The sequence below is a fragment of the Pseudomonas neustonica genome (assembly GCF_003797945.1).
Taxonomy (GTDB): Bacteria; Pseudomonadota; Gammaproteobacteria; order Pseudomonadales; family Pseudomonadaceae; genus Halopseudomonas; species Halopseudomonas neustonica.
Map to the genome: position 1 here is coordinate 283,497 of NZ_RKKU01000001.1, position 187,980 is coordinate 471,476.

At 56.1% G+C, this 187,980-nt stretch carries 197 protein-coding genes, 1 tRNA gene and 2 pseudogenes (1 of these 200 cut by a window edge); 122 read left to right on the top strand and 78 right to left on the bottom strand.

Annotated features, from left to right (window positions below; all coding sequences use genetic code 11):
* Both tssL and pomA read right to left on the bottom strand, forming a co-directional pair.
* Nucleotides 1-589, bottom strand: partial view of a type VI secretion system protein TssL, long form gene (tssL, locus tag EF096_RS01300; RefSeq protein WP_123887789.1) — the 5' portion only. Its footprint begins 323 nt before the window's first position; 589 of the gene's 912 nt are visible here — the first part of the coding sequence; it begins with the start codon at nt 587-589; its stop codon lies beyond the left edge, outside the window.
* Nucleotides 589-1,362, bottom strand: coding sequence for a flagellar motor protein PomA (pomA, locus tag EF096_RS01305; protein WP_123887790.1), 774 nt, complete (start codon nt 1,360-1,362; stop codon nt 589-591). The genes tssL and pomA overlap by 1 nt, the downstream gene beginning before the upstream one ends.
* A 154-nt stretch (nt 1,363-1,516) precedes the next feature.
* On the opposite strand from pomA, the gene EF096_RS01310 reads away from it, so the two are divergent.
* Nucleotides 1,517-2,233 carry an SIMPL domain-containing protein gene (locus EF096_RS01310; protein ID WP_123887791.1) on the top strand — a complete coding sequence of 239 codons (717 nt, stop codon included), beginning with the start codon at nt 1,517-1,519 and terminating at the stop codon, nt 2,231-2,233.
* A 16-nt stretch (nt 2,234-2,249) separates the two neighbouring features.
* Here EF096_RS01310 and EF096_RS01315 read toward each other — a convergent pair whose 3' ends face one another.
* Nucleotides 2,250-3,014 (bottom strand): alpha/beta fold hydrolase, encoded by a 765-nt coding sequence (locus EF096_RS01315; RefSeq protein WP_123887792.1) that lies wholly within the window; start codon nt 3,012-3,014, stop codon nt 2,250-2,252.
* Between the two features lie 104 nt (nt 3,015-3,118).
* Here EF096_RS01315 and EF096_RS01320 point away from each other — a divergent pair, with 104 nt between their 5' ends.
* Nucleotides 3,119-3,991, top strand: a complete 873-nt coding sequence (locus EF096_RS01320) for an alpha/beta fold hydrolase (RefSeq protein ID WP_123887793.1) — start codon at nt 3,119-3,121, stop codon at nt 3,989-3,991.
* Here EF096_RS01320 and EF096_RS01325 read toward each other — a convergent pair.
* The 6 genes from EF096_RS01325 to EF096_RS01350 all read right to left on the bottom strand — a co-directional run bounded on the left by EF096_RS01325 (nt 3,988) and on the right by EF096_RS01350 (nt 10,979).
* Entirely contained in the window at nt 3,988-5,583 is a 1,596-nt protein-coding gene (locus tag EF096_RS01325; protein WP_123887794.1) for a cation:proton antiporter family protein, read from the bottom strand. The two genes, EF096_RS01320 and EF096_RS01325, sit on opposite strands and share 4 nt — an antisense overlap.
* 194 nt (nt 5,584-5,777) lie before the next feature.
* Nucleotides 5,778-7,208 carry an aspartate kinase gene (locus tag EF096_RS01330; protein WP_123887795.1) on the bottom strand — a complete coding sequence of 477 codons (1,431 nt, stop codon included), beginning with the start codon at nt 7,206-7,208 and terminating at the stop codon, nt 5,778-5,780.
* A gap of 310 nt (nt 7,209-7,518) precedes the next feature.
* Nucleotides 7,519-7,908: an ectoine synthase gene (locus EF096_RS01335; protein WP_123887796.1), complete on the bottom strand. Its 390-nt coding sequence runs from the start codon at nt 7,906-7,908 to the stop codon at nt 7,519-7,521.
* A gap of 48 nt (nt 7,909-7,956) precedes the next feature.
* Nucleotides 7,957-9,243 carry a diaminobutyrate--2-oxoglutarate transaminase gene (gene ectB, locus EF096_RS01340; protein WP_123887797.1) on the bottom strand — a complete coding sequence of 429 codons (1,287 nt, stop codon included), beginning with the start codon at nt 9,241-9,243 and terminating at the stop codon, nt 7,957-7,959.
* Nucleotides 9,244-9,257: 14 nt separating this feature from the next.
* Nucleotides 9,258-9,779, bottom strand: coding sequence for a diaminobutyrate acetyltransferase (gene ectA / locus EF096_RS01345; RefSeq protein WP_123887798.1), 522 nt, complete (start codon nt 9,777-9,779; stop codon nt 9,258-9,260).
* A gap of 429 nt (nt 9,780-10,208) precedes the next feature.
* Nucleotides 10,209-10,979, bottom strand: a complete 771-nt coding sequence (locus EF096_RS01350) for an SDR family oxidoreductase (RefSeq protein WP_123887799.1) — start codon at nt 10,977-10,979, stop codon at nt 10,209-10,211.
* A gap of 258 nt (nt 10,980-11,237) precedes the next feature.
* On the opposite strand from EF096_RS01350, the gene speA reads away from it, so the two are divergent.
* On the top strand, nt 11,238-13,157 hold the full coding sequence (speA, locus tag EF096_RS01355) for an arginine decarboxylase (RefSeq protein ID WP_123887800.1): 1,920 nt from the start codon (nt 11,238-11,240) through the stop codon (nt 13,155-13,157).
* A 3-nt stretch (nt 13,158-13,160) separates the two neighbouring features.
* Here speA and EF096_RS01360 read toward each other — a convergent pair whose 3' ends face one another.
* The 3 genes from EF096_RS01360 to EF096_RS01370 are packed head-to-tail and all read right to left on the bottom strand — an operon-like array spanning nt 13,161 to nt 15,582.
* Complete coding sequence (locus tag EF096_RS01360; RefSeq protein ID WP_123887801.1) at nt 13,161-13,877, bottom strand: hypothetical protein; 717 nt, start codon at nt 13,875-13,877, stop codon at nt 13,161-13,163.
* 23 nt (nt 13,878-13,900) lie between these two features.
* Nucleotides 13,901-14,581, bottom strand: a complete 681-nt coding sequence (locus tag EF096_RS01365) for an SDR family NAD(P)-dependent oxidoreductase (RefSeq protein ID WP_123887802.1) — start codon at nt 14,579-14,581, stop codon at nt 13,901-13,903.
* Nucleotides 14,582-14,610: 29 nt separating this feature from the next.
* Entirely contained in the window at nt 14,611-15,582 is a 972-nt protein-coding gene (locus EF096_RS01370; protein ID WP_123887803.1) for an alpha/beta fold hydrolase, read from the bottom strand.
* 213 nt (nt 15,583-15,795) lie between these two features.
* On the opposite strand from EF096_RS01370, the gene EF096_RS01375 reads away from it, so the two are divergent.
* Entirely contained in the window at nt 15,796-18,672 is a 2,877-nt protein-coding gene (locus EF096_RS01375; RefSeq protein ID WP_123887804.1) for an HD domain-containing phosphohydrolase, read from the top strand.
* Between the two features lie 5 nt (nt 18,673-18,677).
* Here EF096_RS01375 and EF096_RS01380 read toward each other — a convergent pair whose 3' ends face one another.
* The 3 genes from EF096_RS01380 to EF096_RS01390 form a co-directional block, all read right to left on the bottom strand.
* The gene (locus EF096_RS01380; protein ID WP_123887805.1) at nt 18,678-19,127 is read right to left on the bottom strand and encodes a hypothetical protein; all 450 of its coding nucleotides are present in this window, start codon (nt 19,125-19,127) and stop codon (nt 18,678-18,680) included.
* 73 nt (nt 19,128-19,200) lie between these two features.
* On the bottom strand, nt 19,201-20,577 hold the full coding sequence (locus EF096_RS01385) for a sigma-54-dependent transcriptional regulator (RefSeq protein ID WP_123887806.1): 1,377 nt from the start codon (nt 20,575-20,577) through the stop codon (nt 19,201-19,203).
* Nucleotides 20,574-22,082, bottom strand: a complete 1,509-nt coding sequence (locus EF096_RS01390) for a sensor histidine kinase (protein WP_123887807.1) — start codon at nt 22,080-22,082, stop codon at nt 20,574-20,576. The genes EF096_RS01385 and EF096_RS01390 overlap by 4 nt, the downstream gene beginning before the upstream one ends.
* Nucleotides 22,083-22,246: 164 nt before the next feature.
* On the opposite strand from EF096_RS01390, the gene EF096_RS01395 reads away from it, so the two are divergent.
* Nucleotides 22,247-22,627, top strand: a complete 381-nt coding sequence (locus EF096_RS01395; RefSeq protein WP_123887808.1) for a DUF4168 domain-containing protein — start codon at nt 22,247-22,249, stop codon at nt 22,625-22,627.
* Between the two features lie 63 nt (nt 22,628-22,690).
* On the opposite strand, the gene EF096_RS01400 is transcribed toward EF096_RS01395, so the two are convergent.
* Nucleotides 22,691-23,587, bottom strand: a complete 897-nt coding sequence (locus tag EF096_RS01400; RefSeq protein WP_123887809.1) for a LysR substrate-binding domain-containing protein — start codon at nt 23,585-23,587, stop codon at nt 22,691-22,693.
* 105 nt (nt 23,588-23,692) lie between these two features.
* Between EF096_RS01400 and EF096_RS01405 the strand changes: the two genes are divergently transcribed.
* From EF096_RS01405 to EF096_RS01455, 11 genes are all read left to right on the top strand, one after another.
* Nucleotides 23,693-24,805, top strand: coding sequence for an S-(hydroxymethyl)glutathione dehydrogenase/class III alcohol dehydrogenase (locus tag EF096_RS01405; protein WP_123887810.1), 1,113 nt, complete (start codon nt 23,693-23,695; stop codon nt 24,803-24,805).
* Between the two features lie 100 nt (nt 24,806-24,905).
* On the top strand, nt 24,906-25,760 hold the full coding sequence (fghA, locus tag EF096_RS01410; protein WP_123887811.1) for an S-formylglutathione hydrolase: 855 nt from the start codon (nt 24,906-24,908) through the stop codon (nt 25,758-25,760).
* Between the two features lie 88 nt (nt 25,761-25,848).
* Nucleotides 25,849-26,325, top strand: coding sequence for a 2-C-methyl-D-erythritol 2,4-cyclodiphosphate synthase (gene ispF, locus EF096_RS01415; RefSeq protein ID WP_123887812.1), 477 nt, complete (start codon nt 25,849-25,851; stop codon nt 26,323-26,325).
* The gene (gene truD / locus EF096_RS01420) at nt 26,318-27,376 is read left to right on the top strand and encodes a tRNA pseudouridine(13) synthase TruD (protein WP_123887813.1); all 1,059 of its coding nucleotides are present in this window, start codon (nt 26,318-26,320) and stop codon (nt 27,374-27,376) included. Before ispF ends, truD begins: the two co-directional genes overlap by 8 nt.
* Nucleotides 27,376-28,125 (top strand): 5'/3'-nucleotidase SurE, encoded by a 750-nt coding sequence (gene surE, locus EF096_RS01425; RefSeq protein WP_123887814.1) that lies wholly within the window; start codon nt 27,376-27,378, stop codon nt 28,123-28,125. The genes truD and surE overlap by 1 nt, the downstream gene beginning before the upstream one ends.
* A 38-nt stretch (nt 28,126-28,163) precedes the next feature.
* The gene (locus EF096_RS01430) at nt 28,164-28,799 is read left to right on the top strand and encodes a protein-L-isoaspartate(D-aspartate) O-methyltransferase (protein ID WP_177412286.1); all 636 of its coding nucleotides are present in this window, start codon (nt 28,164-28,166) and stop codon (nt 28,797-28,799) included.
* A gap of 25 nt (nt 28,800-28,824) precedes the next feature.
* Nucleotides 28,825-29,766 carry a DUF368 domain-containing protein gene (locus tag EF096_RS01435; protein WP_123887816.1) on the top strand — a complete coding sequence of 314 codons (942 nt, stop codon included), beginning with the start codon at nt 28,825-28,827 and terminating at the stop codon, nt 29,764-29,766.
* Between the two features lie 160 nt (nt 29,767-29,926).
* A complete protein-coding gene (locus EF096_RS01440; RefSeq protein ID WP_123887817.1) occupies nt 29,927-30,799 on the top strand; it encodes a peptidoglycan DD-metalloendopeptidase family protein in 873 nt (290 codons plus the stop codon).
* A gap of 183 nt (nt 30,800-30,982) precedes the next feature.
* The gene (gene rpoS, locus EF096_RS01445) at nt 30,983-31,984 is read left to right on the top strand and encodes an RNA polymerase sigma factor RpoS (protein WP_305955048.1); all 1,002 of its coding nucleotides are present in this window, start codon (nt 30,983-30,985) and stop codon (nt 31,982-31,984) included.
* Nucleotides 31,985-32,196: 212 nt separating this feature from the next.
* The gene (locus EF096_RS01450; RefSeq protein WP_123887819.1) at nt 32,197-32,769 is read left to right on the top strand and encodes a LemA family protein; all 573 of its coding nucleotides are present in this window, start codon (nt 32,197-32,199) and stop codon (nt 32,767-32,769) included.
* Between the two features lie 92 nt (nt 32,770-32,861).
* On the top strand, nt 32,862-33,686 hold the full coding sequence (locus EF096_RS01455; protein ID WP_235869590.1) for a GIDE domain-containing protein: 825 nt from the start codon (nt 32,862-32,864) through the stop codon (nt 33,684-33,686).
* A gap of 13 nt (nt 33,687-33,699) precedes the next feature.
* Here EF096_RS01455 and EF096_RS01460 read toward each other — a convergent pair whose 3' ends face one another.
* The 3 genes from EF096_RS01460 to EF096_RS01470 form a co-directional block, all read right to left on the bottom strand.
* Nucleotides 33,700-35,769, bottom strand: a complete 2,070-nt coding sequence (locus EF096_RS01460; RefSeq protein WP_123887820.1) for a putative bifunctional diguanylate cyclase/phosphodiesterase — start codon at nt 35,767-35,769, stop codon at nt 33,700-33,702.
* Nucleotides 35,770-35,995: 226 nt separating this feature from the next.
* A complete protein-coding gene (sodB, locus tag EF096_RS01465) occupies nt 35,996-36,577 on the bottom strand; it encodes a superoxide dismutase [Fe] (protein ID WP_123887821.1) in 582 nt (193 codons plus the stop codon).
* A 255-nt stretch (nt 36,578-36,832) separates the two neighbouring features.
* Nucleotides 36,833-37,453 (bottom strand): LysE/ArgO family amino acid transporter, encoded by a 621-nt coding sequence (locus EF096_RS01470; protein ID WP_123887822.1) that lies wholly within the window; start codon nt 37,451-37,453, stop codon nt 36,833-36,835.
* A gap of 97 nt (nt 37,454-37,550) precedes the next feature.
* Here EF096_RS01470 and EF096_RS01475 point away from each other — a divergent pair, with 97 nt between their 5' ends.
* Nucleotides 37,551-38,435 carry a LysR family transcriptional regulator ArgP gene (locus EF096_RS01475; RefSeq protein ID WP_123887993.1) on the top strand — a complete coding sequence of 295 codons (885 nt, stop codon included), beginning with the start codon at nt 37,551-37,553 and terminating at the stop codon, nt 38,433-38,435.
* Here EF096_RS01475 and EF096_RS01480 read toward each other — a convergent pair whose 3' ends face one another.
* Nucleotides 38,436-39,488, bottom strand: coding sequence for a saccharopine dehydrogenase family protein (locus EF096_RS01480; RefSeq protein ID WP_123887823.1), 1,053 nt, complete (start codon nt 39,486-39,488; stop codon nt 38,436-38,438).
* 127 nt (nt 39,489-39,615) lie between these two features.
* The gene (locus EF096_RS01485; RefSeq protein ID WP_123887824.1) at nt 39,616-39,972 is read right to left on the bottom strand and encodes a hypothetical protein; all 357 of its coding nucleotides are present in this window, start codon (nt 39,970-39,972) and stop codon (nt 39,616-39,618) included.
* Nucleotides 39,973-40,195: 223 nt separating this feature from the next.
* Between EF096_RS01485 and EF096_RS01490 the strand changes: the two genes are divergently transcribed.
* Entirely contained in the window at nt 40,196-41,089 is an 894-nt protein-coding gene (locus EF096_RS01490) for an ATPase (RefSeq protein ID WP_123887825.1), read from the top strand.
* Nucleotides 41,089-41,724 (top strand): acyl carrier protein phosphodiesterase, encoded by a 636-nt coding sequence (locus EF096_RS01495; protein ID WP_123887826.1) that lies wholly within the window; start codon nt 41,089-41,091, stop codon nt 41,722-41,724. The genes EF096_RS01490 and EF096_RS01495 overlap by 1 nt, the downstream gene beginning before the upstream one ends.
* Here the strand turns inward: EF096_RS01495 and EF096_RS01500 are convergent.
* Nucleotides 41,658-42,446 (bottom strand): lysophospholipid acyltransferase family protein, encoded by a 789-nt coding sequence (locus EF096_RS01500; RefSeq protein WP_123887827.1) that lies wholly within the window; start codon nt 42,444-42,446, stop codon nt 41,658-41,660. The two genes, EF096_RS01495 and EF096_RS01500, sit on opposite strands and share 67 nt — an antisense overlap.
* Nucleotides 42,447-42,448: 2 nt before the next feature.
* The gene (locus EF096_RS01505) at nt 42,449-43,201 is read right to left on the bottom strand and encodes a GNAT family N-acetyltransferase (protein WP_123887828.1); all 753 of its coding nucleotides are present in this window, start codon (nt 43,199-43,201) and stop codon (nt 42,449-42,451) included.
* A gap of 182 nt (nt 43,202-43,383) precedes the next feature.
* Between EF096_RS01505 and EF096_RS01510 the strand changes: the two genes are divergently transcribed.
* Nucleotides 43,384-44,163, top strand: coding sequence for an oxygen-binding di-iron domain-containing protein (locus EF096_RS01510; protein ID WP_123887829.1), 780 nt, complete (start codon nt 43,384-43,386; stop codon nt 44,161-44,163).
* Between the two features lie 24 nt (nt 44,164-44,187).
* On the top strand, nt 44,188-45,348 hold the full coding sequence (locus EF096_RS01515; protein WP_123887830.1) for a phospholipase D-like domain-containing protein: 1,161 nt from the start codon (nt 44,188-44,190) through the stop codon (nt 45,346-45,348).
* A 37-nt stretch (nt 45,349-45,385) separates the two neighbouring features.
* Here EF096_RS01515 and EF096_RS01520 read toward each other — a convergent pair whose 3' ends face one another.
* From EF096_RS01520 to EF096_RS01530, 3 genes are all read right to left on the bottom strand, one after another.
* The gene (locus EF096_RS01520; protein WP_123887831.1) at nt 45,386-46,156 is read right to left on the bottom strand and encodes an enoyl-CoA hydratase; all 771 of its coding nucleotides are present in this window, start codon (nt 46,154-46,156) and stop codon (nt 45,386-45,388) included.
* Nucleotides 46,157-46,292: 136 nt separating this feature from the next.
* Nucleotides 46,293-47,225, bottom strand: coding sequence for a 2Fe-2S iron-sulfur cluster-binding protein (locus EF096_RS01525; protein WP_123887832.1), 933 nt, complete (start codon nt 47,223-47,225; stop codon nt 46,293-46,295).
* An 8-nt stretch (nt 47,226-47,233) separates the two neighbouring features.
* On the bottom strand, nt 47,234-48,403 hold the full coding sequence (locus EF096_RS01530) for a GGDEF domain-containing protein (protein ID WP_123887833.1): 1,170 nt from the start codon (nt 48,401-48,403) through the stop codon (nt 47,234-47,236).
* A gap of 311 nt (nt 48,404-48,714) precedes the next feature.
* Here EF096_RS01530 and EF096_RS01535 point away from each other — a divergent pair, with 311 nt between their 5' ends.
* Nucleotides 48,715-50,238: a fumarate hydratase gene (locus tag EF096_RS01535; protein WP_123887834.1), complete on the top strand. Its 1,524-nt coding sequence runs from the start codon at nt 48,715-48,717 to the stop codon at nt 50,236-50,238.
* A gap of 152 nt (nt 50,239-50,390) precedes the next feature.
* Here the strand turns inward: EF096_RS01535 and pyk are convergent, their stop codons facing one another.
* Entirely contained in the window at nt 50,391-51,842 is a 1,452-nt protein-coding gene (gene pyk / locus EF096_RS01540) for a pyruvate kinase (RefSeq protein ID WP_123887835.1), read from the bottom strand.
* 98 nt (nt 51,843-51,940) lie between these two features.
* On the opposite strand from pyk, the gene edd reads away from it, so the two are divergent.
* From edd to EF096_RS01555, 3 genes are read left to right on the top strand one after another with little or no spacing between them, the layout of a single operon-like run.
* On the top strand, nt 51,941-53,755 hold the full coding sequence (gene edd, locus EF096_RS01545) for a phosphogluconate dehydratase (RefSeq protein WP_123887836.1): 1,815 nt from the start codon (nt 51,941-51,943) through the stop codon (nt 53,753-53,755).
* Complete coding sequence (pgl, locus tag EF096_RS01550; RefSeq protein WP_123887837.1) at nt 53,752-54,468, top strand: 6-phosphogluconolactonase; 717 nt, start codon at nt 53,752-53,754, stop codon at nt 54,466-54,468. Before edd ends, pgl begins: the two co-directional genes overlap by 4 nt.
* Before the next feature lie 15 nt (nt 54,469-54,483).
* A complete protein-coding gene (locus tag EF096_RS01555) occupies nt 54,484-55,128 on the top strand; it encodes a bifunctional 4-hydroxy-2-oxoglutarate aldolase/2-dehydro-3-deoxy-phosphogluconate aldolase (RefSeq protein ID WP_123887838.1) in 645 nt (214 codons plus the stop codon).
* Between the two features lie 16 nt (nt 55,129-55,144).
* On the opposite strand, the gene EF096_RS01560 is transcribed toward EF096_RS01555, so the two are convergent.
* The gene (locus tag EF096_RS01560; protein WP_158611218.1) at nt 55,145-56,077 is read right to left on the bottom strand and encodes a universal stress protein; all 933 of its coding nucleotides are present in this window, start codon (nt 56,075-56,077) and stop codon (nt 55,145-55,147) included.
* Nucleotides 56,078-56,295: 218 nt separating this feature from the next.
* Between EF096_RS01560 and EF096_RS01565 the strand changes: the two genes are divergently transcribed.
* The 4 genes from EF096_RS01565 (at nt 56,296) to sbcB (ending at nt 59,076) form a co-directional block, all read left to right on the top strand.
* On the top strand, nt 56,296-56,667 hold the full coding sequence (locus tag EF096_RS01565; RefSeq protein ID WP_123887840.1) for a tetratricopeptide repeat protein: 372 nt from the start codon (nt 56,296-56,298) through the stop codon (nt 56,665-56,667).
* 86 nt (nt 56,668-56,753) lie between these two features.
* Entirely contained in the window at nt 56,754-57,185 is a 432-nt protein-coding gene (locus EF096_RS01570; RefSeq protein ID WP_123887841.1) for a DUF4124 domain-containing protein, read from the top strand.
* A gap of 1 nt (nt 57,186) precedes the next feature.
* Nucleotides 57,187-57,579: a PilZ domain-containing protein gene (locus tag EF096_RS01575; protein WP_123887842.1), complete on the top strand. Its 393-nt coding sequence runs from the start codon at nt 57,187-57,189 to the stop codon at nt 57,577-57,579.
* Nucleotides 57,580-57,627: 48 nt separating this feature from the next.
* A complete protein-coding gene (sbcB, locus tag EF096_RS01580; protein ID WP_123887843.1) occupies nt 57,628-59,076 on the top strand; it encodes an exodeoxyribonuclease I in 1,449 nt (482 codons plus the stop codon).
* 62 nt (nt 59,077-59,138) lie between these two features.
* On the opposite strand, the gene mvaT is transcribed toward sbcB, so the two are convergent.
* On the bottom strand, nt 59,139-59,507 hold the full coding sequence (gene mvaT, locus EF096_RS01585; RefSeq protein ID WP_123887844.1) for a histone-like nucleoid-structuring protein MvaT: 369 nt from the start codon (nt 59,505-59,507) through the stop codon (nt 59,139-59,141).
* Nucleotides 59,508-59,845: 338 nt separating this feature from the next.
* Here mvaT and purU point away from each other — a divergent pair, with 338 nt between their 5' ends.
* The 4 genes from purU to EF096_RS01605 all read left to right on the top strand — a co-directional run bounded on the left by purU (nt 59,846) and on the right by EF096_RS01605 (nt 62,727).
* Nucleotides 59,846-60,697, top strand: a complete 852-nt coding sequence (purU, locus tag EF096_RS01590) for a formyltetrahydrofolate deformylase (protein ID WP_123887845.1) — start codon at nt 59,846-59,848, stop codon at nt 60,695-60,697.
* Between the two features lie 33 nt (nt 60,698-60,730).
* Nucleotides 60,731-61,144: a CBS domain-containing protein gene (locus tag EF096_RS01595; RefSeq protein WP_123887846.1), complete on the top strand. Its 414-nt coding sequence runs from the start codon at nt 60,731-60,733 to the stop codon at nt 61,142-61,144.
* Nucleotides 61,141-61,332: a hypothetical protein gene (locus EF096_RS01600; protein WP_123887847.1), complete on the top strand. Its 192-nt coding sequence runs from the start codon at nt 61,141-61,143 to the stop codon at nt 61,330-61,332. The genes EF096_RS01595 and EF096_RS01600 overlap by 4 nt, the downstream gene beginning before the upstream one ends.
* A gap of 162 nt (nt 61,333-61,494) precedes the next feature.
* Entirely contained in the window at nt 61,495-62,727 is a 1,233-nt protein-coding gene (locus EF096_RS01605) for an HD-GYP domain-containing protein (protein WP_123887848.1), read from the top strand.
* 60 nt (nt 62,728-62,787) lie between these two features.
* On the opposite strand, the gene ahpF is transcribed toward EF096_RS01605, so the two are convergent.
* The gene (gene ahpF / locus EF096_RS01610; RefSeq protein ID WP_123887849.1) at nt 62,788-64,368 is read right to left on the bottom strand and encodes an alkyl hydroperoxide reductase subunit F; all 1,581 of its coding nucleotides are present in this window, start codon (nt 64,366-64,368) and stop codon (nt 62,788-62,790) included.
* Between the two features lie 104 nt (nt 64,369-64,472).
* A complete protein-coding gene (gene ahpC, locus EF096_RS01615; RefSeq protein ID WP_123887850.1) occupies nt 64,473-65,036 on the bottom strand; it encodes an alkyl hydroperoxide reductase subunit C in 564 nt (187 codons plus the stop codon).
* A 309-nt stretch (nt 65,037-65,345) separates the two neighbouring features.
* Here ahpC and moaC point away from each other — a divergent pair, with 309 nt between their 5' ends.
* From moaC to EF096_RS01650, 7 genes are all read left to right on the top strand, one after another.
* Nucleotides 65,346-65,822: a cyclic pyranopterin monophosphate synthase MoaC gene (moaC, locus tag EF096_RS01620; protein WP_123887851.1), complete on the top strand. Its 477-nt coding sequence runs from the start codon at nt 65,346-65,348 to the stop codon at nt 65,820-65,822.
* Nucleotides 65,819-66,067, top strand: coding sequence for a molybdopterin converting factor subunit 1 (moaD, locus tag EF096_RS01625; RefSeq protein ID WP_123887852.1), 249 nt, complete (start codon nt 65,819-65,821; stop codon nt 66,065-66,067). Before moaC ends, moaD begins: the two co-directional genes overlap by 4 nt.
* Before the next feature lies 1 nt (nt 66,068).
* Entirely contained in the window at nt 66,069-66,527 is a 459-nt protein-coding gene (gene moaE, locus EF096_RS01630) for a molybdopterin synthase catalytic subunit MoaE (protein WP_123887853.1), read from the top strand.
* A gap of 45 nt (nt 66,528-66,572) precedes the next feature.
* Nucleotides 66,573-67,568 (top strand): GTP 3',8-cyclase MoaA, encoded by a 996-nt coding sequence (moaA, locus tag EF096_RS01635; RefSeq protein WP_123887854.1) that lies wholly within the window; start codon nt 66,573-66,575, stop codon nt 67,566-67,568.
* Nucleotides 67,569-67,688: 120 nt separating this feature from the next.
* The gene (hemN, locus tag EF096_RS01640) at nt 67,689-69,071 is read left to right on the top strand and encodes an oxygen-independent coproporphyrinogen III oxidase (RefSeq protein WP_123887855.1); all 1,383 of its coding nucleotides are present in this window, start codon (nt 67,689-67,691) and stop codon (nt 69,069-69,071) included.
* 68 nt (nt 69,072-69,139) lie between these two features.
* A complete protein-coding gene (locus EF096_RS01645) occupies nt 69,140-70,330 on the top strand; it encodes a coiled-coil domain-containing protein (RefSeq protein ID WP_123887856.1) in 1,191 nt (396 codons plus the stop codon).
* Nucleotides 70,331-70,443: 113 nt separating this feature from the next.
* Nucleotides 70,444-72,315: a methyl-accepting chemotaxis protein gene (locus EF096_RS01650; RefSeq protein WP_123887857.1), complete on the top strand. Its 1,872-nt coding sequence runs from the start codon at nt 70,444-70,446 to the stop codon at nt 72,313-72,315.
* Here EF096_RS01650 and EF096_RS01655 read toward each other — a convergent pair.
* From EF096_RS01655 to EF096_RS01805, 31 genes are all read right to left on the bottom strand, one after another.
* Nucleotides 72,312-72,806, bottom strand: coding sequence for a (2Fe-2S)-binding protein (locus tag EF096_RS01655; RefSeq protein WP_158611219.1), 495 nt, complete (start codon nt 72,804-72,806; stop codon nt 72,312-72,314). The two genes, EF096_RS01650 and EF096_RS01655, sit on opposite strands and share 4 nt — an antisense overlap.
* Nucleotides 72,803-75,094: a xanthine dehydrogenase family protein molybdopterin-binding subunit gene (locus tag EF096_RS01660; protein ID WP_123887859.1), complete on the bottom strand. Its 2,292-nt coding sequence runs from the start codon at nt 75,092-75,094 to the stop codon at nt 72,803-72,805. The genes EF096_RS01655 and EF096_RS01660 overlap by 4 nt, the downstream gene beginning before the upstream one ends.
* Nucleotides 75,091-75,915, bottom strand: a complete 825-nt coding sequence (locus EF096_RS01665) for an FAD binding domain-containing protein (RefSeq protein WP_158611220.1) — start codon at nt 75,913-75,915, stop codon at nt 75,091-75,093. Before EF096_RS01665 ends, EF096_RS01660 begins: the two co-directional genes overlap by 4 nt.
* A 419-nt stretch (nt 75,916-76,334) precedes the next feature.
* On the bottom strand, nt 76,335-77,414 hold the full coding sequence (locus tag EF096_RS01670) for an extracellular solute-binding protein (RefSeq protein ID WP_158611221.1): 1,080 nt from the start codon (nt 77,412-77,414) through the stop codon (nt 76,335-76,337).
* A gap of 567 nt (nt 77,415-77,981) precedes the next feature.
* The gene (gene bfr, locus EF096_RS01675; RefSeq protein ID WP_123887862.1) at nt 77,982-78,446 is read right to left on the bottom strand and encodes a bacterioferritin; all 465 of its coding nucleotides are present in this window, start codon (nt 78,444-78,446) and stop codon (nt 77,982-77,984) included.
* Nucleotides 78,447-79,150: 704 nt separating this feature from the next.
* Nucleotides 79,151-79,378 carry a helix-turn-helix transcriptional regulator gene (locus EF096_RS01680; protein ID WP_123887863.1) on the bottom strand — a complete coding sequence of 76 codons (228 nt, stop codon included), beginning with the start codon at nt 79,376-79,378 and terminating at the stop codon, nt 79,151-79,153.
* Nucleotides 79,379-79,381: 3 nt separating this feature from the next.
* Nucleotides 79,382-79,792, bottom strand: coding sequence for a hypothetical protein (locus EF096_RS01685; protein WP_123887864.1), 411 nt, complete (start codon nt 79,790-79,792; stop codon nt 79,382-79,384).
* 45 nt (nt 79,793-79,837) lie between these two features.
* Entirely contained in the window at nt 79,838-80,140 is a 303-nt protein-coding gene (locus tag EF096_RS01690; RefSeq protein ID WP_123887865.1) for a hypothetical protein, read from the bottom strand.
* 54 nt (nt 80,141-80,194) lie between these two features.
* Complete coding sequence (locus EF096_RS01695; protein ID WP_123887866.1) at nt 80,195-80,461, bottom strand: ATP-binding protein; 267 nt, start codon at nt 80,459-80,461, stop codon at nt 80,195-80,197.
* The gene (locus EF096_RS01700) at nt 80,458-80,679 is read right to left on the bottom strand and encodes a hypothetical protein (RefSeq protein WP_123887867.1); all 222 of its coding nucleotides are present in this window, start codon (nt 80,677-80,679) and stop codon (nt 80,458-80,460) included. Before EF096_RS01700 ends, EF096_RS01695 begins: the two co-directional genes overlap by 4 nt.
* Nucleotides 80,676-81,020, bottom strand: coding sequence for a hypothetical protein (locus tag EF096_RS01705; RefSeq protein ID WP_123887868.1), 345 nt, complete (start codon nt 81,018-81,020; stop codon nt 80,676-80,678). The genes EF096_RS01700 and EF096_RS01705 overlap by 4 nt, the downstream gene beginning before the upstream one ends.
* Nucleotides 81,013-81,210 (bottom strand): hypothetical protein, encoded by a 198-nt coding sequence (locus EF096_RS01710; protein ID WP_123887869.1) that lies wholly within the window; start codon nt 81,208-81,210, stop codon nt 81,013-81,015. Before EF096_RS01710 ends, EF096_RS01705 begins: the two co-directional genes overlap by 8 nt.
* A gap of 3 nt (nt 81,211-81,213) precedes the next feature.
* Nucleotides 81,214-81,849, bottom strand: coding sequence for a hypothetical protein (locus EF096_RS01715; protein ID WP_123887870.1), 636 nt, complete (start codon nt 81,847-81,849; stop codon nt 81,214-81,216).
* The gene (locus EF096_RS01720; protein ID WP_123887871.1) at nt 81,842-82,027 is read right to left on the bottom strand and encodes a hypothetical protein; all 186 of its coding nucleotides are present in this window, start codon (nt 82,025-82,027) and stop codon (nt 81,842-81,844) included. Before EF096_RS01720 ends, EF096_RS01715 begins: the two co-directional genes overlap by 8 nt.
* The gene (locus EF096_RS01725; protein WP_256671207.1) at nt 82,024-82,884 is read right to left on the bottom strand and encodes a DNA cytosine methyltransferase; all 861 of its coding nucleotides are present in this window, start codon (nt 82,882-82,884) and stop codon (nt 82,024-82,026) included. The genes EF096_RS01720 and EF096_RS01725 overlap by 4 nt, the downstream gene beginning before the upstream one ends.
* A gap of 35 nt (nt 82,885-82,919) precedes the next feature.
* Entirely contained in the window at nt 82,920-83,159 is a 240-nt protein-coding gene (locus EF096_RS01730; protein WP_123887873.1) for a hypothetical protein, read from the bottom strand.
* Nucleotides 83,143-83,790: an HNH endonuclease signature motif containing protein gene (locus tag EF096_RS01735; protein ID WP_123887874.1), complete on the bottom strand. Its 648-nt coding sequence runs from the start codon at nt 83,788-83,790 to the stop codon at nt 83,143-83,145. Before EF096_RS01735 ends, EF096_RS01730 begins: the two co-directional genes overlap by 17 nt.
* A gap of 12 nt (nt 83,791-83,802) precedes the next feature.
* Nucleotides 83,803-84,627, bottom strand: a complete 825-nt coding sequence (locus EF096_RS01740; protein WP_123887875.1) for an N-6 DNA methylase — start codon at nt 84,625-84,627, stop codon at nt 83,803-83,805.
* Between the two features lie 29 nt (nt 84,628-84,656).
* A complete protein-coding gene (locus tag EF096_RS01745; protein WP_123887876.1) occupies nt 84,657-85,121 on the bottom strand; it encodes a hypothetical protein in 465 nt (154 codons plus the stop codon).
* Between the two features lie 2 nt (nt 85,122-85,123).
* Nucleotides 85,124-85,438, bottom strand: a complete 315-nt coding sequence (locus tag EF096_RS01750; protein WP_123887877.1) for a hypothetical protein — start codon at nt 85,436-85,438, stop codon at nt 85,124-85,126.
* A 4-nt stretch (nt 85,439-85,442) separates the two neighbouring features.
* A complete protein-coding gene (locus EF096_RS01755; protein WP_123887878.1) occupies nt 85,443-85,718 on the bottom strand; it encodes a hypothetical protein in 276 nt (91 codons plus the stop codon).
* A 110-nt stretch (nt 85,719-85,828) separates the two neighbouring features.
* Nucleotides 85,829-86,077 (bottom strand): hypothetical protein, encoded by a 249-nt coding sequence (locus EF096_RS01760; RefSeq protein ID WP_123887879.1) that lies wholly within the window; start codon nt 86,075-86,077, stop codon nt 85,829-85,831.
* 33 nt (nt 86,078-86,110) lie between these two features.
* Nucleotides 86,111-86,506, bottom strand: coding sequence for a DUF7768 domain-containing protein (locus EF096_RS01765; RefSeq protein WP_158611222.1), 396 nt, complete (start codon nt 86,504-86,506; stop codon nt 86,111-86,113).
* Between the two features lie 82 nt (nt 86,507-86,588).
* Nucleotides 86,589-86,801 carry a hypothetical protein gene (locus EF096_RS01770; protein ID WP_123887881.1) on the bottom strand — a complete coding sequence of 71 codons (213 nt, stop codon included), beginning with the start codon at nt 86,799-86,801 and terminating at the stop codon, nt 86,589-86,591.
* Nucleotides 86,798-87,091 (bottom strand): hypothetical protein, encoded by a 294-nt coding sequence (locus tag EF096_RS01775; RefSeq protein ID WP_123887882.1) that lies wholly within the window; start codon nt 87,089-87,091, stop codon nt 86,798-86,800. The genes EF096_RS01770 and EF096_RS01775 overlap by 4 nt, the downstream gene beginning before the upstream one ends.
* An 11-nt stretch (nt 87,092-87,102) precedes the next feature.
* Nucleotides 87,103-87,483 carry a response regulator transcription factor gene (locus tag EF096_RS01780; protein ID WP_123887883.1) on the bottom strand — a complete coding sequence of 127 codons (381 nt, stop codon included), beginning with the start codon at nt 87,481-87,483 and terminating at the stop codon, nt 87,103-87,105.
* A gap of 102 nt (nt 87,484-87,585) precedes the next feature.
* Nucleotides 87,586-87,771, bottom strand: coding sequence for a carbon storage regulator (locus tag EF096_RS01785; protein WP_123887884.1), 186 nt, complete (start codon nt 87,769-87,771; stop codon nt 87,586-87,588).
* Between the two features lie 129 nt (nt 87,772-87,900).
* Nucleotides 87,901-88,047, bottom strand: coding sequence for a DUF1391 family protein (locus EF096_RS01790; protein ID WP_123887885.1), 147 nt, complete (start codon nt 88,045-88,047; stop codon nt 87,901-87,903).
* A 430-nt stretch (nt 88,048-88,477) separates the two neighbouring features.
* Nucleotides 88,478-89,245 (bottom strand): DUF1828 domain-containing protein, encoded by a 768-nt coding sequence (locus EF096_RS01795; RefSeq protein WP_123887886.1) that lies wholly within the window; start codon nt 89,243-89,245, stop codon nt 88,478-88,480.
* The gene (locus tag EF096_RS01800; RefSeq protein ID WP_123887887.1) at nt 89,242-89,550 is read right to left on the bottom strand and encodes a hypothetical protein; all 309 of its coding nucleotides are present in this window, start codon (nt 89,548-89,550) and stop codon (nt 89,242-89,244) included. The genes EF096_RS01795 and EF096_RS01800 overlap by 4 nt, the downstream gene beginning before the upstream one ends.
* Nucleotides 89,551-89,850: 300 nt before the next feature.
* Nucleotides 89,851-90,510, bottom strand: a complete 660-nt coding sequence (locus EF096_RS01805) for a LexA family protein (RefSeq protein WP_158611223.1) — start codon at nt 90,508-90,510, stop codon at nt 89,851-89,853.
* Nucleotides 90,511-90,610: 100 nt separating this feature from the next.
* Between EF096_RS01805 and EF096_RS01810 the strand changes: the two genes are divergently transcribed.
* The 36 genes from EF096_RS01810 to EF096_RS01985 all read left to right on the top strand — a co-directional run bounded on the left by EF096_RS01810 (nt 90,611) and on the right by EF096_RS01985 (nt 119,335).
* Nucleotides 90,611-90,841 (top strand): transcriptional regulator, encoded by a 231-nt coding sequence (locus EF096_RS01810; protein WP_123887889.1) that lies wholly within the window; start codon nt 90,611-90,613, stop codon nt 90,839-90,841.
* 159 nt (nt 90,842-91,000) lie between these two features.
* Nucleotides 91,001-91,714, top strand: coding sequence for a phage antirepressor KilAC domain-containing protein (locus tag EF096_RS01815; protein ID WP_235869593.1), 714 nt, complete (start codon nt 91,001-91,003; stop codon nt 91,712-91,714).
* Entirely contained in the window at nt 91,714-92,454 is a 741-nt protein-coding gene (locus EF096_RS01820) for a DnaT-like ssDNA-binding domain-containing protein (protein ID WP_123887890.1), read from the top strand. The genes EF096_RS01815 and EF096_RS01820 overlap by 1 nt, the downstream gene beginning before the upstream one ends.
* Entirely contained in the window at nt 92,451-93,131 is a 681-nt protein-coding gene (locus EF096_RS01825) for a replication protein P (RefSeq protein WP_123887891.1), read from the top strand. Before EF096_RS01820 ends, EF096_RS01825 begins: the two co-directional genes overlap by 4 nt.
* A 2-nt stretch (nt 93,132-93,133) precedes the next feature.
* Nucleotides 93,134-93,454 (top strand): hypothetical protein, encoded by a 321-nt coding sequence (locus tag EF096_RS01830; protein ID WP_123887892.1) that lies wholly within the window; start codon nt 93,134-93,136, stop codon nt 93,452-93,454.
* Nucleotides 93,451-93,825, top strand: coding sequence for a hypothetical protein (locus tag EF096_RS01835; protein ID WP_123887893.1), 375 nt, complete (start codon nt 93,451-93,453; stop codon nt 93,823-93,825). The genes EF096_RS01830 and EF096_RS01835 overlap by 4 nt, the downstream gene beginning before the upstream one ends.
* Nucleotides 93,822-94,076, top strand: a complete 255-nt coding sequence (locus EF096_RS01840) for a hypothetical protein (RefSeq protein ID WP_123887894.1) — start codon at nt 93,822-93,824, stop codon at nt 94,074-94,076. Before EF096_RS01835 ends, EF096_RS01840 begins: the two co-directional genes overlap by 4 nt.
* 5 nt (nt 94,077-94,081) lie before the next feature.
* Nucleotides 94,082-95,068, top strand: a complete 987-nt coding sequence (locus EF096_RS01845) for a tyrosine-type recombinase/integrase (protein ID WP_123887895.1) — start codon at nt 94,082-94,084, stop codon at nt 95,066-95,068.
* 31 nt (nt 95,069-95,099) lie between these two features.
* Nucleotides 95,100-95,453 (top strand): DUF1064 domain-containing protein, encoded by a 354-nt coding sequence (locus tag EF096_RS01850; RefSeq protein WP_123887896.1) that lies wholly within the window; start codon nt 95,100-95,102, stop codon nt 95,451-95,453.
* Nucleotides 95,446-95,646, top strand: coding sequence for a hypothetical protein (locus tag EF096_RS01855; protein ID WP_123887897.1), 201 nt, complete (start codon nt 95,446-95,448; stop codon nt 95,644-95,646). The genes EF096_RS01850 and EF096_RS01855 overlap by 8 nt, the downstream gene beginning before the upstream one ends.
* On the top strand, nt 95,643-95,939 hold the full coding sequence (locus EF096_RS01860; protein ID WP_123887898.1) for a hypothetical protein: 297 nt from the start codon (nt 95,643-95,645) through the stop codon (nt 95,937-95,939). The genes EF096_RS01855 and EF096_RS01860 overlap by 4 nt, the downstream gene beginning before the upstream one ends.
* 3 nt (nt 95,940-95,942) lie before the next feature.
* A complete protein-coding gene (locus EF096_RS01865; protein WP_123887899.1) occupies nt 95,943-96,494 on the top strand; it encodes a hypothetical protein in 552 nt (183 codons plus the stop codon).
* Between the two features lie 302 nt (nt 96,495-96,796).
* Complete coding sequence (locus EF096_RS01870; RefSeq protein ID WP_123887900.1) at nt 96,797-97,168, top strand: hypothetical protein; 372 nt, start codon at nt 96,797-96,799, stop codon at nt 97,166-97,168.
* Entirely contained in the window at nt 97,168-97,911 is a 744-nt protein-coding gene (locus EF096_RS01875) for a hypothetical protein (protein ID WP_235869594.1), read from the top strand. Before EF096_RS01870 ends, EF096_RS01875 begins: the two co-directional genes overlap by 1 nt.
* Nucleotides 97,912-98,027: 116 nt before the next feature.
* Nucleotides 98,028-98,561, top strand: a complete 534-nt coding sequence (locus tag EF096_RS01880; protein ID WP_123887901.1) for a terminase small subunit — start codon at nt 98,028-98,030, stop codon at nt 98,559-98,561.
* Nucleotides 98,533-100,449, top strand: a complete 1,917-nt coding sequence (locus EF096_RS01885) for a phage terminase large subunit family protein (RefSeq protein WP_123887902.1) — start codon at nt 98,533-98,535, stop codon at nt 100,447-100,449. Before EF096_RS01880 ends, EF096_RS01885 begins: the two co-directional genes overlap by 29 nt.
* Complete coding sequence (locus tag EF096_RS01890) at nt 100,449-100,664, top strand: phage head-tail joining protein (protein WP_123887903.1); 216 nt, start codon at nt 100,449-100,451, stop codon at nt 100,662-100,664. Before EF096_RS01885 ends, EF096_RS01890 begins: the two co-directional genes overlap by 1 nt.
* 1 nt (nt 100,665) lies before the next feature.
* The gene (locus EF096_RS01895) at nt 100,666-102,159 is read left to right on the top strand and encodes a phage portal protein (protein ID WP_123887904.1); all 1,494 of its coding nucleotides are present in this window, start codon (nt 100,666-100,668) and stop codon (nt 102,157-102,159) included.
* A complete protein-coding gene (locus EF096_RS01900) occupies nt 102,143-104,137 on the top strand; it encodes a prohead protease/major capsid protein fusion protein (RefSeq protein WP_235869595.1) in 1,995 nt (664 codons plus the stop codon). The genes EF096_RS01895 and EF096_RS01900 overlap by 17 nt, the downstream gene beginning before the upstream one ends.
* Before the next feature lie 62 nt (nt 104,138-104,199).
* Nucleotides 104,200-104,550, top strand: a complete 351-nt coding sequence (locus EF096_RS01905; RefSeq protein ID WP_123887905.1) for a DUF2190 family protein — start codon at nt 104,200-104,202, stop codon at nt 104,548-104,550.
* A complete protein-coding gene (locus EF096_RS01910) occupies nt 104,550-104,864 on the top strand; it encodes a hypothetical protein (RefSeq protein WP_123887906.1) in 315 nt (104 codons plus the stop codon). The genes EF096_RS01905 and EF096_RS01910 overlap by 1 nt, the downstream gene beginning before the upstream one ends.
* Nucleotides 104,861-105,328: a hypothetical protein gene (locus EF096_RS01915; RefSeq protein ID WP_123887907.1), complete on the top strand. Its 468-nt coding sequence runs from the start codon at nt 104,861-104,863 to the stop codon at nt 105,326-105,328. The genes EF096_RS01910 and EF096_RS01915 overlap by 4 nt, the downstream gene beginning before the upstream one ends.
* Nucleotides 105,329-105,333: 5 nt before the next feature.
* A complete protein-coding gene (locus EF096_RS01920; protein WP_123887908.1) occupies nt 105,334-105,540 on the top strand; it encodes a DUF7210 family protein in 207 nt (68 codons plus the stop codon).
* Nucleotides 105,541-105,543: 3 nt separating this feature from the next.
* Nucleotides 105,544-106,332: a phage tail tube protein gene (locus tag EF096_RS01925; protein WP_123887909.1), complete on the top strand. Its 789-nt coding sequence runs from the start codon at nt 105,544-105,546 to the stop codon at nt 106,330-106,332.
* A gap of 66 nt (nt 106,333-106,398) precedes the next feature.
* Nucleotides 106,399-106,896, top strand: a complete 498-nt coding sequence (locus tag EF096_RS01930; protein WP_123887910.1) for a DUF4124 domain-containing protein — start codon at nt 106,399-106,401, stop codon at nt 106,894-106,896.
* Between the two features lie 46 nt (nt 106,897-106,942).
* Complete coding sequence (locus EF096_RS01935) at nt 106,943-107,311, top strand: hypothetical protein (RefSeq protein WP_123887911.1); 369 nt, start codon at nt 106,943-106,945, stop codon at nt 107,309-107,311.
* A gap of 56 nt (nt 107,312-107,367) precedes the next feature.
* The gene (locus EF096_RS01940; protein ID WP_123887912.1) at nt 107,368-107,670 is read left to right on the top strand and encodes a phage tail assembly protein; all 303 of its coding nucleotides are present in this window, start codon (nt 107,368-107,370) and stop codon (nt 107,668-107,670) included.
* Between the two features lie 103 nt (nt 107,671-107,773).
* Complete coding sequence (locus EF096_RS01945) at nt 107,774-110,839, top strand: tape measure protein (RefSeq protein ID WP_123887913.1); 3,066 nt, start codon at nt 107,774-107,776, stop codon at nt 110,837-110,839.
* The gene (locus tag EF096_RS01950) at nt 110,839-111,339 is read left to right on the top strand and encodes a hypothetical protein (protein WP_123887914.1); all 501 of its coding nucleotides are present in this window, start codon (nt 110,839-110,841) and stop codon (nt 111,337-111,339) included. Before EF096_RS01945 ends, EF096_RS01950 begins: the two co-directional genes overlap by 1 nt.
* A 3-nt stretch (nt 111,340-111,342) precedes the next feature.
* The gene (locus EF096_RS01955; protein ID WP_123887915.1) at nt 111,343-113,052 is read left to right on the top strand and encodes a hypothetical protein; all 1,710 of its coding nucleotides are present in this window, start codon (nt 111,343-111,345) and stop codon (nt 113,050-113,052) included.
* A 1-nt stretch (nt 113,053) separates the two neighbouring features.
* Complete coding sequence (locus EF096_RS01960; RefSeq protein ID WP_123887916.1) at nt 113,054-113,407, top strand: hypothetical protein; 354 nt, start codon at nt 113,054-113,056, stop codon at nt 113,405-113,407.
* Entirely contained in the window at nt 113,404-115,086 is a 1,683-nt protein-coding gene (locus EF096_RS01965) for a hypothetical protein (protein ID WP_123887917.1), read from the top strand. Before EF096_RS01960 ends, EF096_RS01965 begins: the two co-directional genes overlap by 4 nt.
* A gap of 144 nt (nt 115,087-115,230) precedes the next feature.
* Complete coding sequence (locus tag EF096_RS01970) at nt 115,231-115,773, top strand: hypothetical protein (RefSeq protein ID WP_123887918.1); 543 nt, start codon at nt 115,231-115,233, stop codon at nt 115,771-115,773.
* A gap of 76 nt (nt 115,774-115,849) precedes the next feature.
* The gene (locus EF096_RS01975; RefSeq protein ID WP_123887919.1) at nt 115,850-118,282 is read left to right on the top strand and encodes a hypothetical protein; all 2,433 of its coding nucleotides are present in this window, start codon (nt 115,850-115,852) and stop codon (nt 118,280-118,282) included.
* A gap of 94 nt (nt 118,283-118,376) precedes the next feature.
* Nucleotides 118,377-118,805, top strand: a complete 429-nt coding sequence (locus tag EF096_RS01980) for a lysozyme (RefSeq protein WP_123887920.1) — start codon at nt 118,377-118,379, stop codon at nt 118,803-118,805.
* Nucleotides 118,802-119,335: a lysis system i-spanin subunit Rz gene (locus EF096_RS01985; protein WP_123887921.1), complete on the top strand. Its 534-nt coding sequence runs from the start codon at nt 118,802-118,804 to the stop codon at nt 119,333-119,335. Before EF096_RS01980 ends, EF096_RS01985 begins: the two co-directional genes overlap by 4 nt.
* Before the next feature lie 664 nt (nt 119,336-119,999).
* Here the strand turns inward: EF096_RS01985 and EF096_RS01990 are convergent.
* The 3 genes from EF096_RS01990 to EF096_RS02000 form a co-directional block, all read right to left on the bottom strand.
* The gene (locus tag EF096_RS01990) at nt 120,000-121,256 is read right to left on the bottom strand and encodes a tyrosine-type recombinase/integrase (protein WP_123887922.1); all 1,257 of its coding nucleotides are present in this window, start codon (nt 121,254-121,256) and stop codon (nt 120,000-120,002) included.
* 169 nt (nt 121,257-121,425) lie between these two features.
* Nucleotides 121,426-121,499: transfer RNA gene (locus EF096_RS01995), tRNA-Gly, on the bottom strand.
* Between the two features lie 74 nt (nt 121,500-121,573).
* Nucleotides 121,574-122,578, bottom strand: a complete 1,005-nt coding sequence (locus tag EF096_RS02000) for an LLM class flavin-dependent oxidoreductase (RefSeq protein WP_123887923.1) — start codon at nt 122,576-122,578, stop codon at nt 121,574-121,576.
* Nucleotides 122,579-122,740: 162 nt separating this feature from the next.
* Here EF096_RS02000 and EF096_RS02005 point away from each other — a divergent pair, with 162 nt between their 5' ends.
* Genes EF096_RS02005 through EF096_RS02020 form a run of 4 tightly spaced genes read left to right on the top strand, consistent with a single transcriptional unit; the run spans nt 122,741 to nt 127,041 of the window.
* Nucleotides 122,741-123,430, top strand: a complete 690-nt coding sequence (locus tag EF096_RS02005; RefSeq protein WP_123887924.1) for a methylamine utilization protein — start codon at nt 122,741-122,743, stop codon at nt 123,428-123,430.
* Nucleotides 123,417-125,738, top strand: coding sequence for a putative bifunctional diguanylate cyclase/phosphodiesterase (locus tag EF096_RS02010; protein ID WP_123887925.1), 2,322 nt, complete (start codon nt 123,417-123,419; stop codon nt 125,736-125,738). The genes EF096_RS02005 and EF096_RS02010 overlap by 14 nt, the downstream gene beginning before the upstream one ends.
* Nucleotides 125,735-126,592, top strand: coding sequence for a DUF3034 family protein (locus tag EF096_RS02015; RefSeq protein ID WP_123887926.1), 858 nt, complete (start codon nt 125,735-125,737; stop codon nt 126,590-126,592). Before EF096_RS02010 ends, EF096_RS02015 begins: the two co-directional genes overlap by 4 nt.
* Before the next feature lie 8 nt (nt 126,593-126,600).
* Nucleotides 126,601-127,041 carry a group I truncated hemoglobin gene (locus tag EF096_RS02020; RefSeq protein ID WP_123887927.1) on the top strand — a complete coding sequence of 147 codons (441 nt, stop codon included), beginning with the start codon at nt 126,601-126,603 and terminating at the stop codon, nt 127,039-127,041.
* On the opposite strand, the gene EF096_RS02025 is transcribed toward EF096_RS02020, so the two are convergent.
* Nucleotides 127,038-129,398 (bottom strand): bifunctional diguanylate cyclase/phosphodiesterase, encoded by a 2,361-nt coding sequence (locus EF096_RS02025; protein WP_235869597.1) that lies wholly within the window; start codon nt 129,396-129,398, stop codon nt 127,038-127,040. The genes EF096_RS02020 and EF096_RS02025 overlap by 4 nt on opposite strands.
* A 13-nt stretch (nt 129,399-129,411) precedes the next feature.
* Nucleotides 129,412-130,611 (bottom strand): tetratricopeptide repeat protein, encoded by a 1,200-nt coding sequence (locus tag EF096_RS02030; protein WP_123887929.1) that lies wholly within the window; start codon nt 130,609-130,611, stop codon nt 129,412-129,414.
* Nucleotides 130,612-130,896: 285 nt separating this feature from the next.
* Here EF096_RS02030 and flhA point away from each other — a divergent pair, with 285 nt between their 5' ends.
* The 14 genes from flhA (at nt 130,897) to EF096_RS02100 (ending at nt 145,451) form a co-directional block, all read left to right on the top strand.
* Nucleotides 130,897-133,023: a flagellar biosynthesis protein FlhA gene (gene flhA, locus EF096_RS02035; protein WP_123887930.1), complete on the top strand. Its 2,127-nt coding sequence runs from the start codon at nt 130,897-130,899 to the stop codon at nt 133,021-133,023.
* Between the two features lie 74 nt (nt 133,024-133,097).
* Complete coding sequence (flhF, locus tag EF096_RS02040; RefSeq protein ID WP_123887931.1) at nt 133,098-134,465, top strand: flagellar biosynthesis protein FlhF; 1,368 nt, start codon at nt 133,098-133,100, stop codon at nt 134,463-134,465.
* Between the two features lie 31 nt (nt 134,466-134,496).
* Nucleotides 134,497-135,324, top strand: a complete 828-nt coding sequence (gene fleN, locus EF096_RS02045) for a flagellar synthesis regulator FleN (protein ID WP_123887932.1) — start codon at nt 134,497-134,499, stop codon at nt 135,322-135,324.
* A complete protein-coding gene (locus tag EF096_RS02050) occupies nt 135,324-136,058 on the top strand; it encodes an RNA polymerase sigma factor FliA (RefSeq protein WP_123887997.1) in 735 nt (244 codons plus the stop codon). The genes fleN and EF096_RS02050 overlap by 1 nt, the downstream gene beginning before the upstream one ends.
* Nucleotides 136,059-136,280: 222 nt before the next feature.
* A complete protein-coding gene (locus EF096_RS02055; protein WP_172830643.1) occupies nt 136,281-136,658 on the top strand; it encodes a chemotaxis response regulator CheY in 378 nt (125 codons plus the stop codon).
* A 21-nt stretch (nt 136,659-136,679) separates the two neighbouring features.
* Nucleotides 136,680-137,474: a protein phosphatase CheZ gene (locus EF096_RS02060; protein WP_123887933.1), complete on the top strand. Its 795-nt coding sequence runs from the start codon at nt 136,680-136,682 to the stop codon at nt 137,472-137,474.
* Nucleotides 137,475-137,649: 175 nt separating this feature from the next.
* Nucleotides 137,650-139,881 (top strand): chemotaxis protein CheA, encoded by a 2,232-nt coding sequence (locus EF096_RS02065; protein WP_123887934.1) that lies wholly within the window; start codon nt 137,650-137,652, stop codon nt 139,879-139,881.
* A 137-nt stretch (nt 139,882-140,018) separates the two neighbouring features.
* Entirely contained in the window at nt 140,019-141,125 is a 1,107-nt protein-coding gene (locus EF096_RS02070; protein WP_123887935.1) for a protein-glutamate methylesterase/protein-glutamine glutaminase, read from the top strand.
* Nucleotides 141,125-141,865, top strand: coding sequence for a flagellar motor protein (locus EF096_RS02075; protein ID WP_123887936.1), 741 nt, complete (start codon nt 141,125-141,127; stop codon nt 141,863-141,865). The genes EF096_RS02070 and EF096_RS02075 overlap by 1 nt, the downstream gene beginning before the upstream one ends.
* 12 nt (nt 141,866-141,877) lie before the next feature.
* Complete coding sequence (gene motD / locus EF096_RS02080; RefSeq protein ID WP_123887937.1) at nt 141,878-142,735, top strand: flagellar motor protein MotD; 858 nt, start codon at nt 141,878-141,880, stop codon at nt 142,733-142,735.
* 86 nt (nt 142,736-142,821) lie between these two features.
* Nucleotides 142,822-143,616, top strand: coding sequence for a ParA family protein (locus EF096_RS02085; RefSeq protein WP_123887938.1), 795 nt, complete (start codon nt 142,822-142,824; stop codon nt 143,614-143,616).
* Nucleotides 143,617-143,716: 100 nt separating this feature from the next.
* Nucleotides 143,717-144,475, top strand: a complete 759-nt coding sequence (locus tag EF096_RS02090; protein WP_123887939.1) for a CheW domain-containing protein — start codon at nt 143,717-143,719, stop codon at nt 144,473-144,475.
* An 89-nt stretch (nt 144,476-144,564) separates the two neighbouring features.
* Entirely contained in the window at nt 144,565-145,044 is a 480-nt protein-coding gene (locus EF096_RS02095; protein ID WP_123887940.1) for a chemotaxis protein CheW, read from the top strand.
* On the top strand, nt 145,044-145,451 hold the full coding sequence (locus EF096_RS02100) for a DUF2802 domain-containing protein (protein ID WP_235869598.1): 408 nt from the start codon (nt 145,044-145,046) through the stop codon (nt 145,449-145,451). The genes EF096_RS02095 and EF096_RS02100 overlap by 1 nt, the downstream gene beginning before the upstream one ends.
* Nucleotides 145,452-145,494: 43 nt before the next feature.
* On the opposite strand, the gene EF096_RS02105 is transcribed toward EF096_RS02100, so the two are convergent.
* Together EF096_RS02105 and EF096_RS02110 are read right to left on the bottom strand one after the other, a co-directional pair.
* Nucleotides 145,495-145,827, bottom strand: a complete 333-nt coding sequence (locus EF096_RS02105) for an EscU/YscU/HrcU family type III secretion system export apparatus switch protein (RefSeq protein WP_123887941.1) — start codon at nt 145,825-145,827, stop codon at nt 145,495-145,497.
* Complete coding sequence (locus EF096_RS02110) at nt 145,827-147,569, bottom strand: flagellar hook-length control protein FliK (RefSeq protein WP_158611224.1); 1,743 nt, start codon at nt 147,567-147,569, stop codon at nt 145,827-145,829. Before EF096_RS02110 ends, EF096_RS02105 begins: the two co-directional genes overlap by 1 nt.
* A gap of 179 nt (nt 147,570-147,748) precedes the next feature.
* On the opposite strand from EF096_RS02110, the gene ccmA reads away from it, so the two are divergent.
* From ccmA to EF096_RS02160, 10 genes are all read left to right on the top strand, one after another.
* Nucleotides 147,749-148,384 (top strand): cytochrome c biogenesis heme-transporting ATPase CcmA, encoded by a 636-nt coding sequence (gene ccmA, locus EF096_RS02115; RefSeq protein ID WP_123887943.1) that lies wholly within the window; start codon nt 147,749-147,751, stop codon nt 148,382-148,384.
* Nucleotides 148,385-148,392: 8 nt separating this feature from the next.
* Nucleotides 148,393-149,058: a heme exporter protein CcmB gene (gene ccmB, locus EF096_RS02120; protein WP_123887999.1), complete on the top strand. Its 666-nt coding sequence runs from the start codon at nt 148,393-148,395 to the stop codon at nt 149,056-149,058.
* Between the two features lie 19 nt (nt 149,059-149,077).
* Nucleotides 149,078-149,821, top strand: coding sequence for a heme ABC transporter permease (locus EF096_RS02125; protein ID WP_123887944.1), 744 nt, complete (start codon nt 149,078-149,080; stop codon nt 149,819-149,821).
* On the top strand, nt 149,818-149,985 hold the full coding sequence (ccmD, locus tag EF096_RS02130; RefSeq protein WP_123887945.1) for a heme exporter protein CcmD: 168 nt from the start codon (nt 149,818-149,820) through the stop codon (nt 149,983-149,985). Before EF096_RS02125 ends, ccmD begins: the two co-directional genes overlap by 4 nt.
* The gene (ccmE, locus tag EF096_RS02135) at nt 149,985-150,449 is read left to right on the top strand and encodes a cytochrome c maturation protein CcmE (RefSeq protein ID WP_123887946.1); all 465 of its coding nucleotides are present in this window, start codon (nt 149,985-149,987) and stop codon (nt 150,447-150,449) included. Before ccmD ends, ccmE begins: the two co-directional genes overlap by 1 nt.
* 12 nt (nt 150,450-150,461) lie before the next feature.
* Nucleotides 150,462-152,429 carry a heme lyase CcmF/NrfE family subunit gene (locus EF096_RS02140; protein WP_123887947.1) on the top strand — a complete coding sequence of 656 codons (1,968 nt, stop codon included), beginning with the start codon at nt 150,462-150,464 and terminating at the stop codon, nt 152,427-152,429.
* Nucleotides 152,429-152,983 (top strand): DsbE family thiol:disulfide interchange protein, encoded by a 555-nt coding sequence (locus EF096_RS02145; RefSeq protein WP_123887948.1) that lies wholly within the window; start codon nt 152,429-152,431, stop codon nt 152,981-152,983. Before EF096_RS02140 ends, EF096_RS02145 begins: the two co-directional genes overlap by 1 nt.
* Nucleotides 152,980-153,459, top strand: a complete 480-nt coding sequence (locus EF096_RS02150; RefSeq protein WP_123887949.1) for a cytochrome c-type biogenesis protein — start codon at nt 152,980-152,982, stop codon at nt 153,457-153,459. Before EF096_RS02145 ends, EF096_RS02150 begins: the two co-directional genes overlap by 4 nt.
* Complete coding sequence (ccmI, locus tag EF096_RS02155) at nt 153,452-154,657, top strand: c-type cytochrome biogenesis protein CcmI (RefSeq protein ID WP_123887950.1); 1,206 nt, start codon at nt 153,452-153,454, stop codon at nt 154,655-154,657. The genes EF096_RS02150 and ccmI overlap by 8 nt, the downstream gene beginning before the upstream one ends.
* A gap of 200 nt (nt 154,658-154,857) precedes the next feature.
* Nucleotides 154,858-155,220: a SpoIIAA family protein gene (locus tag EF096_RS02160; protein ID WP_158611225.1), complete on the top strand. Its 363-nt coding sequence runs from the start codon at nt 154,858-154,860 to the stop codon at nt 155,218-155,220.
* Nucleotides 155,221-155,230: 10 nt separating this feature from the next.
* Here EF096_RS02160 and EF096_RS02165 read toward each other — a convergent pair whose 3' ends face one another.
* Nucleotides 155,231-156,547, bottom strand: coding sequence for an MFS transporter (locus tag EF096_RS02165; protein WP_123887952.1), 1,317 nt, complete (start codon nt 156,545-156,547; stop codon nt 155,231-155,233).
* 206 nt (nt 156,548-156,753) lie between these two features.
* Between EF096_RS02165 and smc the strand changes: the two genes are divergently transcribed.
* The 4 genes from smc (at nt 156,754) to EF096_RS02185 (ending at nt 164,832) form a co-directional block, all read left to right on the top strand.
* Nucleotides 156,754-160,248 (top strand): chromosome segregation protein SMC, encoded by a 3,495-nt coding sequence (gene smc / locus EF096_RS02170; RefSeq protein ID WP_123887953.1) that lies wholly within the window; start codon nt 156,754-156,756, stop codon nt 160,246-160,248.
* Between the two features lie 86 nt (nt 160,249-160,334).
* A complete protein-coding gene (zipA, locus tag EF096_RS02175) occupies nt 160,335-161,177 on the top strand; it encodes a cell division protein ZipA (RefSeq protein WP_123887954.1) in 843 nt (280 codons plus the stop codon).
* Nucleotides 161,178-161,443: 266 nt separating this feature from the next.
* Nucleotides 161,444-163,816 carry an NAD-dependent DNA ligase LigA gene (gene ligA / locus EF096_RS02180; RefSeq protein WP_123887955.1) on the top strand — a complete coding sequence of 791 codons (2,373 nt, stop codon included), beginning with the start codon at nt 161,444-161,446 and terminating at the stop codon, nt 163,814-163,816.
* The gene (locus EF096_RS02185) at nt 163,813-164,832 is read left to right on the top strand and encodes a tRNA dihydrouridine synthase (protein WP_123887956.1); all 1,020 of its coding nucleotides are present in this window, start codon (nt 163,813-163,815) and stop codon (nt 164,830-164,832) included. The genes ligA and EF096_RS02185 overlap by 4 nt, the downstream gene beginning before the upstream one ends.
* 28 nt (nt 164,833-164,860) lie before the next feature.
* Here the strand turns inward: EF096_RS02185 and EF096_RS20850 are convergent.
* Both EF096_RS20850 and EF096_RS02195 read right to left on the bottom strand, forming a co-directional pair.
* Nucleotides 164,861-165,331, bottom strand: a pseudogene (locus tag EF096_RS20850) (methyl-accepting chemotaxis protein); the annotation flags it as partial.
* 647 nt (nt 165,332-165,978) lie between these two features.
* Complete coding sequence (locus tag EF096_RS02195; protein WP_123887958.1) at nt 165,979-167,076, bottom strand: FAD-dependent oxidoreductase; 1,098 nt, start codon at nt 167,074-167,076, stop codon at nt 165,979-165,981.
* A gap of 233 nt (nt 167,077-167,309) precedes the next feature.
* On the opposite strand from EF096_RS02195, the gene EF096_RS02200 reads away from it, so the two are divergent.
* The 3 genes from EF096_RS02200 to EF096_RS02210 all read left to right on the top strand — a co-directional run bounded on the left by EF096_RS02200 (nt 167,310) and on the right by EF096_RS02210 (nt 171,838).
* Nucleotides 167,310-168,644, top strand: a complete 1,335-nt coding sequence (locus EF096_RS02200) for a spinster family MFS transporter (RefSeq protein WP_123887959.1) — start codon at nt 167,310-167,312, stop codon at nt 168,642-168,644.
* Between the two features lie 53 nt (nt 168,645-168,697).
* Nucleotides 168,698-169,882, top strand: a complete 1,185-nt coding sequence (locus EF096_RS02205; protein ID WP_123887960.1) for an acetyl-CoA C-acyltransferase — start codon at nt 168,698-168,700, stop codon at nt 169,880-169,882.
* 156 nt (nt 169,883-170,038) lie between these two features.
* Nucleotides 170,039-171,838: an acyl-CoA dehydrogenase gene (locus EF096_RS02210; RefSeq protein ID WP_123887961.1), complete on the top strand. Its 1,800-nt coding sequence runs from the start codon at nt 170,039-170,041 to the stop codon at nt 171,836-171,838.
* Nucleotides 171,839-171,951: 113 nt separating this feature from the next.
* Here the strand turns inward: EF096_RS02210 and EF096_RS02215 are convergent, their stop codons facing one another.
* On the bottom strand, nt 171,952-172,503 hold the full coding sequence (locus EF096_RS02215; protein WP_123887962.1) for a cysteine hydrolase family protein: 552 nt from the start codon (nt 172,501-172,503) through the stop codon (nt 171,952-171,954).
* Between the two features lie 125 nt (nt 172,504-172,628).
* Nucleotides 172,629-173,627 carry a GlxA family transcriptional regulator gene (locus tag EF096_RS02220; RefSeq protein WP_123887963.1) on the bottom strand — a complete coding sequence of 333 codons (999 nt, stop codon included), beginning with the start codon at nt 173,625-173,627 and terminating at the stop codon, nt 172,629-172,631.
* Nucleotides 173,628-173,971: 344 nt separating this feature from the next.
* Between EF096_RS02220 and EF096_RS02225 the strand changes: the two genes are divergently transcribed.
* The 6 genes from EF096_RS02225 to EF096_RS02245 all read left to right on the top strand — a co-directional run bounded on the left by EF096_RS02225 (nt 173,972) and on the right by EF096_RS02245 (nt 179,386).
* Nucleotides 173,972-174,571: an IMPACT family protein gene (locus tag EF096_RS02225; protein ID WP_123887964.1), complete on the top strand. Its 600-nt coding sequence runs from the start codon at nt 173,972-173,974 to the stop codon at nt 174,569-174,571.
* Between the two features lie 431 nt (nt 174,572-175,002).
* Nucleotides 175,003-176,451, top strand: coding sequence for a spinster family MFS transporter (locus tag EF096_RS02230; protein ID WP_123887965.1), 1,449 nt, complete (start codon nt 175,003-175,005; stop codon nt 176,449-176,451).
* 87 nt (nt 176,452-176,538) lie between these two features.
* Entirely contained in the window at nt 176,539-176,688 is a 150-nt protein-coding gene (locus EF096_RS02235; protein WP_158611226.1) for a DUF1949 domain-containing protein, read from the top strand.
* A gap of 325 nt (nt 176,689-177,013) precedes the next feature.
* On the top strand, nt 177,014-177,997 hold the full coding sequence (locus EF096_RS02240) for a hemolysin family protein (RefSeq protein WP_235869600.1): 984 nt from the start codon (nt 177,014-177,016) through the stop codon (nt 177,995-177,997).
* On the top strand, nt 177,927-178,376 hold the full coding sequence (locus EF096_RS20525) for a transporter associated domain-containing protein (RefSeq protein ID WP_235869601.1): 450 nt from the start codon (nt 177,927-177,929) through the stop codon (nt 178,374-178,376). Before EF096_RS02240 ends, EF096_RS20525 begins: the two co-directional genes overlap by 71 nt.
* On the top strand, nt 178,373-179,386 hold the full coding sequence (locus tag EF096_RS02245) for a CNNM domain-containing protein (protein WP_123887967.1): 1,014 nt from the start codon (nt 178,373-178,375) through the stop codon (nt 179,384-179,386). Before EF096_RS20525 ends, EF096_RS02245 begins: the two co-directional genes overlap by 4 nt.
* A gap of 124 nt (nt 179,387-179,510) precedes the next feature.
* Here the strand turns inward: EF096_RS02245 and EF096_RS02250 are convergent, their stop codons facing one another.
* Complete coding sequence (locus EF096_RS02250; protein ID WP_123887968.1) at nt 179,511-180,578, bottom strand: threonine aldolase family protein; 1,068 nt, start codon at nt 180,576-180,578, stop codon at nt 179,511-179,513.
* Between the two features lie 380 nt (nt 180,579-180,958).
* Complete coding sequence (locus EF096_RS02255) at nt 180,959-181,474, bottom strand: phage integrase N-terminal SAM-like domain-containing protein (RefSeq protein ID WP_123887969.1); 516 nt, start codon at nt 181,472-181,474, stop codon at nt 180,959-180,961.
* A 254-nt stretch (nt 181,475-181,728) separates the two neighbouring features.
* Between EF096_RS02255 and EF096_RS02260 the strand changes: the two genes are divergently transcribed.
* The 5 genes from EF096_RS02260 (at nt 181,729) to EF096_RS02280 (ending at nt 186,420) form a co-directional block, all read left to right on the top strand.
* Nucleotides 181,729-182,688 carry a restriction endonuclease gene (locus EF096_RS02260; RefSeq protein WP_123887970.1) on the top strand — a complete coding sequence of 320 codons (960 nt, stop codon included), beginning with the start codon at nt 181,729-181,731 and terminating at the stop codon, nt 182,686-182,688.
* 96 nt (nt 182,689-182,784) lie between these two features.
* Nucleotides 182,785-183,267 (top strand): hypothetical protein, encoded by a 483-nt coding sequence (locus EF096_RS02265; protein ID WP_123887971.1) that lies wholly within the window; start codon nt 182,785-182,787, stop codon nt 183,265-183,267.
* Between the two features lie 492 nt (nt 183,268-183,759).
* Entirely contained in the window at nt 183,760-184,329 is a 570-nt protein-coding gene (locus tag EF096_RS02270; protein WP_235869603.1) for a GNAT family N-acetyltransferase, read from the top strand.
* Nucleotides 184,330-184,350: 21 nt separating this feature from the next.
* Nucleotides 184,351-184,893, top strand: a complete 543-nt coding sequence (locus EF096_RS02275) for a HEPN domain-containing protein (RefSeq protein ID WP_123887972.1) — start codon at nt 184,351-184,353, stop codon at nt 184,891-184,893.
* 111 nt (nt 184,894-185,004) lie between these two features.
* Nucleotides 185,005-186,420, top strand: coding sequence for a HEPN domain-containing protein (locus EF096_RS02280; RefSeq protein ID WP_123887973.1), 1,416 nt, complete (start codon nt 185,005-185,007; stop codon nt 186,418-186,420).
* A 382-nt stretch (nt 186,421-186,802) separates the two neighbouring features.
* Here EF096_RS02280 and EF096_RS02285 read toward each other — a convergent pair.
* Nucleotides 186,803-187,105, bottom strand: a pseudogene (locus EF096_RS02285) (alpha-ketoglutarate-dependent dioxygenase AlkB); the annotation flags it as partial.
* Between the two features lie 7 nt (nt 187,106-187,112).
* A partial coding sequence (locus EF096_RS02290) for an IS3 family transposase (RefSeq protein ID WP_123887974.1) occupies nt 187,113-187,980 on the bottom strand: 868 nt, incomplete at its 5' end.

Genomic DNA, 187,980 nt, shown 5'->3' on the forward strand with positions numbered 1-187,980 from the left:
CGGTATGCCCCTCAATCGTGACCTCACCTGGCAAGCGTGACACTACATCGGCGATCTTATCCAACATGTCCTGAAAGTCGGGTGTCATGTCTGCGGAGCCTGAAGGGAAGGAGCCTTTCTCCTCTACCCTGATCACAATGCGCTTGCGGTCGTGCTCAAGTTGCATGCGGCCTTGTTTCAATTCGTTGTCGAGCACCTCACGCAGGGCATCAATGCTGGTCTCTACCTGGTCTTCAGTCGTTTTGCTGACTTGCTCTTTTAGTTTTCCTTCCAGCTCTTCACGCAGGGTATCAAGTTGCGGGGCTTGTTCTGTGGTCTGCTGGCGGACGCTATCAACTGGCGTAGGTTCGGGCTTGCCGGGGGAAAACTTGTCAAAGATGGGACTGGTGCCCATCGGGATTTCCAGGGCCGGGATCTCTCGCTGCACACCAAAGGCTTTAGACATCTCGCCAGCTATCTGCTTGAACTTCTGTGCATCTATCTCGGAAAAAGACAGCAGCAACACGAAAAAGCACATCAGTAGTGACATCAGGTCAGCGAAGGTCATCACCCATGCTGGTATACCTGGGCCGCTTTCTTCCTCTTCCATCAGGCTTCTTCCGCTTCGCCGCCAATTTTGTCGCGCTTGTTCTGCGGCAAATAGCTGCTGAGCATTTGCTCGATGACCCTAGGGTTGGTTCCTTCCTGTATAGCCAGGATGGCGTCTATCCATAGACCCTGCATGCGTGCTTCTTCACTCATTCTTAGCGTTAGCTTGTCGGCTATTGGCAAGCAGAGCATGGTTGCCAGCATGGCGCCATAAAGAGTTGTCAGCAGGGCTACGGCCATGGCCGGGCCGATGGATTTAGGATCTTCCATATTGGACAGCATCTGCACCAGGCCGATGAGCGTACCAATCATGCCCATAGCTGGGCCGACGTCACCTAGAGCGCTGAACACCTTGGCTCCCCAGCGGTTGCGGTCCAAGGTCATTAGCCGTTCCTTTTCCAGAATGGCCTTTACGGTTTCCTGTGGATGGCCATCAATCAGCAGCTGAATACCGCTTTGCAGGAAGGGGGATGAAATCTCCTTGTCTTCCAAGGCCAGCAGCCCCTGCTTTCGCGCAACAGTAGCGAGCTCGACCAGCTCGTTAATGCTTTCTTCAGTGTCAGGCAGCTTGAAACGAAATGCCCGCCCAGCCACTTTAATCGCCCCGATGAATTGGCCGACGTTAAACTTTGCCAGTACAACAAACAGACTGCCGCCAATGACAATCAGCAGTGAAGGTACATTGAAGAATACCTGTGCTCCGGTACCCAGCAGAATGGACGCGGCAATGATGCCAATGGCGCCGATCAGGCCAATTAGTGTCGCGAGATCCACACGTGCTCCTTTTTTTGATGGGGATACAACAAAGAAAGTTCGGGTCCAAGGGAAGTCGGGCGCCATTCTAAGGTGGAATGCGCGCAAGTGAAATGCCTCGCGTCAATCCTTTGTCTTTCTTATGCTGAGTTTGCACTTTTTACTGGAGGTACCTATGTCGTCTGTTTCTCGTGTTTCCTGGGGGTCTATCGTAGCAGCCGGGTTGATCGCTATCGCGTTGGCTTTTATGGCTGTTAGCCTGAAAACCGGTTTGTTGCAGTTCCGCGGCGCTGATCGTGTGGTGAGCGTAAAAGGGCTGGCTGAACGTGAGGTGCAAGCCGACCTTGCGCTCTGGCCAATCAATTTTACGCTTACTGGTAACAGTCTAGACCAACTGCAGAACGATATAGACACTCAGCAAGGCTTGGTTCGATCTTTTTTATTGCTTAAGGGATTCAAGGAGCCGCAGATTCAGTTATCGGTGCCTAAAATCACCGATCAACATGCGAATAGCTACGGTAATAACCTACCGCCTGAACGTTACCGTGCGGATGTCACCGTTCTAGTGCGTACCGAGGAGGTCGATAGCGTCAAGCAAGGCATGCAGTCAGTGGGCGAGCTGGTGAAGTCTGGTATCGCGCTGACTCAAAGCTACGAGTTTCAGCCCAGCTTTCTATTCACCCAGCTTGATAGTATCAAGCCGGATATGATCGCTGACGCAACCCGCGATGCGCGCGCAGCAGCAGACCAGTTCGCGCGCGATGCAGGGGCTGAAGTGGGAAGTATCCGCCGCGCAACACAGGGATATTTTTCGATCGAGGATGTTGATCCCTTCACCCCGGAAACCAAGCGCGTCAGGGTGGTTACCAATATCGACTACAGCCTGGAATAAGCTCAGAGGTGTTCATTTACTGATGGATAAAGTCAGCGATTTGTTGCGGCCAATCCGCCAGCTCGTTGACTCTGTCAATAATGCGTAGTTCAGCGTTGGGCAGGCTTTGAGCCAATTGCTCTGCGCTGCTTATCGGATGGATAGGGTCGTCGCGCCAGGCTAGTATCAGTGCGGGTTGATCGAGCTTTTTCAGCTCGATTGGTGCTGGCATGTCGGACGCGATTGCACCCTGCAGGACGGCTATCAAGAGCTCACGGGTGAAGCCTGACAAGCTTTCGAGCTGCGCCAAGGCGTCTTGTGGGCGGGCTTGGCCAAGCCAGTCTGGCAGTGCAGGATACTGGCGCGACAGCTGTATTAACGCGTTCATACCGCGAGCGCGTAAAAGACGAATCATCTGCTCGTATTTTGCTACCTGAACTGATCGGTCGGACCAGACGGTGGGTGGTGTTGCCAATACCAACTTGCAGACGCTATCCGGGGCCTGCAGGGCGGCTAATATTGCGCTGGCGCAACCCATGGATTGCCCGCCCAAGGCAAAGCGGCCAGTGGTATTGTGCCTTGCTACCATCAGCATGTCTGACGCAAGCGCAGGCCAGCGATAGCGCAATGGGTCCAGTGGTCGGAGCGAATTGCCATGACCACAGGCGTCGTAGCGTACCCATTTGAGGTCGCTATCGCGATGATGAAACCAGCCGGTAGTGTCTTCCTGCGCCATGCTGCCCATTAAACCGTGCCCCCACACCAGCGGTAATCCATGGCCGGATGTCCTGACCTCAAGCATATATCACCATTCCCGCAATAGATGGGGCAGCTTAACAGGCACCAATGGCGCTGACAGCTACGCTGGCGCCGTTTAGACTGATGTTTTTTACCGGGGATCATGGCATGGAGTTGTTACCCTGGGCGCACCAGACCAGCGCGGGCTTCAGTCTGCGCGGTTGGCATAGCCCTCCCAGCGGCAAGCCTTTACTGCATTTTCTGCACGGCAACGGCTTTTCTACCCGCAGTTACGAGCCTTTGCTGGAGTTGCTCGCGCATGACTTTGATCTCTGGCTATGCGATTTGCAGGGGCATGGCCAGAGTGATCATGGCGATAAGTTTGTTGGCTGGAATCGTAATGCTGAACTGGCGCTGGAAGCTTTTGAAGCCGGTCGAGGATTGTTTGGCAATGTGCCTCGTGTGGCTTGTGGCCACAGCTTTGGTGGCGTTTTAACTGCTTTGATCCTGTCGGCGGAGCCCGACCTGTTTGAACGTGCCGTTTTACTCGATCCAGTGTTTTTTCCACCTGGCTTGATCACCTTGAGGCGCGGCTTGGGTCTACTGGGAATAAACAGCAATCCTGTGGCCAAGCGTGCCAGGTCGCGACGCGACAGCTGGCCGGATCGTGCCGCCGCGCATAGCAGTTTGCATAACAGGGGGATGTTCCGCGGATGGGATGAGAATGCCTTCGCTGCGCATATTACGCACGCATTACGGGATCACCCGGAGCGTGGGGTTGAATTATGTTGTCATCCGAGTCGCGAAGCCGACGTCTTCATGAGCATGCCCAGCGGCCTCTGGAGGTCGCTGCGGCGCATCAAGACAGCTACGCATATCATTTATGGCGATCGCACCTATCCCTTTGTCGGGGTAAGCGCACGCCGCCTCGCAGGCAGCGGTGTGCGCTGTACAGCGCACCAAACAGCGGGTGGTCACTGCTTTATGCTGGAGCACCCGCGGAGTGCTGCCGAACAGGTTAGCCGTTTCTTGCTGTCTTAAGCTTTGACGTCAGCTCGTTGCTCAGCGTCCTCGCTGAGCAACTGGCTACGTTCGCGAATGCTGCGTGCAACGTGCTCTGCCAAGCCGGTGCCGGCTTCGCTCATGGTCAGATAGGTATGGTCGGCGCCTGCGCGAATAATGGCTCTGGCGATGTCCTCATACATTGCGTGTGAAACGATCAGGCCGGCAAAGCCGCGTGAGCGCAGTTTTTGCACGGCGATGGTCTTGGCTTCTGCATCGTTCATGGCCAGGATCACCGAATGAATATTGGGCATATCAAGGTTCTGCCAGAAGACCTGGTCCTCTGCGTCAGCGAAGAGCGCGCGGCGGCCGTCTTTAAGGCTGGCCTCAACAGCGACCGGGTCCGAGTCCAGTGCAATGACATTGAAGCCCTGTTCGGCGAGATTGTCGTAGGCTGCCCGGCCAGTCCGTCCCAGACCCATAATCAGAACCTGAGCATCATCAAGCGTAATGGGTTGTTCGTCTGGATGACGAATGTTGCGTTCAAAGGGCAGCAGGTAGGGCGACAAGCGCTCGTAAATTGAGTGGACAATGCGGTTGAGTGGAGCGGAAAGCAGGAACGAGAAAGCCACCGTTAAGGCCAAGGGGATCAGCCATTGCGGAAGCACCAGGCTCGCCATGATTAGCCCAAACTCGCTGTAGTTGGCCAGGGTCAGGCTACTTAGAAAGGCGCTACGAGCACGCAGCTTGAAGCCGACAAACAGCAGGAAGAACAGCAGCGCTTTGAGTGGTAGCAGTAGGGTGATTACCAATGCGAAGATAACTGCCTGCATATCCGGCAAGCCGCCGAGCCCTATCTGCAAGAAGAAGCCGACCAGAAAGATTTCTTTAAGGCTCCACAGCGACTGTGCAAGTTCGCCCGCGCGCTTGTGACCTGCCAGCAGCGCACCAAATGCCAAGGCGCCCAATTCGGAGCTGAGTCCAAGGGCTTCGAAGCCGGCACCGCCAATTACCAGCGCCAGTAGCAGGCCGAGTAGCACCATCAATTCTTCGTGCCCGCTGAGATCAAGCAGCTTGTAGAGTATTGGTTTGCTCAGGGGCAGGATAATTACCATCAACGCCCAGGCTGACGGACTTTTACCGCTGGCGATGCTGATGGCTACCAGGGCAATCAGGTCCTGCATGATCAGGACACCGATAGCCACCCGGCCATGGAAGGCGCGCAGCTCGCGTTTACTCTCCAGTACTTTGGCGGCCAGCACAGTACTGGAAAAAGAGAGTGCCATGGCCAGCAACGTAGCTTCACCCAAGGGGAGCTCTAGAAAATAGAGTAGTCCGGCTAGCAGCAGCGCGGTAGACAGAGCGAAGTGCAAGAGGCTGCCGCCAATCACCTCTGGCCGCACCAGGTTCTTCACCTTGAGTTTGAGGCCAACGGTGAACAGCAACAGTAAAACGCCCAGATGCGCTATATGGGAGAGTACCTCGCTGTCTTCAGGGCCGACGCCAACCCTTGAACCCAGAGCAGACAGTGCAAATCCGGCACCGAGATAACCGATTAGGGGAGGGAGGCCCACCTGGCGCACGGCCAGTCCCATCATGAAGGCAAATGCAATCCATACCGCTTCAATCACGCGTTCGTCCCTTATCCATAGATGCTGCAGCCCTGTTCGGCACATGCGCAGCGTATTGTCGTGAGCGTATTTGCCAAGGATATTGCCAGACTATAACGAAGTTTTAACTGCTCTGCTGATGCTCTCACGTACAAAACAAAAACGGCCCGACAGTTATCTGTGGGGCCGCTACTTGTTGTTGCCGTCTTTCAGGATCAGGCGGCGACGATTACGTCACCATGATTTTCTGGCTCAATCAGCGCCTGGTGCAGTGCTGCGACAGCTGCGTCGTAATCCTCTTCCTTGATGATGCACTGCATCTCAACTTGGCGGATCGACTGGTGGATCGCCTGGATGCTGATGTCAGCTTCTGCCAACGCGGCAACCGTCTTGGCGAGGATGCCCTTGACCTTTAGGTCTGAGCCAATCGCCGAAACGATGGCGATGTTGTGCACATTGACTTCGGCCATCGGGTACTGCTCTTCGATCAAGCGCGATGCGCGGTTGATCATCTTGCGTGAGCCCGATGCATAGTAGGTGATGCTATTGGCATCTGAGTCCTTGTTGACCACATAGAGCTTGAGCTTCTTCAATAGCTTGGTGATCTCAAGGTCATATCCGACGTCGCCGAGCATCTCCTGATCAAAGACTTCCAGACCAAATACGTCCTTGCGGCCGGCGATGATTTCAACGCAGGGCTTCTCGCTGCAATAGTCCTGACTGATCAGGGTGCCACCATGATTCGGTTCAAACGCATTTTTGATGCGCAAGTGGATACCGGCACGGCGCAGGGTGCGCGCAGCTTTGGGATGAATCGCTTCCATACCAAGGTTGGACAGCTGGTCGGCTACGTCATAATTGGTGCGGCCGATGGTGACAACTTTGTCCACGCCAACCAGGTTTGGATCGGCACTCGAGAGGTGATATTCCTTGTGAATAATCGCCTCGTGCGCGCTGGTGGATGCGGCAATCTGTGCGAAGGTGATTTCGCTGTAGCCGCGGTCAAAGGTGTTCATCAAGCCTTCGCTGCAATGGGTATAGCCAGTAGCAACAACCAGCTCCTTGCTTAGATCGATACCGTCAAAGCTGTCCTTGACCATATCCTGGAACGCCTTTGGTTCGCTCTGGTTCCAGCCGGTAAGGTCAACCAGGCGTGCGTTGACGCCTTTTTTCTTCAGCGCCAGCACGGTATTGAAGGCACTGTGCGCTTCGCCCAAAGAGGCTAGCATTTCGCGTACTTTCATCAGGTGCTCGGTCAGCTGGAAGTGGCCGTAGGAGCAAAGCTGCTGCAGGCTCACCATGCAGTCACGCACGTCACTGATGCGGCCTTCAATAAAGCGGTCGGCCGCCAGACGCTCGTACTCGCCCTTGAACAGCTCGGCATTCTTGCTGACCATGGATTCCTGCACAGCGTCCAAGGCATCCAGCCAGGCATCCTCGACATGGGCGTCGGCAAATCGCTCGTACACACCGGGCTCACCGGTTTTCTTGTGCTCGAGCAGCATGTTGGTCATACCGCTGTAGGCAGAGACAACGAAAACACGCTGGTACAGGTCTGTACCCTGACGTTGGCCAATGAAAATGTTGTTCAGTACTTCCTCAAAGCGACTCATTGATGTGCCGCCGATTTTCTCTACTGTATGCATAGTCCTGGTTTCTGTCGTTGGTGAATCTTGTCCTGCTGCCAGCAGGTAGAGAGCCTCATGCCCTCGTTTGTCCGTCTTACTGCGGCGCGTTTCTGCCGCTGGCTGTGTACCTGAGGCGACCAGATTTGTTTGGCTGCCAGTACATCTTATCGTGGGGTTTGCGATGAAGGCTGTGTTAACGTCCGCGAAAGCATGCCGCGGATTGTTACCTTCCGGCAGGAAACCGCGGTCGAACCGCGATTAATCCCGACTGGCAGTGCGCAAAGCGCCATCGCTGGCAGCTTTGCGGTTTGCCGTCAGACCAGACTGATCAGTCGCTGTCTGCGGGGTATACGCCGTCTTTGTCGTGTACTTCGCGGCCACTGATCGGTGGGTTGAATACACAGGCCATTTTCATGTCCTCAGTCCCGCCGCGCAGCATGTGATCATCATGCTGGTCCAGGATGTAGAGTGTGCCTGGACGGATCTGATAGACCTTGCCGTCGGAAAGCGTCTCGATCTCACCGTTGCCGCTCATGCAATACACAGACTCAAGGTGATTCTTGTAGTGGATGTGCGTTTCCTTGTTGGCGAAGATGGTGGTGATGTGAAACGAGAATCCCATCTTGTCATCCTTGAGCAGCATCCGGGTGCTTTCCCAAGTCTCGGTGGTGACGCGGCGGTCGGAGTTTTCGCATTCTTCCAGTGTACGTACGATCATCTATTCATTTCCTCTTCGAGTCGGTGTTGGGTCGCAAAGCTGCCGGGATCAGGATGCCTGATTGGCAACCTGATCGCTCATTACCTTGGCAAAAGCAGCTTCCAGGATGGTCAGCGCTTTTTCGATCTGTTCGTCAGTAATGGTCAGCGGGCACAGGCATTTAACGACTTGGCTGTGGTTGCCGCTGGTTTCAATGACCAGGCCGTTGGCAAAGGCTTCTTTACAGATGGCTGAAGCCGTCTCGCCATCGGGGCAACTGATACCAACCATCATGCCGCGACCTTTAACGTACAGCGAGTCAGGGCCGTGCTTGCGTGCGATTTTCTGCATGCGGTCCTTGATTACTTTGCCTTTAGCCTGAACGCTCTTGGCAAACTCGTCGTTGGTCCAGAAGTGCTCAAGCGCAGCTGCAGCGGTTACGAAGGCGTGGTTGTTACCACGGAAGGTGCCGTTGTGCTCGCCTGGTGCCCACTGGTCCAGCTCGTTGCGCATGATGACAATAGCGAACGGCAGACCGAAACCGCTAAGCGATTTGGACATGGTGATGATGTCAGGCTTGATACCCATTTCTTCAAAGCTGAAGAAAGTACCGGTACGGCCACAACCGGCCTGAATGTCATCGGCAATCAGCAGCATTTCGTGCTTGCGGCACAGCTTTTCAAGCTTGCGCATCCACTCGGCAGAAGCGGTATTCAGACCACCTTCACCCTGAACAACCTCAACGATGACGGCGGCTGGCTTGTCGATACCGCTGCTTGGGTCGCTGAGCAACTTGTCCATCATGGAGATGGTGTTAACGTTTTCGCCAAAGTAGTTGGCATAGGGCATACGGCTGACATCGGTCAGGGGTACGCCTGCCGCACCGCGGTGGTGACCGTTACCGGTAACCGCGAGTGCACCGATGGTGCAGCCATGGAAGCCGTTGGTGAAGCTGATGACGTTGCTGCGTCCAGTTACCTTGCGGGCCAGCTTCAACGCAGCTTCAACGGCGTTGGCGCCAGTGGGGCCGCTAAATTGAATCTTGTATTTAGAAAAGCCGCGTGGTTCCAGGATCACCCGATTGAAGGTTTCCAGAAAGCGCTCTTTAGCGGCGGAGTACATGTCCAGGCCATGGGTAATACCATCTTCTTCCAGATACTTGATCAGTGCTTTCTTCAGTACCGGATGGTTATGGCCGTAGTTCAGGGTGCCTGCACCCGCCAGGAAGTCGATGTAACGCTTGCCTTCGGTGGTGACCAGCTCTGCGCCCTGAGCCTGGTTGAAGAGGACCGGGAATGAACGGCAGTAGCTGCGGATGTCGGATTCGTTTTTCTCGAACTGTTCAAAGTTGTTCATGATATCTCCTGGTCTCAAGCGTGAGCTGTTTGAGTAATTGATTGAGTAAAGGGGCCAGCACGGTAAATAACTTCGTCGTCGTGCTGTCCGTTGAAATGCTTCTCGCGGGAGAACAGCACTTCAGTGGTGAAATCGGCGCCCAGCAGGCGGAAGGCCTTTTTAAACAGGGCCTCGGATGCGTCGTTGCCGGGCGAGATGGTGGTCTCCAGACGGGTCACGCCAGCGGCGCGAGTACGTTCAACCAGAGCCAGCAACATCTTCAGGGCCAAGCCTTGGCCACGCATTCTGCTATCTACCGCAACCTGCCACACGAACAACGTGTCGGGGCGTGCTGGTGGGCGATAACCAGAGATGAAGCCTACCAAGTCTCCGTCATCGGCCTCTGCGGCGATGGCTGTTTCAGCGAAGTCTGCACATTGCAGCAAGTTGCAGTACACCGAGTTGGTGTCCAGTGGCTGGCAGCGTGCGACAAGTTGGTTCAGAGCAAATCCGTCGAGGCCGGTGGGCTGGCGGAGTGTTACGTTTTTAGAAGCCAAAACTAGGTTCCCGAATGTTTATGCTTAAATTCTTTTTCCATAATAAACATATCCAAAAAATTATCTCAACCCGCTATGAATGCAGCTTACAGGGCTATATTTTTGCTTATCAAATATTTATAGCTGTTAAATATCGCTGTCATATCCGTTGTGATTTACTTATCGATTTGACGTCCAGCCCTTGTCGCTAAAGGGCTGGCGCGGATGCGGGTAAAAGGCGGTAGAGCGGCTTGGAGGTAATAAAATATGGCCACAAAACAGGGCGTTTTTAGCCGATGAGCGACGTGAAATTATTTTTAGCGCCAGATGTGTGCAAAAAACGCAAATGGTTTTGCACCAAGGGGGTGCAAGTCTTTGCGGGGTCGGGGATATAGAGCAGGGGGGGGCGCTCGGCACCCGTATCTGATGCCGAGCTTCGTTAACGGCTATTTAGAGGGTAAAGCCACCGTCAATAGGAATGATGTTGCCTGTCATGTAAGCGCCGCCAGCGCTTGCCAACATAATGGCCAGTGCCGACATTTCTTCTTCACGTCCCCAGCGTTTCATCGGGATGTGCTGGCAATCTGCTGCCATTGCCTCGGGGTCGCTGTGGATGTGCTGGGTCATTTTGCTCGGGAAACGGCCGGGCGCAATAACGTTAACATTAATATGCTCACTCACTAGCTCACGCGCCAGGTTGCGCGACAATTGGTGTACGGCTGCCTTGCTAGGGCCGTAAGAATATGCTTCTTCACCAAAGGAACTGATTCCGGCAACCGAGCCAATGTTGATCACGCGTGTCGGGTTCGCCGCACTAGCGTTTTTACGCAGCATGGGCAGCAGTTGCTGAATGCAGCTGAATACCGATGTCACATTGAGCTGCATGACCTTTTCCCAGCCTGATACCGGGAAATCCTCCAGTGGGGCTCCCCAGCTGGTACCTGCATTATTTACGAGAATATCGAGGTGGTCGGTGTGCTGAGCAACGTCAGCAGCGAGCTGCTTGGCTCCAGCTTCGCTCGACAGGTCTGCGCCGATGGCAATGCACTCGCCGTACTGACTTAGCTCTTTTGCTGTCTGTTGGCCCTCGGCGAGCTTGCGGCAGCATATGATGACCTTAGCGCCAGCCTCCAAGTAACCCTGCGCGATCATACGGCCAATTCCGCGGCTACCACCGGTAACCAATGCCGTGCGGCCTTCGAGGCTAAAGTATTGCTGCATGTGATGACTCCTTGTTGTTGGTTGGAAAGCCGGTTTGGCTGTTACTGACACCTTAATACGCGGGTCTCGCGCTCCCCAAGCAAAGAGGAGGGTTATCCAGAGTACAAATGCTGCCTCATACGTGTCGGGTGATCAGGCGCTTTAGCCGCTTTTGCTTTATCCTGTTGCCATCGCGTCACGGGTGCGCCGGGTAAATGAACTGTTTGTCTGCCTGCGTATCTGAGTGTCTGCATCAATCAACTGGTAAACGAGGTGGTCATGGGCCCAGTAAGGCGTTCACGCAAGGAAGATGCATCAGCCTGGACAGTGGCAGACAGCCGCAGCGTCTACGGTATTCGGCACTGGGGTGCAGGCTATTTCAATGTCAGTGATGCGGGTCATGTAGAAGTCATGCCGCGCGGCGCAGATGCTGGCAGCATTGATCTGCATGAGCTGGTCGGTCAGTTGCGTGACAGTGGTTTGGACCTGCCTCTTTTGGTGCGCTTCCCGGATATTTTGCAATCGCGTGTAAAGCAGCTGACGGGCGCTTTCGACCAAAGCATCGCCGCGCTGGACTACAGCAGCGGCTACACCGCGCTCTATCCAATCAAGGTGAACCAGCAGGAGACTGTGGTCGAAAGCATCATTGCGACCGAAAACGTGTCTATCGGCCTGGAAGCGGGCTCCAAGCCCGAGCTGATGGCCGTGCTGGCACTTGCGCCCAAGGGCGGCACCATCGTCTGTAATGGCTATAAGGATCGCGAGTTCATCCATTTGGCGCTGATTGGTCAGAAGCTGGGCCATAACGTGTTTCTGGTTATTGAAAAGGAATCCGAGGTTCGCTTGGTAATTGAAGAGGCGGAGAAGCTCGGTGTCACGCCACAGGTCGGACTACGTGTGCGGCTTTCATCACTGGCTTCCAGCAAATGGGCCGATACCGGTGGGGAAAAATCCAAGTTCGGCTTGTCGGCTGCGCAATTGCTTCGCGTGGTAGACGCGTTTACTGCGGCGGGTCTGCAGGATGGTGTGCGGTTACTGCACTTCCACATGGGATCACAGATTGCCAATTTGGCGGATTATCAGCACGGTTTTCGCGAGGCCATTCGTTATTTTGGCGAACTGCGTGCGCTGGGCTTGCCGGTCGATCACATTGATGTGGGTGGTGGTCTGGGTGTGGACTACGACGGTACCCATTCGCGTAATGCCAGCTCGATCAACTATGACGTCAACGAGTACGCGCAGACGGTCGTCGGCATGCTGAAGGACTTCTGCGACGAGCAGGGTCTGCCACACCCGCACATCTTTTCCGAGAGCGGTCGTGCCATGACGGCGCATCACGCGGTGCTGGTGGTTCAGGTTACTGATGTGGAACGCTACAACGACGTGCTGCCGCAGATAGACAATCTTGAAGAGCTGCCCCAGGTGGTGCGCAATCTGGTGGGTCTGCAGGATCAGCACGATATCGAAATGGTCACTGAGACCTATTGGCGGGCGACGCACTACATGGCTGATGTGGCGGCGCAGTACGCTGAGGGCAAGCTGACGCTGTCACAGAAGGCACTAGCCGAGCAGTGTTACTTTGCGCTCTGCAACCGTTTGCACACGCAGTTGAAGGCGCGCCAGCGTTCTCATCGTCAGGTGCTGGACGAGCTAAACGACAAAATGGCCGATAAGTACATCTGTAACTTTTCGGTCTTCCAGAGCCTGCCGGATACCTGGGCGATTGACCAGGTGCTGCCGATCGTGCCATTGGATCGACTTGAAGAGGAGCCGCTGCGTCGCGCTGTTTTGCAGGATCTGACCTGTGACTCTGATGGCAAGATTCGCCACTATGTGGACGAGCAGAGCATCGAAAACAGTCTGCCGGTGCATGAGTTGCGCGAGGGTGAGGATTATCTGTTGGGTATCTTCCTGGTGGGTGCTTATCAAGAGATCTTGGGTGATATGCACAACCTGTTCGGTGATACCGATTCGGTCAATGTCTACCTGCGCCCGGACGGTAAAGTAGTGCACGGCGGTATCGAGACCCACGACACCATCGAAGATATGTTGCGCTACGTGCACTTTGCTCCGGATGAACTGGTGACCTTGTATCGCGATAAGGTCGCAGGGGCCAAGCTGAGTCCCGCGGAGCGCACCCGCTTTGTGGATGCGCTGCGTCTGGGCCTGACTCGTTCGTCCTACCTTAGCGCCGAGTAGTGATCAGGCTGCGGCGGCCAGGCTGATCCAGGTCGCCTCAGCCCAGGCAACAGCCTGGCCGCTCTGGTTATACAGGGCGGTACCAGCAAAATGTTTGCGGCCATCGTGGCTCAGTGCCCAGCCGCTCACTACCAATTGCTCTCCGGCCCGGATGGGCTGATCGATGTGGGCGGCAAAACGCCCGAGTAGAGCGGTGCCTGCCTGGTCGCGCACAGCGAAGTAGCCCGGGCAATCCAGCGCCGCCCAAAGGTATTCACTAGCGACCACGCCATCTTCAGCTGCCAATGTCTCGTCTGGCGTCCAGAGCGCGGCGACGTGCTCTTCTCTTTGTTCGGTCGGACCGGCAAAAATACGCAGGCCATCCAGGGGTTCGCGGTCCGTCCCGCAGACGAAGCAACAGGGCAGGTTGTGCTGTTCAAATCCTTTGAAACCTTGCTGAGCTTTCTTGGCTGTATTCGCACTCACAGCGTCCGGCAGTTTGAGTTCGAGGTTGTAGGGCTTGGCGCTAGCCAGTAGCTGCTCGCCGAGCTTGAGCTGTGCGCCGTCAGCTTTAACGACTAGTTGCAGAGGTGTATCCAGTGGCGGTGGCGCATGCAGCGTGACTTGGCATGGCATGCCTAGCGCGTTGGCCAGCAGCCCGCAAACGTAACCGCCGTTGCCGCTGTTGGGTGGTCCGCAGAAGCGTGAGTTGATGGTGATGATCTGTTCTTTATGCTGCATAGCGATTCCTCAAAATACGGGCCTCAGTGGCTCCAGCCACCGCAGACGGGAAATACCTGGCCGACAAAGCAGTTGGCGGCGTCGCTGCAAAGATAGGCGGCGAAACTGGCGTCTTCTTCAGCTGATACCAATCGGCCTAGCGGAACCTCGCGTTGCAGGCGCGCCTGGAACGCCGGATTCGCCTGGATGTCGTCGGGAAAATAAGTGGGATTGTCGACGAAGTTCTGCGCAATCGCGTTGACTTGAATTCCTTTGCTGGCCACTTCGGCCCCTACCGCCTGAATCCAGGCCAACTGAGCACCGCGCGCGGCGCTGTAACTGGACGCGCGCTTCATACCGCGCAGCGCCGAGGCGCTGCCCATAAGCAGAATCTTGCCCTTTTGGCGTGCAATCATCCCGGGCAGCACCGCGCGAGCAAAACGCGGTAAGGGATCAACCATGTGGCGAAACAGCAGCCCCCACTCTTCGTCTTCGACCTCGCTGGCTGCTGTGCTGGGAGCGGGTACGCCCAGATTGAGCAGCAAAACATCCAACTCCCCGGCTTCTTTGATCGCCTGAGCTGGTGCTTTTGGATCCAGAAAGTCCCGTTGATCGGCTATCACTGTGGCACCACAAGCCTGCAGGATTGCGTTCAGTGAGGGGCCCATAAAATCATTGGCCTGGGTTAGCAAAATACGCTTACCGTCAAGGTTGCAAAGTGTCATAGCCAGTCTCCTGCTCTCGTCGACAACCTTTAGTATGCGGCAAAGTGTGCAGCCAGAAAGGGTAGCAGTTGGGCGTTCACCTCTGCTGGTTTCTCGGCTTGAATCCAATGCCCGCAATCAGCGATGACGTGTTGTTCAACCTTTGGGATAACGCTGGGCATTTTTTTGATGGTGTATGCCTCCAAAGAACCTACTGGGTCGCGGTCACCGATTAAAAACAAGGCAGGTTGCTCGATCTGTTTGCCGGCCAGTGGTGCCGTGCGCTCCCAGTTACGTTCAAAGTTGCGGTACCAGTTGATGGGGCCGTGAAATCCGCTCTGCTCAAAGGTCTTTACATAAACGGCGAAGGCTTCTTCTGAGCACCAATGCGGTGGGCTACCGGGATCGATGTAATCCTCCAGCCAGGCTGCGTCGGCGGGTTTGTCCTGCACTAGCGTATTGCCTTCCTGGCTGTTGGACAGACCATGCATCATCAACCGCATGGTGCGCGGTATGTCGGCTGCCATTTCCGCTTCTGCCAGTCCTGATTGTTGAAAGTAGACGATGTAGTGAAAACGATCCTTGTAGGCTTCGCGCATCATATTGATTGCCGGTTGCCGCGGGCGCCCCCCAAAGGGCACCGACATTCCGCATACCGCTTTCACCCGCGCGGGCTCAAGCAAGGCAAGATGCCAGGCGATGGGGGCCCCCCAATCGTGACCTATCATCGCTACTTGTTCATGACCCAGGTAGTTCATCGCTCCCTGAATGTCGGCGCAAAGAGTAATCAGATCGTAGGCTTCGACCGCTTCAGGAGCGCTGCTGGCACCGTAACCGCGCATTTCAGGGATGAGCACTCGGTAGCCTTGGTTGGCCAGCACTTTCGCCTGATGTAGCCAGGAGTACCAGCACTCTGGAAAACCGTGCAGCAGCCAGACGGGCCGACCGTCTCGGGGGCCAGCGGTATACAGACTTAGTTTTATGTTATTGGTGGGTACCAGCTGGTGCTCAAACTGATCCATCGGGGTGCTCCATTGGTGTGTGCTGGGGACACTATCGCAAAAGTACAGGTCCTTGGCTTGCTCCTTGCTTTAGCTATTCATCAGCCGAAGTGTGCGTCATGCGTGCAGTGGATGTCGGAAGATTTTATGCCTTGGTAGATATGTCGTGGAGCGCATAGCTGAACTATTCTCAGTGACGACGCGGTTTCGAAGAGCGAAGGAGAAATGCTCAGTATGAAAGGATCCAGGAATGGGGTCAGCTTGCAGTGGCTTATAGCCAGTACCATCGTCTTGTGTTTGCTGGCGATGCTGAGCATTACCGCCTGGCAAGGTTATCGTAGCTCGCAGACGCTGCTGATTGAGACCGCCAACGACTCTGCCCAGCAACTGGGGGCCTTGCTCAATGAAAGAGCAGAGCGTTTGCTTGACCCGGCTGAAGGCGCTCTGCGTATCTTGACCTTCGACCCGTTAGTGCAGTCACAGAATCTTGAGCAGCGGCTTCAGCGCCTGCCGGTCATGTTTGAAACCCTGCGCAGTAATCACACCTTAAGCGCTGTTTATATCGGCTACGCCAATGGCGACTTTTTTTTGCTGAGGCGGCTGCATGAAGGAGTGCGGCTTGGTCGCCAGAAAATACCGCTAAACTCGGTTTTTGTTGTGCAGTCGATTGAGCAATCGGCTGCTGGCGAAAACCCGGTTGCTCGTTGGTTGTTTTATGACAATCAGGGCGGGCTCTTGGAGAGCAGGCGCCTGCCTGACTACGACTTCGACCCGCGTAACCGGCCCTGGTATCAGGAGGCCGTTGTTTCCCCAGGTTTGATTCTGACCGAACCTTATGTGTTTTTTACCACGGGTCAGGTGGGTATCACCATGGCCAAGCACAGTGCCAGCGGGGCGGTGATTGGCCTGGACGCGTCGGTCAGTGATCTGGGCGGCGAGGTGACTGAGCTGAGGTTGACACCGGGCACCGAGACCGTTCTATTGAGCGGTGATGATACGGTGATTGCCTATACGGATCTGCAGCGTGTTTTTCAGCGCGATAGCCAGGGCGTGCATTTAGCCAGCCTTGAGGAGTTGGGGGTGCCTGTTCTCCAGCAAATTCAGTTTCTCCCTGAGCCGCCACGCCAGCCAAAGCTGCTGAGCGTAAACGGTGAGGATTGGTATGTGCTGAGTTTGCCTTTGAGCCGCATAGGCGATAGCGAAGGACATATTCTTATTGCCATACCGGAAGCCGAAATGCTGGCAGGGGTCCGTGATAGTTTACAGCGGCAAGCGCTTTGGGCCTTGGTGGTGGCCGCGGTATTGTTGTTGATTGGCTGGGCGCTGGGTCAGCGCCTCGGCCAGCCCCTGAAGCTGCTGGGAGACCAGGTTAATCAGTTGGCCAGCCTGGATTTCAATACGCCTATCGGTGTGCGCTCGCGCATTCGCGAGGTGAATAGTTTGAGCAAGATGGCGGCTCAGATGGCTAAGGCGATCGGTAACTTTCAAACGATCACGCATACGCTTAATCATGAAACCCAGCTCGAGCGGATGTTGGATGTTGTGCTGGCGCAACTGGTCGAGATTGCCGGCGGGCGCGGTGGCGCGGTTTATTTATGCGACGAGGATGGCGAGGTTCTGCGCCGCACTGGCAGCTCGCATGCGGAACACTATCCAGCGCAGTTGCCACTGACTGATGCTCTTTATGATGCGCCAGCGCGCACCTTGGCGGCTCTGCTGGACGATGAACATCGCTACCTGACGCTGGCTCTGCATGATCGCCAGCATGTACTGCAAGGTGTTCTGGTGGTGGAGGTCTCACCGCTGTTGCCCGAGGACTCTGTCCGCAGTCTGAGGCGATTTTTGGGTAGTCTGGCCGGGACGCTGGCAGTGGCGATCGAAACCCGTGAGCTCTTTGCAGATCAACAGATTTTGCTGGAGTCAATTATCCGCTTGCTCGCTACCGCTATCGATGCCAAATCACCTTATACCGGCGGGCACTGCGACCGGGTTCCGCAATTGGCCGAGATGCTACTCAAGGAGGCGGAGGCAACTCAGCAGGGCCCATTGGCCGGCTTTCAACTTGATGAGCAGCAGCGCTATGAGTTTAGAATCGCTGCCTGGCTGCACGACTGCGGCAAAATCACCAGCCCCGAATATGTGGTTGATAAGGCCACCAAGCTGGAAACGCTGTACAACCGTATCCATGAGATTCGCACCCGTTTTGAAGTGCTGTGGCGTGATGCCGATATTCGTTATTGGCAGGGCCGTGCTGCAGGTGAAGATGAATCTTTACTGCAGCGGCAACGGGAGCTTGAACAGGACCGTCTGCGCGACGATTTTGCATTGGTTGCCCAAGCCAATACCGGTGGCGAGTTCATGGCTGACACCGACGTGCAGCGGCTTGAAACCATTGCTCAGCAGAGCTGGTTGCGCCATTTTGATAATCGTTTGGGGTTATCCGGTGAAGAGGAACGGCAGCTGTCCGGCGTCCCTATCGCGCCGTTACCTGCCGAGGAAAAGCTACTCGCGGATCGGCCAGAGCATCTGTTTGCCTGGGGCGAGCGTAAGCCACCAGTGGTGGCAGGAGACCCAGCCAACCGTTGGGGATTTGATATGCAATTGCCGGAGCACAGCAAGAACCTGGGCGAGCTCTACAATCTGTGTATCGCGCGTGGCACTCTCACGGCCGAGGAGCGTTTCAAGATCAATGATCACATCGTGCAAACCTTGATCATGCTGTCGACGCTGCCCTTTCCCAAGTCACTAGCCAAAGTGCCAGCGCTGGCCGCCACTCATCACGAAAAACTGGACGGTACCGGCTACCCGCGTCGCCTGAGTGGTGACCACTTGTCGGTAGAAGACCGCATATTGGCTATTGCCGACATATTTGAAGCGCTGACGGCAGCGGACCGGCCTTATAAAAAGGCTAAAACGCTATCTGAATCGGTAAGGATTATGTTGTTTATGGCACGCGATCAGCACATTGATGCAACGCTGCTGGCCTTGTTTTTGCGCTCTGGCGCCTATCGTGACTACGCTGAGCGTTTTCTGGTGCCCGAGCAAAGGGATGAGATCGATGTTGAGGCGTGTGTCGGGCAACTACGCGACTGGGGTTTGTTGCATGACTAGTGAGGTCATGCGGGTATAACGGCCAGATGAAATTGGCCGCCCTCGGCTTCGAGTGGAGCCAGAGCCTGAATACAGTAGGTCAGCTCTTGCAGCAGTTGCGGTTGTTGGCTGCTCACGTGCAGGCCGCGTTCAATGTGCTGCTGCAGTGCCTCCAGGCTACTCATTCCGGCAGCAATGGGTTGCCAGCTCATATCCTCAATGCCATAAGCCAGGCCGGTTTCCGGATCAGTGATTGGCTCTGTAGTAGGTAGCGCAGTAGCGTCGTCGTCAATCAGTTCGACGGCCTGAATTAATTCGATTGCGGTAGTGTCGATGAAGCGGCTCAGCTCGGTTACACCCAATGTCTTACAGAGGCGGTCCAGCGCGCCTATTTCGGCACTGATCGCCTCTAACCGGCGATCACCGCCTTTGAAACTGCGGTCGAGCAAAGTATTTAGCCGTAGCACGCTGGACACTGATTTCTCCTGGTTGGGTGGCGCTGCAGTTGATTAGCTTACCGCACTGACTAGTGGGCTTGCATATCGGTGTTTACTCGATCCAGCGATATAGCGTGCGCCGGGTAATACCAAGAATATCGGCTGCCTTGCGTTTATTGCCGTCGGTGGCGTCCAGAACCTGATGAATATAGCGGCGCTGCACACTTTCAAGGCTGGGCAGTTGTGCCAGTGATGGCGAGCTGCTGATAGCCTTGAGTGGATCGCTCAAGGTGGTATCGATAGCTGAGCTGCTGGCGCTCTGCATACGCTCAGGCAGGTTCTGTAATTCGATGAAAGCGCCCTGAGAAAAAGTCGCAGCGCGCTCAACTGCATTCTGCAATTCACGCACATTGCCGGGAAACGCATAGTGCAGCAATGCCTGCAGGGCGGCGTCACTAAACCCTTTGAGTTCGCGTTGTTGGCGCGCGTTGAAGCGTGCCAGGAAAAAGTCCGCCAGATAGTGGATGTCATCGCTGCGTTCCCTTAGCGGCGGGACCTGCAGGTTGAAGGTCTCCAGGCGGTAGAACAGGTCCTCGCGAAAGCTGCCCTGTTCAACGCACTCGGCCAGGTTGCGGTTGGTCGCTGCGATGACGCGGACATCCAGCTGAATTTCGTGGTCGCTGCCGACCGGCCGCACATTGCCGTCCTGTAGTGCACGGAGCAATTTGGCTTGCAGTGCCAGCGGCATTTCCCCAATCTCGTCGAGCATCAGGGTGCCGCCCTCGGCCTGCTGAAAGAGTCCGGCTCGTGCCTTGCGGGCGCCAGTGTAGGCCCCCGCTGCGTGGCCGAAGAATTCGCTCTCCATGAGCTCTGCCGGAATGCCGCCGCAGTTCACCACCATGTAAGGTTTGCCGCTGCGCACGCTTTCTTCATGCACCGCGCGGGCGACCAGCTCTTTACCTGTGCCGCTTTCACCCTGAATCAGCACGGGACCATCCGCGCTCGCCATCTGCCTTATATGTTGAAACAGCCTGCGCATACTGCTGCTCTGGCCGATGATGCCGTGGAATTGCTCCACGGCCATGATCGAGCGATAGCGCTGAACCTCACGACGCAGGCGCCGATTCTCCAGTAACCGCTTGACCGTAAGCTGAAAGTGATCAATTTCCAGGGGTTTGGTGAGAAAATCATCGGCCCCGTTTTGTAGTGCATTGACCGCCTGCTGTACCGAGCCAAAGGCGGTGATGATCAGTACGGCGGGTGCGGGCGACAGTGCCTGTGCGGGCGGTAGCAGGCTGAGACCGTCAGCACCGGGTAGCCGCAAGTCGCTGATCAATAGGTCGATATCAGACTGCTGCAATGGTATGAGTGCCTCTTCTGCGCTGGCACAGGCGGTCACCTGATAGCCCTCGGCTTCCAGCTCTTCCTGTAGTAGCTCGCGTAAGCCGCTGTCGTCTTCAACCAGCAGCAAGTGTTCGGTATGGCTCATACGCTTGCCTCCTTGTGTATCGGTAATCGCATGCTGGCCCGGCAGCCGCCGTCGGGATGGTTGCTCAGCAGCAGCTCGCCGCCGTGTTCTTCTACAATGGTTTGCACTATGGCCAGGCCCAGGCCAGTGCCTTCGCCGGGGGGCTTGGTGGTGTAGAAGGGTTCCATTAGCTTTTCTCGGTTGGTTTCCGGCAGCCCGGGACCGTCGTCACTGACGCTGATCAGTAAATGCTGATCCTGATACTCAAGGCCGACCGTTACCTTGCTACTGGCTGCCTGCAGTGCGTTCCGTAGCAGGTTGAGAAGTGCCAGTTCCAGTCTCGCCGGATCACCGAATAGTGCTGGCAAATCAGTTTCATATTGGCTTTGCAGCGCTATTGCGGTCTGTTCAAATTCGGGGGTGATGGCATCGATTGCGGTGGCGGTCAGTTGAGCTGGATCGGTTTTACGCAGTGTTGCTGCTGCCGGGCGACTGTAGTCCAGCAGTTGCTTGACGGTGCTGGTGAGGCGGGCGACCTGGGCGCGAATGGCGGCAAATTCGCGCTGTTGTGGTGAGTCATTGGCGCTGCTGCGTTGCAGGCGATGAGTGCGGCCATCAATCACGCTCAGCGGTGCGCCCAGTTCATGCGCAACACCCCGCGCCATACCGCCAATGGCTGCCATCTTCTCGTTATCTTTGAGTTGAGCCAGCAGAGCGGTTTCTGCCGCGCGGTGGCCATCAACCTCCCTGCGCGCCTGTTCTATGCTGTCGAGCATATGATTCAGGCCTGTCGCCAGTGCGGCTACTTCGGTTGGCCCTTCCCGCGCGGCACGGTGCGAGTGATCGCCTTGCGCCACTTGTTGCATGTGCGCCAGCAGTTTGTCCACGTGTCGGCCGACGCCACCATAGTGACCAAGCATGACGGCGCAGATAATGGTCAAGCCCAGCAGGCCCCATGCTGCCCAGGCAATAATAGTGAGCTGGTCCAGGGCGCGGCCAAAATCGCTGGCGCGCCGAGTGATCTGAATCAGACCTTGAATATTGCCGCCCACATCAAACAGTGGCATGAAGTGCGAAAACAGATGTCGGCCCCCGACCTGGCTAAAGCCTTGCTGGGATTGTCCGGTAGTGACAATAAGGTCAGGGATCTTGGTTCGCGTGAGGTCGCTTTCGGTGACACCGGCCGAGGCCAGCCGCACGCCGTTGACATCGAACACTGACGCGCCGTAGACCTCGCCCAGCACAAAGACCGAGCCCAGTGCCAGCTCTATTGCCTGGCGGTCGTTCTCGCCTAACGCAGTGCCAATCGGAATGCTGATAGCGCGGCTGATTAGCTCCAGGTCGTTCTTTAATCGTTGTTGCTGGAATTGGTTGGCTTGCTCTAGCCCGAAGCGGATGCCCAGCGCCGTCAGTACCAGCAGCGGGAGCACGACAAATAACAGTAGGGTGCGTTGCAGGCCGCTGAGTCTAGGTAAGGGCCAGCGCTGAGTTAGTGTGCCAAATTTAAACGGTTCATTTTTGCTCATGTTTAAAAAAGATACATATAAAGCGGTGGATTGCCAATAGTGGGGGGCTATTTTTTATACTTTAATTTTATGTTTTATATATAAATCAGTGTCTTGAAGTGTTTTTTGCAAAGTTGGCACGGACTCTGTATTACCTTCAGTGAGTTCAACCGAAGGAGATACTCATGATGAACATTAAAAAATTCAGTGCTGCTCTTATCATCGCCACCATGACCGCCGGCGTGCCTGTCGCTATGGCGCAATCCATGGATAGCGGCGCGCAGCAAGGTTACGGTACAGCGCAGGCTGCAGCGCCGGTTAGCGAGGCTGATCTGGAAAAGTTCGTCAATGCGGAAAAGAAAGTTAACGAGATCCGTGAAGAGCTTACCGATGAGTTGAGCAGCGCCGGTGACCAGCAAGAAGCCCAGCAAATGCAGATGGGGGCCCAGAAAGATATGGTCGAGGCGATAGAAGGCGAGGATCTTGATATTCCCCGTTACAACGAGATCGCTTCACGCATGCAAACTGACATGGAGCTGCGTCAGCGCGCTCAGCAGGTCAATTAAGCGCCAGTACGGTTAGATCTCAGAAAGGGGCTTCGGCCCCTTTTTGCTGTGTGTTCGGTCGTGTTAGTTGGCGTCTATATATTCAGGCCGTTGCGCTAGCCCCCACTTCAGGTAGTCCACCAGTTGGCGTACCTTGGGTGAGAGGTGACGTTGCTGTGGGTAGAGTGCCCACACGGCGGTATGCGGGGGCTGATGTTGTGGCAACAGCGCGCGTAATGCACCACTGCGTAGATGTTCACGCACGTAGTAGTCGGGTAGCTGACACAGGCCAAACCCCCGCAGCGCCGCCTCCAATACCGCCTGCCCACTGTTACAGCGCCAGTTGCCCTGCACGCGAACGGGGACTTCTTTTCCTCGTTGCTGAAAACTCCATAGATCGTTACTGCCGATCAGGCAGTTGTGGCGGGGCAGTTCCGACAAGCTGTGCGGCGCGCCATGATGAGCTAGGTAACTGGGTGCCGCGCAAAGATACATGTGCCTGGGCGCGATGCGCGTGGCTATCATGCTGGAATCCTGCAGGCGGCCCAGGCGAATCGCCAGATCGTAGCTGCCGTGGAGCAGGTCGAGTGTCTGGTTGGTCAGGGTCATTTCCACCCGCAGTTGCGGATGGCGCTGCATGAAATCGTCCACCAGGGGCATTATGAAGCTCTCGCCGTAGGCCACAGCGCAGGTCAGGCGCAGTAACCCTTTGGGTTCGCTACTCAGGTCGGTGATGGCTTGCAGGGCTTCGTCGCGCGCATCTTGCAGTCGCTGACAGTGTTGCAGAAAGGTCTGGCCGGCTTCTGTCAGGCTGACTTTGCGCGTGCTGCGGTAGAACAGGCGGGTCTGCAGGCGATCTTCCAGGCGTGCGATTTGCCGGCTGACATGTGACGAGGATAACCCCATGCGCGCTGCGGCGCCGCTGAAGTGGCCAAGCTCGGCTACGCAGACAAACTCGTCTATGCCGTCCCACTGATTCATGCTTTATCCCTGTGTAGCAATAATGTTTTGCTGATCTGGCTATTATCCACAAAACGAAGGTCTACTACACTGCATGGCATCGTAAACACCCCGAGGAGTATTCGTATGATCAAATCTCGCGCCGCCGTGGCTTTTGGCCCAGGCAAGCCACTGGAAATCGTTGAAGTTGATGTCGCGCCACCACAAAAGGGTGAAGTGCTGGTACGTATCGTCGCCAGTGGTGTCTGTCATACCGATGCCTTCACCCTGTCGGGCGATGATCCAGAGGGTATTTTCCCGGCCATTTTGGGGCACGAAGGTGGCGGTATTGTGGAGGCGGTAGGTGAGGGTGTTACCTCGCTGGAAGTGGGGGATCACGTCATCCCGCTGTACACCGCCGAATGTCGCACCTGTAAATTCTGTACCTCCGGCAAAACCAATCTCTGCCAGGCGGTGCGCGCTACCCAGGGCAAGGGCGTGATGCCTGATGGCACGTCGCGCTTTTCTTATAAAGGCGAGCCTATCTACCACTACATGGGTACCTCGACCTTCTCTGAGTACACAGTAGTGCCGGAAATTTCACTGGCCAAAATTCCTAAAGAAGCCCCGCTGGAGAAGGTGTGCCTGCTGGGTTGTGGGGTGACCACGGGTATTGGTGCAGTGCTGAACACCGCCAAGGTCACTGAGGGCTCCACTGTTGCCATCTTCGGGCTCGGCGGCATCGGCCTGGCGGCGATCATCGGTGCGACCATGGCCAAGGCCAGCCGCATTATTGCGGTTGATATCAATCCGGCCAAATTCGACATTGCTCGTGAACTGGGTGCGACTGATTTCGTTAATCCAAAGGATTACGACAAGCCGATTCAGGAAGTCATCGTCGATATGACCGATGGCGGTGTGGACTATTCCTTTGAGTGCGTCGGCAACGTGCAGTTGATGCGCGCTGCGCTGGAATGCGCACACAAGGGCTGGGGCGAGTCGACCATCATCGGTGTCGCCGGTGCTGGCCAGGAAATCAGCACACGTCCGTTCCAGCTGGTGACTGGTCGCGTCTGGCGTGGCAGCGCCTTTGGTGGCGTAAAAGGGCGTACTGAACTGCCGGGTTATGTTGAGAAGGCGCAAAGCGGCGAGATTCCGCTGGATACCTTCATCACTCATACCATGGGCCTGGAAGACATCAACAAGGCCTTTGATCTGATGCATGAAGGCAAGAGCATCAGGACTGTGATTCACTTTTAAAAAATAGCGGGAAGCCTGAAGCGGAAAGCTGGAAGCAGTGCGAGGTTTACTCGACCCTTTAGGCTTCTAGCTTCTAGCTTCTAGCTCAAGCGAGGTTTCGATGGATTCGATTCTTGAACTGGTTTCAGCCAACAAAAGTTTTGGCGGTTGGCAGAAGCGTTACAAGCACCATTCCAAGGCACTGCGCTGCGATATGGTGTTTGGGATTTATCTGCCGCCGCAGGCGGATCAAGGCAAGCCTTTGCCGGTGCTTTACTGGTTATCGGGCTTGACCTGCAATGATGAAAACTTCAGCCAGAAGGCGGGCGCACAGCGTTTGGCCGCCGAGTTGGGTATGGTGTTGGTCATGCCGGACAGCAGCCCGCGTGGTGACGGCGTACCGGACGATCCTGAAGGTGCCTACGACTTCGGTTTGGGTGCCGGTTTCTATGTTAATGCGACTGAGCAGCCCTGGGCTGAGCACTACCGGATGTACGACTATGTGGTGGAGGAGCTGCCAGCGCTGATCGAAGAGCATTTCCCGGTCAGTGACCAGCGCAGCATCAGTGGTCATTCAATGGGCGGTCACGGTGCGCTCATCTGCGCCTTGCGCAATCCCGGTCGCTATCGCTCGGTATCGGCCTTCGCCCCTATTACCCATCCGCTGGACTGCCCCTGGGGGCATAAAGCCTTGGGTAATTACCTGGGCAGTGACCGTGAAAGCTGGAAACAGTGGGACGCCTGTGAGCTGATCGCCAATGCTCAGGAGCGCCTGCCGCTGCTGGTCGATCAGGGCGAAGCAGATAACTTCCTGGTCGAGCAGCTTAAACCGGAAGCGCTGGAAGCGGCGGCGCAGGCGGCGGGGCATCCGTTGACGTTGCGACGTCAACCGGGTTACGACCACAGCTATTTCTTTATCGCCAGCTTCATCGACGATCACCTGCGCCATCATGCTGAGGCGCTGGGTTTGCGTTAAGCACTGTGTCTATGCGCTGCGTCGGTCTGTCCCTGGCTATGCCAAGGGGTTAGAATCCCTGCCACATTTCATTGGGTAAGGTGGCAGCATGCGCATTGGTCATGGCTATGACGTTCACCGCTTTACCGAGGGCGATTTCGTCACCCTCGGTGGCGTCAGCATTCCCCATCGGTTTGGCTTGCTGGCGCATTCCGATGGGGATGTGGTGCTGCATGCCCTCAGCGATGCACTGCTGGGTGCGGCGGCGTTGGGTGATATTGGTCAACACTTCCCTGATACCGATGCCAATTACGCTGGTGCCGACAGCCGAGTGCTGCTGCGTCATGTGCTTGGCCTGCTTCACGGTAAAGGCTGGAAGGTGGGTAATGTTGACGCGACCATAGTGGCACAGGCGCCCAAAATGGCGCCGCACATCGCCAGGATGCGCGAGCTGATTGCTGACGATCTGCAAGTCACACTTGATCAGGTCAACGTCAAGGCGACTACCACCGAGAAGCTCGGTTTTACCGGCCGTGAAGAAGGTATTGCTGTGCATGCCGTTGCCTTGTTGCTTGCCCATGACTGAAGCCGAGTTGTTGGGCGCACGTGCCTGGGGTGAACTTTGCGGAGCGGCGGTGCTGAAGGCCGCTCCGGAAGATTTCCGCGTGACGGAAGTGCTGGATATCGAGTTCTCGGGTGAGGGTGAACACCTCTGGTTGCTGCTGGAAAAGCGTGGCCTGAATACCGAAGAGGTCGCGCGTAAGCTGGCGAAAGCCACTGGCGTCTCCTTGCGCAATATCAGTTATGCGGGCCTCAAGGACCGGATGGCGGTGACGCAGCAGTGGTTCAGTCTGCAGTTGCCAGGCAAGGCCGACCCGGATTTGTCTTCACTCTGGAACGACAATCTACGTTGCCTTCGGCAGCTGCGTCATAAACGCAAGTTGCAGCGTGGCGCACATAGCGCCAACCGTTTTCTTATCCGTTTGACTGAACTGCAGGCGGATCAGTCTCTATTGAACGAGCGCTTACAGTTACTGGCTGAGCAGGGCGTACCCAACTACTTCGGGCCGCAGCGTTTTGGCTATGACGGCGGTAATCTGTTTGACGCGCGCAGCTGGGCGCAGCGCAGTGCCTATCCACCGGCCCGTGGCACGCGCTCACGGCTGCTCTCAACTGCGCGCAGTTATCTATTTAATCAGATGCTCAACGAGCGGGTTGCCGCAGGCAGCTGGAACGTCGTGGTTGCGGGAGATTGTTTGGCGTTTACTCAAAGCCGTAGCCAGTTTCCGGCCGCTGAGTTGGCCGCTGATGATCAGCGGGTAGCGCAACTGGATTTGCATCCTACTGCGGCGCTGTGGGGTGCGGGCGAGCTGGCCAGCAGCGATATGCAGGCAGAAATGGAACAGGCGGTAGCGGCGCAGCACCCAGATCTGGCAGAGTGGTTGGCACAGGCCGGACTGGATCAGGCGCGTCGTATTTTACGCCTCCCCATAACCGGTCTTACGTGGCATTATCCATCCTCGGATTGTCTCGAACTTGAATTCACCTTGCCCACCGGTTGCTTTGCGACGGCGGTATTGCGCGAGCTGGTAGAGCTGGTCAGCCAGGCTGGCGGTGGGATAGAAAGCGAAAACTGATGCGTATTCTGATTGCCAATGACGACGGTGTGCTGGCGCCGGGAATCAAAGCCCTGCACGGTGCACTGTCGGATTATGCCGACTGTGTTGTAGTCGCCCCCGAAGAAGATCGTAGTGGCGCTAGCAGCGCTCTGAGCCTCGATCGACCGCTACGCCCCTTTCTGCACGAAAATGGTTTTATCGGCTTGAACGGTACGCCGACCGACTGCGTGCATCTGGGCTTGAACGCGCTCTATGAAGACAGCGTTGATATGGTGGTTTCCGGTATTAACCTAGGGGCTAACCTCGGTGATGACGTACTTTATTCCGGTACCGTTGCTGCTGCCCTGGAGGGTCGTTTTCTAGCGCGACCGGCCATGGCCTTCTCACTGGTAGGTCGCCAGACGGACAACCTGCCCACAGCAGCGGCTATTGCGCGGCAAATGGTTGAGGCTCACGACAAGCTGGACTTGCCGCCGCGTACGGTACTGAGCGTGAATATTCCCAACCTGCCGTTGAGCGAAATCAAAGGTATCCACTTGACCCGGTTGGGGCATCGTGCGCGCGCCGCTCGCCCGATCAAGTGGACCGACCCGCGGGGGAAGGAGGGTTACTGGATCTCGGTGGCCGGTGACGTTGAAGACGGTGGCGAGGGAACCGACTTTCACGCGGTGATGCAGGGATATGTATCGGTTACACCTTTGCGCGTTGATAAGACTCACTATGAAGTCTTTGATCGTCTGCAAAACTGGCTGGGTGATTTGGGCTGAACATGCTGCGCGACGAACTTTATAAAAACGGCATTGGCATGACTTCTCAGCGCACGCGCGAGCGCTTGCTTGAGCGACTGTTCGAAGAGGGTATTCGCAACCTTCACGTGTTGGAAGCTATTCGCCGCACGCCGCGGCATCTATTCGTTGATGAGGCGCTGGCGCACCGCGCTTACGAAGATACAGCCTTGCCTATCGGTCACAACCAGACCCTGTCACAGCCCTATATTGTCGCGCGAATGACCGAATTGCTGCTGGGTGGCGGGCCGCTCGACAAGGTCATGGAAGTGGGCACCGGCTCGGGTTATCAGACCGCGATCCTGGCGCAGGTAGTCGAACGTATATTCAGTGTGGAGCGCATCTACCCGCTGCAGGAGCGCGCGAAGGCGGTGCTCAAGGATATTGATATACGTAATGTGGTCTTTCGTCACGCTGACGGTAACTGGGGTTGGCCCCAGTACGGACCCTACGACGCGATTCTGGTGACGGCTGCACCGGCTGAGATTCCACCCGAACTCCTCGGGCAACTTGCTGACGGTGGCCGCATGGTGATTCCGGTTGGTGAGCAGGAGCAGCACCTTATGCTGGTTGTGCGCGACGGAGAAGAGTTTATTTACCAGCAGGTTGAGCCGGTTCGTTTCGTGCCTCTTTTAGCGGGCGCTATTCGGTCCTGAATTGGTCTCTAAAGGAAGGTGCAGGTTGAGGGAATACATTCTGATTTTTCTGCGTGGCATCGCCATGGGTGCGGCAGACGTGGTCCCCGGTGTGTCCGGTGGCACCATCGCCTTTATCTCCGGTATCTACGACCGCTTGTTGGCTTCGATTGCAGCCTGTACCCCGGATAAGCTGCTTTGGCTGTTACGTGGGCGCTTTCGTGAGACCTGGCAGGCTATTGACGGTGGTTTTTTGTTTACCTTGCTGGCGGGCATTCTTTGCAGTATCGCCACCCTGGCACGCGTTATCAGTTATCTGCTGGCAGAGCATGACTTACTGGTGTGGTCATTTTTCTTTGGCCTGATTCTGGTATCGGTATATCTGGTGGGTCGTGAGATCCAGCGCTGGAACCTATGGGCTATCCTGGCTGCTGTTGGCGGCGTTATCTTCGCCTACCTGATCACGGTCGCCTCTCCGCTGGCAATGAGTGTGACGCCGCTCACGTTATTTTTTGGCGGGAGCATCGCGATTTGCGCGATGATACTGCCGGGCATTTCCGGTAGCTTCATTCTCCTGTTGCTGGGCTTGTATAGCGGCGTATTGCAGGCGGTGAAGAGCTTCGATTTTACTCTGCTGGGCTGCTTTATGTTGGGCTGCGTGATAGGTATTCTCAGTTTTTCCCGTTTACTATCCTGGCTGCTTGGCCATGCCCGTAACGTCACTTTGGCCTTTCTTACCGGCTTGTTGATTGGTTCACTCAATAAGGTCTGGCCCTGGAAACAAACGCTTAGCTGGCGTATCAATAGTCACGGTGAACAGGTGCCTTTATTGCAGAGCAATTTGCTCCCTGCTCAGTATCAGAGCGTCAGTGGTGAGCCTTCGCTCTGGCAGGCTGGATTGGCATTGATGGTGGTGGCCGTGGTATTAGTATTGCTATTAGACTGGTGTGGTCATCGCTCAGCTTCCCGAGGCCAGCACTTCGACTGAAAACGATTGTCGAATCAGCGGTTTTCAAAGCGGGCGCCAGGCAAGGATGACCAACAGATTTACCAGCTGTAAGTCACTTTTAGCTGCTTTGTAAGCAGTACTGGCTTTGCGGGTTGTATTTTTACAGCCTGGTATTGAAAGAACGGGAGCCAGCCTGGAAATGGGGTGGTATGTGCGTTACAGGTTACAGGCGGGTGTTAAAATAAAACAGCTTGGTATCTCTTTGTTGGCTACGCTGCTGGTTGCCTGCGCTGGCCCGTCGGGCACTGTTCCCATAGACGAGCGCGGTCGCGGTGGTCAGCGGGCAGAATCAGTAACATCTGGCTACCATACGGTGCGACGTGGCGAAACGCTGTATCAAATAGCCTTTCGCTATGGTTGGGACTGGAAGGCCCTCGCTAGCAATAACCGTATGGCCGCGCCTTACACTATTTACCCTGGACAGCGTATCAACCTGAATACCAGAACCGCTTCACGTGGTCCTGTTATCTCCAGACCTTCGTCTAATTCGCCGCGTGCAGCTACGCAGAATTCGTCGGCATCTCGCCCGCAGGTGGCCACAGCACCAGCCCCCGCAGCCAGACCAGGAATTACCACCACCACCCGCCCAGCGGCTACGCCCGCACGACCTGCTGCCCCGCAACCCAGCGTGCCGGCCAGTGTCGCTGGCTGGAATTGGCCTGCTCGCGGTACCTTGCTGGCACGCTTTCAATCAAACGGTAGTTTGAATAAAGGGATTGATATTGCAGGGCAATTAGGTGAGCCTGTGAAAGCGGCGGCAGATGGCGCTGTAGTGTACGCAGGACGTGGCCTCATAGGTTATGGCGAGATGATAATCATTAAGCATGACGAGACCTATTTGAGCGCGTACGCACACAATAGCCGCTTGCTGGTAAGTGAAGGTGATCAGGTTAAAGTAGGGCAAACGATCGCCGAGATGGGGAGTAGTGGTACAGATCGGGTGAAGCTGCATTTCGAGATCAGGCGTAAGGGCCAACCGGTAGATCCTCTGGCCTATTTACCTAAATCTTGATGTGACGTCGGTGGGACTGACATCTAAATGTCATGCCGCCAGTGCACGCTGCTCGAACAAACACAGATGTGTGCACAGGTTTGAATGTTGGGGCGGTTCGGTCAACTTTTTCATTGATCAAGCTTTTGCCGCTGCTGCAACAGTGTTCATACCGCGTTTGGACTGGAAATGGGGCATGTGTATATGGCAGTCAAGAATAAGAAACAGCCACGGCAGACCATAACGGATCAACCCACGCCTGATGAGTGTGGTGACATTGATGCTAAAGACAGGGCGAAGCCTCTACCTTCAACTACCGCAAAACGCGCTACACCGCGTAACCACAAGCGTGAAAATGCGTTTGAGTTTACCAAGCAGCTGGATGCGACTCAGCTTTACCTCAACGAAATCGGTTTTTCCCCCTTACTGACCCCCGAAGAAGAAGTCTATTTTGCGCGTTTGGCGCAGAAGGGCGATCCTGCAGGTCGCAAGCGCATGATAGAAAGCAATTTGCGCTTGGTGGTCAAAATCGCTCGGCGTTATGTCAATCGTGGTTTGACGCTACTGGACTTGATCGAGGAAGGTAATCTCGGCTTGATTCGGGCGGTTGAAAAATTTGATCCGGAGCGTGGTTTTCGTTTCTCGACTTATGCCACCTGGTGGATCAGACAAACGATTGAACGTGCAATCATGAATCAGACGCGCACCATCCGCCTGCCGATTCATGTGGTGAAAGAGCTTAATATCTATTTGCGAGCGGCCCGTGAGTTGACCCAGAAGCTTGATCACGAACCGTCACCGGAAGAGATAGCGCTGTTGCTCGACAAGCCGGTGGCAGACGTCAAGCGTATGCTGGGTTTGAACGAGCGCGTCGCCTCTGTCGATATGTCGCTAGGCCCTGACTCAGACAAGACGCTACTCGATACGTTGACGGATGATCGCGGTAACGATCCCTGTGATCAATTGCAGGACGATGATCTCAATACCAGTATTGATAGCTGGCTCTCCGAGTTAACCGAAAAACAGCGTGAGGTAGTAACACGCCGCTTTGGTCTGCGCGGACACGAGAGCAGCACGCTGGAGGAAGTTGGCCGCGAGATTGGGTTAACGCGTGAGCGTGTACGTCAGATTCAGGTTGAGGCATTGAAGCGATTGCGCGATATTTTTGAGCAACATGGCCTGTCCAGTGAGTCGCTGTTTCAGTAGGCTAGCCGCTGTTTAAAGTCATCCCACCGCCCTCGGCGGTGGTGCATCGAGCGGTTCTCGCTTGGTGCTATTTCCCATGCTTTTTTTTTGCAGGCGAAAAGGCCATGCCACTTCGCTGCGTCTGCCGTTATAGTAGCCAGGTACGGCGGCTACGCCGCAATCAATACTTGGCGACTTTGCTTTGCTAGTGCAACTCGAGAGGATTGGACTCAATGGAACTGACAACTCTGGTTATTCTTGTTGTTCTCGCGGTGGCCTTGATCTACGCCATTATGCTTTACAACCAGTTGGTGAGTGTGAAGCACGCGGTGAGCCAGGCGTGGTCCAACATTGATGTGCTATTACGGCAGCGGCATGATGAATTGCCCAAGTTGGTCGAGGCCTGCCGTCGTTACATGCAGTATGAGGGTGAAACGCTGGAGCGCGTCATCGCCGCCAGGAGCGCTGTTGCCAATGCCCGCCAGCAAAGTGATGTAAAGGGCGTTGGCGTAGCCGAGACGGCGTTACGCAGCGGCTTGGGGCAGCTGTTTGCCTTGGCGGAAAATTATCCTGAACTAAAAGCCAGCGAATCCTTCCAGCATCTGCAACAACGCATCACCGGCCTTGAAAATGGCATTGCTGATCGTCGTGAGCTCTATAACGCCGCTGTAAACATCAATAACGTACGTATTGAGCAGTTTCCCGAGGTATTGCTGGCACGGCTATTCAACTTCAAATCAGCTGATTTGCTGCAGTTTACTGCCGAGGAGAAAGCTGACGTCAGTATTCGAGCTCTGTTTTCATGATTGATGTGCACGGCGTGATGCTGCTGTCGCCATCGATTTACTATCTATTTTGCGCGATGGCGACTCTTTGTGCTCTAGGTTGCCTTTATCTTATGCTAAGCCGCCTGCAGCGGGCACGCTGGATAGAGGATACGCCGACTTCGCGAATTCGCTCAGCCGCGCAAGGGCTGGTAGAGCTCAACGGTATGCTGGATGCCGGCGGTCATGAGCCGCTGCTTTCTCCGTTATCCAACAAACCATGCCTTTGGTATCGCTTTCGTGTTGAGGAGTATCGGGGACGCTCTGATCGAGATAGCCAGTGGCGCACGGTAGAGCAGGGTGTTTCCGAGCGGCCTTTTCTGTTGCGCGACCCAACAGGTACCTGTTGGATCGATCCGGTGGGCGCTGATGTTTATCCCAAGCACCGCCGACGTTGGGAGGGTAACCAGCGTTGGCCCGCAGAGTCGTCAGCAGCAAAAGGGCTCCTGGGTATGCTGCTCAGCAAGCGCTACCGCTATACCGAGGAGTGGTTTATGGCGGAGGAGCCGCTCTATGCCATTGGCTGGTTCGAGAGCCGCGGTGGTGGACGTGAAGCGGTGGACTTGGACGCAATTTCGCGCCAGGTGATCAGTAGCTGGAAAGCCGACTATCCGAATTTGCTGGCGCGGTTTGATCGTAATAGTGACGGTAAGATTGATCTGGAAGAGTGGGAGCGGGTGCGCCGCGCCGCGAGCCAATCAGCTGAGAAACAGGCAAGAGCGGCTGGCCAGGCGCCGGTAGTGCATGCGTTGAGCAAACCGGCTCGGCGCGGTTTGCCTTTTGTTTTGTCGGATCATCATCAGGATGATCTTAGTCGTCGATTGAGAGGTAAAAGCAGGTGGGCGCTGTCAGGCTTGGCTGTCAGTGCTGTGCTGGCGTGCTGGTTATGGCTGGCGTAAATGAAGCCACCTTTTAGCTGATTTTCGAGCTATTGCGCACATCAAGCTTACTGGTCTGATATTGGCGTATCCAGATATCAAAGGCTGCGGCTGAAAGCGGTCGGCTGTAGTAGTAACCCTGGCCCTCGTTGCAACCTTGGGCGATGACATAAGCCTCTTGCTCTGCGGACTCTACGCCCTCAGCGATGACTTCCATATTCAGGCTGCGGCCCAACTGAATGATGGCGCGTACAATGGTTGCGTCATCTTCGTCCCGCAGCACATCCTGCACGAAGCTTTTATCGATCTTGATCTTATCCAGCGGCAGGCCGCGTAGATAACTGAGCGAAGAGTAGCCGGTGCCAAAGTCGTCAATGGCGATCAGTACGCCGATCTTTTTCAGGCTATTAAGATGGCTTGCCGCAGCTGCAATATCTTCCATCAGACCGGTTTCTGTTACTTCCAGCTCCAGGCAATGCGCGGGTAGTTGGTAGCGCTGCATCAGATTGGTTACGACGCGTGACAGCTCACTATGGTGCAATTGCACAGTCGACAGGTTGACTGCCATGCGCAGTCCGGTGAGTCCCTGATCGTGCCAGACCCGCAGTTGCTTGCACGCTTGATCCAATACCCATTCACCGATATTGATGATGATACCGTTCTGTTCTGCCAGTGGAATGAACAGATCTGGCGGCACCAGGCCGCGTTCGGGATGCTGCCAGCGCAGCAGCGCCTCCACGCCCACGACCTCGTGGGTTGCGTAACTTACCTGAGGCTGGTAGGCCAAGTGAAATTCGTTACGCTCCAGTGCGCCTCTGAGCTCCTTGTCGAGTTCGCGTCTTACGCGCATCTCGCTGTCGAGGCTGGCAATATAAAACTGATAGCGGTTCCGTGAGCGGGCTTTGGCCAGCATCATGGTTTGCTCGGCTTTCTGCAAGAGCTTCTCGGCGTCATCACCATCGTCGGGGAACAGGGTGATGCCTATTGTCGCACGCAGGCTGACGGTGAGCTCGCCGATCTCAATCGGGCGGCTTAAGTCGTCGAGAATGGTTTGTGCCAACTCGGCGGCCTCGTATGGCTCGCCTACGCCGGTTTGTACCAGGGCAAACTGATCTCCACCCAGGCGGGCCAGGCTACCCAAGCGGCCACTATTGGCGCGTAGACGATCCGCTACGGTGATCAGCAGGCTGTCGCCGGATTGGTAACTGAACTGCTCATTGATTTCCTTGAAGTCGTCCAGGCCGCAGCACAGTACTGCTACACCGCGTTGTCTGCGGCCAGCGTCAGCAAGAATGCGCGTGAGCTGCTCCTGCAGCAGAGTGCGATTGGGCAAGCCGGTTAGATGATCGTGCTGCGATAAATGCAGCAAGTTGGCTTCCGCCTCGCGCCGCCGGCTGCTGTTGCGCTCGATTGACTCCAGTAGTTCGTTGGCCTTTCTGATCCAGAGTCCCAGTTCGTTCTTTTCCTGGCCGCGCAGCATGGGGATGTGCATCTTGCCTGGATGGTCAGGATTGATATCGGCAATATGATCGATAATGCTGGCAAGTGGCTTGGTCAGTAGTATGTGATAAAGCATATACAGGGCAAAGGCCATGGCCATGGCACGCAGCACGCCCGATAATAAAATTATCAGAGAGCTTTGCAGGAAGTCTTTACCATAAGGCGCCGTGTCCAGGGTGATCTGCAAGTCGCCGTAGTACTCATTGTAGGGCTCGCGGCCATAGAGCTCGATGCTGTATTGCTGCTCTATGCCGAACAGCCAGTCGGTCAAGGTGCGATAACTTGCGTCTCTTAGAGGGCGCTCGCGGCTGGCCAGCTGTGTCTCGTCCGGGTGGCCGATAGCGGCGTAGCGAACCGCTTCGTGTTCGAACAGGCCACCAATGACCTGCAGTGCCATTTCGCGATCCAGGCTGTAGACAGCCTGGGTAGCCGGATCTTGGGACATGGCCAGGATCTGCTCGGCATTGCTGTCGATCAGCGTACTTTCCTTGCGCAAGTCGTAGGCAATCTGACCCATGCTCAGAACGACGCCCACTACCAAAGCCCAAAGTAGCACCAAGCGAAGCAACTTTATGGAAAGGCTGTGTCGGCGCTCTAGCTTCAAAGTCTTGTTATTCCTATCGTGAATGCGTTAAGCGGTAGGATCATCGTGGGAGGTTGCGCTAGGCATTCAGTACCCGCACGATTTGTTATTTTTTCAACAGCGATATGTCGAGTATCGACAAACTGATCGGTGACGTCAAAGTGAAATCACTTTTTGCTCTGCTGAAAGCACAACACCTCGCCGGAGCGAGGTGTTGTGGGCCTAACTTACTGCACTGCAACTTTGTTCAGGCTGCGAAGTTTTTCGCAACAAAGTCCCAGTTAACCAGATTCCAGAATGCCTCAACGTACTTGGGACGGGCATTGCGGTAATCAATGTAGTAGGCATGTTCCCACACATCACAGGTCAGCAGCGGCGTGTCGCCTGAGGTGATAGGGTTGCCGGCACCGATGGTGCTGGCCAGAGCCAGTGAACCGTCAGCCTTTTTAACCAGCCAGCCCCAGCCAGACCCGAAGGTGCCGATGGAGGTTTTGCTGAACTCTTCTTTGAATGCCGCGAAGGAACCGAAAGACTTGTTGATAGCCTCGGCTAGTGCGCCAGTAGGTTCGCCACCGCCGTTCGGGCTGAGGCAGTTCCAGTAGAAGGTGTGGTTCCAGATCTGCGCTGCGTTGTTGAACACACCGCCGCTGGAAGTCTTGATGATGTCTTCCAGGCTCTTACCTTCATACTCGGTGCCCGGAACCATGTTGTTCAGGTTCACAACATAGGTGTTGTGATGCTTGCCGTAATGGTATTCGAGAGTTTCTGCAGAAATGTGTGGTTCCAGTGCATTTTTCTCGTAAGGGAGTGCTGGTAATTCAAAAGCCATGGTTATTCTCCATCTTCAGGTATCAGGGTCCAGAAACGGAATAGTACTTAACTGTGCGACATCAAATGTATGCCTCAGTTCGACTTCGTTGACCACGGTTGCCACGTGGGCAGAGTGGACAATCTGCGACGCCTCTTTTTTCTACTGGAACTGATACAGGCTCCAGAGGGCGCTGCCCGTCTTGCGATCGGGAAGCCCCGATGATAGCACCTGAAAGCGCAGCTATCCACGTACCAAGTATAGGGTTATAGCCCTTCAGAGTGTCTGCAACGCCGGTTTAGCCAAAGACCAGGCAACCGCCAGCATCATTGCTGCGACGGCCAGGTCAATGCAGCGCCAGGTCAGGGGGCGACTCAGCAAGGGCGCTAATCTCGCGGAGCCCAGCGATAACAGGCTGAACCAGATAATCGATGCACTGACGGCGCCCAAGGCAAAGATCAACGGTAGAGGATTCTGTGCGCCTACTGAGCCGATTAACACCATGGTGTCCAGATAAACGTGCGGGTTTAGCAGAGTGACTGCCAGGGTGCTAAGCAATACCGCACGGCGCGATCGCTTGGGTTGCTGGCCGGCATGCATTGCCGCTGGCCAGGCCGCACGTTTCAGTGCCTGTAAGGCATAAAGCGAGAGAAAGCCAACCCCGGCCCAACGCGTAATCTCCATGGCCAGCGGATGACTTTGCAGTAATGCCGCCAAGCCGAAGGTGCCGGCGAGAATCAATACCGCATCACAGCTCATGCAGATCAGCGCGGCGCTGATGTGATGCTCTCTGCGCAGACCCTGAGCCAGCACAAAGGCGTTTTGTGCACCTATCGCCATGATGAGTCCGGCGGCAACAAAAAGGCCGTTGGTGTAGCTGTGCAACAGAGTGGGCATGGATAGCGCCTTGTGATTAGTGGAAGGAAGTGATTTTGGAGTGGTTATCGATATCAGAAAAGACAATAATGCTGATGTCATATTAGAGAAATTGATGATGCTGGATTATAAGCTGTTGGCGGCATTGACCGCTGTAATAGAGCAGGGTGGCTTCGAGCGCGCGGCATTGAGCTTGGGTTTGTCGCAATCAGCGATCTCGCAGCGGATCAAGTTGTTGGAGTCACGGCTGGGCTCGCCGGTATTGGTCAGAGTGTCGCCGCCTCAAGCGACCGCGGCAGGCCAACGGCTACTCAATCACGTGCAGCAAGTGCGGCTGCTGGAGCGCGATTTGCGCAGCGACCTGCCGGAAATAGATACGCAAGGAGGTATGAGTCGGCTGCGCATTGCGCTTAATGCCGACAGTCTGGCCACCTGGTGGGCAGAGGCCGTCAGCGGCTGGTGCAGTGCTGAGCGGGTGCTGCTGGATATGCAGGTAGAGGATCAGGACGTAGGCTTGCGACGCATGCGTAATGGTGAGGTCGCTGCCTGCGTTTGCGCTACCGAGCAGCCGGTGGCTGGCGCGCGTAGTTTACTGCTGGGGCAAATGCCATACCTGGCCGTAGCCAGTCGCGTATTTATTGATCGTCATTTTCCGGCTGGCGTGGTGCCAGCGCGGTTACCAGGCTTACCGGCTGTGGTATTTGGCCCGGATGATCAGCTGCAGCACCGGTTTATGCAGCAGTTGGGTTTGCCGGGTGAGTTTGAATACCATCTGTGTCCCTCATCCGAGGGGTTCGTACGTATGCTCAGCGCGGGCGTTGGCTGGGGTATGGTGCCGGCGATGCAAGTGGCAGGCGAATTACGGCGTGGAGAGTTGTCCGAGCTGGTGCCGGGGCAGGCGCAGTCGGTATCGTTATATTGGCACTACTGGCGCAATGGCGGACAGTTGTTGGCAGGGTTGACCAGCGAGCTGGCACGGAAGGTGCCAGCCCTATTGGGCTAATCAATCCAGCTGCATCTCACCTGAGCCAGCCAGTTTCTCGATACAGTCAGCGCCGAGCAGTCGTGAAGGGGTGTAATAGCCTGGAGCAGGTTCGTTTTGTTGAAGAAAATCAACGGCAAAAAGGGCTCCCTCGACGGTCACGTCGTAACCATTGGCGGTTTCAATACGCGCGGTGATTTTCTTGCCGACGCGGTTTTGTGCCTCGCCCCAGACGAAAGACCGTGCGTTCAAGCGTTGATCACTGCCAGGTCCAAGAATACGTCGGCCTACCAGATACTTGAGCAAGGCCTGGACTGGCGGGAGGCCGAGCAACGGGCGTAAACGATCCAGGCGGCGCAGCCGCGTGGCAGCACTCGGCGCCATGGGGATGTACACCTCGATGTCATCAATGCCGGTAGAGAACCACGCCGTCGCGATATCGCCCCAGGGAATGGTGACGGCGTGTTTTGTCCCGTTACCGAAGTCTATATCTCGGCTTTGATACGCCAGAGGAACCGTTTTTATCTTGTCGTTCTGGCGGATACGTCCGCCATATTTCAAACCTTCTACTGAGGTTTTAGCTGTGCCGGGGGAAAAGCCAGTACGTGAGTCGAACCCCAGTGCAAGGCGGTCGGCATCTGGCATTGCTTCTTTTAAGCGTGCGGCAATACAGTCGGTGGGAATGACGTCGAAGCCAACGCCTGAACAAATGACCACATCGGCCTCGGCTGCTTCGCTATGTCGGCTCTGAGCTGCGATAAACACGTCGATCTCGCCGGTAATGTCGAGGTAGTGACAATGGTTGTGCAGGCAGGCATCAATCATGGGCTGACTGGTAGCTGAGAACGGCCCTGCGCAATGGACGACTATATTCATCCCCTGCATGCCCTGATTGGCTGCGTCTGGATCGTCTAAGGTGAAGTGACGCGCCTGTAATCCAAGTTCGCTGGCCAGTGCGCTAACGGCTTGCTGATTGCGTCCAGCTAGTACCGGCGTCAAGCCGCGAGATAGCGCCTCGCGTGCTAACAGTTCGCCGGTATAGCCATTGGCACCGTAAATCATCCATTCAGACATTCAATTACTCCTCAGACCCTGGATGGCTCAGAGTAATGTCTGTGGTGCGTATGCGCCAGCGGCTTGTGGGTTACGCAGGTTCGGATATGCGACATAGACACGCCATCGACAAGCCTGATGGCATGCCTCAGCGAATAACCTGGCCCCGGTAGATGCGCACGCTGCCACTCGGGGATGCTGGAGTCGGTTCTGCCGGCATGTCACGTTGGCGCTGTGCGTTAACATGGTATTGCCGCGCGGCAATGGCGCCTTGCGCTACCATGCTTTCTTCCGGTTCGGGCACAACGGGGGCAACCATATCCGCCAGCCGGTTACCCAGGTCGCGAATATCGGCATTCGGGCAATCGCGGCTCAAGCCGATCATGCTTTCCACTGCATCCGGGTCGCCCAAGTGAACGGTCACCCCGAGTGAGCGTTTTAAATGGCGTCTCAGTGTGGTCATGCAGTCAAGTGTTGCGCGGTTGAACTGTGCGTCTGCAATCATGGATCCATCCCCCAATTAATCACTGGTCTCGCAAGGTGCGGTAGCCAAGTGAGTTAAGTGCAAGCAGAATGTGTACCAATTCGCATAAGTGCTGGATATATGCCGCCAGGCGAGGGTCATAAACCTGCTGGTTGCGGGTAAAAGGCCATTATGTGCTATTCCGTGGTGCGGGCTTGCACCGCTCTGGCGCGAGCTTTTGGGCAAGATTGGGAGTTGGGGACGAATGAAGAAGCAAGAGTTGGATGATGATTTACCTAGTCTGCGAGCAAGTCGCGATGATGGCTTTGATCCAGTATCGGTCGCGCCTCAGCGCAGCAGTTCCAGTGGGAGCTTGCGCGCTGATCCTCCACCCCAAGTGTCGGGTGCGAGCAACGGCCCACTCTGGGCGCTGACTGCGGCACTGTCTTTAGCACTTGTTGCGCTGGGCTATTGGACTTATCAGCAGCAAAGCATGCTTAAACAGCAATTGGTCGCGACGCAAACCAGCTTCGCGCGCATCAGTGAGGAAGCCTCGGGACGTATTCAGGATATTAACGGCAAGTTCAGTGCCACCGAATCCAGTCTCGGTCAGGCTGAGCAGGCCAGGAGCGCTCGCATCGGCAAGCTGGAAAGTCAGGTGGCCGCATTGCAGAAGACGCTGAGCGAGCATGATGAGCGTTTGCTCAGCACCAGGACAGCGAACGCGCAGTTGAGCAAAGAGGTCGAGGCGCAGCAGGCACAGCTGACTAGCTTGACTGCTGGCACTGCCGATTTTGCTGAGCGCCTGAGCGAGCAATCGAGGCAGCTGCAAGCTGCCGCAGAGCAGGCCAAGACAGCGGCAGCGCAGTTGACGCAACTGCAGGGGCAACTGGCAGGGCTGGAAGAGTTGCAATCACAGTTAGCGGCTCAGGCCGCCCAGCTGACCAGCCAAAAACAGGCGTTACAGGCATTGCAGCAGGAAGGCGGCGGTGACGTTGAGCAAAGTCTGCTGGTGATGCGCACCGAGCTTGATCAGCGCGCGGCTGCGACCGAGCAGGCGTTGGATTCGATTGACAGTTTTCGCCTGCAAACCAACCGTAGCATCAGTACTCTGCAAAACCAGTTGGCTAGTCTGCATGCGCAGGTACAGGGTAACTGATGAACTTCCTTGCCCACTTATTGATGGGGTCAAACTCGCCGGAGCAGGCCCTGGGCAGCCTGCTTGGCGATTTTGTCAAAGGGCCGGTGCAGCAGATTGCGTTGCCCGAAGGGGTGCGCGGCGGCATCTGGTTGCATAGGCGTATTGATGGCTTCACGGATAGTCATGCGTTGGTGCTGCAAAGCAAGGCGCGGGTTAGCCCTCAGCGCCGCCGCTTTGCCGGCATCATGGTGGACATGTTCTATGATCACTTGCTGGCGCGTCACTGGCAGCAATTTTCCGAGCTACCGCTGGCGGAGTTCAGTCAGCAGTCCTATCGGCACCTGCTGCAGCAGCGCGACATTATCCCGGAAAATGCGTGGCCGGTTATTCGGCACATGAGTGAGCACGACTGGCTCACCAGTTATGCGCAGTTACCGCACTTGCATCGCGCGCTGGATAATATGTCCAAGCGACTGCGGCGCGATAATGCAATGCCTGGCTCGGTTGCGGAGCTGGAGGCAGATTACGCCGCCTTTGAGCAGGATTTTTTTCGTTTTATGCCGCAGGTTCAGGCCTTCGCTGCTGATCAGGCGGCGCTTTTGAGCTCGGGTGCCGTTGACTTTACCGTGCCGTCCGGCAATCCCAGAGCCTGACTCACTGCCGATTGTGCTTCTCTGGCCAGCTGATTTCGGTTGCGGTCCTGGCTAGCGATGGGCGCAAGAAAATACACATGTACGTCTATGGTCCTGGAGCCGAGTAAGCGTACCAGGTGCTGTGAAAACTCATCGTCATCGATGAAGGGCGCGGAGCGGTCAGCCTCACCATCGAGCCGGTAAGCCACAGCGACGGGTTGTATCGGTGCCTTGACGTCTATTGCACTGCCCAGCAAGCGGCCGTGAAAAGTACGTACCCGGTCGCCGGCAGTGGTAGTGCCTTCAGCAAAAATGACCAGACTACGGCCCTGGTTCAGGATCTGGGTCAGTTGTGCCTGCAAGGATTGCGACACCGACTTCCCGCGTTGGATAAAGCAGGTCCCGGCAGCTGCTGCCAGCCAGCCGATGACGGGCCATTGCCGCACCTCGGCCTTGGACAGAAAATGCACCGGGGCTTGCGCACCGAGTACGACGATATCCAGCCATGACACGTGGTTGCTGACCCAGAGCGCGGTATCACTCACCGGGGAGCCATGCACGTGCAGCCTCAATGGCAATAGACGGATCAGATTGCGCAGCCACCAGCGTGTCAGGCGCTGGCGCTGACCATCCAGAAAGGCCGGCTTGAAAGGCTGCAGCAGCGCGACCCAGGTTGCGAGCAGCAGGCCACAGATGATCCAGCCAATGACGCCAGCCAAACGCAGCGCTTTACCCGGCGTCATCCTCAGACTGCCTTGAAATGGCGAGCGTAGCGTGGGCAAAGCTGCTCACGGCGTAGCAGGATAAAAACATCGGCAACGTTGAATTCCGGATCCCAGCAGGGCTCACCGCAGACCTTCGCACCTAGGCGCATATAGGCTTTGAGCAGCGGTGGTAGCTGTGCGGTCAGGTTGGCTGGCAAGTCACGCTCGGGAATGGGTAAGCGTGGAATCGCATTAAGGTACTCGCGGCTCAGATAGCGCCCACGCAACCGCTGCATGATGGCGTGCGCTTGCAGGCCGCCGTCGCGCATATCGATGCTGGCGCAGCCCATCAGGTATGCGTAATGGCGCTCATTCATCAGCTGCGCCAAGCCCGACCAGAGCGCTGAAATAGTCGCGCCATTGCGGTACTCAGCGTGCACACAGGTGCGACCGATCTCCATGATGTCGCCACGCAGGTCAGTCAGGCCAACCAGCTGAAACTCACTCTCGCTATAGAAACCGCCTGCCTCTGGGGCGCGGCGGCTATCCAGGATGCGGGTGGTCGCGACCACGCGACCGGTGTTCTGGTCGCGCACGATCAAGTGTTCGCAGTGCAGGTCATAATGATCCTGATCCAGGCCAGCTTCGGCCGTATGCAAGACCGCGCCACATTCTTCAGCGAAGACCTGGTATCTGAGAGCCTGTGCTGCTCTGAGGCTGCGTGCGTCGGTAGCCAGTTCTACCAGCAACTGGCGACTGTTGGATTCTTCGAGGGCGAGCGCTGCTTGTGACATGGACACCTCCGTCCGGGCATCTGTTATTTGATGTACAAGCTGAGCCTATGGCGCTGGGGTGTCAGGATTGTGAATCCTTGGTTACGTTCCTGTGACTGCGTACATCTTGATGCAGGTCAGTGGCCTGACCGCATTGCTGATTTATAAGGTGGGCTGGAATTTAACCTGTAGGGAGTCTCGGTATGGCCACGGCAAGAGTTTTGTTCGATAACGGACCGCACAAGGTGTTGTGTTTTGACCAGTTGGTCACCGGCGATGGGGTGCAGTCGAATCAATTTCTGATCATCGATCACGACGAGCATGCGCTGCTTGATCCGGGTGGAGATCTGACGTACATGCCGCTTTCATTGGCAGTCAGCCGGTATATACCCCTGCCTGACCTGACCTATGTGTTTGCGTCACACCAGGATCCGGACATCATTGCGTCGCTGGATAAATGGTTTTTGCACACCCGCTGTAAAGTGGTTTGCTCAAAACTGTGGGCGCGTTTCTTGCCGCACCTGAGTGCCGGTTTTCTGAATCGGCAGATGGGTATGTCGACTACCGATCGGATGATAGCCATTCCTGATCGCGGTGCCGACGTGCCGCTGGGTAAGTCCTCAATCAAGATACTGCCAGCGCATTTTCTGCACTCCGTGGGTAACCTGCAGTTCTTTGATCCGATCAGCGGCATCCTGTTTTCCGGCGATATGGGAGCATCAATGTTGGACGATGCGGAACCAGTGACCGACTTTGCTACTCACAAATCCAGTATGGAGGGCTTTCACCGTCGCTACATGGCGGGGAACAAAGTATGCCGTCTGTGGGCTAATATGGTTCGTCAGTTGGCACCGACCATGCTGGTACCTCAACACGGTCGTCCCTTTGACGGCCCTGAAATGATCAATGCTTTTCTGGACTGGATTAGCCAGCTCGAGTGCGGGGTAGATCTGCTAACGCAGGACGATTACCGAATTCCTTGAGCGGCGTCCGCTACAAGGATATTTATGTCGTCGCGTGTGTATGAGTGGCATCAGGACAACGAATTCAATCTGCGCGTGGATGGGCACCGCTACTTTCCGCGCATACTCGAAGCCTTTGAGCAGGCCGAGTCCAGCATTGATATTGAGATGTATCTGGTCTCCTCGGGCACCAGTTGCGATCAGGTGGTGGATGCTCTTCTGCAAGCGGTCTCGCGAGGCGTAAAGGTTCGCTTCATGTTTGATGCGATCGGCAGTGAAAAGATGAAGCAGCCGGATCGTGACCGACTCAGCGATGGCGGCGTTGCAACGCGCATCTATAATCCGACATCCTGGTACCACGGCACGCGCATGTTTCATCGCGATCACCGTAAACTGATCATCATCGACCAGAAGATCACTTTTGTCGGCGGTACTGGATTTACTGATGAGTTTTGTCAGCAAGAGGAGGGGAGTGATTGCCCTCGCTGGCATGAGCAGATGCTCGAAGTGCAGGGGCCGGTGGTTGCTGACTGGCTGGATTTGTTTGAAATTGAATGGGCGCGGGTAGGCAAGTATCAACGCCGTGGCTTCTCACCTGTTCGGCGAGTAAAAATACCGTCCCGTCCGCAGGAGGGTGGCGGTCACGCGCGGGTGTCCTACATCGGGGCGCGTGAGCAGAAAGAGGTGGTTGCCTCTTTGCTTGGTGCATTGGCTCATAGTGAACAACGAGTCTGGTTGGCAACGCCTTATTTTTTGCCTTCCTGGCGCATTCGTCGGTCGTTGATCCGCGCCGCACGGCGCGGCGTCGATGTCCGTCTGCTATTGTGTGGCACCAGTGTCGATCACGTTGCAGTGCTTTACGCTGGCCAGCGGTATTACCGTCGCCTATTGAAAGCCGGTGTGCGCATCTACGAGTTTCAACCCCGTTTTACCCATTTGAAGACCGCTATGGTTGATAACTGGGTGTCGCTTGGTTCCTGTAACTTTGACCACTGGACCTTGCATTGGAATCTGGAAGCGAATCAGCAAGCGGTTGATCCTGGCTTGGCGAGCGCGGTGACCGAGAGCTTTGAGAACGATTTCGCGCAAAGTTACGAATGGACGTTGGAGCGCTGGCGTAATTTACCCTTGAGTCATCGCCTGAAAATTCGGGTGTGGGGGCAAATCAATCGATGGGTGATGCGGATTTTTGGTATTCATCGTTGAGACCTGCTCCACGTCAAGCGTGGAGCAGTTGTGCGCTTTACTGGCTGGCAAATACCGGTTTGCGCTTCTCGATAAAGGCGGTGAGCGCTTCGCGCGCATCTGCGCTGCCGAGTAACTCGGTGAAATGGGCGCCTTCCGCATCCATAGTCTGCTCTGCCACTTGGGCCACCCCTTTTTTGATCAACTGCTTGGTTAGCTTGACCGAGCCCGGCGGCAATTCACTAATGCGCCTGGCGGCATCCTGAGCGGCTTGCAGTACGGCTGATCCTGCCGGCAAGGCGTGATTGGCCAGGCCGATTTCAGTTGCGCGCTGCCCCGATAATTCTTCGCCTAGCAGCAGCAGTTCTGCGGCGCGCAGGTGACCCAGCAGGCGCGGTAGTAGGAAGCTGGAGCCTGCTTCGGGACAGAGGCCAAGGTTGACGAACGGCATTTTCAAGCGTGCATTGTCAGCAACGAACACCAGGTCGCAATGCAGCAACATGGTGGTGCCGACACCGACTGCAGGACCGTTCACGGCGGCGATCAGGGGTTTTTCTGCGTGACAGATAGCGCGTAAAAAATGATAGACCGGACTCTTGGTGTCGCTGCGCGGTGAGTTGACGAAGTCGCCGACGTCGTTGCCACTGGTAAAACAGCTGTCGCTGCCTTGAATCACTACGGCACGAATCTGGTTATCTTGTTGTGCTGCGTTGATCGCCTCGGCCATGGCACCGTACATAGCCTGGGTCAGGGCGTTCTTTTTATCGGGACGGTTCAACGTTAGCGTCAGCACGCCGCCGCTGTGCTCAATCAGTACGTGTTCGCTCATATTGTCTCCAGCGTCTCTCACTCGGTTTTTCTTTGCCAAGCATGGTCGCATGATTTGAATTGCTGCCGCAGCAACCATGGCCTGCCGAATGAGTACTCATAACGATGCCGGATCAATCGATGGGTGGCTATTCAAGCTAACTCCGCGCGAGAAAGCTCTCGTCGATAACCTGCGGTCCGGCCAGGCCGGCCATAAAGAGTGGTCGGCGTACCTGCTCGGTAAACTCGGCGCCGCCACAGACTAATGCCAGGGTCGCTCGTGAGCGAATACGCAGACTGCGCAGGTCTGCATCCAAATCTGCTCGCTGGCGCAAATTGAGATGCAGTTGGGGTTCACTCGCTGCCAGATCCGTCAGTGGTTGTTGCAAGTAGCAGCCCTGTTTGGCGGCTGACCAGTGCCACAGATTGATACCGCCGCTGTGCCCGCTTTGCAGTGCGTCGCGCGCAAGCGCCTGCAGCGGGGCTAGACCGGTACCGCTGGCTAGCAGCAGCAGTGGGCGGTCATGCCAGGCGGGGTCGTAACACAGATGGCCGCCAGGGGCGCCAAGATAGAGCGTTTGGCCTACGCAGGCCTGTTGTAATTGGTGTGAGAAGGCACCGTTGTCGCGCACCTGAATATGAAACTCGAGCAGCGCGTCGCCGGGCAGGCTTGCCAGCGAATAGCTGCGCCCCAGTCGCGACGATAACCATAGGGTGACGTGTTGACCTGCGCGGTAGCGCAGGGGGCGCTGAGGAGCCAAGCGCAGGCGCACGATATCGCCAGGTAGGGTTTCCAGACTCTCAATCTGCGCGGGTAAGCCATCGCTGGCCGGGTCATGCAGTGTCAGATGCATATCCTGCTCGACACTGCATTGGCAGGCGAGCAACCAACCTTCGGCTTGCTGCGCTGGACTCAAGCCTTGCTGTGCGGCGGCTGGAATCGATTCTGCGGGAGCCTGGATGAGGCAACTGTGGCAGTGACCGGCACGACAGGACCAGTTGATTGGCAGGTCTGCGCCCTGCAGTGCCGTCAGCAGGTTGTCACCTTGGCTCACTTGCAGATGGCGGCCTTGTACGATCAATTCAGGCATCGGTCAATTCAGGCTTGGGTGAGTTTTTCATGGCTGGGTTGGTAGCGTTCGCAGCGATTCCGGCCACTGTTTTTGGCCGTGTATAACGCTTGATCGGCATTGTTCAAGCGCACTTCCAGGTCATCTTCCTGGTGGATCATACTCAGGCCTGCAGATAAGGTGCAGTTTACGCCTTCAGGCAAGCTGGGGAAATGTGCTTTGGCAAAGCTGACACGTATACGCTCCAGGCATTGGTACAGAATGTCGAGATCGGTATTGCTCAGCAGAATAACAAATTCCTCGCCGCCAAAGCGCGCGACCAGATCGCCTTCGCGCAGGCTGTCTGTCGCCAGTTTGGCGAAGCCCTGTAATACCTCGTCTCCAGCCGCGTGGCCGTAGAGGTCATTGATGCGTTTGAAATGATCCAGGTCAATCAGGGCTACACCGAGCGTCTGATTGGGCCGCATTAGCGTCATTCGGCGGCGTGCCTCGTCAATGAAGTAGCGGCGGTTTGCCAGTCCGGTAAGGCTGTCGGTAGTGGCCAGACTCTGCAGCTGCCCCATCATGCCGCGCAGGGTTTCCTGGTGCGCTTGCAGTGTGCTGTGACGCTGCTGCAAGCGCTCGCGGAGCTCACGGATATAGCTGCCGGTGATGGTTAGACAGCCGAGAAAACAAGCGAGAATAAACCACTGTACCAGGCTCAGTGTCAGATTCTGCGAGCTGGGAGAGCTGTAGTAATCAAAGGCAATAACGCTGCCAAAGCAGACCAGCGCCAGACCTGCTTGCAGCAGCAGATCGCGGCGCGATAGCTGGAATATGCCAAACACCAGAATGTTGGCGTAGACCAAGATGAGGCTGCCGCGCAGGCTGTCTGAAAAAGCCAGCATATACGTGGTTAACAAAATGGCTACGGCGATCTGGGCGTTGCTGAGGCTGGGTTCCGAGAAGCGGAGGTTGAGGCCGGTTTTGAATAGCAGCAAAAATACACTCTGGGTAAGCAGCCCCAGAAGCACGTGACTAAAGGCCATCCAGGCGGAGCCGTCATAGTGACCAGCGGCCCAGGCAACCCCAATGACCAGGTAGGTTATCAGGTAATTAACCTGCGCCAGGAAGAAGCGCTGTAGCCTCAGTGCCTGAAATTTATTGTTATCTGCGGCCTGGGTTTCGTTCACGATAGGCTCGACTTTATGTGATGGCATTATGACGTCAATTTATCGTTTAAGCCCTGGTTTGGGAAGCAGTATCTTGCTGCTGGCTGCAAAGTGACTGCCCACGGCCTGGCCGTGCTGAAAATGCCCGGTGGTAGTCTTAACGTGCCTGCCCCGGCCATGCTGCCTCATTTCGTCAGAGAATAAGGTCCCGGCGCTATGCCAAACGGCTAGCTCAGGTATACTTGGCTACTGTTTTTCCAGGGTGTGACTACAACCATCCAAGCCTGTCCGATTCCGTGAGACTGGTCTGACATAGCGCAGTCCCTGTCAGCCGCCTAAAGAGAGGAGCCTGTCCGAGCATGGCCGTTATCAAACAAGATGATCTGATTCAGAGCGTAGCTGATGCGCTGCAGTATATTTCCTATTACCACCCCGTTGACTTCATTCAGGCAGTGCATGAAGCCTACGAGCGTGAAGAGTCGAAGGCAGCCAAGGATGCGATTGCTCAAATTCTGATCAATTCGCGCATGTGCGCCACCGGTCATCGGCCGATTTGTCAGGACACCGGTATCGTTACCGTGTTCGTCAAGATCGGCATGAATGTCAGCTGGGAAGGTGCCACCATGAGCCTGGATGACATGATCAACCAGGGCGTGCGTCAGGCCTATAATCTGCCGGAAAACGTGCTGCGCGCTTCGATTCTGGCTGATCCGGCGGGTAAGCGTACCAATACCAAAGACAACACACCTGCTGTTATTCATTACCAGATGGTGCCGGGTGATACCGTTGAAATCGACGTTGCAGCCAAGGGCGGCGGGTCAGAGAACAAGTCCAAGATGGCGATGCTCAATCCATCTGACTCTATCGTCGATTGGGTATTGAAAACCGTACCGACCATGGGGGCTGGCTGGTGTCCGCCGGGCATGCTGGGGATTGGTATTGGCGGCACCGCTGAAAAAGCGGCGGTGATGGCCAAAGAGTCCTTGATGGATTCCATCGATATTCATGAGCTGCGCGCCCGTGGCCCGCAGAACCGGGTTGAAGAGCTGCGCCTGGAAATCATGGATAAGGTCAATGCGCTGGGTATTGGTGCTCAGGGCCTGGGTGGTCTCACCACCGTGCTGGATATCAAGATCAAGGATTATCCGACCCACGCCGCCAGTTTGCCCGTGTGCATGATCCCCAACTGCGCCGCGACCCGTCACGCGCACTTTACGCTTGATGGTACTGGCCCGGCTGTACTCAAGGCGCCGCCGATGGATGCTTATCCGGATATTACCTGGGAAGTAGGTGATGGCGTGCGCCGCGTTAACCTGGACACTTTGACGCCGGAAGACGTGCAGACCTGGAAGTCCGGCGAAACTGTTCTGCTCTCCGGCAAAATGTTGACCGGCCGCGATGCTGCGCACAAGCGTATGGTCGACATGCTGAACAAGGGCGAAGAGCTGCCTGTAGATCTTAAAGGTCGCTTCATTTACTACGTTGGCCCGGTTGATCCGGTACGCGAAGAGGTAGTCGGGCCTGCTGGGCCTACCACCGCTACACGGATGGACAAGTTCACCCGCCAGATCCTTGATCAGACCGGATTGCTGGGCATGATCGGTAAAGCCGAGCGTGGGCCTATCGCCATTGAAGCGATCAAGGACTACAAGGCTGCCTACTTGATGGCGGTGGGTGGTGCCGCGTATCTAGTGGCGCAGGCGATCAAAAAAGCAGAGGTGGTTGCCTTCCCTGAGTTGGGTATGGAAGCTATCTATGAGTTTGATGTGGAAGATATGCCGGTGACTGTCGCGGTAGACAGCCGAGGTGAGTCGGCGCATATCACCGGCCCGGCGATTTGGCAGAAGAAGATTGCCGAGAGCCTGGCAGTAGAAGTGAAGTAAGCGCTAAGAAGTTGGTAAAAAGGGTCTCGCTTGCGAGGCCCTTTTTTTGTCATCGCCCGTCCTGGGGCTGCGCTAGAAGCCGTCTGGTATGGCGAGTGCTTGCGGGTCATTAGCTACCCACCAGGCTCGCCAGCCAGTTGCTTGCTACCGGGTTAAACCAATGATTCACCCACGTGCAGCAGTTTCATGGAGTTGGTGCCGCCACGTGAGTTGTAGACATCACCCTTGGTCAGAATGACCCAGTCACCGGGCTGCACGTAACCGCCTTCAAGCAGCTTGTTCACGGCCTGCTGATTGATGTCGCTGGAGGGCATGTCTGCTGGATTGAAGGGCATTGCCTGTACCCCGCGATAGAGTGCGACCCGGCCTAGTGTCTGCGCGTTGGGTGAGAAGGCAAAGATCGGTAGGTGCGAGCGAATACGCGACATGATCAGCGGCGTAAAGCCGCTTTCGGTCAACGTGATGATCGCGGTAACACCGGGGAAGTGGTTGCCGGCATACATGGCCGCCAGTGCTATGGTCTCATCGCAACGCTCAGTTTTCTGATACAAGCGATGGCCGGACTTCTGGCTGGTCGGGTGCTTCTCCGCGCCGCGGCAGATGCGATCCATAGCCCTGACCGCCTCGACCGGGAAATCACCTGCTGCGGTCTCAGCGGACAGCATGACGGCATCGGTGTAATCCAATGCTGCGTTGGCTACATCGGATACCTCTGCACGTGTTGGCATCGGGCTGGAGATCATCGACTCCATCATCTGAGTGGCAGTGATCACGACCTTGTTCTGTTTGCGTGCACGACTGATGATGTGCTTCTGGATGCCAACCAGCTCGGCATCACCGATTTCGACACCCAGGTCGCCGCGCGCCACCATGACGCCGTCACTTGCCTGAATCAATCCATCAAGCGTCTCATCGTCAGCGACGGCTTCGGCACGTTCGATCTTGGCAATCAGCCAGGCTTCGGATTCGGCATCGCGCAGTAGCTTGCGTGCGAGGTTCATGTCAGCAGCGTCGCGCGGAAAAGATACCGCGACGTACTCCATCTCCAGCTCGGCGGCGAGATTGATATCGTTGCGGTCCTTGTCGGTCAAGGCAGCCGCAGAAAGCCCACCGCCGCGACGGTTGATCCCTTTGTTGTTGGACAGTGGGCCGCCGACGGTAACGCGGCACCGCACTTCGTCCCGGCCGACGCTTTCGACCTGCAATACCACGCGACCATCGTCGAGCAAGAGCTCGTCGCCCGCACGGCAATCGGACACCAGGTCGGGGTAGTCCAAGCCAACGATATCGCTGTTACCATTCTCCAGATCATGTACGGTGGATAACCGGAAATTGTCGCCTACATCCAGCTCAATGCGGCCATCGGTGAAGCGGCCAATGCGGATTTTGGGTCCCTGCAAATCGCCCAGTAGAGCCACATGTTGGCCGTTTTCCTCGGCAATTTCTCGTACCAGTCGGGCACGACGGCGGTGTTCGTCGGCACTGCCGTGGGAAAAGTTGAGCCGGGCGACGTTCATACCAGCGGCGATCAGTTCGGCAATTTTTTCCGGGCTGCTGGTTGCTGGTCCCAGGGTGGCGACGATTTTGGTGCGGCGCAGCGACATGCTCAAGTCCTTGTATGTTAGGCGGGCTGTTGGGAATGGGCTCTACAATAGAACATAATTGACCATTGCGGGTAGGTTGGTTGGCACAGGAGAGTTGTATGCATCCACAGGTCGAAGCGGTTACACAGGCGGTGCGCGAGCGCAGCAAGGTGTCGCGTGCAGCGTATCTCGCGCAAATGCATGATGCTCCCGAAGGTCGCAGTGGCTTGTCCTGTGGCAATCTGGCGCACGGCATGGCGGCCTGCTCGGCGCAGGACAAAAGCCGCATTCGTATGATGGACGAGGTTAATATCGGCCTGGTCACAGCCTACAACGATATGCTGTCCGCGCATCAGCCCTATGAGAGTTATCCGCAGCAGATCAGACAGATATTGCGTGGCATTGGTGCAACGGGGCAGGTAGCCGGTGGGGTGCCTGCCATGTGTGATGGTGTGACCCAGGGCGAGCCGGGCATGGAGTTGTCGTTGGCCAGCCGTGACGTGATTGCCATGGGGACCGCGATTGCTCTGTCACACAACATGTTTGACGGTGCGCTTTGTTTGGGGATCTGCGACAAGATAGTGCCAGGCTTGTTGATGGGCGCATTGCGCTTTGGTCACCTGCCGGTACTTTTTGTGCCTGCGGGCCCTATGCCTAGCGGTCTGCCCAATAGTGAAAAGGCGCGTGTACGCCAGTTGTTTGCCGAGGGCAAAGTCGGCCGCGAGGAACTGCTGGCGGCAGAAAGTGCCTCCTATCACAGTGCGGGCACCTGCACTTTCTACGGTACGGCCAATACCAACCAGATGTTGCTGGAGGCCATGGGGTTGCAGCTGCCCGGCGCCTCCTTCGTGCATCCCTCTACTCCTTTGCGCGATGCGCTCACTGCGCATGCGGCAGAACAGGTGGTGCGGCTGGCGCGTGCGGGTGAAGTACGACTGGCCGATATTCTCGACGAGCGCGCACTGATCAATGCGCTGGTGATGCTGCTGGCCACCGGTGGTTCAACCAACCTGACCATTCACCTGGTTGCCATCGGTCAGGCGGCGGGACTGCAATTACGCTGGGAAGATATGGCGGCACTCTCGGCAGTGGTACCCACGCTGGCGCACATTTACCCTAGCGGCAAGGCTGATATCAACCAGTTTCAGGCCGCCGGCGGCACTGCCTGGCTATTTCGCCAGCTACTCGACGCCGGGCTGTTGCACGAACAGGTACAGACGGTTGCCGGTTTCGGTCTCGCGCGCTATTGCCAGGAACCGGTGTTACAGGATGGCAAGCTGAGCTGGCGAGATGGGGCCGAGACGAGTCTGGATGAGAGTATTTTGCGTCCGCTAGCGTCGCCTTTTTTGCCCGACGCAGGCTTGCGCTTGCTGGAGGGCAACCTGGGGCGTGGCGTGCTCAAGGTATCGGCGGTCGATCCAGCGCATTGGCAGGTTAGCGCCCCCTGCCGGGTCTTTGACGACCAGGATGATTTCGTTACCGCGTTCAAGGCGGGCGAACTGGATTGCGATGGTGTTGCTGTACTTCGTTTCCAGGGGCCGCGCGCCAATGGCATGCCGGAGTTGCACAAGCTGCTACCTTATCTTGGCGTGCTACAGGATCGTGGATACCAGGTTGCGCTGGTCACTGACGGGCGCATGTCTGGCGCGTCCGGCAAGGTTCCGGCGGCCATTCACCTTTGTCCTGAAGCGGCTGATGGCGGCGCGCTTGCGCGCTTGCGCGACGGCGATCGGATTACGCTGGATGCGGGACAAGGGAGTCTGCAGTTGATGATCGACGAAGATGAATGGCAGGCAAGGGCGCCAGCGCTGCATCGAAAACCAGTACGACGAGGCTCGGGTCGCGAGTTGTTTGCCTTTATGCGCGCCGAGGCTAGTCCGGCAGAGCTGGGCGGCAGCGTCTTTACCGCCAGTTTGCAGCAAGCGGACCAATGATGATCGGGTTAAAGGAGTTGGCTGCTCAGCGAGGTCTGTCTATCCAGATCACTGCATCAGCCGATGAACACGCAAAGCAAGTGGTGGATAGGGTGCTTGCTGCGCTGCGCGCCGCGATAGATGCGCGCGGACGTGCAAGCCTGGCGTTATCCGGTGGCCGCAGCCCTAAAGCAATGCTGCGTCGCTTGAATACCGTCGAGTTTGACTGGGAGCAGGTCACTCTCACCCTGGTGGATGAACGCTGGGTTGCACCCGAGCACGCCGACAGTAATGCTGGGCTACTCTGGCGACACATGCCCGCGGTCATGAACAAGGTCAACTGGTTACCGCTCTACCGCGGGATTGGGCTTGCCGAGGACGCCGCAGCCAGCAGCGCTCTGATCGCAGACCTGTTGCCGCTGGATGCGGTCGTTTTGGGCATGGGAGCTGACGGCCACACAGCGTCGTTATTTCCTGGTGCACATGACATCATGCAGATGCTCGCACCAGATGCGTCGGCACCTTGTATGCCTGCGCTGTCTACTTCTGGTGCGCAAAGGTTGACCCTCAGCGGCGCTGCTTTACACTCCGCGCGCTTGCAGTTGCTTGCGGTCAGGGGCGAGGATAAGGCCATGACCCTGTGCGCTGCGTTGGCGGGGCAGCACCCGGAATGGCCGATCAGTTCATTTCTGCGGGCCCCGCTGGAAATTATCTATAGCCCCGATGGCAGTTAGGAGAATGGCGCCGCAATGGATATGACACAGACTCTGGATACATTGTTTGCCGAGGTCACGCTGCTGCCGGTCATCAGTATCGAGCGTGAAGCGGATATTCTGCCGCTGGCCGACGCGCTTGCCGCCGGGGGAATTACCACGCTGGAAGTGACGCTACGAACGCCATTCGGCCTGCCAGCCATCGAGCTGTTGCGGCGCGAGCGCCCGGCGCTGCAGGTAGGCGCGGGGACCGTGATTGATGCGGCACAGTTTGCTGCGGTAGAGCGCGCTGGCGCGCACTTCGTGGTAACACCGGGCATTACCGATGAGTTGCTTCAGTTAGGCCTGAAGAGCACCATTCCTCTACTGCCGGGTATCGCAACTGCCTCCGAGATTCTTGCCGGTTACCGCTTGGGCTACCGCCGCTTTAAGGTGTTCCCGGCTCAGGTGCTGGGCGGCGCGGCTCTGCTGAAGTCATTCGCCGGGCCTTTTAGTGATGTGCGCTTCTGTCCGACTGGCGGTATTGGGCAGCAGGATATTGGTGAGTATTTGACCCTGGGCAATGTGATGGCCGTGGGTGGTAGCTGGGTGGTGCCCAAGGCCAGCATCGCAGCCGAAGACTGGGCCGAAGTCACGCGGCTCAGTCTTGCTGCTACCAGCTTAGCCAAAGGTCGTGGCTGAGCTGGTAGCGCAATCATCAGGGTTTGCTGGGGTCGCTGAATCCGTCTGGCTTGATGATCAACAGATCGCAGCTGACCTCGTCCAGTAGTCGCTCGGCCGTATGACCGATGAGAGCGCTTTGCAGTCTGGAGCGTGATATTGCGCCCATTACCAGTAAATTGATTCCCTGTTTTTCAATCATGTTGGGAATCGCTTCTTCGGGATAGCCCTCCAGTAGCTGATGCTGCGCGTTGTCAGCATTGGCCCGCTTCAGTAGCTCCGCGAGGGCCTCAGCATGGTGTTTTTTGACGTCATCGGCGTAGCCCTGATAATCAACGACAAGCGTAGCGTCAATAACCATGGTTCGTGGCAAGGGGTTGTAACAGTGGACCAGGTTAAGGCTGGCGCCGGTTTCTTCTGCCAGCGTCTTGGCATCGCTGATCAGCTTTAGGTCAAGGCTGGCTGGTTTATCGTCCACGTGCAGTGGGTCAACCGCAGCGCAGATTTGCGTGATGGACTGCTCACCCCGTTTAACCAGCCAGAGTGGTGCCTCGCAGTGACGGATCAGCTGCCAGTCAGTATTGGTCAGAAAAAGCCGTTTGAGTGGGTTGTGATGATGCGTCGTCTTGATGACCAGGTCGGGCTGCCATTTTTGCGCGGCCTGCAGAATGTGCCGGTCAAGACGCTTACCCCACACTGAGTCCACCTCAACTTCTATGCCCTTGGCCCGCAGCGGTTCGGCCAGTTTGTTTAGAAGTTCACGATTGTGTTTTAGCAACGAGGCGCGGGCTTTCTCCAGGCCTGTGCTCTCGAATAGAGCGCCACCATCCAGTGCGGGCACGTAATCGCAGGCCAATAATGTGAGTCGCGCCTGTGGATAGTGTCGACAAAGATTTGCCGCGCGTTCCAGGCAGGGTTGTTTGTCTTCGGTGCTGGGATCTACTACAACAAGCATGTGACGAATATTCATGGTGCTGTCTCCGACAGTCGGCGCAGGCTGAAGCTGCAAATGGAGCGGTACGCCGTGCGTTTTCATTGAATAGAGTATATAAACAGCGAATCTAGGGTTTTAAGTAAGGTAGTCCTATGATTGCGTACGGCCACTGACTCAAGTCAAATGTTAGTTGAACTGAAGAATTTCATTCTGGTGCCGATACGCCGTAAATAGTGTCTTTTTCAGAGAACCTCATGACTAACCAGCTCTCACTCTTGCTCGCCTTGCTACTCGTATTAACCGGTTGTTCTTCAGCCTACAGCAAGCATCTGAGTAAAGCTTACAGTGCTTACGAAATAGGCGATTGTGCTGAGGTTATCAGACAGCTGTCGCAGACCGAGCGCTTGAGTCGTTCGCGGCCTTACTTGCAGCCGGAAATATCCCTGCTGCGTGGCCAGTGTCTGGAGCGTCAGGCGCTTTATCTGGATGCGGTTCAGACCTATCGTTACTTGGTTGATCATTATCCTCAAAACGAATACACCTATCGTGCGGGGGCTCGGCTGGAAACGCTCCGTCAGTTAGGTCATTACGATCCTGAGCAGGCGCTGGCGCCGCGTATTCGCTGAGGCGGCGCGCGAGGAAAACGCGCTTGGATCGTTGATGGCAGTAGGCTATTCTCGACTGACTGGTCAGATATGCGCCTGGAGCCACCATGAAGCTACCTTTTACTCTTTTTACCTTGCTCGCGTTTAGCTGGTCCGGCCTGGCTGATGCACAAATATACCGTTGGGTCGATGCCCAGGGGCAAGTGCACTTTGAGCAGCGCCCGCGTCAGGGATCTGAGCAGGTTGAGGTAAAGCCGCAGGTTATTCAGCGCGAAGATCACGTGCGGCAGAGCGAGCTGAACCGAGCGCGTCTGTTTGATGTGCGCGAGCAGGAGCGAGAAGAGCAGCGAGAGCAGAGTGCGCGGTTACGCGAGCAGCAAGCGGGTCGTTGCAGTAGAATGCGTGAGCTACTGGCACGCTACGATAACCGCGTTTACTGGTATGAGGAAGATGCCAGCGGGCGCCGTGTCGAGGTCTCGAACGAGCGGGTAAAAGCCAGCAAGGCTAGCCTGAATAAGCAGATTCAGGAGCAGTGCTGACATGCATGCTACCCCTAAGCCGCGTAGCGAAAGAATCCTGGAGCAGCGACAGATTCCGCGCCATCAGCTCAGTGCATTTCTGCGCGTTTACAATAGCCAGACCGATCGACCCTTTGGCTATATCGGCAATGTTTCACGGCTGGGCGTGATGTTGATTACCCCTTTGCCCGTGATGCTTCAGCAGGAATACCAGCTGATGTTAAAACTACCTGCCTTGAACGGCCTGGGTTTCCAGCCTGTGCCTTTACGGGTGCACAGTCATTGGTGTCGTCAGGATATCAGCCCCGGTTTCTATGATTGCGGTTTCAGTATTGTGTCCAACCCCAATACCTTCTCTGATTTGGCGTTAATGTTGCGTGGGTATTTCAGCTTTGGCCAGGCGCCGGATGCCTGAAGGGCTGCATTGCGTTACCCTGCAGCAGATGATTAACGGGGGCAGGGCATGAGCAAGAGTTTTTTCTGGTACGACTTTGAATCCACAGGAATAGATCCGCGCCGCGACCGCCCGGTGCAGGTAGCGGGTGTACGCACCAATGAGCAGCTGGAAGAAATTGGTGAGCCGCTATGTATTGACTGTCGTTTGCCAGCGGACGTTCTGCCGCATCCCATGGCGTGTCTGGTGACGGGTATTGGTCCTGAGCGTTTGGCCAACGGGCTGAGTGAGCCGGAGTTTATCCATCTCTTGCACGAGCAGATGATGCAGCCGGGCACCTGTAGCGTGGGCTATAACAGCCTGCGCTTTGACGATGAGATGACTCGCTTTACCTTGTATCGCAATTTCCATGATCCCTATGCCCGTGAGTGGCAGGGTGGCAACAGCCGCTGGGATCTCCTCGATGCGCTGCGTGCCGCCCATGCGCTGCGTCCCGACGGCATTGTTTGGCCTCAGCAGGATGGTTTCACCAGTCTCCGGCTGGAACTATTGACTGCGGCCAACGGTATTGATCATGGGCAAGCCCATGACGCGTTAGCTGATGTGCGTGCCACTATCGCCATGGCGCGACTGCTGCGTCAGGCACAACCAAAGTTGTTTGATTATTTGCTAAGCCTGCGCAGCAAGCACCGTGTGACCGAGTTGATTGACCTGCAGCAGCTGCGCCCGTTAGTGCATGTGTCGGGTCGTTTTGGTCGCGAGCGACGGGGCTTGGCATTAGTGCTGCCACTGGGCTGGCATCCAACGAATCGCAACGCCCTGATTGTCTACGATCTGGGTACAGATCCATCGCTGGTGATGGCGCAGAGTGCTGATGATATTAGACGCTTACTCTATACCCGTAACGATGAGCTGGCTGAGGGGGAGGCACGTCCGGGTCTGAAGCTGGTGCACATTAACAAGTGTCCGGTTCTGGCCGATACCAAGGTGCTGCTACCAGCCGACATTGAGCGCTTGCAACTGGATATGCCTTTACTGCACGAGCGGGCCGAGCAACTGGCACGCTGGCGCGAAGGCGCGCAAGCGCTGCTGGCAGAGGTTTACGCACAGCAGTCGTCTGTCGGCAAGGATGAAGACGATCCTGAACAGCAGCTGTATGGCAGCTTTATCAGTGATGTTGATCGCCGTTTGTTGCCCGCTATTCGTGAGGCGGATGGCAGGACGCTGGCAGCCACCAGCTGGCCACTGCGCGATCAGCGCCTGGTCGATATGCTGTTCCGCTACCGAGCGCGCAATTTTCCTGACTCATTGAATGAGCAGGAGCACGAACAATGGAGGCGCTTCTGTAGAGAGCGTTTGACTGGAGAGGAGCCCGGTGCTCCCATTACGCTAGCCGACTTTATGCAGCATATTGATGAGTTATTGCCTACAGTAGAAGGTGAGCAACATGCGTTGCTAGTGGCTTGGCAAGCGGAAGCAAAAGCGCGAGCTATTGCGCTGGGAATAACGCCAGCCTGATTTGATTAAGGCAATAAAAAACCCGATGCAAGCATCGGCTTTTTTATTCAACGCAAATGGCTTCAGCCCAGGATGGTCATCCAGGATTCAACTTTCTCGGAGCCATACTGCTCTTTCCACGCTTTCAGCGTTTTGTGATTGCCGCCTTTGGTCTCGATTACTTCACCGGTATTCGGGTTCTTGTATTGCTTGACCTTGCGAGCACGCTTGACGCCACCAGCGGCTTTCTTACCTGTGCCCGCTTTGTTATCAGGATCAAGAATGGAGACAACATCTTTCAGTGATTTGTTGTACTGACCCATCAGAGTCCGCAGTTTTTCTTCAAACTCGATCTCTTTTTTCAGCTTGTCATCATTGGACAGCGACTGAAGGCGCTCATTAAGTTCGCGAATGGTTTCTTCAATTTGACGATATTCTTGAAGCATGGACATGGAAGTCTACCTTTTAAAACGAGGTTAAATAGCTGGAAACCGCTCAATGTTAGTTTAAGCAGCTCTGGCTTACAACAAGTTGCAACTTGTCCATGACAAAGAATAGCTGTTTTTAGCCATCCTCAGGTTGTTCGGGCGGTAAACCTTAGTGGGATAGTGATTATTTATCTGCACCTGAATCGGCGGACCGGTTAAAATACACTGTTTTACAGTAGAGGCGTGTTGGCGCTTTTTCATTTAGTTCCAGGGTGGGTGGCTGACTTGGCGTGCCTACTTTGTGTCTCTACTTACATTAAAATAGTGTGATCATTGTTATGACAACTGAGCGAGGAGTGGAAATGCGTACTTTCAGGTTGGTAATTGCCTGTCCTGACCGGGTTGGTATTGTCGCTAAGGTGAGTAATGTACTGGCGGCGTATAACGGCTGGATCACTGAGGCCAATCACCATTCCGACAATTTGTCTGGTTGGTTTTTCATGCGGCATGAAATACGAGCCGATTCGCTGCCTTTTGATGTTGATGGTTTGCGCACGGCGTTTGCGCCTATTGGTAACGAGTTTCAGATGGACTGGCGCGTTAGTGATTCCGCTGAGCGCAAAAAAGTCGTTCTGATGGCGAGTCGTGAATCCCACTGTCTGGCCGACTTACTCCATCGTTGGCATAGTGGTGAACTTGCCTGTGATATTACCAGCGTTATTTCCAATCACGATGACTTGCGCAGTATGGTCGAGTGGCATGGTATTCCTTTCCATCATGTACCTGTCGATCCTGCCAATAAAGCACCGGCTTTTGCCAAGGTAAACGAACTGGTTGCCGAGCAGCAGGCAGATTGTATTGTTCTCGCGCGTTATATGCAGATATTACCGCCTGAGCTTTGTCAGCGTTATGCTCATCGCATTATTAATATTCATCATAGTTTCCTGCCGTCGTTTGTGGGCGCGCGTCCTTATCATCAAGCCGCCCAGCGTGGTGTGAAACTGATTGGAGCGACCTGCCATTATGTGACGGAAGAGTTGGATGCGGGTCCGATCATCGAGCAGGATGTGGTGCGTATAACGCACCGCCACAACGCCGATGACATGGTCCGGTTAGGAAAGGATGTCGAAAAAATGGTGCTGTCACGTGGTCTGCGTTATCACCTGGAAGATCGTGTGCTGGTCCACGACAACAAGACGGTGGTGTTCAGCTAAGCTAAAAGGATACAACCCGAAGCAGGAGGCTTTATGCTGAAATCGATCAAAGTACGTGACTATATGACGTCTGATCTGGTTACTTTTACCGCAGACATGGATTTGTTTCGGGCGATTGATCGCCTATTGGTCAACCAGATTTCCGGTGCGCCGGTATTGGATGAGCACGGCAACTTGGTTGGGTTGTTATCCGAGGGCGATTGTCTCAAGGGGATTCTCGCTGGCAGTTACTTTGAGGAAGTGGGTGGTACGGTGGCATCGGTCATGACGGTCGTGGTCGAGACCATTGATGCGGATGCTGATATCGTCAAAGCCGCTGAGCACTTTATACGTATGCGTCGGCGCCGCTTACCTGTAATCGACGAAGGTCGACTGGTAGGGCAAATCAGCCGACGAGACATTCTGCGCGCCATGCAGAAGTATAATGAGCATGCGGCGCCAAAATGAACTCCTCACCTTTTGACGATAGCGATGAAGACAGCCTCGATCCCTTGGCGGCAGGCTCGGCGAGCATGCCGGGGATGCAGGGCGAGGGCTGCCTCCTGCGCTTTGCGCCTGATGACCTGAATGACGAAATGGGTGCAGACTTTTCCATTGATGAGCGCGCGCAGCCGCCATTAGCCAAGTCTGAATAATGGGGTTGGTCATTTGGGCCGGGGTTTGCCTATACTGAAGCTGGCAAAGGGCTATGCCAAAAAGCGCTGGTGCTTGGGTGCTTGGTTGCAGAGACAGCTGCTGCTTAAGAGCTGGTAAGGATAGAGTTCAACTTACCCTGTTTAAAAGGGCTCTCAGTTACGATGCAGAAAAAAATAACAACTGACCAGGTGCGTATTGGCATGTATGTCGAGCGCTTTTGTGGCGCCTGGATCGATCATCCCTTTTGGTCCAGCAAACTGCTGATTGAAGATCGGCAGACTTTGCAGCGTATTCAGGAAAGTGCCATCACCGAGCTGGTGATAGATGTGAGCAAGGGACTTGATGTTGTTTTGCCTGCCCCTGCTGATGAGATTGTGTCTGATGAGGGCATCATCGCTGAACAGCCGCCGGCTGAATCCCCACCCAAACCTACCTCCGCTAAAAACTCGGCTACCAGTTCCATGGCGGACGAGATTTTGCGCGCTCGGCAGATATTCAGTCGAGGCAAGCAGGCGGTTAAGGATATGTTCAAGGATGCTCGCCTGGGGCAGGTGGTTAACACCCATGGGCTTAATGAGTTGATAGCTGAGATGAATGGCTCTCTGAGCCGAAATCCACACGCGCTCATCAGCGTTGCCCGCATCAAGCACAAGGATGAATACACCTATCTGCACTCGGTGGCTGTTGCCGCAATGATGGTGGGTATGGCTCGCGCTGTCGGGCTGGGCGAGCCTGAAGTACTGGAAGCAGGCATGGCCGGGCTGATGCACGATATGGGCAAGGCTGTAATGCCTGAAGCGATCCTCAACAAACCGGGTAAATTGACTGACGAAGAGTTTGTGGTGATGAGAACGCACCCTGTTGAGGGTCACAAGCTGCTTATGGACTGGGAGGGCGTGCCAGAGGCGGTACTGGATGTCTGTTTGCACCATCACGAAAAGCTCGATGGTACCGGCTATCCTGAGCGCTTGGAGGGAGAGGGTATTTCATTGTTGTCACGTATTGGGGCGATCTGCGATGTGTATGATGCGATTACCTCCAACCGCCCATATAAAGTGGGCTGGGACCCATCCGAGTCGCTTAGCCGGATGGCTGGCTGGAAAGGTCATTTTGATCCTGCACTGTTCAAGTTGTTTGTGCGGATGTTGGGTATTTACCCGGTTGGCTCTTTGGTGCGCCTGGAATCTCAGCGTCTGGGAGTGGTGGTTGAACAGAGTACCGCCTCGTTATTGATGCCTAAAGTCAGCGTATTTTATTCGGTGCGCCTCAAGCAGGGGCTTCCCGTTACTTTGCTGGATTTGGCTGATCCGGCTGAGAAGGACAAGATAGTGGGGCGCGAAAATCCGGAGGATTGGCCTTTCAAAAATCTGGACCGCTTGTGGTTGCCAAGCTGAGTGCCCGCCTGCACACAAAAAAGCCGCTCAAAGAGCGGCTTTTTCTATTCCATTTACTTATCAGGCGTTGGCCGCCTGCTTGCCGGCTTCTGCCGGGTCCGCTGTGCGAATCAGGTGATCGAAAGCAGCCAGTGAGGCGGTAGAGCCAGCTCCCATGGCGACGATAATCTGCTTGAACGGCACGGTGGTAACGTCACCGGCGGCAAAGACGCCGGGAATGTTGGTCGCGCCGCGTGCATCGATTTCGATCTCGCCGAAGCGGGTCAAGTTCAGCTCGCTATCTTTAAGCCACTCGGTATTGGGTATCAGGCCGATCTGTACGAAAATACCTGCTACATCTACCTGCTTTAGCTCCTCGGTTGCACGGTCCTTGTAGGTCAGACCAACCACTTTTTTGCCATCACCGCGCACTTCTGTGGTCTGTGCGCTCTTGATGATGTCGATGTTGCGCATGGAGCGTGCCTTGCGTTGCAATACTTCATCGGCGCGCAGGGTGTCGGCAAACTCCAGAACGGTCACGTGCTCGACAATACCTGCCAGATCGATTGCCGCCTCAATACCTGAGTTACCACCCCCAATCACTGCTACGCGCTTGCCTTTGAATAGCGGGCCATCACAGTGAGGGCAGTAAGCCACGCCCTTACCACGGTATTCCTGCTCACCCGGCACGTTCATCTCTCTCCAGCGCGCGCCGGTAGCCAGGATCACGGCTCGGCTCAGCAGCGTGGCGCCGCTTTTCAGCGCAATCTCAACGTAATCACCGGTGCTGATTTGCTGGGCTGTCTGCTCGGTGATCAGGTCAACATCGTATTCCTTAACGTGTTGTTCCAGGTTGGCAACCAGCTTAGGACCTTCGGTATAAGGCACCGATATGAAGTTTTCGATACCGACAGTATCCAATACCTGGCCACCAAAGCGTTCAGCGACGATACCGGTACGAATACCCTTGCGTGCAGCATAGATGGCAGCAGAAGCAGCCGCTGGGCCGCCGCCGACAATCAGCACATCGTAAGGTGCTTTCTCATTCAGCTCGGCAGCTTTGCGCTTGGATGCACCGCTGTCGACTTTGTTGACGATATCAGCCAGCGTCATGCGGCCTTGGCCAAAGTGCTCGCCATTGAGGTAGACCGATGGCACTGCCATGACTTGGCGTTCGTCGACTTCATCCTGAAACAAGGCTCCGTCAATCATGACGTGAGTGATGTTGGGATTTAGCGTCGCCATCAGGTTCAGCGCTTGCACGACATCCGGGCAGTTTTGGCAGGACAGAGAAATGTAGGTCTCAAAGTGGAACTCGCCTTCCAGGTTGCGGATTTGCTCAAGCAAAGCCGGGTCTGCCTTGGATGGGTGTCCACCGGCCTGCAGCAATGCCAGTACCAGCGAGGTGAACTCATGGCCCATGGGAATACCGGCAAAGCGCACGCGTGGCGGCTGGCCGCTTGGCCCAATAGCCATGCTCGGGCTGCGCTTGTCGTCGGCAGAAACCAAGTCGATCTTGCTCGACATTTCTGCTATTTCGACCGCGAGTTCATTTAATTCTTGGCCCTTGGGGCTGTCATCAATGGACACGCTGATTTCTATCGGTTTAACGATATTCTGCAGGTACGTGTCCAGTTGTTTCTTCAGATTAGCGTCCAACATGTGCGTGTCCTTAAAAGAAATTGGTCAAATTTTGGGCGAAAAAAACCCGGCCCGCCAACCGGGAGCGCATAGCGCTCCGCAGCGGGCCGGGTCATCAGGCAATATTAGATTTTGCCGACCAGGTCTAGAGAAGGAGCCAGGGTGGCTTCGCCTTCCTTCCACTTGGCTGGGCATACTTCGCCCGGATGCGCTGCAATGTACTGAGCAGCCTTGACCTTGCGTACCAGGTCTTCAGCGTTACGGCCAATACCTTCGCAGGTTACTTCAACCGCTTGGATGATGCCCTGTGGATCGATGATGAAAGTGCCGCGGTCAGCCAGGCCCATTTCTTCGCGCATGTTGTCGAAGTTGCGGGTAACGACACCGGTAGGATCGCCGATCATGGTGTACTTGATCTTGGCAATGGTTTCAGACGCATCGTGCCAGGCTTTGTGGGTGAAGTGAGTGTCGGTGGATACGGAGTAAACCTCTACGCCCATCTTCTGCAGTTCTTCGTAGTAATCGGCAACGTCGCCCAGCTCGGTTGGGCAAACGAAGGTGAAGTCAGCTGGATAGAAGAAGAAGATAGCCCATTTGCCTTTTACATCGGCTTCAGTGACTTCGATGAACTCGCCGTTCTTGAATGCCTGAGCCTTGAACGGTTTGATTTCGGTGTTGATAACTGACATCGATAAACTCCTTATTGAGTTGTTTGTCTGGTTGGTTAAGAAGACAGGAGCAATAATAGGCTCCTCGCCAGGATACTTAAAATAAATTTCAACTAAATTGCAGATAGATTTTAACTATCTGAGGCCAATACGCTGTAATTCAAGCTCACCAGCCATTTTATTACGTCAGGCATGTGCGGAAAATGCCCGGTTTTTCTGTTCAGGTTCGTTGAGCTTTGTGACCATTTGGCCTGGTTGTGGGTTCCCGAGGCTGATAGCGGTCGGCGAATCCAGTAAAGTAGGGCCAACTGAACCCGATAGAGCAAATGTATGCTGACTCACCTTGATGCACAAGGCCGCGCGAATATGGTCGATGTGACCGAAAAGGCGGTTACCTCACGCGAAGCACTGGCGGAATCGCTGGTGCGCATGCGCCCGCACACATTCGAGATGATTCAATCCGGCGGACACCCCAAGGGTGATGTGCTGGCGGTCGCCCGCATAGCGGGGATCCAGGCTGCCAAGAAAACCTCTGAGCTAATTCCGTTGTGCCATCCACTGATGCTGACCAGCGTCAAAGTAGAGCTGCTGTTGGAGGCGCCGGACGCCGTGCGCATTCAGGCGCGTTGCAAGTTGGCTGGTCAGACTGGCGTTGAGATGGAAGCATTGACTGCCGCCAGCGTGGCAGCGCTTACGCTCTATGACATGTGCAAAGCAGTCGACAAAGGCATAGTCATAGAAGCTACTCGCCTGCTGCAGAAGTCGGGTGGTAAAAGTGGCGACTATCAAGCAGAGGCTCCGGCATGATTCATCTTCAATTCTTTGCGCGTTACCGTGAGCAGCTAGGCTGTGATACCGAACAATTACCCTGGCATACCAGCTTTCGTACCATGGGTGATGTACGTCAGCATCTGCTGGCGCGCGGTGAGGCCTGGCAGGTGCTTTCCGAGCCGCGCATCATGTGCGCGCGCAATCAGGAGTTGTGTGCGTTAGATACTGCAATTGTTGATGGTGATGAGCTGGCGTTCTTTCCTCCGGTTACCGGGGGCTGATATGCGTATCGCTGTGCAGCACGAGACCTTTGATCCGGGTGAATGGCTGAATCGTATGCAAGGTGACAACCAGGGTACGGGTGCAGTGGTTGGCTTTGTCGGATACGTGCGTGACTATAATGATGGCAACAGCGTTGCTGGTATGTGGCTTGAACATTATCCGGGCATGACCGAAAAAGCGCTGCTGAGTATTGCTGAGCAGGCCGCTGTGCGCTGGCCATTGTTGGACGTGCAGTTAATCCACCGTGTAGGTCAGCTTGAGCCGGGCGAGCCTATCGTCTTCGTCGGCGTTGCTTCGGCGCATCGTCAGGCGGCCTTTGCGGCTACCGAATTCATTATGGATTACCTGAAGACCCGCGCGCCGTTCTGGAAGCGCGAGAATACGCCGCAAGGCGAGCGCTGGGTTGAATCGCGAGAAAGTGATGAACAGGCACTGGAGCGCTGGTCGTCCCAGCCATGATTCAGCCGTGATAGAGTGGCAGACAAGCAGCAAACGGAGCAAGGTATGACACAAGGTCGGTTACAGGACGGTCAGGGACGCCGCATCGAATATCTGCGCCTCTCGGTGACTGACAGATGTGACTTTCGTTGTGTCTATTGCATGGCCGAAGACATGACCTTTTTGCCGCGTGCGCAGATTCTCAGTCTCGAAGAGATCGAGCGTGTTGCCCGGCTTTTTGTTGCACAGGGTGTGCGCAAGATACGCCTGACCGGCGGCGAGCCACTGGTGCGCAGAGGTATCGTCGATCTCTGCGCGCGCATCAGCGCCCTGTCTGGGTTGGATGAGCTGGTTATGACTACCAACGGCTCACAACTCGATAAGTTGGCCCAGCCGCTGGTCGACGCCGGCGTCAAGCGCCTTAATATCAGCCTGGATAGCCTGCAGGCGGATAAGTTCAAGGCCATTACCCGTACGGGTGAGCTTAGCCAGGTGCTGGCGGGTATTGAAGCTGCACGCAAAGCGGGCTTTGAACGGACCAAGTTGAATGTCGTGGTGATGAAGGGCCGTAATCACGATGAGGTCAGCGCGCTGACCGATTTCGCCCTGCAGCGTGGGCTCGATATCACCTTTATTGAAGAAATGCCGCTCGGTGATGTAGGGCGCGAGCGCGGCGAAGCCTTCTGCTCAAGCGCCGAAGTGCGTGAGATGATCAGTCAGCACCATAGCTTGATCGACAGCAGTGAAAGCAGTGGCGGCCCCGCGCGTTACCTGCGGGTTGAGGGGTATCCCGATAGCCGTATTGGCTTTATCTCGCCGCATTCGCATAATTTCTGCGATACCTGCAACCGTGTTCGCTTGACGACCGAAGGCAGGTTGCTGCTGTGTCTTGGGCATGAGAACGCGCTTGATATGCGTGATCTGGTGCGTCGCTATCCTGATGACGATGCGCCAATTGTCGCCGCATTGGAGCGTGCTCTGCAGCATAAGCCTGCCCGTCACGAGTTCGCTGTCGATGGTGAGGTTCAAGTCCTGCGCTTTATGAACGCGACAGGCGGCTGATCGCGTTGTAGCGCTTTTGGTGCCTGTTTGCTTCCCTTTGCTCTATTGATCCGGGTCAACACCTTAAACCCGGTGGCGGCGTAGTCTGCATGCTCAGACTTTCAAACGCCGGAGAACCTAATGCTCAGCTCTATTCGTTGGGACGCAGACCTGATTCGTCGCTACGATCACGCCGGTCCGCGTTACACCTCCTATCCTACGGCCGTGCAATTTCATGATGGCATTCGCTCGACGGACTATGTGCATGCGCTGGAAAATAGTCGAGCAAACCAGCGCAGTCTGTCGCTCTATATACATATCCCGTTCTGCGCGAATATTTGCTATTACTGTGCCTGCAACAAGGTCATCACCAAGGACCGTAGCCGAGCCCGTGAATACCTTGTAGCGCTGCAGCGTGAGATAGAACTGGTCAGCGAGCAGCTGGGGCCGGATCAGCACGTTGAGCAATTGCATTTTGGTGGCGGCACACCGACCTTCCTCAGCCATGCCGAGTTGCGTGAGCTGATGGGGAGTTTGCGCGAACACTTTTTACTGCGTGATGATGATGGTGGGGATTACAGTATCGAGATCGACCCACGTGAAGCCGATTGGGCGACCATGGGGCTATTGCGTGAGCTGGGCTTCAATCGCGTCAGCTTTGGCGTGCAGGATCTTGACCCCGAAGTGCAGCGAGCGGTAAACCGCTTGCAGAGTCAGGAGCAGACGCAAACGGTGATGGATGCAGCGCGCACCCTGGCGTACCGTTCAATCAATATTGACCTTATCTACGGGCTGCCTAAACAGACGCCGGAGCGATTTGCGGAAACGGTCGATGCCATTATTGCGCTGAAACCGGATCGTCTGTCGGTGTTCAATTACGCCCATTTACCCGAGCGCTTCATGCCGCAGCGCCGCATCAACAGCGCTGATCTGCCAACGCCACAAGATAAATTGCTGATGTTTGAAAACAGCGTGCGACAGTTGCTGGCCGCAGGCTATCGCTATATCGGGATGGATCACTTTGCCTTGCCTGATGATAGCCTGAGTATTGCCCAGGACAGTGGTGAGCTGCAGCGTAATTTTCAGGGCTACACAACCCATGGTCATTGTGACCTGATTGGTCTCGGTGTGTCGTCGATCAGCCAGATTGGCGATCTATACAGCCAGAACAGTAGCGATATAAAGCACTATCAACAGGTGCTGCAGGAAGGTGGGTTGGCCACTCATCGCGGCTTGATGTGCCATACGGATGATCATATTCGGCGCGCGGTAATCGCCCAGTTGATCTGCCATTGCAAACTTTCCTTCGCTGACATCGAGAAGCGCTTTGGTATCGAGTTTCATGAGTACTTCGCCGACAGCCTGCCCATGCTGGAGCAGATGGCGCGCGACGGACTATTGATCTTGACTCCAGGTAGCATCAGGGTCCAGCCAGCGGGCCGTTTGCTTATCCGTTCTATCTGCATGCTGTTTGATGCTTATCAGAGTGAGCAAAGCGCACAACGGTTCTCTCGCATCATCTAACCCCTGTGCCTTGAATTAGGCGGTGCTGGTATGCTGGATACCTCGGAGCAAGCAGCCAGGGGTATTTCATGCATAGCTATGTGGGCAGGCAACGGTCTTTTTGGTTTCGTACCCTACTGCTGATCCTTGCGGCAGCAGTAGTGCTACTGTCGTGGTTGGGCAGCGCTGACCGGTCGTCGGTGGACTATGTCGATAGCGCCTTGCTACAGGCCTCGGTTGCCTTTGCCTCTGCGCGAGCACTTAACGCGCTGATCTCGGTACTGCAGTCAACTACCCTGAGCTTTAGCTTGTTTGGCGGTGTAGCAGTGACGCTTGGCGAGCTCCTCGATCCTTTCAATGACCTGATTGAACAATATGGCACGCTAATGCAGTGGGCTATTGGTTCTCTGCTCACCCAGAAAATCCTGCTCGGAGTGGTATCGCATAGCGTATTCAAAGTACTGATCACACTAAGTGCGATTTTATTGGCGTTCAGCTTGTGGTGGCGACGTGGAAGGTGGGCTGCCAGTTCTCTGAGGTTATTCCTGGCGCTGTTGTTTCTGCGTTTTGCCATGGCCGCCGTCGTATTGCTCAACGGCGTGGTCGATCACTACTTTCTGGATGATCAAACACGGCAGCAGGTGGTGCAGTTGGATAACCTGCCGGCACAAGTAAAGACCCTGGGCGGCAACGCGACTGTGTTGGATACCGAGCCCGCGCTGAATGCGCTCCGAGAGCGCGAGCGGCCGTTGCAACAGCAACGTAATCAGTTACTGGCAGAGCAGGAGCGACTGGGCCACGCGCTGGCCCAGAGCCGTCGGGCATTGACTGAGCTGGAGCAGCAACTTGGCGGTATGGCGCGTCTTAATCCCTTTTCTCGCAGCGAAGATCATATCGCCCTGCTCAGGCAGGTTGAGCGTTTGGAGGATCAACAGCAGGCGGTTGAGGATCAGTTTAGGCCACTCGTGCAGCGGCTAGCGGATATCGGACAGGAACGCGCGGCAGTGCAGGAGGCTAAAGCGGACGGTGCTACTGATGCCATACCCTTGGGCGAACAGTTTGCGCGTGCCGCCGATCCGGAAACCTATTTGGCGATCAAACAGGCATTGGATAGTGCTGTTGATACCGTGCTGAGGGCTATGACGCTCTTTGTACTGCGTACGTTGATACTGCCGTTGTTGTTCCTGTATCTCCTAATCAAGGGGTTGCGGGCAATCTGGCGGATCGATTGGCGGCCCTGGCTGGCTGGAACGTATTCTGCGCGAAGAGTCATCGAGTGACGCTTGTAGCAACGGCGCTGTTGCACCCTTTGTACGCTGTTCATCGGTTTTAGATAAAGTTTTGTCTGCTGCGGACGATTAGAGGTTATTACTTTATCGCCGAGGCAACAGATATGGCTGTGCAATTGAGTTTTAACCAGAAAATTGTCAGTGCTGCCTGTGTTGTGGTTATCGCCGCTTTTGCTGCATTTTCTGTTTATAACGATTATCTGCAGCGCAAGACGTTGCAGGATAATCTGCAAACCTACCTGGCGGATGCCGGTAGTCTTACTGCAGAAAATATCAGCAACTGGCTATCCGGACGTATTCTTCTGTTAGAAAATCTGGCGGCCAATACCCAGAGCGAAGGGGCCTATCGTCTGGTGCCGCTGCTGCAACAGAAAACACTCGAGCAGACGTTTGAGTTCAGCTATCTGGGGGCTGCCAACGGCGACTTCACCATGCGCCCCGACTCTGCGATGCCGGCGGATTATGATCCGCGTACGCGTCCGTGGTTTAAAGATGCCAAAGCCTCAGGCAAGACCATACTGACAGCACCCTACGTCGATGCCGCAACGGGCGATCTGATCATGACCATAGCGACGCCTGCTGGCCCTGATGTGGTGGGGGGCGATCTTAATCTCAAGGTGATCTCGGGGATTATCAACGCACTGGAGTTCAATGGTCTGGGTTACGCGTTTTTGGTCAGTGGTGATGGCGACATACTAGTTCATCCCGACACCGACCTGCAGATGAAGAAGCTGCAGGATGTTTATCCGCAAAATACACCACAGATCAACAGCGCCTTAAGCGAAGCTGTGCTTGACGGGCAGAAGCGGATGCTCACTTTCGTCCCTGTTCATGGTTTACCCGGCGTGGAATGGTACGTGGGATTGTCAGTGGATCAGGACAAGGCATTTGCCAGTCTGACCAGCTTTCGTATCTCAGCTCTGATTGCTGCTGTTATTGCCTTGGCGGCCATTGTCCTATTGCTCAGCCTACTGATGCGTTATCTGCTGCAGCCGCTCAATTCACTTGGTCACGCGCTGGATAATATTGCTAAAGGGGAAGGCGATCTGACCAAGCGGTTGCCGGTTCATAGCCGCGACGAGTTTGGCCGTCTGGCTATGGCTTTCAATCAGTTTGTAGAGCGTATTCACGAATCTATCAGTCAGGTCGCTCAAACCAGTAGTGAGCTGAATGATGTGGCGCTGCGAGTACTTGATGCCTCCAACGCGAATATGGCGAGTTCGGATCAGCAGTCTGCGCGAACCAATAGCGTGGCAGCGGCAATCAATCAACTGGGCGCAGCTGCGCAAGAGATTGCTCGTAATGCCGCAGACGCCTCTACGCAAGCCAGCGGTGCCCGCGACGGTGCAGAGCAGGGTAGCGAGGTTGTCAGCAAGACCATTGCCGCCATGCAGGAGTTGTCGAACAAGATCCGTCAGTCGAGCAAAACGATAGAGCAGTTGAGTAATAAGACCGAGGACATTGGGCGCATTCTTGAGGTGATCCAGGGTATTTCCGAGCAGACTAATCTACTGGCACTCAACGCTGCGATTGAGGCAGCCCGAGCCGGAGAAACCGGACGAGGATTTGCAGTGGTCGCCGACGAGGTACGTAATCTGGCGCATCGCACACAAAGCTCGGCACAGGAAATTCAGGTGATGATTGAAGGATTGCGTAGTGACGCAGCCTCCGCTGTGACCCTGATGAGCGATAGCCAGCAGTATAGTGAACACAGCGTGAGTGTGGCCGCGCAAGCGGGGGAGCGATTGCATCAGATTACGCTAGGTATTGGCGAGATTGATAACATGAACCAGTCAGTTGCTACTGCGACCGAGGAACAGACTTCAGTAATCGAAAGCCTCAACGTGGATATAACCGATATCAATATGCTCAACCAGGAGGGCGTAGACAATCTGCAGGCGACCCTGCGCGCATGCACTTCGCTTGAGCAACAGGTTACTCGCTTGCGTGAGTTGGTGGGTAGCTTCCGTATCTAGTTGTTTGGCGCAGGGGTCGCCAAGTCCTTGATCACCTGCTGTAAGCCGCTGTACCCAGTACAGCGGCACAAGTTACCGTGCATGGCCTGCTCAAGCTCGCCTTCGCTGGCGTTCGGGCGTTGCGTCAGGGCGGCGGTTAAACTAGTGGCTATCCCCGGGATGCAGTAGCCGCATTGCAGCGCGCCGTGTTCGATCAAGCTGTCCGCTACCCGTTGAAATGCAGGTTTGGAGCGCAGCCCTTCAACAGTAATCACCTCTTTGCCCTGCACCTGATAGGCCAGCAGTAAACACGCTGGCACTGCCGCTCCGTCGAGCTGAATCGTGCAGGCCCCGCAGCGCCCGATGCTGCAGCCTTCCTTGGGACCAGTGAGTCCTTGGTCTAAGCGCAGTATGTCCAGCAAGCGGCGGGCCGGGCCGACCCTCATATTCAGCAACTGCCCGTTCAAGGTAAAATTTAGCTGCATGTTCGGAGTAGTATTTTCGGTGCTCATGGCAGGTTTTCCTCGGCAGCGGTCATAGCGGCTAGTAGTGCCGCGGGGCGAGCGGGCAGGTCGCATGGCCGTATACCAGTGGCATCTTGAATCGCGGCCATCAATGCGGGACTGATGGCTTCAATGCCCAGCTCGCCGATACCGCGCACAGGGTATTGATCGCCGGCGACAATGGTTTCGATCACATCAACTTGCTGCGCAGGTGCATCGGCCAGGGTTGGGATCAGATAGGCATCGAGGTTATCGAGTTGGTATTCACCGTTGTGCATGGGTACGTCTTCCAGCAACGCCATACCCATTCCCATGACGGCCGCTCCTTCGATTTGACCTCTATAGCTCGGGGGATGGATGACCTTGCCGCCGGCGGCGATGTGGTGCAAATGGGACACCTTCACGCTTCCGGTGAAACGGTCGACTCTGACGCGGGCAACAGTGGCAATAAGCAGTTGCAGGTAGCGCCCCTTGGGCTGAGCGTCGGGGCCAGTGGGAAAGTCAAAATGGATTTTTAGCGCCGGCAGTGACAGGTCTTTGACTCCGCTCGCCAGTGCTTGATAGCTGATAGCACGCTTGCCCTTTGGCTCGTCGTACCAGAGCCCGCCCGCACCGGTGCATAATGCCCGATGATCGCCCAGTAAAGATTTGCCCAGCTGGATCAGCTGCTGTTGCCAGTCGTCGCGCAGCCGCCGCAGTGCTTCTGTGGCTATCACGGTGCTGCGCGAAGCGCTGGTAGGGCCGGAATCGGGACCGTCTGAGTCGCCCAAGCGAATATCCAAATCCTCCGCGCTGCAGCCAAGCGCTTCGCAGGCCAAAGCCTGAACGGCGGCAACTACGCCTTGTCCGTACTCGATAAACCCAAAGGCTAGCTGAATGTGGCCTTGTTTGGTCAGGCGCAGGCTGGCGCCGCCCGAATCAGGCAAGCCATTGCCCAAGCCGTTGCCTTGTGCGCCTAGTGCCATGCCCACGCCGCTCAGCCAGCGTCCGTGCTCTGCGTCAGCGGGGTTGATTTGCCATAATGGTGATGCGATAGCAGCGTTCAGCAGCGTGTTGGGGTGACAGGGCATTTGCTGGCTTTGGCCTTCGACGCCGTCGTCATCCGGAGTGCGCAGATTGCGGCGGCGTAGCTCCGCAGGTGACAGTCCAGCAGCCAGCGCCAGCTTGTCCAGCTGGCTTTCCACTGCGAAGGTCGCCTGATTGCCACCGAATCCGCGAAAGGCACCGGCGACGCTGTTGTTGGTGTAGACCAGCTGGCCCTGTACCTCAACGTGCGGTATGCGATACAGGGGCGCGGCTGCGTGATCACTGAAGTTGGTCAGCACTGCGGGACCGAGAGATGCATAGGCTCCGGTATCCAGCACAGCATGCAGCTGATGGGCAATCAGGCGGCCCTCGGCGTCGCAGCCTGTACGTGCAAACATCTGTATCGGATGGCGCTTGATACCGGCCCGCGTGGACTCTTGGCGGTCGTAATGAATGCGCACGGGGCGGCCAGTTTTCAGGGCCAGTAAGCCCGCAGCGGGCTGCATGGTCAGCTCGTCTTTGCCGCCGAAACCACCGCCGGTAGAAAGGCCAATAACCCGTACCTTATGCTGGGGTAATCCTAGAATATCAGCGAGCTGATCGCGGTCGCGATGGCCACTTTGGCAGCCGACTCGAAAGGTCAGGCTGCCGTCTTGCTCGGGAATAGCCACGCCGCCTTCGGTCTCCATGAATACGTGCATCTGGCGCGGCGTGCTGTAGCGTCTGTCGACGATATAGCTGCACTGAGCAAAGCCAGCGTCAATATCGCCGTGACCCAGTCGTGAGCTATCCAGCAGGTTGCCATCGGGGTGCAGCCGGGGCGCTGCTGAGGCCAGAGCTTGTTGGCTATCGCCGATGTTGGGTAGTGGCTCATAAACTACCTTGATAAGGGTGAGTGCGTGAGCTGCAATTTCGGGGCTATCCGCTGCCACTGCAGCAATAGCATCGCCAAGAAAGCGAACTCTGTCAGTGCAGAATACGGGCTGATCCCGAAAGATGATGCCGTAGCTGTTGGTGCCTGGAATGTCCTCAGCGCAAACGACCGCACGTACACCGGGCAGGCTGCGAGCTTGGCTCAAGTCGATATGCAAGATGTGCGCGTGCGGCCAGGCACTGCGCAGGATCCGGCCGTGCAGTAATCCGGGCCAGTGCAATTCGTCGGTGGGGTACTGCTGGAGTCCGTAAGCTTTCTCGGTGCTGTCAGGGCGGGCGTTCCATCTTTCGGCAAAATGCTTTTGGTCCAGCGGTACGGCGGTTGGGACATTATTCATGACAAATTTGGGCTCAGTTGGTCGCACAGCAGCTTGGCGCCGGCTGATATCAGGTAGTCACGCTGCGCGCAGCCGAGCGGCAGGATGCTGTCGAGGGTGGCGCGCAAGGCAGAGTTCAACACGCGACGACTATCCTGGAGCGGAAGCGAATGAGGGCTGATCGGTAACAGAGAAGGCTGAATAGCATTGCCGCCAATGGCCAGCCGCAGTTTCTGCAGTTGGCCTTCTTGCCAACATTGCAGACTGGCTACGTTCAACAATGGTGGATTGAAAGCGCTGCGACTGGCGAGTTTTTCCATGCGGGTAATGCTACCGGCCAGGGGTACGGGTATTTGCAAAGCAGTGATCAAGCCCTGCGGCTGCGGCGCTTCAAGCCACTGCGTTAGCGGTTGTTGTTGCGACCTGCCATGTTGATCAATCCAAAGAACCTGGGTATCCAGTACCAGTAACGAAGGCATTAGATCGCCAGCAAAACCGATGTTGCCAGCCAGAGTCCCGAGTTGACGTACGCCGGCAGCGCCAACGCTAACGGCTGCCTGAGAAAGCAGTGGCATGTATTCGGCTAGCGCACTGTTATTGGCTAGCTCCGCCAATGAGGTTAAGGCGCCGAGCTGCCAGCTGCTTGCCAAACGCTTGCATCCGATCAACTCGCTCAGCCCGCTGAGTGCAACAGCTTGAGTGGGCCAGTTCGCCGTTTTGTTCCAGCTTAGCTGAAGAGCGGTCGCGCCAGCTATATAGGGCGCTTGATGGCGTACTGCCAAAGCAACCGCTTCAAAAGCGCTCTGTGGGAACAGAATATGCGTTTGAGTGCGGTCGGTCACGGCTATCGTCATTGGCTTGATGGGCACGATAGGAATTGCATTGCTGGCCTGATCAGATTCACTTGCTGGCTCCAGTAGTGGGGTGCTATTGGTTTATGCAGGAAAAATGCCATCTTGTTGTATTTGGTGCTGTTTTTGTGAATAGCTGTCTGATTGGTCAGCTAAAAGATGTGCTCTGTTAGAGGCAGAGGAAGAGGAGGGGTAAGTGGGCTAAATGACGGTGCAGTCGCTTGAATAGTGCAGCATTATTGTGCGTGTAATAACACTTAGCTTGAGAAGGATTTCAGAATTTATTTTTCGGAAAGTCAGCTTTTTATAAAAGCTGGCCTTTTGGTCGGGTTCTACCCCGTACTGGGCCCGCTCGATTTGCCGTTAGTTGCTTCGCCCGGCATTCACGCCAGAACGAAGCAGCATGTGCATTACTCTGCGGTCGCTTGCGGCTCTTGGCGCGGGCTTACAAAGCGCTCCCATGCTTGATCGACTGCGGACTTCTGCTCTTCGGTCAAAGATTCCAGCAAGTAACTCCGACGGCGTTGCTCCACGGTCATGACCTGGTATGGGTTGGCTTCGGTAAACGCCTGCATTTCGGCTGACTCACTGGATACTGTGGGGTAGAAGTTGGAAGCAGTTGCATTGAGAATGGCGTTTTCCGGCTCCATCAAGAAGTCGATAAATTGGTAAGCCAGGTCGGGGTTTGGTGCATTGCTCGGTATGGCCAGGGTATCGATGAAAATACTCGAGCCCGCCTCCGGAATCCAAAACTGTATGTCAGGGTTTTCAGCCATGGCGAATAGTGCGTTACCACCCCAGGTCAATGCCACGCAAATCTTGTTCTGCGCAAGTGCTTCGACGTGCTCCCAGTTATTGATTTCACTCACACTGTTGCGCAGATAATCAATTGATTCGAAGGTGCGGGCTATCTTGCGGCTAGTACTTCCGGATAGACGTCTGCCGTGGAAATTCATTAGCACTGAAGCAACTTCTTCCGGAGCTGCCAGCATACCCAGGCCGCATGATGACAGGCGCGAGGTATATGACTCGTCGAATAGCAGGGCCCAGCTCTGCGGCACGTTTTCGCCTAGCGCGGCTTCGGCCAGGGGCACGTTAACAGCAAGACCGTTAGCGCCCCATAGATAGGGTACTGCGTGCTCGCTGGCGCGAGGAATACTGGCCAAAACGGAGACTAGCCAAATATCCAGGTTGTTATAGTTTTTCAGTTTGCTGTTATCGATAGGCATCAGGGCCTGCTCTGCGATCATCTGCTTAAGCATGTAATGCGAGGGCACTACGATGTCGTAAGATTCTTCCCCTTTCATTGCTGCGATGAGTTCCTGGCCTTCCTCAAAGGTTTGATAGTCGACGCGAACCCCTGTCTGCTGCTCAAATTTGTCTAGAAGAGTCGGTTCAATGTAGTCATTCCAGTTCAGGACGCGAATCACGTCTTCGGCATGTGCCTGACTCATTGCGCACAAGGCGACGATGCAGAGCAGGTACTTCATAGTGTAAGTCCTCATTATTTTTAATTAGAAAGACGATAAGCTTAGCGTTAGTGTCCTGCTTTCCTGTATGCCGTGGCAGTCAAGTACCCAAGGCTGGGCCGACTATTTGATCGGCTAGTAGGTATATTTCTATTAACACTACCGTCAATTACATCAGCTTGCTCGGCATTTTGGTATGGTGAAAATAGCGAATTTGCCACCTGCTAGGCATTAATCAGCGCTTTAAAGAACTAAGCCCCGTCTTTGCAGCTGACAAAAGTCAGTTGGTCACTGGCTGATTCACAAGCAGCGTATAGTCCCTTGCCTGACACTGTTTAGTTGTCAGCTGCTTTCCATGCTCGCTAGCATGCCAAGTATTGTTCGCTCAGGTTTTGTCTTACATCAATATAGCAATCGTCCAGGCGATGGATAGGCGGATACGACCGAGCGTCCGCGCGGTTTGCTCGATTAGTAGCATGGCAGTGTGTTTTTTGCTCAGCCCCGCTGAAAATTATTGGCGGGCTCTCTAAATGAAAAGGCCCCGACAACGTCGTTGTCGGGGCCTTTTTTCTAAGATCTACCGCTCGCTCACATCTGTGATTGCAGGTAGTTCTGTTCACCCACCATTTTAATCAGGCGCAGCTGTTGCTCTAGCCAGTAGGCATGGTCTTCTTCAGTATCTTTCAGCTGAACCTCGAGCATCTCGCGAGTGGGGTAGTCACCATGCCGTTCACACAAGGCGATTGCGTTGGCCAGGTTGTCGCGTACCTCGTACTCAAGTTTCAGGTCTGCTTCCAGCATATCTTGCACAGTGAAGCCGGGGGTAATGGCAGAGGGGCGCATGTCCGGCTTGCCTTCCAGGAAGAGGATGCGTTTGAGAATCGCATCGGCGTGCTGGGTTTCTTCTTCCATTTCGTGGTTGATGCGTTCGTACAGCTTGCTGTAGCCCAGGTCCTCGTAAAGGCGCGAATGCAGGAAGTACTGGTCACGAGCTCCCAGCTCGCCTCGCAGTAGCTCGATCAGGCAATTGATAACCTCTGGTTGGCCTTGCATTGTGCGGTACTCCTGCAGCTATTCGAATATAGTGGAATTGTGCCTAGATTAAACTTGTATTGCTATCATTATGATGAATTAAATGCTTTTACTTACAATGGGTTATAGTCTCATTTGTGATATTGAAAAACGTGGTGAGAGTAAGTCTTGATCGTATCTTTTGCGCGTAACTTAATAGTTGTGTCACGCCACATTAGGCAAGTTTTAGTATCCTGAAATAAGGTTTTCTTTCGCTTCTAATGCCTTGGCAGTATGGCGTTAGCATCATTGATGATGTTGATTGTAGCAGGTGCGGACGACCCTATTTTATGAGCTCTAGTGTCGACGGTGACATTAGCTGCAGTTCCTCTCAGTGCTGGTGATATGTTTGGCACTGGCACTGTTGACGTGTTTATACGCCAGTTGTTGCTGGTTATAGGGGAGGGCTGTGTTGGCTCGTCCCTACCAAGGCGTCATCTGGATTTGGTGGCCTGGCTTTCGAGGGACGATCAGCGATTTTTCTGATCTGTAAGGTGTGGGCAGTATTCAGCGTTCCTGGTGTCGACATTTTGGCGACAGGAGCCCATAAAGCGCAGTTGATTTTATTGAAAAACAGGGAGTTACTGGAGCGGGTGAAGGGAATCGAACTGATCAGGTATGGCGGGGCTTTTAGCGCTTATATCGGTGCCGCCATACACGGCACCATACAGGAAAAGCGTTGCTGTCTATTCGCGCAGTGATTTTCGCTGATCAATCCATGCCTTCAATTCGGCATAAATAAAACCGCGTGGCGCGTTGCGCGCTTTGCTATTGGTCAACGATATTGCCTTGGGGAATGTTGCGTCTTTAAGGCGCAGCTTGTCCAGTCCCGAGCGAGAGAAGCCACACATCTTGGCAGCTTCGTTGATCCGGATGATATAGCTGTCCGGGTCGATTATCTTTGCTTCATTCATCTGTCATGCCTCCCGGCTTAGTTCGATCTTCGCCTGCTCTTTCGCTTGCTCGACATCAATCTGCTCGTATAGCTGATCAACCTTCTCCTGCCGCCGATCCAGCGCTTTATAGCGCTTCAAGTGCTCGTTATAGGTGTCGTGGTATGGCTGCATCTGGTTAAGCAGTCTCAGCTTCTCAGTGGTGCAATTCGTTGCGTTGCATTGTCTCGCAAGCTCGTCTCTCTTGGCGAAGCTGAAGTCCTTCATGCGGTCCAGTTCTTTACGGTAATCCTCCGCCAATTTCGCGGACTGGAACTCCCAGCGGTGGTAAAGGATCTCGCTACGCTTTGGCAGGCGATGAAAGAACTGGCGCCGAACCCAAGAGATCAGCTCGGCATGCGTCATTTCATCAAGGATGTCTTTCTTTGTGCGCATTAGATTGCCTCCCGGCGTGTAGGGTGGTGCCAAAGTGGGGTGTGGTTAGATAATCGCGGTCATCGTTTTGGATCCGTCGCCGTGCTCGGTGGTCAGCATCATTGGCGCCGGTCTACCTCCTCGGCGTATGAGCGCGTTAGCTTGCGTAAAGACTGGGTTGGGATTGCCTTCGCCATCAGGCAGCAGACTGCTACAGATAAGGCTTGAGCAGTCCTCGCCGTTAGGGCCTTCGCCGTCATGCGCGATATCAAAGCTGGCCATCATGGCGATACCGTGCCTCTGGCAGGTCTCGATGATCTGCTGCATCAGTGGGCTGATTGTTTCGTCGTACACCTGTTCTTTGTTCATGACATTACTTCTCCCTCCCGCAATGCAGGATGTAGTTTTGGTGGGTGAGTGGGGTTAGTTCCAGCGGTTGCGCTTGTTTCGCTTGCGCTCGCCTTTGGATTGGCGGGTGTAAGGGGTCGGCCTGAAATGAAGTGACGGGTTGTGCAGATCACGAACCGGAATGCGTGATAAATCCTCCAGCATTGGGTCGACTATCGGAATATCAGCCTGGTCGACAAGCTCAACCCGGCGATTATTGAGCGTTTCTGCAAGCAGCGCAATCAGAGCTGACTTGCCGACGTGTGACGCACCGGTTACCAGTATTCGCTTTGGCCCGCTCACTCTCCACCTTTCTTGCTCTGCTGGGCGCGATGTCGATCTAGTTCCTGCTGGATGCGCTTTGCTCGATCTCGTCCTGCTCGGACTGCGCGATCCGAATCGGCTTTTATCCGCTTCTCGTCCTGAGCAATCATGCGAATCTGCTCTTCACACATAAGCTCCCAAAGCATCCATCGCTGCTCATCTGGCAGTGCGTTGTACCTGTCGGTTGCTTCGCTCATGATTCCTCCCCACTGCCTGACTTGGCTATTGCAGCCACCGCGAAAGCAATGCGCTGGTCGTGCTCCTGCTTTAATTTGTCAACAGCCTGTGTCAGCGCGTTTCCGTACTTGCCTGAGATGCCAGAGGGCTGTGAGTCTGCGTCAATGAAATGCCTCAATGCCTCGACCAACTCCGCAATCCGCGCCTTGTCTGCTGCGCGGGCGGCTTCGTGGTCGGTGAGGCGGATGAGGCTTTCAACCTGCTCGCCCTCGTCATCCCAATCCATCACCGTGACTTCATGCATTGTCGCTTCTTTCATTCCGGCGATCATCCAGGCCACCACCTCCGGCTTATCAGTCATGGCTTTGCTCCTTGCGCATAGACTTCGTGACAAACTGATCCCACTCTTCAGCGCTTACCTCGCGCCCCGTCTTCAGCGCTGCTTCCAGATCGTCAGCAGGCGGATTGAATAGGATGGTTTTGCTCTGCTCCATGTCGTCAACGATGTAGCGCGTGCGGCTGTCTTTGAATGCTTTATCGAGTTCTAGCACAGCTCAACCCTCCCTATGGAAGGTGGCGATGGCGTCATTGACAATCTGACGTAGCACATCAGATCGAACAGCTCGATCTTTGCCGCCACCTTCCTTGTAAGCTGTTTCAGCTACCAGCATGCACAACCCAGCAACATCCGGCGCGGCAGGGGCTGGCATTGCTTTTAGCTTTTGGATTATCTCCATCTGCTCATTAGCAACAGCTTTCCAATTCACGCCATCATCGGCATGGACTGGCGAGGGCTGTGGGGCTGCCCGGAACATTTCCTGAATAGTACGCAGGTCGTCATCTGATGGTTCGTTCCGAAGGTAAAGAACTACAGATCTTGGGTGCCCTGCATCGCGACCAATGCCGGAGATATCAAGCTTCCCCACAGGCGGGCAACAATCTGCCTGCCGGGCTTCTGCGAGCATCACAAAATACTTGTCTAGCCACTTCTTGAGCCGGTCCATCATTATCTGAGGCCCAAAAGCAACTTCCTCTGGATAGCCCGGCTCATACTCTATTAGCAGCGGAACCCACCCACCCGGCACCGCTTGCTGTCGGGCTGCCTTCTCAGCCTCAAGCGCTGCAACCTGCTGTTCTAGCACTGCTACACGCAACACGGCATCACCGCCGCTCAGTTCTGTGTTAGTCATGATGGTGCTCCTGTGATGGGATTAACTCTGGAACCAGTGCTTGCTGCTTGCTCCGGGCATCGTTTATTCGCTGGCGGCACTTGTTGCAGAGAATCACCAAGTCCGCCTCGGTCATCCACTGGTCTACGCGGATATAAATGCGCGGCTCTGGTGGCCGGGCTGTTAGTTGTGGGGTCATGCCATGTACCTCTTCATTTCGTTGCCGACCCACTCACCAACCGGCGTGCTTACGCCGTTGCCGATTTGGCGGTACGCGGACGTGTCGGATACGGGGAACTGGAACCAGTCAGGGACACCCTGCAAACGGGCATATTCGCGGACCGAGTACGGCCGAACGCCGAGCGGGAAGCGCTTATCTGCCACCAGCCGCGTGCTTTTGTCCTTGGCGTAATGGGCTACGCAAGTTGGCGCCAGATCGTCATTGACCGGATCGCTGATGATGGGAAGGTCGCGATAGCCGCCAGTCATGCGGGTGTGCACGGCCTTTGGTATGGTCACCCGTGGGTCATCTTCGACAATGTCCGCAAGTCGCACGCGCTTGGTGTTCTCTGGCGGGCGGATGGCGAAAGGGCGCCGAGTGCCGATTATGATCAAGCGGTTTCGCCGTTGTGGTAGCCACGTCTCAGACTTAATAGGGCAGAAAACCTGCACGTAGTAATCAGGCAGCTTGCTCATGGCCTCCATGACTATCGGGAAGGCGCGCATACCCGGCACGTTCTCTACCACGTAGAACTCCGGCCGCGCTAGCGCCAGGTGCCGCAGTGCGTGCAGGAACAACTCATCACCGGTACGAGTACCGTGAATGTCTGCAATGGAGCTGTACTTGGTGCAGGGATATGTGAACACCATGCCATCGCAGGTGTCCTGCTCCAGCACCAGTTGCTTAGTCAGGTCGCATTGCACAACGTGGCTGCCAAGGTTATGGCGGTAGGTGGCGCAAGCGTCAGGGTCTAGCTCAAAGGCCTGATTGATGGTTAGGCCGGCGGACATAAGGCCAATATCCATAAGACCTGCCCCGCAGAAGTACGAGTTCACGGTTATCAATGGGGATTACCTCGGTTATGCGGTGGCTACTGGCGGTTGTTTGCGAGGGCGGGGCGAACATGCGGCTTGGGGTCAACTTCGATGAAGCCAGAGCCCTTATAGTCGCCATCCGTTGCGCGAGCCATGTCAACTTCAAGCCTTGCGGAAGCGTTAACCTCGGACGCGACTTGTGCGACTGCACGGGCCTGGTCAACGGTGTACTTGCCTTCCAGCACGCCATTCATGGTCTTTCCGAGGATTTCGCGCAGGTCACTGAGCGTTTGCATTGGCTTTCTCCAATTTATTGAGCTTGCGCTTGAACCAGCCAAGCTTGATTGCCGCGCTTCGGTAATCGCTGCCGTAGCGGTCTATGCTGTTGCGCTGCATGCTCTCGGCACGGGTGAGGGCTTCAAGGTTGCTGGGGTCAAAGTTGGCGCGGTTTTTGTCCTTGAAGATCACGATATGGCCATCAGGCAGCTGGCCGTTGTGCTCTTCCCATATCAAGACGTGTACGGCTCGCCAGTCAGCTTTCTTTCGACCTGTGTCGGCTACCTTGCGAAACAGTATTCCGTCCTTACTCAGCCGCTCAGCCCCGATTGGCCGCCAGGTGTTTGATGGTCTGTCGCCCAGCTTGAACTGGGTTTCAGCAGAGCGGCCGCCAGCCTTCCAGCCTTTCTTGCCGGCATTCCACGTGCTGTGGCCTGGCTTGAACTGGCCGCATCCAGTGATCGCCTTGTATTCATCGGTGCGCTTGAGTTGCAACTTCTGCACTCGGTTATAGATAGAACTGGTTCCGCGCCCCATCGCCGTCGAGCACTGATTCAGGGATTGCGTTTTCCATAGCTCGCGCAGCAACGCATCTTCTTCCGGCGTCCACGCTTTGTATTCCAAGCGCCGCCGTCCTGTGTTTTTATCCATCGAGTACCTCGACTAGAAGAGCACCAACTGCTCTTCTCTGATTGTTTGAAGTGGTGGGGCGGTTGGCGGGGGTGTTGAACCCAAGGGTTCCGGGCTCGGGGTTGCGTCCACCTCACTACCCAGCGCATAACCCCGCTCCAGCTTTACGCCCCAAAGCCCCATGATGTGGGCAGGCGTGAACCACTGCTCGCGTACCTCCAGGGTCAGCGTGTTGCCCAGCACGACAATGGCCGGGATATGCAGCAGCGATAGCTGTAGAAAGGCCATGTGCACAGCGCGGCTGTCTACGTCCTGCGCTACGACGTGCATGTGCTGTTGGTAGTTGATGCCTGCCTTGGTCATGACCTCAGCCATGGCGATCACCATTGCTCCAGCGCCTGCAGCGGGCTCGCTGACCCTGATAAAGCCGCGCTGCCGTATGAGTTCGCGGCAGTGTTCGCCATCCCCAACATTGACTTGAGCTATAAGCGCGCATAGGTGGTAAGGCGTGAAGAACTGCCCGCGCGCGGAGTTACCCAGCTCAAGCTCTCCAAACACTTTGCCCAGCACATCGTCTGGGCCGAACTCCATCGCCAGGGTCAGCTCGCCGAACATCTTGGGGAACAGCTTCTGTTCTGCTGGCTCGTATCGCCCAATCAGCTGCATATATCGCTTCTCACGGCGCTCGTGCTGGGTAAGGTCGGTTGAGTTGGCCAGGGCAATAGCGGACATTTCAATAAAGTCACCGAAAACCTCCCACAAGTGATGCCTGTGGCTGGCCTGGTTCAGAAGCTTGATCAAGGCTTTACGGTGAGATTCGGCGGTTGTAACTGCTGGAGGCTTGAGACGGGCATTCATGTTCACCTCTGGCCAGCGGCCTGAAGGGGTTAAGCTGCAGCCGTCTGCTCCCAGCAACCAACGGCATCGAACACGCGCGCGGCCTGTTCTTCGGTCAGCGACTCACCGGTAGGGCTGGCTATCCATCCGTAGCCGATAACGTGGGAGGGGTTGCAGGTGGCTATCAGCGCGTCATGGCATTGGGTTATGGCGTCGTTGATATGCTCAGACTTGTAGCGACCCTGCGGCTCTATCTCTTGGCCTTTGATGTAGCGTTCGCCCGTTTGGGATAGGCAGAACACGGCTAGGTAGATCGTCCACTGGTGGGGTAGGTCGCACACCCCGTCGACCAGCTGCCGCCCAGCTTTTACCGATCGGCAGTTCTTCCAGTTGATCAGCCCCTGCAGGTCAGTCGGGTGAATATCCACGATGACAACATGGTTGGTTCTAAGTAGCGCATCAGTGGCTCGTAGCAGCCGGCGGGCCTTGTCGTTCTTCTTCCTGACTTTGGCCATGGCTACACCCTATGCGTTTTCGATGGGTCAGACCGCCAGCGGATGCCGTTTGCCTTGGATACCTCATAGACCAAGCTTTCCTTGAGGTTTAGGCACTGAGCGGCGTAGCGACGGCTATACCGAGAGCTGGCCATACTGCGCAGCCTGCTGATCAATTGCAGGCGCTCGTCCATATTTTCGCTTCGTTCGCGGGGCATGCGCTTATGAAATCCGGGCAGGGTGCGCACCTTGCCACCTGCTGCCAGAAACTCTTCAACACTCGCCGATATCCGGGCAGCCTCTGCCGCCCGTGCTGCTGGGATGGTTTGCTGTAGCATTGGGTTAAGCTCCGCGCGAAAGGTCTACAAACTGATCTGTCTGCTGAACGTGCAAATCCTCGATCAGCAGCTTTTCTTCAATCGTGAACAGCGGGTTGCATGTGTTGCAGTGCCCAGCGACAGAGACGGCGCGTGAATTGATCTGCGTGTGCCCGTAGTCCCTTGAGCAGCAGGGGCAACGGATAAGGTCGCCTGCGTTGCAGCACTTTCCGGCCTCTTCGTGACTGTCGTGAATCTCTTCACATGCAGGGCATTGATAGACTTCTGAAACGGTAGGCATGCAACATTCCTGGGCGCCGTCTTCGTCGTCATGCACTTCTGTGCACTCGCCACACCGATAAAGCGTTTTGATTGAGTCCATATAAATCACCGTGACACACCGCCGTGACGCTATGGCTTTGCGAGAAAGTCCCGCAGCGCTGCGTCATCAAGGCGGCTTATGTTGTGGATTGCGCGGGTCAACAGGTCATGCACCTCGTCGATGCCGGTTACCTGCTTGATCCGCTCGAGGTGGTCTGCCGTGCCCTGGTACACCTCAACCTTGAGGCTGTAGGCCAGCAGGCGGGCGCGGCGCTCTTCGGCTTTCAGCTTGTCGCGCGCTCGCTTTTCCTTCTGGCGCTCGGCATCTGTCTTTGCCATTGCGTCTCCATATCCCTTAACGGGGAGGGTGGGTTAGGCTTCGGCGGTAATCTCAACTTGCTCTTGCTGACCCCAATCATCTGCAAGGGGCAGGGCGCTGCAGGTCTGGAACACCGGTATGCCTTGGCTATGCGCTTCGGCAATCTCTGCCAGGGTGCCTGCTGAGCACTCCCAGCCAGGGCAGAGCAATACAGCATCACAGCGCGTCATCAGCTCGAGCGTTGCAGCGAGCCAGAAGCGATCACCTATATCTGGATCAACCACATCTAGGTCGCCGGTATTGGCGTGAGGGATGATGGGAGACCAGCCCTTGCGGATAGCTGCAAGACCCACGGCACGAGCGGCCTGAATGTTGAGCGTTACGCCTGCGCGCGACTCCGCACGATACGGCCCGGCGACATACACCACCGGCATTGGTTGCTTTTTCATAGTTGGCCTATTGAGTTGGCGGCGGCAAAGCCCGCTAAGATGGCGCCCCAGAATGCGAGGAAACCCGCGGCTTCCCATAGAATCAGTCTGAGCATGGTGGCGGCCTCTGCTGGCGCTCACGCGCTCGGTGCTGGGCAACCTCTGCACCGGCTGCGACGATTACGCTGAGTGCGTGCTCTTCGTCCGGGCCGATCCAGATCAGGGTGCCGTCTTCTGGCAGGTGCATTACAAGCGAGGTGTTTTTTCCTGCCGCTTGTCTTATCTCTGCTACGGTATCGCTGATGCAGGCGCTCACCGTGCACCGCCTGCCGCTGCAGGCCTCATCATGCGACCCAGAGCCAAGCAAACCGTCTTTGACGCCATGGCTTCTCGCTCTAGCTCGCCTGCACGATGGTTTGTGGTTGCCTCTACTCGTCGCCGCTCGGTGCCAACTTCTACCGGCTGCATGACCCGCTGGCGGCTGATGTAGTTAAGATCGTTGACGGCCATTTCTTCGAGCGTGTAGAGATCTTCAAGCGTGTTTGCCTGCTCCAGCATCAGCACTCGGTAAGCCATGAATTTAAGGGCCTGGTCTTTGGTCAGCATGCTGCCTCCTGTTACACGAAATCGAAGGGGTTAAAGAAAGGGTCTTCTCGACGACCGCCGCCCTTGTGGCGAGTCAGCTTGGTACGGGGGGCGCGGTGCTGCTGTGTGTCGGGCGTGCTGTTGACCACTACGCAGCAGACCGCGAGAAACAGAATCAGCGGTGTGATGATGGCGCGGCGCATAGCCTCAGCTACCAACTGTGCCCGCCTGCTGGCGCCCAGCTTGAACATGGCGCTGTAGACGCGCTTGCGCACGCTGTCTGGTGCCAGGCCAACCTCTTTGGCGATTTGCTTGTCCGTCTTGCCCTCAGCAACGCGAAGGGTAAAGTCGAGCTCACGGGGGCTGAGCAGGCCTGTAACGCCCTGCCAATGCTCAGTTGAAAGTGTGGTCATTGCATACTCCTTGCGGCGCGCCGCACGATGAACGAACAAGCAAAAAGAACCCCGCGGTGGTTGCGGGGTTAGAGGGGGTAATTCTGGACGGGTAAAGCGGTGCTAGACGTGAGGAACGCCTGCCATCTTGCGCTGGTAGATCTCTTTGCGGTCAACGGCTACGCATTTTGGTGCAGCAGTTGCCAGCCTTACCTGGTTACCGTGCACGGCTTGAACGGTAATCTCAATTTGGTGGCCGCCTGCGCTGATGATGATGGTTTCGCCTATCTTGCGTGACAGTGTGAGCATGTCCTTCTCCTTGGTTGCCTGCTGATAATGTACCTACCCCTGCTGGCGCTGGTTTGGCTAAATCTCTGGGCTTGAGTGAAGCGGTTCACAACTCTGCCGCATTGCCAGAGCCGCAAAGAATCGAAGCCATTAGCGCTTAGCAAGCCAGCGCTCTGCGCTGGCGCGAGTTTTGAAGTTCTTGCTAGCGCTAAAACTCAGCGCTGTGAATGTTCCGTCGCGCTCCGGTACAACTCCGCGTGACAGGGTTTCGTTATTGCCTTGGTTGATAGTTTTCATCATCTTCTCCTGTTCGATTTTCCTGATGGCCCTGTTGCCAAGGCCATCGAGGAAATCTTTTCTCCATCACTCGCGTCGCCGGATTCGTATCTCTGGCCGCGTCACCTACTGGGTTCTTCGCGGCTGGCTTGAGTGACTTCGCGTGACTGCATGTGGAGTCACGGCCAGTTCCAGAGCTGGCATGGTTCGGAAATTTATTGCTCGCTCTGTGCCCTTGCGGGGATTCCGAAGCGAGGTTCCCAAGTTGTGTAAAGAACGGCGGGTCGAGCCCTGGGCCGTTTGTTGCTGGCTTGGGAGTAAATTTAGCAAACAGTAATGACGTGCGCAATAGCAAATGCTAAATAATTTACAAAAGGCACAAAAAAACCGCACAAGGCGGGCTGGGGGAGGGCACAAAAAAGCCCGCGCGGGGCGGGCTTGGGTGGTACTGCTAGGCTGCAGCCTTGAGGGCGTACTCCAGCTTCTCATCGTCACCATCGTAGATGATGATCGAGGCGATCTCTGCAAGCGCGACAGTTGCCTGCTGAATAGTGTCTTCGTCACCGTCTTCAAGAATGATCGTTCTCCGGCTTCTGTCGCCAGCGTTTCTGAGGTCGCCCATTTTTCCAATCGTTCCGTAGATGCTGCCCCAGTTTGGCTTGCCGCCGGTGCCGGACGATATAGCTTGAATAACCATTTGGTGCTCTGTCCCTTGGTCTAGAACGAAGGGGAAGTTCAGCTGGTGTCCGCTAGCGCCAGTAGCTACGAAGGAGCGCTTCACGCGCTTCTTGAACTTGCTCGCTAGGACTTTTGCCACAGTCGATTCAAACTTCGGCGCAGGAACGACCAACGCAGCATCACAAACGTCACCAATACGACAGGCTGCCTCAATGAACCGTGCGAAGAAAAAGCCAGACTCCGAGGATTTGCATGTGGCGTGCAGCTCTCCGTTCTCCGACAGATCAATGCCGCTATTGCGCGCTATACGCTCAAAGCTCCTTGCGCGGCGTTTGTCGGTTTTCAATCCGTGAGTCATCGCCGTGAAGATAATGTCGGCGTTATCGGTGATGCGGACTAGGCCGCGCCCCAGATCCTGGATGTAGGCGCCGATAAGCATTCCATCGAAAGACAGGGCTAGGGGCGACTCTACATAAAGCAAGCCGTCAGCCACTGGCTTGCAGTGAAATCCGAGCTGATTGCATGCTTGGTCGCAGTTCATAGTAGGCCCATCTGTTGTTCATCCTTGGGTGGGAGTCGGAATTCCGGCCCTCCACTAATATTGGCACGCTCCAAGAAATACCGCCAGAGAATGGCAAGGTCTGCTCGATCAACGGGCTCTGCGTAACCAGAGCAGCTTTCCGGTACAGGAATATGAAGATGGGGATGATCAGGCCGTAAGCCATAGTGTGGCAGGCCTTTGCCAACCATGTTGACGTGATTGCTGACTCCGTTCTCGTCGAGACACAGAACCCGTGCGCCGAACGCAACCAGCGCGAAGGCAACCTTGTCAGGAACGTGGGGCAAGAAGCTTTCTTTGTGAAAGACATCAACGAAAAAACCTTCTTGCGTAACGCCATTGATAGACAGCGTAGTTCTAGCACTGTGGGATTCAGGGGAGCCGCTGCCGCCTGCCCTGAATTGCCAACGAATCCCTAAGCTGCCCTGCCATACCTTCGGTAGCGCGATAGCGGACATAGCATCTGAATAGGGGATCTGGCCAGCCTTTGCCACTTTAACCTCCGTGTTTATTTTTCGCTAAACGCAACGCCAATCAAGTACAGCTCGCTCACAACTTACGCGCATTCCAAGCCAGCACGGCGCGGGCTATAGATCGGCCCACTTGGCCTCTACCACGCGCCCAACGAACCGGCAGTTCCCGTTGATAGGTATCATGCGGTAAGAGGGATTCAACGGCTTAAGGTACTTTCCGCTGGCGTCCTCAATGTACTGCTTGAAGGTAGCTTTGTTGGAGTCGGTCAGCTTGGCCACAACGAAATTGCCAGGCATTACATCAAGAGTAGGGTTGACGAGAACAAGCATCCCTTCGGGAAAACTCTTGCCTGACGACGATGTCATCGAGTCGTTAGTGACGCGAAGCCAGAACCCGAAATCGCCTGCGTCTTTCGGACTGCCTTGCCACTCTTCAGCATCGCCAGGGTGGAATTGCTCAATTATGTCGGTCCATTCCCCTGCTTGAACTTCGCTGATAACTGGGTACCTCCTGTACCTGTCCGGCTGAAAAGCCGCTACAACATTGGATTCCTGTCCGCTCTCGCCAGGCATCGCGGGCCGCGAAAGCACGCCGTCCACTAACCCTATCTTGCGCTCCATGTTTCTGGCGGCTCGCTCACCGAAGCTTCGCGCCCCAGTAAGGAGCTGAGAAATGTAGGAGGCATTCAGGTCGTACTTTTCCGCGAAATCTATCTGCGATAGATCCCCCATCAAGCGGCGCAAGGCCTCAACTCGTAATTGGTTCGTATCCATCGGTAGATGATCCATCATTTTTAGCAAAGGGTAAATTACGGTTTGCTATTGCCTGTTCCATTAGCAAACGCTAATCTATGCGCATAACGGAGGAAACCCAATGCGTACAAAACACATCGAGCTGCTTGATTGGCTCAAGTCTGCGAATGACAAATCGGTGGCCGAAACCGGCACTACGCGGGGCCATTTGCGCCAGATCGGTTACGGCAACCGACCGGCTTCGCCTGAGGTGGCGTCACGGCTTGAGCTGGTGACGAAAGGGCAAGTAACCCGCAAGCAACTGCGCCCTGACGACTGGTCTGTCATCTGGCCAGAGCTGGCCGCCGCATGACTCCCACAACACAAAGTATCCGCGAATCTTCATCGCACTATAAGTGCGCTGATAGTGCTGTGTGGGTATCCAGTAATGCTGGCCACTGAATTTCAGGCAATAAAAAACCCCGGCTTTGATGGGTGGGCGCCCGGCCGGGGCTTACTAGACGAGGTGATTATGACAACTGACTTGATGATGAGCAATAGCCAGGAGTGCACTATGCAATCCAGTGAGCTGCTGGCGCTGGTCAACCAGGCGCGTGAGAGTTATGGCGAGCGGGCTGTCCGTCGCAATGACTTTATATCCCGCTGTGAGGATGAGCTGGAAGGCGAGCACTACGAAACTTTCGTAGTGAAGAACCCGAACCAGACTGAGTCCCGCGATTTGCGGCTCAACCTTGATCAGTGCCTGTGGGTGCTGATGCGTGAATCAAAGGCTGTGCGCCGATCCGTTACTACCCGGCTCAATGAGCTACGCAACCAGCAGCGCCACATCCCCCAATCCCTTCCTGAAGCCTTACGTCTGGCTGCTGACCTGGCAGAGCAGAACAATTCACTGCGCCTTGTGGTGAAAGAGCAGGAGCCGAAGGTGCAGGCGCTTGAACGCATTGCGGACGCCAAAGGCACGCTCTGCATGACCGATGCGGCAAAACACATTGGCATGCAGCCTAAGGCGCTGATCGATTGGCTGCGTGAGAACCGCTGGATATATCGCCGCACCGGTTCTACGCGCTGGATCGCGTTTGAACCGCGCCTTTCCCAGGGCCTGCTGTGGCACAAGACGTCAGTGATTGGCGTTGGTGACGACGGCGAGCAGCGGGTTGCGTCACAGGTGCGTGTCACGCCGCGAGGTTTGGTGGTGTTGGCTCAGAAGCTGGGAGGGCGCAACTGATGGCCGGTGACTGGATCAAATTTGAAGTGGCCACTCTCGACAAGCCAGAGGTTTGCCAAATAGCCGACATGGCGGATATCGATATCGATGCCGTGGTGGGTAAGCTGCTGCGCGTGTGGGGTTGGTTCGATCAACAGACTGAAAACGGTAACGCTCCGAGCGTTACTAAAAAATTACTCAATCGTTTGGTTGGCGTTAACAACTTTTGCGAGTGCATGGTTTCCGTTGGCTGGATGGATGACGACGGAAAATCGATATCCCTGCCAAATTTCTGCCGTCATAACGGAAAAACCGCTAAAAACAGGGCGTTAACCGCTAAACGTGTTGCATCACACAAGGTTGTGACTGCCAACGCTAACGCAAAAGGTAACGCAGAGAGCGTTAGCGATCCGGTAGAAACCGCGTTACCTAAAGAAGAGAAGATATTAAACCCCTCTCTCTCGCAGGGCGCGGCGTGCGGCATGCCGTTGAAATGGGCGCCACCTGATCGCCTGCTGGCTGCCTACGCAAAAACCGCTGGCGTGCCGCTTGAGCTATTCACCACTGAGGCTATTGGCCAGTTCATCGTGCATCACAACGCCAAACGCACGATCAAGACCGAGGCTGAGTTCGTGAGCGGCCTCGTCAACTGGATTAAGCGTGACAAGGCGAACGCGCAACGCGTTGTGCCTTTCCCGAGCGGTCGCCCGCAACTCCCTGATCCGGACGATACGAGCTGGATCAAGGGGGTTGAGGTATGAAAACCATCGACGATCTAACCAAGGGCATTACCGAGAACGGGGTGCTGCCGACGCTGCCAGAGAACCGCAAGCCGGCGCGGGAGCTGACCGCTGATGACGCGAAGATTCTCAACCGTCTGTTTTCCGACCTGATGATTATTTGCCCTGCACACCACCGTGACTGGCCGGATAAGGCGACGCTAGACGCTGCAAAGCAAGAGTGGACCAAGGCGCTTGTTGAGGCTGGCGTTGTGCACAAGGAGCAGATCGACCGGGGCAAGCGTGTTTGCCGGGCGCGAACAGGCAAGGCTGCTGCGTTCCTGCCTTCGCTTGGCGAGTTTGTGGGCTGGTGCCAGTTTGAGCCGGAAGAGCTGGGCCTTCCACCACTAGAACAGGCCTACCGCGAGGCGCTGCGAAACTCTCATCCGGCATCGATAGGGAATGAGAAGTGGACACACAAGGCGGTATTTCACGCGACGCTGGCGTGTGGCCGCCACAGCCTGCTGACGCTGCCTGGGCAAACCTCGCGGCTCAAGTTTGAAAAGGCTTACCAGCAGGTTCAAAAGCAGCTGATGAGCGGCGCTGTGCTGAGTGAACCGCCACCACCAGACCAGAAGGCTTTGCCAAAGCTGGGCGACCGAGCAAAGGCGCGGTCTGCGCTCGATGCGATGCGGGCGACTTTGCAGGGGAGGTGTTGAGTATGGAATACGAGAACCTACGGGTAGCGTTTGAGGCTCAAATGCTTGAAATGTATCACCCGGTGATTGGCATCATCGATACCCCTTGGCTCAAACGCGCAGAGGGCGAGGCCGACTATGAAAACGAGTATGTGCAGGGATGCTGGGTTGGTTATCAGGTTTACCGCGCCGCACTGGTGAGGGCATTACCCAATCCGCGCTCAGAGACCTACGTCGAATATTTCCCTGACGTAGAAGGGGGTTGCTTCAACGAGGCTAAATACATCGCTGCAGTAAATGCCGCCCTCACCGCCGCCGGCATCACGGTCAAGGAGGGGGTATGAGCATGGGCGACTACTTCAATTTCTTTTACGGCGTAATAAGCGCCCTGGTGGTGGGGTTCTACATTGGCTATGGGATCGCTGCTATCCGCACAAGAAACACTCTCATGGAAGAGTTAATAAGTGCTCGCAATGAGGCTTCAAAACTCCGGCTGCTAAATCGCTTACTGCCACCAGAAGAACAGCTTAAAGGCTGTGGAAACTGCCACAAATGCTACAAGGGAAGGCCTTTATGGCCGAGTGGTCCGCTTGTGCTTGACCGGATGATCGTTTGCCCAATCTGCGGAAACAAGCGATGCCCTAAAGCCACCGATCACGAGCTTCCTTGCAGTGGCAGCAACTCTTTGGGCCAGCCAGGGAGTATCCACCAGTGACCCCAGCCAACCGGCAAGCGATTCGCCACGGCGTGAACCTGGCCACCCTGCCGGATGAGGTTGTGCAGGAGCTGTCGCAGGAGCGTGAAGACTGCCTGCAGCGTGATACCGCGGTGAAGGCGAACGCCCGCCGCCTGCTGGGCTTACGTAAGAACCGAATCCAAGTTGAACGCGAGCTGGGGTTGCTTGGCGACCTTGGCCCGGCGGTGCGGGCACAACTGAACAAGCTGATAAGCGAGGGTAAGGCGTGAGCGCAATGAAGACGGTAGGCGACGTGGTGAGCTGGTGGATTACGCGCATTGAGAATGACGGTACCCGCTCGCAGAAGTACCGGGACAGCATGGTATGCCTGATGCGTAAGCATGTGCTGCCAAGGGTAGGCAAGCTGCCACTGAAGAAGGTAGACCGTGTTTCCCTGGATGACAAGCTGATATTCCCCATGCACCAGGTGCTGGCGCCGCGCAGTGTGCAGAAGGCGTTGCAGGGGCTGCGCCAAGCGTTCGGTATGGCTGAGGGGCAGGGGCGCATTCAGGACAACCCGCTGAAGGGCACCACCTTTCGAGATTTCTACAAGGGCAAACTGCGGCCCAAGCCTGCGCGGCTGTCTCGCGTGGATCTAGCGGGGCTGGTTCGGCAGCTGGTCGACCTGTTCAAAGACGACCCCACCAAGGCGATGTTGCCGCTGATGATGCTGGCGCACGGTACCCGCATTGCGGAGACGCTGAAGGCGCGTTGGTCTCATGTGTCACTTGATGAGCGTGTGTGGGTGATACCAGAGGCCAACACCAAGAGCCGCCGCGAGCATGTGTTACCGCTAACCCCGCAAGTGTTGGCGCTGCTGGACAAGTACAGACAAGCATTGCCAGATCCACGCCTTAAGGCCGCTTGGGTGTTCTCGGTACGCGGTGGCAACTGCATGGCGGATACCAGCGCGCATGCCTTGTTCCGTGAGGTGAGTGGCCGGCAGTGGTCAAGCCATGACCTGCGCAAGCTGATGCGGTCGAGCCTGGCAGACATTGGCGTTGATCACATGGTGGGCGAACTGCTGATCAATCACACCTTGGGCGTTACCACTGAAACCTACCTGACCCGCGACATGATGGAGCGGCGCCGGGAGGCATTAGAGCGATGGCATGCGCGGCTTGATGAGTTAGGTTTTGCTGAGGCGCACGGTTCAAAAGTGGCTGTTCCTGCACTTCTTTCAAATGACGCGAAGCCAGAGGCAACGGGCCTTTGCGCGTAATCCTGTATTTCTCTGTGGGGAGGATGAAGTTATGCAGAAAACAGCTAATTCAGTGACGAGAATGCAGGCGCTGGGCAGGTTGAAGGCCGGCAAGATGAACAAGACAGAGCAGGCGTATGACCGGTACTTGGGCACGCTAAAGGCCGCGGGTGAAATCCTGTGGTACCGCTTTGAGGGAATCAAATTCAGGCTGGCAGATAGCACTTTTTACAGCCCGGATTTCTCGGTGATGCGCGCTGATGGGCTGCTCGAGCAACACGAGGTAAAAGGGTTTTGGACTGATGATGCCAGGGTGAAGATCAAAGTAGCGGCCGAGCAGTTCCCGGTGCGGTTCGTGGCTGTGAAGAAAAAGGGCAGCGGCTGGGAGCGCGAATACTTTGATTGATTGGCCGGTATGGGAGCGGGTAGAGCCTGGCCTGGATATCTGGGAAACCGACGACGGGTATCAGCGCACGATGAAGTTGGTGGGAGGTGTTGAGGTGTATTTCGTGACGGGGCCGCGTGACGGTTTGTTTGTGGGGCCAGATCCAGATCAGCTGGACCGGTGCGTGATGATTCATAGGGAGGAAGGAGAGTGAGCATAGCTAGCAAAGCCACCGGCCTGCCGGATATGTGCGGTGTGTGCAAGGGCAAGGGCACTACGCCAGGCGTGTTTCATGATCTTGATTGCACCGCTTGTGATGGCATTGGCTGGCATCCGATGGCAGAGCAAGACATCACCAGACAGCTTGGCCGCTGCCTTAGCAAGCAGCTCAGCCTGACGAAAGTTCTACAGGCGCTGGTTGAGCAACAAGATAGGCCAGTGGGTGCCGAGAGGCACTACCAATCAAGCTCGCGTGACGGCGCGCGCGGCAACTACACAGGGGATTGACCGATGATCTACAGAGACGCAGGCCATTGCATCGCACGGGTAATGTCGATCGAGACCAACGATGGCACCGCCAAGTCAGGCTGGCAGATGCGGTACCAGGCGGGATTCCCTGAAACGCGCGGTGAAGGCTCTGGCTTGAGTGCAGAGGAACGGCTAACGCAGGACGCCATGACGCGGGGAATGCTGCATAGAGAGCTGACTCGGGCGCAGTGGTTCGCGCTGGTTGCGCGGCGCAGCATCAACAACGCTGAAGTGGTGGAGGCCATCAACTGGCTGTCACACCACGCCGTCACGCCAGCGCATCACCTGTTCAGGTTGAAGGCTGTCACTGCCTGGGTGATGCCTAAGCGCGCGAATGGACAGACCGGTACTCGAAGCCTGCCGGATGCCTTCTATGTGTTACACAGCTGGGACAATGACGGCAAGCCAGAAGGGACGCTGCGGCGCTGGAAGTGCGTCACCGACAAGTGGTTGAACGAGAGTTACCGGGATGCTCATGAGGCAGTAGAGAGGCTACTGGTTGAGCATTGTTTGAAAGTAGGCGAAGCAGCGTAGAAAGTGGTTGCATGCGGTGAGCAGATGAGCGACTATTTGGTCATATTGCACGAGTTGTCACCCCAAAGCCCTGGCCTAAAACGCCGGGGCTTTTTTATGCCCGATTTACAGCGTCCCCATCGCTCCTTGCCTGACCCCATCAGGCCTTTTTATTCAAGTTTTCCAGTCATGCCACGGCGCCTTTGCTTCCAGGCGGGTTAGCTCGTGGCCGTGACTGTGGATTCGACAACTGCACTGCCAAGTCCAAGGACGGCTCACTAATGGGCCAAGCCCCGGAATCTACCACTATGAGGAATCAATCTATGAGCGAGCCGGCATCAACAGCGCTGGCTGGCTTCGGTCTAACCAAGATCGCTGGCTTCTTCTTCGGCGCTACCTTCGCGGCCATTGTCGTAATGGCCATGACCCAGCCCAAGAGCACGCGTGAGTGGGTAGTCGCCCTGATCTGTACTGTCATCGCTTCGGTATGCGGTGGCGCCTTCGTTGTGCAGTGGTTCGACCTGCACGCATGGGCAGAGGTGTGGCATGGCTCGGTCGCGCTGGCTGGCCTGCACTTCGTCTGCGGTCTGCCTGCATGGGTATTCGTGCGCGCATGGTTCGCATATGCGGATAAGCGTCAGACCATGACCCTGATCGACATGATCAAAGAGATACGTGAGGCGTTGGGTAAGTAATGGCGGGCGTTATCAAGGTCTCAGCAAAAGGCCTTGAGCTACAGGCCAAACGATACGAGCGCTTACACCAGAAGATCATACCTGCTGCCACGATCGATTCACTTAACTGGACTGCATACGACCTGCGCGACCAGTTAAAGGAAGAGATCGAAAAGGTATTCGACAGGCCTACACGTTTCACCACCAACAGCGTTGAAGTGCTTAAAGCCACGCTTAACCGACCAGCAGCAACCGTCCGGCTCAAGGATTACTCATCGAAGGCTGCTCCAGCTGCTGTTTGGTTGGCGCCCCAGGTGTATGGCGGAGACCGTCGAGAGAAGCGCAGCGAGAAGCTGCTACGAGATCGCGGCATTCTCCCCGCTGGTATGTACGTTGCGCCTGGCTCCGGAATGAAACTCGATTCAATGGGCAATGTAGGCCGCGGTCAGATGCAGAAGATTCTATCTGGTCTTGGTGCTCAGTCAGATGTGTACCAACGAAGCACGAACAGCAAGCGCAGCATCGGTAACCGCCGGCGCTTCTTTGTTATGACCAAGGGTAAGACGCCCCTTGGTATCGCTGAGCGCTTCGGTAAGCAGAGAGAGCAGGTTCGTATGGTTCTGGCATTCATTCGCAAGCCTTCCTACTCGCAGCGCTTCGACTTCTACGGCATTGCTGATCAATACATTGATGAACACTTGCCTATCAACTTTGACAAGGCATTGGCTCGCAGGCTCGGCGTAGGCGGTAGGGCAGCAGCATGACCCACCACCATGGGGGGGCAATGGGTCCTCCTGAGGGGGCGGCCCCTTGAGGGTAATTCGAACCCCGATCGTTCGCTACTTATGAGCGTTTTCCAGAGGCAGGTTGTTGTTTCCCCATGGCTAAATCCGAACCCAAGAAACAGCGCGGCTGGCTGAACAAGTCAGAGATGGCCGCGAGTCTTGGAATATCGGTGCAGGCCTTTGACAAATGGCGGGTCGAGCCGGTCGAGAGGATTGGGCGGGAAGCGTTCTACACGGCCCGGTCCGTGATCGAAAACCGCCTGGCTCACGCGGAGCGGTCACAACAACCTGAAGACGAGGAAGACGGCGGAACGGATGCAAGGCTGCAGCAGGAGCGGTTGCGGTTAACTGCGGCCCAGGCTGAAGGGCAGGAGCTCAAGAACGAGGTGACCAAGCGCAACCTGGTGCCGGTTGAGTTTGCGACCTTCTCATTGACTCGGCTTGCTGCTGAGGTGGCTTCGATACTCGATACGCTTCCTCTGACACTAAAGCGCAAACACCCGGACTTCGAGACGCGCCACATGGATACCTTGCAGCGAGAGCTAGCCAAGGCTCGCAATCTGGCCGCCTCGCTGGACGAACGATTGGACACACTACTGGATGACTATCTCGCTTCCGCAGACCTATGAGCTGAAGCGGGCGGTTCGTCGTGGGCTGGCTGCGCTATCCAAGCCTGTACCAGTAACCGCGGTGGAGTGGGCGAACCAGCATTTCTACCTGTCTAGCGAGTCGAGCTATCAGGAAGGCAAGTGGGAGACGCTGTATTACCAGATTGCCATTCTGAACAGTATGGGCAATGACGAGATCCGCACGGTTAACGTGATTAAGTCTGCCCGTGTTGGCTACTCGAAGATGCTGATTGCGGCCACTGGTTACCAAGTCGAGCACAAGCGCCGGAATATTCTGGTGCTGCTGCCCACCGATGGCGCCGCGCAAGGTTTCATGAAGTCGCAGATCGAAACGATGGTGCGCGATGTGCCGCCAGTGCTTGATCTGGCGCCGTGGTACGGATCAAAGCACCGCGATAACACACTGGATACCAAGCGTTTCACGCATGGCAAGCAGCTCTGGTGCCGTGGTGGTGCTGCTGCAAAGAACTACCGCGAGTTATCGGCCGACACGGTCATCTATGACGAGTTGGCCGCCTTTGCGCCGGATGTAGAGAAGGAAGGCAGCCCCACATTTCTGGGCGACAAGCGCACGGAAGGCTCAACCTTCCCGAAGTCGATCCGAGGATCAACGCCCAAGACCAAGGGTGAGTGTCAGATTGAAGCGGCGGCCGATGAGTCGCCGCATTTGTTTCAGCTCCACATTCCTTGCCCGCACTGCCAGCAGGAACAGGCGCTGAAGTGGGGTGGCAAAGATACAAAGTTTGGCATCAAGTGGGGCCCTGACGCCCCGCTGGACGCCTGGTATGTGTGCGAGCACACCGGCTGTGTCATTCGCCAGTTTGAGCTGCAGAGCACCCAGGATCAGGCCCGATGGATTTGCGAGAAGACCGGCATCTGGACCCGCGATGGCTACGACTTCTTCGATGGTGAAGAGCTGATCCCGACACCGGAATCAGTGACCTGGCACATCTGGACCGCTTACAGCCCGTTCACCACCTGGGGGCGGATTGTTCTCGACTTTCTCAAGGCCAAGTCAGACCCCAATAAGCTCAAGACCTTCGTGAACACCACGCTGGGCGAGACCTGGGAAGATGACCAAGGCGAAAAGGTTGACTGGGAGCAGCTGCACGCTCGCAGAGAGATATGGCAAGGGGTGGTGCCACAGGCGGCCTGTGCGCTGTTTGGTGGTATCGACACCCAAGACGACCGGTACGAGGGTCGCGTGTGGGCCGTTGGGCCTGGTGAAGAGCTGTGGCTGGTGGATCGCTGGATATTGCATGGTGACCCAGCCAGCGAAGAGCTACGCCGCAAGGTAGGCCTGCAGCTGCACAAGCTCTACAACCGCACCGATGGCGTGCCGATGAAGGTAGAGCGCTGGTGCTGGGACTCCGGCGGCCACTACACCGATGAGGTTTATCAGGAAAGCCGCAAGCACGGTGTTACCTGGGTGATCCCAATCAAAGGGGCGAGCACCTACGGCAAGCCGATTGCGAGCTTCCCCAGGACGCGCAGCAAAGCGAAGGTCTACCTCACCGAAGTGGGGACCGACAACGCCAAAGAGCTGATCTACAACCGCTTCAAGATTCAACCGCAGCCGGGTGCCAATGTGCCGGGCTGCATTCACCTGCCCGCAAATGACGACATCTGCGACGAGTCGGAGCTGAAGCAGCTCACCGCCGAAGTAAAAGTGCTGAAGATCGCAAGCGGCCGGCGGGTTTATCGGTGGGACGCCAAAGGCCGGCGCAACGAAGCACTGGACTGCCTGGTGTACGCCATGGCCGCGCTGCGGATCAGCCAGCAGCGCTTTGGCCTTGATCTGGATTCACACGTTATCGAACCCGCCCAACAGCAGGGCGAGGAAGAAGAGCGCCCGCGCGCTCGGTCAAAATATTGGAGCAGACCTTAATGGCGTACACACAGAAACAGTACGACGAGTTGCAGGCGGCGATTGCCGAAGGCGCGCTCACAGTACGCCATGCCGACAGAACTATTACTTACCGCTCCCTCGACGAGATGCAGCGCATCCTGCGTGCGATGGCAACAGATCTCGGTGTCGGCAATGCGCCTGGCACTGGTTGCGGCGCTGGGCGTCGGCTCGCCTCGTTCTCGAAGGGTTACTGATATGGCGATGATTAGCGACCTGTTCCCCGGTTGGGCTGCAAAGCGCGCCGAAAGCCGCCTCAAGAAAATGCGCAGTGACGTGGCCATGAACTCGCTATCGCGCCGCTTCGAGGGCGCCGCCGGCGGTCGGAGAAACGCAGGTTGGCGCGCTGCCGGCACAGATGCGAACGCAGAGAACGGTCCGGCCTTGGCAATGCTTCGCGCCCGCGCCAGAGACCTGCGCCGCAACAACCCTTACGCCGAGCGAGCCATCAGCGGTATTGCTGACAACGTGGTTGGAGCCGGCATAGTGCCGCGCCCCATCGCGGCCAACAAGGCTGACATCAAGCGACTGGCCTCGAGCTGGGCCGCCTGGGCTGAAACCGCCCAGTGCGATGCGGATGGCATGGAAAACTTCTACGGCCTGCAGCACAAGGTGATTGAGGCCGTTGCCGAAAGCGGGGAGTGCCTGATTAGACGCCGTCGCCGCAAAGCTTCTGACGGTCTGGCGGTCCCGCTTCAGTTGCAGTTGCTTGAGGCTGACTTTCTGGATGAGAGCAAGAGTGGCAATAACGGCGCCAATCTCATTATCCAAGGAATCGAGTTCAGTCCTATCGGCAAGCGCGTTGCCTATTGGTTGTTCGACGAGCACCCCGGCGCTAACGTGGTGATGCGCTCGATCAGTTCTCGGCGGATACCTGCTGAAGACGTGATCCACGTATTTCTACCCAAACGCGCTGGCCAGTCGCGCGGCTACACCTGGCTTGCGCCAGTTATGCAGCGCCTGCGCAACTTCGACGAAATGGAAGACGCCGTAATGGAGCAGGCCAAGATTGCCGCCTGCTTCGCCGCTTTCATCACCAAGGACGACACCACGGCGAGCAGCAAGACCCCGCCGCTGGTGGATCGTGTGGAGCCTGGCTTGTTGCAGGAGCTGGGCGTTGGCGAAGACGTCACCTTTGCAGCGCCGCCCACCTTCAACGGCTATGAGCCCTACGCTTGGCAGGCGCTGCACGCCATCGCTGTTGGTCTGGGTATTCCTTACGAGTTGATGACCGGCGACCTAAAGGGCGTGAACTTCTCTTCGGGCCGCATGGGTTGGCTGCACTTCGCTCGCCGGGTGGACGTATGGCAGTGGCGCATGATGATTCCGCAGATGTGCGAAACCGTATGGCGCTGGTTTTCCGATGCCCAGGCGCTGCGCCCTGATGGTCGCATTGTTGACTCGCGCGCCGAATGGGTACCGCCACGCCGTGAAATGGTAGACCCAAAGAGCGAGATTGCCACCGTAAAAGAGAAGCTGCGCAACGGCCTGATCACCTGGCCAGACGCACTGCGAGAGCTTGGTATTACCGACCCCGCTGCTCACGCCAAAGAGATATCCGAATCCAACAAGATGCTTGATGCATTGGCCATCGTGCTTGATTGCGACCCGCGCCACCTGTCCGGCGCCGGGCAGGTCCAGGCAGAACCCACTGACCCCAAAGAGGTATCAACCGATGACAGCGACCAATAAGACGCTGGAAACGCCGATGCTCAGTATTCGCGCCGCGGTGCGTCCTGAATCGCTGAATATCGATGACCGCACTGTAGAGATTACCTGGACCACCGGCGCCAAAGGCCGGCGGTTTGCCTGGGATGTAGGTACTTACAACGAAGAGCTGGATGTAAGCGACACCGCTGTGCGCCTTGATCGCTTGAATAATGGCGCACCCTTCCTGAATGCCCATGCCAAGTGGGAGCTGCGCGACGTGATCGGCGTAGTTGAGAAGGCGTGGATCGAAGGCGGCGAGGGTCGGGCGCGCATTCGCTTCAGCCAGCGCGATGAAGTTGATGACATTTTCAAGGACGTCAAGGACGGCATTCTGCGCAATATAAGCGTGGGCTATGTGGTTCACCGCTACGACATCATCGAAGAAGCCGACGACAAGATTCCCACTTATCGCGCCGTAGATTGGGAGCCGATGGAGCTCTCACTTGTGCCCATCGGCTTTGATGATGGCGGCAAGGTACGTGCTGCCAAAACCGCCGAAGAGTACCAGGGCACCAAATACCCCACCGTTTTTGAAATTCGTCAGGCCGAGCCTGTCGTTGACCAGGCCGTCGCGGCCACCACTAAAGAGGAAGCACCCATGACCGACGAAGAACGCGCGGCCGACGAGCAAGCTCAGGCCCAAATCCGCAAGCAAGCGGCTGAAGAAGAGCGCACCCGCTCTACCACCATTCGCAGCATGGCCAAGAAAGTAGGCCTTGGCGATGACGTTGCAGACGACTTTGTCGCCCGCGGCGTAACTGTGGCTGATGCCAGCGCACAGATGATCGACAAGCTGGCCGAGCGCCAGAATGCCGACCAGCCCGAAACCCGCAACAGCCAGCCGACGGTTACCAGTTCGGTTGACCAGAGCGTGGTACTGGCCAAGCGCAACGCCATGCAGAACGCATTGATGAACCGCTGCGATCCCAAAATCAAGCTGGAAGATGCGGCCCGCGAGTTCCGCGGCTCACGCCTGATTGATATGGCGCGCGACTTTGTCGAGCTGGCCGGTGGCAGCACGCGGGGCATGACTCCGCAGGAAATCGCCCGCGCCGCTCTTGGCTGTGACCGCAGCGCCATGCGCGCCGCTGGCATGCACAGCACCAGCGACTTCCCCATCCTGCTGGGCTCTACCGTGAACCGCACCCTGCGCGCGGCATACGACCTGGCCCCGCAGACCTGGCGCCCGCTGGGCCGTGAAACCAGTGTGCCGGACTTCCGCGCTGTAACCCGTGCTGCGCTGGGTGATATCGCCGCGCTTGAGAAAGTGAATGAGCACGGCGAATACAAGTACGGCGAGCTGGGCGAAGAAGGTGCCCCGCTGAAAGTGGGCAAGTTCGGCAAGATCATCGCAATCACCTGGGAATCGATTGTTAATGATGACCTGGGCGCGATGACCCGCATCCCGCAGGCGTTGGGTGCTGCTGCTGCGCAGACTGAGTCCAACATTGTTTGGGATCTGCTGCTGGGTAACCCGAACTTCACCGACGGCACTGCTGTGTTCCACGCGGATCACGGCAACTTGGCTGCCTCCGGTGGCGCAATCAACACCACCACCCTGGCCGCTGCACGCGCTGCAATGCGCAAGCAGAAGTCTATCGGCGGCAACTTCCTGAACCTGGCGCCAGAGTATCTGGTGGTTGGCCCGGACAAAGAGCTGGAAGCTTACCAGTTCACCAGCTCCAACTACGTGCCCGCCAAGAACGCCGACATCAACGATATGCGCAACGCCTCGTTGACTGTCATCGTCGATGCCCGCATCACCGGCAACCAGTGGTACTTGTACGCCGCCCCTGGTGCCGTTGACACCTTCGAGTATGCCTATCTGGAAGGCGAGCAGGGCGTGTTCACCGAAACCCGCGAGGGCTTCGAGGTGGATGGCATGGAAATCAAGGCCCGCCTGGTATTCGGCGCCGCCTGGATCGACTTCCGCGGCGGCTACAAGAACCCCGGCGCTTAATCCATCAACCTGAATGGGTGCCTGCGGGCGCCCTGACTGCTTTCCAATTCTCGAGGTGACACATGAAAAACTATGTACAGCCCGGTGACATGATCACCGTTATCGCAACAGCGGCCGTCGCGTCCGGCGATCTGGTCCGCTCTGGCAGCATTCTTGGCGTGGCGGCTACTGACGCCGCCATTGGCGAAGAAGTAGAGCTGAAGACAACCGGCGTCTTCGATCTGGCCAAGACCAGCGCGCAAGCCTGGACTGTGGGCGCACCCATCTACGCGATTGCAGCTTCAAGCCTGCTGACCAATGTACCGGGCACCGGTAACTATCTGGTCGGCGTAGCAATGGCGGCTGCCGCCAACCCCTCTGCCACCGGCCGCGTGCGGCTGAACGGCACGCTGGGTCTGGCGGTCACTGCCTGATGAGCTGGGCCAGCATGCGCGACCGCATGAACCGAGTGAGCATGCGGGCGCTCAATGACGGCCCTGCTTGCTACCAGGACGCTTCGGGCATGCACGATGTGCCCGAGGTGATGGTTGACTTCAACATTGCCCGCACCGGCCCTGAAGGCGTGTTCCTCACCGAGCAAACCGGCATCACCTATCGCAAGCCTGAGCTTTGCGCGGTAGTGCGCGGCGGCGTATTCATCTTCGACAATCGGCGGTTTACGGTTGAAGAAGAGATTGCGGATGACGGCCTTTTCGTAACGGTGGCCTGTATGGAGCAACGCCGATGAATATTCTGACCCTTGGCCGTAAAGCGCTGATAGGAAGGCTCGGCGAAATCACCCAGTCAAACGGCTACCGCACTAACGCTGGTCTGAATGTGCGCAGCGGGTGGTTCAACGAAGTCATCAAGGAAAGCACCAGTAGCTTCCCTCTCATTGTTTTACAGAAAGCCAGAGATAAGGACCCGCTATGCCGTGCGCAAGGTATGCGAAAGCACACCGGCTTTAGAGTGGTGGCAGCCGTCAGTGCAGGTCTGGATGACTACGAAGACGTGCTCGATGATCTGGAGCTGGACCTTATCGAGTGCCTGATGCCAACCGAAGGCGTGCCGCTGGGCTGGACGCCGGCAGGAATCCCTCAATTGTCTCTCGGCGCAAGCGAACAAGTACCCCCTGGCGAGGGCCTAGCTGCCGGCACCGTGGTGCTGCCCGTTTATCTTCACACCCTTATTGAAACCCGTTTATCGAGGTAACCCCCATGAGCAAAACCCCAGCAAAGGCTGTTGAGCGTAAGGATTACAAGCTCAGCGCCGCGCACACCCATGGCGGCAAGGATTGCGCCGCAGGCGACACTGTCTCGCTCACCGCGCGGCAGGCTGCATTCATCAAACACAAGCTGGTCGGGCAAGACAGCAAAACCGCAAACCCAGCCGAGGCAGTAGCCCCGGCAGTGCAGGAGGGCTAAGCCATGCCATGGGTAAAAGAAACAGCCGTTATTGGCGGCATGACCAAAATTCGCAAGGCTGGTAGCGGCCTTCCGTTCACTCCAATCGGCCTTTGCTCCACTGTGCAGCAAACGCACGAGACCAATGAGCTGCGCCTGGAAGATACCACTCAGCCATTGGGTGGCACTTACGACAAGCTGGAGAAAATCACGCAGATGGGCATTCAGCTCAACATGCGCGAGATCTTCAGTCGTAACTTGGCGCTACAGATTTACGGTACCGTCTACGATGTGCCGAGTACCTCCGTTACCGGTGAGACGCACATCGCCGAAGTGGGCGGCACCTGTAAGCTGGACAAAATGCCGCTCACGATTGAATCGGTGGTGGACGCAGAAACCGGCGCTATCGAATATGTAGAAGACGTCGACTGGATGCTGACCGGGGCAGGCTTTGAAGTGCTCGACGGTGGTGACCTCGCTACGGCGATTGCTGGCGTGACAGAAGGCGAGAGCTTTAGCGTAGAGGTGGATTACACCTGCGCCGATTATGACGAAATCGAAGCCATCACCGATTCTGGCCAGGAATGGGAGATCATGTTTGAAGGCGCCAACGCAGTCGGCACCAAAGGCAAGATCAACGCCTTCTACTGGCGCGTCCGCTTTGGCCTGGCTGAAAGCATGGACTTCATCAGTGTGGAAGACTTCATGGGGCAGACTGTAACGGCTGAGGTGTTGGCTGATTCAGGCCGCGGCGTTGGTCGTAGCGCTTACATGAAGATCAATAAGCAGAAGAACGTGCCGGTTGCTGCTTAGGCTGGCTTAGCCCAAGGAGGGGCGCTGTGCTAGATTCCTCCCTATCAATCATAGGGAGGGACTCTGATGCGCTACCTGATTGCCATTGTGATGGCATTAGCAGCCAACAACGCGCTGGCTGCTACCGTATTCAAATGCGAGCTGCCGAATGGGCAGACGCAGTTCTCTGATCAGCCCTGCCCGGGTGACGTTGAGAGCGAGCAGATGGAGGTGACTCACGAAAAGAGCGGAGTTAATTTATCTCCTTCAACCGAGCACCTTGAGTTCCAGCAGCGGCGCGATATAGATCGTGAAAGACAGAGCATTCAGCTGCGCCGCAGTTCGACGGCAGCTCAAATGGCTAGTGCGCCATGTCGCACTTTCAATAGTAGCGAGCTGCGCACGCTTATCATTAGGCATAATGTGGTTAGCGGCATGAAGAGGGCGGACGCCTTGCGTGCTTGGGGATCTCCTACGCGCATTAACGGAGACCAGCATGCTTACCACTGGGCGAGGGGTGGATCATCTTATTTCTACGTTAGAAATGGGTGCGTAAATACAGTGCAAGGTCAATGGGGCGGATAGTCCTTGATGTGGTAAATTTTTTCATAAGACCATCAGGGAGGAATCCATGAAAATCATTGGCGGTTCGTTTGGGCTGAAAGGCCACGCTTTCGTGGCAGGCGACATTTTTGCAGTAGAAGGCTCAACCAAACAGGACTATCGTGCAGACGAGATAGTCTCGGTAAACGCCAGGATTGAAAAGAGCAGAAAGTTTGGTGTTCTGGGCTTTATTACTGGTGCTTTGCTGTTCACCGTGCTTGGCAGCCTCCTGCTTGGGCCGCTTGGCGCCGTCTTAGGCTTTGTTATATCTATAGCTGGGTCTTTTTATTCGAACACAACCAATATAGTGGATATTGAGTTTCGCGATGGCAAAAAACTGTCTGCAGAGGGTTCGCCCCGCGCGATAGGAAAGATTACACGATTCGCGAAAAACTGATTTTTGAAGTTTCACAAAACCCGCTACGGCGGGTTTTTTATTGCCTGGAGAAAAGTATGGCCGACATCGGGAAAACCGTAGTGAAGAAGATTGGCGAGCGTGAAGTGATTTGCCGCGAGCTTACAGTAGGCCAGGTGCGGGCATTGATCGCCAAGGACTGCAAGCAAGACTTGGCCAATGTTGGACTAATGGGCGACATGATGCTGGAAGATGTAGAGGTGTTTACAAACCTCAGCCCTGAAGAGGTCGATGCGATGCACCCAAGCGTGCTGGCAGACGTGGTAGCTGGCTGCAAGGAAGCAAACCCGCATTTTTTCGCGATGCTGGACAGGCTGAACACGCCGCGCAAAACAGCCTGAGCCAGCTTGATAGTGTTATTTGCAGCCTGACGGTGCTCGGTCACCACCGGGTGCTTGATTACCCCTGGTCTCTCTTCCTGCGATCCCTCAAAGGCAACAAGTGATGAATGAAGTCGAGCTGAAGCTTACCGCTAATATTGATGAAGCCACCAAGGATGTAGCGCGCTTCAGCAAGGAATACCAGCAGATGGCCCGAGCGGTAGAAAGGCCGCTGCGCCAGGTGAATAGCTTCCGTGATTTGCAAGAAACGCTGCAAGGCACCCAGCGTGAACTCAAAACAATGCGAGAACGAGTGCGCGAGCTGGGTGGAGAGCTAGCTCGCACTGCGAATCCGTCTAAGCAGCTGCAAAACGAATACCGAGCTGCAGCTTCCGAGCTGGGCAAGCTTGAGCGAACTGAAGGTGTGCTTACAAATCAGATCGCGCGGCGCCGCGTTGAATTGAAAGCAGCAGGGGTAGATACCCGTAATCTGGCGGCAGAGCAAAATAGGCTTGCGGCTGCCTTGAAATCTGCACTGTCGGCGGGTAGAGCCGATACTTCATTGCGTGATGCGCGCAGCGCGCTGGGCGTGGGTGAGATTGAGAACGCGCAGCGTGAGCTGGTCGAGCTGCGGCGTCAGTATCAGCTTGTCACTAAAGATGGGAATCTTTCCGCTACCCAGCGTGCCGAGGCAGAGTCCAACTATCGCAAAGCAGTTAGTTTATCACTCTCCCAGTTGCGCGTTCTTCGGGAGGCAACGCGTAGCACTGGAATAACCGCGGAGCAAGCCGCCCAGAAAATCATCCAAGAGCAACGCCGAGTGCGCTCTGAATACCAGCAAACGACACTGGCAGCCCGCAAATCTGCTCTAGAATCTGCGCGTAATGATTTAGGGGTAACACGTTACCGAGCACTGAAAACTGAGTTGAAAACAACGCGCACTCAGTACGAGCTGTTAAAAAACGCGGGGATGTTGACCACCCGTGAGCTCGCTATAGCTCAACAGGCAATGACTCAGCGTGTTCGTGAGACTCAGCGGGCTCTTCGGGATCTAGCTGCAGAGCAGGATGGGCAGGGCGAAAGTGGAGGACTGGATCTTTCATCTCTTGGCATTGCCGGCCCAATCGGTGGGGCTTACGCATTATACCGTTCTATTAAAGGTGTCTCTGATATTACGGATGCCTACAGCCAAATGAATGCGCGTTTGGCCCTGGTCACTGAATCTCAAGCAGAGTTCAATGAGGTTCAGCAACGCCTTGAGCAAATTGCCGTCGCGTCAGAATCGCCACTTGAGTCATTGATTACACTGTACACCCGCATATCAAGGCCTCTGAAAGAGGCAGGCAAAGATCAACGCGAAATACTGGCCATTACTGAAGCTGTGGCATTGTCTTTCCGCGTATCTGGTGCCAGCGCAACCGAGGCAGAGGCGGGGGTCATTCAGTTTTCGCAAGCACTGGGTGCGGGCGCACTGAGGGGGGATGAGTTCAACAGCGTGGCCGAACAGGCACCACGCCTAATGCAAGCACTGGCTGATGGAATCGGTGTTCCAGTTTCGGCGCTGAGAGACATGGCCAAAGAGGGAAAGCTTACCGCAGACGTTATATCGCGTGCCTTGATGCCACAACTGGAAGTGCTGAGGGCTGAGTCTGAGTCTCTCCCTGGGACCGTTGGTGGCGCGTTGATTCGCCTTACAGATGCCTGGAATAAAGCGATTGGTACGGCAGATACTACACCGCTGATCAGTGCCATTGATGACCTCAACGCCACAATAAGCGACCCTAGTGTTATGCAGGGCATTCTAACGGTGGCAGGGGGGATCGTTACGCTCGCAACCGCCGGTGCTTATGCAGTGTCGGAATTTGGCGAGTTTGGCACCCGGCTGGGGTATATCGCCGCTGCAGCATCAGGTGCTACTACCGAGCTTGATGGTATTGAGCAGCGCTTGAAAGATATCGACCGAGGCCTTTCTGGAACGGGTTTAAATCGCACCCTAGATAGCTTTATCTACACCAAGGAAGAGCTTCAGAAAGAAAAGGAGCTGCTGCAGGAGCGCCGTGAGACTTTGATCGCTGAGCTAACGGGCATGAACCAGGCGGCGTCACAACTTGGTGATGAGGCCAACCAAGCGGCAGAACAGGCGCAGGCTCGAGCGCTGGAGGCCCGCCAAAAATACGTAGAAGCCCTAAAGCAATCTCAGGCTGAAGAGCTCAAGGCATCCAAAGAATCACTGAAAAAACTCTTGGCTGAAGAGAAAAAGGCTAACAGTGAGCTGGAGACCATTCGCAAAGAGCGGCTGGATATTCAAAACCGCTATAAAGAGGCGCTGGAAGGCTTGGGCGGCGGTGATGGGCCAAGCTACGGCGCGGCGCAAACACTGAAAGTTGGCGCCCGTAACGCGCTGCAACAGGGCGACGTTGAAGGCGCTCAGCGGCAAGCACGTGAAGCGCTGAAGATACTGCAGGAGTTGGACCAGGCCGGTGAAAATACCTACGGCTTCGAGGGTTTTATCAAAGAGCTGGAAGGGCTCGACTTAGCGGCCAACAAGCTGCAGGAAAACAAGGCGGTTGACGAGCTTGAGCGCATCAACGCCGCCATTGTTGCTGTAAAAGAACAGGCCGAAGCACTCAAGGATCTGGATGTAAGCGTAAAGCTGGACGATGCAAGCCTTCAGGCTGCCAAAAACCAGCTGGCTGAGTTCGCTAGAAGCGTGAACGGCACTGAGTTGGTGATCCCCATTCGTACCGTCTATTCCGACGGTACAGTGGATGTCACCGACATTTCCGACCGTTTTAGAGGTGGCGAAAGCTTGGGTGGCTTTGCCGGTGGCGGCTGGACGGGGCGGGGCAGCAAGTACCAGGTAGCTGGTGTGGTGCACGCTGATGAATACGTACAACCAAAACACCGCATGCAAGAGCCTGGCGCGCTGGCCTTTATGGAGGCATTCCGCAATCGCGGTATGTCTTTGCTGCGCAACGGCTATGCCGATGGCGGGCTGGTAACATCCCCGCGCAACCTGCCCGCCATACCCCAACTGGCGCCCAGCGTCAGCGGCCAGGGCAACGGCCTGCAACCGCTAAACCTGACCATGCCCAACGGCCAAACCTACGAGCTTAGCGGTCAGCCGTCAGTGCTCGAGCAGTTTGGCAAGGCAGTGGGCACCATGAAACTCAAAGGGAGAAACCGCTAATGTCTGCACCCTTTGTGTTGGGCGGGATTGTGGTGCCGCTGCACGCGGGCGTGCCCGATGTGACCTTTGGTGATGCGGGCGGCTATACGGACTACACCCTGTCTGAGGGTGAGCAGGTGCGCGCCCGGCACTTTAAGAAACACCTGATTACCATCACCGGCTCTGGCTGGATGGCTACGGGGTTGGACGCGCTGGACTGGGATGCCAAGCATGTATTGCTGTGCCCCAAGCCAAAGCGGGTGGCCACCACCAGCACAGTGGTGAGTATTACCACTGATGTAAGGCCCGATGTGCCGGTGTTTTGCCATGCTCTGGTTGGGCGCTCGTGGGTACAGACCCCGGTTGCCATGGATGGCCGCGAGGCCACCATCACGCCCGTGTCCGGTGCCAGCCAATACAGTCTTGGCTGGTACCCGATGTTTACCGTGTTATGCAAACCGCCAGAAGACGCCAACGCCGGTGGCGGTGTTTCCTGGCAAATCAACGCCCGCGAGAGTTAAACCATGCTCAATGCTTATCCGCTCAACAGCGTGCCGCTGAATGGGCTCTCTGGTGGTGCGCTACCGGAAACGGTCGTAATTGAGCCCGGCGACAGCTTTGTGTGGTCGCTGGTGATAAAGGTGGGCGGTGAGGATGTGTCCGCTGCCTGCCAGGGCTATAGCGTGAGCGGTTCTGAAGATGGCGACCTGGTTGCTGCCTTCACCTGGCAGTTAGGGCCAGATCCTGTGGATCTGCGCAGCTTTGCTGGGCGCAGTGTCACCATTGATTTTGTGGTGCATGGCGATCCGGACGTTGTAGATCGCCGGTTTACCGGTGAGCTGGTTGAGCCTGAGTTTGATGTGCTTACGCGGCTGCTCAGCTGCCAGGCGACCACTCGGCTCGAGGATGCCTTTGAAGCAAAAGAGCATGCAGAAATTGATGCATTTGTGGCAGGGCGTTGGTCTGCTGATGTATTTGAAGAGCGCGAAGGCCGTTCACGCTGGGATTACACGCTTGAGCGCTTGAGTACCATAGATGCCAGCCTGAGCGTTGGCCGCGATGGGGAGCCGAGAATCACGAGCTGGAGCCCGGCAGGCGTGGCCTTTGAGTTTGCCCAGGGCTCAGCCATTTACGAGTCGGCAGACGTGGCGCTGGGCAAACTCAGCGATACCGTCAACGTGTTTGAAATAGAGCTGGACTACCGTTACAGCCGTTACCGTCAGCGCAACCAGTCTTACTCGTGGTTGCACCCAGGTACCGGCGGTAACACCTCGTTTGATGGTTTTGCGGCCTGGCGTGCAGACTCAACCGAGTTGCCAGACGTAGAGATGATCCGTGAGGCCACGCGCAGCGCTGGCTGGTTTATTCGTAACGAGCAGTTTTTCCGGCTACCAGGCTCGCTACCCAACATAGCTGCGCCCTGGTACAACGAAAACACGGACCTATTACTTGGCGCAGATTGGACTGCAAGCAAGCGTTGGGCGCAGCGGGGAGTGGAGCAGTACCGCATTCGGTTAGAGGTGCCTAGTGGTGTAGCAGCGGTGGGAGAGGTGATTGAACGCCAGCGCGTAGTGCTCGATACCGATACAGATGGCGACAGCTTGTGGGAACAGAGCGGCGACCCAGAAAACACAGCAGCCACCGACTTTTCCGAACTGCCGTTGCGCGATAGCGATCGCTTGCAGCTGGCCTTGGATACCATCATGGCGGTGGGTCGTGTTGCGATTCTCAAGTCGCAGCGCGCCAACCTCGTAACCTGGCAGGTGCCGCTTGCTCACGCCCTTGGAGTGGATTTTGGCCAGCGCTTGCGGCTGTACGACCGTATAACCGCGACAGGCGTAGTGACCTCGCTCAGCGAACAGGTTGATGTTGAGAGCGGAGCGGCAGATCTCACCATTGGTATCGCGGTGAGTGAGGGCACGGTTACCGCCCCGTCAGACGCGCTTGTCGTGCCGCCGCAACCGATTTTTGTTGATGACCCAGGCCCCTCAGTTTCTCCAACACTGCCTACCCAAATTGGGTGGCGCAGCACGGCGCCGGAGTACGACGAAGAGCTTGAGGGCTTCTCTGGCAATTACAGCGTACCCGATGCCGCCGGCGACACGATGGAACGCTACCCACGCCGCTTTGCGGTACCTACACCTGAAATTATCGCCCAGTGGCGTGATGAGGTGACTGCTGAATCAGCGATCACCTATCGAATCGCACCGCCGGCAGACACGCTGGAGATATGAAATGGGCTCAGCAAAAGATCAGCGCATTAGCGAAACGCTCATGCAAAACCTGGCCGAATCTATGCCGCGTGAAAGGCCAAGCCCAGCACTGAAAAGGGAGCGTAAGCGCGGCGGTATAGCCGCAAAGCGCGGTTACTTTGAGCGCCAGTATCAGCCCGGTACCGGCGAAACCACCGGCGGCATTGCAAGCCCCCTTGAAGAGGTGAGCTACAGCAACCGTCTTTACCACACCAGTGGTATCCCCAGTACTGATGGGCTCTTTGTTTACCCGCTGCTGAGCAGGTTGCAGCTAGAGGACGATAACGGGGCGCCTGTAACGATTTACCTTGCAGGAACCTCGGAACCAACACCATGAGCACAGAGACGAATAAACCGCTGTGGGGCTGCCCGTGGCACGGCGTGATCCGCCGCGAGTTTGTTACGCCGCCACCGGGCATCAGTGGGGATCAATATCTATCTTCTCAGCAAACGATGATGCTGCCCAGCGGGGCAGAAATGCCGTGGCCGCAGAGCTCCGATATCTACACATCCAACATTGCGCACCACGGAACCGTATTTATGCAGCGCCTGCCGGGAGCTGCGCAAAGCACTGAAACGTCTGACGAGCAAGCTGCAGATGGCATGGATTGGCGTAATTACGCGCTTGTGTCTGGAGGGTTCCAGTCGGAGGTGCACGGCAAGCGCCTGGGTAACCTGGCTTGGTTCTATTGGGACGCGACCATGGGCTGGCCGTGGAAGTTAAATCTCTCGGTCCGGCGTATCGACTCAATCAATGCGTTCGACTGCGAGACGTATGATCTGACAGTGAGCGCGGACCCATCAGGATTCGTACTCAAACCATGGCCTGGCTTTGATAAAACGGTTCGGTTGAGCGCCGAGCAAACCGCCGAGTTCAGCCGCGTTGGCTGGCAGAACTCAGGGCTACGCTACTGCATCGTTGATGCGGTAGCAGACGGCAGCAAAATAATCATCGGGGTATACAACGCACTTAACCGTAGCCTCCGCGAGCGCTCAGACTCGATGACGGTGAATGATGTCACAGCCCTCGGCTTCTGGCTGCTTGAGGTCGCCGGCAGCCCGTTTGCAGGCGGCCTTGATTTTGATCTGCAAGCAACAGAGCTCGCAACACGCACTGCATGCTTGGGTAGTGTTAATTATACGCCGATGCCGACAGGCTCAGTCACGGTCAACGTGTATTCGCCCAACGACCTGCAGGGCTTCAGGATTGATTCGCCTCCCGGCCCTTACCCGGAGCCTTCAAGCACCCCTTTGCCGATTGTATCAAGGTCATTTTCCACGACCGAAGAAATTGGCGTTGAGACGCGGAGGCTTCTTGGGAAAGTGGTTGGATACTGGTTTGACGATCAGGGTGAGCCTGCGCCGGTGGTGATAAATCGCGTGGCTACGCGCGAAAGATCCAGCAGCTACAGCGAGCAGATAGTGGACAACAGTCTGGTTATGGTGATCGACAGCGAGGGTGCCACCACTTACGAAGGCAGTGCAGATGGGGAAGCGACCCGCACTGTCGTCGAGATCAATATTGATCAGATTGAGGTTTCTTGGGCTGGCCATGCGCTGGTCGAGCAATGCACGCACACCCGCACAGTCCAATACGACTGGCACTATCAAGCCAAAGATGGCTATTTCCCGCCACCCAGTGCGGCAGGTGCATTAACGGTTACTTACACCGTAGAGATGGATAGCCCGGCGGGGCATAGTCAGGAAGGGCCAACAACGCAGCAGCTCGGTAGTGCCAGTGCGCCAAATGGTCTGCCAGCCGCCGCGAGCGATTCGTCAGCAGCCGCGTACGAATGCAGTCTGGACTCATTTCCAACGCTGATGCGGTGGTGCGACAAGGCCTTTGGTGTCGTATGCCGGGCCAACTCGAGCGAGATTGGGGTATCTCGAGTGCTGACCCCTGGTGGCAAAAAAGGCGCGGCGGGCACTCACCCGGTTACTAATAAGTACGGCGCATATCAGCCGGTTACCGGGGAAGTGCTGATCGCTGAGCGAAACCCCGTTCGGTTTACTTGAGGACTCCAAATGCAATTTTTGAATAACTGGCTCAGGCCGATAGCCCTGGCAGCGGGCGAGGCGAGCGCTTCACTTGACCTGCCTGACGGGCAATACATGTTAACGCTGGCTGATAGCGAGACCAGCGCTACGCGGTGGGAGGTTGTGACCGCTGATGTCGTCGGGGGGGCTGCCGTGCTGCAACGGGGTCAAGATGGCACGGATGATTCAAGCTGGGAATCTGGCAGCGTCATTTATTGCACGATGACAGCAGGGATCCTTCAGACGTTGTTTAGTCGCATTGATTCTTTGGAGTCGCGTGTTGGCGAACTTGAAGCAATTGCCGCTGGGCGCCTGACGATTGAAATCGTGTCCGAGGTCGTTCCTTTTGATCAGACCTTGAGCGGGTGGCTTGATGGCGCTGCCGGCTCTTTGGTGTCAGCTCCGACCGAGCTTGGCGGTGTTGCTGTGTCGTTTTCTGCGACTGCGGTTCAGCTCTCTGATGGGTTGATTGCGATTATGATTCAGGGCACTGCGAACGCGGATATTTCTGGCCTAGCATTCACGCTTGATGCGCCAGGGTTCGCGGGGGTTTCGGTCACTGTAGAGCAAGCGCCAGGAGAGGCCGCGTTCGGCATTATGGCGGCTCCGGTGGCTGGTCAGCTTTGGCCAGACGGCCCGGTCACAGTAACCCTCACACCCAGCTAACCCATGCTTTGAGACTTAAACGCCCTTAGCGCTTCCCTGATTTAACCCATCAATACCCTACTGGAGATAGCCGCCAATGCAGCCGGCCCGTCTAGATCTGCGCGTCAATAAAGGCGCAACCTTCCGCGCACTGCTGCGCGTTATGCAGCCCAGCCTGATTTATAAAGCGATCACTGCCATTGCGGCCACGGCCCCGGTGCGGCTCACTGTGGCGCACGAACTGCCGACTGACTGGCCGGTGTGGGTAGAGCAGGCCCAGCAGCTGCAAGCGCTTAACCGCGCCCCGCTGCGCACAACCCCGCACATGGCCAGCGTTATCGATGCCAGCACGCTGGAAATCAACACCATCAACGCTGCGGGCACTAACGCCAAAGGCGGCCAACTTATCTACCAAGCGCCGCTTGATCTAACCGGCGCGACCGCTGTTCTGCAGCTGCTGGAAGAGGGCGCAGACGCTGGCACGCTGCCCGTTACCGTTAACGCTAGTGGCTGGGTGGGTGTTGACCTGACAGCCGCAGAAACAGCTGCGCTCGGCTTGGCCGCTCGTGACTACGTGCTAGACATCACCCTCGGCAGCGGCGAAGTCCTGCGCGCCTTTGCGGGCACGGTTGCCGTAGAGCTAGCAGGGGCAAGCGCCGGGCAGTTATGCAGCGGCTATGCAGTGATTGGCGGTGATCGCGGCCCGGCAGGACCTACCATCGCTAGCGCAACGGTAAACGCAAGCGGCCACCTGATCATCACCCTGGAAGACGGCACTGAGATAGACGCCGGCTACATCGGGGGTGGTGGCGGCAGCGGTGGGGCATGGGGCGCTATTGCTGGCGACATTACCGCCCAGCTCGATCTGATGGAGCGGCTTGGGCTAAAGGTCAATCAGGACACCTACAACGCCTTTGTGGTGGCCACCAGCGATGCCCTTGCTGATCGGTACACCAAGGCCGAATCTGACGCCCGATATGATGCAACTGGCACCGCCAGCGGCGCGGTGGGCGCGCACGAAGCGGCACCCGACCCGCACCCGCAGTACACGACCGCAGCCGAAGCTACCGCCAGTGCGCCGGTGCAGAGCGTGCAGGGCCGGCAGGGCGCCGTAGTCATCACGACCACTGACCTCAATCTGCAGAACGTCGACAACACCTCGGATGACGACAAACCAATCAGCACGGCACTTGCCGCAGCGCTCGACGCCAAAGAAGACGCCGTGCAGGACAACCTGTCCGCATCAGTTCCGCCGACTGTGGATAACGACGAGACCGAGGGCTATGCACCGCGCAGCCGCTGGTTCGATATCTTGGCAAGGGAGTCCTACCTGTGCCTGAGTGCAGCAACAGGGGCTGCGGTATGGGTGCAGACCAGCCTTACGCTGGATGAGTTGGGTTCCGCTGCATTACAAGATGTTAGTGCTTTTGCTACTTCTGCCGACTTGGATGCTGTAGAAGGACAAGCACAGGGATATACGGATGCTCTGAGGGACGATCTGCAAGACTCGTCAAACCCCGCCAAGGGGGCGGCGATTGTGGGGCTGTTGGGAACAAACGTAGGCAACTACCTGAGCCAGCTATTGGACAGCAAGCAGGTCCGAATTGCCGCAGGCGCTCTGCGTAATCCCGGAACTGGATGGGAGTTTATACAGGATTCGGAGCACGATCCAATTAACGCTGTTTCGGTAACAGTGGATGACAGTGTAAACCTGCGCGTGTCCTTCAAAGGCACAAATGCAAAAGTCATAGCAGGCATAGCAGTGCCTGACGAGGCATACGCTCGACACGGGCTGACTGTCGGGTGCAGTGTTGGCGTCGGCAGCATGGATATAAGAGCATTCATGCCGCTTGAGTTTTCCCTTGCAACAAACGGCACAAGCGCGCCTGTTGTCACTGCGCGAAAAGAGATCGCAAATTTAATTTCAGCCTCAAGACAGGGCTTCTCCATTCGGGTCAACCATCCGGCTGTAAAAGATGGCGGACCGCTAGTTCAGCCCTATGTCGGAGCGCCTGCGGTGTTTGCCGACTCCGTTACTGATACGACCTTCAATTTAGCTCAGTCGCTTCCGGCATCGCCTAAATACTATCGCATCAGGTATGTCAGCGGCGCGTGGCAGTTATCCACTAACGATACAGGAGCAACGCTAGACTCTAGTGCTTTTTCAAGTAACGGCAACCTTGTTGTCACGCTGGGCACCGCTATTACTTTAGGTGAAGAGTTCTTTCAGTCCGTTTCAGACAGGTATACATCTAACTGCAAGATAATTACGCCCGGCCTGAATAGCTTCACAGTAAGATTCTATGACGCAACCGGAGCTGTGCGAACTACTGCTACCGATTCCACGATGGAGAGCTATATACAGTACGGACCACCAGTCGCCGCCTTTAATTCAAGCACAACTCTCCCGGCGGGAACGTACAAGATACGACGGGGGCCAGTACCCATAGACTGGTCCGCTCTGACAAGCCCAGATAGTTACGGAGCAAATGCAAATATATGGTTTTTTGCGATTGTCGAGTACGAATAGCTTCTCTGCCCGCCGCTTGTATCATCCCCGCACGATCAAAAATGCTGCCCATTTCACACACCGCTTAGGCGGTTTTTTTGTGCCTGGAGTTTATATGCAGATATCCCCGAAAGGTCTGGAGCTGATCAAGTCTCACGAGAGCCTGCAGCTTGATGCGTACTTGTGCCCCGCGAAGGTCTGGACGATTGGCTATGGCCATACCGGCGACGTGGTTCGTGGTCAGCGGATTACCGAGGCAGGGGCCGACAAGCTGCTGCTGAATGATCTGCAGCGCTTTGAGAAGGCCGTGAATGCTGTCCTTGTGCCGCTGGATCAAGACCAGTACGACGCCCTGGTGTCGTTCGCGTTCAATGTGGGGGTGGGCGCTTTCAATTCATCCACTCTGCTGCGCCTGCTCAATCATGGCGACTATGCGGGCGCGGCCGGTCAGTTCAAGCGCTGGAATAAGGGTGGCGGCAAAGTGCTGCCGGGGCTTGTGCGGCGCCGCGAGGAAGAGCGAGCGCTGTTCGAGGGCGAGTCATGATTGCTAAGTACAAGCTGCTGCTGCAGGGCGGCGCCCTTGTCGTGCTGGTGCTGCTGGGGTTTGGAGTTGGGTGGAGCTGGCAGGGCGCGCTGGGTGAATCTGCGCTGGACAAGGCCAACAAGGCGCACTCTGACACGCTGGGGGAGATAGCAAGGGCAGGGCAGCGGCAACTGCAGGATCAGCAGGCGCTATTGATAGCCGAGCGCGAGCGAATGCAGGCGCTGGATACGAAACACAACGGGGAACTGGAAGATGCGAAACAAGAAAACGAGAGGCTTGAGCGCCTCTATTCTGGTGCTGATGATGAGCGTAAGCGGCTGCGCATCGCAGTCAAAGTTGCCCGCGCCGACGCTGTCGTGTCCGAAACCACAGGCGGCAGCAGCATGGGCGATGTCGCCGCCCTCGAACTCAGTCCAGAAGCTGGACGCGCTGTTTGGGATATCAGAAAAGGAATGATCGAGGACCAGGCGAAGCTGCGGTACTTTCAGGAGCTGGAGCGCGAGCGGCAACGTCAGTCGAACGGGCAGTAAATTACCTCGTGGGGGAATTTTGGTGCTTTCATTCCCCCTAGCATCCCCTAATCACGCTATAGCGGCATCAATGAAACGGCTATATATGGGCGTTATAAGGAATCGGGAGTCCGTGCCAGAGCGGTCGAAAACGGATTCGAAATCCGTCCCTTTGAGATTGCTTTGTGTTTAGCCGGAACGGCGGTAGGGTAGGCACTTCAAATGCGGCCTGACGGTTTCCCGCCAGGCCGGGCCGATTACATCTGGCCGTTATTGATCAGTGCTGTAATCAAACGCACTACGTCGCGGGCGAGCTTTATCAGCTCTACCAATCCTTTCCTTTTGGTCATTTTAAATGCCTCAGTTAAGGTGGATCTTCCGCGCCCTGATTCGGTTTTGCCAGACGGCCGGTCGTTGACAAGCTCGTACTGGCGGGCCATCATCGGCATTGCTAACTGCCTGGGCACGTCCCAGCACAAACGCAGATGACATTTGCCGTGTCACTGCTAAGCCCCGGTCCCTGGTATTAATAGGTGTCGGGGTTTTTTTATGCCTCGGACACAAGATAGTGTGTGTTTTGCAGGAGGGCAATAGCTTTATGGCAGATTGGCCCCTTTCTTGCATTGTGTATGTCATCAAACCCTTGCGTAGCGCGAGGTTGCCGCTTGTCGGTTTTTTGGTGGACTCACGCTAAACCCTGTTCGCGAACCACTCTGGCCTTGAGTGCCGTCTTTGTTTCAGCGTCCGCACCGGACTCCAAGGCATCCAGATAATCGCTATACCACTGCATCATCACGCGGCGGCCGTCGAGATAGGCGGCCTTGTCGTACACCCCTCGCAATCCGACCTTCTTGTGGGCAAGCTGCATTTCCGACCAGGCATCAGGCCAGCCATGCTCTGACAGAATCGTCTTGCATGTATGCCGCGAGCCGTGGCCGGTCATCCTCCGCTTGTATCCAGCTTGGGCGAATACCTTATTGATCGTGGCGTCAGACATGACCTGCGACTTCAATCCTTCAGATGGGAACAGGAAGCGTGACCTACCGGTGTGACGCTGCAGTTCCAGTAGATCAGCTATCACTTGATCAGGCAGTGGCACTAGGTGGTCGCGGCTCATCTTCATTTTGATAGCAGGCACGGCCCACAGCTTCGCCTCTAAATCGAACTCAGACCATTCAGCCGAACGCACCATGCCGGGTCTTGATGCCGTGCGCAGCACCATCCAGGCTGCTACCTTCGCCATAATCTTGCTGGGAGATTCGCGGAGCGCCTGCATGAACTCAGGCAGTTCTGATTCCATTAGGTGCGGGTATTGCTCAACAGCGGGCGCTTTCTCGGCAATGTCGATCAGGTTACTGGCCGGGTTGTTCTCGCAAAGCCCGCGAGCGATCGCCATACCAAATATCTGATTCAGCCAAGACCTGGCCTTCTCTGATGTGTTGTGTGCACCGCGATCTTCAATAGAGCGCTGCAGTTCAGCACACTGGCGACGGGTTACTTTATCGATTGGCGTGGCGCCAAGAGCGGGTAGGATGTCGTTATCCAGTGCATAGCGCATGCTCTTCATCGTTTTGATAGCGCGCCCATCGCGTGCCTTCTTCTCATACCAGGCTTCAGCCACCTCTCGAAATGAAGGTGCGGCTGGCGCGACTTGCTTCGGGGCGGCTGGGTCAATGCCACGATCAAGCATATCTGAGAAGGTGAGGGCCTTAGCTCTGGCACCCTTGGCACTTACGTCCGGATAGGTTCCAAGACCAAGCCACGACCACTTGCCGCTGGCAGGTTTCTTGTAACGCCACTCCCACCGCTTACGTCCAGACTGGTTAACGACGAAATAAATTCGGTCAATTCCGTAGCTTTCGCGGTATTCCTTTGCCTCTGGCTCAAGAGAGGCCAGCACGGTATCGGCCAGCGGCCGGCGCTTTATATCCTGTCTTTTCATGGTTTTCTTGTATGGTGGAAGCCCTGAGAATCGAACCATACACGAGGCCATACAGGGCGGGCAATCGTGACAGGGGGCAACAGGGCATAACAGGGAGCAACGAAACCCGCGCTGGTCGGGCGTTTGAAGGCTTACAGGGAGTAATCAGGGTGATGCAGAAATAATAGAATGGAGCGGGTGAAGGGAATCGAACCCTCGTCGTAAGCTTGGGAAGCTTCTGCTCTACCATTGAGCTACACCCGCACAGGCGCTCTTTTTACCAGAGTCGCCGACGCTGGGGAAGAGGGCGACGATATTTGTTTTCGTCGCCCTCGATTTTAGGCTTGGCGCTCGCGGTTGAGTTGCATCAGTAATCGGTAACTATGCTGCCTGGCTTGTTGGTCAAATATAGGGCTATTGACGATCAACTCATTGACGCCTGTGCGCTCCAAAAGCTGATCCATCTGCTCACTTGCCGCTTGCGAGTCACCGATCAGACTACCGGAAAGGGTCGACATAACCTGATGTCTTTCATGTGGCTGCCATAGGCTTTCCATATCATGCACTGGCGCAGGCATCTTGCCAGGGCGGCCGCGAATTAGATTCAGAAACGCTTGCTGGTGTGAGGTCGCCAGATAGTGAGCTTGTTCGCGGTCATCGGCCAGGTAGGCATTGATGCCCAGCATGGCGTAAGGCTCTTCCAGTTGCTCGGACGGCGTGAAGTGCTCGCGATACAGACGCAGAGCGCTAAATAGGTAGTCGGGTGAAAACTGGCCAGCAAAGGCAAAAGGCAGGCCCAGGCGGCCAGCCAGTTGGGCGCTGAAGGTGCTGGAGCCAAGAAGCCAGATTGGTACATTGAGGCCTGAACCGGGGACCGCGCGCAAACGCTGTTCAGGTGTGGGGCTGGCAAACAGCTTGCGCAATTCTTCGAGCATTTGCGGAAAGTCTTCGCCGTCGGTGCGGCCGCGGCGCAAAGCCTGTGCTGTTGACTGGTCTGTGCCAGGTGCTCGACCAAGCCCGAGGTCGATGCGGCCTGGGTAGAGCGATTCCAGCGTGCCAAACTGCTCGGCAATCTGCAACGGCGCATGATTTGGCAGCATGATGCCGCCGGAGCCGATGCGGATTTTGTGCGTACCCGCGGCTAGGTAGCCCATCACTACTGAAGTGGCGGCGCTGGCTATCCCCGTCATGTTGTGATGTTCGGCTACCCAGAAACGATTGTAGTCCAGCTCTTCGGCAAGTTGAGCTAACGCCAAGGCATTGTGCAGTGCATCAGCTGGGGTTGCGCCTTCAGTGACTGAACATAGATCCAGTATGGATAACTTTACGGCCGGGCTAGTCATGGTTTCTCCTGCACATCAGTTTGCAATCAGGCTATGCTAACGTTGAATGACCTCAGTAAACACAGCTAATCATGACTGGGCAATGAATCCCCTGAATGGTTGCTGCAAGCGTCTGAGTGTCGGAGGATCGGATCAGTTTCAGACTGCCTGATTGAGCACCTGATGAGCGAAAAGTCCATGCCGCATTTTTTCAGTCGCAGTCAAATGCAAGTTCCCCTTTTTATGGGGATGGCGTCACTTGCATCGTTGTTTTGGTCTGCATGTGGTTTTGCAGCCCAGGTGATGTTGACCGATGAGGCAGGCGAGCCTTTGGCCAATGCCGTTCTCATGGTTGACGAGGTTCCGGCACTCGCATCGCACTCTTATGTCATGGACCAAATTGATCGACAGTTTGAGCCGCACGTGCTGGTTGTGCCCAGTGGGTCATTGGTCGACTTTCCCAATAGTGATGATGTCCGTCATCACGTCTATTCGTTCTCTTCCGCCAAACCCTTCGAATTAGGTTTGTTCAAAGGTTCTGACGCGCCGCCGGTGTCCTTTGAGCGTCCGGGGGTAGTGGTGCTCGGCTGTAATATTCACGATGCCATGGTTGGCTATATCCTGATCACCGATAGTCCGCGCTTCGCCGTGAGTGATACACAAGGCATGGTATCTCTTGCGGATTTACCTGCAGGTAAGTGGCCTGTAGCGTGGTGGCACCCCTCCTTGTTTGAGCAAGCCCCAGTTGCCTTGGGCGAACTTGATCTGAGTCAGGCCAGTCAAATCATCAGCTTACCTGTTACGCAAGCTGGTTCAGTGGTGAAGCCCGCATTGTCGCCGCTGCAACAGCGCTTCAAGAATGCGACTCAATAGCTTGATGCGTATTCGCTCGCTGCGTACTCGACTTATACTGACTGCGGTTGGTTTGTTGGCGATAGTGCTGGGCCTGGTTTTTCTGGCGGTGTATGCGAGTACCAACTTCTCAGCCCAGCGTCAGGCGCAGAGGCAGCTGGAGATCGGTAGCAATGTTTTCAGTAACCTGCTGGAGGCGCGTGCCCGTGAACTAACCAATGCCACACAGATTCTGGTAGCTGATTTCGGCTTTCGCCAAGCGGTGGCGACCGGTGATCTTGCGACTATACGCTCAGCGTTGCTTAATCAGGTCGGTCGAATAGGCGCAGACCAAGCCCTTTTCTTCGATGCCAAAGGTGTTTTGCGCATTTCTACTGCCACGGTTGCGGGGGCTGATAAGGTCGAGGTGCAAGCGCTGCAGTCTTTGTCTGATCAGGCGATGATCACAGTTATAGATAATCGGCCCTACCTATTGGTGGAGGCGGTTGTGCGTGCTCCAGTGCCGGTCGGTCAGGTAGCGATGGCGTTCGCGCTGGACACTGCGCTGGCCAACGAACTACAGAAAATTACGGGGCTTGAGATTCGTTTTGTCAGTCGTCGTGACCAAGAGGTTATGAGTGCTTTCTCTACCATGCCGTTCGCGCAGCAGAATATGAGCATGCAGGAAGGGACTCAGCAATTTGCGGATGAGATTTACCTGACTATCCCTATCACCCTGCTGGATCAGGCACCTTATAGCGTGGTTGCTCAGCTAGCCAGCCCCTTGAACGAAGCCTTGGCCAGTTTTGATTACCTCAAGCGTGAGCTGATGATCATCACGCTGATCGCTTTGTTGGTCTCGTCATTGTTGGCAGTGCGTCTGTCTGGCAGTTTGGCGCGACCTGTTACCTTACTGGCATTGGCTGCCGGGCGCATTGGTCGCGGCGACTATAGTGGCAAGGTGGCGTTGCCGCGCACAGATGAACTGGGGATGCTGGCCACAAGCATTGACGAGATGCGGGTGGGTATCGCAGAACGTGAAAAATTGATTTCGTATAACGCACTACATGATCCGCTTACCGGCTTGCCTAACGTTAGCGTGATACGTGAGCGGCTCAGGAGTGCAATCGCGAATGCGCAAGCAGGTGTGCTTGCGCAATGTGACCTGGTGTCTGCCGAGTTGCTGATAAACGCCCGCGGGCAGGATTTTATGGATGCATTTATTCGCCAGTCAGTGACGCGTCTGGTTGATCACCTGCCAGCGCATGCGTTGTTGGCCTGGCAGCCCGGTGTTGGATTTCTGCTGCTGTTGGAGCGGGGTAATCTGGATCAGGCTGTTGTCGATATTGATGCCCTGCTGGCAAGGCTAAGCGAAAAGATGCAGGTCGATGATATAAAGCTCAGTTCGCAATGGGTGGCAGGTGTGGTTGAGTGGCCGCTTAACGGGAGTGATCCACATGAGCTGCTGCGTCAGGCCAGTATCGCACTCGCTGATGCCTCTCCCGGTGCTGATCGTGTTGCCGTCTATCAAGCCCAGCGTGATCGAGCCTTCCAGCGTCGTATTCAGCTGGCGCGGGATATCCGCTATGCGCCGGAGTACAAGGAGCTGTCAGTCGTCTTTCAGCCCAAGCTCGATCTGGCCTCAGGTGAGGTGCGGCAAGTTGAGGCATTGATGCGCTGGACTCATAGTGAGTTAGGGCCAATAGGTCCGGATGAGTTCATTGTGTTAGCGGAGCAGACCGGCAGCATTGGGATGCTGACGCAGTGGATGATGGATGCAGTTGTTTCGCAACTACGCGACTGGATAGATCGCGGCATCGGTTTGCAAGTGGCAATGAATATCTCCGCCCGGGATCTGGATGACCCACTTTTTCCGCAGCGCATCGAGGGTTTGTTGCTGGCTCAACAAATTAGCCCGGCGTATCTGTCGATGGAAGTGACTGAAAGCGCGTTGATGACAGACCCGGAGCGCAGCATTGTTAGTCTGCGTGTGCTGCGGGAGCTGGGTATCGCCCTGGCAGTTGATGATTACGGGACGGGTTACTCCTCACTGGCGATGCTAAAGAGTTTGCCGGTGCAGGATCTTAAGATAGACAAGTCTTTTGTATTGCAGCTGGCTGAAGGCAGCGAGGATGCAGTGATCGTCAAATCAACTATCGAGCTTGCCCACAATATGGGACTCAAAGTTGTCGCAGAAGGGGTAGAGAACCTTTATAGCCTTAACTGGCTGAAGGAGCGGCATTGTGATGTGGCGCAGGGGTATTTTATTAGTCGACCGCTCGCAGCAATTGATTTGGAGAAGTGGCTGGACGATACCCGTGGCACCTTTGGCGGTAGTGAGGGCGCATGAGAAAAACTGTTTTGGTCCTGGTGCTATCGTCTTTTACCTGCATTGCTCACGCTCAGCCAGGGGGGCGGTTGCTGGCTACCGGTGGCGCCACCAGTATTGAGGGCTCGGCCGGTGGCGGAATAGTGCCATGGGCGGTGTTATCCGGTTACGGTACACGCGATGAGTGGGGCGGCGATGTATTTGCTACTCGGGTTGAGACCGGAGACTATCGCCTCGACAGCTATGGCGCCGCGCTCAGCTTGGGTAATCGTTTAGAGTTATCCCTCGCGCGCCAACGTCTGGATATTGACGCGCTTGCAAAAGCCGCTGGGCTGCCGGAAAGAACCCTGAATCAGGATGTTTTCGGACTCAAGGTGAGGCTGTTTGGTGACCTCGTTTACGATTCGCTGCCGCAGGTTTCCTTTGGCGCGCAGTACAAGCGCCAAAACAATTTTCAGATCCCCTCGCTGGTGGGCGCGCGACGCGACGCTGACACCGACTACTACATGGCAGCATCGCGTTTATTTGTCGGTGCTGCAGGCGGGTATAACTTGTTGCTGAATGGCACGCTGCGTTACTCGCGGGCAAACGAGACTGGGTTGCTGGGCTTTGGCGGTGATCGTCGAGACAGTCGCAGTCTGTTGAAGGAAGGTAGTGCAGCGCTTTTACTGAGTCCGCAATGGGTAGTGGGTATCGAGTATCGTGAAAAGCCTGACAACCTGTCGTTCGCCGGTGAAAGTGACTGGCAGGATCTATTTGTTGGCTACTTCCCCAGCAAACGCCTTGGGTTGGTCGCGGGTTGGGCCGACCTGGGTGAAATCGCTACGCTTGAGGATCAGCAGGGGCTATATCTTTCATTGCAACTAAGCTATTGAGGCAGTGTATGCGCCGGTTTACCTTCAAAGATCTCAGTCTGAGCCTGCTTTTCTTGGGGCTGGCTGGGTGTATGACTAGTGCGCCACCTGCAAACGATAGCCTTTATCAGGATCTGGGGTCGCAGGCGGGAATCAATCGGGTGGTGGAAGGGCTGTTGTATCGCATTGCGGATGATCCGCGCATCGTGCACCACTTCGCCGATACCGATATTGCAAGGCTGCAGGAGAAGCTGCAGGAACAAATTTGTGTCGAGGCTGGTGGACCTTGTGAATACACAGGCGACAGTATGGAGCAGGTGCATGCCGGTTTTGTTATCAACGAGACTGATTTTAACGCGCTGGTAGAAGACCTCATCGCCGCAATGGACGAAGAGGGGATCCCCGTGCGGGTGCAAAATCGACTATTGCAACGTTTGGTACCCATGCGAGACGACATCATATACCGCTAGGGGTTTGGCGAATCGCTGCCTGGTGATACCTCTGTGCCAGTCATGGTGACCTTGGTGATAAGGCTGGCCGATGGCATGCCAATAGCTGCACCTTGGGCGAAATTAATGCCCAGCTCTTTCACCTTGGCAAGAATAGCGGGGCTATGCACAAATTCGGCGACCGTCTGCATGCCGAGCTCTTCGGCGAAGTGGACGATGCCATTACAAATGGTCATGGCTGTCGGGTTGGTATCGAGTTGCTTGATCAGGCTGCCATCAATTTTGATCAGGTCGACATCCAGGCGCAGCAGGTGCTCGAAGTTGGAGTAACCGGTCCCGAAGTCGTCAATCGCGATCCGGCAGCCTAAGGTTTTGGCGCGATCGATGAACTGACGGACTTCCGCGTAATTCTCGATACCCTCGGATTCCAGGATTTCAAAAATGACACGCGACCCAATTTGATACTCTTCGACCATGGCAATGATATGGTCCGATAGCGCCTGATCCAGCAGGTCTTCACAGGACAGGTTCAGCGAGAAGGTGTAGGGCAGGTCAGCAAATTGACGCATGCTGCTCTCGACCATACAGCGTGTAATCGATCGGTACAGGCGTACCTTTTTTGCCAGGTCCAGGAAGTGAATAGGTCCGATTGGCTCTCCTTGCTCATCCAGTAGCCGCACCAGGCACTCGAACTTGTCTATTCGGTTGGTCTTGAGGTCCATGATGGGCTGAAAGAAAGGAACTATGCGGCCGCTTCCGAGCGCACCTTTTAGTCGATTGGCCCAGATCAGATTTTGCTCGTAACTCTCGCGAATCTTGTGCCGCTCATCGTAAATGACGTAGTTGTCCTTATTCAGGCGGGCCAGCTCCAGCGCGATATTTGCACCTGGCAGCAATGACTCTCCATTGATCTCATCGCTACCACGCTGTGCGCTGCTCGCGGCGCCAAGACTCGCGTTGACGGGAATGTCCTGGTTTTGCCAGCTGATTTTGAGTGCGCTGATAAATTCCAGCAGGTTATTCAGCTGAGGGCGCAGCGAATCCTCACTTTGTTGTCCGGGCAGCCAAATCGCCAGCTCGTCGGCGGGCATGCGGTACAGTCGACTTTGCTGCCAATCGGGTTCGTCCGCCAGATAATGATCCAGAGAGTGGGCCAACTCGGCAATCACATGGTCGCCGCATTCATGGCCATAGACGTCGTTAATCTCTTTGAATGAATCAAGGTTGAGCAGGATCAGTGAGGCGGTGCGGCGTTTTTTCAAATCGACGATGAGGCGCTCACGATTGGGTAAATCGGTGAGGCTGTCGGTATAGAGGTTATGCAGCTGGCGCAGGATGCCAGCCACAAGATATAGAATCAGCGCTGAGATGATGAGCAAAATCAGCGCGGTAAGGCTGACAATCTTGAAGTTGCTCTTGCGCATAGGTTCCAGCACCGCATCGATTTCGGCCTGCGGTACGCCAATCCCAAACATCATGCCGGCTTGCGTGCGTGAAAAGAACAGCGCGAACTCTCGCTGATCCAGGTTAATCCGCAATTGCTGCAGTGGTGAGGCCAACTGGCGTGTGCTGACGATTTGCGCTGACGTTTGCGGTGTTACTTGCTCATACAGATTCAAATCAATGATAGCGTTGATCAGCTCTTGCGCCTTGGCCACGTTGTCGGCTTCGGCGAGACTGGAAAGGTTGCGGTTCTCGGTATCGAGTAGAAACGAAAAAGTGCCGGGTGTGACTTCTACACGACTTACAGTGCGGACGATATCTTCTGCCCGCCAATCGGTGATGGCCAAGCCGATTGGCTGTTGTTGACTATTGGTAATCAGGGCCGCGTGGCTGATAACGGCGCTCTCGATACTGGCTTTGTAGTAAGCGGGCATCCAGCTATCTGCGGGGTCTGGTAGGTCGCCTGATTGATATTGGTTTGCAAGCCGCGCAAACCACTGCGCAATCATCTCACGCTCGCCCGCCGGGATACTCTCAACCTGTATGTTGTTTTCCTGGCGATAGGCGTAGAGCGCTCTGTCTGCTCGATCGTTGGCAAACCAGACACTGCCCCCGTAACTATCGGGAAAGTCTGTTAATGTTTGCTGCAGGCTTTGACGCAAGCGTTGCGTGGTTAGGCTGGGGCTACTCTGCAAACTATCGAGTAAACTACCCATGCGCGCCAGGCCTTGGGTGTTGTGCTCCATCTGTCGATGGTGTGCATTGATTCGGTCCAGGTTGGCGTAGAACGTGTCGGTTATCTGCCGCTGGCGTAATTCCGCCATCGCGCTCTGCGAGTAGTTCAAGTTCAAGCTGGACATTAGCCAAGTGCCAAACATGAAGATCCCAACCAGCAGGCTGAGTAGGAGCATGATGGCTGGCTTGACCGGGAGCATGGGCATTCCTAGGCTAAAATCCGTTGAGGCCAGAATGGATGCGATTCTGGGCCTGCGTCAACTCTTCCGCGCTCAACTGGCTGGAGAGCTGCTCAAGCTTACGCCTGCCGCGGGTATCACCATTGACCAGTGCGAGGCTGAGCCAGACGTAGGCTTCCTGCAAATCAATGTCGCCGCTGCTGCCCTCAAGATAATCCAAGCCTAGCTGGTATTGCGCTTCGGAAGTGTTTTTGTTGGCCGCTTGCTTCAGCCATTGGCGCGCGCTGGGAGATCCTTTGTTCTGGCTGGCCAGCTGCAGCATAGCCTGTACGTCGCCGGCATTTGCTGCGCGCTCCAAGTACACCTGCGCCTGTGAAAGGTTGGTAGCTGTGCCGGTGCCCTCACGGTATGCCTGTGCCAACAGGTAAGTAGCTTCACGTTGACCCTGATCTGCTGAAGCTTGCAGCCAGCGAAAGGCTTGTTCGTCATCACCCTTGCGACTGAGCAGGTTGGCGAGCATCAGCTGTCCATTAGGGTCTCCCAGTTCTGCCGACCTGGTTGCCCACTGCAAGACCTGCGGTTGATCATTATTGGCCTGTGCGATCACTGCAAGATGATGCTGAGCCTTGGCATCATCATTGGCCGCTGCGGCGCTGCAAGGCGCTGCAGCCTGTTGGAAATTCTTGATGCTGAATAGTAAGTAGCAATCTTTGCTTTCGCCGCTGAGTGAGGTGCTTTCAGCTCTCGTGGGCTGGTTGCTGTTGGACTGCGCCGCGGTAGGCAGTTTGCTGGTTGGTGGTTGCTGGCTGGCGACGCGCTGAGCAAAGGCGTCTACCACGGCAGGGCAGGACAGGTTGTAGCCGCGTTTCAAGCGCTGCAGGCTGGCGGGAGAGGCTGTCTGGCCAGCGTAACGGTTAGCCACAGCACTGCAGCGCTCGTTACGTTCGGCGCGAACAAGATCCAGGTAAGGGGCATAGTCGATGTCTTCGCTATGCAGCCGCAGATACTCGGTCAAGGGGTCGATGTATTGCTGGTCGAATAGCGCTTGAACTTCGGTGTGGCGTGCCTGCTCTTGCGGGTCACTCCTTAAGCTGGATGCCAGTTCAGCCAAGCGCTGGCGCTGGTTTTGCAGTACTTCGCTTGAGCGCGCTAACAGTCCGTCGGGTTTAGACAAGCTTTCGCAGCCAGTCAACGCTGCCGTGAGGCCGAGCAGCAAAACCAAAAGTGCGCGCATGAAATCTCTCTATGATGGTCGGTAACGCTGGGTGGAACATCTTTACAGGCTACTCAGATGATCCGGTATGGCGGTATTACTAAACCTGGCCATCCCTTGCCGTTATCGAGCCGCGATTGTAACAGAGTGGTGCCGTGAGCAAAGCATAGCACTGGTCTTTGAGTTTAATGAGTGGCCTTTTGATGTCATCTGTCTGATATTTTTTGGCAAGCTGGAACGCTTCTTGCGTAAGGCTTCGTAAGCACGCAATTCGCGTCAAATTATTGATCTGGGATGCTCCGAGCAATGGCAGTCGATCGCGCACAAATGATGGGTAACATGCGGACCAACCTGGCCGGCCTGCGACATGGCAGTCTGGGCGTGCCCATTTTGTTGCTGGTCATGCTCGGCATGATGATGTTGCCGGTGCCGCCATTCCTGCTTGACGTACTCTTTACCTTCAATATTGCGCTGGCGCTGGTGGTTCTGCTGGTTGGCGCCTACGCCTTACGCCCGCTGGATTTTGCCGTATTCCCTACTATTTTGCTGGTGGCTACTTTGCTGCGGCTGGCGCTCAACGTTGCCTCTACTCGGGTGGTGTTGCTGTACGGCCATGAGGGGGGCGACGCGGCGGGTAAGGTTATTCAGGCGTTTGGTGAGGTGGTGATCGGCGGTAACTATGTGGTGGGCCTGGTGGTCTTTGCCATTTTGATGATCATCAACTTTGTGGTGGTAACCAAGGGTGCTGGCCGCATCTCCGAAGTAAGTGCCCGCTTTACTCTGGATGCCATGCCGGGCAAGCAGATGGCGATCGATGCCGATCTCAACTCGGGCCTGATTGATCAGGAGCAGGCTAAAACGCGCCGCATGGAGGTATCGCAAGAGGCAGACTTCTACGGCTCTATGGATGGTGCCAGTAAGTTTGTGCGCGGCGACGCGGTTGCTGGTCTGCTGATCCTGTTTATCAACGTCATTGGCGGTCTGGCCATCGGTATGGCGCAGCATGGCTTGCCGTTCGCTGAAGCCGGAAAGATATACGTACTGCTGACGATTGGTGACGGTCTGGTGGCGCAAATTCCGTCGCTGCTGCTGTCTACTGCCGCCGCCATTATGGTGACGCGGGTATCCACCTCAGAGGATATGGGTGCCCAGGTTCAGAGGCAGATGTTTACCTCGCCCAAGGCGTTGGCGATTGCTGCAGCAATTATGATTATCATGGGTTTGATCCCTGGTATGCCGCATTTCTCTTTCATTGGCCTGGGTGCGCTGGCTGCCGGTGGTGCATACGTTATTGCCAAGCGTCAGCAGGTGAAAGTTGAGGAAGATGCCGAGGTTGAGCGCCAGCAGGCGCTACCACCAGCGGTTCAGTCGCCGGAAACCCGTGAGCTGGGCTGGGATGACGTTACGCCCGTCGATATGGTTGGGCTTGAGGTCGGTTACCGGCTGATTCCGCTGGTCGATCGTAATCAGGGTGGGCAGTTGCTGGCACGGATCAAGGGTGTACGCAAAAAACTATCGCAGGACCTGGGGTTTCTGATGCCCTCAGTGCACATCCGCGACAACCTCGATCTGGCTCCCAACGCCTACCGATTGACGCTGATGGGTGTGGGCGTGGCCGAGGCGGAGATTTATCCGGATCGTGAGCTGGCGATCAACCCGGGCCAGGTGTTTGGTGAGGTCAAGGGCGTGGCGGGCAAGGATCCGGCCTTCGGGCTGGATGCGGTATGGATCGAGCCCGCGCAGAAAGATCAAGCCCAATCCCTCGGCTACACGGTCGTGGATGCCAGTACTGTCGTGGCAACCCATATCAATCAGATACTGCATAAGCACGCGCATGAGCTCATCGGCCACGAGGAAGTTCAGCAACTGCTGCAGGTTCTCGCCAAAGCCTCGCCCAAGCTGGCCGAGGAGCTGGTGCCCGGGCTGATCTCCATTTCCAATCTGCTTAAGGTATTGCAGGGGCTGTTGCAGGAGCAGGTGCCGGTGCGTGACATCAGAACCATTGCCGAGGCCATCGCTAACAGCTCTGGTAAGAGTCAAGATCCTGGCGCTGTGATTGGCGCGGTACGTGTCGCGCTTTCGCGCTCCATCGTGCAAAGCATTGTAGGGCTTGACTCCGAGCTCCCTGTGATCACCTTGGAACCAAGGTTGGAACAGATGTTGCTACAGAGTCTTCAGAAGGCCGGGCAAGGTGTCGATGATGGCATGTTGCTGGAGCCGGGAATGGCAGAAAAACTGCAGCGCTCCTTGTCGGATGCAGTGCAGCGCCAGGAAGTGCAGGGCAAGCCAGCGATACTGCTGGTCGCTGGGCCGATTCGCATGATGATGGCCAAGTTTGTCCGCTACGCCGCTCCCGGAGCTCATGTGTTGTCCTATCAGGAAATTCCGGACAGCAAGCAGGTGACCATTGTCGCCACGGTCGGACAGAACTGAGCGAAGGCTCTAGAGTAAAGAACAACAGCCGCCTGGCGCGATGCGCGGGGCTTTGGTAACTGATGAGGTCAGCCATGAAAGTCAAACGTTTCTTTGCCGCCGATATGCGCCAAGCGATGAAACTGGTGCGTGATGAGTTGGGCGCTGATGCCTCCATCATCGCCAACCGTCGGGTTGCCGGTGGTGTTGAGCTGACCGCTGCGCTGGACTACGTGGCGCCGCGTCTTACGCCTCCGACTCCCGGGCTTGATCAGGAACTGAAGAAAACCCAGGAGCGCATTGTTGCCGCTCGGGCTGAGCTGGAAGTGGGGAGCATGGCCTCGCACAACCAGCCGACGGTTAACCGTCAATTATTTGGAGATAGCATGCGTGCGGCTGCGGAGCAGGGCTCGCCCGTGGCGCGTGATTTACTCGACAGGCTTGTGCAGGAGCCGAGCGAAGAGCCTTCAGTGCAGCGCAAGGCCAAGTCGGTTGAGCCGTCTGCGCCTGCCGCTGAGTCGGCTGACGCGGGCGGGCTCAGCGCTATGCGTGCTGAACTGGCTGGGCTGCGTGAAATGCTGGAGTCGCAATTGGGCGGTATGGCCTGGGGGCAACTCAACCAGCAACAGCCCAAGCAAGCGGGTTTATGGCGTCGTCTGACCCAGCTCGGGCTGCCAGCGGAAATCTGCCAGGATCTGCTGCGCCAGGTGGCTGATGTGCCAGATGTGCGCCAAGCCTGGCGCCTGCTGCTGGCGCACCTGGCGCATCGGATCCCTACGTTACGTGAAGAGCTGCTGGATCAAGGCGGTATCATCGCGTTGGTTGGGCCCACGGGCGCAGGCAAGACAACTACACTGGGTAAGCTGGCTGCGCGTTATGTACTTAAGCACGGTAGTCAGCATGTGGCTCTGGTGACGATGGATACCTATCGCATTGGTGCGCATGAACAGCTGCGCACCCTGGGGCGTATTCTGGATGTGCCGGTGCGGGTGGTTGACGAACAAAACAGTTTGCAGGACGTACTGGCTGACTTTTCCGGCAAGCGTTTGGTGCTGGTAGATACGGCTGGCCTGCAGGCCCAGGATCCTTACCTGCGCAGCCAGTTGAGCGCATTGGCGCAGCAGGGCCGGCAGGTACGCAATCTGTTGGTTTTGGCTGCCACCAGTCAGTATCGGGTGATGAAGGCTGCTTACCACAACTACAAGAGTTGCGGTCTCAGTGGCTGCATACTGACCAAGGTCGACGAGGCTGCTACCTTGGGTGAGTCATTAGGGCTGGCTATGGAGCAGGGTTTGCCGGTAGCCTATCTGGCAGATGGCCAGCGAATTCCCGACGACATCAATCGTGCCGTAGGGCATCAGTTGGTCACCCGCGCAGTTAGCATGGGAAGTAGTGAGGCGCCGGCAGATCAGGCGATGGCAGATGTGTTTGCCGGCATGATGCATGGCCAGCGGGCAAGTTAAGCAAATCAATAACTCAAGGTAATCATCGTAGATGGGTAGCAATCATCCGGTTCAGGTTATCGCGGTCACCGGCGGTAAAGGCGGTATCGGCAAAACCAATGTGTCGGTCAACCTCAGCTTGGCGCTGGCGGATATCGGGCGGCGTGTAGTGCTGCTGGATGCCGACTTGGGCTTGGCCAATGTCGATGTACTGCTGGGGCTAAAGCCCAAAGCTACTCTGGCTGACGTGCTGGAAGGCAAGTGTGATCTGCGCGATGTAATGATCAACGGCCCCGGAGGCATTCGTGTGGTACCTGCTGCTTCGGGTGCTGCCAGCATGGTTAGCCTGAGCCATCAAGAGCACGCTGGGCTGATTCAGGCGTTCAGTGAGATTGGCGACAACATCGATGTGTTGGTTGTCGACACCGCTGCGGGTATCGGTGATTCGGTTGTGAGCTTTGTGCGTGCTGCACAAGAGGCCTTGGTTGTTGTCTGTGATGAACCGACCTCAATCACTGATGCCTACGCGCTTATCAAGCTGCTGAATCGGGATCATGGCATGACCCGATTTCGGGTATTAGCAAATATGGTGGGAACTCCGCAGGAAGGTCGCATGGTTTTTGCTAAACTATCAAAAGTAACTGACCGGTTTCTCGACGTAGCGCTGCAATACGTCGGGGCCGTACCTTTCGACGAGGCGGTACGCAAGTCCGTGCAGAAGCAGCGTGCAGTCTACGAAGCGTTTCCGCGCAGCAAGGCTGCCATGGCGATTCGTTCGATTGCGCAAAAAGTAGATTCATGGCCTTTGCCGGCGAATCCTCGCGGACATCTTGAGTTCTTTGTCGAACGCCTGGTACGGCCCACTGGATCAGGCCTATGATTGCAGCGGCTGGCGGATTAAGCATGTATACACGAGCACAAAGTTCTGCAAATAATCAGGATCGACTCGTCGAGCAATATGCTCCGTTGGTAAAACGTATTGCTTATCATCTGCTTGGTCGCTTGCCGTCCAGTGTGCAGGTTGACGATTTAATGCAGGCCGGAATGATCGGGCTGCTCGAGGCCTCGCGGAAATTTGATTTTGGCAAGGGCGCCAGCTTCGAAACCTACGCTGGCATTCGCATCCGAGGCTCTATGCTTGATGAGGTGCGCAAGGGCGATTGGGCGCCACGCTCTGTGCATCGAAATACACGCATGGTGAGTGATGCAATGCGCTCAGTGGAATCTCGTTTAGGTCGTGACGCTAAAGATCACGAGGTTGCTGCCGAACTTGATATGAGCCTTGAGGAATATTATTCAATTCTCAATGACACTGCCGGTAGCAAGTTGTTTAGCTTTGATGACTTGCTGGAAAGCGGTGCGCCGGCTGATGTCCAGGGTGACTATGAACCTTTTTCGGGGTTGCAGGACGAGCGTTTTCGCGTGGCATTGGCTGAGGCTATCGACAGTTTGCCTGAGCGTGAGCGATTGCTGCTGTCGCTGTATTACGACGAAGAGTTAAACCTCAAGGAGATAGGAGCTGTACTGGGTGTGAGCGAGTCTCGCGTCAGTCAGTTACACAGCCAGTGTGCCGCGCGGTTGCGAGCAAGGTTAACAAGTTGGCGAAATGATTGATTTTGTCGCCAGCATCCGGACAATGCACTGGCTGCTCAACACAGCAGCACTGCGCCTTATCCTGTTTTAATGACGTAAACATGAAGATGTTGTGAACAGCGGGTTGTGTCGCAGTGGGCTGCTCAGAATTTCTTTTAACGGCTAGTTTGGCCATTGCAATGGGTTTCGGGGTGCAGGCCTGCACTTTCCCTGGTTTGTACGGAGGTCGACTTGGACAAGAATATGAAAATTCTCATCGTTGATGATTTTTCAACGATGAGGCGCATTATCAAGAACCTGTTGCGCGACCTGGGTTTTACCAACACGGCAGAAGCCGATGATGGCAACACCGCTTTGCCTATGTTGCAAAGCGGCAATTTCGATTTTCTGGTGACTGACTGGAATATGCCCGGCATGAGTGGCATCGATCTGTTGCGTGCGGTGCGCGCTGATGATCGGCTTAAACATTTGCCGGTGCTAATGGTGACGGCTGAGGCCAAACGTGACCAGATCATCGAAGCTGCTCAGGCTGGCGTTAATGGTTATGTAGTCAAGCCCTTCACCGCTCAAGCCTTGAAAGAAAAAATCGAAAAGATTTTTGAGCGCGTACAGGCAAAATAATAATCAACCGGGGTACAGGTTATGTCGTTAAGTAAGGATCCCGGCCAGGCGACTGCTCAGGAATTTGAACATTCCCTGAAGGATAACGCGCGCCAACTGGTCGATCATTTAGAGCAAGGCGACTTTGCTGAAGCCCTGCTGGTGATCCACGCAATCAATCAGGCGCGTGATCGCGGCCTCTATCATGAGGTCGGGCAGCTGACCCGAGCACTGCACAATTCCATCGTCAACTTCCAGATCGATACCACTCACGCGCTGGATGACGTCAACGACACCTCAAAGATTTCTGACGCCTCTGATCGTTTGGATTACGTCGTAAAGCTGACTGATAAAGCAGCTAACCGTACTATGGATCTGGTCGAAAATATTGCGCCCAAGGTCTCTGGTTTGGGTGCGGAAGCAACGTCACTGCGTGCTGATTGGCAGCGGTTGCAGCGCCGCGAAATGGCCGCTGATGAGTTTCGTGAGCTATACAAGCGCATGGATGACTTTCTGGACAAGGTCGAGACTATCAGCACCGATGTGTCGGGCGATCTCAATAATATTCTGATCGCACAGGATTACCAGGATTTGACCGGTCAGGTAATCAAGCGGGTAATTACACTGGTGCATGACGTTGAGGAGAGTTTGCTCAACCTGGTGCGTATGGCCGGTCAAGTTGACCGTATTACCGGCGTAAGTCATACCGAAACAGTCAGCGAGACAAAAAAACCTACAACTAAGGGTGAAGGTCCGCAGATTCATGCCGATACAAGAGAAGACGTTGTATCCGGTCAGGATGAAGTCGACGACCTTCTATCCAGCTTGGGATTCTGACTCCTACAGATAAACGCCAGCGCGCAGCGTGCTGGTTGCAGTCAGGCAGAATGTAGAGTGGTTAGGTTTTCTGGTTCCGGATTGACGACTGATAACAACGGACTGCGTGCAAGCAGCACTATTAGCGCCCGACGTATGCCCGTTTACTGTTAACACGCCCGAGGGGAGTGGGTGCATGAGTTTCGATGCGGATGAAGAGATTCTCCAGGACTTTCTGGTCGAGGCAGGTGAAATTCTCGAACTTTTGTCTGAGCAGCTGGTTGAGCTGGAGAACCGTCCCGAAGACAAGGAACTGCTCAATGCCATTTTTCGCGGTTTCCATACCGTCAAAGGTGGTGCTGGGTTCCTGCAGCTCGATGCCCTGGTAGCCTGCTGCCATATCGCGGAAAACGTGTTTGATATTCTGCGTAAGGGCGAGCGTCCTGTTACCTCCGACTTGATGGACGTGGTACTGCAGGCGCTTGACGCAGTCAACGTGATGTTTGATCAAGTACGCAATCAACAAGACCCCACTCCTGCAGAGCCGGCATTGCTTGATGCGCTGGCAGCATTAGCGCAGCCAGCCAGTGCCGATGTTGTTGCTGAGCCATCTCCGGCTCCGGTCGCAGAGCCTGAATCGACGCCGCCAAGCGTTGCAGCAGTTGAGAGCATTGCCAGCGGCGAAGGTGACATAACCGACGACGAGTTTGAGCTTTTACTTGATGCGCTGCATGGGGATACGCCCGCGGCTTCTCCGGCAGTTGCAGCTCCGCCCGCAGCTGTATCCACTGGCAGCGATGAGATCTCCGACGACGAGTTCGATGCCTTGCTGGATGAGCTGCATGGCCAAGGTGGAGCGCCGACAGGCGCTGCTGCCAAGGCTGCAGCTAGCAATGGCGATGATATCTCAGACGATGAGTTTGAAAGCTTGCTGGATGAGCTGCACGGTAAGGGCGCTGCGCCTGGTAAAGAGGAACAGAGCTCGTCAGGCGCAGCAAAAGCACCAGCAGCGTCCGGGCCTGCCGATCCTGACAAAATAACCGACGACGAATTCGAGTCTTTGCTCGATCAGCTCCACGGCCACGGTGCGGCGCCCGGCAAGCAGGATGCTGCTGAGCAAGCGCCCGTCACGTCCACTCCCAAAGCTGCGGCTACACCGAGCAAACCTGAGCCCAAGCCAGCTGCCAAGGCTGCTACGCCAGCCCCAGCCGCCAGCGCTGCGAAGACAGCACCGGCTGTCGAAGCGCCTGCTTCGACGGCAGAAACTACAGTGCGGGTCGATACCGCCAGACTCGACGAGATCATGAATATGGTTGGCGAGTTGGTGCTGGTTCGTAACCGTCTGGTGCGCCTGGGTTTGAGCAGCGGCGATGAAGAGCTCAACAAGGCTGTGGGTAATTTAGATGTAGTCACAGCTGATTTGCAGATGTCCGTCATGAAGACGCGCATGCAGCCGATCAAAAAAGTATTTGGTCGTTTCCCCAGGGTTGTGCGTGATCTGGCGCGCAGCTTGAAAAAGGAAATAAACCTTGAACTGATTGGCGAAGAGACCGATCTCGATAAAAACCTGGTGGAAGCCTTGGCAGACCCGTTGGTTCACCTTGTGCGCAACTCGGTGGATCATGGTGTTGAGCTGCCCGCCGAGCGCGAGGCTGCTGGCAAGCCGCGCACGGGTAAGGTGGTACTGGCTGCACAGCAAGAGGGCGATCATATACTCTTGACTATTGTCGATGACGGTCGCGGCATGGATCCTGATGTGCTTCGTGCCAAAGCGGTTGAAAAAGGCATGATGGACAAGGATGCAGCCGATCGCCTGACTGAAAGCGAGTGCTTCAACCTGATTTTGGCGCCCGGCTTTTCAACCAAGACCGAGATATCCGATGTCTCCGGTCGTGGTGTTGGCATGGATGTCGTTAAGACCAAGATTTCCCAGCTCAACGGCACGATCAATATCGAGTCTACCAAGGGCCAAGGCTCGCGTATCGCGATTAAGGTGCCGCTGACACTGGCGATCATGCCAACCCTGATGGTAATGCTGGCAGATCAGGCCTTTGCGCTGCCGCTGGTCAGTGTTAATGAAATTTACAGTCTTGATTTGTCACGTACCAATGTCGTTGATGGTCAGGAAGTCATCATCGTTCGTGACAAGGCGCTCTCGCTGTTCTATCTCAAGCGTTGGTTGATGCCTGGTGTTGAAGATACCAGTGATCATTCAGCGGCCAGTGTGGTGATAGTGTCGGTAGGTACTCAGCGAGTCGGTTTTGTGGTCGATCAATTGGTCGGCCAGGAAGAAGTTGTTATCAAGCCGTTGGGTCGTATGCTGCAAGGTACTGCGGGCATGGCGGGTGCGACTATTACGGGTGATGGACGTATCGCGTTGATTCTGGATATTCCCAGCCTGCTTAATCGTTACGCACGGCGCACATAATAGCGCTAGCTTGTTGTTTCAACCGCATCTGCCGCCTACTGTGGCCATGATGAGCTGAAGCAACAAGCAGTTGTTGGTGCTCAGGAAAAAGGCGCACAGTAGTTTCACCGATTGGCGACGCGGGCTCAGGAGAGGGTATGGCGGTCAAGGTTCTGGTAGTGGATGACTCAGGTTTTTTTCGCCGCCGGGTGACGGAAATTCTCGCGGGCGACCCGCAGATCCAGGTTGTGGGCACAGCAACCAATGGCAAGGAGGCTATTGAGCAGACGCTATCGCTGCGGCCAGACGTTATCACCATGGATTATGAGATGCCGGTGATGGACGGTATCACCGCGGTCAAGGAGATCATGCAGCGCTGTCCTACGCCGGTGATCATGTTCTCTTCGCTCACGTATGAAGGTGCTCGTGTCAGTCTTGATGCCCTTGATGCTGGCGCCGCCGATTATCTACCCAAAAATTTCGAAGATATTTCTCGCAACCCGGACAAGGTCCGGCAGTTGTTGTGCGATCGCGTTAACGCACTTGCCCGCACCAATCGTCGATCGCTGGGTCTCAGTTCTACTCCGGTAGCGAGCCCTGCTCCCAGCCATACCAGTAGTAGTGTTGCTCGGCCCGTGACGGGGTCAACGACTGCTGCGAAACCGGCTGTCGCCGCACCGCGCAGTAGCCCGGCGCCGCGCAAGCGCAGCTACAAGCTGGTCGCTATAGGTACCTCTACCGGTGGCCCCGTTGCCTTGCAGAAGGTGCTGACCCAGCTGCCAAGTAACTTCCCGGCTCCTTTGTTGCTTATTCAGCATATGCCTGCGGCTTTTACCAAGGCATTTGCGGAGCGTCTTGACAAGCTATGTCGTATTTCCGTGAAGGAAGCCGAGGATGGCGATATTTTGCGTCCTGGCCAGGCACTGTTGGCGCCAGGCGGCAAGCAGATGATGCTTGATGGTCGTGGCGTTGTACGCATTCTCCCTGGTGACGAGCGGCTAAATTACAAGCCTTGCGTCGATGTCACCTTTGGCTCGGCTGCCAAGGCTTTTCAAGACAAGGTGCTGGCAGTGGTACTGACTGGCATGGGCGCTGATGGCCGAGAGGGCGCGCGCATGCTCAAGCAGGCCGGCAGTGCGGTCTGGGCGCAGGATGAGGCCAGTTGCGTTATTTACGGTATGCCTATGGCTATTGCCAAGGCTAATCTTGCCGACGGTGTTTACAGTCTGGATGAGATTGGGCGTTATCTGGCAGAGATTGGCTGATGGATATCCTCAGCATCATCGGCATCATCCTGGCTTTCGTCGCCATTATCGGTGGTAATCATCTCGAAGGCGGTCACGTTTCCGCTTTGCTGAACGCCCCTGCCGCGCTGATTGTCATCGGGGGCACCCTGGGCGCTGCCTTCATTCAGACACCCTTGACGGTTTTCAAGCGTGCGCTGGCTATTCTGCGCTGGATTGTCTTCCCGCCCTCAAGTCGTTTGCGTGAGGGAATTAGTCAGATTATCAACTGGAGCACGATAGCGCGTAAGGAAGGCCTGCTCGGGCTGGAGGCACTGGCTGATGTCGAGTCGGATCCTTATGCCCGTAAAGGGTTACAGTTGTTGGTTGATGGCAGTGAGCCTGAGGCGCTGCGCAGTATTCTCGAGGTCGAGCTGATGACTCGCGAAAACCACGATCTCATGGCGGCCAAAGTCTATGAAAGTATGGGTGGGTACTCGCCAACCATTGGTATTATTGGCGCCGTAATGGGGCTGATTCATGTAATGGGTAATCTGGCTGATCCGTCAATGCTGGGCTCTGGCATTGCCGTTGCTTTTGTCGCAACTATCTATGGTGTTGCTCTGGCGAATCTTTTTCTGATTCCGGTAGCTCACAAGTTGAAGGCGGTAGCGATGCAGCAGTCTCGGTACCGTGAAATGCTACTCGAAGGCCTTATGTCGATTGCTGAAGGGGAGAACCCGCGCTCCATCGAAATGAAGCTCGAGGGCTTCCTGGACTAGCTGGAGAGAGTAATGCGGCGACGTCGTCAGGAAGAACATGAGAATCACGAGCGCTGGCTGGTTTCCTACGCTGACTTTATCACGCTGTTGTTCGCTTTTTTTGTCGTTATGTATTCCATTTCCTCGGTTAATGAAGGCAAGTACAAAGTGCTGTCTGACACCCTGGAGGGCGCGTTCAACCAACCTCCGCGGGCAATAGACCCCATCCAGGTTGGACAAGAGAAGCCGCGCGGGGTTGGCACCCAGGACAACAGCGGAACCCAGGCGGGACAGCAGGCTGATGGACGCGACGCGCTGCAGGATATTACGCAGGCAATGCAGCAGGCCTTTGGTGAGCTGATTCAATCCGGTGAGCTAGAGGTTCGTGGTAACGAGCTCTGGGTTGAAATCGAGCTGAGTTCGGGTTTGTTGTTCCCTAGTGGGGATGCTTTACCACTGGATGCTGCATTTGGTCTGGTGGACCGGATCGCCGACATACTGGCGCCCTACGAAAATCCGGTGCATGTTGAAGGCTTTACCGATAATGTCCCCATGCGTTCTGGCAACTACCCGACTAACTGGGAGCTTTCTGCAGCGCGGGCCGCGAGTGTGGTGCGCATGCTGAGCAATGGCGGTGTCAATCCTGACCGTTTGGCTGCGGTAGGCTATGGTGAATTTAGGCCAGTTGCCGATAACACGACTGCAGCAGGCCGAAAAGCGAATCGTAGGGTCGTGTTGCTGGTCTCTCGTTTTCTCGATAAACGGCATGAGCCTTACGGCGGGGAGCCGGGCTCCGTCAATGCAATGCGTGAGGCCCGTAGTGACGTTGCGGCACCTGTGAACACGGTTAATTCATCTGGCACGGGTTCTGCATCGAACTCTACTCCTTAGCTGTAATAGATCTGGATAGTCAAAATGTTGTCGTTTATCACGTGTCATCGGGTCTATCCGAACAGGAATGCCCCCGGAGGTGAGCTATGAGAGTCTGGGCAGTAGCCAACCAGAAGGGTGGGGTGGGCAAGACTACCTCTGCTGTAGCGTTGGCCGGGCTTTTGGCGGACCAGGGGCAGCGTGTGCTGGTGGTGGATCTTGATCCCCACGGCTCTATGACCAGTTATTTCGGGCATGACCCTGACCAGCTCACCAGTAGCGTATTTAATTTATTTCAGCACAATGGGCAGGTGCCTGAAGGCTTGGCATCGGCGTTGTTGCTTGATACCTCGCATCCCAATATTCAGCTGCTCCCCTCCAGTACTTCGCTGGCGACGTTAGAGCGGCAGTCTGCGGCACAGGGCGGTTACGGGCTGGTTATTTCTCGCGCGCTGGCTCAGCTGTGGAACGATTTCCAGTTTGTAATTATTGATAGTCCACCGTTGTTGGGTGTGTCCATGATCAATGCTTTGGCGGCCAGTGAGCAGCTGATTATTCCGGTGCAAACCGAGTTTCTGGCTCTTAAGGGCCTGGAGCGTATGGTGCACACATTGAACATGGTCAATCGGTCACGAAAACAGGCGCTGCCTTATACCATCGTTCCTACCTTGTTTGATCGTCGTACTCAGGCCTCGCTCAGCACGTTGCGCATGTTGCGGCGCGATTATGCTGACCAGCTTTGGCAGGCTTATATCCCGATTGATACCAAATTGCGCGACGCCAGTCTGGCTGGTCTGGTGCCTTCGCAGCTAGATAGCAGCGCGCGCGGTGTTTTGGCTTATCGCGCGCTCCTGCGTTATTTACTGGCGCAGAGCCTGTCGCGAAGCGAGCAGGTAGCCTGAACACGGTCAGGTTGGCTAATGCTTTAATCTTCGCCGCCGATATACTGTTAAGGTCAGCAATTGCTGAGGCTTCAGACAAACTAATGACGACGCAGGTGTTATGAGTAAATCCAGATTGCCGGTGCAGGAGTTCGTGCCGGAACAAACCATTCAGCATTATCTGGATGCGCTGCTGCAGGATGCGGCAGAGGAACTCGCGCGAGTTGAAGTTGATCCTAGCGTTCAGCCTGTTCAGGCCGCGCCTGTGCCCGTGGTAGAGGCCCGCAAAGCAGAGGCCCCCCAGCGCCTGCGAGACAATACGCCGTCAGTTGTCGAATCTGTGCCAGCGGTGTCTCAGCCAGAACCAGAGACTTCTATACCTGTGCCGGCAGCCAGCGCGGCCTGGCGCGAGCAGTCTTTTGAAGCCTTACTCTTTGATGTGGGTGGCTTAAAGCTCGCAGTGCCGCTGGTATCATTGGGCACCATCTACCCGCTGGATACCGAAATCACGCCATTGTTTGGCCAGCCCGATTGGTTCCTGGGCATAATGGCGACCCAGGCGGGCAATCTTAAGGTGCTGGATACCGCACGTTGGGTCATGCCGGAGCGTTACAGTGAGGAATTGAAGGACAGGCTGGCTTTTGTCATCTCAGTAGAGGGTTATGACTGGGGGATGGCCGTGCACGGTGTGCATCAATCCATTCGGTTGCAACCGGAGCAGATTAAATGGCGTTCGCAAGAAAGCAAACGTCCTTGGTTGGCCGGTACCGTGATTGATCATATGTGTGCCTTGCTGGATGTGTCTGCGCTGGCTAGCCTGATAGTAAAGGGTGTTGCCGCGCAGAAATCTGGTAATGCCGCATCGCCAGCATTAGGATAACTACACTGGCTTCTGGCTACTGAGTCAGAACCAACATCCGGCGTCCCAGGCTGCTGGATCGCTATCAACGATGATCGGGAAGCAAGATAATGAAAAATAATTCGGGACAAGGTAGTGAAGATCCGATCCTGCAATGGGTTACCTTCCGCCTGGATAACGAGAGTTATGGCATCAATGTTATGCAGGTGCAGGAAGTGCTGCGCCACACCGAGATTGCCCCCGTTCCGGGTGCGCCATCCTATGTGTTGGGTATCATCAATCTGCGTGGCAACGTTGTTACCGTTATTGATACCCGCCAACGTTTTGGACTGACGCCTGCACCTATTACTGACAGCACGCGTGTGGTGATCATCGAGGCTGACAAGCAGGTGGTGGGTATTCTGGTTGATAGCGTGGCCGAGGTGGTTTATCTGCGTCAATCCGAGATCGAGACCGCGCCTAATGTGGGTACCGATGAGTCTGCCAAGTTCATTCAGGGTGTATGCAACAAGAACAATGAACTGCTGATTCTGGTCGATCTCGAAAAGATGATGACTGAGGATGAGTGGGCTGAACTGTCCGGATTTTGATGGCGATGAATGAACCTTGGCTAGTGCTGTTGCTCGGCAGTGTCCTGGGCCTGGTTGTAGCTGCACTGATTGTGCTGTTCGCCAAGGTTCGTGCTCTGCCGATGGAAGTTCGGCTCCAGTCAGAGCAGCTCCGTCTGCGCCAGGAGCAGCTGTCGCGTGATGTTGCGACTTTTCAACAGGGCAGTATTCGTATGGGTGAGGAGCTGACGGCACTGCGGCTGCAGCTCAAGCGGCTGGAAGACAAGCAGCTCAAGTTGGAAACCCATGACCCGCAGTCGTTGCCCTATAGCCAGGCCGCTCGCCTGGTTGGTATGGGCGCTAGCATAGAAGACCTTACTCAATCGTGCGGGCTTTCCAAGTCGGAAGCAGAGCTTTTCGTAAAGCTGCACGGCGTCGGACGTAATTGAGGGCAGGCTTTCACCATCCCGTTGGTAGCTTGTTACAGCATTCTTATTTTGAGCCCTGATTCGGCTGATCATGTTTTAGCTGCTTGGGCTTCGGCTGGCCGCCATCGGGGTCGAATCCCGCTGGGCGTTTTCCCTTCAGGTACCAGGCAAAAGCAATGATTTCCGCAATGGTGCGATAGAGTGCCTCAGGTATCTGGTCGCCCAACTCCAGTTGCGTGAGCATCCGAGCCAGGTCCGCATTCTCGTAGATGGGAACTTCGTAGTCTAAAGCGAGCTGAATAATCTGTTCGGCGAGTTCGCCTTCGCCTTTGGCGGTGAGTACCGGCGCTTTCTCCCCGTCGTAAACCAGGGCGATGGCTTCACGTGAATTGCTCATCAGGTTACCTCGTCAATCCAGGTTTGCTGCAATGCTTGGCGAGGTGGTGGCGGGGAACCGCGATGGCAGCTCAGTTCACCTACGTCCAATCCTTTTGCCAGCAGCCGGTCGCGCAGCTCGGACATTTGTGTATCCAGCAGGCTTAGGGTCTCCGCCCGCTCGGCCCAAAACTCGGTGCTAACTTTGTCTTTTCGCAGCCTGGCAATAGCTTGCATGCTGCCGAGCTCATCCAGGTTAAATGAAAGCCTGACTTCCCATTGGGCTACTGGTTCGGCCTGTTGCTTGGCATCGGGCGGCGGGTTGTCGCGCTGTATACGCATTTGTACGTGGCTGAACTGATGGCCGTCGCGCAGCGGAATTTCCAGCTGCCAGGTCGTCTGTGTGCTGCCATCGGAAAAGCTCTGGGTTTGCCCCAGACTCTGAAGCTGATGATGCTGTATTCGTGACAGCAGGGCCGCCGTCAGGCGCAACAGGCTGCCAAGATCATTGGCCTCTCCCAGTGCTTGCAAGGCGCGGGTTGGCAGGGGAAACAAGCCAGCCTTGAGCTGCTGTTGCGTGGCCGCCTGGCTGGCTTGCTGCCATGGCCCTTGAGGGGGATTTAGCGCGTTCAGGCTGCTGGGCGGCAACTGTTGCTGCAGGTTGATCAATAGACTGACCAGGGTGCCCTTGAGGTCGACGCCGGCCAGGGGCTCGTGTGTTCCGGGCGGCGTTGAAAGACCTGACAGTAGAGGAAGTAGTTTATCCAGTGCGGGCATGATTCGCTGCGCTGCGGTATTTAGTTGGCTGCCAGCGTCTGTGGTCCCGGAGCCAGCGGGCCCGATATCTTGTTTGGCGGTGGCTTGAGCGATCAGAGAGTCAGCCAGCTTGGCGAGATTGGGTTCGAGAAACAGGCCGCTCTGCTTTATTGCATTGGCGACGCCGTTAGCGGTGGTTAGTTGTTGCGGTGTGGTGATCTGCTGCAGCACATTGCTTATTGCCTGATGCAAGGCTGGCACCGCGGGCAGCCCGCGTGGTGACGCTTGCAGCTGATCCAGGCGTTTCAGCAGTGGCTCGCTGGACGCTTGATTCTGCAAGGTGTCACGTAATCCTTGCAGCAAATCCAGTTGGCGCTGTTGAGCGCCGCTGGCTAGTACGCGTAACTCACCTTGTGCTCCTACGCTGGCATTGAGCTGAGTGCCGGGCTCTACCGGTTGATTGCTGGTCAGCTTCAACAGGTTACCCATACCGGCGCCTTGAATGATTTTGGCCAGCAGGGCAAAGGCAACCTGTTTGCCCGCAGCGTCGTTAACGGGTTGCTGGCTCAGTACCTTGGCTTGTACTGCGCTGCCTGGCGGAAATTGAGTAGGGTCCAGGCGAGTGAGTGGCTCAGTGGTGGCTGCGGTGCCGCTCGGTTGCAGTACTGCCAGAAGCTGCGTTTGGCTCACCGCTTGAATCAGCACCTGGGTGCCGGTAGTGAACGGCTGCGGGCTGGTCGTCTGCAGCGTGGCCGGGACTCCGGTGTCAGCGCGTGCGATGCGCAGCATCACATCAAACTGTCCGCCAGTGCTGGTGCTCGGGTTACTTTGCACCACTTCGGCAGGTACCTTGGCGCCAGCGCCAAGTTGCAGTGCGTCAATTGGCCGCAACAGCTGTAAGGCCACACTGATTGCCTCTGCGCTACGCGCGCTCGGCGCCGCAACAGGCGTGGTTGGCGCGCTGGGCGTTATAGTGCTGGTTGGCGGTAGGCGAAAATCCGGGCTCATGTTGTCACATGTTGATGTAAATCGAGGTCCCCCGGGCAAGGGGGGCATGTATAATGGCGCCCCTGAGAACGGGCTCTTAAGCCCGCTTCTGGCGGCTATTGCATTGAGTATAGCGGCCAGCATGCCGTAATCATGAACGCAATGGTATCGGTGCGATATAGCCTGTGTCTGGAGTAGCGGTGAGCAAGCAGCAGATCGACGTCATCGAGCTGGCCTGTGAGCGGGATGAGCGTGAGCTTTTCTCCGCGGTCTCCTTCTGTCTGCAGCCAGGAGACGTCCTGCAGGTTGCGGGCCCGAATGGCGCGGGTAAAACCAGCCTGCTGCGCATTATGGCGGGTTTGATGCCCGCTACCGCCGGCGATATCAGCTTTGCCGAAAAGAGTATCCTGTCCGGTAGCGGTCGAGAGTATTGGCGCCGCAATCTCCTCTATATTGGTCATGCTCCCGCCGTGAAGTCTGCGCTGACAGCGGAAGAAAACCTTAGCTGGCTCTGCGCATTGACCCGGCCGGTCAGTAGCGAGGCTATCTGGCAGGCGCTCGATCAGGTGGGGCTGCGCGGTTTTGAGGATGTGCCCTGTCGCCAGCTTTCTGCCGGCCAGCAGCGCCGCGTTGCATTGGCACGTTTGTATTTGCCGGGCGCACCGATATGGATTCTCGATGAACCTTTTACCGCGCTGGATCAGGCTGGCGTGCTCACGCTGGAGCAGCACATTATGAGCTTTGCCGCGTCCGGCGGCACTGTGGTGCTAACGACCCACCATAGTCTGGCGCATGTTGCCGGCGTGCGGCGGCTGGAACTGGGGCGGGTCAACTGATGCGACAGATGATCTGGCTGTTACTCAAACGCGAATGGCAATTGACCTGGCGCCGCCCCGGCGATTTGCTCAACCCGCTCATTTTCTTTGCCATGGTCATTACCCTTTTCCCATTGGCGGTCGGGCCGGAGCCACAATTATTGCAGCGCATGGCGTCGGGCATTATCTGGGTAGCGGCGTTGCTGGCGACCTTATTGTCTCTGGATGGCCTGTTTCGCAGTGATTTTGAAGATGGCTCGTTGGAGCAGTGGGTGCTGTCACCACACCCACTGACGCTGCTGGTGTTGGTCAAAGTACTGCATCATTGGTTGATGTGTGGCCTGTTACTGGTACTGTTGGCGCCGGTGCTGGGTTTGATGCTCGCGCTGCCCTGGTCGGTTATGCCAACACTCTGCCTCACGCTCTTGTTAGGCACCGCCGTTTTAAGTTTATTGGGCGCAATTGGCGCAGCACTGACCGTCGGTTTGAAAGGCAGTGGCAGCATGCTGCTGGCACTGTTGATACTACCGCTTTATATCCCCGTGCTGATTCTTGGTACGGGTGCGATGGACGCTGCTTTGCAGGGGTTACCGGTATTGGGTTATCTGCTCTGGCTTGGCTGCCTGGCGTTATTGGCTTTGAGCCTGGCGCCACTGGCAATAGCAGCAGGTTTGCGAATTGGCGTGAGTGAATAGGCGCGGAGACTGACAGCGAATGAGCTGGACATTTTTTCACAAACTGGGCTCGCCCAAATGGTTCTACGAGATCAGCGGAAAACTGCTGCCGTGGCTTGCGCTGGCTAGTGTGTTGCTGTTGGCTATTGGCGTTGTCTGGGGCTTGTTTTATGCGCCCGAGGATTACCAGCAGGGCAATAGCTTTCGCATCATTTACATCCATGTGCCTGCCGCTATTCTGGCGCAATCATGCTACATGATGCTGGCTGTGGCCGGCATAGTCGGCTTGGTCTGGCGCATGAAGCTGGCTGATGTAGCGCTGCAGTGCGCGGCGCCCATTGGTGCCTGGATGACCTTCGTGGCGCTGATCACTGGCTCAATCTGGGGTAAGCCGACCTGGGGTACTTATTGGGAATGGGATGCGCGCCTGACGTCCATGCTTATTCTGCTATTTCTGTACTTCGGGATTATTGCGCTGCGCATGGCGATCAGTAATCGGGATACCGCCGCCAAGGCTACTGCGGTGATGGCGATTGTTGGTGTAGTGAATATCCCGATCATCAAATACTCGGTTGATTGGTGGAATACGCTGCATCAGCCGGCCACGTTTACCATGACTGAAAAGCCCGCGATGCCACCGGAAATGTGGTTGCCGCTGCTGGTGATGGTGATCGCTTTTTACGGCCTGTTTGCGCTCAACCTGTTGCTGCGCATGCGTCTTGAAGTGCTCCGCCGTGAGTACAAGGCGCGTTGGGTCCGCGAGATTCTGGAGAAAAGCTCATGAGCAATTTGCCCGATGTTCTGGCGATGGGTGGTCATGGTGTGTATGTCTGGTCTGCCTACGGGATTACGGCGACGGTTCTGATTCTGTTGTTCCTGCCACCGATACTGGGAAAGCGTCGGTTGGTTCAGGCTGAAGCACGCCGACGTCGGCGGGAGGGTATGTAATGCATCCGTTGCGAAGAAAACGCCTGATTTTGATTTTGCTGGTGATCATTGGTGTGGGAGCGGCTGTCGCGTTGGCGCTGTCGGCCCTGCAGCAGAACATCAATCTGTTTTATACGCCCAGTCAGATTGTGGCTGGCGAGGTGCCCGGTGACGCCCGTATTCGCGCCGGCGGTATGGTTGTCGAGGGGAGTTTGACACGCGCCAAAGATAGTCTGGATGTGCACTTTGATGTTACCGATGGCACGCACGTCGTAACTATCGCTTACAGCGGTATTCTGCCTGACCTGTTCCGTGAGGGGCAGGGGATAGTGGCGCTGGGTCGGCTGGATGCCGAGGGCGTATTGCAGGCTGACGAGGTGTTGGCCAAGCACGATGAAGAGTATATGCCGCCTGAAGTGGCCAAAGCCATGAATGACGCCAAGGCCAAGAAGGCTGCCGATGGCGCCCCGGCCAGCAATTACTGAGGTGGAGATCGTATGATTCCCGAGCTTGGGCAAGTTGCCCTGATTATTGCCCTATGTCTGGCGCTGCTGCAGGCAACGGTCCCGCTGTATGGCGCCTGGCGGGGTGACTCGCTGGCCATGAGCTTTGCGCAACCAGCGGCCATGGCCCAGTGCCTGTTTGTATTCTTCGCCTTTCTGTGTCTGGTGCAGGCGTTTGTCAGCAACGACTTCAGCGTGACCTATGTAGCACTCAACTCCAACTCTGCACTGCCCTGGTACTACCGGGTTAGCGCGGTATGGGGCGGCCATGAAGGCTCCTTGCTGTTGTGGGCACTGATTCTTTCTGCCTGGACCTTTGCGGTGGCGATCTTCTCGCGCGATTTGCCCGAAGATATGTTGAGCCGCGTGCTGTCTATCATGGGCATGATCAGTGTTGGCTTTTTGCTCTTCATGTTGATGACCTCCAACCCCTTTGATCGTCAGCTGCCGTTTCATCCAGCAGATGGTAATGACCTCAACCCGCTGTTGCAGGATTTTGGACTCATCGTGCACCCGCCGATGCTCTACATGGGGTATGTGGGCTTTTCGGTTGCCTTTGCCTTTGCTATTGCTGCGCTACTCGGCGGTCGTCTGGATGCCGCCTGGGCGCGCTGGTCACGGCCATGGACCATCGTCGCCTGGGCGTTTCTGAGTCTGGGTATCGTGCTCGGCTCCTGGTGGGCTTATTACGAGCTTGGCTGGGGTGGCTGGTGGTTCTGGGACCCGGTAGAAAATGCCTCTTTCATGCCGTGGCTGGTGGGTACTGCACTGATCCATTCGCTGGCAGTGACCGAGAAGCGTGGTGTGTTCAAGAGCTGGACGGTGCTGCTGGCCATTGCCGCTTTCTCGCTGAGTCTGCTGGGTACCTTCCTGGTGCGGTCCGGCGTGCTCACCTCGGTGCATGCGTTTGCGACCGATCCTGAGCGCGGTGTGTTCATTCTTGGCTTCCTGCTGGTTGTGGTGGGCGGTTCACTGTTGCTCTACGCCCTGCGTGCTCCGGTGGTTAAAAGCCAGATTGGCTTCGCCTGGAACTCGCGTGAGGCACTCTTGCTGGTCAATAACCTGGTGCTGGTGGTTGCGGCGCTGATGGTGCTGCTGGGTACGCTTTATCCGCTGATCATGTCGGCCTTTGGCAGTCTGGTATCGGTGGGTCCGCCTTACTTCAATGGCATGTTCCTGCCGCTGATGGCGATTCTGATGTTAGCCATGGGCGCGGGTATTCTCAGCCGCTGGAAAGAAACGCCGTTGAGTTGGCTAACCGGCCAGTTGAAGTGGGTGCTGTTACTGGCAGCAGTCGGCGCCGTCGGCATCGCGCTATGGATTGGTGATCATCTGTTCGCCGTTGGCAGCATGCTGCTGCTGGTGCTCTGGGTAACTGGCGCGAGTGTGCGCGACATCCTGCACAAGACGCGCAACAAGGGTTTGCGCAAGGGCTTGCGTGCGCTACCGCGCAGTTACTGGGGCATGACGCTGGCGCACCTGGGTATCGCTGTGTGTGCGGTCGGGGTGATCGGTGCCAGCCTGTTCGATAATCAGCGTGACCTGCGTATGGCGCCGGGCGACAGCCTTGAGCTGGGCGGTTATGAGTTTGTCTTTGAGGGTGTGCAGCACCGTGAGGGCTCCAACTGGGTGTCTGATCAGGGGCGGGTGCGGGTGATGCAAGGCGACAGTCAGGTCACCATGCTGTATCCGGAGAAGCGCTTGTACAAAGTAAAAAATCAGGTGATGACCGAAGCGGGTATCGACGCCGGTTTCACCCGTGATCTGTTTGTTGCCATGGGCGAGCCGCTGGAAGGCGATGCCTGGGCCATCCGCGTGCACATCAAGCCGTTTGTGCGCTGGGTGTGGCTGGGCGGCTTGCTGATGATGGCGGGCGGCTTGCTGTCGGCCAGCGACAAGCGCTACCGCCTGAAAGTGCGGCAGCGCAAGTCAGCGCCGCTCAATGCCGAGGAGGCTGTCTGATGCGCCGGCTATTACTGATTGTTCCCTTTCTGCTGTTTCTGGTGCTGGCTGGGTTCTTTTTGCGCGACCTGCTGAGTAAGGAGGAGGGCAAGAACGAATTGACGCTACCTTCTCCGCTCATCAATCAGCCGTTTCCCGCATTTAATCTGCCATCGGTACAGGATGCGCAGCAACACGTGTCACGCGATGATTTGCTCGGCAAGCCTGCGCTGGTCAACATCTGGGCTACCTGGTGCGTCGCTTGCCGAGTTGAGCATCCGGTGTTGAACAAGCTGTCTGCGCAAGGCGTGGTTATTCATGGCGTCAACTACAAGGATGACAACGCCGCTGCGCAGAAGTGGCTGCGTGATTTTCACAACCCCTACCAGTTGAATATCAGTGATACCGATGGCCGTTTAGGTCTTGATCTGGGCGTCTACGGTGCCCCCGAGACCTTTCTCATCGATGCCCAAGGGATTGTTCGCTACAAGTTCATTGGGGTGATCGACGAGAAGGTCTGGGAGCGCGAACTTGCTGCTCGTTATCAGGCACTGGTTGATGAGGTGAAACCATGAAGCGCTGGCTGGCAGGTCTGACCCTGGGTGCTGTGCTACTCAGTGCGCAGGCAGCAGTCGATACCTTTGAATTTTCCTCGGAGCTGGAACGCGAGCGCTTTTACGCCATCAGTAGCGAGCTGCGCTGCCCCAAGTGCCAGAACCAGAACATAGCGGACTCGGATGCGCCTATCGCTCATGACTTGCGTAACGAGGTTTATCGGTTACTGGAAGACGGCCGCAGTGATGAGGAAGTGGTCGATTACATGGTCGCGCGCTATGGCGATTTTGTGCGTTATCGACCGGCGTTGAACGCCGAAACCCTGGTGCTTTGGTTTGGCCCGGTGTTTTTCCTGCTCGCGGGTTTTCTGGCGGTGTTCATGCTGGTTCGCCGCCGTCAGCGTGCTGCTAAAGACCCGCTGGACACTATCTTGACCAGTGAAGAGCAACAACGGCTGGATCAACTGCTGGAAGAAAAGAAGAGTCAAAATGATTGATTTCTGGTTAATAGCCGCCGCCATGGTTTTACTGGCGGTGGTAGTCGTCGTCTGGCCGTTGTGGCGCAGACGTAGCAATGAGCGGGTTGATCGTACTGCGCTGAATGTCGCGCTGTACGAAGAGCGAGTGGCTGAACTGCAGGCACAACAGCGCGCTGGTGAATTGACCGAGGCGCAGGTACAGAGTGCCCAGCAGGAGGCCAGTCGCTTGCTGCTGGAAGATACTGCTGCAGCCGATGCCAAGCGTGCCCCGTTAACTCGGGGGATCAAAGGTGTATTGCTGCTGGCGGCGGTGGTAATGCCGCTGGCGGTTGTCGGCCTGTATCAGGCATGGGGTAATCCGGACGGTCTGGCGCTGTACCGCGAAATGCAGGACACCCCACAAGTGAGCAGCGTTGAAGCCTTGATCGATCGTACCGAGCGGGTGGTTGAAGTACAGCCAACCAACGGCGAAGCCTGGTATATGCTGGGTCGTGCCTATATGAGCGCGCAGCGTCCAGCCGACGCTGTTCAAGCTTTTGGCAATAGCTTGAACCAGTTGGGCGAAGCGCCAGATGTATTGGCGCAATTGGCCCAGGCGCGTTACTTCGCCAATGGCAATCAGCTTGATCCAGAAGCGGTGGCTGCGCTGGACAAGACCCTGGAGCTGCAACCCAATAACCCGACTGCCTTGGGCTTGCTGGGCATCGCTGCATTTGAGGGCGGCGACTATTCAGGCGCGATTGGCTACTGGCAGCGTTTGCTGCAGGCAACTGAGCCGGGCAGTCAAGGAGTCGAGGCTATTCAGGGCGGTATCGATCGTGCTCGCGAGCGTCTCGCAGCCGCGGGTGGTACGCCGCCGGCAGCAGTGGATGAAGGGCCGTCAATCAGCCTCAGGGTTAGCGTAGCGCCTGAGCTGATGGCACAGCTGGATCCCAACGCCAGTGTGTTCGTCTTCGCTCGTGAGCCCAATGGCCCACCCATGCCGCTTATCGCCAAGCGGCTGACGCTATCCCAGTTGCCACTGGATATTATCCTGACCCAGGCTGATGCCATGTTGCCCGGCGTCACGCTCAGCGCTGAACAGACGCTGGAAGTAGTGGCGCGTGTTTCGCCCACAGGTGATGCTCGCCAAGGCACTCATCTGGGACGGCTGGATGATGTGCATGCTGGCAGTGGTGAGCAGTTGGAGTTGGTTATCAACCAGGCCGCTGACTAACCCGGGCTAACTGCGCGGCGCCCATGATCGCTCTGTCGGATACCGGCAGGGCGATTTTTTTTGCGTGAACCTCACGTTAGTGTGTCAGTCAAAATATCTGTGTTACCTGAGACCAGCTCCCGCGTGGCGGGCGCTGGCAACCAAAGCGGCTGATGGGTTCTGCCGCTGACAGCCTGTTTAGCAGGCAGGAGAGGTGGGAGATGCTGGTTTCAATTCCCTTTGCCGACGACCGGGTGGTTGGTTTTCGTATTGAAAGCAAAGTCACCACTGAGGTGCTGGACCAGGCCATAGCGCTGATTGAGGTCGCGCTAGAAAAACACGACAAGGTCAGGCTGTATGTCGAGATGCCAAGCTTTGACGGCATCACCGTGGAAGCTTTCTATAAAGACATCAAGTATGGCTTCAGTCACTGGAGCCGTTTCGAGCGTGAAGCAGTGGTCACCGATAAGCGCTGGATGGAAACCATGGCTAGCCTGGCGGATACGCTGTTCAGCTCGATTGATGTGCGTGTGTTTCGGTCTGATCAAACAGACGAGGCGCGCGACTGGGTGCAGGCCGGTTGAGCGCCTGAGTTCAGTCTTGCTGCACCTCTGGCAGGGTGAACGCCAGCAGCGCTCCGAGCAGGCCGATACCTGAGAGCAGGAGTAGCATTCCGCTCGCGCCGATGAGCGAGCTGAGCAAGCCGAACAAGCCGGTTGCCAGCAGAATCAGGCCGATAGCGCTGTTGCCTACCGCGACGTAATCCGTGCGTTTGCTGCCGCCCGCCATATCCAGTACATAGGTCTTGCGGCCCACGCGCACGCCGCTATGGGCAATGCCGAGAATAAAAAAAGCGACAGGAAACAGCCAGGCCTGCAGGCTATCTGGCAGTACCGATAGCTCATGCAGGGCAATCACCAGCGGCCCGAGCAGGCTGGCCATAAAGGCGGCACGAATCATCACCTGCTTGCTCGATGTGTCCGACATCCGCCCCCAGACCATTGCGCTCAAGCTGCTCGCCAGGCCGTTGGCCACCAGAAAAGCGCCGAGCATGCCAAATCCGGCGTTGATATCCTGCGCCAGAATGACGTAATAGGGCGCGGATAGCGCCGAACACAGCAGCAGCGCACGGGTTATGACAAAACGGCGAAAGGCTTTGTCATCGCGCAGCAGGCTGATGCGCCCAATAGCTTCGCTGATGCCATTGCCGCCACCGTCCGTTGCCCCAGGTGCTTCATCGATTGTTTGATAGACCAGCGCCGCGAGTACCCAGAGCAGAGCCGAGGCGGCAAGCAGGACGGCATAGAACAGCATGTCATCATCCTGAGGTGGCCAGATCAGGCAGTAGACACCGAAGGCCAGCGCGACCCACCCGGACAGACTGCTGGCCAGGCCATTGAGGCGGCCACGACGGGTCTTGGGAACCGTCTTGCCAATCACGTCCTTGCTGGCGACAGAGCAGAGGCCGCGTGCCAGGCTGAAGATGATCAGGCAAAGAATGATCAGGCCGCCAGCCAAGGCACCTTCAGTCGCCCAAGCGACCGCGCCCATCGCCAGCAGGGCTGCAGCCTGCAGCAGACTGCCGAGTATCCAGGTGCCTTTACGATACTTGAAGCGGCGCACATAGGAGGCAATAAGCAGTTGCGGCAGCATGGAGCCGGATTCGCGGATCGGCACCAGCCAGGCTACCAGCGCCACCGGCGCGCCCACCACGCCCATCAGCCAGGCCAGGGTGGTTTTCGGGTTGGTCAGCGTGTCGCCAAGACTGGTCAGGGTGTTGGCCAGCACTTGCCGGAAGAAGTTCTGCGGCACGTTGGTGCAGGCACCGTCCGGGATATCCTTGCACACGCGCGCATCTTCTTCATTCATCAGCTTGCTGTACAGGCCGTTAAGATCAGGTTCCAGTGACATGGTGCGCGGTCTTCTCCGGTGGCTATCGACGTCGGCGCAAGAGTTTGCCGCAGTTGTCGGCGCTTGGCTAGCAGTGCCAATCATGCTTGTTTTGCCGCGCGGGGCTTCTCTTTGCGCAGCATAGTGAGTAAAAATGGGCGTTTATTCTGTCTGCGGCGGTTTTTGGCCGAGACAGCCGCTGAGTCGAGCAAGGACATGCCTCACCCATGCGATTGAAATGCATCAAGCTGGCAGGCTTCAAATCCTTTGTTGACCCTACCACCGTTTACTTCCCGACCAACATGGGAGCGGTGGTGGGGCCGAACGGCTGCGGCAAATCCAATATTATCGACGCGGTGCGCTGGGTGATGGGTGAAAGCTCAGCCAAAAATCTGCGTGGCGAGTCCATGACCGATGTCATTTTCAATGGCTCCAACACGCGCAAGCCGGTAGGCCAAGCCTCGATTGAACTGGTATTTGATAATAGCGATGGCACCTTGCGTGGTGAATACGCTGGCTACAACGAGATATCCATTCGTCGCCGGGTAACCCGCGAGGCGCAGAATCAGTACTTTCTCAACGGTACCAAGTGCCGCCGCCGCGATATAACCGACATCTTTATGGGCACGGGCCTGGGCCCGCGCAGTTACTCGATCATCGAACAGGGCATGATCTCCAAGTTGATCGAGGCCAAGCCCGATGAGTTGCGTCTGTTTATCGAAGAGGCCGCAGGTATCTCCAAGTACAAGGAGCGCCGCCGGGAAACCGAAAACCGCATTCGCCGTACCCACGAGAATCTGTCCCGTCTGACCGATCTGCGCGAAGAACTCGAACGCCAGCTTTCGCACTTGCATCGACAGGCGCAGGCCGCGGAGAAGTATAAGGAATACAAAACTGAAGAGCGACAGCTCAAGGCGCAGCTGCAGGCACTGCGTTGGCAGGGGCTGAACGCGCAGACTGGTGAGCGCGAACATCGGGTGCGTGATCTTGAGGTCGCGCTCGAAGCCCTGATTGCCGAGCAGCGTAACGCTGACAGCGAAATCGAAAAACACCGCGACCAGCACAGCGATCTGAACGAGCGCTTTAATCAGGTGCAGGCCCGCTTCTATAGTCTGGGTGCGGATATCAGCCGTATCGAGCAGGTGCTGCAATTCAACCGTGATCGTCAGCGGCAGCTGCATGACGATATCGAGCAGACCGAGAATGCCTGGCAGGAAGCGCAGAGCCACCTGACTCAGGACCAGGCGCTATTGGCCGACCTGCAAAACGAACTGAGCGAGCTGGAGCCCGAGCTGGAACTGGCGGGTGCTGCCGATGAAGACACCGCCATGCAACTGCAGGCAGCCGAAGAGAGCATGCAAAGCTGGCAGCAGGCGTGGGAGCAGTTCAATCAGCAGGCAGCGGTACCGCGCCAACAAGCCGAAGTCGAGCAGTCGCGTATCCGGCACATGGAGCAATCCATTGAGCGCCTGGGCGAGCGTATTCAGCGCCTGGAAGAAGAGCGCGGTAGCTTGAACGCGGGGCCACTGGATGACGAGCTGGCTGAGCTGGGCGAGCAATTGGCCGAACTGGAAATGCGCGGTGAGGGTGATCAGCTGGCCTTGGCAGAGGTGGGTGAAACGCTGCAACACGAGCGCGACAACCTTAACGCGCTGCAGCAGGAACAGGATATTCGACGTGGCGAAATGCAGCGCGGCAGCGGTCGCCTGGCGTCATTGGAGGCCTTGCAGCAAGCCGCGTTGGATCAGGGTACCGAGGTTGGTGACTGGCTGGCGGCGCAGGGTCTGGCGGGCGGTCGTCAGCTCGCCGAGCAGATTCAGGTTGCCAGCGGTTGGGAATTGGCGGTGGAGACTGTGCTGGCCGATGACCTGCAAGCGGTCTGTCTGGACGACGTTGCCAACCTGACCGAGGCACTGGCTGACTTCGAACAGGGTAATCTGCGCTTGCTGGATGCGCGCAATGCGGGCCGCAGCTCCCCCGGTAGTCTGCTCGACAAGGTTGAATCCGCGATCGATCTCAGTCCCTGGCTCGGCAGTATCCGTCCGGTCGAACACCTGATAGATGCCCTGACGCAACGCGACCAGCTCGCAGCGCATGAGTCGCTGATTACCCCGCAAGGTCATTGGCTTGGTCCCAACTGGTTACGATATCGGCGCGGTGAGGCCAGCGAGTCAGGCGTACTGGCTCGGCAACAGGAGATGGAGCAACTGCAGGCGCTGCTCGCTGAACAGGAACTGGCACTGGAGAGCAGTCAACAACGCCTGGGTGACCTGCGTGAGCGGATTCGCGGACTTGAACTCAAACGTGAAGGGCTGCAGCAGGCAATCTCCAGCTTGGGTCGTCAGCAAGGTGATCTAAAAGCACAGTGGTCGGCAAAGCAGGTACGGCTGGAGCAGATTACGGCGCGGCGGCAACGCATTGGCGACGATCTGCAGGACATCAAGCAGCAGCGCAGCGATGAGCTGGAGCAGATTGGTGAAGCGCGGCTGACTCTGCAAGCCGCCCTCGACAGTATGGAGCAGGACACCGGCCAGCGCGAAGAGCTGCTGCGCCAGCGCGATCAGGCGCGTGAAGCGCTGGATCAGGCACGGCAGCAGGGCCGTCAGCAGAAAGACCGGTCACATCAAATGGCCTTGCGGGTACAGTCGCTCAAGGCGCAGCAGAACAGCACGGCGCAGGGCCTGGAGCGGCAACAGATGCAGGCCGAGCGACTGGGCGAGCGCCGTGAGCAGTTGCGCATGACGCTGGAAGAGAGCCAGGCACCGGAAGACGATCAACGCATTGAGCTGGAAACCTTGCTGGAGCAGCGGGTTGATGTCGAGCATCAGCTGACTGCTGCGCGGCAAGAGCTGGAGACAGTCGACCAGCAAATGCGGGCACAGGAAACGCGCCGCGTGCAGGCCGAGCAGCAGGCTCAGGTTCTGCGTGAACAACTGGACGAGCAGCGCCTCAACGCCCGCGATCTGCAGACCCGTCGTCAGGGATTGCAGGAGCAATTGCTGGAGTCGGGTTACGATCTCAACGGCGTTATTGAGACCTTGCCGGAAGGGGCGACCGAGGCCGACTGGGAGCAGCAGTTGACCCAGCTGGATGCGCGTATTCAGCGTTTGGGCGCGATCAACCTGGCGGCGATCGAAGAATACGAGCAGCAATCAGAGCGCAAGCGGTATCTGGATGCGCAGAACGCGGACCTCGAAGAGGCGCTCAATACACTGGAGCAGGTCATTCGCAAAATTGACCGGGAAACCCGTGCGCGCTTTAAAGAAACCTTCGATAAGGTCAATCATGGGCTGCAGGCACTCTTCCCCAAAGTCTTTGGTGGCGGCAATGCCTACCTTGAACTAACCGGCGATGATCTGCTGGACACCGGCGTGACCATCATGGCGCGCCCACCCGGTAAAAAGAACAGTACTATTCATCTTTTGTCCGGTGGTGAAAAAGCGCTGACCGCGATTGCGCTGGTATTTTCTATCTTTCAGCTTAATCCCGCGCCATTCTGCATGCTGGATGAGGTGGATGCACCGCTGGATGATGCCAACGTGGGGCGTTACGCGCGTATGGTCAAGGAGATGTCGTCACGGGTGCAGTTCATTTACATTACGCATAACAAAATTGCGATGGAGATGGCAGATCAGTTAATGGGAGTAACTATGCATGAACCGGGTTGCTCAAGACTGGTCACAGTAGACGTAGAAGAGGCCGCAGCACTGGCGGCAGTGTAAAGTTTAGAGCTGGCATGCTAGCATCCGGCCAGATATCAGGCGGGCCTTGGCCCCACACAGAATTGTAAGAACAGGAACGGGTATTCATGGATTTCGGTTTGCGTGAGTGGCTTTTCATTTTTGGCCTTCTTGTCATCGCCGGCATTCTGTTCGACGGTTGGCGTCGTATGGGCGGGCGTTCGCGCATTCGCTTCAAGTTGGAGCGCAACCTCAACGACTTGCCGGAAGAAGCAGCAGGAAGTGATGAATTGCTGGGCCCACCAAGGGTTATCGGTGGCAGACCTGAGCGCGAGGAACCGTCCTTTGGTTCTTCTCTGGACGACGTGACTGACTCGCAGGCCGACGCTGATTGGCGTGAGCCGCAGCAGGGCGGCCTGGATCTGGAAGAACCGCCGATACTGGTTGACCCTGTTGCCTCTCGCGGGCCTGCAGCGGGTAAGCCGGGCAAGCCGCGGCAACCAGAGCCGAAGGCCAAGGCCGGGCAAGACTTGCCTCCGGTTGAAGAAGTGCTGGTGATCAATGTTGTTGCCCGTGATGAGCAGGGTTTTGTCGGTTCAGCGCTACACCAGAGCATTCTGGAAAGTGGCCTGCGCTTTGGCGATATGAATATTTTCCACCGTCACGAGAGCATGAGTGGCAACGGTGACGTGCTGTTCTCCATGGCCAATGCCTTGAAGCCGGGTGTATTTGATCTGGATGAAATGGATCAGGGACATGTCCGTGCGGTTAGTTTCTTCATGGGCTTGCCCGGTCCACGACATCCCAAGCAGGCGCTGGATTTAATGATCGCCGCTGCCCGCAAGCTTTCTCATGAGCTGGGCGGCGATTTGAAAGACGAGCAGCGTAGCGTGCTGACCGCACAAACTATCGAGCACTACCGTCAGCGTATTGCCGAGTTTGAGCGGCGGCACTACAGCCAGCGGCGTTAAAAACAGTGCTGGAAGGCGTGCGCCTTCCAGCCACAAGCCACAAGCCACAAGCCACAAGCCACAAGCCACAAGCCACAAGCCACAAGCCACAAGCTAGAAGCTAGAAGCAAACCCCGCCGGTTGGGAGCGGTTGCTGCTTTTGGTTTAGCTTGCCGCTTAAAGCTTGAGGCTTGCCGCTCCGCAGCAGCTGCTGCTGCGGCAGCACTCGCCGCCTGCGGCTGGCTTGGTTACAATCAACAGCCTGTTTCCCATCACTTCGGTTACCCATGACTCAGCACACCACGCCCGCCGAACGCGCTATTGCGTTGCGCGACGAGATTGCCCAGCACAACCATAATTACTACGTGCTGGATGAACCGGCCATACCGGATGCTGAGTACGACCGCCTGTTCAACGAACTCAAGCGTATTGAGGCGGAGCATCCCGACCTGGTTACGCCTGACTCACCCACTCAGCGGGTGGGTGGGGCGCCGGCGGGTGGCTTTGGTGAGGTACAGCATGAAGTACCCATGCTTAGTCTGGGTAACGCCTTTGCCGAGCAGGACATGTACGACTTTGATCGCCGGGTGCGCGAGGGATTGGATCTGCCTGCTGGCGACCTCTTCGGTGACGGTGCCGAGGTTGAGTACTGCTGCGAGCCCAAGCTGGACGGCCTGGCAGTCAGTTTGCTTTATGAAAACGGGTTGCTGGTACGGGGCGCAACACGCGGTGATGGCAGTACCGGTGAGGATATCTCCAGCAACGTGCGCACCATTCGCAATGTGCCGCTGAAGCTGCGCGGCGAGGGTTGGCCAGCGGTATTGGAAGTGCGTGGTGAGGTGTTCATCAGTAAGGCGGGCTTTGAGGCGCTGAATGAGGCCGCGCGCGCTAACGACAGCAAAACCTTCGCCAATCCGCGTAACGCCGCGGCTGGCAGCTTGCGTCAGCTTGATCCCGCCATCACTGCCAGTCGTCCGTTGGAGTTCTGCTGCTATGGTTTTGGCCGGGTCGAGGGCGAGCTGCCAGCGACTCAGGTAAGCATTCTGCAGGCATTCAAGGAGTGGGGCCTGACCATTAGCCGCGAGCTCAAGCAGGTACAGGGCGTCGCCGGTTGTCTGGCCTATTACCGTGATATTGGTGAGCGACGGGCTGCTCTGGAATACGAGATTGATGGGGTGGTGTTCAAGGTTAATCGGTTGGACTACCAGCGTGAGCTGGGCTTTCGGGCGCGTGAGCCGCGTTGGGCCATTGCCCACAAGTTTCCTGCCTCCGAGGAGTTAACCGAGTTATTGGATGTCGAGTTTCAGGTCGGGCGCACCGGGGCCATTACGCCGGTAGCGCGGCTGAAACCGGTTCAGGTCGCGGGTGTGACCGTCTCCAACGCAACCTTGCACAATATGGATGAGGTGGCCCGCCTGGGTGTGATGATCGGCGATACCGTGATCATCCGTCGCGCCGGCGATGTTATTCCGCAGGTCATGCAGGTGGTGAGCGAGCGTCGTCCGGCGGATGCCCGCCCGGTTGACGTGCCTAGCGAATGCCCGATATGCGGTTCTGCGGTCGAACGCACCCAATTGGTCAAACGTGGCAAGGGGCGGGAAACCATCTCGGACGGTGCGGTCTATCGCTGTGTTGGCCGCTTGACCTGTCAGGCACAACTGAAGCAGTCCATCATTCATTTTGTCTCGCGCAAAGCGATGGACATCGACGGCTTGGGCGAAAAGAGCGTCGAACAGTTGGTGGATACCGGCTTGGTCGCATCACCTGCGGATCTGTTTCAACTGACTTTTGAGCAGGTATTGGCACTGGACGGCTTTGCCGAGCTGTCCAGCCGTAACCTGTTGGCGGCCATTGCCGATAGCCGTGCACCTGCACTGGCGCGCTTCATCTACGCGCTGGGCATTCCTGATGTGGGTGAAGAGACCGCCAAGTTGCTGGCACGTGCGCTGGGCTCGCTAGAGCGCATTCGCCAGGCATTACCACAGGTATTGGTGTACCTGCCGGATGTGGGCGCCGAAGTGGCTTACGAGATCCATAATTTCTTTGCCGACGAGCATAACCAGCAGGTCATCGATCAATTGCTGGCACGTGGTGTAACGCCCAAGGAAACAGGCGAGCTGGGCGCGGAGTTCGCGGCCAGTGTGTCGCTCGCCGAGTTTCTGGCGCGCCTGGATATCCCGCATATTGCCAAGACCGGTGCCGAGCGACTAGCTGCGCGCTTTGGCAGTCTTGCAGCGATATTTGCTGCCGACTGGCTCGATCTCAAGCAGGTCGAGCGGTTGAACGATAAAGCCATCAAGGAGCTGCGGGCCTTTGCGCAGGATGATCAGGCGCGTGCACAGGCGCTTGCCGTTGAGCAGCAGTTGCGTGACTTCGGCATGCACTGGGAGTCGGCGCGCGCCGAGACAGACAGTTTGCCGCTGGCAGGCCAGACCTGGGTGCTGACCGGCACCCTGGAGGCTATGCCACGTGATGTTGCCAAGGTGCACCTGGAAAGTCTGGGCGCCAAGGTGGCTGGCAGTGTATCGGCCAAAACCCAGTGCGTGGTCGCCGGGCCGGGCGCTGGCAGCAAGCTGGCCAAGGCCGAGCAGTTGGGTGTGGCTGTGCTGGATGAAGCAGGGTTGCTGAGTCTGCTGGCTGAACACGGCATTCAGCCATGAGTGAGATTATTGTACTGGCGCCGATGGAAGGCCTGGTTGATCCGCCGATGCGCGATATTCTTACCCGCATTGGCGGGATCGACTGGTGTGTCAGCGAGTTCATCCGCGTGACGACCGGGCTGCTTAACCACGGCACACTGCAGCGCATAGTGCCGGAAATGGATCATGGCTGGAAAACCCGTGCCGGGGTGCCGGTACGGCCACAGTTGCTTGGCTCGGATGCTCACTGGCTGGGTGAGAACGCAGCGCTGCTGGCGAGTCTGGGAGCGCCAGCGATTGATCTGAATTTTGGCTGCCCGGCCAAGACCGTGAACCGACACCGCGGTGGTGCCAGCCTGCTGCGCGAACCCGAGCTACTGCAACAGATTGTAGCCAGTGTCAGAGCGGCTACGCCCGCGTCTGTTCCGGTTACTGCAAAAATGCGCTTGGGTTATAGCGATACCGGATTGACGCTGGAGTGTGCTGCCGCGCTGGAGGCAGGTGGCGCGGCTGAAATCACGGTGCATGCGCGGACCAAGGTTGAAGGTTATAAACCGCCAGCGCACTGGGAGTGGTTGGCGCGTATCCGTGAGTCGGTCAGCGTGCCGGTGATCGCCAATGGTGATGTCTGGACGCCCGAGGACTATCGCCAGATTCGCGACATTAGTGGCTGCGAACGGGTGATGATTGGCCGCGGGCTGGTGCGGCGGCCTGATCTGGCCCGGCAGATTCGGCAAGCCGATTGTGCTGATACGGCTATGGCGCCTTGGCCCAGCCTCTTGCCCTGGATTGCCGATTTCTTTCAGCAGACCCGCGAGCGGGTAGTGGATCGGCATGCACCGGGCAGGCTGAAACAGTGGTTATCCATGCTGGGATTGACCTATGCCGAAGCCAAGCCGCTATTTGATGCGCTGCGCCGTGAGACGAATGCAGAATCGATCAGTCGTTGTCTGGATGCGCTGGCTGCAGGCGCAGACCAAGCGCAAACACTGTTGGCACTGAGCGAGCAAAAGCCAATAGTGCAGAGCTGCGCCTGAGGCCAGTGGCCCGCTAGCCATCCGGCAATCAGGCTTGAAGCTCTGAACTCAATTGGCCCATCTCAAAGCTGAGTTGCTCCAGGCTGTGCTGGCCTTGCTGTAGTTCGTTCTGCAGTTGCGCCAGCTGCTCGGCTAGCTGCGCATGGCCAGGTTCCGCGTGGGGCTGCTCAACCTGCGTTAATTGCTGCAGCGCGGTATCGCTCAACTGCTCGGTTTTCTCTGCCTGCGCACTGGCTTGTTCGATTAGCTGGTTGGTTTTTTGTACCTGGTTACCGAGTGAGTTGATCTCGGTATCCACTTTGCCCGTCTGCAGATTCATCTGTTCGATAATCTCGCCCACCTCTGCGGTGGCCTTGGTGGTGCGGGTGGCCAATGCGCGAACCTCGTCGGCGACCACCGCGAAGCCACGACCGCTTTCCCCGGCACGCGCGGCTTCAATGGCGGCATTCAGCGCAAGCAAGTTGGTCTGGCTGGCAATGCTATCAATCACCTGGGTTACCTGACTGATTCGCGCGCTTTGCTCCTGCAGTTGAGCAAGCAATTGCAGGCTGTTGTCGCTATGCAGTGTCAGACTCTGGCTCAGTATGACGCACTCACTCAGCGTTTGTCGGTTGAGCGCGTTTGCACTGCGCACCTGGCTGACAGACTCGGTGGTATCGGCATGCAACTGCTGCGCTGCACCCTGGCTTTGCAGGGCTGATGCCTGTTGATTGTGAAGTTGCTCCAGTTCACTGCACGGCGCAGTGAGGCTGAGAGCCAGTTGTTTGGCGTTGTGCGCGAGGATCTCGAGACGATCTGCATGCTGCTGGTTCTGTTCTGCGTCGGCCAGGCCTTGCTGCCTGATCGCCTCTGTGGCTGCCAGGTTATCCTTTGCCATTGGCTGATCCGCTGGTGGATAGCGCCAGGGCAGGCCTAGCCAGGGAATAATGCAGAGTACCAGTGCAGGGGCTACCGCATCGCCGCCGTGACTGTAGAAAAGCCAGGCGAGCATGCCAGCCTGAATGATGGCCAGGGCGACCTTGCCGATGAATCCTGTTTGCATTGTTATAGTCCGTTAGGTACCGCTACTGCTCATTATTGTTGTTAACACAGGCGTGTTGGCAGTCATTAGGCCATTGCCTGCGGTGCAATTCAATCAAGCTGTCCTTACGTCAGTCGCTGTTGCTGCATGAAGCGTAGGTCCAGCCAATCTTTAAAGCGTCCCGCCAGTTTGCCTTCGCTCGCCAATGGGCCATAACTCAGTAGTGCACGGCCGTCGGCGCAAGACAGCAGAGCCAGCGCTTTGCTCTGCGGTTGAAAGCTGCCCAGTGGGCTGCCCTGCAGGTGAGCAATGAGGTTGTCGGCCAAAACCGAGCCTTGCCTTACAGCATAGACGCCAGAGTGGGGCGTTTGCGGCAGGCTGGCGCAATCACCGCTGGCAAAAATGTTGTCGTGGTCGAGGCTTCGCAGGTGTGAGTCGATACGGATAAAGCCCTCGGTATCACAGTTGAGTCCGCTGTGTTGCTGCCAATCCGGCGCGGCGGTGCCTGTGGCCAGAATTACGGCTTGCGGTTGCAGTACCGGTTGCTGCTTAACATAAAGCTGTCCGCTGGTGATGCGATCAATTGGGCTGTGCTCGTGGAGTGTGATTTGCGCTTTTCTTAGCCGGTTGCTGGCCAGTCGCGCCAGCCTCGGCGGATGACTAGCCAGCAGTGTACCGCTGCTGAATAGGTCGATTTGTGTGCCGGGCAGGCTTATGCGTAAGGCCATAGCTAACTCAAAGCCAGCAGCGCCAGCACCAACGATGGCGAGTTGGCGGGGTGGGGTGGTTAACCATTGCTGCCACTGGCGGATAAAGTGCGGGAAGGGCTTGGCACCGATTAGTGCCAGACTCTGGTCATGCTCGAAGAGCACCGGTGCTTTAGCACCGCTATTGAGTGACAGCGTGTCGAACGCGATGCGCTGCCCGTCGGCCAATTCAAGCGCGCTATTGTCTGCCGTAATCGAGCTGACGGCAGCGCAGACAAGCTCAAGGCCGCTGGCCGCGCAGAGCGAAGCTAGGGGGATGCGGCACTGCTCAGGCTGAAAGCGACCAGCAATCAGTCCGGGCATCATGCCTGAGTACCAGGCATGCGGATCGGGATTGATCAGCAGGCTACCGGCAGGTGCACTGAAGCCCTTGGTTGCCCATTGGCGCAGGGTTACCAGATGAGCATGGCCCGCACCAACCAATACCAGCGGAGCGTTAGGTGTGTTTTTTTGCATGCCTGAAGACTAGCTGCTGTGGGCGGCAAGGGGAAGTGTGCACAGCTGGTCGGATGGGGTCGTCGGCCTGCATTTCACCGGCTACGCTGATAGCACTTTGTTACGCACATAGCCCCCATTGATAAGTACGCATTGTGCTTACTAATGCGCGTATTTCGAAATCGACTTTCGCTGTGCGAACCTGATAGTCTGCAAACTGATAACTCCAAATACAAACAAAAAGGGAGCGTAGAGTGAACGACCAGATTCGTTATCCGACAACCGTCCGCGCCTGGTGTACCGTTGGTATCCTGTTGGTGGCCTATGTTCTTTCCTTTGTTGACCGCCAGATCCTCAATCTGCTGGTTGGCCCAATCCGCGCCGACCTAGGCATCAACGATACCCAGATGAGCCTGCTGATGGGCCTGTCGTTTGCCATTTTCTATACCATTGCCGGTATCCCCTTGGGCCGCATCGCCGACAGCAAGAGCCGCCGCGGGCTGATTGCCTGGGGCGTGGCCTTCTGGAGTCTGATGACCGCTGCCTGCGGTCTGGCGCAGCAGTACTGGCACTTCATCCTTTGCCGTATTGGCGTCGGTGCGGGTGAAGCGGCCTTGTCGCCAGCCGCCTATTCGCTGATTGCCGATAGCTTCCCGGCTGACCGCCGCGCTACGGCCATCAGCGTGTACGCCATGGGTATTTACCTCGGTGCCGGCATGGCCTTTTTGCTCGGTGGCATCGTGGTGACCTGGGCCAACGCGCAGGGCGCGATGGAGCTGCCGGTGTTTGGCGTCGTGCGCCCCTGGCAGTTGATCTTCCTGGTGCTGGGCGCCGTCGGCCTGATGTTCTGCCTGGTGCTGTTGGCGATCAAAGAACCTACCCGTAAGGGCGTAGGCGCCGGTGTGGCCGTGCCGCTGAAAGAGGTGGGCGCCTACCTGCTAACCATTCGCAAGGCGGTGCTGTGCCACAACTTCGGTTTCGCCTGTCTGTCGTTTGCTTCCTACGGCGCCTCGGCCTGGATTCCGACCTTCTTCATTCGCACCCACGGCCTTACCCCGGGCGAAGTGGGCATTTACTACGGCAGCCTGGTGATGGTTGCCGGGTCTACCGGTATCGTCTTTGGCGGGCGCCTGGCGGACTATATGGCCCGTCGCGGCTACCGCGACGCCAATATGCGGGTTGGCCTGCTGGCTGCGGTGCTGACGTTGGCGTGCAACGTAGTCTTCCTGGTCGATAACATGCCGCTGTTGTGGGCTATCATGTTCTTCAACGTGTTTACTGTTGCCATGCCGTTTGGCGTAGCACCGGCCGCTATCCAGGAAGTCATGCCCAACGCCATGCGCGGGCAAGCCTCGGCGATCTATCTGTTTACCATCACTTTGATTGGTTTGGGGATTGGACCGACCGCCGTCGCCCTGGTGACCGACTATGTCTTCATGGACGACATGGCAATCCGTTATTCCATCTTCATTGTTGCCAGCGTGATTACCCTAGGCGCGATCATCCTGCTCTGGATGGGGCTCAAGCCTTATCGAGAAGCGCGAGACACGCTGGAAAGCTGGAGTACAAAGCAAGGCCAGCCTGGTTGAGTATCTGTCTCGGAGTAGCCAGCTGATTTATCTATTTCAACAGGAGCAACAACATGACTGACGCAGTTATCGTATCCACGGCCCGCACGGCTCTGGGCAAATCCTATCGCGGTGCGCTGAACAACACGCACAGTGTCGACATGGCTGGCTACGTTATCGAGCACGCGGTCAAGCGCGCCGGTATCGATCCTTCGCTGGTTGAAGACGTGATCCTGGGCGCCACCTTCCATGAGGGCGCACAGGGCAAAAACATGGCCCGTCTGGCGGCCATCCGTGGCGGTCTGCCGGTCACCACCGCAGGTATGTCGATCAACCGCTTCTGCAGCTCAGGCCTGCAGTCCATCGCCATTGCGTCGCAGCGGGTTATCAGCGAAAAGATCCCGGCCATTGTTGCCGGTGGCGTTGAGTCCATCAGCCTGTGCCAGAACGACAAGCTGAACATGTTCCATGGCACCAACGAATGGCTCATGAAGAACAAGCCTGAGCTGTACATGTCGATGATCGAAACCGCCGACATCGTGGGCCAGCGTTACAACGTCAGCCGTGCATCGCAGGACGAATACGCATTACTGAGCCAGCAGCGCACCGCAGCAGCCCAGGAAGCCGGCAAGTTTGACGATGAGATCGTCGCCTACAACACCATCATGAAGGTGCAGAACAAGGAAACTGGCGAGATTACCGATAAGGAAGTCAAACTGGTTAAAGACGAGTGCAACCGTCCGAGCACCACGCTGGAAGCCCTCTCAAGCCTGCAGCCAGTGCGCGGTCCCGGCAACTTTGTAACGGCCGGTAACGCCAGTCAACTGTCCGACGGCGCGTCTGTTTGCACCGTGATGAACAGCAAGGTTGCTGAGCAACTGAACATCAAGCCGATGGGTATCTTCCGTGGCTTTGCAGTTGCCGGTTGCGAGCCTGACGAAATGGGCATTGGCCCGGTCTTCGCGATTCCGCGTCTGCTGGAGCGTAACGGCCTGAAAATGGACGACATCGGTCTGTGGGAACTGAACGAAGCCTTTGCTTCACAGGTTGTCTACTGCGCCGAGCGTCTGGGCATTCCGATGGAAAACCTGAACGTTAACGGTGGTTCCATCTCTATCGGCCACCCTTATGGCGTAACGGGTTCACGTCTGGTTGGCCATGCGCTGATCGAAGGCAAACGCCGTGGCGTCAAGTACGTGGTCGTGACCATGTGCATCGGTGGCGGCCAGGGTGCTGCCGGTCTATTCGAGATCGTTTAAACCGCAGCTATAAGCCGCAAGCCGCAAGCTGCAAGCTAGAAGCTAGAAGCTAGAAGCTAGAAGCAAACCCGGGCCTCGCTCGGGTTTTGCTTTTAAGGTTTTACTTGGCGCTTGCCGCTTATGGCTTGCCGCTAAAAATTCCGGAGGAATTTTTCCTTGTCCCAGAAGATCATCAACACCGACGACCTGGCGTTTCTACTTTACGAACTGCTGGATATCGAACGTTTTAGCCAGTTTCCTCGCTATGAAGACCATAGCCGCGATACCTTTGATGCCGCTATCGAGCTGGCCCTGAAAGTCGCCAGCGAAACCTTTGCCCCGCACAACCACGCCTGCGATGAAGACGAGCCACGCTTTGAAAACGGCAAGGTGGTCATGCGTCCGGAAGTAGCCGAAGCCCTCAAGGTACTGCGCGAAACCGGCCTGATGGCCGCCTCGCAGGATTACGAACGCGGCGGCATGCAATTGCCGGCAGTGGTCGCGCAGACCTGTATCGGCCTGATCAAGGGCGCCAACGTCAGCACTCAGGCGTATGCCGGTCTGACCATCGCCGCCAGCAACCTGATCATGGCCCACGGCACCGACGAGCAGAAGCAGCGCTTTGCCGAGCCGATGATGGCTGGCCGCTTCTTCGGCACCATGTGCCTCACCGAGCCGCATGCAGGGTCCTCGCTGGGCGATATCAAATCGCGCGCCGTACCGCAGGATGACGGCAGCTACCGTATCAGCGGCAACAAGATCTTTATCTCTGCCGGTGATCACGAGCTGAGCGAAAACATCATCCATCTGGTACTGGCCAAGCTGCCCGACGCGCCGCCCGGTGCCAAGGGCATCTCGCTGTTTATCGTGCCTAAATTCCTGGTCAACGAAGACGGCAGTCTGGGCGAGCGTAACGATGTCATCCTGGCTGGCCTGATTCACAAGATGGGCTATCGCGGCACTACCTCTACCATGCTCAACTTTGGTGAGAAGGGCGGGGCGGTTGGTTATCTGGTCGGTGAGCCACACAACGGCCTGGCCGGTATGTTCCATATGATGAACGAGGCGCGCATCGGCGTTGGCCTGGGTTCGGTCATGCTGGGCTACACTGGTTACCTGCATGCGCTGGATTATGCCCGCGACCGCACCCAGGGTCGCTCGATGACTGAGCGTGATCCGGCCACCCCGATGATTCCGCTGATTCAGCACGCCGACGTACGCCGCATGCTGCTGGCGCAGAAAGCCTTTGTGGAAGGTGGCCTGTCGCTTTGTCTGTTCTCTGCCACCCTGGTGGACGAGAAGAAGCACGCGCCTACGGCAGAAGCACGCGAAGCCGCCGCTGGCTTACTTGACCTGCTCACGCCGATCGTCAAATCCTGGCCGTCGCAGTTCTGCCTGGAAGCTAACAGCCTGGCGATTCAGGTACACGGCGGCTACGGCTACACCCGCGAGTACCCGGTGGAGCAGTTCTACCGCGATAACCGCCTCAATCCGATTCACGAAGGTACGCACGGTATTCAGGGCCAGGACCTGTTGGGCCGCAAAGTGAGCATGGCTGGTGGGCAACACTACCAGGCACTGCTGCAGCGCATTCGCGCCACCCTCGAAGCCACCCGCGGCAGAGATGAACTAAAGACTAGCGCCGAGCTGCTAAGCAACGCCCTGGCCACGCTGGAAGAAACGACCAGCGCCTTGCAAGTCATCAAGAAAACCGACCCCAACCGCGCCCTGGCTAACGCCTATCTGTATCTGGAATGCTTTGGTCACGTGGTGGTCGGCTGGCTCTGGCTGCGCCAGGCGCAAGCTGCACTCAAAGGCCTGCAAGAAGGCGGCGCACGTCAGCCCGCGTTCTATCAGGGCAAGCTCAACACCTGCGAGTACTTCCTGCGTTACGAGCTGCCCAAGCCCTTGGCGCTGGCAGAAGTGCTGCGCAGTGCAGACCGCACCACGCTGGATATGCCGCTGGATTGCTTCTGATTCGGTTGGTGTGACATAAAAAACCGGGCCTTGGGCCCGGTTTTTTATGGGTAGCGTGAGTTGGCTATGGATTGGCAGCTCGTTGGCAGGATGGCCCGGCTTCGGCTAGCTGCTCACTCCGCCGCCAAGTAGGCCTGCGTCGAGATCACGTCGCAATAGCCAAACTCGAAGGCGGCCATCATGGCAGCATGCACTTGGGCCGCAGGCGTAGTGATCCCGTTGAACTCCAGATCCAGGGTGGCGCAGGCGTCGTGCAGCACCGTGACTGGGTACCCCATGTCAACGGCAGCACGCACGCAGGCATCGACGCACATGTGGCTCATCGCGCCGATTACCACAATGTCGTCAATGCCATGTTGGTCCAACTGCTGCTTGAGATCGGTTTCGCGGAAGGCGTTAATGTGCCGCTTGACGATAACTGGCTCACCCTCAATGGGCGCCACGCGCGTTTGGATTTGCGCGCCTGAGGAGTCAGCTGCGAACAGCGGGGCATCGCTGCTGAGTGATTCATGGCGTACGTGAAATACGGTAACGCCCTTGGCTCTGGCATCAGCGATCACTTTGGCGGCGTTGGCGGTGGCTGCCTCGATGCCCGACAGCGGCAGCTTGCCGTCAGGCAGATAGTCGTTTTGCAGATCGATGACAATCAAACCGGTTTTTTTCATGACGTAATACCTCTGGTGATGGATAGCCGTCATGGTCGGCCTTTAACAGCTGGCTGATAAGTGGCGGTAAAGACATTTCAGGTGTTAATAACGACACTGGTGCTTACCTCACCTGGTGTCGTCACTTACGCCTGACTCACTCGTGCACTGCTACTGAACCGGCGGCGATACTCGCTGGGCGATAAGCCGACGATACGCGTGAACACCTTGCGAAAGGCACCCGCGTCACCATAGCCAACCTCCCACGCCACGCGCTCCACGGACGCTTTCTCGAACTGCAGCAGCTCCTGTGCCCGACCCACGCGCAGCCGCTGGCAGTACTCGGTCGTGGTCATGCCGGTGGCCTTCTGAAAGCGGCGCAACAGGGTGCGCTCTTCCAGCCCCGCTTGCGTAGCCAGAACAGGCAATGCCACCTCCTTGGCCTGAGTGGCTTGCAGCCAATGCTGTACCTTGAGTATCGCCGCGTCGCCGTGGGTCAGGCGAGGGGAAAACAGGCTGTAGTAGCGCTGCTCGCGGCCGGGTGGGTCGACCAGCAGCGTACGCGCCGTCTCAATCATGACCGTTGGCCCCAGCAACCGATCTACCAGCCTGAGGCCCAGATCGGTCCAGGACATGAGGCCACCTGCCGTAATCACGTCGCCATCGTCGATGATGAGTTGGTCCACATCCACCAGCACGTCGGGATAGCGCTGCTGCAACAGCTCGGCGTAGGCCCAGTGGGTTGTCATCTTGCGGCCTGTCAGCAGCCCGGTCGCCGCCAGTGGGAACGCACCCGCGCAGACCGATGCCAAGGCAACGCCATCGGCATGCCGCTCACGCAGCCAGCCGGTGAGCACAAGCGTTTCTTCCGCGCTAATCGGCTCGTTAAGCGTAGGTGGCAGGATCAGTGCGGACAGCACAGAGTGAGCAGCTGAGTCTGAACCGCTATCAAAGACGCGCACCGGTAGGGCGCTAGCCTCGCTCTGCTGCCAGTGGGTTATCCGCAGCGGCGGCTCGGACTGCTGCAGGTGCGATAACGCCTCACGGTTCGCGACCGTAAACAAGTCGGTCAACCCCAGCACCGCCGCTAGCTGCGCGCCCGGATAAAGCACCAGCCCGATCTCGACAGCCTGTGTTGTTTGCATATAGACCCAAAGCCCCTTTGTTCATGTCTGCCAGCATTCACCGTTTTATCGCTGCAACGCTGGCGGTTGCGTGCGATAAGGCTGCCATTGTGCACTTTTTCTGGTGCTGAAATGGCTTAGTAAACTAGGCCTTGCCGGCATCACGCGTTACCGCAGTTCCATAGAGGCTACCTTGGTCATGCCCGCAAGCTGTCAATAAAGACCTATCTGACAAATCGCAATTGGTACTAAGTTGCCTAGCACAACCCGCTGGCGCTATTTTCAGATTTATAATGCCGATTTGGCTGTTATCTTCTAGAAAAGTAGCCCTGTATGCACCGCTGCCGCCGGGTTATCCTTGCGCTATGTACAGTCTTGCTCACCCCGTCACCCATACGCTGGAAATCCGCAAAAGTCGCTTTCTTGCCTGCGTCGAGCCCATCGCCGATCGCGCCGCCGCCCAGTCGCGCGTGAACGAACTGCGCGCGCAGCATCCAGGTTGCAACCATGTGTGCTGGGCGCTGTTGGCTGGCGGTCATAGCGCCGCAGTAGACGACGGAGAGCCCTCGGGCACCGCAGGCCGCCCCATGCTGGAGGTACTGCGTCACCAACAGCTGGACGGCGTGCTGGCCACCGTGGTGCGCTACTTCGGCGGCGTCAAACTGGGTGCCGGTGGTTTGGTGCGTGCCTATACCGACGCTGTCGCGCAGGCACTATTGCAAGCCGAAAAAATCGAACACATCCCCACCCAAACACTCTGCTGCGAACTGGCCTACGCCCACGAAGGCGTCGCCCGCAACCTGATCGCCGAGCTTGGCGGTGAACTGCTCGATGTAAGCCACGGGCAGGCGGTGCGCATGCAAATAAGCCTGCCCGTTACCGCAGCTGACGCGCTGCAGGCGCAGCTCTTGTCGATCACGCGGGGCGAGCTTGGGTGGGAGGTCGTAGTGTCCTCAGACGACTGAGCCAGCGGTTTGGCCAATAGGGGGTAGCTGCACGCAGGGTAGGGGCATTAGGTGAAAGCCGGGCGGTTGGTCCGGCTTTTTTGTGGATGGTGTGAGGCGGCTGCTTCGGCCAGAAGCGGACGCCTGAATCGTCCGCGTACTGCTCTCGGCTGAGCGTCAGCGGTGCGCCGCTCTGATGATACCTTGCTATTTGCTTCATGGATTGGCGCCAGGTCACCAGTATGGCTGTTTGGCTCGCGGGCCAGGGCTTTCGGCTGGTGCGCTGTTATGGCAGGCGTTGTGGTGAGGTGAGCTGTCACAAAGAGACAACAATTCTGTGCGACACCGGCTCAACTATGTCGATATGCTGGTCCAGCTCGTGAGCGAATAATATCAGCGCGTGATTTCAATCCGCGTCTACTAATAACAATGTACTCAGAAGGGAGTTATCCATGGGAGCCATCGTTGGCGGAGAAGGGGGAACCCAAGGCCATTTGGTCGGCTACGGGTCCAAGGCGTACCGCAATTATGTACTCTTCGCACTGACCCTCATTTACATCCTGAATTTCGTTGACCGCGCTTTGCTAGCGGTCGTCGGCCCCGATCTGGTGCCGGACCTTGGTATTACCGACACGCAATTTGGGCTTCTCACTGGCTTCGGTTTCGCCTTGCTCTATACCGCCGTGGGTATTCCGCTAGCGCGCTTTGCCGATGTCGCCCATCGCGTGTGGATCATGACAATCTGTGTGGCCCTCTGGTCGCTGATGACCGCAGCTTGTGGCCTTGCGACGGAAGTCACCATCGGCTCCATGACTATCGGCGCGTTCTGGATTTTGCTGATGTGTCGCGTCGGTGTGGGTATCGGCGAGGCGGGCTGTACGCCGCCGGCCAACTCCCTGATCGCGGATTATTTCATTCCGCGTGAAAGATCCCAGGCGCTGGGTTTCTACGCCATGGGCGTTACACTCGGCACCATGGTGGCCAACCTGATCGGTGGCTGGGTTACCGACATGTTCGACTGGCGCACGGCCTTTTTCGTCGTCGGTTTGCCAGGCTTGCTGGTCGCCCTTGTTTTCAAATTCACAGTCAAGGAGCCGCCACGCGGCTACACCGATCCGCGGCAAGCCGAGGTAAAAGAGCGAGCCAGCCTGGGCGAGGCTATCCATGAGTTGATGGGCAAGCCTGCATTCTGGCTGATGACCGCTGGCGCAACCATTGCTGCGTTCTGTGGTTACGGCATTTCTTCGTTTCAGTCACTCTTTCTGGTGCGTACCTACGAAATCACCGCGGGTCAGGCAGCGATCTGGATCAATACACCGGTAGCCCTCTCCGCGGCCATTGGCACCTTCGCCACCGGTTGGCTAGCGACCAGGATTTACAAGAAGCACCCGGGCGCCATCGCCTGGGTACCGGCTCTGGGTCTGGCACTGTCGGTTCCCTTTTATATCTTTGCCTTCACTACCGACAATCTGCTTTACGCGGCCATCGGCCTGATCATGGGCGGCTTCGTTAAATACGGCTATCTAGCCGCTCAGTACACTATCGGCCAGGGTGTGGTCAGCGGGCGTGTGCGCGCCATGGCTACGGCAGTGATGCTGCTGCTCGTCAACCTGGTTGGCTACGGCTTTGGCCCGCTGTTCATTGGCGCAGTCTCCGACATCTTCTTCAAGTCCGGTATCGCCGAGCTCGGGGTCGCTGCTGGCGAACTGGCGCGCAACCAATGTCACCCCGCGGTGGTTGGTCAGTTGAACGAGAATCTGCAGGAAGTCTGTGGCCAGGTCTACGCGCAAAGCCTGCAAACCTCCATGGTTATAATGGCCTGCCTCTACATTGCCAGCGCTCTGTGCTTCTTTTTTACCTGGCGCCGGCTGGGCAAGGATATGGTGGACAGACAGGTTTAAAAAACCGATCACGCCATAAGTGACTACCCAGAGGGCGCATTGCGCCCTCTTTTTTTGCGCTTATAAAGAGTAATTGGGGGAGCATCATTGCACTCCAGATTACGTGACCTGATCGCCGAGCTCGGTAGCGAGCTGCTCGACGTCAGCCACGGTCAGGCGGTGCGCTTGCAAGTGAGTATGTCCGCCACCGCAGTTGAGGCGTTGCAGGAACTGCTTTTGTCTATCACGCGGGGATAGCCTGGATGTGAACTGGTCGATTCTCCAGTGCGCTGAGCCAGGGGGGCAGCGGGCAGGGCGTTTGGCCGTGGTTAGTCACTTAGAGCAGAGTAACCAGGTGGACCAGAGGCATTAATGTTGATCTGACCCTGGTCTTGATGTGTCCCGTTTATTCATCACCTGCTGATTAGCGCTGGCAGTCACAAATGGTAAAAGTTATCTGGCTGGACGGCACGGGGCACTCGGCTATATTCTGACAGTCCGTTATCAACATGGACTCCTTAGTGGACCCCAGCCCCGCAGCACCCAGCCGCTTCGCCCTTTCTGTATCGCGAGTGGCAGTCAAATGATCGAACCTGTCATTAGCCTTATATTTGGTATTCTGGTCGTCCTCACTATCATCGCGGTAAATGGCTATTTTGTGGCGCAAGAGTTTGCCTACATGGCGGTTGACCGCACCCGGCTCGCCGCATTGGCTGCCGGGGGTAACGCATCGGCAAAGCGCGCACTGGCGGTCACGAAGCGTACGAGCTTCATGCTATCGGGCGCGCAGCTTGGCATTACTGTCACCGGCCTGCTCGTGGGTTATGTTGCTCAGCCGCTCGTTGGCGAATCGCTAGGCGCGTTACTCTCAGTAACCGGTATTCCAGCTGAATCCAGGGTGGCTGTCGCAACCGGCTTGACTCTGGTCGCGGCGACGATCATCCAGATGATCGTGGGTGAGCTGTACCCGAAGAATCTCGCCATCGCCAATCCTGAGCCGCTGTCGCTGGGCCTGGCCCGCTCCACGCTCTTTTATATGTCAGCCTTCGGCTGGTTGATCAGCTTCTTCGACAAGTCTGCCAACCTGCTCTTGAGGTTGCTGCGTATCGAGCCGATTCATGACCTCGACGTCAGTGCTTCGGCTACCGATCTGCCGCACATCATTGCTGACTCGCGCGACAGCGGGGATTTGCCCCGTGAGCTTTCATTCATGCTGGATCGCATCCTCGACTTTCCGCAGCGTAACGTGGAACACGCGATGGTGCCTCGTTCACAGGTTGACTGGGTCGAGCCAGAAACAACGCTGCAAGAACTGCGTGGTTTGATGGCGCGTGCGCACACCCGCTACCCGGTGATTGATGACGATGATGCGCCAGTGGGTGTGGTGCATCTTGCTGACGTATTGGCGCATCTCGACTCGGGGTGCGGACACGAGACCGTTGCGTCCCAAGGTGCTGCCGACGCTCATGCTGCTGCCAGATGCACTGGACCAGTTGGTGCAAACAACCAATCAGTTGGCCTGCGTGATCGACGAATACGGCGGTTTCGCTGGGGTGTTGACGATTGAAGACCTTGCCATGGAAATTGTCGGCGAGATCACCGACGAGCATGATGCTGAAGCGGGCTATGCTATCGTAGCGGAGGGTAACGACACATGGACCATGGAAGGCGACGTCCACCTGGACGAGGTTAGGCGCATTATTGGGCATGACCTGCCACGCGTTGATGTGGAGACCGTTGCTGGCATGGTCATCGCAGAGCTTGGCGCGCTGCCAGAGCAAGGCGACACTATCAGCATTGACCTGCCGGTCGACCCTGCCGAGCTGGTTGCCGACGAACCCACGATGTATCGACTCGAAGTTGACGTGTTGCGTATTGAAAGACATATCCCCGTTGAAGTTCGCGTGCGACTGGTCCAGTTCCCCATGGCGGAGGAAGAGCGATGAATGATCCCTTTTTCGTCACGATAGCGACTATCGTCCTTATCGCCCTCAGCGCCTTATTTGTGATCATCGAGTTCGCGTTGCTCGGCGCTCGCCGGCATCGTCTTGAAGAGCTGGCCGTTAACAGCCTTTCGGCTCGAGCCGCGTTGCGTGGTATGAATGATCTGACACTGATGCTTGCCGGCGCTCAGCTGGGTATAACACTATGTACCTTTGCTTTGGGTGCGGTGACCAAGCCTGCGGTCGACGTTTGGCTCGGCCCGGTATTTATCGCCTGGGGCTTGCCCGATTGGGCCGCGGCTGGCACAGCCTTTGGCCTTGCGCTGTTTCTAGTGACATTCCTGCACCTAGTAGCCGGTGAAATGGCGCCCAAGTCCTGGGCTATTGCACACCCGGAAAAATCGGCCCTGGCGATTGGCGTCGTCTCACGCATTTATATCTGGCCCTTGCGTTTGTTGCTGAGTGGGGTCAACCGAATCGCCAACCGCCTGGTCAAGGCCTCGGGTGTCGAACCCGTAGAAAGTGCTGCAGTTGGCGGCCAGGATATCGCGACCATCCGTCAATTGGTTGAGCATTCGGCAAAGGTCGGTACGCTGATGCCGCAGATGCAGCAGCAACTCTCAGGCTTGATCGACCTAGGCACGCTGGCCGTTGAAGCCCTGCTGGTTAAAGGCGAGGCGCCGGTTTACGTTGAGCGGGATGCGACGGTGGCAGATGTTCGCGCGACAGCCATGCAGACCGGGCACTTGCGTATTCTAGTGTTGGGTGCGGGCATCCAGCCGTCCGTGGTTCATGTGCGCGACACCTTGCTTGAGCCGGAAACTCGTCCGGCGCACGAGCTCGCCCGGACAGCATTTGTGCTCGACGCAAAAACCCCCGTCTATGACGCACTGGCGCGCATGCGAACATCGAGCGTTCAGCTTGCTTTGATCGTTAGGGAGAATCGTCTGCTTGGTGTGGTAACCCTGGCCGACATTCTGAAACGGGTACTGCCTGTGCCTTCCAGCACTTAATGGCCGCAGACCCGCTTCGTCGCCTGCGTCTAACCAACCCATAGCCGGGCGCTCCGCAGCTCAAGCGCGGGTGAACGCATTGCGCCCGGTGCACCCGGTGTGCTGGGCGCCGCCACCCAAGTAATCAGGAAGCGAAGTACGCTGCCAGCACCTCCTGGAGCTGTTGTACTTCTGCCAGCTCTGATTCAAATGACGTGACGAACCGCACTGCCAGATGATCGGCCTTGATATCCAGCGCCTGTGGCACGCTGTTTGGAAGCCAGTCATTCAGGCGGACGCCTTGTGCCTTGAGGTGCTCGAACAGCGCTACGGGAATGACAGCGAACAGCTCGTTGGCCTGAACCGGCCAGGCGATCTGGATCGCGGGGTAGGGCTGCAGGCATTGCTCAAGCGCCAGAGCAATCTCATTGGCGTGCCGGGCCAGCGTGAGCCAGTGATCGTCCTTGAGCCAGGCGCACATTTGCGCACCAAACAGGCGACCCTTCGACACCAGGTGCCCTGCGCGCTTGCGACGCAGATCGAAGTCTTTTGCCAGCGCCTCGTCAAAAAAGATAACCGCTTCCAACGCCAAGGCACCGTTCTTCGAGGCACCCAGACAGAGCACATCGACACCGGCCTTCCAGGTAATGTCAGCGGGTGTGCAATTCAACGTTGCCAGCGCATTGCTGAAGCGAGCGCCATCCATGTGCACACGCATGTCAGCCGCATGCGCGACCTCCGTCAGAGCGCGCACTTCCTCAACGCTATACACCAGCCCACTTTCAGTACACTGCGTGATACTGAGCGCGCCGGGTATCTGGTTGTGGGGGCGGTCTTTGGGCAAGGACTGCAGCGTGTCGCTTAGGCATTGCGCCGTCAACTTATCGCCATCGTCACCCATCAACACCAGACGAGCACCGCCGGTAAAAAGCTCAGGCGCACTCAGCTCATCAACCGCGATATGCGCCTGTGAATGGCAGAGAATGGAATGCCACGGCTGCACCAGCGCGGACAACGCCAGGCAATTAGACGCCGTCCCGGTCGCGACGAAAAACGCCTGTACCGGTTTCTCGAAAATCGCAGACAGCTGCGCAACCGCAGCTTGCGTCCATTGGTCATTGGAGTAAGAACCCGCCACCCCCTTAGAAGCCTCGACAATCCCTTGGAGTACGGCGGGAGACACGCCAGATTGATTGTCGCTTGCGAAATTCATGGAGACTATCTCTATGGTGGGGGAAGGATAGGGGCGAGGTTAACATATAGCCACCCAGACGCTTGGCTGTGAGGCGGTCCTTCTAGCCCATAACCTGTTTGCCGAGTTCGACGTCAGCCTCGGGCGGGCGGTGCGCGTGCGGGTGGGTATGCCTGCTAAGGAATAACGTTCATCTGACCCCATTTGCTCCCCATTTGCTCCTTGCTCCCGGCTCCAGGATGAGTGGAGTGAAGACTAATCTGCACCTTGATCGGTCAAGCGACAGTGGCATAAACAAGACCTCGGACCACACTTGGCGTTGCGGTATGCGGGGGGTAGACAGCACATCGCACCCTAGAATAGTCTTGAAGCACAAATGGATAGCTCGGCGCAGCCAAGGCTCAGCCGAGCGGACTTTGCACTACGGCAAAGGTATTACCAAGGATATGGGTATAAATCTGCGTAGTACGCACATCGGCATGCCTAAGCAGGGTCTTCACCGTGCGAGTATCACTGCCGAGGCGCAGCGGCCCCGAGCCGTACATCAGCGAAGCAAGCAGCTTGTGAGGCTCGGGCAGCAGCGCGATGAGCGGGGTTGCTTCACTGCGTGTCAGCACAGTGGGGATACGTGCATAGCGCTTAGTCCGCACCGTGTCACCGATATCGCCCAGCGGCCGATCAAGCACCTTACCGTAAAGAAACACCAGAGCGTTGAGCGTCCTATTCTGCGTGGCAGCCGCTACATGCCGCCTAACGGCCAGCCAGGTAAGAAACTCGCTAACTTCCGCTGGCCCTCTCTCCAGAGCGTGACGCATCCGGTGGTAGCGCGGGAAATAGCGCATCCAACACCAGTAGGTCTTCTCCGTCCGAATACTGTAGTGATTCACCCTGATGACGTTACGAAACTGTTCTCGCAGGCGTGGCTTGGCTGCTGTGGTATCCGTATCACATCCATACTATACGTTTGTCCAGTACGATTGGTTGCACAAAAAGAGGAAGTCAAGCGAATACAGGCAGCACGCAGTGGCGAGAAGGTAACTGTCTGTTTTAAAAGAAAATTTACGTATTTAATCGACCGGCCGAGGTGTTGTTATGAAGAAGTCACGAATATGCAATCATAAAGCCGTCGGTCCACTCAACTGTTAGCCTCAATAAGAACGGAGCATTGAATTTGGCTGTTTTGGACTTTAAAGAGATACCAGAAGCTCACAAAGCAAGCGGAATGCAAGATACATTCGAACTGTTTGCGCGCGATTTTCTTTCGTTCATGGGCTACAAGATCATCACTGATCCAGACAGAGGTGCTGATGGTGGGGTCGATCTAATCGTTGAAGAAAAGCGCACTGGTGTTGGTGGTGAAACCATAATCAGATGGCTTGTGAGCTGCAAGCACAAGGCGTTTAGTGGTAACTCCGTTTCACCGACTGACGACGCGAATATTCGGGACAGAGTTGAGGCTAATGGTTGTCAGGGTTTTATTGGTTTCTATTCAACCCTCGCTAGCACAGGATTATCAACAAATCTTGAGGGAATGAAAGATAGGGTCGAGTATCAATTCTTCGATCGAGAAAAAATTGAAGGCCAATTACTTCACTCAGCCAAAGGTCTTGAAATTGCCGAAAGGTACTTTCCTGTATCACTCTCTGAGTGGAAAACAGAAAACCCTCAACCCGCAAAAATATTTGTCGATAAGCCAAGCTTAAAATGCAAAGTATGCGAAAAGGAACTTTTCGATCAAGAGGATAACGGTGTAATAACACTTTGGTCGAGAAGAAGGACTGACTATGAAAATGAAAAAGAGCATTTCGAGCACGTTTTCTGGACATGCAGGGGGCACTGCGACTCGGCACTGTCAGCTTATATAAGGAAACATAACGGCAATTTAACAGATGGGTGGGAAGATATATCTGATGTAATGATGCCTACAATATTTATTAAATGGGTCATGAGCATCATGAATGAACAACGCTCTGGTGTAGTCTATTCGGATGAAGCTTTTGAGAGCCTAAAAGAGTTTCTTCTTCAGGTATTTCCATATGCGTCTCGCCACCTCACAAGCAAAGAATTAGAACGAGTCAAATCCCTAGGCATGATTCCATCGTACCTGGGAGGCTTAGGCTATGAAGGCTAACAAGGCCGTTAAATCGGACGCATTTTTCGTTCGCTGCGCTCACTGCAAATGCGCCGGTTACGGCTGGCGTTATGTGCAAGGAAAGCTCGCAGAATCATGAAAGCTTTAAAGGTTACCGGAGCAATTGTCGTTGCTCTAATCGGAGCTTGGTACCTACTCGAGGATTACTGGTATAGAAAAGCTATTCCAGAAAATATTGGTCTCAGTTACCACATATCTATCACCTCGGATTCTGGGTTTAGGGAAGGTTGTGGTACGGCCGTCTACAAATTGGGCGGTAAAACAGCAGAAGCCATCAAAGAGCAAGGTGTTAAGTTTTTCGAGGAGTCAGGCCAGGCTCGAGGTCATTCTGACCGGTACTATACATATGGCGAGTGGATGGAAACTCCCAGAGATGACTGGACTAGGTCGGAAAATTGGTCATATGAACTGCTTTGCGGCGGGAGTATCGGTGGCTCTTTGTATGACGACATAGTAGAGAGCGGACGAACCGGTGGTTCGTACTATTCGTTCACGGATGAGGCCGTCCTGATGGTGATACCCGACAAAAAACTGGTGGTTTTCAGTCACAATGGTTAAAGCACATAACCAGTGCAGGCACGGCGACGCCCACTACATTGCGCCTTCGGCTCCATTCCGTGTGCGCGCATGCTGCAAGCGTTATGTTTCCCAATTTGAAAAGTGAAGATTATGGATAGTCTTTTTTCGTGTAATCCTAATTGTAGTATTGAAAACTTAAAGGCTCTGGATTGGCTAGCTGTATTAGGGTTTTTCCTTGTTATCTATCTAGTTTCTACTGTATGGCGAAAATGGGCTTTTAGCCGGAACAAATACCCAGAAACTTCAATTAAGTGGCATGTGCCCAGATTTGTTTATATCGCTACAGTCTTTTCGCTAGTATCAATGCCTACTGTTTGGTGGCTGTTTGGTTATACTGGCGCTAAAATATTCGGGCAATTTATACTTCCAGAGTCTGTAATTGTTCTATACATACTATGGGCATTAGGTCCCGATAAACATAACAAGTCACTGAAAAGTGACGCTAAAAAACGCGCACTTTAGTGAAGCGTTATGCACAAGGAGGCTATGGTGAAGGTCTGTGAGACAGAGAGGTTGATTTTACGGCGGTTGTCCCTTGAGGATGTTCCCGCATTGATCGAAATTCTCAGCGATCCTGAGGTAATGAAGCACTCGATTAATGGAGTTTGTGATGAGGCCGCTACCCGAAAATTCGTTGAGTGGTCTTTATCTTGTTACGAGTCACATGGTGTGGGGCCGTGGGCACTAATCGATAAAAAAGCTTATGAACTCATAGGCTTTTGCAGCGCTGGGCCAGAAATGGTCGCTGATGTCGAGGAAATCAACCTCGGCTATCGGCTTGCTAGGCGTTATTGGAATAAAGGGCTGGCATCTGAGGCGGCGAGAGCAGTTCTGAACTATGTTTTTGGAGAGAAACTGTTCAATTCAGTGGTGGTGATCATAGAGCCTGAACACGTGGCATCGCTGAAGGTCGCTGAGAAAGCGGGTTTTTCCAGCTTTGATGAGCTGGATTTTCATGGTCGGCCGGTGAGGTTGTACCGCCTAACATCCGAGCAATGGGAGACATTGCATAACAATGCCATGCACGCGACAAGCGCGTGATGGCTGGCGTTAGAGATATTTATGTCACGTGCATACCAAAGCTTTGAATACGGCATCAGTGATGCTGAAGAACTACTCGCACATTTCGATGCAGTTAATGCTAATCCTCCTCCGTCAAATGCCGAGGTTCTGAAGCGAGCAGGGCTTGTCATGGCGCTTACGGCCTGGGAAACCTATGTTGAGGATAGGCTTACTGAGGAAATGAATAAAAAGCTGGGTGTGGTAGCGGGTAGCTATGTTGGTGATTTCGTATTAAAAAAATTGAATACGGACCTTAAACAATTTCATAACCCAACGTCAGATAAAACAAAAAGGATTTTTGAAGAATATCTTGGTTTTGATGTTACTGAAGGATGGTCTTGGGCTAACTATGACCCAGCAAAGTCCAGAGCCACCTTGAATCGCTGGATTAGTAAGCGAGGCGATGCCGTCCACCGGTCAAAGCCGATGAGCAGCGGATCTCCTGTAGCGCACCTTATCAAGCGTGATGAACTTGAGAAAGTCATTCGCTTTATCAAGGACTTAGTGAAAGCGACTGATATGTATGTTGATAAAAATCTCTAACAATCGCAGGCACAGCGACGGCTTTTTCGCTGCGGCTGCGCCTTCACTACAAAACCGCGCGTGCTGCGGGCGTTATGCCTTTTAGGAAATAAGATAAGGTGAGTGCAATCGATGACGTTTGGCATTAAAAGTTTAGAGCTAGGGAAATCGTATACCTTTAATGTTATTGCTGAAGATGGTGTGAACCATTTTGCTGCAGAGCTGAATCTTTCACCTGAAGCAATAATATTAAAAATAATGGGCGAGAGACATGAGGGCAGGGATTTCTCATGTGGCTGGGGCGAAATAGACCAACTGACATGTAGAGATTTAAATAGTACATTTTTGCTACAAAAGCTGCGTTTAGTAAGTAGTAGCAGTAGGATGATTCCCCACAGAAATAGAAGTATTGGGTTTTTCGAAAATGTATATGAAGTTGATCACGTTATATTTTCACCTAATAATGTATATCAAGATGGCATAGTGCTGTCGCTAAGTATTCATTCTGAAGCTATTAAGAAATGGGTCGGAAACACAGAAAAACAAGAAGAAATAATTCGTTCTTATCATAATAAAGAGCCAATATTTGATAGCCCGGAAAAATTAACTGAATTCGGACAGGAAATGCCAAATTATGGCGGAGTTTATGTTGGTTATAATCTCTCTATGCATAGTTCTTCTCCTGGATTTAGCTCAGGAATATGTTTTCCACCTTCTATATCGCTTGTATTTGAAAATCCGATAAGCATTAATGCCTCGTATTGCAAATATCTTGAGATTTATTCTCTGCTAGCATTGTTTAACGGTAATGATTTCGCCGTCGATCTGATTGAGGTGAAATTTGGTTCTTCTTCATTCTCACAGGCGGGAACGATTTACTTCCCAACAACCAACAATATCCCGAGGCATGATCAAGGATATCCACTTTTTCCATTGGGAAAAAATATTAGATTTGACTCACTGGGATTGCCAGAATTGCCGTTGGAGAGCTTTAACTATTATTTCTCATTACCAGATAAGAAAAGAGGGTATTTTAAAAAGCTATTGACGTATCAGCGGATGGATAATCCTGAGGAACGTTTTTTAGGGTTCTTCCGTATATTAGAGTCTCTATGCTTCAAAAAGAAATTCTTTTTAGATGAGGATGTTTTAGAAGACCTTAGCAAGAGAATAAAGCCGTATTTGGTTAAACGGTTTAATGATAAAAAAAGTGTAGCCAGTTTCCTGAAGGGTATACCAAGATATAATGGCTCAAAATACAATACAGAAAAGTGCATTCAAGATTTTTATGTAAAGGTCCCAGTAGAAATATCAAAAAACTGGACAGTTCAAAAAAGTGATATTGGGTCAATATGTAGTTTAAGAAACGATATAACTCATGCTAACGACTATTATGTTTCTGTCCATGAGGTTGAAGAAAAATCTAAGTTTGTCGAAGTTTTGCTTATCTTGGCCTTGTTTGAAAGTATAAATATTGACCTTTCAGTATCATCACGGATTATTGATAGGCTGTCTGGCTATCATTTGGTAACTAAGAATGTGGCATAACAAGGTGCTGCACGCGGAAAAATTGCTCGCTACGCTCCCAGTTTTCCGGTGAGCAAGGCGTTAGCTCTGATATTGAGTAATACCTATTGCTGCTGTCTACTACATTTTCGGGAAGAGGAGATTCACTGGCACCACACGGACCAGAATCCCATCTGAGCGGGCGAGTAGCGCAGAGCTGCCGGGGAAAAGGCGCTTGCGCTGTCTGAGCGCAGCGAGTTTGTGAGCGGCCGGCCAGGTGCGTCCCCGGTAGGTCGAGCAACGCAGCGAACCCGAAGGGCCGCGCAGCTGGGTGCCCAGGGGAGTTGTTAGAGGGGAATGGGCAAGCATTCCCCTCTAACTCGCCTAGAGGCGAAAAGCGATAACGAGCCAGTGCAAGGCAGACCTAACCCACCACCCGCCGAAAAGTCAGGTTATACCGAACCGCCCCGGTTGCGGCATGAGAAGCCCGCTTCCCCAGCGGCGCCACCCCATGAAAATACAACCGACTAACCCCACCCCAAACCACCACATCCCCATGCTCCAACAACCACCGGCTGGGTTTATCGGTCCGCAACACCCCCCCAAACAAAAACGTAATAGGCGCCCCCAGCGTCACTGACACAATAGGCGCCCCAAGGTCCTGCTCGTCCTTATCCTGATGCAACCCCATGCCCGCCCCCGTCTGATATCGATTGATCAAACAGGTGTAGTGGTCAACTGATTCCGGACAGTGGATAAAGTTTTTCCTCTGCCTTGGCAGGTGCTAAACCATCATTGAATTGATGTGGTCTTAGCCAGTTGTACCGTGTCATCAGGTAATAGCTGATGTCTCGCTGTGCTTCTTTGAACGTGGCGTATCCGGTGCTTGGTATCCATTCTGACTTCAAGCTGCGGAACAGCCGCTCCATGGGCGCGTTATCCCAGCAGTTGCCCCGTCGGCTCATGCTTTGCCTCATACGGTAGCGCCATAACCGTTGCCTGAATTTGCGGCTGACATACTGGCTTCCCTGGTCCGAGTGAAACATCACGTCCTGAGGCCGGGCTCGCTGTTCATAAGCCATATCCAGCGCTCTTATGACCAGCTCTGCATTCGGGTGACTCGATAGCGCCCAGCCCACAACACGACGGCTAAACAGATCCAAGACGACGGCAAGGTAACACCAGCGTCCTTGAGCCCAAATATAGGTAATGTCGCCACACCAGGCCTGGTTAGGCGCTTGCACGGCAAACTCTCTGTTCAGATGGTTCGGGATATCCACTCGCTCAACGGTAGCGGACTTGTACGCATGACGCCCTGGCTGCTTGGATACCAACCCAAGATCGCGCATGAGGCTTCGGACCTTGAACCGGCCAATTTGATACCCTTCTTCGCGCATCGATCCCATGATCGTTCTGCTACCCGCAGAGCTCCGGCTCTCGTTAAACAGCTGATTTACCTTACTGCGCAGCATCAATTTCTCGGGATCAATTTGCTTCCGTCGACGCCGGGAATCGTAGTAGCTGGATCGGGAGATGCCGAACGCTTCACAGACCAGTTCAACAGGCTCATGCTCACTTAACCGGTCTATAAACGCGAACGAT

Coding starts and splice junctions, on each gene's coding strand:
- EF096_RS02015 (WP_123887926.1), top strand. CDS start 125,735: ATGAGAAAAACTGTTTTGGTCCTGGTGCTATCGTCTTTTACCTGCATT.
- EF096_RS01760 (WP_123887879.1), bottom strand. CDS start 86,077: ATGGCAAAGACAGATGCCGAGCGCCAGAAGGAAAAGCGAGCGCGCGAC.
- EF096_RS01600 (WP_123887847.1), top strand. CDS start 61,141: ATGAACTCCTCACCTTTTGACGATAGCGATGAAGACAGCCTCGATCCC.
- EF096_RS01565 (WP_123887840.1), top strand. CDS start 56,296: ATGACTAACCAGCTCTCACTCTTGCTCGCCTTGCTACTCGTATTAACC.
- EF096_RS02000 (WP_123887923.1), bottom strand. CDS start 122,578: ATGACTAGCCCGGCCGTAAAGTTATCCATACTGGATCTATGTTCAGTC.
- ccmE (WP_123887946.1), top strand. CDS start 149,985: ATGCATCCGTTGCGAAGAAAACGCCTGATTTTGATTTTGCTGGTGATC.
- ligA (WP_123887955.1), top strand. CDS start 161,444: ATGACTCAGCACACCACGCCCGCCGAACGCGCTATTGCGTTGCGCGAC.
- mvaT (WP_123887844.1), bottom strand. CDS start 59,507: ATGTCCATGCTTCAAGAATATCGTCAAATTGAAGAAACCATTCGCGAA.
- EF096_RS02005 (WP_123887924.1), top strand. CDS start 122,741: ATGAGCGAAAAGTCCATGCCGCATTTTTTCAGTCGCAGTCAAATGCAA.
- moaD (WP_123887852.1), top strand. CDS start 65,819: ATGATTCATCTTCAATTCTTTGCGCGTTACCGTGAGCAGCTAGGCTGT.
- EF096_RS01910 (WP_123887906.1), top strand. CDS start 104,550: ATGAGCTGGGCCAGCATGCGCGACCGCATGAACCGAGTGAGCATGCGG.
- EF096_RS01525 (WP_123887832.1), bottom strand. CDS start 47,225: ATGCCTGAATTGATCGTACAAGGCCGCCATCTGCAAGTGAGCCAAGGT.
- EF096_RS01965 (WP_123887917.1), top strand. CDS start 113,404: ATGAGCACAGAGACGAATAAACCGCTGTGGGGCTGCCCGTGGCACGGC.
- fghA (WP_123887811.1), top strand. CDS start 24,906: ATGGATTCGATTCTTGAACTGGTTTCAGCCAACAAAAGTTTTGGCGGT.
- EF096_RS01485 (WP_123887824.1), bottom strand. CDS start 39,972: ATGATTGCAGACGCACAGTTCAACCGCGCAACACTTGACTGCATGACC.
- speA (WP_123887800.1), top strand. CDS start 11,238: ATGGGCCCAGTAAGGCGTTCACGCAAGGAAGATGCATCAGCCTGGACA.
- EF096_RS02230 (WP_123887965.1), top strand. CDS start 175,003: ATGGGAGCCATCGTTGGCGGAGAAGGGGGAACCCAAGGCCATTTGGTC.
- sodB (WP_123887821.1), bottom strand. CDS start 36,577: ATGGCTTTTGAATTACCAGCACTCCCTTACGAGAAAAATGCACTGGAA.
- moaC (WP_123887851.1), top strand. CDS start 65,346: ATGCTGACTCACCTTGATGCACAAGGCCGCGCGAATATGGTCGATGTG.
- EF096_RS01470 (WP_123887822.1), bottom strand. CDS start 37,453: ATGCCCACTCTGTTGCACAGCTACACCAACGGCCTTTTTGTTGCCGCC.
- truD (WP_123887813.1), top strand. CDS start 26,318: ATGACTGAAGCCGAGTTGTTGGGCGCACGTGCCTGGGGTGAACTTTGC.
- EF096_RS01815 (WP_235869593.1), top strand. CDS start 91,001: ATGACAACTGACTTGATGATGAGCAATAGCCAGGAGTGCACTATGCAA.
- EF096_RS01385 (WP_123887806.1), bottom strand. CDS start 20,577: ATGAGCCATACCGAACACTTGCTGCTGGTTGAAGACGACAGCGGCTTA.
- EF096_RS01500 (WP_123887827.1), bottom strand. CDS start 42,446: ATGACGCCGGGTAAAGCGCTGCGTTTGGCTGGCGTCATTGGCTGGATC.
- EF096_RS01865 (WP_123887899.1), top strand. CDS start 95,943: ATGATCTACAGAGACGCAGGCCATTGCATCGCACGGGTAATGTCGATC.
- EF096_RS01490 (WP_123887825.1), top strand. CDS start 40,196: ATGAAGAAGCAAGAGTTGGATGATGATTTACCTAGTCTGCGAGCAAGT.
- fleN (WP_123887932.1), top strand. CDS start 134,497: ATGGGTAGCAATCATCCGGTTCAGGTTATCGCGGTCACCGGCGGTAAA.
- EF096_RS01400 (WP_123887809.1), bottom strand. CDS start 23,587: ATGAATCAGTGGGACGGCATAGACGAGTTTGTCTGCGTAGCCGAGCTT.
- EF096_RS02215 (WP_123887962.1), bottom strand. CDS start 172,503: ATGAAAAAAACCGGTTTGATTGTCATCGATCTGCAAAACGACTATCTG.
- moaA (WP_123887854.1), top strand. CDS start 66,573: ATGACACAAGGTCGGTTACAGGACGGTCAGGGACGCCGCATCGAATAT.
- EF096_RS01520 (WP_123887831.1), bottom strand. CDS start 46,156: ATGAGCGAACACGTACTGATTGAGCACAGCGGCGGCGTGCTGACGCTA.
- edd (WP_123887836.1), top strand. CDS start 51,941: ATGCATCCACAGGTCGAAGCGGTTACACAGGCGGTGCGCGAGCGCAGC.
- EF096_RS01705 (WP_123887868.1), bottom strand. CDS start 81,020: ATGACTGATAAGCCGGAGGTGGTGGCCTGGATGATCGCCGGAATGAAA.
- EF096_RS01920 (WP_123887908.1), top strand. CDS start 105,334: ATGAGCAAAACCCCAGCAAAGGCTGTTGAGCGTAAGGATTACAAGCTC.
- EF096_RS02100 (WP_235869598.1), top strand. CDS start 145,044: ATGGCGATGAATGAACCTTGGCTAGTGCTGTTGCTCGGCAGTGTCCTG.
- EF096_RS01880 (WP_123887901.1), top strand. CDS start 98,028: ATGGCTAAATCCGAACCCAAGAAACAGCGCGGCTGGCTGAACAAGTCA.
- EF096_RS01715 (WP_123887870.1), bottom strand. CDS start 81,849: ATGACTAACACAGAACTGAGCGGCGGTGATGCCGTGTTGCGTGTAGCA.
- EF096_RS01390 (WP_123887807.1), bottom strand. CDS start 22,082: ATGAGCAAAAATGAACCGTTTAAATTTGGCACACTAACTCAGCGCTGG.
- EF096_RS01455 (WP_235869590.1), top strand. CDS start 32,862: ATGCTAAGCCGCCTGCAGCGGGCACGCTGGATAGAGGATACGCCGACT.
- EF096_RS01315 (WP_123887792.1), bottom strand. CDS start 3,014: ATGCTTGAGGTCAGGACATCCGGCCATGGATTACCGCTGGTGTGGGGG.
- EF096_RS02250 (WP_123887968.1), bottom strand. CDS start 180,578: ATGAATTTCGCAAGCGACAATCAATCTGGCGTGTCTCCCGCCGTACTC.
- EF096_RS02265 (WP_123887971.1), top strand. CDS start 182,785: ATGAAAGCTTTAAAGGTTACCGGAGCAATTGTCGTTGCTCTAATCGGA.
- pyk (WP_123887835.1), bottom strand. CDS start 51,842: ATGTCGCTGCGCCGCACCAAAATCGTCGCCACCCTGGGACCAGCAACC.
- EF096_RS02220 (WP_123887963.1), bottom strand. CDS start 173,627: ATGCAAACAACACAGGCTGTCGAGATCGGGCTGGTGCTTTATCCGGGC.
- EF096_RS02060 (WP_123887933.1), top strand. CDS start 136,680: ATGTCGTTAAGTAAGGATCCCGGCCAGGCGACTGCTCAGGAATTTGAA.
- EF096_RS01925 (WP_123887909.1), top strand. CDS start 105,544: ATGCCATGGGTAAAAGAAACAGCCGTTATTGGCGGCATGACCAAAATT.
- EF096_RS01985 (WP_123887921.1), top strand. CDS start 118,802: ATGATTGCTAAGTACAAGCTGCTGCTGCAGGGCGGCGCCCTTGTCGTG.
- EF096_RS01650 (WP_123887857.1), top strand. CDS start 70,444: ATGGCTGTGCAATTGAGTTTTAACCAGAAAATTGTCAGTGCTGCCTGT.
- rpoS (WP_305955048.1), top strand. CDS start 30,983: ATGGCAGTCAAGAATAAGAAACAGCCACGGCAGACCATAACGGATCAA.
- EF096_RS01830 (WP_123887892.1), top strand. CDS start 93,134: ATGGAATACGAGAACCTACGGGTAGCGTTTGAGGCTCAAATGCTTGAA.
- EF096_RS01365 (WP_123887802.1), bottom strand. CDS start 14,581: ATGACACTTTGCAACCTTGACGGTAAGCGTATTTTGCTAACCCAGGCC.
- EF096_RS01475 (WP_123887993.1), top strand. CDS start 37,551: ATGCTGGATTATAAGCTGTTGGCGGCATTGACCGCTGTAATAGAGCAG.
- ahpC (WP_123887850.1), bottom strand. CDS start 65,036: ATGTCAGTTATCAACACCGAAATCAAACCGTTCAAGGCTCAGGCATTC.
- pgl (WP_123887837.1), top strand. CDS start 53,752: ATGATGATCGGGTTAAAGGAGTTGGCTGCTCAGCGAGGTCTGTCTATC.
- EF096_RS01495 (WP_123887826.1), top strand. CDS start 41,089: ATGAACTTCCTTGCCCACTTATTGATGGGGTCAAACTCGCCGGAGCAG.
- ccmI (WP_123887950.1), top strand. CDS start 153,452: ATGATTGATTTCTGGTTAATAGCCGCCGCCATGGTTTTACTGGCGGTG.
- EF096_RS01690 (WP_123887865.1), bottom strand. CDS start 80,140: ATGAACAAAGAACAGGTGTACGACGAAACAATCAGCCCACTGATGCAG.
- flhF (WP_123887931.1), top strand. CDS start 133,098: ATGAAAGTCAAACGTTTCTTTGCCGCCGATATGCGCCAAGCGATGAAA.
- EF096_RS01805 (WP_158611223.1), bottom strand. CDS start 90,510: ATGGATACGAACCAATTACGAGTTGAGGCCTTGCGCCGCTTGATGGGG.
- ahpF (WP_123887849.1), bottom strand. CDS start 64,368: ATGTTGGACGCTAATCTGAAGAAACAACTGGACACGTACCTGCAGAAT.
- EF096_RS01990 (WP_123887922.1), bottom strand. CDS start 121,256: ATGAAAAGACAGGATATAAAGCGCCGGCCGCTGGCCGATACCGTGCTG.
- EF096_RS01905 (WP_123887905.1), top strand. CDS start 104,200: ATGAAAAACTATGTACAGCCCGGTGACATGATCACCGTTATCGCAACA.
- EF096_RS01745 (WP_123887876.1), bottom strand. CDS start 85,121: ATGGCCAAAGTCAGGAAGAAGAACGACAAGGCCCGCCGGCTGCTACGA.
- EF096_RS01350 (WP_123887799.1), bottom strand. CDS start 10,979: ATGCAGCAATACTTTAGCCTCGAAGGCCGCACGGCATTGGTTACCGGT.
- EF096_RS01780 (WP_123887883.1), bottom strand. CDS start 87,483: ATGACCACACTTTCAACTGAGCATTGGCAGGGCGTTACAGGCCTGCTC.
- bfr (WP_123887862.1), bottom strand. CDS start 78,446: ATGCAAGGCCAACCAGAGGTTATCAATTGCCTGATCGAGCTACTGCGA.
- EF096_RS01645 (WP_123887856.1), top strand. CDS start 69,140: ATGCATAGCTATGTGGGCAGGCAACGGTCTTTTTGGTTTCGTACCCTA.
- EF096_RS02275 (WP_123887972.1), top strand. CDS start 184,351: ATGTCACGTGCATACCAAAGCTTTGAATACGGCATCAGTGATGCTGAA.
- EF096_RS01405 (WP_123887810.1), top strand. CDS start 23,693: ATGATCAAATCTCGCGCCGCCGTGGCTTTTGGCCCAGGCAAGCCACTG.
- EF096_RS01820 (WP_123887890.1), top strand. CDS start 91,714: ATGGCCGGTGACTGGATCAAATTTGAAGTGGCCACTCTCGACAAGCCA.
- EF096_RS01375 (WP_123887804.1), top strand. CDS start 15,796: ATGAAAGGATCCAGGAATGGGGTCAGCTTGCAGTGGCTTATAGCCAGT.
- EF096_RS02075 (WP_123887936.1), top strand. CDS start 141,125: ATGGATATCCTCAGCATCATCGGCATCATCCTGGCTTTCGTCGCCATT.
- smc (WP_123887953.1), top strand. CDS start 156,754: ATGCGATTGAAATGCATCAAGCTGGCAGGCTTCAAATCCTTTGTTGAC.
- EF096_RS01870 (WP_123887900.1), top strand. CDS start 96,797: ATGAGCGAGCCGGCATCAACAGCGCTGGCTGGCTTCGGTCTAACCAAG.
- EF096_RS01605 (WP_123887848.1), top strand. CDS start 61,495: ATGCAGAAAAAAATAACAACTGACCAGGTGCGTATTGGCATGTATGTC.
- EF096_RS02240 (WP_235869600.1), top strand. CDS start 177,014: ATGATCGAACCTGTCATTAGCCTTATATTTGGTATTCTGGTCGTCCTC.
- hemN (WP_123887855.1), top strand. CDS start 67,689: ATGCTCAGCTCTATTCGTTGGGACGCAGACCTGATTCGTCGCTACGAT.
- EF096_RS01915 (WP_123887907.1), top strand. CDS start 104,861: ATGAATATTCTGACCCTTGGCCGTAAAGCGCTGATAGGAAGGCTCGGC.
- EF096_RS02105 (WP_123887941.1), bottom strand. CDS start 145,827: ATGAGCAATTCACGTGAAGCCATCGCCCTGGTTTACGACGGGGAGAAA.
- EF096_RS01930 (WP_123887910.1), top strand. CDS start 106,399: ATGCGCTACCTGATTGCCATTGTGATGGCATTAGCAGCCAACAACGCG.
- EF096_RS01735 (WP_123887874.1), bottom strand. CDS start 83,790: ATGGATAAAAACACAGGACGGCGGCGCTTGGAATACAAAGCGTGGACG.
- ccmB (WP_123887999.1), top strand. CDS start 148,393: ATGATCTGGCTGTTACTCAAACGCGAATGGCAATTGACCTGGCGCCGC.
- flhA (WP_123887930.1), top strand. CDS start 130,897: ATGGCAGTCGATCGCGCACAAATGATGGGTAACATGCGGACCAACCTG.
- EF096_RS02195 (WP_123887958.1), bottom strand. CDS start 167,076: ATGCAAAAAAACACACCTAACGCTCCGCTGGTATTGGTTGGTGCGGGC.
- EF096_RS01510 (WP_123887829.1), top strand. CDS start 43,384: ATGGCCACGGCAAGAGTTTTGTTCGATAACGGACCGCACAAGGTGTTG.
- EF096_RS02030 (WP_123887929.1), bottom strand. CDS start 130,611: ATGCGCGCACTTTTGGTTTTGCTGCTCGGCCTCACGGCAGCGTTGACT.
- EF096_RS01530 (WP_123887833.1), bottom strand. CDS start 48,403: ATGCCATCACATAAAGTCGAGCCTATCGTGAACGAAACCCAGGCCGCA.
- EF096_RS01740 (WP_123887875.1), bottom strand. CDS start 84,627: ATGAATGCCCGTCTCAAGCCTCCAGCAGTTACAACCGCCGAATCTCAC.
- EF096_RS02225 (WP_123887964.1), top strand. CDS start 173,972: ATGTACAGTCTTGCTCACCCCGTCACCCATACGCTGGAAATCCGCAAA.
- EF096_RS02270 (WP_235869603.1), top strand. CDS start 183,760: ATGCACAAGGAGGCTATGGTGAAGGTCTGTGAGACAGAGAGGTTGATT.
- EF096_RS02125 (WP_123887944.1), top strand. CDS start 149,078: ATGAGCTGGACATTTTTTCACAAACTGGGCTCGCCCAAATGGTTCTAC.
- EF096_RS01370 (WP_123887803.1), bottom strand. CDS start 15,582: ATGGATCAGTTTGAGCACCAGCTGGTACCCACCAATAACATAAAACTA.
- EF096_RS01430 (WP_177412286.1), top strand. CDS start 28,164: ATGACTTCTCAGCGCACGCGCGAGCGCTTGCTTGAGCGACTGTTCGAA.
- surE (WP_123887814.1), top strand. CDS start 27,376: ATGCGTATTCTGATTGCCAATGACGACGGTGTGCTGGCGCCGGGAATC.
- EF096_RS01535 (WP_123887834.1), top strand. CDS start 48,715: ATGGCCGTTATCAAACAAGATGATCTGATTCAGAGCGTAGCTGATGCG.
- EF096_RS02070 (WP_123887935.1), top strand. CDS start 140,019: ATGGCGGTCAAGGTTCTGGTAGTGGATGACTCAGGTTTTTTTCGCCGC.
- EF096_RS02065 (WP_123887934.1), top strand. CDS start 137,650: ATGAGTTTCGATGCGGATGAAGAGATTCTCCAGGACTTTCTGGTCGAG.
- EF096_RS02055 (WP_172830643.1), top strand. CDS start 136,281: ATGAAAATTCTCATCGTTGATGATTTTTCAACGATGAGGCGCATTATC.
- EF096_RS02145 (WP_123887948.1), top strand. CDS start 152,429: ATGCGCCGGCTATTACTGATTGTTCCCTTTCTGCTGTTTCTGGTGCTG.
- EF096_RS01960 (WP_123887916.1), top strand. CDS start 113,054: ATGGGCTCAGCAAAAGATCAGCGCATTAGCGAAACGCTCATGCAAAAC.
- EF096_RS02025 (WP_235869597.1), bottom strand. CDS start 129,398: ATGCTCCCGGTCAAGCCAGCCATCATGCTCCTACTCAGCCTGCTGGTT.
- purU (WP_123887845.1), top strand. CDS start 59,846: ATGCGTACTTTCAGGTTGGTAATTGCCTGTCCTGACCGGGTTGGTATT.
- EF096_RS01395 (WP_123887808.1), top strand. CDS start 22,247: ATGATGAACATTAAAAAATTCAGTGCTGCTCTTATCATCGCCACCATG.
- EF096_RS02245 (WP_123887967.1), top strand. CDS start 178,373: ATGAATGATCCCTTTTTCGTCACGATAGCGACTATCGTCCTTATCGCC.
- EF096_RS01950 (WP_123887914.1), top strand. CDS start 110,839: ATGTCTGCACCCTTTGTGTTGGGCGGGATTGTGGTGCCGCTGCACGCG.
- EF096_RS01825 (WP_123887891.1), top strand. CDS start 92,451: ATGAAAACCATCGACGATCTAACCAAGGGCATTACCGAGAACGGGGTG.
- EF096_RS01755 (WP_123887878.1), bottom strand. CDS start 85,718: ATGCCTACCGTTTCAGAAGTCTATCAATGCCCTGCATGTGAAGAGATT.
- ispF (WP_123887812.1), top strand. CDS start 25,849: ATGCGCATTGGTCATGGCTATGACGTTCACCGCTTTACCGAGGGCGAT.
- EF096_RS02140 (WP_123887947.1), top strand. CDS start 150,462: ATGATTCCCGAGCTTGGGCAAGTTGCCCTGATTATTGCCCTATGTCTG.
- EF096_RS01940 (WP_123887912.1), top strand. CDS start 107,368: ATGGCCGACATCGGGAAAACCGTAGTGAAGAAGATTGGCGAGCGTGAA.
- EF096_RS02110 (WP_158611224.1), bottom strand. CDS start 147,569: ATGAGCCCGGATTTTCGCCTACCGCCAACCAGCACTATAACGCCCAGC.
- EF096_RS01685 (WP_123887864.1), bottom strand. CDS start 79,792: ATGCGCACAAAGAAAGACATCCTTGATGAAATGACGCATGCCGAGCTG.
- EF096_RS01560 (WP_158611218.1), bottom strand. CDS start 56,077: ATGAATATTCGTCACATGCTTGTTGTAGTAGATCCCAGCACCGAAGAC.
- EF096_RS01330 (WP_123887795.1), bottom strand. CDS start 7,208: ATGCATACAGTAGAGAAAATCGGCGGCACATCAATGAGTCGCTTTGAG.
- EF096_RS01680 (WP_123887863.1), bottom strand. CDS start 79,378: ATGAATGAAGCAAAGATAATCGACCCGGACAGCTATATCATCCGGATC.
- EF096_RS02095 (WP_123887940.1), top strand. CDS start 144,565: ATGAAAAATAATTCGGGACAAGGTAGTGAAGATCCGATCCTGCAATGG.
- EF096_RS01975 (WP_123887919.1), top strand. CDS start 115,850: ATGCAGCCGGCCCGTCTAGATCTGCGCGTCAATAAAGGCGCAACCTTC.
- EF096_RS02205 (WP_123887960.1), top strand. CDS start 168,698: ATGACTGACGCAGTTATCGTATCCACGGCCCGCACGGCTCTGGGCAAA.
- EF096_RS01480 (WP_123887823.1), bottom strand. CDS start 39,488: ATGTCTGAATGGATGATTTACGGTGCCAATGGCTATACCGGCGAACTG.
- EF096_RS02090 (WP_123887939.1), top strand. CDS start 143,717: ATGAGTAAATCCAGATTGCCGGTGCAGGAGTTCGTGCCGGAACAAACC.
- EF096_RS01670 (WP_158611221.1), bottom strand. CDS start 77,414: ATGAAGTACCTGCTCTGCATCGTCGCCTTGTGCGCAATGAGTCAGGCA.
- EF096_RS01730 (WP_123887873.1), bottom strand. CDS start 83,159: ATGCAAACGCTCAGTGACCTGCGCGAAATCCTCGGAAAGACCATGAAT.
- EF096_RS01775 (WP_123887882.1), bottom strand. CDS start 87,091: ATGCTGACCAAAGACCAGGCCCTTAAATTCATGGCTTACCGAGTGCTG.
- EF096_RS01795 (WP_123887886.1), bottom strand. CDS start 89,245: ATGAACTGCGACCAAGCATGCAATCAGCTCGGATTTCACTGCAAGCCA.
- EF096_RS01785 (WP_123887884.1), bottom strand. CDS start 87,771: ATGCTCACACTGTCACGCAAGATAGGCGAAACCATCATCATCAGCGCA.
- EF096_RS01980 (WP_123887920.1), top strand. CDS start 118,377: ATGCAGATATCCCCGAAAGGTCTGGAGCTGATCAAGTCTCACGAGAGC.
- EF096_RS01450 (WP_123887819.1), top strand. CDS start 32,197: ATGGAACTGACAACTCTGGTTATTCTTGTTGTTCTCGCGGTGGCCTTG.
- EF096_RS01765 (WP_158611222.1), bottom strand. CDS start 86,506: ATGAAAAAGCAACCAATGCCGGTGGTGTATGTCGCCGGGCCGTATCGT.
- moaE (WP_123887853.1), top strand. CDS start 66,069: ATGCGTATCGCTGTGCAGCACGAGACCTTTGATCCGGGTGAATGGCTG.
- zipA (WP_123887954.1), top strand. CDS start 160,335: ATGGATTTCGGTTTGCGTGAGTGGCTTTTCATTTTTGGCCTTCTTGTC.
- EF096_RS01700 (WP_123887867.1), bottom strand. CDS start 80,679: ATGAGCGAAGCAACCGACAGGTACAACGCACTGCCAGATGAGCAGCGA.
- EF096_RS01945 (WP_123887913.1), top strand. CDS start 107,774: ATGAATGAAGTCGAGCTGAAGCTTACCGCTAATATTGATGAAGCCACC.
- EF096_RS01720 (WP_123887871.1), bottom strand. CDS start 82,027: ATGACCCCACAACTAACAGCCCGGCCACCAGAGCCGCGCATTTATATC.
- EF096_RS01750 (WP_123887877.1), bottom strand. CDS start 85,438: ATGCTACAGCAAACCATCCCAGCAGCACGGGCGGCAGAGGCTGCCCGG.
- EF096_RS01935 (WP_123887911.1), top strand. CDS start 106,943: ATGAAAATCATTGGCGGTTCGTTTGGGCTGAAAGGCCACGCTTTCGTG.
- EF096_RS01505 (WP_123887828.1), bottom strand. CDS start 43,201: ATGTCACAAGCAGCGCTCGCCCTCGAAGAATCCAACAGTCGCCAGTTG.
- EF096_RS01845 (WP_123887895.1), top strand. CDS start 94,082: ATGAAGACGGTAGGCGACGTGGTGAGCTGGTGGATTACGCGCATTGAG.
- EF096_RS01875 (WP_235869594.1), top strand. CDS start 97,168: ATGGCGGGCGTTATCAAGGTCTCAGCAAAAGGCCTTGAGCTACAGGCC.
- EF096_RS01850 (WP_123887896.1), top strand. CDS start 95,100: ATGCAGAAAACAGCTAATTCAGTGACGAGAATGCAGGCGCTGGGCAGG.
- EF096_RS01335 (WP_123887796.1), bottom strand. CDS start 7,908: ATGATCGTACGTACACTGGAAGAATGCGAAAACTCCGACCGCCGCGTC.
- EF096_RS01900 (WP_235869595.1), top strand. CDS start 102,143: ATGACAGCGACCAATAAGACGCTGGAAACGCCGATGCTCAGTATTCGC.
- EF096_RS02160 (WP_158611225.1), top strand. CDS start 154,858: ATGCTGGTTTCAATTCCCTTTGCCGACGACCGGGTGGTTGGTTTTCGT.
- EF096_RS02085 (WP_123887938.1), top strand. CDS start 142,822: ATGAGAGTCTGGGCAGTAGCCAACCAGAAGGGTGGGGTGGGCAAGACT.
- EF096_RS01660 (WP_123887859.1), bottom strand. CDS start 75,094: ATGAATAATGTCCCAACCGCCGTACCGCTGGACCAAAAGCATTTTGCC.
- EF096_RS01575 (WP_123887842.1), top strand. CDS start 57,187: ATGCATGCTACCCCTAAGCCGCGTAGCGAAAGAATCCTGGAGCAGCGA.
- EF096_RS01885 (WP_123887902.1), top strand. CDS start 98,533: ATGACTATCTCGCTTCCGCAGACCTATGAGCTGAAGCGGGCGGTTCGT.
- EF096_RS02280 (WP_123887973.1), top strand. CDS start 185,005: ATGACGTTTGGCATTAAAAGTTTAGAGCTAGGGAAATCGTATACCTTT.
- EF096_RS01890 (WP_123887903.1), top strand. CDS start 100,449: ATGGCGTACACACAGAAACAGTACGACGAGTTGCAGGCGGCGATTGCC.
- EF096_RS01555 (WP_123887838.1), top strand. CDS start 54,484: ATGGATATGACACAGACTCTGGATACATTGTTTGCCGAGGTCACGCTG.
- EF096_RS01835 (WP_123887893.1), top strand. CDS start 93,451: ATGAGCATGGGCGACTACTTCAATTTCTTTTACGGCGTAATAAGCGCC.
- EF096_RS01810 (WP_123887889.1), top strand. CDS start 90,611: ATGCGTACAAAACACATCGAGCTGCTTGATTGGCTCAAGTCTGCGAAT.
- sbcB (WP_123887843.1), top strand. CDS start 57,628: ATGAGCAAGAGTTTTTTCTGGTACGACTTTGAATCCACAGGAATAGAT.
- EF096_RS01440 (WP_123887817.1), top strand. CDS start 29,927: ATGGGGTGGTATGTGCGTTACAGGTTACAGGCGGGTGTTAAAATAAAA.
- EF096_RS01360 (WP_123887801.1), bottom strand. CDS start 13,877: ATGCAGCATAAAGAACAGATCATCACCATCAACTCACGCTTCTGCGGA.
- EF096_RS02185 (WP_123887956.1), top strand. CDS start 163,813: ATGAGTGAGATTATTGTACTGGCGCCGATGGAAGGCCTGGTTGATCCG.
- EF096_RS01310 (WP_123887791.1), top strand. CDS start 1,517: ATGTCGTCTGTTTCTCGTGTTTCCTGGGGGTCTATCGTAGCAGCCGGG.
- EF096_RS01570 (WP_123887841.1), top strand. CDS start 56,754: ATGAAGCTACCTTTTACTCTTTTTACCTTGCTCGCGTTTAGCTGGTCC.
- EF096_RS02150 (WP_123887949.1), top strand. CDS start 152,980: ATGAAGCGCTGGCTGGCAGGTCTGACCCTGGGTGCTGTGCTACTCAGT.
- ectB (WP_123887797.1), bottom strand. CDS start 9,243: ATGAACAACTTTGAACAGTTCGAGAAAAACGAATCCGACATCCGCAGC.
- EF096_RS01790 (WP_123887885.1), bottom strand. CDS start 88,047: ATGAAAACTATCAACCAAGGCAATAACGAAACCCTGTCACGCGGAGTT.
- motD (WP_123887937.1), top strand. CDS start 141,878: ATGCGGCGACGTCGTCAGGAAGAACATGAGAATCACGAGCGCTGGCTG.
- ccmD (WP_123887945.1), top strand. CDS start 149,818: ATGAGCAATTTGCCCGATGTTCTGGCGATGGGTGGTCATGGTGTGTAT.
- EF096_RS01595 (WP_123887846.1), top strand. CDS start 60,731: ATGCTGAAATCGATCAAAGTACGTGACTATATGACGTCTGATCTGGTT.
- EF096_RS01955 (WP_123887915.1), top strand. CDS start 111,343: ATGCTCAATGCTTATCCGCTCAACAGCGTGCCGCTGAATGGGCTCTCT.
- EF096_RS01515 (WP_123887830.1), top strand. CDS start 44,188: ATGTCGTCGCGTGTGTATGAGTGGCATCAGGACAACGAATTCAATCTG.
- EF096_RS01320 (WP_123887793.1), top strand. CDS start 3,119: ATGGAGTTGTTACCCTGGGCGCACCAGACCAGCGCGGGCTTCAGTCTG.
- EF096_RS01895 (WP_123887904.1), top strand. CDS start 100,666: ATGGCGATGATTAGCGACCTGTTCCCCGGTTGGGCTGCAAAGCGCGCC.
- EF096_RS02010 (WP_123887925.1), top strand. CDS start 123,417: ATGCGACTCAATAGCTTGATGCGTATTCGCTCGCTGCGTACTCGACTT.
- EF096_RS01655 (WP_158611219.1), bottom strand. CDS start 72,806: ATGAGCACCGAAAATACTACTCCGAACATGCAGCTAAATTTTACCTTG.
- EF096_RS02020 (WP_123887927.1), top strand. CDS start 126,601: ATGCGCCGGTTTACCTTCAAAGATCTCAGTCTGAGCCTGCTTTTCTTG.
- EF096_RS02165 (WP_123887952.1), bottom strand. CDS start 156,547: ATGTCACTGGAACCTGATCTTAACGGCCTGTACAGCAAGCTGATGAAT.